This is a genomic window from Gordonia sp. 135, assembly GCF_009720185.1.
GTDB classification, from domain to species: domain Bacteria; phylum Actinomycetota; class Actinomycetes; order Mycobacteriales; family Mycobacteriaceae; genus Gordonia; species Gordonia alkanivorans.
The window spans coordinates 863,088-1,093,773 of record NZ_CP046257.1 but is presented as its reverse complement, the minus strand read 5'-3'; the positions used below and the strand labels follow the sequence as shown (position 1 = coordinate 1,093,773).

Below are 230,686 nucleotides of genomic sequence, written 5' to 3'. Positions count from 1 at the left end.
CGCTGTCGATCGCGGTGGTCGGTCAGGATGAACACCCGTCGGCCGAACTCACGGTCGCCGAAGCGGTGGGCCTGGGACGCACGCCGTACCGATCCGCCTGGGCCATACGTAACTCCGACGACCACGCGATCGTCCGGTCCGCGCTGGAGCAGGTGGGACTGGGCGGTTGGGAACACCGTTCGTGTACGCAGCTGTCCGGCGGTGAACGGCACCGCGTCGTGCTCGCCCGCGCAATCGCACAGCAGACGCCGATCCTTGTGCTCGACGAGCCGACGAATCATCTCGACGCGGCCTGGCGACTGCGGTTGATGCAGGTCCTCGACGACCTCGAGGCGACTGTGATCGCCGCGATGCACGACCTCGACCTCGTCCTCCGCCACTTCGACTCCGTCGCCGTCATTTCCGACGGCGGCGTCACCGCACACGGCCCACCGGTCGAGGTGCTGACCCCGCCGCTGCTGGCGTCGGTCTTCGATGTGTCCGGCACCGTCGTGCCACACCCCGAGACCGGCCTCCCCCATCTGCTGCTCGACTCCCCCACCTCTCCTGCACCGCAGGTCTACGCCACCAAGGAAAATCGATGAGACACAACATCACCCGATACGCCACGCTCGCCGTCGTCCTGGGCATCGCAGCGGGCTGCGGCACCGAGTCCGGCGCCGTCGCAACCGACCGCGTCACCGTCACCAACTGTGGCGCCGAGGTCGCCTTCGACCAGCCTCTCGATCGCCTGTTCGTCAACGACGGCGGGATGATCGCGATCGCGCTGGCGGCGGGCGCCAGAGACAAGATCGTCGCCGTCAGTGCGCTCGCCCGCGACAAGGACGTTCTCCGACTCGAATACGGCCCACAGGTCGACACGCTCGACGAGGTCGCCACCGAGCAGCCCACCCTCGAGAACATCGTCGGCGCCAAACCGCAGGTCCTCTACGCCGGCTACAACTACGGCATGAGCGAGTCCCGCGGCATCACCCCGGAGATCCTGGCCTCCCACGGGATCGACGTGTATCAGCTGTCGGAGGCGTGCCGTCAGGTCGACGGCCAGGCTCAGCGCGGCACGATGGACCCATGGGTCGCGCTCGACACCGACCTGCGCAACATCGGCACCATCGCCGGCAATCCCGAGCAGGGCGCGACGGTCGCCGACGACATCTCCGACCGCCTCGAAAAACTCCGTGCTGCACCGCAACCGGCATCGAAACCGACGGTCTTCGTCTTCGACAGCGTCTCCGACACCATCTTCTCGTCGGGCTCCTTCGGTGGCCCGCAGGGCATCATCGACGCGGCGGGCGCGCGCAACGCGACCGAGGATGTCGAGGACACCTGGACCGCGGTGAGCTGGGAACGGATCGCCACCGCCGACCCCGATCTGATCGTCTTCGTCGACTATCCCGGCCAGTCCGTGGAGCAGAAGATCGACGCTCTGCGCACCAACCCCGCCAGCCGCAATCTGAAGGCGGTGCGCGAGAACCGCTTCGTGAACCTCCCCTACGCGATGTGGGTGTCGAGCCCGCTCAACATCGACGCCGCCGAGACACTGCGGTCGGTTTTCGAGGCACATGACCTCGCGCCGGCGTCGGGGATCACGCCCACCCTCGACGTCCGGCAACTCGGACTAGGCGGCAACGACTGGCTCGGCTGAGCACCCCCACGAGCGCGAATGATCCAGCCGGTTTGTTATCAGAGGTGAAATACCTTCGACCAGATGACGCAAATCGGACATCGTCCACGTACCGTGATTCCAGTCGGTCGAGGGCGTTGCTGCCGCAACATACGTTTCGCCGCACCATTCGGTTCGAGTAGGAGTTCGAAAATGAGACGCACATTGGGAATAGCCGCATTGACCGTGGCAGCCGCCGCCACCATGATCACGTCGCCCGCTTCCGCCGCTCCCGGGTTGCCGTTGCCCGGCAACGACTCCGGAAGCCTGTCGGCGCCCCTCCTCGGCGTGCTCCCCAGTATCAGGATGTCGGTGGAGAATTCTCTCGGCAGCGAACTCGGCCCGAATCGTTACAGCAGACCGTTCGCACCCAGGGTGAAGTGGTCGGCGCGCGTCTTCGGCGCCCAGGGCAGGGACATACCCTGTCGAATCGACATCACCTTCCGGGGCACGAGCCTTCCTACGTACCACGCGACGGTCTGCGAGGGCAGCGCCACGTTCACCGACCCCTTTTACAACAAGCCGGGTACCTTCACGATCACCGCCTACGAGAACATGTCCGGGATGGGCGCCCGGGATTCCAGGACGTTCGTCATCCAGTGACATCGCCGTTCACCTGTTCACCCGCACCGGGCTACCGCACAACCAGGGGTTGACCGGCGACCATCATCACGACCTGGTCGGCGCGGTCGGCCATCTCGGCATTCAGTCGGCCGAGTTCGTCGCGGAAGAGACGGCCCGACGCGGTGGCCGGGACGACGCCGCTACCGACCTCGTTGCTGACCGCGACGACGGGCACCGGGCAGCTCCGCCAGGCGTCGAGTAGGTCCTCGACGTCGGACCGCACGGCATCGAGTTCGCCGCTCTCCCAGGCATCGTGGTGATCGATCCGGGCGGCCAGCCAGGTTCCGAGACAGTCGACGAGGACCGGGTGACGCGCGGATCGTAGGACACCGGCCACCTCCGTGTCCTCGATCGTCGTCCACGATGCGGGGCGTCGTTCACGATGGAGTTCGACGCGTCGGTCCCAGTCGGGATCGCCGGCTCGCGGACCGCCGGCGGCGACATAGACGACGTCGTCGACGCCGGCCAGCAGACCTTCGGCATACCGCGACTTCCCCGACCTCGCCCCTCCGGTGACGAAGATCCGCCGCCCGACCGACTCGCCCAAGTCGAGCACCTCCCCGTCTCGTCCCGGCCGCGCGCCGAGATCCCGAAGCCGCTCTCGGAGCACGCCGACCGGCGGATTGTGGTGTCCCAGATGGACTGCGACGACGTCGGTGGAGTCGACGACGGCACCCACTCCACGCAGTGCCGCTACCATCGTCGCAAACCCGGGTAACCCGAGATGCCCATCGGACAGGTCCTCACGATCGCCGAAGGTCTCCTCGAGGAAGACCGCGTCGAACTCGGCCCCGGTCACCGCATCGAACCAATCGTCGGGCCACACACCGGTGTCCGTCGCCCACAGCAGCCTCATACCGTCGGGACCGGTGACGTCGTACAAGACCGCATCACCGTCGCGAAAGACCTGGTGGCGCGCCGGGAGCACCCGCACGTCGTGGTCCCCCACCCGCACCTGGTCACCCGCGACGACCGGCGTGAACCGCACGCCGGCGTCGGGCCCCACCCACGGGCGACACACATCGAGAGCATCGGCCGGACCGATGAGTTCGAGTTCACCGACCCCGTCGACCCACGACCGGAACAACAACGACTGCGGTGCAAGATGATCGGCGTGCGCATGGGTGATCAGGACGTGACGTACGTCGGCGAGCGAAGCACCGTGGCGCACCGCCGACCCGGGCGCGTCCGATCCGAAGTCGAGCATGAGCGCGTTGTCGACGAGCGCGGCTGTCTGGGCACGGAAGTCGTGCCGGCGCCGCGCATCGGAACACGAATCACAGCGGCAGAACGCATTCGGCCAGCCGTCGGCGGCACCCGTGCCGAGCAGCGTGACCTTCATCGTTCTCCGGGTCCCGGGTCACGCACCGGCAGCACGGCCGGGCCGTCGCGGCGGTCGAGCACCTCGACCTTCGCGGCGTAGACGTCCCGGAGTCGTTCAGCGGTGAGCACCTCCTCGGGCGTACCGTCGGCGACGATACGTCCCCGGTCGAGGAGCACGAGGCGCTGTCCGTACTGGGCCGCCGATGTCAGGTCGTGCATCGCCGCGATCACGGTCAGCTCACTGGCCTGCCGCATGGAGTCGACGAGGTCGAGGACCTGCTGCTGGTGGCCGATGTCGAGAGCGCTGGTCGGTTCGTCGAGCAACAACACGCGCGGCTGCTGGGCGAGTGCCCGGGCGAGCACCACCCGCTGCAACTCACCGCCCGACAGCGCCGAGGCGGAACGGTTCGCGAACTCCTCGAGGTCGAGTCGCTCGATGACGTCGTCGACAACCTCGCGGTCCGAGCGGGTCTCGCTGCCGAATCGGGCGATGTGCGGGGTGCGGCCGAGGCCGATGAGCTCCCGCACCGACGTGCCCTCCGGGACGATCGGCCGCTGCGGCATCAGCGCCACGGCCCGGGCGATCTCGCGGCGGCGCGCACGACCCGGGTCGACGCCCGCGACGTCGACCCGCCCGGTCGAGGCCACCAACCCGGCGAGGGAGTGCAGCAGCGTCGTCTTACCCGAACCGTTGGGCCCCACCAGGGAGACCCAGGTGCCGGAACCGATCTCGAGGTCGACGTCGTGCAGGACCTCCACTCCCCCGCGCGACGCGCACACACCTCGACAGGTGATCGCGGCGGTCATTCGACGCTCCGTCCGCTGCGCCGGAGGACGACGAGGAAGAAGGGCGCGCCGATGGCGGCGGTGACCACGCCGATCGGCAACTCCGACGGCGACATCGCGGTCCGCGCGACCACGTCCGCCAGCACCAGGAAGGCCGCACCCACCAGCAGCGACAACGGCAGCAGCAGCCGGTGCCCAGGACCGACGAGGAGCCGGACGGCGTGCGGGATGACGATGCCGACGAAACCGATCAATCCGCTCACCGACACCACCGCCGCGGTGCCGAGCGTCGCGACGCAGACCAGCAGCAGGCGCACGCGTTCAGGTCTGATCCCCAGGCTCGACGCCTCGATGTCACCGACCGCCATGACGTCGAGTGTGCGCCCGAACAGCACGATGACGGCGACGCACGCGAGGACGTACGGCAGCACGGTGACGACCTCGGACCAGCCGTCGGTCGCCAGGCGGCCGAGCATCCAGTTGTAGACCTGCCGCAGCGTGTCGTCGTGCTGCTGCATGAGGAAGGTCTGGATGGCATTCGCGAACGCCGCGACCGCGACTCCGGCGAGGATGATGACCACCTCGGTGCGGCCGCCGCCGACGGTCCGGCCCAGCGCATAGGTCGCGGCCACGGCCAGGATGCCGCCGACGAACGCCGCGGGTGGCAGGCCGATCGTGCCCGCGGCACCGCCCAGGACGATCGCGACGGTCGCGCCGAGTCCCGCGCCGCTGGACACACCGAGCAGGTACGGGTCTGCGAGCGGATTGCGGAAGACACCCTGGTAGGCGGCACCCGCGACGGCGAGCATCGCACCGACCAGCGCTCCCAGCGCCACGCGCGGCATCCGCACCTCCCACAGGATCGTCTGCTGGCGGGGGGTGAGCCCGGATTCGACGTCGACGAGCGGGAGTTGGTCGAGGAGGTCGAGCAGCACGCCCTTCGGGGTCAGTCCGGCCGGGCCGACGAGGACTGCGAGCATGCATGCGCCCAGCAGCACTGCGACGGCCCCGCAGATCACCCCGATGTGACGGCTCGACATCTCAGTTCGTTGGCTGTCCGTCGACGCCGGAGACGATCTGCGCGATGTCGCGGACCAGGTCGACGACGCGGGGTCCCCATCGGCTCGCGATGTCCTCGTCGAGGACGTGGACCTGACCGTTCGCGACGGCCCGCAGGTCGTCCCAGCCGGCACGCGCGGCGACCTTCTCCGGTGTGACCCCACAGCACTGCGAGTCGGCGAGGAAGATGACCTCGGGATCGCTCTCCAGGATGTACTCGGGTGACAGCTGCGGATAGCCGCTCTGACCGGTGGCGATCGACCGCAGACCGAGCAGGCTGTAGACCTGACCGAGGTAGGTGTCGTCGGTGACGGTGTAGTAAGTGTCGTCGAGCTCGTGGAAGTAGGTCAGCGGAACCTCGCGCAGCGGGACTGTGCGGATGGTCTTCTCGATCTCGTCGCGCATCGAGGCGACGAGCTCATCGGCCGACTCGGCATGGCCGGTGGCGTCACCCACCTGCTGGATCTGCGCGTACGTCTCGTCGAGGTTCTTCGCCGCCGGGATCTGCAGCACGTCGACGCCCACCCGGTCGAGGCCGGCGATGATGTCGTTGTTGTCGTCGGTGAGGACGACGAGATCGGGGTCGTAGGCGAGGATCGCCTCGAGGTTCGGGGTGTAACCCGACAGCGAGGTCCGCGGGGCCTCGGCCGGGAAGTCGGACTGGTCGTCGACCGCGACCACCTGATCGCCCGCGCCGACGGCGAAGAGCATCTCGGTGGTCGTCGGGCTGATCGACACGATCGTCGACGGGATGCCCGCGGGGGATGCGTCATCGGCCTGGCCACCGTCGGTGCCACAACCGACGATCACCAGCAGCAGCGACAGCAACACGGCAGCCACCGCCGCACCACCACGACGGGTTCCGAGACGGATTCTCACCACGAGCCACTGACCTCCGATGGAAGAACTGGGGAGACAGAGCACGAGGGGCCCGGCATCGACTGCCAGGCCCCTCGTGGGTGTCTCTAGTTACGCGCGAGCGCCAGGATCAGGCCTGGGGAGCTTCGGCGAAGTTGCGGCTGACCTGCGGGTCGACCGGGATGCCCGGGCCCGTGGTGGTCGAGACGGTGACCTTCTTGATGTAGCGGCCCTTGGCTGCCGACGGCTTCGCACGCATGATCTCGTCGTACGCGGCGCCGTAGTTCTCGGCCAGCTTGGCCGGGTCGAACGAAGCCTTGCCGATGACGAAGTGCAGGTTGGCTGCCTTGTCGACGCGGAAGTTGATCTTGCCGCCCTTGATGTCGTTGACGGCCTTGGTGACATCGGTGGTCACGGTGCCCGTCTTCGGGTTCGGCATCAGGCCACGCGGTCCGAGGACACGCGCGATCCGGCCGACCTTGGCCATCTGATCCGGGGTGGCGATCGCGGCGTCGAAGTCCAGCCAACCGCCCTGGATGCGCTCGATCAGGTCCTCGGCGCCGACCTCGTCGGCACCGGCGGCGGTGGCCTCGGCGGCCTTGTCGCCGGCGGCGAACACGATCACGCGGGCGGTCTTACCCGTGCCGTGCGGCAGGTTGACGGTGCCTCGAACCATCTGGTCTGCCTTACGGGGGTCGACGCCCAGCCGGATCGCAACCTCAACGGTCGCGTCGGTGTTCTTCGACGAGGTTTCCTTCGCCAGCTCAACAGCCTCCAGCGGGCTGTACAGCTTGGACTTGTCGACCTTCTCGGCCGCAGCCGCGTAGGCCTTGCTCTTCTTGCTCATTGCTCTGTTCCTTCTCCGCACTCAACCGGCGGGGTGTGTGGTGCGGGCCGAGCCGGCCCTCCCACGAGATGTTGTGGTAGGTCTAGCCCTCGACCGTGATACCCATGGACCGAGCAGTACCGGCGATGATCTTCGCGGCCTGGTCGATGTCGTTGGCGTTCAGGTCTTCGGCCTTGGTCTTGGCGATCTCACGGACCTGGTCCATGCTCACCTTGCCGACCTTGTTGGTGTGGGGCTCGCCGGAGCCCTTCTGCAGGCCTGCAGCCTTGAGCAGGAGCTTCGCTGCCGGCGGGGTCTTCAACTTGAAGTCGAAGGAGCGATCTTCGTACACGAAGATCTCCACCGGGATGACGTTGCCGCGCTGCGACTCGGTCGCGGCGTTGTACGCCTTGCAGAACTCCATGATGTTCACGCCGTGCTGACCGAGCGCCGGACCCACGGGCGGGGCCGGGTTGGCCGCGCCTGCCTGGATCTGGAGCTTGATGATCCCGGCGAGCTTCTTCTTCTTGGGAGGCATCCTTTTGTCCTTGCTTGTTTCCTTGCGAATTCACGCCCGCTGGAGACGTGAAAGTCTGTGTTTATCTGCTGTGCATCCGCTCCCGCGGAACCAGTCAGATCTTCTCGACCTGATTGAACCCGAGCTCGACCGGGGTCTCGCGACCAAAGATCGACACGAGCACCTTCACCTTGCGCTGCTCGGCGTTGACCTCACTGATCGACGCGGGCAGCGTGGCGAACGGGCCGTCCATGACGGTGACCGACTCGCCGACCTCGAAGTCGACCTCGATGGTGTTCGACGCGGCGGCAGCTGCGGCCTCGACGCCCTCGGCGGCGGAGCCCCCCTTGGCGGGCTTCTTGGCCTCGGCGCGCGGCATGAGGAACTGCAGCACCTCGTTGAGCGACAGCGGCGACGGCTTGCTGGTCATCCCCACGAACCCGGTGACACCCGGAGTGTTGCGCACCGCGCCCCACGACTCGTCGTTGAGTTCCATGCGAACGAGGATGTAGCCCGGCAGCACCTTGCGGTTGACCTTCTTGGGCTGGCCGTTCTTGATCTCGGTGACCTCTTCGGTCGGAACCTCGACCTGGAAGATGTAGTCGCCGACGTCGAGGTTCTGCACGCGGGTCTCGAGATTGGCCTTGACCTTGTTCTCGTAGCCGGCGTAGCTGTGGATGACGTACCAGTCGCCGGGTGCGCGACGCAGCTGCTTGCGCAGCTCCTCGACCGGGTCGACCTCTTCTTCAGGGGCCTCCTCGGCGGGGGTCTCGTCGGCGTCCTCGGAAACGACGTCGGTCGCGGGAGCCTCGTCGCCCTCGGCGGCCGTCTCGACGTCGGTGTCACCGGCCTCGTCGACCGCAGCCTCGTCGACCTCGTCGGTCACGGCCGCGTCGACGGTGTCGGTCGATGCGAGTTCGTTCTCCGGGGTGCTCACTGCAGCCCACGCTCCTTATGGTTCATCTCCGGTCGGCTCCCGCTCGCCCGGCCACCCACCGCGTGGGTCAGCCGAACAACCAGAGGACGCCCTTGGCAAAGGCCAGGTCGAGGCCGGAGATGAACGCGGTCATCACGATGACGAACACGAGCACGACGATCGTGTACGTGATCATCTCGCGCCGCGTCGGCCAGATGACCTTCTTCAGCTCGGCGACGACCTGCGTGAGGAACACCCAGATCCGAACGAACGGATTCCGGCTCTCCTCAGCAGAGGCCTTTTTCTTCTTCTTGCGTTCCTTGACGGCTACTGCCGACCCCGTGGCGGAGTCGGTGTCTCCGTCGGTTCCGGATGCACCGGTTGACGAGCGACGTCCGCGAGCCGAGCGCTTGCCGGACGGACGCAGCTCCTTCGCGGCGCCGGTCGACGTCTCGTCGTCCGCACCGCCGGTGGCCTCGTCGCGACCGTCGAGCTCAGCCGCAGCCGAATCGGCCGCAGAACCCTCAGCGGCTTCTTTGGCGCGGGCAGCCCGGTCTCGCTTGCTCAACTTCGCGGTCCTCTCGTCAACGTGTGCCCTTCACCAGGGCAGGGGCGACAGGACTTGAACCTGCAACCTGCGGTTTTGGAGACCGCTGCTCTGCCAATTGAGCTACGCCCCTTTGCGACTTCCCCACCGGAGTGGTTCCGCTGCCATCTCATCGAATCCCGGCCTCGCGACCGGTGCCGACGTTTCACCGCCGACAAAACCAACGCGCCACCCTATGGGTAGCGCGCAAGTCTGAATCAATCAGACACTTCAGTGTAGATCACCGGGGCTGTGGACCCAAAACGCGCTCCACCTGCTCCCTCGTCGACCGTACACGGTGAGGTCGTCCAAGACGGTCATGACACCTGCTGTCCTGCGAGTTCGATGCGCGGCCAGCCCTCGAGATCGTGCAGCATCTTCCGGTCGTGGGTGGCGACGACGACCGCGCAATCGACGTTCTGCAGGGCCTCGGTGAGCTCGTCGACGAGGCTCGCCGACAGGTGATTGGTCGGCTCGTCGAGGAGCAAGAGGTCGGCCCGGGCGGCCAGGCACAGTGCCAGGTGCAGGCGCCGTTGCTGGCCCTGCGACAGCCGCGCCACCGGGGTTCGCGCGGCCGCCGCGTCCAGCAGGCCGAGACCGCGCAGCGACGGCACGTCGGGCTGATCCGTCTCCAGGCGGCGCCGCTGCTCGTCGTAGATCTCATGGGCGGTGCGATACGGGTCCCAGCTCGGTACCTCCTGCGCGAGGAACGCGCCGCGGGCATCTCGACGGAGGTCCACACGCCCTTCGTCCGGGTGCGTCTGACCGGCCAGAACGGCAAGCAGGGTCGACTTGCCGGCACCGTTGGGTCCGACGATCAGCAGCCGGTCGCCGCCGGTGAGCGCGACGGAGACCGGCGTCCGCAGCCGACCGGCCACCCGCGCGTCGGTGACGTCGACGATCGGCGCGCCGGGCCGCGTACCGGACGCCGGCAGGTTCAGGTGCCGGGGTGGGACGGGAACCGTGATCCGGTGGGCTTCGAGTTCCTCCACGCGGCGGTTGAACGCCTGCACCGCTCCCCCGGCGCGCGTGGCCCGCTGATGCTTCCCGGTGCCTTTGTCGGGCCTCCAGTGGGTCTGCAGCCGATCCCTCGCAGCGTCGGCGGCCCGCACGAGTTCGGCATGTTCGGCCTGCTGCGCCGCGTGTTCCTGCTCCCATCGCTCACGCTCCCGTCGACGACCGGCAACCCAACCGTCGTACCCGCCCGCATACACGCGCGGACGTCCGTCACGGCTGGGGTCGAGATCGACGAAGGTGGTCGCCACGTCGCGCAGGAACGCGCGGTCATGGCTGACGACCGCCATCCCGCCGACGCGCTCACGCAGCCGTCGTGTCAGGAAGCGCAGCGCCTCGGCGTCGAGATGATTGGTGGGTTCGTCGAGGAGCAGCAGATCGGCACCGGAACCGAGGGTGACCGCGAGGCGCACACGGTGTCGCCCGCCTACCGACAGCGTCGACAGCGGGCGCGCACGGTCGGCGCACGCGGACAAGGCCTGGAGCGCGATGTCGATGCGCCGCTGGGCATCCCACGCGTCGAGGCGGGTCGCTAGGTCGAGCGCATCGGCGTAGGCGTCCTCGGCTCCCGGGGTGCCGGTCGCGAGATCCGCGGCCGCCCGATCGAGTTGCTCCAAAGCGGCCAGGGCATCGCCGACCGCGTCGTCGACGAGGCTTCCCACGGTGCGCGCACCGACTGGTAGATCCTGCCCGACGAACGCGATGGTGCCATGGCGCGCAACGGTTCCCGCGTCGGGTGTGGTGATTCCGGCCAGGACTTGGAGAAGCGTGGTCTTGCCGCGGCCGTTCTCGCCGACGACGGCGAGTCGTGATCCTGCGGAGACGATCACGCCGACGTCGTTCAGGATCTGCCGGTCACCGCGGGAGACATGCAGTCCTTGCGCGCGGATGTGTGCGGCCGACCCTGCGGGAAACTGCTGGGGCGGAGAAGAGGGGATCGATGATGAAGTGGTGCGTGATGCGGGCATGCGTATGCTCTCGGCTCGTCGGTACGAAACGCTGACCGGTGCCGGACACGACGAAAGCGTCGGCCGGCGAATCCGGGACGACGAACGAGAACTTCAGAGGATGAGAGGGCTCGTCGCCGTCAGCGACGGGTCCAGAGCTTCATCGACGCGATGCCTGAGTACATGGCCGCGACCGTAGCAAGACCGAGCTGACCGGTCCAGCGGATTGCCTGGCACCACCACCGCACCGCACGATCTGCCGAAACGATGTACGCATCGACGGCGGCGACCCCGACGGGGCGCCGCCGTCGTGGCGTGTTGCGTGCGGAGGGCGTCAGTTGAACTGGACGACCACGGTGGCGCGGCCGAAGATCCGGCGGTCGCCCTGCTTCGCGGTGATCGCGATGGTGCCGCGTCGGGTCTCCGGGTCGAGCGACTTGACCTTGCCGGTGAAGTCGACGGCGGCGCTGTCGTCGGCCGGGACGTACACGGGGCTGGTGAAGCGGACGCTGTACTCACAGAAAGCGGCCGGGTCGCCGATGAACTCCGATACGAAGCTCGCGCCGAGGCCCATCGTCTGCATGCCGTGGGCGACCACGTCGTCCATCCCGGCCGCGCTGATCACGTGATCGGAGAAGTGGATCGGGTTCGGGTCGCCGGCGACACCGGCGTAGTTCGACAGGTTGCCGCGCGTGAGGAAGTACCGCTTCGGCGTCAGTTCCTGCCCGACGGTCAGGGTGTCGAAGTTCACCGCGGCGTACGCGCCGGGAGTCTGGGTCGGGTCGGGCAGGTCGTAGCGACCGGCCTTGGCCTCGACGGTGTGCCCGGGATCGCCGATGGCGTCGATCTTCATCATCACGTGATCGAGGGAGGCCTCGAGCTCGGGATCGACGTCCATGCCGGGACGTGCGGCGAGCGAGGTCCAGGTGGTCATCACCGGCTCGTCGTGCTGATTCCAGATGACGTTCTTGGTGACCATCAGGTCGATCATCTCGGGACTGCTGACGTGGCGGAACGACTCGAGGGAGACGTCGCAGATCAGGCGGTCCCCGACCTTCATCGGCTGGTGGTAGACGAGGCGCTGGTCGGTCTGCATGATCTGCCACATGTCGTAGCCGGTGATCACGTCCTCGAACAGCTTGCGCTGGGCGATGATGCCGAGCACGGAGACGTAGGTGGGAGCGGCGATGAGGGTCTCGTGACCGAACTCGCGGGCGCCCTTCTCACTCCAGTGGGTGGGATGCGCGTCCTGCACGGCCATCGCGTGCTTGCGGACCTCTTCGCGGCCGATCTCGTAGTAGTCGTCGACGGTGTAGTGGAAGCCGACAAGCGACTGGGTGTGCGCGGCGATCTCCTCGGGGGTGAGCTTGACGCCGCCGTTCCTCGACTCGGCGATCCGCTCCTGGAGGTCTGTTCCACTCGCGTCTGACATTGACTACTGCTCCCTTCGCATGACCGACCGGGAGGGGCCCGGACCGGACTACGTGGGCCGAAAGTCGACGACCCACCCGCGCCGCGCTGCGCGTGTTGTCTCGATTGAATTTATTCAGTTGTGCGAAGCACACTGCGCCCAGGCGACCCCTTGGCCCGGCAACAAGCAAAACGAGCTGCCTCTTCGCAGAGGCAGCCCGTGTGCTGGTTCTTGTACCGAAATCGCCGACTGACGTCGTTTAGCGCGATTCCTTGTGCGCCTGATGCTTGCCGCAGTTCGGGCAGAACTTTTTGATCTCGAGGCGATCGGGATCGTTGCGGCGGTTCTTCTTGGTGATGTAGTTACGGTGCTTGCACACCTCGCATGCCAAGGTGATCTTGGGGCGAACATCTGTTGAGGAGGCCACTTGATTGCCTTCTTTCGAGTGGTACGTGGTCGGGTTCGGCAGTTCCCTCAGGGCTTGCGACCCTTGCGCTCGGTTCCGGTCGGACCCGATGTGTAGCGGTGGAGGGACTCGATCCCTCGACCTCACGATTATGAGTCGTGCGCTCTAACCAGCTGAGCTACACCGCCCCGCGGACTTGTCGTCCAGCGAGCCCCCTGACGGAATCGAACCGTCGACCTTTTCCTTACCATGGAAACGCTCTGCCGACTGAGCTAAGGGGGCGTGCCCCGGGCATTTCTGCTCGAGAGCCTTAACGAGGTTACACACTCATGTCCGTGCTAGACAAATCGCTGGTCAGAGACCATCTGTCAGGCAGTTTTCATGGATGTTCACCACGTCGTGGCAGGTATAGGATTCGAACCTATGTAGCTTGCGCGACGGATTTACAATCCGCTCCCTTTGGCCGCTCGGGCAACCTGCCGTGCTGCTCCCACGGCCGCCGTGACGGTCGTTCGAACAACGCGGTGAAGAATACAACGAACCATACGTCCGCACGCAAACCGGCTGGTCAGCGCCTCAGTTTTGGCAGCTCCCGGCCGACCCGACGCGAGCGCTGCCGGTCGGGCGTCGTCCCCTCTGCCGGTCGAGCCGCGTACCTGTGCCGGTTGGGCTACGTCGAAACCCCGCCACGCACCCAGTCCACCCGAGGCGATGACATAACCTGTCGGACATGGCTGATTCATCGTTCGACGTGGTGAGCAAGGTCGACCGCCAGGAGGTCGACAACGCCCTCAACCAGGCTGCCAAGGAGCTGTCACAGCGCTACGACTTCCGCGGCACCAACACCGGTATCGAGTGGTCCGGCGAGGAGACGATCGTGATCACCTCCGACGCCGAGGAGCGCGCGCAGGCCGGTCTCGAGGTGTTCAAGGAGAAGCTGATCCGCCGCGACATCTCGCTGAAGGCGTTCGACGCCGGCGACATCGTCGGTTCCGGCAAGACCTTCAAGATCAGCGGCAAGCTGGTCCAGGGCATCGACTCCGAGCACGCGAAGAAGATCTCCAAGAAGATCCGCGACGAGGGCCCCAAGGGCGTCAAGGCACAGATCCAGGGCGACGAGCTGCGCGTCTCGAGCAAGAAGCGCGACGACCTGCAGGCCGTCATCGCCCTGCTCAAGGGCGAGGACTTCGGGATCGCCCTGCAGTTCGTCAACTACCGCTGACATTCACGCCGACATCCCCGCCCGCGATCCCCTGGCGGGCGGGGATATCGCTCGTCGACCCCACCGAGCATGACGCCCGGCGGCCGCAGATGTGTGCAAGATCGCACCGCGGGCCGTCGGAAACCCAAACGGACACTGCGTCGTTTGAATGAACGAGGCGCCTTCATCCTGGTTCGGCGCACGACAGACGAGGACCCCCGATGCATTTCAACGGATTGAAGACCGCAGCCCTACTGGGTGTGATGTCGGCGATCATCGTCGGAATCGGTGCCCTGTTCCAGAGCCCGCTGATCCTCTGGGGCTCGGTGATCGTCGCCGTGGGCATGAACGCCTACGTGTACTTCAACAGCGCCAAGATGTCCCTGAAGGCGATGCACGCCCAGCCCGTCACCGAGCTGCAGGCGCCCGTCATCTACCGGATCGTGCGCGAACTGGCCACGGCCGCCCACCAGCCGATGCCGGCGCTCTACATCTCCCCCACCGAGTCGCCCAACGCCTTCGCGACGGGCCGCAACCCGAAGAGCGCTGCCGTGTGCTGCACGACGGGCATCCTGCAGCTGCTCGACGAGCGGGAACTGCGCGCGGTACTCGGTCACGAGCTGTCCCACGTCTACAACCGCGACATCCTGATCAGTTCCATCGCCGGTGCGATGGCCGCGGTGATCAGCGGTCTGGCGAACTTCGCGATGTTCATGGGCGCCTTCGGCGGCCGCGACAACGGCCCCAACCCGCTCGCGATGATCCTCATCGCGTTCCTGGGACCCATCTCGGCCACGCTGGTGAAGATGGCGGTGTCGCGGTCACGTGAGTTCCAGGCCGACGAGTCGGGCGCCGAGCTGACCGGTGACCCGCTGGCACTCGCCTCCGCCCTGGCGAAGATCTCCGGCGGCGTCCAGGCCGCGCCGTTGCCACCGCAGCCCGACATCGCCGCGCAGTCGCACATGATGATCGAGAGCCCGTTTCGCGCCGGCGATCGCATGGCGAAGATGTTCTCCACCCACCCGCCGACCGCCGAACGCATCCGACGTCTTCAGGAGATGGCCCGCAACGGCCGCTAACCCTGCTGGTTGAGCAGGCGACGAGCGCAGCGAGGAGGCGTGTCGAAACCTACCCGACGCGGTCGATGGTGTAGTCCACCAACGACGAGAGCGCCTTGTGTGCCGGGGTCTCCGGCAACTCGGCGAGCATCGCGTGGGCCTCGTCGGCGAAGCTCTGCAGCTTCGCGCGTGCCGCGGCCATGCCGGCCGACGATTCGAGCAATCGAAGAGCCTCGGCGACCTCGGCGTCGTCGGTGAGCGGCCGTGAACCGCCGTCGGGACCGACGAGGAGTTCACGCAACCGCGCCGACGTCGCGTCGTCTCCGGTGAGCGCGTAGAGCACGGGCAGGGTGTGGACACCCTCGCGCAGGTCGGTACCCGGGGTCTTGCCCGAGTCGACCGACACCGAGCTGATGTCGATGATGTCGTCGGACACCTGGAAGGCGACGCCGACGATGTCGCCGATCTTGGAGAGTCGTTCGATGTCGTCGGTGGTCGCGCCGGAGGCCATCGCGCCGAAGCGTGCGGCGGCCGCGATCAGCGAACCGGTCTTCTCCCACACCACCTGCAGGTAATGGTCGATGGGGTCCGCGCCGGGCTTCACGCCGACGGTCTCCCGCATCTGGCCGGTGACGAGTTCGGCGAAGGTCTCGGCGATGATGCGCACCGCCTCGGGACCCAGCGTCGACACCAGTCGCGAGGCGCGCGCGAACAGGAAGTCGCCGGAGAGGATCGCGATCGAGTTCGTCCAGCGGGCGTTGGCGCTCGGGGCGCCGCGACGCATCGAGGCCTCGTCCATCACGTCGTCGTGGTAGAGCGTCGCGAGGTGGATCATCTCCACGACGGTGGCCGAGGTGATCACGTCCTCCGAGTCGGGACGCGGCCCGAACTGCGAGGCGAGGATTGCGAACATCGGCCGGAACCGCTTGCCGCCGGCCTTGGCCAGGTGCGTCGCCGCTTCGGTCATGACCTCGTCTCCGGATGAGAGCTCACCCAGGAGCAGGTCCTCGACCTTCTGCAACGAGGAGCGCACCGTTTCGGCGAACTCATCCGATACCAGGTCCAACCCGGCGAATATGGACTTCACAGCTACGCCGCCCCATCTCGTCTGATCCGGCTAATGTGTGTCGGCGGAGGCCCGAGTGTCCTCGTAACCCCACCTGCCTGCCGAGCCTATCCGGTCCGGGGTACGGACATACTGTTCGGGTGAGCCCTGAGAAATCGACGCCCCGGGATGTCTCCTTCCCCGATCACGCCGACGTGTTGGTGGTCGGCGCGGGACCGGGCGGATCGGCGGCGGCAGCACATGCCGCGGCGGCCGGTCGTGACGTCGTCCTGGTCGACGCCGCGGTGTTCCCGCGCGACAAGACGTGCGGCGACGGACTCACCCCGCGCGCGATCGCCGAACTCGACGCACTCGGCCTGGGTTCGCTGGTGGCCGACCGGCCCCGCATCGACGGCCTACTCCTCAACGGGTGGGGTGCGCGGCAGCAGGTCCGCTGGCCATCGGGCCGCTTCCCCGCGTACGGCAGCGCGGTCGCACGGACCGAGTTCGACGATGCGATCCGGGCGCACGCGGTGTCGTCTGGTGTCGCCATGGTCCAGGGCGCCAAGGCCGTCGACGTGACGATGGACGGCGACCGGGTCGGCGCGGTGACATTCTTCGCGGGCGGCACCACCCATACCGTGCGGGTGACCGACCTGATCGTCGCCGACGGGGTGCGGTCGGGACTCGGCAAAGCCCTTGGGCGCGAATGGCATCGAGACACCGCCTACGGTGTCGCGGCTCGAGCGTACGCACCGTCGGGCCGGGCCGATTCCCACTGGATGGGTTCACATCTCGAGCTTCGCGGCCCCGACGGCGACCTCCTCCCCGGCTACGGCTGGGTGTTTCCGCTGGGCAGCGAGGGCGGGGGTCTGGTCAACGTCGGCGTGGGGGCACTGGCCACGTCGAAACGCCCGGCGCACATGGCCCTTCGGCCGATCCTCGAGCACTACGCGACGATGGTCCGCGACGAGTGGGCTCTCGACGGACCGCCGGTCCGCATCGCGTCGGCACTGTTGCCGATGGGCGGTGCGGTGACCGGCGTCGCGGGCCGCAACTGGGTACTCATCGGCGACGCCGCCGCTTGCGTCAACCCGCTCAACGGCGAGGGCATCGACTACGCGATGGAGACCGCCCGGCTCGCCGTCGAACTCCTCGGCGCCGACGACTACACCGACCGCTGGCGCGACATCCTCGTCGGCCACTACGGGCTCGCGTTCTCCGCCGCCCGACGCCTCGCCGGACTCCTCACGATGCCGCAGACCGTGCCCACGCTCGGCCGTCCCGGCATCCGCTCCCCGCAACTGATGTCGCTGGTCGTCCGTGTCATGGGCAATCTGATCACCGACGAGGACACCGACCTCGTGGCCCGCGCCTGGCGGACCGTGGGCCGCGTCTCCAACCGGATCGATCCGCGGCCGCCGTTCGCCTGAGGGCCCGAACTCCCGCGTGCGGGTTTCCCTCCCGCGGTGTCGTTTCCTTCCCGCGTGCGCTGTCCGGCAAGCGGGAAGGAATTGGTCCCGCGGGAAAATCTGCGACGTCTCACCACCCCCGGTACCTAATGAGACGTTGAGGCGGTACTGTTCCAACAGTGTGGCGCCGACCACACCGTGCAACAATCGAGACCACCCGCCGACCCTGGAGATGGAACATGTCCACCGCATCCACTCTCGCCACCCGCGCCAAGCACGCCGTCCAGAACCGGGTGGCGCAGCGCTATCACCTGCGTGGCGACATCGATCGCATGGACGCCGACCACGACCCCACGGCCGTCGCCCGGGCGCTGGCCACCCAGGAGTTCCCCTGGGGCATCACCCAGGCGCTGAGCTTCGCACTGTTCCGCACGTACGCGGTGCCGTCCATCGGTGACCTGCTGTACAAGACGAGCCAGTTCACCGAGTCGACGCAGAAGCGCTACGACGACACGGTGCTCCTGCTCGACGCCCCGATCGAGCACGGCGTCGACAGCCCCCTCGGCCGCGCCGGCATCCGCCGCATCAACCAGATGCACGGCATGTACGACATCCCCAACGGCGACTTCCTCTACGTGCTCTCGACTTTCGTGGTGTGCCCGGTCGAGTGGGTCAACGCCTACGAGTGGCGCAAGCTCACCAACCACGAGGTCCGCGGCCTCACGAACTACTACCGCCGCGTCGGGCAGCTCATGGGCATCAAGGACATCCCGGAAACCTACGAGGGTTTCAAGCAGTTCTACGAGGACTACGAGACGGCCAACTTCGCCTTCAGCGCCGACGCCCTGGCGGTCGCGGACTCGACGCTGGACCTGCTGGGCACCTTCATGCCCTACAAGCTGCTCCCCCGCGCGGTGGTGCGCCGGATGTCGTTCGCGCTCATGGACGATCGCCTGCTCACCGCGTTCAAGTACCCGAAGCCGACCCTCGTCGAACGCATCCTGGTACGCGGCGGCCTGAAGGCCCGTGGCCTCGCGATCCGGCTGTTCTTCCCGCCGCGGGCCGAGCCGCTGTTCGGCCGCCAGACCAAGCAGATCCGCAGCTACCCCAACGGTTACCGCCTCGAGGAGCTCGGCACCTTCGGCGCGGGCTGCCCGGCACCGAAGGGCGAGAAGGCCGGCGCCGCAGGCTGCCCGGTTCCGCACGAACTCCTCACCGAGGATGCGCAGCAGGCCGCCGGTTCCTGACCACCCCCTCGCCGCCGCAGTCGGCGAGGAGTCTCAGGCGCGGGCGGAGTGAATCGCGGCGATGCCGCCGGTCATGTTCTGCCAGCGCACCTGGTCGAAACCGGCTTCGCGGATGAGGTCGCCGAGGGCGAACTGGTCGGGCCAGGCCCGGATCGATTCCGCGAGATAGACATACGCGGCCGGACTGCTGGACACCTTCGTCGCGACCGCGGGGAGAGCCTTCATCAGGTACTCCATGTACACGGTCCGGAACGGCTTGAGCGTCGGCGTGGAGAATTCGCAGATCACCAGTCGCCCACCGGGTTTCAGGACCCGGCGTAGCTCGGCGAGGGCCTTGGGGACGTCGTTGACGTTGCGCAGGCCGAAGGAGATGGTGGCCGCGTCGAAGGAGTTGTCGGCGAACGGCAGCGACAACGCGTCGGCCGCGACCTTGGGTACGTTGCGGTGTGCGCCGGCCTTCAGCATGCCGAGCGAGAAGTCGGCGGCGACGCAATGCGCACCCGACGAGGCGAGTTCGACGGTCGACACCGCGGTTCCCGCGGCGAGGTCGAGGACGATGTCGCCCGGGCGCAGATCGAGCGCCTTGCGGGTCTTCTTGCGCCACCCGCGATCCTGTCCGAAGGACAGCACCGTGTTGGTGATGTCGTAGCGGCGGGCGACGCCGTCGAACATGGCCGCGACCTCGGCCGGATCCTTCTCCAGACTTGCTCGCTGAGGTGGGTTCGCGCCCGTCGATGCCATGGGAGTCACGCTACCGCGCGCCGACGGTGTGACGACCGCGAGGTGGGCCCGGCGATTCTGGTCGCGCTCAGGCGGGTCGGTCGAACTCGGCCGCGACCCCGGCACCCGTCACCGACCGGTAGTGGCCGACGAGTTCGGCACACACCGCAGGCCACGTGCGTGTTCGCACCGCCTGTACCGCCGCCCGGCCGAATGCGGCACGCACCGCGTCGTCGTGCAGCGAGTCGACGATCGCGGGCAGGGCGTCCTCGAAGCGCGCGACCTCGAGCAGGTAGCCGGTGCGGAACGGCGTCACCAGGTCGCGTGGCCCACCGGCGTCGGGCGCGACGACCGGCAGGCCGCTGGCCATCGCCTCCTGGATCGTCTGACAGAACGTCTCGTGTTCGCCGGCGTGCACGAAGACATCGAAGGAGGCGTAGGCGCGCGCCAGCGCCTCTCCCCGGAGTTCGCCGGTGAACACCGCGTCCGGCAGCAGCCGTTCGAGTCGGGCACGTTCGGGACCGTCGCCGACGACCACCAGCCGCACCCGCGGACTCCCCGACAGGCCGGCCAGACGCTCGACCTGCTTCTCCGGCGCGAGCCGCCCGACGAACCCGCACACCAGCGCGTCCTCGCGGCCACGCAGCCAGCCGGTCCGCAGCGCTTCGTCCCGCCGGTCGGGCGAGAACAGGTCGAGGTCGACGCCCCGGCCCCACCTCCGCAACCGCGGCACCCCGCGTGCGGTCAGAGCGTTCATCGTCTCGGTCGACGGGACCAGGGTCAGATCGCACATCTCGTGCAGCTTCCGGGTATACCGCCAGGCCGCCTTCTCCACCGCACCCAGCCGGTAGGCCGAGGCGAACCCGGCGACGTCGGTCTGGAAGACCGCGACCGTCGGCACCCCCAGCGCCCGGGCTGCCGCCGCCCCGGCAGCCCCCACCACGAAGGGTGAGGCCAGGTGCACGACGTCGGGCGCGAAGTCGCGCAGCACCCGATACAGCACCGGCATCGGCACCCCGACCGGCAGGGACGTCACCCGCGGAACCCGCACGGCCGGCACCAGATGCACAGGGGTGCGCCGGCCGACGGTCCGCGGTGCCGACGCACATCCCCGCGGCGTGTCCGGGGCGACGACGACCACCTCGTGGCCGGTGGACTCCAGATGTTCGACGACCCGCAGAACGGAATTGACGACCCCGTTCATCTGCGGCAGGAAGCTCTCGGCGACGATCGCAACACGCATACCCCGACCCTGCGCGTCGGATCTGTCCGGCAGCGGCGAAGCGCGTGACTCGATGCGCAACGCCTGGTGAATTCCCGACGACCCGCGCCGCCGGTGCACAGTGGATGTGTGCCCGACATGGACCTACTGCTGCTGAGCCGCTGGCTCACCCCGGTGCGCGACTTCCTCGTGCCCCGGGTCGGCGCCGGTGCCCGCATCGGCTTCATCCCGACCGCGTCGTCGATCTACCCCGACCAGGCCTGGCTCGACCTCGATCGCGGCAGCCTCCGCGATCAGGGTTTCGAGGTCGTCGACGTCGATCCGGAACTCGTCTCGGCGGCCACGTTCACCCGAGCACTCGGCGAGATCGACGCGGTGTTCGTGTCCGGCGGCAACGTCTTCCATCTTCTCGGCGCGCTCCGCCACGCGGGTGCCGACCGCGCCCTCGTCGACGCGGTCCGGCGCGGACTGCCCTACATCGGCGTCAGTGCCGGGGCGTGCGTCACCGGCCCCGACATCGCGCCGCTCGCGCTACTCGACGACCCGGCCGAGGCAGCGCCCCTGACCTCGACCACCGGCCTCGAACTCATCGATGTCACGGTTGTCCCGCATGCGGAGGGAACCGTCGGCGGACGCGGCCGGATCGATCGGACGCGGCAGGAGTTCGCCGACCATCGGCTGCATTTCCTGCGCGACGACGAAGCACTCGTGATCTCCGGAGGGACCACGACGGTCATCGCGGGCTGAGGGACTCCTCGTCGGCGCCGGCAGAATCGGCGCCGGAAGAATCAGCGTCGGAAGGTTCGGTGTCACCGGCGGTCTCCGCGGTCCGGCGGTTCCGGCGCCGGCTGAACTCCGCGACCCCGACCATCAGCAGGCCGACGACCACCCAGCCGACGACGGCGACGGACAGGCCCGGGATGATCGAGAGCATGGCGGTGCGTCCGGTCGGGCGCGCGAGATCCGGATTATAGGCGGCGTATTCGATGCTGATCCGCTGGCCCTCGCTGAGTTCGGTGGGATAGAGCAGACCGAAGCGCGGACTGTGGAACGAGCCGTCGGGCGTCTGGAAGTCGACTGCGGCGTGCAGCGCGTCCACCGAGACCACCTCGGCCATCACGGTGGCCTTGCTGGCCTCGATCGCGGAGTCGTTCTTGAAGCAGCCGGCGACGAGCGAGAACGCCATCGCGGTGATGGTGATCCCGACGACCAGCAGCCCGAGCTGCACGCGTCGCTGGATCACCGGATTCATGCCGTTCAGGGTAACCGGCCGCCGCGGCGGGTACGGGACCGCCGTCGCGCAGTCTAGACCGCCGACGCCTTCAGACGGGCCGCGATCGCCGCGTGCACCGACCGCAGCCGGTCCCGATCCGTGGCGACCTCGATCACCTCGATGCCGCCGGCCGTCGGGCTCTCGGCGAGGACGCTGCGCAGTTCGTCGACGCCGACGCGCCGGTGCGGGATGTGGAAGCCGGCGCACATCGACGCGATGTCGGTGCGGTGCGGGGTTCCGAAGACGCGCTCGTAGGCGCCGGCGTACTGCCCGGCGTTGTAGCGCGGGTCGCCCTGTTCGAGCAGGCCGAAGATCCCGCCGCCGTCGTCGTTCGCCACGACGATCCGCAGCGAGTCGGGCCGCGGCTCCCCGGGCCCGATGACCAGGCCGGTGGCGTCGTGGATGAACGTCAGGTCCCCCATCAGCGCGATCGTGCGAGCGCCCGGACGTTCGTGGTCGAGGGCCAGTGCGGCGCCGATCGCCGTCGAATTGGTCCCGTCGATGCCGGCGACGCCACGGTTGGACAGGACGCGCACACCCTCGGCGACCCGTCCGGCGAGCGCGATGTCGCGGATCGGGTTCGACGCCCCGACGACGAGTTGGTCACCCGGTGCCATCGCGGCGCTGACCGCGCGGGCGACGTGCAGCCCGGTGGTCGGACCGGGTTCGTCGAGCTCGGCCTCCACCGCACCGGCCACGCGTTCCTGCACGGCGCCGCACTCCTTGATCCAGTCCTCGCGCGGTTCGCCGACCACCTCGATGCGGGTGCCGGTCGCGAAGACGTTGCCCGAGACGTCGGGCCAGCGCGGGCCGGTGGTCAGCGCGTAGACCCGGACCTCGGGGTCGGCGAGCAGCCGCGAGACCCCGCGATGGAGCGTCGGACGGCCGCAGATGATCGCCTGCTTGGGTCGCACAGTGTCCAGTGCGAGCGGGTGCAGCGGCGTTGCCGGATGCGGCGCGGTCGGTTCGGCGACCGTCGGCACGTCGGCGAGCGCGGGATGCTCACCGGAGCCGTGACCGGACACCACGACCGTGTCCAGCGACAGGTCGATGGGCAGCGGGACGTCGAGTTTGCCGACCGGCGCCTGCGTCCACGGCAGGCCGCCGGGACGTCCGGCGAAGGAGCCCAGGTCGTCGTCTCCGACCTCGTCCGGATCGGGCACGAGGGGTTCCCGCAGCGGGATGTCGAACTGAACCGGACCGGCGTTGCCGGTGCGTGCACCGCGCGCGGCGGCGAGCACACGACCGACGGCCGACCGCCACTGGCTGTTGGTGTCGAGGTCACGCTCGGCGAGGCCGAGGCTGATCGCGGCACGCACCTGGGTGCCGAAGAGACCGAACTGTTCGACGGTCTGGTTGGCGCCCGATCCGAGCAGCTCATAGGGCCGGTTGGCGCTGATCACGACCAGCGGGACGCGGGCGTAGTTGGCCTCGAAGACCGCCGGACCCATATTAGCCACGGCCGTGCCGCTGGTCATGACGATCGGCACCGGTTCCTTCGACGACACCGCGAGACCCAACGCCAGATAGCCCGCCGACCGCTCGTCGATGCGGACGTGCAGCCGCAGCCGGCCCGTCGCGTCGGCGGCGTGTAGGGCGAAGGCCAGCGGCGCGTTCCGGGACCCCGGGCACAGCACGGCTTCCCGCACACCACCCCGGATCATCTCGTCGACGATGACCCGCGCCTGCAGCGTCGAGGGATTCGGAACCGGTCGATTCATTCCTCAAGCGTAGGGACTCGAACTCCCGGCGATGCGCCGGGGAGCGGCGTTACGCTGGTCACGTGGGTTTCTATGGTGACCGCATCGTTCCGCATCTGGTCGAGATGACCTGCGGCATGTCCGCGCTGACGCCGCTGCGGCAACGCGCCTGCGCTCCGCTGAGAGGTCGGACGCTCGAGGTCGGTTTCGGCTCGGGCCTCAACGTCGGCGTCTACCCCGACACGATCACCGAGGTCGCCGCGGTCGAACCCTCCGACGTCGGCTGGTCGATGGCCGCCGACCGCGTCGCGGGATCGAGCGTGCCGATCGAGCGCTCCGGCCTCGACGGTCAGAAGCTCCCCTTCGACGACGAATCCTTCGACGCCGCGCTGTCGACCTTCACCCTGTGCACCATCCCCGACCTCGGCGCGGCCCTCGCCGAGATCCGGCGCGTACTCCGACCGGGCGGCACCCTGGCCTTCCTCGAACACGGCCTCGCCCCCGACGAGAAGGTGCGCACGTGGCAGCGTCGGCTCGAGCCGATCCAGAAACGCGTCGCCGGCGGCTGCCATCTCACCCGCGACGTCCGTGCCGAACTGACCGCGGCCGGCTTCGCGCTCGGCACCGTCGACTCCTTCTATCAACCGGGTGTCCCGAAACCCCATGGGGCACTGAGCCTGGGCACCGCTCAGCCCGCCTGATCCCGGCCCGCCAACCTCGACCTCGCACGGCCGACGTCGAGGTGCTGCCCTACTGTGGGCACAATGCGTCGCTGGACACTGCTGGCCCTCCTGACCGCGGCCGCGACGCTGATCCTCGAGTTCTTCGACGTCGACGCGGCGGCCCTGTTCGCCGGTCTCGTCGTCGCCGGCCTACTCGCCATCGCCGGTCGTGCACCCCGGCAACGCAATTCCGACGACGACCCCGACGCCCCGATCGTGCCGCGCTGGGCGTTCGTCTCGTCCCAGGGTGTGCTCGGCGTGTACATCGGGACGATGGCCGAGCCGGAAACCCTGAGCGGACTGGGCTCGACGTGGTTCCCGGTGCTGGTGATCGGTGTCGCGACCCTGGCGATCTCGGTCATCTGCGGCGCACTCCTGGGTCTGCACCGGGACGTCGACCCGCTCACCGGTTCGCTCGCACTGGTGGCCGGCGGAGCCTCCGGGCTGGTCGCCCTCACCCGTGAGTTCGGCGGCGACGAACGGATGGTCGCGGTCATCCAGTACCTGCGCGTCGCGCTCGTCACCGTCACGATCCCGCTCGTCGCCTCCCTCGTCTTCGGGGCCGGCGAGGGCGCGGTCGAGGTCGTCCCGGCGTCGTGGACCGACCAGGCGTGGGGGCTGTTGCTGCTCGTCGTGTGCCTGGGAGTCGGTATCCCGGTGGGTCGACTGCTGCGACTCCCGGCCGCCGGGTTGCTCGGCCCGCTCGCACTGTCGACGGCCGCCGAGCTCGCCGGCATCGCCGGCGACGCCGCAGTGTCCCCGATCCTCCTCACCGTCGCCTATGCGCTGATCGGCTGGCAGGCCGGGCTCGGCTTCACCATGGAGCGGCTGCGCGCGATCGGGCGTGTCCTGCCGTATGCGCTCGTCCTGATCCTGGCCATCGGTGTCGGGTGCGCGCTGCTCGGTGTCGCGCTGTCGGCGTGGACCGGGGAGTCGATGTTCGACTGCTACCTCGCGACCACCCCGGGCGGCATCTATGCCGTCCTGGCGGCGGCGACCGGGGCCGGCGGCAACGTGGCCTTCGTCGTCGCGGCGCAGATCCTGCGGGTCCTCCTCATGCTGTTCGTGGCGCCGTTCGCCGCGCGTGCCGCCTCCCGGCGTGGTGGTCGGGGAAAGTAACTGACTCCCTGGTCACATGTGACCGGCGTCCCACGTAAGGTCGGAAGGATGAGCGGGGAATCCAACACCGAGACAAACAGCAACGAGAACCAGTCCGCAGCCGGCTCGCACGGCCGCGAGTTCGACGTCGTCGTCTACGGCGCCACCGGCTTCGTCGGCGAGATCACCGCGCGGTACCTCGCCGACCACGCCCCGATCGGCACCAAGGTGGCGCTCGCCGGCCGCAACGAGTCCAAGCTGACCAAGGTCCGCGACCGCCTGCCGCTCCGCGCCCGGGACTGGCCGCTGATCGTGGCCGACTCCAACTCGCCGGCCGCGCTCGACGCGATGGTCGCCCGCACGCAGGTCGTCTGCACGACGGTCGGCCCCTACCTCAAGTACGGCGAGGCGCTCGTCGTCGCGGCGGCGACCGCCGGGACCGACTACGTCGATCTCACGGGCGAGGTCCCCTTCGTCCGCTACTCCATCGACAAGGCACACGACACCGCAGTCGCCTCGGGTGCGCGCATCGTGCACTCCTGCGGCTTCGACTCCGTCCCGTCCGACATCACCACCTATGCGCTCTACAAGAAGGTCACCGAAGACGGGGCAGGCGAGATGACCGACACCACGCTCGTGGTGAAGTCGATGCGCGGCGGCCTGTCCGGCGGCACCATCGACTCGATGCGGGTCATCGCCGACGAGGCCAAGAACTCTCAGGCCCGGCGCCTGATGCTCAACCCGCAGGCCCTCTCGGGCGGCCCCGGTGAGGTCCCCCGGGTCAGCCTGTCCGACGAGCCGAGCGACCTGTCGATCATCAACGCCAAGAAGGTCGACCCGTCGCTGCGCGGCACGCTCGCCCCGTTCTTCATGGCGGCACACAACACCCGGATCGTGCGGCGGTCGAATGCGCTGCTGGACAACGCCTACGGCTCGAACTTCCACTATGCGGAGACGATGAACGTGGGCGGGGTCCCGGCCGTGTCGACCCTGGCCGCCGGCGCGGTGGCCGTGGGCACCGGCGCCTTCATGGGTGCCATGAGCTTCGGCCCCACCCGCCGCCTCCTCGACCGCGTTCTCCCGAAGCCCGGCGACGGCCCCAGCGAGAAGTCCCGCAACAGTGGATATTTCGTGGTGGAGACGTTCACCCGGACGTCCACCGGCCGTCGCTACCGCTCACAGATGCGCGCCCAGGGCGACCCCGGATACAAGGCAACCGCCGTGATGCTCGCCGAGAGTGCTCTGGCGCTCGCGCTCGACCGTGACCGCCTGCCGGCTCGCACCGGTGTCCTGACGACCGCGGCGGCGATGGGCGATGCCCTCATCGATCGCCTCCGCGACGCCGGATTCACCATCGACGCAACCGAACTCGGCTGAGCAAGGTCGGCGGACACCGCCGGGAAATCGTCTGGCACTCTCCACCCGAGAGTGCTAGACGAGTGCGGAATCCGGTGCTATCTTCGATGTCAGTACAGCGTTGAGCTGCTCGCCGGACGAGTGGCGGGCAGCCCTTGTGAGACAGGAGGTGAACTGCTGTGCTGCGTTTCGATCCGTTTTCCGACATGGATGCCTGGGCCCGGGGCATGCTGACCGGTTCGACTGCCGGAACCGCGCGTACTCCCAAGTTCATGCCCTTGGACCTCTACAAGGTCGACGACCACTACATGCTCGTCGCCGACCTGCCGGGCGCCGACCCGGGCTCGATCGACGTGAGCGTCGACAACGGCGTACTCACGTTGTCCGCCCAGCGATCTGCACCGTCCGACGAGGGCGTCGAGTGGCTGGCCAGCGAGCGGTTCTCGGGTACCTATCGACGCCAGCTCACCCTCGGTGACCTCATCGACAGTGCCGGCATCTCCGCCCGCTACGACAACGGCGTGCTCACCGTGACCATCCCGGTGGCCGAGAAGGCCAAACCGCGCCGCATCGAGGTGGAGAGCATCAACCATCAGCAGGCGATCGAGACCTCGACCGCCACGTAGTCCGAGAAACCCTCTCCCCGAAAATCATCGGGGACCACAGCGACGGGCCGGTGTGCCGTTCGCGGCGCACCGGCCCGCCGCTGTCGCCACCCTTCGCTGTCGCCTGGCCCTCGGGGCCATCGTCGTGCTGTGGTCCGGCCTACCGCCCCGTCCAGGTGGCCAGCGGTTCGGGCCGACCGAAGAAGAATCCCTGCGCATAGTCGAAGCCGAACTCCGTGAGCACCTCCAGCACATCGTCACTCTCGATGCCCTCGGCCACCATCCGCAATCCGGTGGCCGCCGCCATCTCCGAGATCGCCCGCACCACAGCACGATCGGAATGACTGTGCACGAGCTGGGCGATCAGCGTGCGATCGACCTTCAGGACATCGACGGGCAGATCGCGGACGTAGCGGAGGGCCGAGAAACCGGCGCCGAGGTCGTCGACGCAGATCGTGCACCCGAGGTCGTGCAAGCCGTTGACGGTCCGGGCCGCCGAGGTCTCGAGCCGGACCACCTGATCCTCGCGGACCTCGATCCACACCCGCGCCGGGTCGACACGGTGGTCGCGGATCAGACCGTCGATGTAGCAGACGAGACCCTCGTCGGAGAGCTGCTGTCCCGAGAGGTTGAGCGAGACGAAGGCCTCGTCCCCCGCCGTCTCGGTGATGTCGGTGGCCAGATCCCGGATGGCCTCCCCGATGGCGTGCCGCCCGATCGGCGCGAGCAGCGAGATACCCTCGGCCACTGCGAGAAACGCATCGGGGGCGAGAACGCCGGATTCGGTGTGCCACCGCAGCAGCGACTCATAACCGACCACCCGCCGGTCCGCCATCGCGACGATCGGTTGATAGAAGACCGAGAAGTCGCGCTCCACCGACCGGGTGAGCCAGGCCGCGAGGTCGACCTCCGCGCTGATCTGCCGCACCATGCTCGGGTGCGCGAACTCGACGTGCACCCGCCGGGTGAGCGCGACGCACAGGGCGGCGTCGGCGTGCCGCACCAGGTCGGCCTCATCGGCGCGGAGGTCTGCACCTATGGCGACACCCATGCAGACGTCGAGGAAGGCGCTGCGATCGCCGTCGCTGACGGTGTGCGCGCCGAGTTTGCGCCGGGTCGCGTCGATGAGCGCGTCGTGGCCGCCGTCGTCGACGGAGAGGGAGATCAGCCACTGCAGGTCCGAGCGGCGTTCGAACCGGGCGCGCGGACTGATCGGTTTCAGGACCTGCTCGACGAACCGTTCGGCGATCGACACGGCGGCCTGATGCCCGTAGGCGACGACAGCGCGGTGATAGGGGTCCACCGAGACCGCGATCACCGTTGCGTCGCGGTTCAACACTCCATCATCTGTCTCGTCCGATCCCCCCGGCCGCGGCCCGATCGCCACGTCCCGCCGTGGGCGAGACTTTACTCGCAGACCCCGCGGTTCTGTAGCGCACGACCCGCGCCGGGTCGCGGTCGAAGAACTGCGGATTCGGTCGGAGGAATTCGACCGCGTCGATTGGTGTCGACAATCACGCCGGCACGCGCGAGCGACAGCCCGGCCGTAGAATTCCGGGGTCCCGGTATCGGACGACGTGTGCGCCGACACTTTCTCTTTTCCTCAGATCTCAGCAAACAATTAGAAAGGCTAGAAAACGACTGGTAGGGTAGTCGCAACTCCTGGGTGCGATGCCACTGAAGGATTCGTTCGTTCCGGTTACGATTTTGTTTTCGCAAATCCCATGTTCGGAGTATCCGTGACCGCATGCGCGGTCAAAGCGACGGAAAGCGGTCCCGGCGTATGGCCTTGATCAGGAATGTGATGCGGCGCTACGACGCGCGCTCCATGGCAACGCTGATCAGCACCGGTGGCGTATTGCCCCTGCCCCTCATCGCTCTGCTCGCACCCCACACCATCAAGCCCGGCAAGATGGTTCTCCTGATGGCCATCTGGACGTTCATCGCCCTGATCTTCGCCGTCACCGCTCTGCGTCGCCGGCTGACCGACCCGCAGTTCGCGGTCCTCGGCGGTCTCGGAATCGCCGGCATCGGCGGCACGTCGCTGATCCTCGCCGATCCCCTGACCGCGGCCCTGGTGCTGGCCATCGTGGCCGTCATCCCGGCGATCGGCGCGATCACCGCCTCGCCTCGGCTCATCCTGTCTCATCTGGCGTTGGCCAGCGCGTGCACCGCGGTCGTCCTCGCGACCCTCGCGCACACCGTTCCCACCTTCCTGATCAGCTTCGGCGCGATGTTCGGGGTCATCGTCGTTCCGGTGTTCCTCGTGGTGGCGCTCCGGAAATCGATGGAGGCCGTTCTCGACCAGCAGACCCGACTCTGCGGCATCGACCCGTTGACCGGCCTGCTCAACCGTCGCGGATTTCTCATCCGGGCATCGCAGTTGCTGTCGGCCGCCCGGTCCTCGACGGGATGGATCGGCATCCTGTTGCTCGACGTCGACCACTTCAAGCGGATCAACGACGAATACGGGCACCTCGCCGGCGACGGCGTCCTGCTCTCCGCCGCGGCGGCCATCCGCGAGCACGCACCGGTCGGTTCCGAGGTGTGCCGCTACGGGGGCGAGGAGTTCCTCCTCTTCCACGTCGTCCGTGACCAGGAAGAACTCTGGCGCTGCGCCGAGCGCCTCCGCGCCGCCGTCGCCGCGACCGCACCGGTGACGGTCAGCGTCGGTGGTGTCTGCGCACCGCTGATGTCCTCACGAAACGGAAGTGCCCACTCGACCGACGACGTCATCGGCAACCTGCTGGGTCGCGCCGACGAATGCGTCTACCGGGCGAAGGAGAGCGGCCGCGACACCACGGTCATCGACACGATCGATCCGATCGTGTGGAACGACGGCACGTTGAGCTCCCACGCCGCCGAGGATCCGCCGGCCTCGCCGCCGTCGGCGAGCCTGTACGAGGTCTTCTACCAGCGGCCGGCGGACTTGGTCGAGATGGAGACACGTCCGGGCAGGAGCTGAGGCGCCCCCGGGGTCTGCAGGATGTCGGCTTCCATCCGCATTCGACGCCATGTCTCGGGAGAGGTGTGCTCGCGGATGCGTGCACGGTCCCACCACATCAGGCGCGTGCGATACCGCTCGTCGGGGAAGGGGGTCGGCGGCACGGATTCGTCGACGCGCCCACCGCCCGACTGCCAGCGCCGCAGCACATGGTCGGCCGCGGTCGCCATCATGTGGTCGGTGCCCGACATCTCCATGATCACCAGACCCAGCCGCGAGAGCTGGCCCGCCACCGACCGCGCGATCGGCGAGCTCTCGTCCACCCAGGCCGTCTTGACCTCGACGATCCCGCCGGCCAGTCGCGACTCGATCGCGTTCACCAGCTGCACCTGACCGGGCTGTCCGGCCCACTCGACGAGCGCATGCGACTGGGCCGCCGCGCTGAACCGCGGTTGGACGCGCAGACCGCCCCGGACCTGGTCGGCGTCGTCGAGGACCGCGAAGAACAGTGCCGTTCCCGCGCCCGTCGAGACCTCGTCGTAGTCGAGCGCGGCCGCACAGCCGTGCCGTTCGTACGATGCGGCCGCCCCGTTCAGGTACCGATCCCACAACGCCCTCTCACGGCCGGGCGCGGCCGCGATGACCGTGTACTCCGACCCCACCTCTCGGGCGGTGGCATGCAGAACGCCCGTTCGCCTCGCCTCACCGGCAGTTTTCATCGTTTTCATCGCAGGATTGCGCCTTTCGAAAAGGAGGAATTCATTGCGAGATCTCCCCTGACCCCGCGTGTTATGTTGCCACAAGAGCGTTTTTATGCAGGCTCACGAGCACGTTTTCCTCCGGATTCGGCGCCTATCGGTCCGGTTGGCGACGCGTCGTCGAGTAAGCCACGATGAGGTATGCCCTCTGTGCCGGACACCGCCGCCGTCCTCTACTCCGAGTCCGAAGTCCCCGATTCTCTGGTCCACGACGACTCGATCGACGTGGCCGACATGACCGCGGAGACCGCCCGAGCACTCGACGAGATCCTCCCTCCGGTCGACCCCGCGCTCCGGACCGAGAACCCTCGTTTCGCGTACTTTCCCTGGCGGAAATCGCTGGTGAAAATCCCCGGTCCACTGTCTTTCCGTCGCCTTCGACTGGACCGCAACCGGCATAAGCTGACCGCCGCGGATCTCGATGCCGCGGCGAAACTGCGCATCGGTGTCGTCGGATTGAGCGTGGGTCACGCCATCGCCTTGACCCTGACGCTCGAGGGACTGGCCGGCGAATTGCGCCTGGCCGATTTCGACGACCTCGAACTGACCAATATGAATCGAATTCCGGCGACATTGCTGGATATCGACACGAACAAAGCCGTGGTCGCTTCTCGCAGGATTTCCGAAATCGATCCCTATCTGACGACCTCGGTGTTCCCGGACGGCATAACATCGGAGAACATCGACGAATTCGTCGACGGCCTCGACCTCGTTGTCGAAGAATGTGATTCCTTCGATGTGAAGGTGCTGGTCCGGCAACGTTGCCGCGAACTGGGCATTCCGGTGCTGATGGAGACGAGTGACGGCGGAACCCTGGACGTGGAGCGTTTCGACCTCGAGCCGGACCGCCCGCTGTTCCACGGCCTCGCGGGCGATCTCCGCGTCGAGGACCTGGTGGGTCTGGACCGTGCGCATCTGACGCCGCTGGCCGTCAAGGTGCTCGAGCCGGCGCGGGTCACCGCACCGATGGCCGCATCGGCGATCGAACTCGGGCACTCGGTCACGGCCTGGCCCCAGCTGGCCGGCGACGTCCTCCTCGGTGGCGCGACGGTCGCCGCCGCGGTACGACGGCTCGTCCAGGGCAGGCCGCTGCCGTCGGGACGGGTGCGCTTCGACCGCGACACCTGGCTCGACGGTCTCTCCGATCCCCTCCACCGCGCTCTCGACGACGCCGGCGCGACCGGCGAGTCGGCATGCCGTGAGATCCCGGTCGAGCAGATGTCCGACCTCGAGCTCATCACGCACGCAGCGACCCGTGCCCCGTCGGCGGGCAACCAGCAGCCGTGGCGGATCACCGCCGACGACGACTCCGTGACCATCGCCCTGGACCGATCTCGCACCTCGACGCTCGACATCGAGCACCGAGCCTCGGCGGTCGCGGTGGGTGCCGCCCTGCACAACGCCCGCGTCGCCGCGGCCAGCCGGGGCGTGCTGGACGACGTCGAGGTAGTCGCGGACGATCGGACGATCCTCGGACGGGTGCGACTCAAGGGCCTCGGTGCGGGCGTGCAGGCCCCCGAACACGAACGCGAACTCCGTACCCTGCTGGCGCGGAGCACCCGGCGTGGACCCGGGGACGGTTCACCGCTCGGCGACGACGATCTGATCCGTCTCGCCGATGTGGCCGACACCGAGATCACCCGGCTCGTGCCGCTCGCCGACCGTGCGCGGATCACGACCTTCGCCTCGATCTCCGATCGTTCCGACCGGGTGCGCTTCCTGACCCCCGAGCTACACCGCGAGATGTTCGCCGAACTCACCGCCGACCCCGCGGACGGCGCCGGGATCGACATCGCCTCCCTCGACCTGCCGCCGGCGATGGCCGGGATGCTCGACGTGCTCCGCCGCGGCGACGTGATGGCGCTGCTCGACGAGTGGGGCGGTGGTGCCGCTTTGGGCGCCGACGCGGCGGCACGGGTCACCTCGGCCTCGGGAATCCTGCTCCTGGTCCAGCGGGGACGGACACCGGCGGACTACCTACGGGCCGGTCTCGTCGCCGAGCAGCTGTGGGTCGCCGCCGAACAACTCGGTTACGCCGTACACCCCATGACGCCCGCGTTCCTGTATGCGCTCGACGACGCGACGGCTCGCTCGCTGTCGAGCAACCACGGCGACGCTCTCGCCGGTCTGCGTCGCGAGATGGACGAGCTGTGCCCGGTCGCCGACGACGAGGCGGTCACCATCGCGCTGCGGGTGTCGCGATCGGCCTCGCCGACCGTGCGCAGCCGCCGGCTCCACGGCTGACCCGACTGCCCGCCTGACGGGCCGGGTCCGACCGCCTGACTAGGCCTGGCCGGGATTGAGCTTGATGAACAGGGCGTCCATCTCGGCGCACAACCGGTCACCGTCGTGCATGGTGCCCTTGATGAAGACCTTGCGGCCCTCGATCTTGTCCGCCCAGGCGCGCACGCGCAGCGTCGTGTTCAGCGGGGTGATCGAGCGGTACTGCACGTTCAGGTAGGCGGTGCGGCTGACGTGCTGGATCGCCACGGCCGAGGCGAAGCCACCGATGTCGTCGAAGGCGACGGCGACGTGCCCGCCGTGCGCGGCGGCGTTACCGCCGAGGTGGAAGTCGCGGAAGACCAGGTCGGCGACGACACCGTCCTCGGCGGCCTCGACGACCTCATAGGGCGGGAGCGTGATGTTGCCGCGGGACGGCAGGTCGATGCGGGTGCCCGCGGGCGAATGCCACTCGTCGATGCGGACCTTGGCGAGGCGTTCATTGACGGCGGTGAGGTGCTCGATGAGTTCGTCGACGAGCTCGTCGTCGGGGCAGGCGTAGCGCGCATTGTCCATCAGCAGGCGAACCTGCTCGCTGAACTCGCCGTACCGCGGGCCGCCGCGCTCGGTGGTGATGGCCGCATGCGGCCGGAAACCACCCTCGTGCGGGTCTTCCTCGACGGTTTCTACAGCACGGTCGTTCGCTTCACTCACCGGTCAACCGTATAAGAAGACCGATTCGGGGGACGGACTGGTGCTAGCCGTCGTCGCTCGGACGGTTCCGGTCGGAGCGTCGATGCGAGTCGAGGTCGACGCACCCACCGTGGCGGACGAGTCCGTGAGACGTGCCTGGGACGAAGTCGGGAACGCCACGCGGCCCACGCTCCTTTTCGTCCCGGAGCCGTACCGCCCGCCCCACGATCACGGCGACGACGGCGGCCAGTACGCACCAGCCGACCACACCGACGACAATCCACCCCCAGGTGTTCATGGGTACATGTAAGCATTGCGAACTGGGAATTTGCTGAAAACGCGCATCATATACGGTGCAAGCGGAAGGGATACTCCTCAGGACATTTGACCCACCTCGGGCACCCGTGCGCCCGGCGGACCGCCGTGAGCGCGATCGTCTGCGATCACTACTCTGAGCGCATGAGCGCGACCGACGACACCAAGACCGCCGACCAGCCGTTCGACCCGGCCCAGTGGACCCAGGTGCCCGGGTTCACCGACCTCACCGACGTCACCTACCACCGGCATGCGGCCGAGGGTCGCGAGAACGGCATCGTGCGAGTGGCCTTCGACCGTCCGGAGGTCCGCAACGCCTTCCGCCCGCACACCGTCGACGAGCTCTACCGCGTGCTCGACCACGCCCGCCGCTCCCCCGACGTCGGAACGATTCTGCTGACCGGCAACGGCCCGAGCCCCAAGGACGGCGGGTGGGCCTTCTGCAGCGGCGGCGACCAGCGCATCCGCGGCCGTTCCGGGTACCAGTACGCGACCAGCCACGACACCGACGTCGTGGCCGCGGGCGCCGACTCCGTCGACGAGGCCCGGGTGAAGGTCGAGGGCGGACGACTCCACATCCTCGAGGTCCAGCGACTCATCCGCACCATGCCCAAGGTGGTCATCGCGGTGGTCAACGGATGGGCGGCCGGCGGCGGCCACTCACTACACGTGGTGTGCGACCTGACCCTGGCCTCCGCCGAGCACGCCCGGTTCAAGCAGACCGACGCCGACGTGGGCTCGTTCGACGCCGGTTACGGCAGCGCCTACCTCGCCAAGCAGGTCGGCCAGAAGTTCGCCCGCGAGATCTTCTTCCTCGGCGAGGCCTACGACGCGGAGACCATGCACCGCATGGGAGCAGTCAACCGCGTCGCCCCGCACGCCGAGCTGGAGAACACCGCCATCGAGTGGGCCCGCAAGATCAACGGCAAATCGCCCACCGCGCAACGCATGCTGAAGTTCGCGTTCAATCTCACCGACGACGGCCTCATGGGTCAGCAGGTGTTCGCCGGTGAGGCCACCCGCCTGGCCTACATGACCGACGAGGCCGTCGAAGGCCGGGATGCGTTCCTGGAGAAGCGCGATCCGCGCTGGGACGACTACCCGTACTACTACTGACGCGGCCCGCAGGCGGGCACGTCGACGGTGACGGTCGGGTCGTCGACCAGCGGCTGCACCGGGACCTCGGCCTCGCCCGCCGCGGCGGTCGGCTCGTCGATCTTCAGCGTGATCGTGGCGCTCTGTCCCGGCGCGATGCCGACGCGGGTCGAGTAGTACGGCCGCCCGTGCAGGGTCTGTTCGACGTAGAAGGCGCCCGCGTCGCCCAGGGTCATTTCCTTGAGCACCGCCCCCTTGGTGGCGAGGAACTCCACGTTGGCGAGGTTGGTGCCCTTGTCCACCGACAGTTCGGTGCCGAGGCCACCGGCGACGTAGTCGGTGAGCCCGGTGGTCTCGTCGAGGGTGTTGGTCAGGGTGACCTTGATCGTGCTCTCGCGGGTGTCGCCGCGGCAATCGCCTGAGGTGTAGTCGATCTCGCGGCGCAGGTAGTAGTCGAGCTTGCTGCCCGACGCGTTGCCGATCGCCACCTGCAGATACGGCGAGTCGGTGTCGGAGATCTGGTGACCGAGCTTGGTGGTCTCGAGGATCTCCTGTTCGGCCGGCGTGGTGCTGTAGACCATGATCCGGCGCTCGTGGACGCCGCGTCCGAGAGCCTCGAGCAGGTCGCGGGTGCTGCCACCCGAGTCGATCAGTTTCTTGACGACGGCCTGGGAGATGGACTGCAGGTACGCCTTTCGGGCCCCGTTGTCGTCGGCGAACCGTTGGTACGAGGTCGACAGCGTGATCGGTACGACGTTGTCGGCGGTGATCTTCTCGCCGCCGGGTAACGCCACCGGTCCGACGACGTCGAGTATGTACTTCAGCGCGATCGGGTCGAGCGCGATGGCACCGTCGAGCTTCTGGCCGGTCTGGGCCTGCCAGTTGGCCAGCCAGATCTTCGCGGCGTCGGGGAAGTGTGCGCTGAGGTTCCCGTTGCGGAAGTCGGTGTAGGGCTTGTAGTACGAGTAGATCGCGTCGTACTCGGGCCCCAGGTCGATCTTCGGTGTCGTCGGGTCGCGGAACTCGGAGTTGGCGCCGAGCTCGGGAACCGTCACCCGTCCACCCGTCGCGTTGAGCAACCCGAAGCCGCCGACGAGTCCGCCGGTTCCGCGGGATTCCGACGGCGTCTGGAAGGCCATGAAGTAGTTGCGCGGCCCCTCCGAACCCAGCATCGGCGGGATGAGCTGGGCGGCGATGTCGGTCGCGACCAGGGTGGACTCGGCCGCATCGACCTGTTCGGCGAGTTGGGTTCTCGCATCGGCGACGACGCCGAGCCAGCTCGGAGTGATCGACGCGACCTCATCGGCCACCTCGGTCGAGCGTTCGGCGACCTTGGCGAGCTCGGGTTGCGCCTCGCGTAACAGTTTGAGGTTCACCGTGTTCCCGGTCCGGAGCTGATCCGGGTTCAGCACGCCCGCGAGATCCGCGGCCGGGAGGAGTACGTCGGCGGACAGCGCCTCGACGGCGTCGCTCATCTGCTGCACCGACTTCAGCGGCGATCCGATTCCCGGGAGCGCGGCCACCGCCGACCACACGATGCCGTGGGACCTGTCGGAGGCGGCCTGGGCGCTGTCGGCGGCCGCGGCGGCGGCCTGCGAGGCGCCGGCCTGATCGCCGTCGAGCATGAGGGTCCGGGCCCGGGAGGCATCGGAGCGCACCGATTCCAGGTCACCCTTCACCTTCAGTGCCGAGTACGCGAGCCAGGCGACGACCGCGGCGACGAGCAGCACGATCAGAGCCAGGATCTGTACCGCCCGGTTTGCGACGATGCGGCGGATCATCGGGTCTCCCCTGTCGTCTCGGTGATGTGTTGTGCCGCCAGCCAGTTGGCGACGGTCTCGACCTTCGGTTCGACCTCGGCGAACACCCGGTCGAAGTCCTCACGCGGACGGCCCATCGGGTCGACGATGTCGAGGAGCGACGAGTTGGGATCGATGCGTCCCCGCCCGCCCATGATCGCGGCGAGGGTGCCGTTCTGGTCCGGGGTGCCGGTCTCCGCTAGGGCGGCGAACTCGGTGAGGGTGAACACGCGCTTCCAGCGCGCGGGCGCCATCTGCTGGGCGGCCGCACGGTGCTCGCGACTCATGCACAACACGACGTCGGCCTGCGTCAGCATCGGCGGACGCAGATATCGAGCCTCGAAACCCGATGCGTCGTAACCGTGTTCGGCGAGAACCGCGGCGGAGTGCGGGTGGATCGGCTGACCGTTCAGCGCGCCGGTACCGGCACTGCTCGAGGTGACGGCGAGATCTGTTCCGTCGGCGCGCATTCGGTCGGCCAGCCCCGTCAGCACGCGTTCGCCGATCGGCGAACGGCAGATGTTGCCCGTGCAGACGAACAGGATCGACAATCCCGTCGACGTCGCGTCCCGGTCGGATCCGGTCACCATTCCTCCTCGATTCTCCTGGCCAGCCGACGCATCACGTCGGGGTCGCCCATCTGCGCGTGTGCGACTCCGGCGGAGATCACTTCCACCGCCGGAGCCCCGGTTCCGGCATCGTGCCGGACGGCCCGTGCCCAGCTGTCGACGTCCGGATTGTCCTCGGCGGCAACGTAGATGACCTTACCCACGGGCGCCGGACCCAGCTCATAGGACCGCACCGCGGCGGCGAGGGTCCGGGAACGATCCTCGAATCGTCGTAGCGCCTGCGGGTCGTGGCGTTCGGCCGCGGCCCGGAGCGGGTGATCCTCGCCGAGCAGCTCCTTGTCGGCCTCCTCGTCCAGGTCGCCGGGCGGCCGGGAGTCGAGCACCATCAGCACGCCGACCTGCTCCCCGGCGTCGACCAGCTGACGGCTCATCTCATGCGCGATGACGCCGCCCAGCGACCAGCCGACGAGGTGGTAGGGCCCGGACGGCTGACGCCTGCGGACCGCCGCGACGTGGATGGCCGCGATCTCGGCGAGGCTCGCGGGCATGTCACGGTCGGCCACGACCAGTTCGGGCAGCTGGAGACCGTAGGCGACGGCCGAATCCAGCGACCTGCCGAAGGCGCGGAACGGTTCGACGATTCCGGTGGCGGTGTGCACGCACCAGATCGTCGGGACGCCGGATTCCGGGACATCGAGTTCAGGGGCATCGGATTCGGGGAGATCCGGGCGCGAGAGCGGCACGACGCGGTGGTCGACACCGGTGCCCTTCCCCGTGTACGTGGCGTCGACGACGCGGGCCACCTCCGCCGGCGTGCGGTGGGTGAAGAGGTCCGCGACGTCCACGGTGACAGAGGTGTGGCGGGTGAGTTCGTCGCGCAACTGCACCAGGGCCAGGGAGTTGCCGCCCAGGGCGAAGAAGTCGTCGTCCATGCCGACGCCGTGTTCACCCAGCACCGCCCGGAAGGCGTCGCGAACCGTCGTCTCCGTGCGGGTCTCGGGTTCGCGGGTCGAATCCGACCAGGTCGGCTCGGGCAGTCGTCGCTGATCGATCTTGCCCGCGCCGCTCAGGGGGAGTTCGGCCAGTTCGACGATCCGGGCGGGCACCATGTGCCGCGGCAGCCGGGTTCGGCAGACGTCGGCGAGGCGGTCGGCGGGCACCGACGAGACCACGTAGGAGACGAGTGCCGGCCCGGCCGGCCCGGGCCGCAACACGGTCACCGATCGGTCGGCCCCGGCGCCCACCAGGACGGCGTCGATCTCGGCGGGTTCGACGCGCTGGCCGCGGATCTTCATCTGGCGGTCCGCGCGACCCACGTAGATCAGCTCGCCGGACTCGCGATCCCAGCGCACGAGGTCGCCGGTCCGGTAGCGCCGACGACCGTCGTTCCCGGCGACGAAGGTCGCGGCGGTCAGCGCCCGGTCGCCGAGATAGCCACGGGCGACGCCGGTTCCGCTGACGTAGAGCTCGCCCACCACGCCGAGTGGGACGTGGCGGAGTCGGGTGTCGAGGACCTCGGCGCCGATCCCGGGCCGCGGATGCCCCAGTCGTACCGGCTCGCCCGGACGGTAGGCGCTGGTGGACACCGTCACCGTCGTCTCGGTCGGGCCGTAGATGTTGCGGACCTGCGTCCGCTCCGACCATGCCGTCGCGAGGTCGGCCGGCAGTGCCTCGCCGCCGATGTAGACCAGTCGCAACGAGGTGATCGACTGCGGTCGCATCGTCCGCATCACCGACGGGGTCGCGGTGAACACGCTGACCCGGGTGCGGTCGAGGAAGTCGGCGAGGTCGCTTCCCCCGACGATCTCGGGCGGGACGACCACGAGCGTCGCACCCGACGCCAGCGGCAGCAGCATGTCGTGGAACGTCGCGTCGAAGCCGGGGCTGATCGCCATTCCCACCCGGTCGCCGGATTCCACGTCGCCGAGTTCGGCGACACGATGCACGCCGCGATGGGTGACGCCGACGACGTTGGGGGTGCCGGTGGTTCCCGACGTCGTGATGACGTAGGCCAGGGAGTCCCGCGAGACCCGCGTGATCGGTTCCGAGACAACGGGTTCGATCGGTTGAGGGGGAATGTCGTCCGGACCGATCGCCGTCGCCCGCGCGCCGGCGACCACGTGGTCGATGCGCGCCGCGGGGTAGGTGACGTCGACGGGGACGCACACCCCGCCGATGCGGCTCACCGCCCAGATGGCAACCACCGATTCGATGGAGCGCGGGACGACCACCGCGACCGCATCGCCCGCCCCGAGGCCGCGGGCGCGGAGGGCGCGCGCCGTGACCGACACCCACGCGTCGAATTCGCGGTAGGTGAGCGTGCGCCTGCCGTCGGCGATCGCCGGACGGTCACCGTGCGACGCAACAGCTTCCCCGAACAGATCGGCGAGCAGTGGTTCGGTCCCGGTCGGCGCGGCAGCATGTGCACGGCCGGTGAGGAGTTCGCGTTCCGCCGCGGTGAGCGGTTCGATGGTGGCGATCCGACGTGCCGGGTCGTCGGTCACCGCTGCGACGGCAGCCACCAGTCGCTCGCCGAGTCCGCGGATCAGTGTCTCGTCGAGTAGATCCCGCGCGTGATGCAGTTGCAGCCGCCAGTTGCTCCCGGACCGAACCGCGACGATGTGCACGTCGAACTCGCTGTGCGAATCCACCGCGGTGCGTGGTGCGTCCGCAGCGACCGGGGCCGGAGCGACACCGGTGGAGTCGACCACGGAGAAGGCCACCTGGACGAGGGGGTGACGTCCGGGAATGCGAGGCGGATCGACGAGTGCGACGACGTCGTCGAAGGCGATGGCCGCGTGGTCCAGGGCGGCGAGGTCGGTGTCGCGGACGGTCTCGATGAGCTCGCCGACCGTCATCCCGGCGGTCAGCGGTGTGCGCAGGACCACCGTCGAGATCAGCATGCCGACCGTGCCTGCGCTGTCCTCGTCACGGCGCATCGATGCCGGTGTCGCCACGGCGATGTCGTCGACGCCGGTCTGCGCCGCGAGCGCGAGTGCGGTCGCGGCGTGCAGGAGGTGGAAGTCGCTGGCCAGTGCGCGGCGGGCGGCCGTCGAGACGGCTCGGGCGACAGCATCGTCGATCGGGAACTCGACCACCGAGGTGCGCAGGTCGCGCACGGGTGGACGGTGGTCGGCGAGGTCGAGTTCCCCGCTGTACCCGGCGAGGGCCTTCCGCCAGTAGTCGTGCAGCACGGTGCGGGAACTCTGTTCCTCGGCGACCATCCGGCGCGCGAGGACGTCGAAGCCCACCGGCTCCCGCTCGAGGGCGTCGCCGGCCAGGAGCGCGGTGAGTTCCCGCTCGACGATGGCTGCGGATTCGCCGTCCATCGCGATGTGGTGGGCGACGAGCACCACCGCGACCGGGGCGGAGTCGACGCCGCTCTCCGACAGCACCCAGGCCCGCACCGGCGGGTCCCCGGCGAGATCGAAGGGTGCGGAGAACTCGTCGGCGATGCCGGTCCCCGTGAGCGCGGCAGAGTCGAGATGGCGTACCGGCGGCCGCCATCCGTCGACGACCTGCTGCCGCGGGCCGTCGGGCGTGGTCAGGTAGCGGGTGCGCAGCGCCGTATGCCGGCCGACAAGCGCGTCCAGTGCGGCGGTCACCTCGGCGGTCGTGAGTCCGGCCGGGACGCCGACGACGACGGGGACCGAGTAGATCGGGACCTGGCCCAGCATCTGCGCGCCGACCCACATGCGGCGCTGCGTCGGTGCGAGCGGGATGTCCGTGAACCGGTCGTCCGGAAGGTGGACGGTGTGATCCGGTACGTCGACAGGGTCATGCGCAACGTCGACGGCCATGCGGGACACCGCGACGGCGAGCGCAGCGGGTGTCGGGTGCTCGAACAGGACCCGCGTGGGCACCCGGATGCCGAGGTGACGCCCCAGGGCCGAGGTCACCCTGGTGGCGGACAGCGAGGTACCGCCGAGAGCGAAGAAGTCGGCGGATTGCGCGACCGCGTTCTCCGGGACCTCGAGCACCTCGGCCATGATCGCCCCGACCTGCGAGACGAGTTCGGGATCGGCGGGTTCTCCTGTTTTCGAATGTGATTCGTCGGTGTCGCGTCCGGGGGTCCCGGCCACGGGCGCAACTGATGTCGAGGCGACGAGCGGGAACGGTTCCCCCACAGCGGGCAGATCGCACAACAGGGTCGTGTAATCGTCGAGCAGCTCCTGCGCCACACCGTCCGGGATCCGGCCGGAATGCACCAGGGTGACGTGCAGTTCGTCGTCGCTCTCGGCGAGGACCACCTCAATGTCGTACTTCGCGTCGACGGTCGAGGTCGCCTCGGTGACCAGGGAGGCCACCGCACCGGCCAGGGCCACCTCGCCCGACGCCTGGGGCACGACCTCCTGACTGACGAGCAACACCGAGATCAGCGGATCGCCGCCGTGGCGGGCCGCAGGCCGGACCGCCCGCACGACGTCTTCGTAGGGGACGTCGCCGTGGGCCAGCGCTGCCAGTGCGACGTCGCGGACCTGCTGCACGGCCTCACGAACCGGTGTGTCCGGCCGGAGTCGGGTGCGCAACGCGACGGTGTTGACGAACATGCCCACCACCGACTCCCATTCGGGGGCGGAGCGTCCGTGTACCGGCACGCCGACCAGGACATCCCACTGCCCCGTCAGCTGACCGAGGGTCGCCGAGAGAGCGGCGTGCGCGACCTGGAAGACCGTGGCCGACAGCGCCTTGGCGGTCTGATGGATCGCGAGGGCCGGCACGGAGGCACCGATTCGACCGGTGACGCCCACCGCGTCGGAGTCGCGATGGCCGGGCAACCGGACCGGTTGCGGGGCATCGGCGAGAGTCGCCGTCCAGTAACGGATCTGGTGGGCGACGACGCTGTCCCGGTCGGCGGCGTCACCGAGACGTGCGATCTGCCACTGGGTGAAGTCGGCGTACGTGAACGCCTCGTCGGCTGCCACCGCCAATCGCTCGCCGTCGTAGGCCCGCATCAGGTCGGCCAGCAGCACGCGGATGGACCAGCCGTCGATGGCGATGTGGTGGAGCACCGCCGCGAGGTAGAGGTCGGGATCGTGGGTGGGGGCGTCTGAGGTGTCCACCTCGAAGACCGCCGCGCGGAATCCGGGCTCGTTCTCGAGGTCGAACGGCGCTCGCAGGTACTCCGTGACCTCCCGCCGCAGCGCGGTCTCGACGTTCTCGTCCCCGACCTCGACGCGGCGGTGGGCCAGCACCGGGCTGCGGTGTTCGATCAGCCGTTGGACCGGTCCGGCCGGCGAATCCGGGTACACCGTGCGGAGCACCGCGTGCGCGCCCACGACCTCGTCGACGGCCTTGCGAAGCCGGGCGAGATCGACGCGACCGCGGATCCGCATCACCACGGGCACGTGGTATGCGGTCGAGGTCGGGTCGAAATGATGGTGAATCCACATGCGCCGCTGCGGGTATGCCAGTGGCAACGGATCGGGAACAGGGAGTCGCGCCGGCGCCGGCGCCGGCGACAGTGCCGCAACGGGTTCGGAGGTCGGTGAGATCAGGTCGTCGATGCGGCGAGCCAGCTCGCCGAGCGTCCGCGACTCGAACAGCAGACGGGCCGCGACGTCGGCCCCGGTGGACGCGGAAAGCCTGGAGGTGACCTGCGTGGCCGACAGCGAGGTGCCGCCGTCGGCGAAGAAATCCGAATCGGCGTCGAAGCTCTCGACGGGGCGGCCGAGGATCTCCGCCCACACCGACGCGATGAGCACTTCCGTCTCCCCCGCCGGTGCGCGACCGACCGCGGCCGAACCACGGACACCGGTCGCGCCGAAGTCCGGTGCGGGCAGGGACGCCGTGTCGATCTTGCCGTTGCGGCCGATCGGCAGTTCCTCGACCTCGATGAACGCACTGGGGATCATGGTGCGCGGCAGCACGTGTGCCAGCTGCGATGCCAGATCGTCGGTGTGGTTCCCGGTATCGGGCTCGCCGATCACCCAGGAGACCAGGACCTTCTCGCCCGCTGCGGTGACGCGGGCCGCGGTCACCGAGGTTGCGATGCCGGGCAGCCGGGACAGCGCCGCATCGATCTCGGCCGGTTCGAGGCGCACGCCACGGATCTTGACCTGGTCGTCGGTCCGGCCGTGGATCACGAAGGTGCCGTCAGCTCGCCGATGGACCAGATCTCCGGTGCGGTACATGCGCTTGCCGTGCGGACCGGCGACGAAGGCGACCGCGGTCGTGCGCGGGTCGTCGAGATACCCACGTGCCAGGCAGTTTCCGGAGAGGTACAGCTCACCCACGGTGTGGTCCGGAACAGGACGCAGCATCGGGTCGAGCACAGCCATGGTCACACCGTCGAGCGGGCGGCCGATGTGGACGGCACCCGACACGGAATCGGTGTAGCGCGCACTGCTCACCGCGACGGTCGCCTCGGTCGGACCGTATTCGTTGCTGAGGGTTGCGGTGCGGGTCCAGTCACGGATGAGTCCCGCGCCGAGCGGTTCGCCGCCCACGGCGACGTGCCGGACGTGCGGCAGGTCGCCGGGGCGCAGGGTGGCCAGCACCGACGGGGTGGTGAGGAGAACGGTCACCCCGGCGTCGTGGACGAGGTCGGCGAGTTCGTCGGCGGCGACGACATCCGACGGACACATGATTGCCGTCGCGCCGGCGATGCGCGGCGGCAGGACTCCCATCAGGTGCGCGTCGAAACCGGTTGCGTACGTGTGCAACACACGGTCGGCGGAGGTCAGCCCCAGCCGTCCGACGGTGTCGCGGGCCCACCCGGCCACGCCACGATGCGTGACCGCGACCCCCTTCGGCACACCGGTCGTCCCGGAGGTGAAGGTGATGTAGGCGACGTCGTCCGGCGTCACCGCCCGCACCCGCTCCGCCTCGTCGAAGGTCGGCACCACCGGGGGCAGTTCGGCGAACAACTCGTCGAGCGCGAGCACCTCGACACCGATTCCCGTCGCGTCGGTTCCCGCGGTGTCGATGCCGCCGAGCCCGAGCACCACCGTCGGTCGGCACCGATCGAGGATGAGGTTCCGGCGTTCGGCCGGGTCGGCGGGGTCGATGTTGACGAAAGCCGCACCCGCGCGGGCGATCGCGGCGGACGCGATCATCCCGAACACCGATCTCGGGAGCAGTTCGACGACCACATCGCCCGCACCGATACCCCGCGCGATCAGTACGCGCGCCAGATGGGTCGACAGTCGGTCGACGTCGTGGGCGGAGATCTCGGTCCCGAAACCCGGTACGCGGTAGCGGGAATCGACGATCGCGACGTCGGACGGGGATGCGTCGGCGTACGACGTGAAGAGCGTGTCGAAGGTCTCCGGTTCGAGCTCCGGCGTCGCCGCCTCCTCGCTCGCCGGGCTCATCAGCGAGAGGACCGGCTCGTCGGGCGCGAGCACGCCGCGTCTCAGGGTGTCGACGACGAGGTCGCACAGCGCTTCCAGACGGTCCGCGGTCGCGACCGCGTCGGTGCAGGACATCGTCACGTGCAGCGCACCGCCGTGCCGGTACATCGAGACGTCGATGCCGAAGAGCGGGATTCCCAGGACCCCCGAGGCTGCGTTGCCGGCCGCACCCGTCGGGAACTCGGCCTCCACCCACTCGACGATCGCATCGGGCACCGCGCCGAAGGACACCTCGAACAACGGGGTTCCGGCACCGGCACGACCGGGATCGGCGATCTCCGAGATCTCGGTGAGGGGCAGGTCGGCATGGGAGAAGGCGCCCAGGTCCACCGAGGTCACCTGCGCCAGGAGTTCGGCGAAGGACAGTGCCGGATCGATCGGCGTGTGCAGTGGCACCGCACGCGCGAACAGGCCGGGCACACCGACGAGGCCCGGGTCGAGACGGCCGGACAGCGCGGTGCCGATGGTCACCACCCCGGCACCCGACTGCCTCGCCAGGACCGCCGCCAGCGCGGTGTGGGTGGCGATGAACGGGGTCGTCGACCGCGCCACGGTCAGCTCGTCGAGCGATGCGGTGACGGTCGCGTCCAGCTGCCCGTGCGTACGATGCACGATCGTCTCCGCCTCGCGGGCAACGGTTTCCGCCTGCAGATTCACCTCGGGCAGGCGGAGCTGTTCGACCGGTCGGGTGAACGCCGTCCGCCAGAACGCGGTCAGTTCCGCCCGCCTCGCCTCGAGCGTCTCGGCACGCCACATCGAGTACCGCCGATAATCCGTCCCGCTCGCGGGCAGCGGCGCTCCGGCCAGGGCGGTGTCGAGATCACCGGCGAGGATCGCGAAGGATTCGCCGTCGGCGGCGATGTGGTGGATCACCCCGACAAGCCACCTGGACCCGTCGATCTCCACGATCCGTACCCGCCACGGAAGCGAGGCGGCGAGGTCGACGGGGGTGGCCATCGAGGCGAGGACGGCGGTCACATCCGGCGTCGAGTCGACTTCCAGACCGAGTTGCCGTTCCAGATGGTCGAGGACGTCGGCGTCGTCCCATCGATGCTGTACCGGGACCCCGTCGCGCAGCGGGAACCCGGTACACAGGGCGTCGTGCCGGGTCACGATCGCGGCCAGGGCGCGTCGCACATCGGCGGGGCTCGCGTCGATCGGCAGGGCCAGCGGCAGGAGGTAGCCGGTGAACTCCGGCTCGGTTCGCCACCGCAACCAGACGTCCAGCTGTTCCGGCGTGAGCGGAAGATCCGCGGGGATCTCGCGGTCATCGGACAGCAGGGACACCCGCGACAGCACGGGCGAAGTAACCGCAGCCGCGATCCGCGCCGCCAGTTCCGCGACGGTCGGGTACTCGAAGACATCGGCCACCTCGATGCGGTGGCCCATCCCGGCGAGAGTGGCGGCAAGACGTGCCGCCGAGAGCGAGGTGCCGCCGGCTGCGAAGAAGTTCGTTTCTGCACCGAGATGACCGGCATCTTCACCGACGACCGCACGGATCGCCGACGCCACCGTCTCCTCGATCGGACCGAGCGCCCGTCCGACCGGCGGGGCGGTGTCGGTGATGCTCGCAAAAAGCTTGTCCCGGTCGATCTTTCCGGTCCGGGTCATCGGCCAACCGTCGACGATCGCGACGCGGGACGGCACCGCGTGCGCCGGCAGCCGGGCGGCGCAGGCGGCCAGGATCGTCGCCTCGTCGAGGTCGTCGAGGACGTCGAAGTCGGCGAGGCCGTCCTCGGTCACGAAGGCCAGCAGGTGCTCGTCGCCCGCCCGTCGGCCCGGTCGTACCAGGACGCGCGCATCGCCCACGCCCGGTATCGCGCGCAGGGTCGAGACGATCTCACCGAGTTCCACACGGTGGCCGCGGATCTGGACCTGGTCGTCGTTGCGGCCGAGGTAGGCGAAACGACCCGGAGCGACCTCGCGCACGCGGTCGCCGGTGCGGTACATCCGTAGGCCGCGCCCCGACGGGTCCGCGACAAACCGGGTCGCGGTGAGCCCCGGTGCGTTGAGGTAGCCGAGCGCGACCTGCTCGCCGGCGAGATACAGTTCGCCGGCCGCACCGGTCGGCACCGGTCGCAGGCGCCGGTCCAGCACCATCGCGCCGACGCCGTCGAACGGGGTGCCGATGATGCTGCGTTCGTCGTCGAGGTCGACGTCGGCGGCGGTGAGCACGACGGTCGTCTCGGTGATGCCGTACATGTTGACCAGGCGGGTGCGGGGATGCTCGGCGGCCCATGCGCCCAACGTGTTCGGCGCGAGGGTCTCACCGCCGAAGACGACGGCCCGCAGTGACGTCAGTTCCGGCGGGGCCGGGGCCCCCGCCGCTCTGGTGGTCGTCGCCAGGTCGACGATCCCGCTGAACGCGGTCGGGGTCTGCGACAGGATCGTTATCCCGTGCCGGTCGATCACCGCGGCGAGTGCCCGCGGGTCCCGGACCGTCGCATGGTCCACCACGACGACGCTGCCGCCGGATGCCAACGCACCGAGGATCTCCCACACCGAGAAGTCGAAGGCGTACGAGTGCACCCAGGCCCAGACGTCCCGCGGGGAGGCGTCGATGAGGTCGAGGCCCGCCCCCATCAACGCGGCCACGTTCTGCCGGGTCACCACCACGGCCTTCGGCAGGCCGGTGGAACCGGAGGTGTGGATGACATACGCGGCGCCCGGCATCGTCTGCGCGCGTTGATGACCCACCCCGGCCGTCACCTGGAGACGGCTGTCGACGATCGCGGCCGGGGCGGTCCCGGCAAGGATCAGGTCGATGCGCGCCTGCGGATGGTCCGGATCGATCGGAACATAGACCGCGTCGGCGAGGAGGGTCCCGACGATCGCCACCACGGTGTCCGCGCGTCGGTCCATGAGCAGTGCCACGCGGTCGCCGGGCCGCACCCCGAACTCCCGCAGGTGCGCCGCCAGCGCGCGCGCCCGGTCCACGAGAGTGCGATAGTCGAGCGTCTCCTCACCGGCGATGACCGCGGTCGCCTCGGGGGCTGCGGAGGCGTGGCGGAGAAGGGCGCGAACGGGGTCGACGCAGGCGGTCCGGCGGGTGCCCGGATCGGCGACCGGCCGCGGCGACAGGCATTCGGCGATCAACGTGTCCGGTGCCGAGGCGCCCAGAGCCGCAACGGCCTCGACGAACCTGTCGAGCAGCCGACCGGCCGACGCCACGTCGACTCGGTGCTCGGCGATCGTCAGAGTGACGGACAGCCCGTTCCCGTCGTCGATCACGGTGAATTCCAACGCGGTTCGCGCCTCGCCGGTGCGCAACGTCTCCCCGCCGGCGAAGACCGTCGAGGCGACGAGATCGGGTGCCGTCGCATGGTAGGCGAAGATGACGTCGGACAGTCCGGTCGGTCCGGTGTCGGCGAACGTGACGGCCGTGCCGAGATCGCGGCCGGCGCCCGCGAGCGCTTCGGCGATCGGGGTCTGGCGAGCACCGGCCACCCGCACCGGCACCGTCTCGACGAACATGCCGACGGGGCGGAGTTCCTCACTGGTGAACCGGCCGGACACCGGCATCGACAGCACGACGTCGTCGGAGTCGGTGAACTCGGCGAGGGTTGCCGAGAGTGCCACGCACAGAAGCGTGTTGACGGTGGTGCCGCTCTCTCGCGCCCGCGCGGACGCGGCATCGGTGACCGCACGATCGATCCGGCGGCTCGTGTGGACCGCGGGTCCGGCGGTGAGCCCGGACGCCGCGGGATCGCCCACCGGGGGTTCGGGCAGTGCGAGACGTTCCGGGGCATCGCGGAGGAACCGGGTCCAGAAAACCTCTGCAGCAGCCCTGTTCGCAGTTGTGGTCGCCGTCGCAGTCGCAGGGCCGGATGGTCGTGCTTCCAGGACCTCACTGAACGCGACCGCTTCGGTCTCCCAGACGGGTTCCGCACCGGCCGCACGCGCACGGACGGCGTGGGCGAAGTCCTCCAGCACGATGTGCAGCGACCATTCGTCGACGGCGATGTGATGGGCGACGAGAACCAGTTCGACGGCCTCGCGGGTCTCGTCGAGTACCGCTCGCCACGGGACTCCGGTCCGCAGGTCGAACGGCGCCGACACGGCGAGATCGACGCCCGCCGGGTTCAGGGTCGCGCTGGTGATCGGTGCGGCAGCGGCAGATTCGGCCCGGCCGCGAACCCGTGCGACCGGCTCCCCGTCTACCTCCGGGTACACGGTCCGCAGTGCCTCGTGCCGGGTGGCCACGTCGACCAGGGCGGCTCGAGCAGCGTCGGCGGAGATGTGTTCGGCGAGCGTGAGACGCACGGGCAGGTGATACACCGTCGCACGAGGGTCGGCGCGGTTGAGCAGCCAGATCTCCTGCTGGGCGCGGGTCGGCCGATAGGAGACGACCCCGCCGGTGGATGTCGTCCGCCTCGGGACGGCTGCGTCGACGACCGCGGCGAGCTCGCCGAGTGTCGTCACCGCCGCCAGGTCGCGCATGTCGACCACCACGCGCAACCTGCTGCCGAGGTGGGTACCGAGCTGCATGAATCCCAGTGAGGTGGCGCCCAATCGGACGAGTTCGTCGTCCATCGACGGACGCGATACGCCCAGCACCTCGGTCACCGCGTCGGCGACCGCCACCTCGGTGGCCGTCACCGGCGGCCGATACGTTGCCGGTGTCTCGCGTACCTCCGCGATCAGTCCGGCCGCCGCATGCCGGTCCACGTTGCCGGTCAAATCGGTCGGCAACTCGTCGAGGATCACCACGCGGCGGGGTCGGGTCGATGCGGGCACCTCGCCGTCCACCCGGCGCCGGACAGCGGCCCGGACACGCTGGTGGTCGGCATCGTCGGTGTCGCAGACGACGCCGACGTCGAGTCCGCCCGAGGTCACCACTGTGACCGCGTACCCGACACCGGCGACCTGTCCCGCCGCCCGGTCGAGCGCCGCGAGATCGATCCGCACGCCGCCGAGGGTCACCACATCGCCTGCGCGGTGGTCGATCACCAACATGGCAGTGCCCGGGTCGAAGTGGCCGCGGTCGCCGGTGTGCAGCATCCGTGCTCCCCGGTCCCACGGGCACGCCACGAGGGTGGCCGCGGTGCCGACCGGGTCGTCGGCGACGCCCCGGATCACCTGCGGACCGGTCACATAGACGTCGCCCGTGATCCCGGCCGGAACCGGTCGCAGCCAGCGGTCCAGAACGGCGATCTCGGTGCCGGGACGCGGTGTACCACTGGGCAATCGGTGGTCGACGGCGGCGTCGGGGGCGATCCGCCGGTTCGCCGTCACCGGACCGAACGCGCCGCGCGGACAGTACGGCGCCGACACCTCTCGACCGAAGGCCAGACGCACCAGAGCGGCCGGCGCGATGTCCTCCCCCGCCACCAGGAGCGAGGTCATCGGCCCCTGCTTGCTAAGCCCCGGGACATCTCCCGGCGTCGCGATCACGTGCGTGACCGACGCGGTGTCCGCACCGGGCACGACGAGCCGCAGACCGTGCGCGGCCGCCGCGATGATCTCCAGATGGGCGGCCGACGACCCGGCGGCAGCGTCGAAGAGGAGGCGGCCGTACTCGAGATCGGTCGACCGGTCGTCGAACAGTCCGGTGGCGATCAGCGCGGCCACCGCGCGCTGGGGCACCGCAACGGTCGTGCCGACCCCGGAATCGGATTCCGTGATCGCGAGATGGCAAGCGATGTCCTCGGATTCGGGTGGACGGACCGGCGCTGCGGAAGCCTCGAGCCCATGGAGGTCCGTGAGTGTCAGGAGGCGCGGACCCGAGTCCGACGCCGGGGCGTCCTCGGACTGTGCGGCGATGACGAGCGCGGGACGTGCGCTCACCGGCAGCGTCGCGACGGCCGCACGCGGCGCGATCGGATCGAGCAGGACGAGTGCGGCACCACTCACCCCGACCGCCCACCACGCGGTCAGCCGGTCGACGCCCGGCGGCAACGCGATACCCACCGCGGTCCCCGGAGCCGCGCCGGCGGTTCGGAGTCGGGTGGCGAGATCCACTGCGCGGCCGTGTAACCGGTCGAACGTGATCGGTCGGGTGCGGGGCTCGTCGATCACCGGCCCGTGCGCGTGACGCGCGGCCGCGACGGCGAGCGCCTCGGGCACGGTGGCCGGCGCGGATCCGAGGGCCTCGCCGCGGACCACCGCCACCGGGTCGGCGAGCGGGAGATCGTCGATGCGGGTGTCCGGCGCCTGCAGAAGGGCATCGGCGAAGGTGCGCAGCATCGCGAGGAACTGTCGATGATGCTCGGCGACCTCGGCGTCGTCGTAGCGATTGGGGTTGGCCTCCACCCCGATCATCAGCACCGAGTCCCGGTCGTCGCCGGCGACCGGGACGATGTTGATCGTCAGATCCTCGGCGGGGCCGACCGTGAGGATGTGGAAGGTGCCGTGCGCCTCTCCGCAGGGGAATTCGCGCTGGAAGAGCATGAGATTGAGCATCGGACCGGACCGCTCCTGCGCCGCGGTGCGCCGTACGCGTCCGCTGGTCTCGTCGGCGGCGACATCGGCCCAGATGTCCTCGCCGCGGTAACGCTGGTGCCGCAGCGCGCCGAGGAGTGCCGCCTGTGTGGTGGCCAGCGCATCAGCGACCGACGCCTCCCCCGCGACGCCGGTACGCAACGGAACCACATTCGAGACGGGCAGCGGCGTCGACCGGAGCGCTGCGGTGGTCCGGGCGGCGACCGGGAACTGGAAGATCACCTCGTCGCCGTCGGCGGCGGCCCGGGCCAGGTAGGCCGAGAACGCGGCGACGAGGACGTTCGGCAGGATCGTCGAACGCACCTCGGCCGCGCGGCGGAGCGCATCCATCGTGCCCGCGTCCACGGGCGCGTGGACGCGCCGCGACACCGCCTCGGGCTCGCCGCGCCGATGGGCGAGCGACGCGGGGATTCCCACCCCGGCCATGGCCTGTCGCCAGTGACTCCGGTCGGTGTCGAAGCGTCGCGATGCGCGGTACTCGTCGTCGGCGCGCGCAGGCAGATCGAGGTCCACCGGTTTGACGGCCGGAGGCGTGCCGCCGGTCACCGCGGCGTGATAGGCGGCGATCGCCTCGACCATGCGGTCCTTGCCGCCCACCCCGTCGGAGAGCAGGTGGTGGCCGCGGTTGTAGACGAAGAACTTCTCGTCGCCGAGTCGGAAGAGACAGCCGCGGGCGGTGCGGTCGACCCGGGGGTCCAGTGGTCGCGCACAGTCTTCGCGCATGATCGCCTCGGCGGCCGCCCGCGGGTCCGGGCGATCCCGAAGATCGACGACGTCGGCCCAGTAGTGCAGCGACGGGTCGTATACGCCCACCAGCCCGTCGTCGGTGTCCTCGAACCTCAGCTGGGTGAACTGGGCGCGACGCACCACTTCGCTGGTCACGCGGAGGAAGAGTTCGACGTCGATCGGCCCGTCGATCTCGACGTACTGCGCGACGTTGATCGGCACATCTGGTGCCGCCTGCTGGGTGAACCACAGCGCTCGTTGCGCGGCACTGAGCCGGAATCGTCGGGCGATTCCGGCAGTGGGGGTCTCGGGCGGCGGGATCGGGTCGCTCATGGCCGGCCCGCCCGTCGCTCACCCGGTCCGTGGGACCAGGAACTCATGGGGCACGCCGGCCGTCTGATCCCCCCGGCCCGCACAGCGGTGCCATCACCGAAATCCGGGGGCCCCGTATCCCCGAAAACGAATCAACAAATCTGGAATTCTCGAAGAGGAATCCTAATCGCGAGATGGACATGGCCCGAATGGGCATGTCCCTGGAGAAGATCGGCGTCGCCGGAGAATTCGTCGTCAGCGGATTCAGCACGGCGGCTTCCAGCATGAGGGAATTCAGCACGGTGGAATTCAACGCCCTGCCTCACCACTCACCATGCGCCGTCCTCGTCACGTCCGACCGCTGTCACCTTTACGCCAGAACCGGCCGTAACCACAGCGGCACGCCGGGTCCTGTCGGCACCGTCTTCTCCAGCAACCGCCTGACACGAAACGTCCTTGCCGATCACCGTCTCCGGTGCCATCATCCGAGCATACAATCGCCGGAATGACCTCGGTCACACCAGTGTGCCGTAGGCGAATGCCGTTGGATCACCGCGCGGATAGCCAAGAGCCTATGGGACGGGTTGATGCCTCACAACTCGGGGGCACCCCGGGATAATCGGCAAACGACCCGATATCGCCGAACCAACCAGATGCCAATCACGTGAGCACGCAAAAACAATTCACCATTTCGCCTGATTCACTTTCTCGTAAGCGTGGCAAACCGGCTCTTCCTGATTGACGGTGCGTAGAACGGGTTCTACCGGGCACAAGATGTAGGTCGGGTTCGGCGGCGGCGAGCCGGGGATGCGGGCGGGTCCTGTGGTGTGAAGATGAAAGCCCCTACACCTCATCACTCACACCGACAGGACCCTCGTTGCAGCGTAGCGCCATTGCCGACACGATTTGCCGCACGATCGAACTCGGGGTGACGATCACCGATGCCGCTCTCGACGGCGAGGATCGCACACACCTGTTCTGCGAGGTCTTGGCCCCGAAGAGTAGCTGCCCGAGGTGCGAGCGGGCGGGTCGGTTGCGTGATCATGTCGATCGTGAGGTGGCAGATCTACCGATCGTGGGCCATCCGACCCGGTTGCATCTGAGGGTGCCGCGCTACGCCTGCGAGAACGGCGCGTGTGGTCAGGGCATCTTTCGCGCCGACATCTCGGCGATCGTCGCGCCGCGCGCGGCGGTGACGCGCCGCACGATCGCGTGGATTCTTCGGCGGATGATTCTGGACAAGATGAGCGTCTCTGCGGTCGCCGCGTCGGTCGGGTTGGGCTGGAACACCGTGAATGCCCTCGCGTTGCAGGCGGCGCGTACGGTGGCTTCGGCGCCTGGCCGACTCGACGGTGTCAGGGTTCTCGGTGTTGATGAGCACAAGTGGAAACATGTTCGCGGCAATGGTGATTCGAGTTTCGTGACCGTGCTGGTCGACCTCACACCGATTGTGGATGGGACCGGGTCGGCGCGCTTGCTGGATATGGTGGGCGGCCGGTCCAAAGCGGCGTTGAAGGACTGGCTCGATGCCCGCGATGACTCCTTTCGGGACCGGATCCGGGTGGTCACCATGGACGGATTCACCGGGTATCGCACCGCGACCGCCGAGGCATTGGATAAGGCGCGGGCGGTGATGGACCCGTTCCACGTGGTCCATCTGGCCGCCGAGAAGCTCACAGTGTGTCGTCAACGCGTGCAACACGATACGTGTGGGCACCGCGGCCGCACGGGTGATCCGCTCTACGGTATCCGCCGACCACTGCTGACCCGGATCGCGTTGCTGACAGACAAGCAGAAGGCCCGGCTACGTAGCGGGTTGGAGGCTCACGAGGAGCACGTGGCCGTCTCGGTCACCTACGCGATCTACCAAGAGCTGATCAACGCCTACGGCCAGGAGAACAAGCGTGACGGCAAGATCGCGATGTACAAGCTGCTCAAACGGATTCATACCGGCGTTCCGTCCGGGCTGGCAGAGTTGGCCCAACTCGGCCGATCATTATGGGCGCGGCGTGCCGAGATCTTGGCCTACTTCGACACCGGCGCCTCCAACGGACCCGTCGAAGCGATCAACGGCCGCCTGGAACACCTCCGCGGGATCGCGTTGGGCTTCCGCAACCTCAACCACTACATCTTGCGGTCACTCATCCACTCCGGCGGCCTCGCACAACACCTCGACGCACTCTGAATCAGGAAGAGCCGGCAAACTGTTGCGAAAATCGGGCAGACGGCTGTCGGCCATTCGAGCGACACCACTCCATCCGCTGACGTCAATGGTCGACCGGAACCGGCCCCCGACTCAGAAGTGTTTCGACGGCCTGATGGGGAATGCGCTGCTCCCACCGTTCCGCATTCGCCTCGAAAATCCGCGCGCCCTCTTTCTGCGCCAGATCGGCGTCGAGCAGAAACGCGCGCGCGCGTTCGACGAACTCGTCGGGATCGTCGTAGGCCGTCAGCCCGAAGACCGGTTCGAGCGAACCGATGGCGGCGGTGGTGCCCACCACGGGCAGACCACGGCCGGCGGCGTCGAGGAGCTTCACCCGGACCCCGCCCCCGGTCCGGATGGGGGCGACGAGGGCACGGCAGGTGCCGAGGAACGCGTCGAGGTCCTCCACGAAGCCGATGTCACGGACGCCGTCGGGCAGCGGCGGTGGTGTCGCGCCCGGTTTGGGTGCGCCGACGATGCACAGCTCGGCGTCGGGGATGCCCTGCGCAATGCGCGGCCACAGGCGGAGGATCTCCAGGAAGCCCTCCTGATTCGGCGGCCAGTCCCGGGTTCCCATGAAGACGAGTCGCGGTACGTCGGCATCGGCGTCGGCGCGCGTCCCGGGCGGCAGGGTGAGATCGATCCAGCGGGCACTCGGGCACCCGCGCTCCCGGTAGAACTGCGCCTCCTCGAGGTCGTAGGTGCCGATCGCCGACGCGCTGCGCGCCACCCGGAGTTCATCGGACAGGATGCGCTTCGCCTCGAGGATCCCCGGCACTCCGCGCGTGAGCCGCCACACCAGGGATTCCGAGTTGACCGTGTTGATCACCAGTTCGCTGCGATCCACCTGCGTCGAGCGCAGGTACGACTCGGCCATGTACGAGTGCTCCGCGAGGAAGACGTCACCGTCGAGGTCGTCGAGGGTGCGGACCAGGTCGTCGGTGTCGAACCGGACGTGGCACACGCTCCGCCGGGTCCGCACGCTGTTGCCGATCAGCGCCGGGAGTCGCACAGGCGGCTTCGGCACCCGGATCACCCTGCCGTCGGCCGAGATCCGCGGAGCGTCGCCGGTGGCGAGATGGTTGGAGAGACACACGGCCCGTAGGTCGAACGATTCCGCCGCGATGTCGAAGATCACCCGGGCCAGGGCCACGTCGCCGCCGTGGTCGTGTTCGATGTCCTTGGCCATCATGAACGTCACCGTCGTCATACGCCTCACCCCTGTCTTGCGGTTTCGTCTTCTCCGGTGACGAGCCCTTCGGGCCGCACCGACCGGACATAGATCGCGAACAGGATCGCGTCGGTGACCACCGACGCGATCGCCGCTCCCACCGCACCGAAACCCGCCAGCGCGCAGACCAATCCGAGTTTGACCGGGACCAGTACGGCGGCCGCGGCGCTGCGTACCACATCGCGTCGCTGCACATAGAGCACCGTCGTCAGCACGTTGTTCATCACACGCAGTGCGACGAACAACGAGATCACCACCAGCGCCCAGGCGAGTTCGGATGAGTACGGGGTGGCGAGCAGGACGAACCCGGCCCCCATCACAAGCGCCGAGGTCGCGACCGCCATGATCACCACGTGTTTCACCGGCGGACCCGCGGTGACCGCGCCACCGGCGGCACGCAACTGCTCGTGGTAGGTCCCGGCGAGCGACATCCCGACCTGGCCGGCCGCCCAGCCGACCGTGCTCACGATCGCGAAGTATCCCGCCACATCGGAATCGGTCACCGCTCCCAGCAGCAGGATGTCGCCCTGCATGTAGAGCGCGTTCGCGAGATGCTCCCCGAACAGGATCGCGATCAGGCGAGCCGAGCCGGGGACGCCCGGGCGGGTACGCGGGACAAGCGTCGCGGCGTAGACGGCGATGACGAGATACGGTGCGAGATAACAGAAACTCGCCGTCTCGAGATCTGCCGACGGTACGAACTGCAGGTAGCCGACGGCCATTGCGATGCTCACGACCTGCCGCGTGGTGTCGAATCGCATCACCCGATCGGGGTGGCCGTCGCGCAGCGCGCGGCTCTTGACCGCGTTGAACGCGATCTCACCACCCGCGACGATCAGGGCGAACCACACCAGATACGGCGCAGCCAGACACGACGCACCCACGCCCATCAGACCGAGCCCCAACAGGATTCGCGTCACCCGCTCCGCCGCGAACGCATCCTCCGCCTCGCGGATGGCCCGCACCGCGAACGGATTGTCCAGGGGCGCCGCGATGATAGCGCCGAGCGCGAAGGCCATCGCGTACTGCCCGTAGGCGCCGATGCCGAGGTGAAAGGTGAGGGCGATGGTCCAGCCCAGACCTGCGGCTCGTCCGCCGTAGGTCCACCCGGCAGCCACGAGCGCCTTGACCAGGTTGCGTCGGTCGTCGACCGGGGCCGCCTTCTCCTCGGTGTCGGTCGCGCCGCTCAGGCCCGACACAGCGACCTCGCCCAGGTCTCGAGGTAACCGCCGACTACCTCGTCGGGTTCGCGCGCCTCGCGCATCGCCTTCAGTGCCTCGGCCATCTCGGACAGGCGATCTCGGGATTCGACGAGATCCGCGGCAGCCGTCGCCAACTCACTCACCGTCTCGTCTTCGGTGCGTCCGTCGTCGTCGACGACGCGAACGCCGCCTTCGGCCCGGAGCTCACCGAGCGCACCATGACCGGTGCACACGACCGGGGTGAGATGTGCGATCGCGTCGGTGACGACACTCGAACCGGGGAACGCCTCGCCGTAGGGACTGCGCGCACCGTAGGGCACGATGAGTGCCCGGATGGCGGAGAAGTAGGCGGGAAGGTCCGCGTCGTCGACGCCGCCCAGGATCTCCACACCGTCGATGGCGGGCAGCGCTTCGGTCCCGCGGCCGGCGATCCGGATGACGATGTCGTCGGGAAGCAGACTCCGAAGTCGTTCGACGTGCTCGAAACCCTTTCCGCGGTATACCAGTCCGAACAGTCCGACCGCTTTCGGCCGGTCCGGGGCGGACACCACCTCACCGCGGCTCCACACCGGCATGTGGGCATGGCGCACAGTCGTGTCCGGATAGGCACGGAGCAGCGATCGGACCCCGGCATCGCTCATCGCGAAGAGCGTGCGAGATCCGGCGACCCTCCGCTCGACCGCACGGGAGAGCGTCCGGAGCGGGAAATGCACGGCGTGGTTGAGCAGCTTGCGCTGCTCGAGGAACGCGACGCGCCCAGGCCACCAGACGAGTCCGGGCGGATCGTGGACGGTCGCACTGACCAGGACATCACGTCGGTGACGTTCGAGTCCGGCCGTGGGCCAGAAGGATTCGACCGAACCGCCGGAGAACTCACCGTGCACGACGACCGGACGGCCGTCCGCGGCGTCGATGAGCTCGATGATCGCCCGCCGCCGAGCACGCAGTCCGGCAACCGTGTCGGTTCCGGGCCGCGGGTGCCGGACCTCGTGGAAGTCCGCGACACGACGGCGCAGTATGCCCGCGAACACCTCCGAATAGGCGCCGACTCCGCCGGCAGTCCTCTCGGCGGCGACGTAGATCAGACGAACCCCGTCCAGGTCCGTCGTCCCCGGCTTCCCGACCGGCCCTGCTGCCATCTGGCCGGCCATCAGTAGAAGAGCGGCCGGTACTTCGGCCGGTAACGCAACGCCGACTCGGGTCGCTTGGAGATCGTCTTGGCCGGCACACCGCCGACGATGTCGAGATCGGCGACGTCCCTGCTGACGAGCGCGCACGCGGCGACCACGGCACCCCGTCCGATGCTGACGCCGCTCACGACGGTGGCGCGGCTGGCGATCCACGCGTGGTCACCGATGTACACCGGTTCGAGAATCGCCTCGAACTCCGGACTCGCCGGGTCGTGCTTTCCGGCGATGATCTGGGTGTCACTCGCGATCACCACGTTGTCACCGATGCAGATGCCCGATCGTGCGTCGAACAGGACGCGGAACCCGATGGAGCACGCCTCGCCGATCCGGATCTGGTCGATGTCGAAGACCTGACAGCCGCGCAGGATCGAGGTGTCCTTACCGATCTTCGCGCCGAACGCGCGGAGGAATCCCTGCCGGATGGTATGAGACGGGATGTAGGTGATGATGTTGTTGTACAGCAGGATTCCGACACGGTTCTTCGCCTTGGCGATCGTCGAGATCTCGGTGAAGGTGTACCGGGGGTGGAAATCCGCGCGCTGCGGAACCGTCGGTCCGGCTGGTCCCGCCGCCGGCGGTGTCGTCATTTCGGTACTCACGTTCGCTCCGCTCCTCTCGCGACCACTGCCTCGGACACGAGGTTCTTGATCTCCTTGATGAATGTCTCCTCGCCGAAGTGGGCGACGTGCGCCTTGATCTGTTCGGCATCCCAGTCGCGCGTGGCGATCTCGGCGACGGCGGCCCGGATGCTCACCGGGTCGGGTGCGTCGAAGAACACTCCGTTGACGCCTTCGGCGATGGTGTCGAGGAAACCACCCCAGCGCAGTACGGCGCACGGCTTGCCCCGCATGCCGCCCTCCAGTGGGGTCAGTCCGTAGTCCTCGTAGCTGGCCGCGACCACTGCGGTGCAGTTGTCGTACAACCAGCCCATCTCGGCGTCGGTGAGGTCGCTCAGCATGGTCACGTTCTCGGGCTTGGTTGCGCGCAACCGCTCCGCCTCGGGCCCGCGACCCACGACCACCAGATGATCGTCCGTACCACGGAAGGCGTCGATCACCGCGTCGACGTTCTTGTACGCCAGCAGGCGTGAGACACACAGATGGAACGGGCGTACCGGAATGCCGGCGGGCGCATCCGCTAACCCCGACGGCGCGAGGGGCGGGAGCACCGGCGCCGAGACCACCGTCGAATCGAGGCCGTACGCCGCCTCGATGCGGTCGCGGACCGCCCTCGAGATCGCGAGGTAGCGGTCGCACTCCCGCGCGGCCGCCCGGTCCCAGCGACGAAGTACCGGCCCGAGCAGGCGGATCGCGAGTTTCTTGACGGCACTGGAGGACTCACCGAGATAGACATCGGTCTGATAGAGCCAGCGCGCCGGCGAGTAGCAGTAGACGAGCTTGTACCCGGAGGTGTCGAAGCCGTGCGCCCAGCCACTCGAACTCACCACCACGATGTCGGCGTCGATGCGCATCCGCGAGGCCGCGAACGGCAGCACCGGCAGGGCCGACCGGTGATCGGTACGCAGTGCCGCAACACGATTCACCGGCGAGGTGATGATCGTCTTGTCCCGGAACTCCTCATAAGTCTGATCCGGCTCGTACAAGAGCGTGTAGATAGGGGCGTCCGGAAACGCCTTACTGAGGGACAGGACGACCTTTTCCGCCCCGCCCCGCTGGGTCAGATAGTCGTGGGCGATCGCCACTCTCGGCATTTTCTCCACGACGAGCCCAGCATCCATCATGTGCACCAAAGAACCACTTCTCCCCCGACGAATTTCGAGAAGAATTCTCGTGAATGGCGAGTGCACGCACTCGCGCGGACCCCGATGTCCGCTCGAAAGGAGATCGTAATGTGGAAACGCCCGCTCCGCGCGGCGTGCTCGCGATATGTGAGCTTGCCGTCGCGGAACGGGCGTGAGAATGTGCCACGGACAGTGGCGGTGTCAGACCGCTCCCAGGACGCTTGCCGCGTACTTCGGAGTCCAGTCGTGCTTGTAGATGGCACCGAAATTCTGTTCGCGATCGGCCAGATTGGTACCGGTGTCCCGGATGCTGTAGATGAACGTCGGGCCCACGAATCCCGCCGAGACGGCGAAGCCCTTCACATCCGTGATCTGTTTGGCCTGTTCCCATTCCGAGACCGCGTCGTCCGCCGTGCCGGTGGGAGCGCCGAGTTCGGTGAACCAGATCTTCTTCGCGCCGTCCCCGCGCGCGATCATCAGGTTGCGCACCGCCGGGATGTCGGTGACGGCGTTCTCCGGGTTGGCGTACAGGCCGCCGGGGAAGACGTACGGGTGCATCGCGAGCGCGTCGAAGCTGCCCTTGGCGCCGGCGTTGTACATGGCGGTGACGAAGTTCGGCGGCGAGTTCCAGCCGCCGGAACGCGCCAGACCTGCAGCGATGACGGTGGAACCCCACTGCGCCGACTTGATGGTGCTGTAGGCGGCCTTCAGGAGGGAGGTGTACCGGGCGGCGTCGACCGTCCACCCGAAGAAGATGGGCAGATTCGGCTCATTCCAGATCTGGTAGTTCGTGACCTTGCTTCCGTACCGCGCGATGAACTTCTTCAAGAAGGAACTCAGGTCGGAATTGTTCGTCGGCGGGGCGGTGAAGAAGGTTCCGGCCGGCCGGGACCAGGGCGGCGACGACACCACATTGGCGAGGACCTTGAGCCCGCGGGCACGCGCCGCATTGATGATCCGGTCCGGGGTGGACCAGTTGTACGAGTTCTTGGCCGCCTCGATCGAGTTCCAGTCGACCGTGACCCGCAGCCAGGTCGCCTTGGTCCGCTTCACCGCGTCGAGTTCGCGGCCGAGGTCGGCATCGTTGAGCCACAACAGTCCTGAGCCGCCGGCGAAGCCGAACCCGGCCGTGGTGACGGGGACCGCCGCCTCGGTGGGGCCGGCAGCGCTCCCGGAACCCAACCAGCCCGGGGCGGCGGGGGCGGAGCTCGCGGATCCGGGGACACTTCCACCGATCCCGAGGCCGAGCAACAGAGAGATGCTCACCACAAAGGCAGAGAGGAAATGGGTTCTCGATAGGCAGAAATGCCGGGATGATCGTATTCTCATGGCGCAGAGAGTACCGCCAAGTTCGGGGACCCACATGGGTGGCGGGTTCCGGACGAGGCTGTGCTCGCAGCTTTTACATGCATCTGGTCGGGGAATCAGTGCGTGTTCGAAAGTCGGTGAAAAGACACGGATGTCGTTCGCCTCGCACTGGGAGAATTGTCGATGAAATCTGCATTGATCACCGGTATCACCGGACAGGACGGCCTCTACCTCGCCGAGCTCCTGCATTCGAAGGGTTACCGGGTCGTGGGACTCGTTCGGGGACAGAACAACCCGAAGGCCGCGCGCCTTGCCGAATCGCATCCGTACGTCGACATCGTCAGCGGGAACCTGCTCGATCTGTCGAGCTTGATGCGGGCCATGACCTATGCGAATCCGGATGAGGTCTACAACCTCGGCGCCGTCTCGTTCGTCGCCTACTCGTGGCAGAATGCCCGACTGACGAGCGATGTGACCGGTACGGGCGTACTGAACATGCTCGAAGCGGTTCGTCTGCACCAGGATACGACCGGCAAGGACATCCGCTACTACCAGGCGTCGAGCTCCGAGATGTTCGGCAAGGTGCAGGAGGTCCCCCAGCGCGAGTCGACACTGCTCTGGCCGCGTTCGCCGTACGGTGTGAGCAAGGTCTTCGGCCACTACATGACCATCAACTACCGCGAGTCCTACGGCATGCACGCCAGCTCCGGAATCCTGTTCAATCACGAGTCGCCGCGTCGGGGCCCGGAGTTCGTGACCCGCAAGGTCACCCAGGCCGTCGCCCGCATCGCACTCGGCACCGACGATTCGATCGCACTGGGAAACCTGGATGCACAGCGCGACTGGGGCTTTGCCGGCGACTACGTCCGCGCCATGTGGATGATGCTGCAACAGGACATCGCCGACGACTACGTCATCTCCACCGGCGAGACACACTCCATCCGTGAGTTGCTCGACGTGGCGTTCAAGGTCGTGGGCATCGACGACTGGGAGCATCTCGTCCGCATCGACCCCCGCTTCTTCCGCCCTGCCGAGGTCGATCTCCTCATCGGCGACAGCACCAAGGCCCGTGAACTCCTCGGCTGGAAGCCCGAGGTCGGCTTCACCGAGCTGATCACGATGATGGTCGAGGCAGATCTCGACATCGAATCGAAGAAGCTGGCCGGCAAGGTCGCATGACCCCGCCACGTGCCCTTGTCACCGGCGCGAACGGGCAGGACGGGCACCTGCTGATCGAGGAATTGGTCACGAGGGGTTGGGATGTCGTCGCCTTGGTACGACCGGGCCGCGCGGTGGGTCGTGCGTCCGGTGGCGACGTGGTGATGAGCCCGGTCGACCTCGCCGACCCGGAATCGACGCGCCGCGTGATCACCGACCACGCCCCCGATCACATCTTCCACCTCGGCGCCGTGTCCTCGGTGTCGGAGAGCTGGCATGATCCGCTGACCACCGCCCGGGTGACCGCGATGTCGACCGTCGCGATACTCGAGGCGGCGTCGGCGCTCGACGACCTGGGGCAGCGCGTCCACGTCGTGAACGCCTCCAGCGCCGAGATCTTCGCCGGTTCGACGACCACCCCCCAGAACGAGACCACGCCGATCGCCCCGGCGTCGCCCTACGGAGCGGCGAAGGCGTACGGCCACACCATGGCCGGGGTTGCGAGATCGAAAGGACTGGAGGTGGCCAACGCCATCCTCTACCCGCACGAATCCCCGTTGCGCTCCACCCGTTTCGTCACCCGGAAGATCACCGCCGGGGTGGCCGCGATTGCGGCCGGGAGCACCGAACCACTTGTGTTGGGCAACCTCGACGCGCGTCGCGACTGGGGGTGGGCAGGGGACTACGTGTCCGCCATGATCGCCCTCGCCGAGAACCGGGCGAACGACGACTACGTCGTCGCGACCGGCGAATCCCACAGCGTCGGAGAGTTTGTCGCGACCGCTTTCGAGGTGGCCGGGATCTCGTCGTGGGAACACCTCGTGACCACCGATCCGTCCTTCGTGCGTCCGGCGGATGGCGTCGACCTGGTGGGTGATCCCCGCAAGATCGGCGACGAGTTCGGCTGGCGGCCGACGACCAGGTTCGCGGAAGTGGTCGAAGCAATGGGCCGGCACGACCTCGCTCTTGTGGGCGCGGACGAATCCCGGCGGGCGGCAATCGCATGACCTCGGCTCGCGACACGATCCCGGCGGATTCGGGGCCGGGGTTCCCGGGCGGATCACGACGCCTGATCGCCGTGCGCCGTAGGCAATCACGATCGCGATCATGGGTTCCGCGGTACACCAGAGCTCTCTGGTGCACCGATCTGGTCGTCGTGGTCGCCTCGGTGGCCCTGGCCCAGCGGCTCCGGTTCGGCCCCAGCGGTTCTCTCCATTCGGCCGCCGCGGTCCACATCCCGTCGATCCTCGTGTCCGCGGCACTGATCGTCGTCTGGATGGCCGCCCTCGCCGCCTTCCAGACCTACGACCGGCGGATCTTCGGCTCCGGCCCCCAGGAGTACAGCCGGGTCGTCACCGCATGCTTCGCGGTCTTCGGCGGACTGGCCATCGTCGACCTCCTCGGCGGACTGAACATCGCGCGGGGGTACCTGGCGCTCGCCCTCCCGATGGGGACCATCACCTTGTTGCTGGGCCGGAACGTCTTCCGGCGGCTCCTCGCACGGGCGAGGATCTCCGGCAGGCATCGTGAGTCGGTGCTGATGGTCGGCGGTGTCGAGTCGGTCCGGCCGACCGTTCGGCGCCTGGCGGCCGCGGCCCCGCTCGGGTACCAGGTCGTCGGCGCCTGCCTGCCGCCCGGGCATCGTGGCACCCACGCGGAGATCGACGTCGACGGCGCGGCGGTCCCGGTCCTCGGAGATTTCGACGACGTCCTCGCCGCCGTCGGGGCGTCGGGTGCGACCACGGTGGCCGTCACCTCGGCCGATGCCCTCGGGCATCAGGCGATGCAGGACCTGTCCTGGAACCTGCACGGACTCGACGTCGACATGGTCGTCGCGCCCGGCGTCACAGACGTCACCGGCCCGCGGATGATGCTGCGGCCGGTGGCCGGGTTGCCACTGCTGCACATCGATCACCCGCGCTACGAAGCAGCGACCCGGTTCCGCAAGTCCGCTCTCGATCGGTGCGGCGCAGCGCTTCTCCTTCTCGCACTGTCCCCTGTCTTCCTGATCGTCGGCGTCGCGGTGGTCGTCGACTCCGGGTTCCCGGTCTTCTATCGCGCCGACCGGGTCGGACTGGGGAACAAGAAGTTCCGCATGTGGAAGTTCCGGTCCATGGTCACCGGCGCCGACCGGATGCGCGGCGGTCTCGGCGACCGCGACGACGGCGCGGGACTGCTGTTCAAGGTTCACGACGATCCGCGGGTCACCCGGGTCGGCAAGGTGATCCGCGCCTACAGCCTCGACGAACTCCCTCAGCTCTTCAACGTCCTGACCGGGCAGATGAGTCTGGTCGGGCCGCGCCCGCCGCTGCCCGAGGAGGTGGAGAAGTACGACGGCCGGGTCGCACGGCGGATGCTCGTCAAACCCGGCATGACCGGGCTGTGGCAGGTCTCCGGACGATCCGACCTCTCCTGGGAGGAGTCGGTCCGGCTGGACCTGTCCTACGTCGAGAACTGGACCATCATGCAGGATCTGACGATCCTGTGGCGCACCGCCCGAGCAGTGGTTGCGAAGGACGGCGCCTACTGAGCCCCGGGCGCCCCCGCATCCCGCGTCCCGCGTCCCGGCAGGATCGCCACTTCGGACCGGAATCACGCGCTCCACCATGTGATTCCGAGACCGAAGTGGCGATCACTCGCTGCGGGAAGGGCCGGCGAGATCCCGATAGGCCTCGAACATCGCGCGTCCGAACTCGCGCTGCCCGGCGGAGTTGTAGTGGATCGTCTCCCCTGGGTTGTGCATGCCGTCCGGTCCCGACACGTGTGCGCACGCCGAGTGCCGGTCGGGTGTGGTGGCGTGCACCGCGGCGATGCCCGGATACTTCGGGTGTCCGGTCGCGATCTCCTCGGGCACCATCTGGCCGAGGATGAACGGTACCTCACCGAAATTGTCTCGGAGACCGGTGATCAGCGCGTCCAGGCGATCCCGGTAGACGTCGGGCGGCGTCAGCGGGACGTCACTCTCGCCCTGGTGCCACAGGATCGCGGCGAGCCGGGAGCCGGTGCTGGCAGCCGCGAGGGCATTGCCGATCTGCCGTACGGCGAGGTCGTACAGATTGACGCGCGCAGTGCGGTTCGCCGGATCCCAGCTGTAGCCGTTCTTCTGATGGAAAGACGTGTCGCCGCGAGCCGACGGGACCAGCAGCACTGCCTCACCGGTGTAGTCGGCCAGCAGGGAACCGAACGTCGTCGCGAATCCGGCCCCGGCACCGGGGATCTCGTGGAGCAGTGGGTCCTCGGCCTGCAGTATCCGCCCGCGCCGCCGGCCGCATCCCGGCCACTGGTGGACCCGCCGATCCGGCTGGCCGGGAAGCGCACCGACCCCGGACATTCCGGCACCATGCGCATTCGACTGCCCGAGAACCGCGACCACCGAGTAGTGATCGGCCGGTTCGACCACGGTCCCCGCGGCGAGTAGACGTTTGACCGCGTCTTTCGCGCGGATGATCCGCTGGGCCCTGGCCGGTGCGTCCCCGTGGATTCGCAGGTCGGACTCCGAGATCGACTGCCCCGTCGTGGGTTCGTGCATGACGTTCACCTCTCCGAGCAGGTCGACGCTGCCGGTTCCCCGGCGAAGCGGGCCGAGATCCATGGCAGCAATGCGGCCGCGTCCACATCTGGGTGCCCGCGGTCCTCTTGGTAGTCGACGGTCACCGAATCACCGACCTCACAGGCCCGTTCGACGAACGCCGCGGTCCATTCCGCGTCGATGAACGTGTCCCGGCCGCCGTAGAGGACGTACATCGGCACCGGTGTCGGGGCCACCGGCACGGCATATCCGGCGAGGATCTCCGACAACCTGTACGCGGACTCCGGCGTGCCGGGTCCGATGTCGCGCGGCGCCAGCGACTCGGCCGCCTGCGCCCGGCCGGCGACTGCCGGTCCCGTACAGGCGGACAACGTGTCCCACGCCGCCACCGCCGCCCCTCGCCGGTAGTCGTCGAGCCGTACCGCCGGGTCGCGACGAGACCACGCCTCGACGATCCACTGCAGCATGAGCTGCTGGTCACCGGTGATCGTGCCGTCCCGGGACTTCTCGACCACACCGGCGATGTCCGCGGCCGGGACCATCGCGGCCGCACCGAGCATCGCCAGACCTCGGCCGTACTCGGGTGCCGCCATCGCGGCGGCCAGAACCGCTCCGCCACCCTGCGATCCGCCGTAGGCGACCCACTTCTCGGAGGCGTAGGGCAACACCGCCCGCAGTGCCCGGACGGAATCGATCACGTTCATACCCGCGGTCCGGGCGTCGAGATACGGGTGCACCCCGGGACTTCCCAGGCCCTGGTAGTCGGGCAGCGCCACCACGAAACCCGCTTTGACGAGCCCATGTGCGAGTTCGCCGAGACCGTACATCCCGGCGGCGACGGAGGGTGCGCACGGTTCGTCGATGCCGGTGGTGCCGTGCGCGAACGCCACTACCGGCCGGGTCTGACCGGCGTCGGGTTCCGGACCGGTGACCACCAGTCCACTGACGACGGTGGGTTCTCCCGAGTTCGCATCCGTGGACCAGTACGTCACCCGGATCGCGCGGACGTCGTCGAGACGTGCCGAGATCGGCAGCGAGTCGGTGTATTCGGCCGACACCACCTTCCCGGGGCCCTCGACGATCGCGAACGGCACCGGTCCGTCCGCGGGGTCCCGGACCACGTTGACGAGACGGATACCCGAGGTCACCACGACCAGCATGACCGTGTGCGTCACCAGCGCGAGCGGTATCGCGACGAGGAGGGGATGTCGGCGGACGAGGCCGATCATCGCCGGCGCATCCTCCTGGCCACCACCATCGCGGGCTGCTCGATGTATCGATAGGTGATGCTCGCGAACACGAGGCTGACCGCGCCGACGAGCAGGACGTTGACGATGAGACCCGTCACCGAATCACCCTGCAGCAGTCCGAGTCTGCCGATCACGATCATCAGCGGGAAATGCCAGAGGTAGATGCTCAGCGAGATCCGTCCGCTGTAGTCGAGCGGCTTCCAGTCCAGGACGGTGGCGAGCCTGCCCTCCTGGCCTGCGGCCAGCGGCAGCACGATGATCAGGATGAACAGCGCAGACGACAGCGCCGTGAAGGTCGACTGATACGACGAGCCGGCCGCGATCAGCACCAGCATGATCAGCAACGACGGTACGAGCGCCACCGCCGATGCGATACGCAGACGCCGGGCGCCCCGCACCGAGATGTGGCCGGTACCGACCGCGACGAACGCCGCGACGGCGAGCATGCCGAACGCGAAGTTGTCGGCGGCTGCGAAGAAACTCCGCAGGATGACGGCGACGGCGTTGGGTCCCCAGTTCTGCTCGGTCACCGCGGTGATGCCCTGGGCCTCGGCGACCCGGCCCGCGACCATCTTGCCGATCGTCCCGACCACGATCAGGATCGCCGGTGGTGTCACCACGAGGATCGCGGCATGCGTTCCGAACCGCCGCCGTAGCCACCACATGGCCATCCCGAACAGCGGCAACGACAGGTAGAAGCCGAATTCCAGTGTCAGCGACCACGATGGGCTGATGCCTGTCTGCAGGTACTGCGGGAAGTAGGTCTGCGTCAGGGTCAGGTTGGTCAGGAGCATGGCCGGGTCGGTGATCATCCCGGTCCCGGTGTCCTTGCCGGTCTCACTCGCGACGAACTCGTTCACGACGAAACAAGCCTGGAGAACGTAGTTGGTGATGAGGAAGATCAGCAGGTACGCGGGGAACACCCGCAGCAGACGATGCGTCGCATAGGAGCGGACGTCCGGCGGGGACTGCCGGCCGCTAACCAGGCCCTTCACGTACGGCAGGTAGAGCAGGAACCCGGACAGCGCGAAGAAGAAGATCAGTGCCTGCCCGAACAGCTGGAGGCCACCACTCGCCATCGTGTCCGGTGAATTCTGCACGGCGACATGGACGATCAGCACCGCCCAGCACGCGATGCCGCGCGGACCGTCGAGTCCTCGGATGCGACCGACGGTCGGCGTCGTCGCGGGTGCGGGGACATCACCGGCGGGGACTCCCCGCCGTTCCAGGTTCTCGGTCATCCGGCTCTCTCGATCTCTGCGCATCGGTTGTAGCTCGGTTCGTCGTCGAATCGGGCGGTCAGCCAACCCACCACCTGGCGGCCGTCGACGCCGCCGTGGTCGGCCGCCGGTTGGAACTGGGTGTGGACGACATCGCCACGGGCACAACTGCGCCGCACCGCCGCCGCGGTCCACTCGGACCGGATCAGCTCGTCCTTGCCGCCGTAGATCACGATGGTCGGCGCCGCTGCCGGCAGGTCGGGAACGGCGCGTTCGCGCAACAGGTCCCGCAGCTCGGTCACGGCCTCGGGCGATGTCGGTCGGAGTTCGTCCGCGCTCAGCGACTCGAGCACCTCGGCTCGCCGTGCCCCACGGGACGCCGAACACTGCGACAGCTCATCCCAGGACGCGACGACCTCAGGGCCGGCGAACCGGCGCAGGTCCAGCTCCGGGTTCTCGGCGTTCAGTGCAAGCAGCAGCCAGTTGTACAGCCCGTACTGGTCGACGGTCATGGTGCCGGAGGCCGCGAGGTCGGCGAGCCCGGCGACGTCGGCGGCCGGCGACAGCGCGGCGACACCCACGAGATCGAGTTCGCTGCCGTACGTCTCGGCCAGCGCGTTGGCAGCCCACGCCGCCTGCCCGCCCTGTGAGCCACCCAGGGCTCCCCACCGGGTCCCGGTCTCCGGCACGAGATATCGGGCCGCCCGGACCGCGTCGATCACGTTGCGTCCGGAGGTGCGCGCATCCAGGTACGGATGGGTCGGACGCTGCTCGTCCGGATCGCCGAGGCCCTGATAGTCCGGGACTGCGACGACGTAGCCCAGCTGTAGCCAGCTCGCGGCGGTGACCGCCAGGTCACCCAGATCGGACTTGAGCGTGACCCCGCATTCGCCGAGTACACCGCTCGTGCCGTGCGGGAGGACGATGACCGGCCGTCCGCCTTCCGGCGCCGGACCCTTGGGCGCGAAGAACGCTCCCCAGGTCTCCGTCTCCGCACCGGTCCGACCGTCGGTCGACACGTACCTGACACGCAGCGCCAGTTGCGAATTCGCCCGTACCCGGCGGTCGAGCAACGGCATCGTCTCGGCTGCCCGCAACGCGCCGGGCCCGGCTCCGTCGGTGTTGACGCGATACTCGACGCCCCCCGCACCGGTCGTCGGGGTGGCTTGTTCGCCGGCGTCCGATGAACAGCCGGCGACGGCGATCGCCGCGGCCAGCAGTACCGACGTCATCCTGATGCGCCCGCTCAATCGTCTCCCCATCACGCTCCCCCTCCGATTGCGCCCTCGAGAGGGGCACCCCGATGTGCGTCATGACGGCGGGATGACGGCCGCGACGTACGCGGGACCCGCGCCTCCCGCGGATCCACGACCCGGTCACGCGCGACCTCGACGCCGATCACGAGCACCAGGCCCACCAGCAGGCCGAGGAGCACAGCGGTCGTGATCGTTCCCCAGAACTCTGGCAGCACAGGTGAATCCGGCACCGAGGCGACGTCGATCACGTCGATCTCGTGCAACGGACCCGCGACCGGGCCGTCGCTCCACTCGAGTTCGGTCACCAGCACCCGCAGGACGTCGACCACCGCACCGGCGAGGTGTGCGGCGGACTCCCCCGTCGGACCCGTGGCCACGACGTCGAGTACGGCGTTGTCGAGGGGCGAGGTGACGGTCAGCCGCGCGCGGAGATCCTCCGGTGTGACGGCGTCGCCGAGGACCCCGGCGGCATCCGCCCGGGCCACCCGTGCCAGCACCTGATCGGACACCGCGAGCTGCACATACGACGCCGACCGCAGCTGACCGGCGAGGTCGCTGGCGCGTTCGGCGCCGACGCTGGCCGGCCCCGGCGCGATGATCAGTGCGCTCGAGTGCGCCTCATAGGTTTTCGGTATCAGCGCGTACGCACCGGCCCCGACGGCGGCGGCTGCGATCACCGACGCCACGAGCACGACGAGGTTGCGGCGCACGATCGCCAGGTAGTCCGCCGGTCGGCGGGTCGACGGTGACCTCATGGGCGGTCCCCGCAGTTCTGCGGCGGCTTCCACCCGGACTCCAGGGACTTCATCCAGGCCACCGATTGCCCGGAGTCGAGCTGGGCATGGGTCTCCCCGATCCGGCGCATGGCCTGGATGGGCGACCCGGCGGTGCAGGACCGGCGGATCGCCCGTTCGGTCCACGGAGCGGCGATGAGTGGGTCCTCGGTGCCGTACATGATGAGCATCGGCGCAGTGGCCCTGCCCACCGGGAGCGATGTGGCGGCGAGGTGGTCGCGGAGTCGTGCCGCCGCCTCCGGGGTGTGCGGTGCGACATCCTCGACACCGATGGAGTTCAGCACCCGCTGGGTCTGCTGGACGTCGATCGGGATGCAGCGGAGTACCTCGGACCAGTTCTTCCGCAGGAACTCCGAGCGGTAGTCGTCGCGGTCGAACTCGTCGGGCAGCACGCGTGCGAGTGAATCGATCAGGTAGGCCATCATCGGGACCTGATCGGCGGTGAGCGTGCCCTTCTCGGCGCGTTCGACCAGGCCGGTCATGTCCGACACCGGCACCAGTGCGACGGTGCCCAGCAGGTCGAGACCACCGCCGTATGTCGGCGCGAGCTCACCCGCCGCCCAGGACGCCATCCCGCCCAGGGAGACGCCGTAGGAGATCCATTTCCTGCCCAGCCCCGGGAACACTCCGCGGGCGGCACGTACCGCGTCGATCATGTTGTAGCCGTACGTGCGAGCGTCGAGGAACGGATGGTCGACGTCCCGCATGCCGAGGCCCTCGTAGTCGCTCATCGCGACGGCGAAACCGTTCAGCACCAGAGCCGCGATGATCTCGTCACTGCCGATGAGGTTGACGTATTCCGAAGGACCGCAGTCGTCGAGGACGCCGGTGGTGCCGTGACCGAAGGCGATCGTCGTCCAACCGCCCGGCGGCGGTTCGCCTTTCGGGGTGACGACGATCCCCGACACGACCGTCGGCGACCGGTCCAGTCCCGACGTCGACCGGTACTCGACTCGTTTGACGATCGCACCCAGTTCGGTGATCACCGGGATCGGGCCGCGTGGCGGGTCGGCGACCGCGAGTACCGCGCCGGGTCCTCCGGTGTCCGCGGCGCCCCGGACAATCGGTTCCGGATAGGGAGTGACCAGATCGGGCGGCGACTGGATGGCGAGCGGGATCGCCGAGTCCAGGGACGGATCATCCGTGAACCCTGCTGCACCACAACCACTCACCACGAGGGCCGTCGTCATCGCGGCGACGACGGCGGCGAACCGCCTCCGGTTCGACGCCCGCGTCAACGACCCCGCCCGTCCGACGGGACCCCCGCCGCGGCAGCCGAGCCGGAGCCGTTACGTGAAGCATGATCGATCGTGGTGCGGATCGTCTGGGTCACACTCTCCGAACCGGGTTCGGCATCGACGGTTTCGGCGCCGGGCTCATCGGTGTCGGTCGCATCCGGCGCCTTCGCCCGCCCAGGCTTGCCGCTGACGAGTACCGTACCGATCACCGCTCCGACGAGTTCGATCGCCGCGACGCTGTCGCGCAGGGCTTTTCGGGTTGCGGACCCGCTGCGCACCACGACGACCATCGCATCGGACAAGGCCGAGTAGACGATCGAATCAGAGGTCGAACCCATGCGGGGACAGGCGATCACGATGTAGTCGAAACGCTCACGCAGGTCGTCGAGCACGGTACCCAGGACCGGACTGCTCACGCGCACAACAGCTTCCGGAGCGACGGGCCCGGCGGGAAGAATGGTCAGCCCACCCTGTTCGACGTAAGGGTCGACGCTGCCGGTGCTGCTGCTGAGCACGGTGGACAGTCCGTGATCCGCGGACAGCTCTGTTCCGGCGGTGATCCCGCCGCCCGACAGGTCGCCGTCGACGAGGAGAACGGTGTTCCCCGTGGCGGCCACGGTCGAGGCGAAGCGTGCCGCGACGTCGCCGGCACCCGCATCCGATCCGACGCCGGTGAACCCGATGACCCGCGGTGCGCGGGCCTGTTCGTCACGCCGGCCGCCGAGGAAGCGGATCAGATTGTGCAGTCCGCGAAGGGCGTCCGCGTCCCGGACGGCGGAATCGTCGATCCCGAGCGTCTCGATCGGGATGGTCTGCGGCGACAGCACCGCGAGCACGGGATGATGCGTCGAGTCGACGGCGGTCACCTCGTCGACAACGGTTCCGCGACGCCGCCAGCCGAGCAGCAGCGCGATCACGACGCCGACGACGAGTCCGGCGCCTACACCGATCGCGGTCCACAACATCCACGGCCGGCCCGCCGTCGACGGGAGCCCGGGCTCGTCGTAGAGCACTGCCGATGCCGCCGATGTCCCGCCGCGCCGTGACGTCTCGAGTTCCTGCACGACCTCGACGGTCTGCTGGGCGACCGCGGCCGCATAGGACTGCGCTCGTTGCGGACTCGGTCCGGACACGGAGACGGTCAGGATCACGGTGTCCTCGACGGGCAGCGCCGTCGTCTTCGACCGCAGGTCAGCGGGGCTGATGGCCCCCTCCAGTGCTTCCGAGGCACGGGTGGCGACCTGCTCACTCGTCGCTATCTGCGCGTACGAGTTGACTCGCCCCTCGGCGAAGAGATTGTTCTGGTAGGACTCACCCACCGATGTGCCGCCCTCGGCGGTGACGAAGAGCCGAGCCGACGACACGTAGTCGACGGATGTGAAGTACATGCCATAGCCGAACCCGGCCAGCCCGCCGACGAGAACACTCGCCACGATGGCCCACCAATAGCGGACCACAATACGGACATACTCATTGAATGGCATGAAACCTACTCCTCCCGACGATGGCGGAGCAGGACCGAGAGCCGAATAACCAGCCGTGGAAATGTCTCTGAAACATTTCCACGGCGAAGTTTTCGAAACCTGTGTCTTTCCCCGACGCGCTAACTCTAGCCACAGTCGGCCACTCGCGCGCTTCGAGCGCTGTGATCTCGAACTCGTTGTGCCACGACTGTTTCCCGACGGAGACCTCACCCCGATACCCGCCGATGGTTCATGTAATGATTCCCGCGTGGGGATTGTGCGTTCACTCGCGATCGTGGCCGTGGTGGCGGCCGGCACCTTCGGCTGCCTTCTCGCCGGCGAGTCCGTCGCGACCGCGGCATTTCTGGGAATCGCCCTGATCGCGGGATCATATATAGGACTGCAGCATCCGACGTGGTTGTTGTGGGCACTCGCGGTGATCGTCGCCCTGCTTCCCGCAGGTTACGTTCCCGGTACGCCCGTACCATTGATCTTCACTCTCACCATGGCGGTCCTGCTCGCCACCGTGATCCACCCGCGCGACGTGACGACCTTCACCCCGCTCGAGTACGCACTCATCGCCTTCGTCGGCGTCGCCGGACTGTCCGTGGTGGCGACCCTGCAGAGCATCGACGACATCGTCGAGTACGTGAAGTGGTCGGGCGCGATCCTCCTCGTCGTCGCGCTGCTGCGGTTGCGCGCCGACCAGTTGCGGACGTTCGGACAGGTCTTCGTGGTCGCATCGGCCGCCTCGGCCGCGGTGGGCCTCGCGATGCAGACGGTCGACAAGTCCGCCCGGACCTTTGATCTTCTGTCCCCCTTCGGTTATGACGCGTCGTCGGCGGGCCGGTTCGTCTTCGACGGGGCGTCGGTGACGGCTCGTCTGTCGGGCACCTACATCGACCCGAACGCCGCGGGGATCGGTTTCCTGGCGGCACTCATGATCAGCCTGCTGGTGTTCGACGGATACCGTCGCTCGATGATCGCGGCGGTCCTGTTCGCAGCGGTCGCGTTGACCCTGAGCCGCGCGGCGATCTTCTCCGTCGTGCTGGCCCTGCTGCTGATGCTCGCCTTCCACACCATGTCGGCACGGGGCCGGGCTGCGCTCGTCGGCACGCTGGTCGGCGGAATGGCTCTGCTGTCGGCGATCCCGGCGTCCCGGCGACGGATCTTCTCCTCCTTCGGTGACGGCGACACCGGCTCCGCCGCACGCACCGACGCCCTGCGCGAGTTCCCGGAGAAGATGAGCGGACACTGGTTGTTCGGACACGGTTGGGGCATCGCCGAATTCAAGGATCCCGAGAAGGCGTTCACCATCAACTACGTCGCCAACGCACCGCTGCTCTCGGTGTACCGCGGCGGGCTGATCGTGGGAATCGTCTTCACCGCGATCATGATCTACGCCTGTTACCTCGCCTATCGCTGCCTGCGTTCGTCCCGTCCGGAGGTCGCCCTGTACGGCGGGTGCTTCATCGCCTTCTTCGTGCTCGGGATGCAACTCGACTTCAGCACGGTGTCCATCCCCGTCTCGGTGACCGATCTGTCGCTGATGCTGGTGTTCCTCGTTGTGGCCCTGCGGAATTCGGGAACCCGCGAGCCACTGCGACAGCCCGGGTCCGCCGCCGGTCGGGCCGTCGTCGACGACAGGTTGCGATCACTGCGGTGAAACGTCTGATCCGGGTGCTGCTCTGCACAGTCCTCGTCGCCGTGGCCGTCGGCGGCGTGCTCGGCTACCAGCTGTTCACGCGTGTCCACGACGACCCGCTTCGCAAGGCCGACGCCATCGTCGTCCTGGGCGGCGAACACGACGGCCGCGAGGACTACGGAATCCAGTTGGCGCGCAGGGGTTACGCCGACCACGTACTGATCTCCGACCCCTATCGGCCCTACACCGAACAGGATTCGATGATGCCGCGGGTGTGTTCGGCGAGCACCCCGGAGATCACGGTCACCTGTTTCGAACCGAAACCCTCCACGACGCGCGGCGAGGCGATGTTCGTCCAGGAGATGGCGCGACGCCACGACTGGCAGGACGTCATAGTCGTCAGCTGGAGTTACCACCTGGTGCGGGCGCGGTTCATCTTCGGTCAGTGTTTCGGCGGCGACGTCGTCATGCACGCGCTCCCGCGCGACTACAGCCCCAACCCGGTGCTCTGGGGTGCGGTGTACACATACCAGTACGGCGGCCTCGCGAAGGCCGCCGTACTGGGGTGTTCTGACTGAGAGGTTCCGCGACCGCCGAGGACCGGCCGGGCGGGGTCAGCCGCCGAAGACGTCGCGCAACGCCTCGACCTCGGCGACCCGTTCCTTGTGCGTGGGCGCGGTCGGCGAGGCCAGGATGCAGGTGACCCCGGCCGCACGGAACGCGGCGACGCGCTCGGCGACCTGAGACTTGGAACCGATGAGCGACATGGCGTTCACCAGCTCCTCGGGGACGGCCGCGGCGGCCTCGACCTTCTTGCCGTCGAGGTAGAGGTCCTGGATGAGCTTCGCCTCGTCGACGTAGCCGTACCGGATGGCGAGCTGGTTGTAGAAGTTCTTGCCGCGGGCACCCATGCCGCCGATGTAGAGCGCGGCGTGGTGGCGGACGAGTTCCTTGGCGTTGTTGATCTGCTCCGGGTCATCGGAGACCCGCGCGGTGGCCTGCACGACGATGCCGAGCTCGCCCAGCGACGGGTCGCGCTTGGCCCTGCCTGCGGCCAGGGACTCGCCGAATGCGGCGTCGATCTGCTCCGGGTGGAACAGGATCGGCTGGAGCTCGTCGAACATCTCCGCGGCCAGCTCGATGTTTTTCGGCCCGATGGCGGCCAACAGCAGCGGGATGTTCTCACGGACCGGATGGTTGATGATCTTGAGCGACTTACCGAGTCCCGAACCGCCGTGCTCCTCGTCGAGCGGCAGGGTGTAGTGCTTGCCCTGGTAGTTCAGCTTCTCGCGGCGCCACACCATGCGACAGATCTCCGCGTGCTCGCGCGCGCGGCCCAGCGGGTAGTCGTACTTCACGCCGTGGAAGCCCTCGATGACCTGCGGTCCCGACGCCCCGATGCCGAGCACCGCGCGGCCGCCACTGATGTAGTCGAGGCCGGCCGCGGTCATCGCGAGATTGGTCGGGGTGCGCGAGTACATGGGCAGGATCGCCGTCTGCAGTTCCATCTTCTCGGTCTTCGCGGCGATGAAGCCGAGCTGGGAGACCGCGTCGAAGCTGTAGGCCTCCGGCACCGCGATCCGCTCCACACCCGCAGCCTCGAAGTCGGCGAGATTGTTGATGGTCTCGCGGAAGTCGCCCGCGTAGTTGATCGGCATGCCCAGCTTCATCGATGTCATGGCGTCGGATTCTTCCACAGCGACCGCCGGTTCCACCATGCCCGGCCGAGCGTTCGTTCGCCCCGGAGAGCGACGGACGACACACCGGTGCTGAACTGCGACAACAAGCGCGACACGCCGAGGAGACAACGAATCCCCACGAAACCGTGCCGAGACGTTTAGGAATTTCGATGCCCAGCCCTCATGATGAAAATATGAGCGGCGAAATGCTGATCCTGGTGCTGTTGGTGATCACGGCCCTCGGCTTCGATTTCACCAACGGCTTCCACGACACCGGCAACGCCATGGCCACCTCGATCGCCACCGGCGCCCTGAAACCGAAAGTCGCCGTCGGACTCTCCGCCATCCTCAACCTCGTCGGCGCCTTCCTCTCGGTCGAGGTCGCCGCCACCATCACCAAAGAAGTCCTCAACATCCAGCAGACCTCCGGCCCCGACGCCGGCGAGATCGTCGCCGGCATCACCCCGACGACCGCGCTGCTGATCATCTTCGCCGGACTCATCGGCGGCATCCTCTGGAACCTCTTCACCTGGCTCTTCGGCCTGCCGTCGAGTTCCTCGCACGCCCTGTTCGGCGGCCTCATCGGTTCCGGGATCGCCGCCATCGGGCTCTCCGGCGTGAACTGGCACGGGGTGTTCGGCAAGATCATCGTGCCCGCGTTGCTCGCCCCGGTGATCGCCTGCCTCGTCGCCGCTTGCGGAACCTGGCTCGTCTTCACGATCACCCGTCACCTCGCCGAGAGCCGCAAGGAACAGGGCTTCCGATACGGCCAGATCGCCAGCGCCTCACTGGTCTCGCTCGCCCACGGCACCGGCGACGCGCAGAAGACCATGGGCGTCATCGCGATGGCCCTGATCGTCACCGGCCATCTCGACGCCTCGACCGTCAGCCACGGACTCCCCCTGTGGGTCGTCGCGAGCTGTGCCGTCGCCATCGCGATCGGCACCTACCTCGGCGGCTGGCGCATCATCCGCACCCTCGGAAAAGGCCTGGTGGAGATCAGTTCCCCGCAGGGCATGGCCGCCGAGGCCTCATCCGCGGCGATCATCCTGACCTCCAGCGCAGCCGGGATGGCGCTGTCCACCACGCAGGTCGCCACCGGTTCGATCCTCGGCTCCGGCGTCGGCAAACGCGGCGCACAGGTCCGCTGGGCTGTCGCCGGCCGGATGGCCGTGGCGTGGCTCACCACCCTGCCCGCGGCCGGACTCGTCGGCGCGGCATCGTTCTACATCGCCCACCTGCTCGGCGACGTCGCGGGCGCAGCGGCGATCTTCGGCCTCCTCATCGCGGCGTCGGCCTACATGTACCGGCGCGCGCAGCAGAACAAGGTCGACGCGGGCAACGTCAACGACGACTGGGACGAGACCACCGGCTCGGTGCTGCCGACCGATCCCGGGGCCACCCCGGACACCACCGCCCGGTCCGCCTGATCGTCACGGGCCGACCACAACACGAGCACACGAGAGGACCCTGCTGAGATGGACATCGTCGAGGCGATCGCCAAGGTGCTGGTCGTCGGCCTGATCTTCGGCGCCGGCCTCCCGGCACTGTTCGCGGTCGGCCTCCGGGTCCACGAGCAGGGTTCCGACGAGGTCATCGACGGTTCGGTCATCAAGGGCAACCCGGCGATGCGCGTATTGAGCTACGCGATCTTCGCCGTCGTCGCACTCGTCATCCTTACCGCGCTGCTGTGGATCACCCGGCAGACCCTCTACTTCCACACCGGCATCAAGCTCTTCCCGTTTGGTTACAAGTGACCCCACCCGGGTAAACAGCTGTTCCAGATGTGCAAGAGCCGGAGACGCGATCAATCATGAGCAGTGAAACCCCGCTCTTCGAATCGGTGATCAACTGGATTCGCAAGGGCTATCCCCAAGGTGTCTCGCGCACCGACTTCCCGCCCCTGATGGCGCTCCTCACGCGTGTGCTGACCGATGAGCAGGTCACTGCCGTCGCACTGCAACTGGTCAAGGAGTACGGCCCCCGGGAACCGGTGACCGAGAACCAGATCAGCGACGCCATCAAGCGGGTCACCAGCGAACCCCCGACGCCCGAAGAGGTCAACCAGGTCGCCGGACGTCTCGCCGCCGTCGGCTGGCCGCTGGTGTCCAGCCGAGCCTGACATCGCGCTCCGAAGACACCGAGGACCGACCGCGTGGCGCCGAAACCTACAATCACGCTGAGTGGGTACGCATCCGCGTCACCGCAACGCGCCCGACACACCTGCGTCCCGTCGAAGAAAGGGGGTGAGGAGTGGACCGCCCACAGTTGCTCTACCGCATCATCGAATGGCTGCGCACCGGATATCCCGACGGCGTACCCCAGGGCGACTACATTCCACTCGTCGCCCTCCTGCGCCGTCAGCTCAGTGAAGACGAGGTGCAGGAGGTGTCGTCGCGGCTGATTCGTCAGTCGCCGCCACCTCCCGAGCCGATCTCCCAGATCGACGCGGCCGTCGCGATCACCAAGGTCACCCGCGAGCTACCGCACGAGGACGACATCGCCCGCGTGCGCCGTCACCTGGAATCGTCGGGCTGGCCGTTCGACGGACCCGACGCGAATCGGGCCGAGTCCTGAGAACTCTTCGCGCCCTTGCCCTTCCCTCTCGGCCGGAGGTCGTGGACCGACGCGACGAGCTGTTGGCGGTGCTCGACGGTTCGGTCGCGATCGTCCCCACCCCCGACGACGCCCGCGAGACAGCGCTTCTGACCGAAGCGCTGGCGGTGGGTGAGCCGATCGCCGACGAGGTCTCGCTCGTGGTCTCCACGTCGGGGTCGACCGGCATCCCCAAAGGGGCTCAGCACACCCCGGCGACGCTGGCCGCGTCGGCGCGGGCGACCGCGAACCGCCTCGGCGGCCCGGGCAACTGGCTCCTGGCCCTCGCCCCGCATCACATCGCCGGATTGCAGGTCCTGCTGCGGGCCTTCGCCTCCGGACACACACCCGCCGTCCTCGACCTGGCTGTGGGCTTCGACGCCGACGCGTTCGCCGATGCGCTCGACCGGCTGGACGGGCCCCGTCGCTACACCTCACTCGTGCCGACGCAGCTGATCAAGGTCCTCGACTCACCACGGGCGACCGCCGCGCTGCGCTCCGCCGACGGCCTGCTCGTCGGCGGAGCGGCGACCCCCGCTCCCCTGTTGCACCGGGCCGTCGACGAGGGACTCCCCATCGTCCGCACCTACGGGATGAGTGAGACCGCAGGCGGTTGCGTCTACGACGGCATCCCGCTCGACGGCGTCTCCATCCGCATCGACGAGCCGTCGCCCGACGGTGTCGGTCGCGTCATCCTCGGCGGCCCCATGGTCGCCCACGGCTACCGAAATCTGCCGGATCATCCCGCCTTCGCCGAGTCCGGTTGGTTCCGCACCGACGACCTCGGTCGCCTCGACGCCGGTGTCCTGTCGATCGTCGGGCGCGCCGACGAGGCGATCTCCACCGGCGGACTCACCGTCGTGCCGCAGGTGGTCGAGGCCGTGATCGCCGAGGACCCGTCGGTCGCCGAATGCGTCGTCGTCGGGCTCCCCGACGACCGTCTCGGCGAAAAGGTCGTCGCGGTGGTCGTCGCACGGCGCGGAGAGCTCCTCGACGCCAACCGGATTCGTGGTTCGGTCGCCGAACGACTCGGCCGGTTTGCGGCGCCGCGCGAGGTCATCGAGGTCGACGAGCTGCCGCTGCGCGGCCCGGGTAAACCCGACCGGCGCGAGTTGCGGCGTCGCTTCTCTTCGTAGGTGTCGCGGATCGTGTCGGGCCGCAACACCTTTCGCGACAACTGCGGTCAAGCCGCGACGCTGATCGCCTGACGGATGGTCGACGCGACGTAGCCGGCCCGTTCCGTCAGGTCACTCCAGGTGAAGTTCAGAACAGTCCAGCCGGCCGCGATCAGCGCGTTCCGTCGGGTGCGGTCGTTCTGAAACGTCCCGGCGTCCCGGTGGAACGCGAAGCCGTCGAGCTCCACCGCCACCATCTGCTCGAGGAACGCGAGATCGATCTCGTACCCGCAACTGGGATGGTTGGCGACCCAGCCGACGATCCCCGCGTCGTCGAGGATCGTCACCGCGAGCCGCTCCGCGGCCGATCGTGCGCCGGACTCCAGCAATTCGACCATCGGTCCCATCTCGGCGGCTCCGACACAGCGGTACCGACGTCGGTAGGCCTCCTCCAGTCGATCGACGGTGATCCGACGCTGTTGCAGCGCCGAGTCGATCACCCCGGCCCCCTGTTCGACCGCCCCTTCGAGCGCCGACAGCGCAATTCCGGTGACCCGCAGGTCTCCTCGGACGAGGATATCCGCGTCGTCGAGGGACCGGTTGATGATGCGCACCCCCTTGACCGGTGGACCGTGCCGTCCGCGGGGAGCGGTGACGGTGATCGTCGCGGGCGGGTCGTCGACGATGCCATGCCACCATGCCGCCGCCAGTCCCGACAGGATCGCCGAGGGACCGACGGACAGCGTCGCGATCCGGGTGGTGGTGCGGTCGGTCACAGGGTGGTCGGCGAGTCGGTACAGCCGGGGTCGGACACGGACCCATTCGCCGGCGGCCACCCGACGGTGCACCGCCGAGCGATCCAGTCCGTGATCGCGTGCCTCGCCGGCGGTGATGACACCGTCGTGTTCGAGGGCAACGGCCCGCAGTTTCGGTGGAGTACGCACTCTCATCAGACGTATCCGCAGGTCGGTGCGGTTCCGGGTTACTGAGGCCGGCCGCAGATGTCGCCGATCGTGTCGCGCGTCGCAACGATGCGCGACATCTGATGGGGTGGTCGGCGGCGATCCGGCGGCGTGGCAGGATCGATCCGTGGCAACCGCATCGCAGTGGATTCAGGGCGCACGCCCGCGGACTCTCCCCAATGCCGTGGCGCCCGTCGTGGCCGGCGTCGGAGCGGCGCTCCACGGCACCTCGGGATGGGGAGGGATCTCGTGGTGGAAGGCCGGGCTCGCGCTGGCCGTGGCGATGGCGTTCATCATCGGCGTCAATTTCGCGAACGACTACTCCGACGGTGTGCGCGGCACCGACGACGACCGTGTCGGTCCGTTGCGCCTCGTCGGCTCGGGTCTGGCGTCCCCGGGTTCGGTGAAGGCCGCGGCGTTCATCTGCTTCGGCATCGGGGCGGTGTGCGGTCTCGTGCTGGCGATCGCAACGGCCTGGTGGCTGGTCGTGGTGGGTGCGGTGTGCATCGCGGGTGCCTGGTTCTACACGGGCGGTAAGCGGCCGTACGGCTATGCGGGCTGGGGCGAGGTCGCGGTGTTCGTGTTCTTCGGTCTGGTCGCGGTGCTCGGAACCCAGTTCGTGACGTCGGACCGCGTCGACCTGGTCGGCCTCGCCTGCGCGGTGGGTGTCGGCGCGGTCTCCTGCAGCGTGCTGGTCGTCAACAACCTGCGCGACATCCCCTCCGACACCGAGAGCGGCAAGATCACCCTCGCCGTCCGGTTGGGCGACCCCCGCACCCGAATCCTCTTCGCTGTCCTGCTGATGGCCCCGCTCGTGATGAGCGTGGCGCTGGCCTTCGCGACCCCGTGGGCGCTCGTCGGGCTGTTGACGTTCCCACTGCTGTGGCAGGCGTACACGCCGGTCCGCACCGGGGCGCAGGGTCCGGCGCTGATCCCGTCGATCGGGACGACCGGCAAGGCGATGCTGGCGTGGGCGGTCGTCACCGCGGTGGCGTTGGCACTGACCTCATAGTCTGCCGGCGAAGAAGCCCGCTCCGGATCTGCTCCGGGGCGGGCTTCTTCGTATCGGGAATCAGACCTCCGCGTCGACCTCGGGCAGGCTCGCCCACACGGCGGCCTTGAGTTCATCTGCGGTGGTGGCCGATTCGATCAGCGCCCGCGAAGCCTCGTCGGCGGCGTCGATGATGCCGAGCAGCAGGTACTCGCCGCGGAGCTGGCGGTCGCCGCGTTCGCGGGCGATCTCGACCGCCCGGGCGAACACCGCACGGGTGGCCGACGCGAACCGAGGGCGGTTACCCCGTCCGCGCGGACCACGACGGCCACGACCCGGTTCCCAGGGTCCCTCGCCGCCGGGGCCGAACGGTCCGGGTCCGAAGCCGCCGACACCCTCGGGGCCGAAGCGCGGGTCGAAACCTTCTGGCCCGCAATCGGGGCGGGGTCCGCGGGCACGGTGCGGTCCATGATGACCGTGTCCGTGCCGGCGTCCACGTCCTCGGCCGTGTCCACGACCGTCGTCGGGGCCTCCTCGTCGGCCCGGCCCCCGTCCGGGGCGTTCGCCCCAGCCGTCGGACAGGTCCTCACCGAATCGTCCGCGAACGGCTTCGCGGACCTTGTCGAGGTCGATCCCGATGCTGCGCAGCGCTTCCCGGTCCTCCTCGTAGCGCCGGCGCGCCGACTCGTCGTCGGTGTCCGTCACATCGGCCTGGTCGGCGTGCTCGTCGTGGTACTTGCGCACCACTTCCCGCGCCGATGCCAGGGTCAGCCCCTGATCGGCGAGGATCGAGAACAGCGGACTCCGGGCGTTGCAGAGCATGCCCAGGATGAGGTGGTCGTTGCCGAGTTGCCGATGGCCGAGGTCGGCGGCCTCCTGCGTGGCGAAAGCCAGCAGCATCTTGTCATCACGAGTGAATCGTTCGAACATCTTTGACTCCTTCGGGTCCGCCCTCGCGGACCTCACGTTGTGAGTGCTTCTGATGCACGGCCTGCCGGCTGATCTGCAGCACTTCGGCGATCGCCTGCCAGCTCCAGCCATTGGCCCGAGCGTTGGCGACCTGAACTTCTTCGAGTCGGTCGGCCAACGTGCGCAGCGCTCGAACCGCTGCCAGGCCCTTCCCCGGGTCACTGCTCGCGGCGTCTCCGGCGAGGTCAGCGCCCTGGGCGTCGTCCGGCGTTTCGGTCTTCTGGTCGGCGTGCATGGTGTCAGGTTATGTTGACATCTTGATGTTGTCAAGAATTATTGACGACCCCAACTGCCTGTGGATGGCTGCACATCGACCAGTCCGCGAGTCGGCTAGCATGCAACAAACTGCGGGGGGAGTTTGCGATGACAACGAGGGTTGATCCAGACGAGTTGCGGAAAGCAGCGACCAAGTTTGCGCCGGCGGTCGCCTTTGGGCCGGTGTGGCCACCTTCGACGTCAACCGCCGGGCTCGCGGTCACCTTCGCGGCTGCGGGCGTAGACCAACTCGACACCGGGACAGCGCTTTCCGAGACAAAGACGTCCCTGCTGTCTGCGTTGGCCACACTCGGCGGTCGCAAGGCTGCTTGGGAGTCGATCCTCAACGAGTCTGCTGACGCCTACGAGGGATCCGATGTCACCGCGGCCAATCGACTTGCCGGCCTAGTCGACTTGAACCGGCCGCTTCCGGGTCAGCCCGGCTGATGGTCTACCCCACCCGGTCGATCGTCGCCGAGCTCAACTTCGACAAGATGACGACGCTCGCTGAGGAACTGAACGACTACGCCGAACGCACTGCATCCGACGCCCAGACCACACGGGACACCATCACCAGGCTGGACTGGTCCGGCGGCGCGAAGAACGCCGCGGAAAGTCGCGCCCACAGGGAACACGCCCAACTGATGCGGGTCTCGGCAACCTTCACCTCCCTCGCCAATGCCATCACCACCGGGCACACAAATTTGTCGTCCTTGGCAGGCGACTTGAAGCTGACCGCAACGGCCTACGAGGCAAACGATTACTCAGTGGCGGACAACTGGAAGGTCACCGACTCATACAACTATGCGCTTGCCGAATCCGCAGCCGCCGGAGACGACGAGCAACTCACCGCACTCGAAACGTTGAAGGCCACCCGTGCGCGGATCGTCGAGAACGCGACACTCTGGATGGAGGGGGTTGCAAGAGATTTCGACACGGCCGATACCGACATCGCGGCAGCGATCCGGGGCGCAAACGGCGTGCTCGACCAATTAACGCCTCCCGCAGCAGGTTTGAGTGCCGGTGGCGCAGCGAAGATCCTGGACAACTGGGAAGACGGCCGTGGCCTGACCCAAGAGCAGATGTACGCGCTCGCCGCCGCCGGGAACCTGACACCGGAGCAACTACAGGCGCTGCATGCGGGTCAACCTGTCAACATCCCGCAGGGACAATACGACTTCCTTCGAACTCTTTTCCGCGGGATGGACGGCATGTCCGTCGAGGAGATCACCGGACTGCCTGGCACCGGGGAGCAGAGTGCCGCAGTTCGAAACCTGCTCGCCAACGGAATGCAGATCATGAGCAATCCGTCTGTGTCCACCGACGCCGGGGACGCCGGCGGGATGGCGGTCCTGCCGACGAACGTGCGGACGCTACTCACCGAGAAGCCCGCGCAGACAGCCCCCTCCGCCCACGGTTCCGTGGTCAGGCGTCTTGGCGAGTTCGACGCGCTGGCAGACCTTCTCCTGGCGGGCGACGATTCGCTTCGAATGGGTACCGACATCGACCGGGCCTTCCTGAAGCAGGCGGCAGAGATCACCGCATCACTCGAGGGCGACCCGACTCGCAGGGCTTTCGGGGACGTGATCATGACCCCCGAAGAGACCTCCCGATTCCTTGACAAGATGATCGGAGTCGCGAGTCCGGACAAGGCCGCAATCCATGACTTCGTCACTGGATCAAATATGGACGTAACGTGTTCAGACGGAGGCAAATTCAACGCCGACAGTCATCTGGACGCGCTGTTCGGCCACAAGTGGGATGAAAACGCTACCAACGTCAACAATCTCTTCAAGTGGGTCGGTTCCGACGCCGGCAATCCACAGAATTCCTACTACGCCGGCACGGCCGCCGACACCGCCACCGCACTCGGGAAGTACCTCGGCGCCGAGTCGAACATGTCGATCGGCGGAAACCTCGGCGTCAACAGCCCGCACCTCGCACAGACGCTGGCGGGCGCGCTTGCCCCCTACCTCGGCGACTACGCGCACTCATTCACCGGGTCCACCGGTATTCCCACGTACGGTGCCGGAGAACTGACCGCAGGAGAGCTCAAGAACGTCTTCCGAGCCTTGGACTCGGACCCGGCGGCCGCTGCGATCATCAACCAGGCCGGTGCGCAGTGGCAGCTCGCGATGGCGTACCAGGCAGGAGCACATGACCTTCCCCAGCTCGGCGTGGCTGCCGGACTCCTGGCGGATGCGATGCGAGATGGCATGGACGAGGAAATCGCGCACCTGTCCGAGACCGCATACAAGGACCGCGTCGGCGACTATCAGGACAAGCTGAATGCGGCAACAATGCTGAGGTATGTCGCCTCGGTGAGCACCTACGGAGCCGCGCTCAATGCTCTGGTCCCGCCTGAAGTCGAACAGAGACTGTTCGGTGGACCGCCTGACCTCGATTCAATGACCGCAGAGGAGAGGGCGCGCTACGCCTCGGTGAACGTTCCTGCGTTGACTGATCCACAGGCCATTCGGTTCGCATACTTCGTTGGTGCGGCATCCACCGACCCCTCCCTTCAAGACCAGTTCCCTGGGGGCTTCGACGAAAAAGGCCGGCCAAACTACGAACAGCTGATCGAGTGGGACAAGGCCAATGGAGGCAAGTGGACGAAGTGGATGAGTGAGCAGATGTCACAGGGCTTCGACAGCAACTTCGATCTCGGTGTCGGCGCACCCGACCAACCCGGACCACCACCGCAGGCAGGCACGCTTCCACTCGTCCCGGGCGGAAAACCGGTCGGCTGACGGAGGAACAAAAAACTATGCGCTCCTTCTATTCAGTTATTCTCGCGCTCTTGCTGCTGCCGATGGTCAGTTGTTCTGGCGACGCACAGACCAACGACCTCCCTTTAACCGGCCCCCCGCCGGCTCAAGGTGCAGACCCGTCACAGTTCCCTTTCCGATGGATCCCGACCCGTGCGCTCGACCTCAAATCACCGGACGGAACCTTCGTACGTGCGATAGCCGAGACCGACGTTCTTTTCAGTTATCTGGGCAGCTCCGCGATGCAAGCACTGGTTCCCCCTGGATACGTCGAAGCAGCCCAGGAGCTTTGGACTCTGAGAGTGAACAACATACCCACCTTGAACATCGAGCCACGAACGACGTACCTGTTCGCAGTCGATTTCCCCGACACCGTGCGGCGAGCAGACGAACCGAGAGATCAACGTCACGCCTCGCCCACCCCGACCGATCAGCTCGGCAGAGCGGCCGTCTGCACCTTCAGCACGGGGCCAAACCCCAAACCCATTCTTCGCGCGCTCTTCACCTACCGGCGCACCGGCATCGCCCCTTCGGTTGACCAAAAGGGGGCGCTGAACCAGCCCACTGTGAACGTGTTCGGCGATTGGACGGCTCTCGAGGACTACGACACGCTTGACGATCGGCCCTGCGAGAGAACGCTTGCGTCGCCCGACGGTCAACATCAAAGCCCCAGCCCTGGATGGGCTGGCGCGAGCCACTGACCGCTAGCAGAATCAGGTATTCAAACCATGTCAAGTGAACTCGAAGGACTGAAGCCCCACATCATCGCCGCGCTCAAGTCACCGCCGGGCACAACCCTCAAGGACCTCGCCGCGCGCTTCCCCGAACTCGACCGCGAGAAGCGACTCGAGGAGGAGTTCAGACGTCGCTACGACGACGCGATCTTCGACTGGCAGCACCACAACGGATGGAAACAAGCTCCGTATGACGTGGCGCAGGAGATCGCCGAGCAGGTTCGACACGAGATCGAGTACGAGGTCCGAACAGGGAGACTCACCTGAGACAGACTCCGCCAGAAGTTGGGGCAGTTTGATCCGCCTACCGGATCAAACTGCCCCAAGAAGGAAGGGCTCGACGACCACGCCGAGCAGATGAGGTGGCAGCAGCCGGTCGCAACATCCTTGCCGCGATACCGAACGTCGGCGCACCGCTGAATGCCATGATGATCTGAGGACGCCACGGCTCTGACCACGAGAACTCGCGGCACGTTCGGAGCGTCGCACTGCTACCGTCACGGCTCATGACGACTCCCACCGCCGCTGGATGGTCCGCCGACGAGCACCTGCCCTGCGCGCAGCAGCAGAACCTCTGCAGGGAGGGTTCGGCAGCGCACTCGTGATCACCGCACTGTTCGGTGGGATCGTTGCCGGTCTCGCCGTCGCGGTTCCGGTCGGTGCCGTCGGTGCACTCATAGTGATGACCGGCGCACACCGCGGGTGGCGGGTCGCAGCCGGCGGCGGCCTGGGAGCCGCGACGGTCGACGCCCTCTACGCGAGCTTGGCGGTGATCGGCGGGAGTGCGGTCACCGCCGCAGTCGGAAGTGTGGCGACACCCCTGCGTTGGGTGGCCGGCCTCGTACTTCTGGTCCTCGGCGCGATGATGCTTCGATCGGGCTGGCGAAGCCGAAGCGGGACAACGGATGCCGGGCCCTCACGCCTCTTCGGCACCGCCGGCCGCGCCTATGTCAGCGTGTTCGGCGTGACGGCGATCAACCCCGCGACGGTCATCTACTTCGCCGCTCTCGTGGCCGGCGGTGCGGTCGTCGAACCCACGGCGGCCTCTGGCACCGCATTCGTTCTCGGCGTACTGATCGGCTCGGCGGCGTGGCAACTGGTTCTCGCCGCGGGCGGTTCGTTCCTCGGCGCAGCGCTCGTCGGCGACCGTGGTCGACGATGGACGGCGGTCATCGGAGGTGCGCTGACGATGCTCCTCGCCGCCCGAATCCTGATCGGGTCGTGAGTTTTCTCCGTATGACGTTGTGCCCGGATTCCGGGCACAACGTCATACGGAAATCAGCAGCACCGGGCAGGACCTACTCGTTCAGAATCGACTCGCTGATGTTCATCCGCGCTGCGCGCACGGCCGGTAGGAACGCGCCCACCAGGCACAGCGCCACCGCGATCGCGACGAACATCGCGGCAGACGGTCGAGGCGAGTAGATCACCGTCAATGAGGTTGTCACACTGAGGATTCGGTCACTCAACAGATGCATCATCGCACCGAGGACCACGCCGACGAGGGCACCCACCACCGCGACCGCGGCGGCCTCGGCGAGCACCATGCGCGAGATGAATTTCCGCGAGGCACCCATCGCCCGGAGCACACCCAACTCACGACGACGCTCGATCACCGAGAGCAGCAGGGTGTTCAGCAGCGCGATCGCGGCGGCGCCGGCGACGATCCACTGGATGGCCACCGTGAACGAACCCGCCTGCTGGACGGTCGCCTGCGTGGCGGCGAGCGCTTCCGCACCGGTGTAGACGCTGATGGGTTTGTTGCCGGTGGTCGGAACCTCCGCGACCAGCGCTTCGAGCGACTTCTGCACCTGCTCGGGGTCGGCGTCGGGTGCGGTGATCACCTGCAGGTAGGTGTCGCCCTCGCGTCCGAACCACTCCCCCAGCTGCTGCTGCGACAGCGCGGCGACCCCGGAGTCCACGGAGACGTAGTCGACGGTGTCCCGGACGATGACGTCGTGCGGACCGGTCGGCGTCGCCAGCGTCACCGTGTCTCCGACACCCACATCGAGCACGCGCGCAAGCACATTCGACAACAGGATGCCGTTCCCGGCGAGCACCTGCTCGACCGACTCCGGCGTCGCCTTCCGCATGAACGGCGCTCGCGACCCGGGTTCCAGACCCTGCACATTCGCTCGGCTCTCGCCGATGTTGACCGCAGCCCACTGACCGCCGACGACCTCGGTCACCCCGGGCACCTTCGCGGCCTCGCCGCGGATCGACGGCGGCAGGATCGGACCCAGCGGCAGGCTCGCCGACGAGGACGACGACACGTAGAAGTCTGGGTCGCCCAGGCCGTCCAGCGATTTCGACATCGACGAGACGAGGTTGTCCAGCGCACCCGACGTCCCCATGCCCACGGCGATCGCCACGGCGACCGTCATGAGCGTCGCCCACGCCCGACGCGGCGCGCGCTCGGTGTTGACCGACGCCAGCTGACCCGGTCCGCGGAACCAGCGGGCGACCCGAACCACCAGCCACGTCAACGGATTCGACAACGCGAAGCACACCAGCAGCGCACCCACGAGATAGACGACACCGGCGAGGATCGCCGGCCGGCCGGGCACCGTGGCCACGATGACCCACGATGCGATCAACCCGGCGACACCCACCATCGCCGCGATCACGACCACCGGGCCGCGACGTCTCGACGCGTCGGACACCTCGACGGGAGCCATCGCCTCCACCGGCGACACCGAGAACACCGATCGCGCGGCCAGCGATGTGGCGGCGACACAGGCGATCACACACGCGAGGACCGCGACCACGGGCGCGTACCCCGGGAGGTGATAGTTGATGACCGTGCCCACCGTGTCGGGCGGCGGATCGGGCAGGCTCGCGATGACCGCGCGGCCGGCGAGGATTCCGAACGGGATACCGACCACACCACCGACCAGACCCATCAGGGCGGCCTCGCCCAGCATGTCACCGACGAGGTGTGATCGTTTGGCGCCCAACGCCCGGATCATGGCGAGCGAACCGCGCCGCGACGCCACCGCCATGTTCATCGTGTTGAAGACCAGGAACGCCGCGATCACCAGCGACACCAGCGAGACGAGCAGCGTCGCGTCGCGCGTCACCGAACTCGCGACCTCGGCCTGTTTGGCGCGGAAGTCCGGATCGACGACGACCGCCCGGCCGTCGACGATCTCCTCGACCTGCTTGCGCACCGAACCGACATCGACGCCCGGTTCGGTGACGATGAGGATCGAATCGAGTCGTCCTTCCAGCCCGACGAGTCGTTGCGCGAGGTCGAGGTAGGCGAACAGAAACCGACCGTTGTTGAGTCCGGCCGCCTGCTCGTTGTCGACGACCTCCAGCACCTCGACGTCGACGCCGTTGACCGTCAGCTTCTGCCCGACGTCGAGGCCGAGTCCCGGTCCGACGAAGACGCCGTTGCGCAGTCGGTCGATGTCGATCGAGGCGGAGTTCTCCTGTTGCACGGCGGATCGCAGGCTCCCCGACAGCGACGTGACGCGCTGGTCGGAACCGATGAGCGGGATCGCCGACTCGTCGACGACGACCGACCCGCGGATCATCGGTACGACGGCTTTGGCACCGTCGACGTCGCGGCGGATCTGCCCGGCCAACGACTGGTCGACGCCGCTGTCGGCGATCGCCGCGACCTCGAGATCGGCCGAACCGGAGATCGCATTGTTGAACGCGCGCACCGACTCCGAGGTCGAACCGAAGGTCCCCAGAACAGCGACGAGCAGCGCCGACGAGACGATGACCACCGCGAGCGAGGTGAACAGCCGCAGTCGGTGGGTGCGGATCTCGCGAATGTTGAGCAACCGGATACGGGTGAAGCCGGCGAGCAGGGCTTCGACACGCCTCCTCGCTGCGCTGGTCGGCTGCTCAGCCGGCGGGGTGTCGCTCACTCCGCGATCTTCCCGTCGCGCACCGTGATCGTGGTGTCGGCGAACGCAGCCGCCTTGGGGTCGTGGGTCACCATGACCACCAGTCGATCCGGCGCGGCGTGCGCGACGTCGGCGAGCAGTTCCAGCACCGATTCCCCGGTCTTGGAGTCGAGGTTGCCGGTGGGTTCGTCGGCGAGCAGGATCGTCGGGTCCATGATGAGCGACCGGGCGATGGCCACGCGCTGCATCTGTCCGCCGGACAATTCCGACGGCCGGTGGTCGACGCGGTCGCCGAGGCCCACCTGCTCGAGGAGTTCGACGGCGCGCGGTTTGGCCTTGCGCAGCGACTGGTTGTCGAGCAGTCGTGGCAGCGCCACGTTCTCCCACGCCGACATGGTCGGGACGAGGTTGAAGAACTGGAAGACGAAGCCGACGCGATGGCGCCGGAAGGCCGACGCGGCGGTGTCGTCGAGCGCACCGAGATCGACTCCGTCGATGGAGATCCGGCCCGATGTCGGGGTGTCGAGGGCGCCCAGGATGTGCAGCAGCGTGGACTTGCCCGCGCCGGAGGGACCGACGATGGACGCGAACTGCCCTCCGTCGATGGTCAGATTCAGTCCGTCGAGGGCGCGGACGCGTTCCTCACCCATCTGGTACTCACGCACCAGGTCGACGGCCTCGACGAGTGGACGCACGGTTTCGGTCGGCACCCCCCGGATGGTAGCCCACCGGGTTGGTGCGGCTCGGGGCTCAAGCCGTCCAGCGTCCCGTCGCGAGGAACTCATCTAGGATCGCGTTCGCCGGGTCCAGATCGAAAGACTGTGCAGCGATCCACTTCTCGTCGAAGTAGGTGTTGGCGTAGCGGTCACCCGGATCGCACAGGAGCGTCACGATGCTGCCGGCCCGACGATCGGCGACCATCTCCGCGACGAGGGAGAACGCACCCCATATGTTGGTGCCGGTCGACCCGCCGACGCGGCGCCCCAGCATCTCCGACAACCGGTGCGTGGTGGCGATCGAGGCCTCATCGGGAACGCCGATCATCCGGTCGATCACCTGGGAGATGAACGACGGCTCGACGCGCGGCCGGCCGATTCCCTCGATACGCGAACCGATCTCACCGGTGAGCGTTCCGTCTCCGGTCTCGTACGCCGGCAGGAACACCGAGTTCTCCGGGTCGACGACCGCGAGCCAGGTTTCGTGGCGCCGGTACCGCACATAGCGGCCGAGCGTCGCCGAGGTGCCGCCGGTACCGGCGCCCACCACGATCCACGTCGGGACCGGGTGCTCCTCGTCGGCCATCTGGGCGAAGATCGATTCGGCGATGTTGTTGTTGCCGCGCCAGTCGGTGGCCCGTTCGGCCATCGTGAACTGGTCGATGAAGTGCCCGCCCAACTCGGCCTCGAGGCGCAACGCCTCGGTGTAGACCTCGCCGGGATGTTCGACGAAATGACAACGGCCGCCGTGCCGTTCGATCAGCCTGGTCTTCGCCGGCGACGTACTCGACGTCATCACCGCGATGAACGGCACGCCGATCAGCTCGGCGAAGTAGGCCTCGCTGACGGCCGTCGAGCCCGACGACGCCTCGATGACGGGCGTGCCCTCGGTGACCCAGCCGTTGCAGATGGCGTAGAGGAACAGCGACCGGGCCAGACGATGCTTCAGCGATCCGGTCGGATGTGTCGACTCGTCCTTCAGGTACAGGTCGACACCGGCCTCGCCGTCGGGCCCGGACCATCGCGACCACGCGGGCAACGGAACCCGCAGCAAATGCGTGTCGGCACTGCGCCGGGCGTCGGCCTCGATCAGCCGTACCGCGTTCTGCGCCCAGGCGCGGTCTCCCCGATGATCGACGACCCGCGTCGGCCTCATGCGGGACGCCCCGTTCGGAACGACCTCACTTGTCCCCGCGCAGGCGCGACTGGAGGTCGTCGTGGCGGGCCCGACGATCGGCCTCGATCGCGGCGATCTCGCCGTTGACCTTCAGCCTGAGCGACTTGAACAGGTACATGCCAAGCGGGAGCGCGATCAGCACGCCGAAGACTGCGGCCACGAGGAACGGCACGTCGACACCGACGAGCTTTCCGCCGAAGAGGATGACGGCGGCGATGACCACGACGAGCAGCATGCGCGCGACCGTGTAACCGAACAGGGCGACCGCCAGGGTCGCGGGGCGGCCGCTTGGCGTAGGTGTACCGGGGGCAGGGTCTTGCGCTTCACTCACCACCTCAGAGTACTTGGCACCCCTCGAAGACCTGCACGTCGAGGGCCTTTGCACGCTCTTTACCTGCGGCTGACGGTTCGAGTACCTGGGCGATTTGCGTGTATTCATGAAACACGCGTCCATCACGTGCCGGGCCGATTCGCCAAACCGTGGCGCACCGACAGGGCACCATCGTTTCAGGGGGAAACGTGACCAGCATCGAAACAACCGCGTCCACCTACATCACCCCGGGACTCGCCAGCCAGCACACCCTGACCCCCGGCCAGGTGGCGGCGATGTTCAATGTGAATCCCAAAACCGTCGCACGCTGGGCCAGCTCGGGCATCCTCGGCTCCATCCGCACCCCGGGCGGCCATCGACGCTTCCGCGAAGAGGACGTGGTCGCACTCCTGAACCGTCGCACCCACTAGTCGGGCCGGCCCATCGAGCGACCTCAACCGGCTGCCAGACGAACTGACGTACCCTGGTTGACGGGAGGTTGCCATGACTTATCTGTTCGCCGTTCTCGGTCTGCTCGCCATCGGTTTCCTGATGTGGCGTGCGTTCGGACCGCAACCCGACGGCGGCGGCAGCGCCTCCCCGTCCGGCGGTCAACGGCGTCGCTCCAGAGGGCCGGTCGGCCCCGACGACGACCCCGACTTTCTTCGTGACCTCGACAATCGCACCCGTGACACCAACGGCGGAGAAGCTGACGACCTCTGACGTCAGCCATCTGCTGAACCGCGTCATATACAAAAACCTGAGACGAGATTCAGAAAGCCTTGCCGGAACATACCCAGGGGTAGGGTAATGTCCTTCTCATCATCGACTCCACGATGGATGATCCGAGAGAAGGCGCCGTTGAACCCGGGACGATCTCCGCAAGGGGCGTCGACCGATGACGACCTGAGCTTCGCAGACAAGATCGGTCACCTGTTCGAGCACAGCCGTGACGAGAACGGGATCCGCTACACCGGCAAGAAGATCGCCGAGAAAGCGAACCGCTTGGGGTACTCGCTGTCGGATGCGTACATCTCGCAGCTCCGCACCGGCAAAGCTCGTACTCCGTCGTTCCGCACCGTCGAAGCCATCTCCCGTGCCTTCGACGTGAGCGTCACTTATTTCCTCTCCAATCCCGACGAGGACCTCGAGCGCGTCAGACAGCAGCAGAACTATGTCGAGATGCTCGAGGTCACCGGCAGCCACCTGGCCGGGATCGACCTCGGTTCACTGTGCCCGGACACGATCGATGCCCTCATCGATCTGCTGAAACTCGTGAAGTCACAGGCTCTGGCGAAGCAGGCCGAGACCCCGGAGCCCGACGCCTGACGGCTCAGAGGCCTGCGTACGAGTGCAGGCCCGAGACGACCAGGTTGATGATGAACAGGTTGAACAGCATCGCGACGAAGCCGGCGACGTTGATCCAGGCCGCGGCGGTGTTGCGCCAGCCTGCGGTTGCGCGGGCGTGCAGGTAGGCCGCGTAGATCACCCACGCGATGAACGACACCGTCTCCTTGGGGTCCCAGCCCCAGAATCGTCCCCAGGCGGCCTCGGCCCAGATGGCACCGCAGATCACGCCGAGGCCGAAGAGCGGGAAGCCGACGACAACGGTCTTGTAGGCGAGGCGGTCCAGGCTCTCGGCCGCCGGGATGTGGTCGACGATGCGACGCAGCGCGCCGCCCAGTCCCGGGCGAGCGGTGGAAGCCGCGTCGTCGGCGGGGTTCGATGCCCACCGCATCTTCATCAGGTAGAGGATGCTGGCGACGCCGGAGACCATGAGGATGCCCGAGGACACCGAGATGATCGAGACGTGCACGGCCAGCCAGTACGACTTGAGCGCCGGCACCACGGGCGCGGCCTGGGTGTAGAGCCAGCGGCCGGCGATGAACATCAGCAGGACGACCGGCAGCAGCACGAACGAGAGCAGCGGACGGTGTTCGGGCTTGCGCAGGATGACCAGCGCGGCGATCACACCGGCGGCACACGTCATCGAGACGAACTCGTACATGTTGCCCCACGGCACACGGTCGGTTGCCATGGCGCGCAGCACGATCGACGCGAGGTGCGCGACGAGCCCGACGATCACGACGGGCAGGCCCATGTTGCCGAGCTTGTCCCCGAACGTCCGCTTCGCCGGGCCCGCGACGCGACCCGGCACCCGGACGTCGTCGGAACCGGCCGAAGCCGAGGCGGTACCGGCGGCGACGAGTTCCCGCTCCTCGAGCCGGCGACCGCGAACCGCCGCCAGCGCACCGAAGAACAGGAACGCGGCGACCACGTACACGGCCATCGCGGTGCCGAACAGCAGGTCGGAGTAGCGTGCCAGCGTCTCGTCCACCTGGACGGTGCCGTTGTTCATCAGAGTTCCTTTCGCCGGCGCCTAGAGCCGCCGGGTCGCGCGCCGCGAGGTGGATTCGTCCGCGTCGTCGGCGACGAGTGCCGCCGCCTGATCTTCGAACCCTTCACCCCAGCCGGCCTGATCGGTACGGGCCAGACCGGCAATCTCTACTACAGTACGTCGTTTTCCATCGAGCGGTTCGGAGCCGGCCGGGTTTCGACTGCCGTCCTGCCCGGTGGTGACCGGTGCCGGGACGAGCCGCGCCCAGATGCGACGGCGGCGGATCAGCAGCGAGATCAGAAGCCCGCCGAGCATCACGATCGAGCTGACCAGCACCCAGATCTGTGCCGGGTCGTGGGAGACCTGCACCGACACCCACCGCTTGTATCCGTCGAAGGTGACGGTGGTGCCGTCGGCGGTGGTGTGGCTCTGGCCGATGCTCAGGTTCACCTGTGCCTGCCGCTGGAGGCGGCCCTGCTCGACGAGGTCCTGATCGAGGGAGTAGACGTTCTGCGGTTTGCCGGTGTCGAGACCGGTGTCGCCCTTGTAGACGCGGATCGCGACGGCCGGGTCGTCGGGCTCGGGAGACAGCGACGTCAGCAGGGTCCCGTGGTAGAGCGCGGTCGGCGCGAACAGGCCCTCGAGCGCGATCTGGTTCTTCCGTCGCTCGTCGGCGTCGGGATAGAGACCGGCCGGGGTGTCGTAGCGCACCGCACCCGAGGACAGCATCGTCTGCAGTTCGTCCGGGACGAACGGGACGGTCTGGGTGCGCTTCTCCCCGTTGGGGAAGGTCACGGTGAAGGTCGGGGCGAAGCCGTTGCCCAGCACGTAGACGCGGTCGCCGGCGACGCGCAGCGGTTCGTTCACGCGGACCGAGGTGCTGGTCCAGGTGTCCGGGGAGCCGACCTTGGTTCCCTCCGCGTAGCGGATCGTCGCGTCGTACATGTCGGGCTGCCCGCTGGGCAGGAAGGTCGCCGAGAAGTCGTCGACGCGGAAGCAGAACGGCGACAGGTCGGTGCCGTCGACGAGGTTGCCGGCGCGGAAGGAGTCGTAGACGGCGGTCGAGGTGTTGCACATGCCCTGCTCGCCGTCGGCGACGAGGATTCGCGTGCCCTCGTAGCCGAACATCTTTCCGGCCGCGATCGACACCAGCAGCGCGAGCAGCGCGAAGTGGAAGACCAGGTTGCCGAACTCCCGCAGGTAACCCTTCTCCGCGGACACCTCGACGCAGCCCTCGGGGTAGGCCTTGGACGGTTCGCGGACGACGACCTCGCGCCGCCAGCCGCGGAGCCGGCCGTTGATGCGCTCGGCGATCTCGTCGGGGGTGCCGTCGACGGTGTGCGTGACGTGCCGCGGGAGCCGCGACAGATTGCGCGGCGCGGCAACGGGTTTGGCACGCAGGCTGTGGAAGTGCTCGATCATCCGCGGCGTGAGGCAACCGACCAGCGAGACGAACAGCAGCACGTAGATGGCGGTGAACCAGACGCTGGAGAAGACGTCGAACAGCTGCAGTCGGTCCATCCAGGTGCCGAGCGTGCCGCGTTCGGCGATGTACTCGAGCGTCTTGGTCTCGTTCAGCTCGCGCTGTGGGAGGAGCGCTCCGGGGATCGCCGCGAGTGCGAGCAGGAAGAGCAGCAGCAGGGCGGTGCGCATCGAGGTCAGCGAACGCCACAGGTTGCGCAGCGGCCAGAGCACCCGGCGTCGGGCCCAGTGCGGCTTGGGCGCGCCGGGTTCGGGGGTGTCCACCTGGGGACGGTCGGAGACGTCGGTCATGGCTGCAACACGCTCAGATCGGTAGTTGGGTGTCGGTGACGAAGCGGACCTGGACCCAGACGATGAACTGGTCCCACCAGCCGGTCAGCAGTGCGACGCCCACGCCGATGAGGAGGACGCCACCGATGATCTGGATGGTCCGGGCGTTGCGGCGCAGCCAGCCGAGGCTGCGCAGGGCCCACGCCGAGGAGAATGCCAGCACGACGAACGGCAGGCCGAGGCCCAGGCAGTACGCGACGATGAGGGTCACGCCCTTGGCCGCGGTCGCACCCTCGGTGCCGCTGACGGTCGCGATGACCGAGGCCAGCGTCGGTCCGAGGCACGGCGTCCAGCCGAGCGCGAAGACCGCGCCGAGCAGCGGGGCGCCGACGATGTTGGAGACGCGCACCGGCTCGAAGCGGACCTCACGCTGCAGGGCCGGGATGAGGCCGATGAACACCAGGCCCATGGCGATGGTGACGACGCCGCCGATACGTTGCAGCAGTTCACGATTGAGGACGAACGTGCTGGTGACCCCCAGCACCGTCGCGGTGGCAGCGACGAACACGACGGTGAAACCGAGTACGAACAGGCCGGCGGCGAGCGCGACCCGTGAGCGTCCGGTCTTGGCTCCCTCGCCCGCCTTCACCGCGGGCGCCTCGGCGCCGACGAGTCCCGCGAGATACGACAGGTAACCGGGGACGAGCGGCACCACGCACGGCGACGCGAACGAGACGAGACCGGCCAGCAGACATGCCGCGAGGGCGAGTAGTAGCGGGCCGCTGGTCACCGTGTCGGCGAAGGTGTCGCCGATCGACGAGGCGAGGACGGTCGTCGTCAGGTCGGCCGTGGTGGGCTGGGACATCAGGCGGCACCCGTGGGTTCCGCGGCGACCCGCTTGACGACCTCGTCGAGTTCCTTGTCGGAGACGGCCTTGAGGAAGACCGCGGCCGGCCGGTGCTGACGGTCGAGGACGATCGTCGTCGGGACCACCGAGGTCGGGGTGGTCAGTGCCGCCAGGGACAGGCCCGGGAAGTCGTAGATGGACGGGAACCCGACCTTGCGGTCGATCACGAAGTCCTTCGCGGAGTTCCGGTCGTCGCGCAGGTTGATGCCGAGGAACTCGACTCCGTCGTCGCGGTTGTCCTCGTAGACGCGCTCGAGGTCGTCGGCCTCGCCACGGCAGGGCCCGCACCACGAACCCCAGACGTTGATGACCACGACCTTGTCGGCGAACCGGGCGTCGGACAGCGACAGCGGCTGCCCGCTCACGAGGTCCTCGCCCTCGAGGCCGGCGATCGGTTTGCGGTCGGCCGGTTCGTAGGTGATGACCGTCTGCCCGCCGGGCGACACGAACTGGAAGGTGTTCCCCTGTGCCACCGCGTCGTCACCGGTGCTGCAGCCGCTGATCAGCAGGATCAGGGCCGACAGCACTGCCGGCAGGAGGAACTTGCGCACTGCTTCTCTACCTCTGGCTTCACGCACCGGTGGCCAGCGGGTCGGATGCACCGGCCGGCTCGGAGTAGATGATGTCGACGAGGGCGTCGTCGTCGTAGATCAGGCTGGTCAGCGAGGCCAGCGAGCACTGCCGCCGACGCGGGTCGTGCCAGAGGCGCTGACCTTCGAGGAACCGACGCAGCGTGTAGACGGGCAGCTGATGGCTGACGCAGATGGCCTCGTGGCCGCGTGCGGCGTCGCGGGCCTTGTTGGCCGCGGCCAGCATGCGGTGGGCCAGCTGAATGTACGGCTCGCCCCACGACGGGGTGAAGGGGTCACGCAGCTTGGGCCAGTGCCGCGGCTTGCTCAGCGCGCCGTCGCCGACGGAGACCTTGAGGCCCTCGAAGACGTTGTCGGCCTCGATGAGGTCGTCGTTGGTCTGGATGGACAGCCCGTGGGCGGCCGCGATCGGGGTCGCGGTCTCCTGCGCACGCTGCAGCGGCGAGGCGAAGACGGCCTTGACGTCGTGGTCGGCGAGGGCGTCGGCGACCGTCTGCGCCTGCGAGCGGCCGGTGCCGGAGAGCCGGAAACCGGGGAGTCGGCCGTAGAGGATGCCCTCCGGGTTGTCGACCTCTCCGTGGCGCATCATGTGGACGATCGTGTGCATCAGGCGTTGTCCCCCGGGGTGGCTGCGGTAGCGGCTGCTTGCGCTGCCGCGGGCAGCGCGTCGGCGATCTGCGAGAAAGCATCCTCGTCGAGTGCGGCGGACACAAACCAGGCCTCGAAGGCACTCGGCGGTGCGTACACCCCGCGTTCGAGCAGCGCGTGGAAGAACGGGGCGAATCGCCAGGTCTGCGTCGCATTCACCCCCGCGTAGTCGACGATCGGGATCTCCGGGTCGGTAGTGAAGAACACACTCAGGAGGTTGCCCGCCTTCTGCACGCGGTGGCTGACACCGGCTGCGGTGAGCGACTCCGTGAGCAGTCCGGCGAGACGGTCGGCGTTGGCGTCGAGCTTGTTGTAGACCTCGTGGTCGGCGTGACGCAGGGTGGCGAGGCCGGCGGCCACCGCGACCGGGTTCCCCGACAGGGTGCCCGCCTGGTAGACCGGGCCGGTCGGCGCGAGGCGTTCCATGACGTCGGCGCGACCACCGAAGGCGGCGGCGGGCAGGCCGCCGCTCATGACCTTGCCGAAGGTGTAGAGGTCTCCCGCGACTCCTTCGAGGCCATACCAGCCGCTCGGGCTCACCCGGAAGCCGGTCATGACCTCGTCCATGATCAGCAGCGCGCCGTGGCGGCGGGTGACCTCGCGGAGACCGGCGTTGAAGCCCGCGTGCGGCGCGATCGCGCCCATGTTGCCGGCGGCCGCCTCGGTGATGACCGCGGCGATGTCGTGGCCGTGCTCCTCGAATGCCTTCGCGACGGCCTTCAGGTCGTTGTAGGGCAGAACCAGGGTGTCGTGGGCCGACGCACCGGTGACGCCCGGGCTCGTCGGCAGACCGAGCGTCGCCAGACCCGAACCGGCGGCGGCGAGCAGGGCGTCGACGTGACCGTGGTAGCAGCCGGCGAACTTGATGATCTTGGAACGACCGGTGAATCCGCGGGCGAGCCGGATCGCCGACATCGTGGCCTCGGTACCCGAGTTCACCAGGCGCACACGCTGGACCGGATCGACGCGGCCGATGATCTCCTCGGCCAGTTCGATCTCGGCCTCGGTGGGCGCGCCGAACGACAAACCGCTGGTCGCCGCACGCTGCACGGCTTCGACGACGGCCGGATGCGCGTGGCCGAGGATCATCGGTCCCCACGAGCTGACGAGGTCGACGTAGGTGTTGCCGTCGGCATCGGTCAGGCGGCAGCCCTGGGCACTGGAGATGAAGCGCGGGGTCCCGCCGACCGCAGAGAAGGCACGGACCGGAGAGTTGACGCCGCCCGGGATGGCCTCGGCGGCGCGGGCGAACAGCGCAGCGGAGGAGTCGGAATGCTCGACGATGGGGCCGTCAACGGAAGGGGTCACGGCCTACAGTGTTCCAAATGGCACCGGGTGACCCAAATCGCCGCTGGTGAGAGGGTGCTCCGGATCACGCGGGGGTGTCAGATGGGGCCGTCGACGGTCAGTTCGCGAGCGCCTTGCGGACCTGCTCCGCGATCGCTGCCTGGCCCCGTTCGTTCGGGTGAACCCGGGCGGGTCCCTGCGCCGTCATCGGCTCGATCCAGCGTTGCGGACCGGCGCAGGCGTCGTGCCCCACCGACACCGGCAGCATGTCCACGAACCGGACACCCTCGTCCTCGGCAGCGCGTCGGCCGTACTCGTTGAGCGAGGTCTGCAGCTCGCGGATCATGGGGGCGTCGCCGACGGCGAGCTTCATCTCGGGGTAGCAGCCGACGGTCGGCGGCATCAGCCACGGATAGCCGACGAGCAGCACCTTCGCGTCCGGCGCCTTGGCCTTCACGTCGCGCAGCGCCTGACGGATGGCCGGATAGATGTCGGTGGCGACCGGCTCGATCAAAGAGCGTCCGTACCGATCGGTGCACGGCGAGCCGAGTGGATTGGTGTCCGCCGCTCGGCTGCAGAGCTCGATCGTCCGCCCATAGGTCCCCTTGTCGTTGCCGCCGATCATCACCGTGACGATGTCGGCGTCAGCGGTCAGGGCGTCGAGCTGCGGCGGCACCCCCTCGTGCTGGGCGTTCCGGAAGTCGGCGGTCTCGGCGCCGCCGCAGCTGACGTCGGTCAGCGAGAGGTCTTCCTCCGCGGCAACGATGTGCGCGAAGTTCTTCGACGAGCGCAAGCACAGGATCGGCGAGTCCTCCACCAGCGGCTGGACGCCGGTCCCCGCACTGAAGCTGTCGCCGAGGTTGACGTAATCCGTGCGGTTGTCGGCGGTCTGGGTCTCGGCGGATGTGGGCGGCGGGCCTGGGCTGCCCGCGGCGTCGTCGCTCGAGCAACCAGTCGCCAGGGTCGCGGCCACCGCGAGCAGGCCGAGACCGCGCAACAGGGAGCTGGTCCGACCGCATCGGTGTCGTGTGTCCACCAACCCATCGTGCGTCCGCGCGAAGGCGGTCGGCAACCACCGCCCGGCCGGTAGCGTTGAAAACGGCGTGCGAATGCCGAGGCTGCAACTCGAACAGACGAGGATGTGAGACCGCATGAACTCCAGCGATGTCGGCGACAGGGATGTGATCGATCCCCAGGCGGTTCTCGACGGGGTGCCGACCGGACTGTGGATCAACGGCCGCTCGACGCCGGCCGCCGACGGCGCCACCTTCGAGGTGTACGACCCGGCCACGGAGGAGTCGCTGACCTCGGTCGCCGACGCCGGGGTCGCCGATGCCCGCTCCGCGCTCGACCACGCGGTCGCCGTGTCCGACGAGTGGGCCGCGACGCCCGCCCGCGAGCGCGGCGAGATCCTGCGCCGGACGTTCGAGTTGCTCACCGACCGCGCCGACGACATCGCCCTGCTGATGACGCTCGAACTCGGCCGCGCACTCCCCGACAGCCGGGCGGAGACCAAGTACGGAAACGAGTTCCTTCGTTGGTTCGCCGAGGAGGCGGTCCGCATCGGCGGGCGGTTCACCCAGGCCCCCGCGGGCAACGGACGGATCCTCGTCGCCCATCAGCCGGTCGGACCGTGTCTGGCGATCACGCCGTGGAACTTTCCGCTCGCGATGGGAACGCGCAAGATCGGGCCGGCGCTGGCCGCCGGCAACGTCATGATCGTGAAACCGCCGCGGGAGACACCGCTGACGATGCTGGCGCTGGCCGAGGCCTTCGCGGAGGCGGGGTTGCCGCCCGGTGTGCTGTCGGTGCTGCCGACGAGTTCGAGCGGCGAGGTGTCCACCGCACTGATCACCGACGACCGGATTCGCAAGATCAGCTTCACCGGCTCTACGCCGGTGGGCCGCAACCTGCTCGGGCAGGCGGCCGAACGCGTGCAACGCACCTCGATGGAACTCGGCGGCAACGCACCGTTCCTGGTCTTCGACGACGCCGACGTCGACGCCGCGGTCGAGGGAGCGTTCGCGGCCAAGATGCGCAACGGCGGCGAGGCCTGCACAGCGGCCAACCGATTCCTCGTGCAATCCGGTGTCGCCGAGGAGTTCACCACCAAGCTGGTGGAGAAGATGTCCGACGTCGTGATGGGGCCGGGCTACAAGGACGGCGTGACCCTCGGGCCGCTGGTCAACGCCGATCAGCGGGACAAGGTCGCGGCCGCCGTCGAGCAGGCCGTGAGCGACGGAGCACGGGTCCGGCTCGGTGGGGAACGACCCGACGGTCGCGGATTCTTCTTCCCGGCAACGGTTCTCGACAACGTCGACCCGTATGCCCCGGTCACCCGGGAGGAGATCTTCGGCCCGGTCGCGGTGATCAGCACCTTCGACGCCGAGGACGACGCGATCGCTGCCGCGAACTCGACCGAGTACGGCCTGGCGGCGTACTTTTACAGCCGCGACCTGGAACGATGCATGCGCGTCGCGAGCCGACTGGATTCGGGCATGGTCGGGGTGAACCGCGGCGTGATCTCCGATGCCGCAGCGCCGTTCGGCGGGATCAAGCAGTCGGGCATCGGCCGCGAGGGCGGCAGCGAAGGAATCGACGAGTACCTCTCGGTGAAGTACATCGCGCTCACCTGAACCCTGCGCGACCTGATGATCCGACGATGGTTCGACGCTGATTCAACCTGTTACGTATGTGACTGGTGATGCAGATGTTATCGCGCCGAAACCTGCACGGCCGTGCTCATCCGTACACTTCGAGAGCATGCGTCTGAGAAGAATGATGCCCGCGATCGCCGTCGCCGCGGCGGTGACGACGGCCGGTGTTGCCGTCACCACCACCGGGGACAACAGCACAGCGAAGATCGAATCAGCCGCCACCAGTTTGGATTTCGGGAGCGTTGACCTCGGCAGTTCCGAGCTCGGCACCCCCAACAGCACGTTCCTCTGGGAAAGCCCGCCGACCCGCTACATCGTCGTCCTCGGCGCCAGGTTCGGCCAGTTCGGGCAGACACCGCAGATCATGACCCAGCGACTGAACGTCGCAGCGAACCTCGCCAAGAAGCATCCGTTCAACCGGATCATCGCCTCGGGCGGCGACACCCACTGGCTACCCATCGCCGAGGCACAGTTCATGAACATCGGCTTGATCCGACGCGGAATCCCGCCGTGGCAGATGGTCAACGAGGTCGCGTCGACCTCGACTGTGCAGAACGCCCAGAACACGGTGGCGATGCTGAAACGGATGGGCGGGACCGGCGCTCTCATCGTCACGAACGGCTTCCACATGGAACGCGCGATGAAGAATTTCCGCGACGCCGCCAAGGCCCAGGGAGCCCGGCTGACGTTCCGGCCGGCGTACGCATAGACACTTCCCCGCGGGGCGGTCCCCCTCCCGCCCGACTGTTTCCCTCCCGCTTGCCGGATCCGGTAAGCGGGAGGGAAACGGACACCGCGGGAAACGGGGGCCTGGCCTACGCTGGGCAGCATGCACGATCCTGGCCACGAATCGCCCGATGCCGAAGAACTGCGTCGCCAGTTCGAGTCGATGATTGCCGGCCTACAACCGAACGAACTCCCCACACTGTTGAATCAGCTCAGCGCTGCCGCCGCGGACAGGTTCATGCGACCTCCGTCGGTTCGTCATCGCAAGGAACCGCTCGCCGAGACCGTGGTGTTCCGCATCCGCGTAGATCTCGACGAGGCGCGTCCTCCCATCTGGCGCCGCCTCGACGTCCGCTCGGATGTTTCTCTCGGAGATCTGCACCGGATCATTCAAGCGGCGTTCGGATGGCTGGACTACCACCTCTATCGTTTTGCCCTGGGCGGCAGCCCATTCGACCGCAGGAGTGAACTGTTCCTGTGCCCGTTCGACGCCCAGGAAGGCGAGGAGGTGGGCACACCCGTCGCCGAGGTTCGCCTCGACGAGACGCTCCACGGACAAGGCGACGTCCTGCGCTACGTCTACGACTACGGCGACAGCTGGGAACTGACATTGCAGGTCGAAAGCGTCCACGAGGCGTCGAAGGACACCCCGTGGGCCCGCTGCGTCGGCGGTCGGCGAGCTGCACCGCCGGAGGACTGCGGCGGGATCACCGACGCGGAGTCACTCGCCGAGGTCGTCGACGACCCCGCACATTTCGACATCGACGAGGTGAACGCCGCACTCAGCGATCCCATCCTCTCGCTCGTCGATGCCGGGATCGATGGTCGTCTCGGCGTTCTGCTGTGCCGGATTCAACCGTTCGACGAGTCCGGAGCTCTGACGGCGAGCGCAGGTCGGCTGGCGAGTTCATCAACAATGGCGACGGGTGAGCAACTCGAGGCCGACCTGAACCCGTACCTGTGGTTCCTGCGTCGCGCACGTGATGAAGGATTCACACTCACCTCGGCTGGCTACTTGAAACCTGCTGACGTGGTTGCGGCGTCCAAGGTGTTGCCGACGATGAAGTACTTCTTCGGCGCCAAGAATCGAGAAGTCCAGAGCGCGCCGGTATTGCACTTCCGCGAGTCCATGCTTCGGATGGGGTTGTTACGCAAGTACAAAGGCCGCCTCCTGCCGACCCGAGCCGGAGCGAACCTCGCCGACGATCCGCAGGCACTGGCCGACCATCTCGCAGACCGGCTGCTGAACCAGAAGATGGATCAATTCAGCGAGGACGCGAGTCTGCTGATGCTCTTCTTCGCCGCCGCCTCCGAACCCGGCGACGAGATGCCACTCGAGACGATCGGCGCGCTGCTCACCGCGTATCGCTGGCAGGGCCCGGGCGGGCGCCCGATCCAGAAGTACGACCTCTATGACCTCGACAACGGAATCTACGAGTTCTTCGGAGCCGTCTCGCCCCCGGAACGGGGACTCCGAGGGGTGACGCTGAGTTCGACGGCCATCGAGATCGCGCGGCGCGCCATCCGACACCGCTGACCCACGTCTACTACCGAAAGTAGTTCTGGCGCCTGACGATCCGTCGGAGTCGTGCCGACGGTTTTGTCGGACCCCCTTCGTATGGTGGTGTCATGGCTTTCGAGTTCGGCACCATCGACCCCGGCGGGGATCTCCCCGACGCGGGGTTCGACGTGTTCGGATCACTCGCCGGCCTCTCGCCCGAAGCCCTGATCAGCACCGCCGTCTATTCGGCATCGATGAACGCCGCCAACACCTGCCGCACACTGATCACCGCCAGCCTGCTCCACGAACAACGCGAAGAAGAATACCTACTGCACCGCAGTGCGATTCACCCCGGCGAGGCAGGTTCCATCGACGAACTCCTCGACAGGACAGCACAAGCAGTTACCGGTGCGGACCCGTATGAACAGTTCGGGCCCAACGGATTCGAACAAGCCACCGCCGAACTCGGCGCCGCCCTGAACCTCACCCCCGCCGAGGCCCGCGATCTCATCCGCACCGGCGACGCCATGCGGTACCGACTTCCGCTGACCGGCACCACCCTGGCCTGCGGACGAATCGACCTCGACCGGTTCCTGATCGCACTCAAACGCACAGACTTCGTCGACAACGCCACCATGCCTATAGTGGACGCCGCGTTGGCCGAGGCAATCCTGGCGCGCGATCCGATGTCCACGGCGCGGTTCACCACCATGGTCGACCAGATCGTGCACAGGCAGGCACCTGATGCGGTCAAGCGCCGCAACGACCAGGCCACCCGGGACCGCGGAGTCAACATCCGACCCGACCGCCACCAGCCCGGCCAGTCGCGCATCACCGGACACTTCCCCCACACCGACGCCGCCGCCCTCAACGCCCAGCTGACCTCCATGGCCACCGGCGTGCACACCGGCGACCCGCGCACCATGCCCCAGCGCCGCGCCGACGCCCTACTCGCCCTCGCCCACGGCAGACAAACCCTGGACTGCCGGTGCGCCGACTGCACACCCCCACCAGCCGAGCAGAACCTCGACACCCCCGAGCCCGCCGAACCCGCCGACGCGGCAACACCCGACCCCGAGCCCACCCCCGTTGCTGTACCGGCCGTGACCGACACCGCCGCAACCGAACCCGAAGACAACGCGCCGGTCTCGGAGCCGACCGGCGACTGCACTTGCACCTGCACCAGTTGCCGCGCACCCCGACCGACCTACCACATCGTGGGCAACCTGACGACTTTGGTCGGGCTCGACAACGCACCCGGCATGCTCGACGGCCACGGGCTGATCGACGCCCACACCATGCGCCGGCTCTTCGCTGACGCGGTTCACACCTTCATCACCACCGGGGTGCGCACCGACCCGGCCGACGCCGACGCCCGGGCCGCGGCAGCCGCCAGCACCTACGTGCCGAGCAAGAAACTGCAAGCACTCGTCCGCGCCGGCGAGTTGTGCTGCACCTTCCCCGGCTGCAACCAACCGGTGTGGACCGTCGACCTCGACCACACCCACCCATACGACCACCGCCACCCCGACCGCGGCGGAAAGACCCTCCAACACAACCTCAAACCGTTGTGCCGGTTCCACCACCGCATCAAAACCTTTGGCAGGTGGCGCGACTCCCAGGACGAGTACCTCGCCGTGTGGTTCGAAGCCCCCACCGGCCACACCTACCTGGGCAACCCGTACACCGGGCGAGACCTGTTCGCGTCGTTGAAAACCCAGCCACCCGACCACCCGGCGCGGCAACGACTCACCGACGAGCGCGACCACCGCACCGACACCCATCGTCGACAACAAGACGAGTGGGACCGAAACAACCCGCCACCGTTCTGACACAGAACAAGTGCGCGGGCGGCTGAAGGCCGGCTTCGATATGCCGACGGGGGGCGATTCGCTGCGCGAATCGCCCCCGAGGTGTAGCGCTTTGCGTGATGGGTATCAGTAATCGTGTTGATGATTAGTTCGCGGTCGGAGGGAGCCTATGGGAACAAAATCGACACTTGGGGTCTTCTGTCTCGAAGGCGATTGGAACGTCGAGGATCCGGCGGACCGGCTGACGATCGAGCCTGCGCTCGAGATGCTCGATCGGGTGGGTGTTCTGAAGCTCCACCACCGGAACGTCAATACGCATGCCGAACTGTGGCGTCATCTTGACAACTGGAATACCAAGGCATTTGATGCGTACCGCTTCCTCTACCTCGGCTTCCACGGCGAACCGGAAGTCTTGGACATCAGCGGCGACCCCCTCGGCCTCGACACCTTGGGCGCCAGGCTGCAGGACCAGTGCTGGCAAAGAGTGGTCTTCCTCTCGTCATGCGGCGCGCTCAATAGTTCAGACGAGTCCTTGAAGAAGTTCTGCAAGAAGGCAGATGCCGATGCGGTCGTTGGATACACTGAGAACGTCGACTTCGTCGAAGCTGCGGCGTTCGAGATGATCCTTTTCGGGTACTTGGCCGCAATGCCTTTCGGAACCAAACCACCCCGGTCGATGTACAAGCGCGTCACTGAGAACTTCCCGGACTTCACACACCGGCTCGGCTTTCGAGTTGCCACGAAGACCTGGGTTTCGTGAATGCCCGAGTAGTGAGCGGAGGTCGAAATGAACGAAGCGGGCAGACTGGACGACTACATCACGGCCGCCCTGGGCAACGGCTTTCAAGCGTGGCCAGGGGGATGGCCGGGTGAGATCGAAGCCGCCTTGGTCGACGCGGTCTTCTCGATCCGCGCCCGGTACGGTGGACCAGAGAGCGGTGTGCGTGGAGTCGTCAAGAGGTGGCGCGAGCGAGACGGACGCACCGGAAAGATCGACGACCTGGAGGCACTCGCCGCCGCTGATCCAGTGGAGTTCGTGAGAACGGTCAACAACTCCGCGCAGGCGAGCGGGCGCCTCAAGGGCGAGATCGTCGTCGACGCGGCGAACGCACTCACTGCCGTTGGACTCCGTCACGCGAGCGACTTCACCAATTCGATAGAGCAGAAGAACGCTTACCTATCAGTTAAGGGCTGCGGATCGGTGACGTGGTCATACTTCGGCATGTTGCTCGGTGAGGCTGATGTCAAGGCAGACACGTGGATTGTCCGCTTCGTGGAGAAAGCGCTGGCGCCACCCGCGCGGACTGAGGAAGCCCGTGAACTTCTAGCCACAGTCGCGACGATGCGTGATGTCAGCGCCACCGCGCTGGATCACGCCGTGTGGGAGTACGCGCGCAAGAACCTCGGCTGATGCCCGTCCGAGGACAATCCGAAGAGCGACGCGTCCACCTCGTCGGCGTGGCGCCGTGGCAGCAGGCCGTCGATTTCTACTACAACCCCGACGACGATCTGGACCTCGACGATCTCGGGTTCACGTTTCCCGCGCGCTGGGCCGCGGGAGATCTGTTTGTCATCGTGACGACGGACAGCCCGGCGTCGGCCGTCGTCGTGGTGGAGGAAACCCACCACGACTCCACGGGTCCGGACTCGTACGACCAGTATCTGGGACCGTTCGACGGACTCTCGGTGAGAGCTGTCGAACGCCGGCTCGGCACTCCCCTACCGAGCGCCCCGGCAACCCTCGACACGGCGTCGAGCGAACGGTTGATCGCGGCGATCTCGGCCGAGGAGAAGTCTCCGACGCCGTGGCGTGAGTTGGACGAGCGGGGATGCGTTGCTCACTCTGAACCTGTCGAACCGTACTCGCGGTGCGCATGCTGCGGGAAGTGGGCAGACGAGGAGCCGGTCCTCGTACATCACCTGCTCGTCGATATCCAGGAGTTGGAGTTCTTCGGTTACGGCCCGATCGTCGTGTGCCTCACCTGCCACGACCTGCTTCATCGTCCACTCGCGCCGAGCTCCGACGACCTCATGTTCGGTTTCCGCCCGTTGTGCCCACGCTGTTCGGCGATACGCACCTGCCAGGTGGACCGGGGATTCCCTGCGGGACCACCGGGACCGGGAACCCTCCTCGCCGGTTGCGTCATATCTGACCCAGTGACCTTCGAGTATCGCTGCGACTCATGCGAGTACGAGTGGACCGATGACGACGATGGTTACCAGCCGTTGCCTGCAGAATTCGACGACGATGTGGTGGTTCGAGCCCGCATCGCGCCGATCCCCGAGGGGGTCTACCGCCCGTACTCACGCACAGGCGAGCCCGGTCGGGTCGTCATCGGGCGGTATGCGCGGCGAGGGCCGGGACCCCACGCCGCCGCCTGGGGCGACGCGATCCACCACGAGCTCGTCGGGCAGGACGGGCGTATCTACCTGGTCGACCCGCCGACGGTGAGGTCTGCGGAGCCCCATACGTGGGAGACCCAGCAGCCGTCTGACGACAGGTAGGTTCTCAGCGTCCTGCCAGGCGCAGACCTCGTTCGACGACGGTCGCCTGCCCGGGCCGACAGAACACCAGCTCCAGCCGAGACACTTTCTCCCCAGTCGCATTTCGCAACAGATCGGCGTAGATCGCGAGTTGCGCCCAGTAGGCCTCGAGGGTGTCGGCGGAAACCCCGACGTCGGTCTTGTAGTCGACGATGACCAACGAACCGTCGTCGTCGCGGTACACCAGGTCCGCGATGCCCTCGACCACGGTGACACCGTCGGGCCCGGAACCGGCGAGCTGCATTTCCTTCCAGTGCTCGCGGACGGCAGCCCGCTGAACGGGTGCCGACTGCAACGCCGACCGGGCCAGCGCCACGAAATGATCCACGTCGACGACGCCGGCGAGTGCGGCCGCACGCCGGGCGATCTCGTCGAACTCATCGTCGACCGCGGTACCCAAGGCGACCTGTTCGAGAAGCGCGTGCAGGGCGGTACCCAGCGTCGCGCCGCTGTCGGGGCTCGCGGCGCCGACCGGGATCTGTTCGGCTACCGGCGCTGTCAGCCGTCCGGAATCCCGGTACCCCTGCAGCACAACTATTTCGGCGTCATCGACGCCATGGACGATCCGCGTCGCCGAGTAGGAGACGCGGAGCGTCGAGGCGGTCTCGATCGCGGCGGTCTCTGCCGACCAGTCGACCCAGGCCTGTCGTTCGTGCTGGGCGATCGCTTCGTCGTCGCGCCTGACCGGTTCGACGAGCTCCGGAACGTCGTTGGGCAATCCCTCCAGCGCGGGTGCGAGCGCGGCTCCCCAGGATGCGTTCTTCCCGACGTATCCGGAGACCGCGAGGTGACTCTCGGCGCGCGTGCAGGCGACGTACAACAGGCGCTTCTTCTCCGCCTCGGCATGCGCTTTCTCGATCTTTGCCGCTGCCGCATACCCTTTCGACGCCACGTTCTTCGACGCGCATGCCTGCAGCTTCTCGTCCTCGTCCCACAGCAGCGGTTCGGGCTGGGTGCGGAATCCGCCGCTCATACCGGCGACGACGACCATCGGGAACTGCAAACCCTTGGCGGCGTGGATGGTCATGATGCGCACGGCGTCGACACCGATCTCGGGGAGGACGGTCTCGGCCACACGCGCGTTCTCGTCGGCCTGGGTGGCGGCCCAGTCGATGTAGTCGCGCAGCGACCCACGATCTTCGGCGTACCAGGCGCGGGCCTGGTCGATGACGAAGCGGAGCCGTCGCCAGACGTCGCGGTGACGGGGGGAGTCCATAGACACCTCGAACACCCGACGGTCGGTGGCCAGGCGGCTCAGCAGTGCGCCCGGGTTCAGGTCCCCCAGTTCCGAAGACAGAGCCTCCAGGTATGCACATGCGGCCGCCACCGGCGACTCGGCCAACTCTGTGGTGGGCGCATCGGCGTAGATGCTCCATCGGCCGTCGGCGGCCTTCCAGCGGAGCAGGTCGTCGTCACCGCAGCCGAACAGCGGGGTACGCAGGGCGGCGACGAGTGCGGCCTCGTCGGCGGTGTTCGCCAGTGCGCGGCAGGTGACGAGAAGGTCGTGCACCTCTTGCGTCGAGTACACCAGACTCGCTGCCTCCGAACGGAACTCGATGCCCGCGGCGTCGAGGCTCTTCTCCAGGAACGGCAGTACCGCGCGCGACGGGATGAGGATGCAGATGTCCTTCCAGCGCAAAGGGACGTGCTGGTACGCATCCCCGTCGAATGTCTCCTTGCGCCAGCCGTTCTCGATGGCGGTGGCGATGATCCTCGCGACGTCGCGCGACTCGCGTGCGCGGAGGGCTTCGGCGGGCGAGAGTGCGTCCTCGTCGTGGACGGGTTCCTCGGTGTCGGGGAAGACGAACGGCTTCGGTCCCCAGGAGAGGTCCCAGCGGGGTCGGCCCGGGGCCGGGTCGAGCGGCGTGTACTCGGGCTGCACGTGATGCTCGGCGACGATGAGCCGGCCGAAGACGGCGTTGACCCAGTCGAGGACGGGTCGCGTGGACCGGAAGTTGGTGGTCAGCTGTACGACGTCGGCGGGCGGGGTGCCATCCCGCGCGGACATGTAGGCCGCGATGTCGGCGCGCCGGAAGCGGTAGATGGATTGTTTCGGGTCGCCGACGGTGAAGAGCCGGCCGGCTTCGTCTCGACCGGCGACGATGCGTTGTGCCAGTGTGAGTTGCAGCGGATCGGTGTCCTGGAACTCGTCGAGGAGGACGCGCTGGTAGCGCTGATGGGCGGCTGCGGCGACCTCCGGCTTTCCGAGTACGTCGCGGGCCAGGACGAGCAGGTCGTGGAACTCGAGCTGTCCGCTGCGCTGCCGCTCGCGCGCCTCGTCGAGGACGATCTCCGACAGGTGACGGACCACCACGCGCACCGCGCCGTCGACGTAGGTGCCGACCACGTCGGAGCAGATCTCCTCGCGCAGCGCCTTGGCGGCGGCTTTGATCTCTTTGCACTGCGTTACACCACCGCGCCACGCCGACCCCCGACCCACGTTGCCGAGTTTCGGGCACAGGTCCACCATCGGAACCCATCCGAAGGAATCACGTTCCGCGGCAACCAGTATCCGCCATTCGCGGAGTTCCTCGAGTTTGACCGCGAGTTTGTCCTCCGGATCGAGACAATCGTCGAGCTTGTCGATGATGGCGTCGGTCTCCCACAGGATGCGGTCGATGTCGGCGGGTGCGATGCCCTGGGGGTTGTCGTCGAGGGTGAGGCGATCCCAGTTGCGGTCCAGCGCATCGGCGAGTGTGCGCATCTGGTCGAGTGATGCGCCGGCGGCCATCACGATGCCCATGGCGTCGACCAGCATGGGTGGGGCGTCGTCGGTGAACAGTCGGGTGCGCATGCGGCGCCAGCGGCGTTCGAAGGACAGCTGGGAGCCCATGGCGTCGACAACCGCGATGCGCGGTGGCACACCGGCTTCGAGGGGATGCTCGCCGATGATGCGGGCCGCGAACGCGTGCAGCGTGCCGATGGCTGCGGTGTCGATCTGTTCGAGAGCGGCTCGCGCACGGTCGGTGACGTGTGTGGCGAGCTCGACACGCACGCGTTCACGGAGTTCGGCTGCGGCTTTCTCGGTGAAGGTGATGGCGGCGATGGCATCGAGTTCGATGCCATCGTGCAGCACCAGGTGACAGATGCGGCCGACCAGCGAATGGGTCTTGCCGCTGCCTGCGCCGGCTTCGACGAACAGGGTGGCGTCGGTGTCGGTGGTGATGCGATCGCGCGCGGCCTGGTCGGCGAGTTGTGCTGCGGTCATCTCAGCCTCCGTACTTCTGCACGTAGTCGGACAGTTCGTCGACGTGTTCCAGTGCGGCCCAGGCGCGTCGCAGCCCGGCACGTCCGAGGAGGTCGATGACGGGCAGGTCCCAGTGGGTGTCTTCGATCTTGGGCGGGAAGTAGCCGGCCCGGATCGACTTGTGCACGAGCGTCATGTCGTCGATGAGGGTGGCGACGACGTCGTCGGTGACGGGGTAGCCGACCGATGCGAACTTGCCTTTGCTGGTGATGAACCAGTAGCGGGCTTCGACGTCGGCGCCGAAGGTGCGGGCGAACAGTCCGTAGACGGGGAGCTGGAATTGCAGACCCGAGTTGGTGGGTGTGCTCTCGGCGAGGTCCTTGTATTTGTCGGCCTTGCCGGTCTTGTAGTCGGTGACGCGGATGCGGCCGCCATGGTGGCGATCGATGCGGTCGACCTGCCCGCGGAAGCGAATCCTGTTTTCACCCAATGCCAGTGAGACCTCGTGACTGCCTTGCGCGTCGAGACCGAAGTCCGCCTCGGCGTGAGTCGGCCGCCAGCCGTCGGCGGCGTCGGCGTGGTCGTGGGTGAACCATTCGTCCAGGTCGCGCATGATGGTGCCGCGGTCCTTGGCCCACAGCTGTTCGAGCCAGCCCGGACTGTTGGCCTGCGCCTCGTCGAGAACTTCTGCGGCGACAATCCGTAGGCGGGCGAGGTCGAGCTCTGCGCCGTCCATCGTCTCGCGGACATACCGCTCGAGGATGGTGTGGATCAGGGTCCCCCGCGTCAATGCGTCGATCTGGGCGATCTCATCGGGGTCGTCGAGGGCACGCAGGCGGAGGATGTGTTCGAGGAAGTACTGATAGGGGCTCTGTACCCACAGTTCGAGGCCGGTCGGCGACACCGGCTGATCGAAGGTGGTGATGAGTTCGCTGACCGACGACAGGTTGCCGTTGAACCGGGTGAAGCGGCCGTTGAGGCGGTCGCTGCGCATGTGCATGCCACGGTTGATGATCGGATCGTCGAGCGCGCCGCGACGACTGTCTGCTGGGACGGCGGCGAGTTCGCGGAGACGCCACTCGGTGGCGGAGGCGGCGGAGGCGCCGATGCGCTCGTCGGCGCGCTGGGCGGCGACGTCGAAGGAGTCGACTGCGACGATCTGCGGTGAATTCTCCGTCGCGCGTTGCCAGTTGACGACGTCGACGTCGCGGCCGGCGAGGTCGGCCAGCGCCGGCAGCAGCCAGCGGGACGGTACCTTCTCGGCGCCGCCGCGCAGGTTGCCGCGCGGGAAGGTGACGACCCGTTCGGCGCGCCCGGCACTCACGGCACCGGCGAAGGCGAGGCGTTGACGCTCCATGTGATCGCGGGCGGTGATGCCGATCAGTTCCGGCGGGAGAAGCGGGTCGTCGCGGCGGGGTGCTGGCACGATGCCTTCGGCGGCACCGATGACGACGCAGACGTCGAGGTCGCGGCCGACGCCGGATGAGATCGGTGCGACCGTCACGCCTGCACCCGACGTCCCGTGCATGCCTCGGTGCGCGTTCAGCCGGATCGAAACCGCGTCGAGCACCCGAGCCGCGGTGCGCTGCGGTGCGATGCCGTCCATCAGGGCGATCCCCGCGCAGTCGCCACGGATCGCGGCGAGGTCGGCGGCCGCGGTCTCGCGTTTCGGCGTGCGAAAGTAGGTGTCGAGCAGGGTGTTCAGATGTTCGGCGACGGTCGCCCAGTCCGGCGCGTCGACGAGAGCGCGAAGGTCGGCCTGCAGCCGACGCACGTACGAGTGGACGGCCGCGGCCCTGGCGTGGTGTTTCTCGTGCGCACCGACGCGGGTGAGGCGCTCCCAGTCGGCGCCGCCGACGATGGGTTCGTCGCTGCGCGTGAGGCGTTCGAGTTGGGGCTGCGTGATCGGCGTGTCGTCGAGTTCGGGGCGTCGGAGGGCGCCTTCGGCGAGGAGGGTGAACAGTTCCCGTCGGGGCATCGCGTCGTGGTCGAGTGCCAGAAGACCGAGTAGTGCGCGACCGGTGGGACGGTCGACGAGGGTGTGGCATTCGGGTCCGGTGAACGCGATGTGGCCGGCGGTCAGGTGCTCGTGGAGCAGCGGAAGGTAGGGGTCTTCGGTGCCGTAGAAGATGCCTATGCGGTGACCGGGAACCCCGCTGGCGAGGTGTTTGCGGACCAGCCGGACGACAGCGCGGATCTCGTCGTCGGCGTCGGAGGTGTGGATGACCTGGGTGGGTGAGACGTGGGTGTTCGCGTCGATGGTCTCGCCGCGGCGCTGGAGCTCACGGAGAAGGGCTTGCTCAGCGGGCGTGTGAGCGGCCGGGTGATAGACGATCACCGCCCCGAGCTCGTCGAGTCGTTCGGCGGCGGCCGAATACGCTTCGTGCTGAAGGTAATACGAGCCGGTCAAACGCGCTGTGGTGGTGCGATGGATGCGCAGCAGGTCGGCGACGAGTGGCGTCGGCGACTGCATCGCGGGCTCGGCGATACCGGTGAGTTCCCAGGCTGCGCTCGCGAGAGCCTGTGACGTGATGGGCTCGTCGGCAACTTCGGCGAAGACACCTGGTGCGTCGGCGAGAACTCGCTGGATCGCCGCCTCCAGGAGCGGATACGGCAACGGTTGGCGAGGCGCAAGCGCGGGGGCGGCGAGCTTGTCCGCCACCTGCGCAAGCGTGAGGACGCTGGTGTTGGCCACCCCCTGCGTCCGGGCCAGGTGGTGCAGGATGTCCCGGCCGGAGCCGTGGCTCGGCACGACGACGGTGACCTGGGTCAGCGGTGAGCCGGACTTGGCGATCGCGACGCCCACGTTCAGACTCTCGACATCGGCGGTCATAGGCCCGATGATGCCAATCCTGTCTGACAAACTCGGCCTGTTCGTCAAGACCAGCGGTTAGGAATGTCGTCTACCACGGTGTGCAATCCGGTCCACAAACTCGGACCACACACTATCGCCGATGATCGCAATTGACTCGGCCCCTGGCGTCGCAGCCCGGCGAATCCCCTCTGAGATATCGCGCGGTAGCACCTCGCCGTATGCAGTCGGAACTGCCCGCGCAGACGCCATGAGTTCGATGTCAAAGCGGAACGGATACTTCACAGCCGACTCAGTAACTTCGTCCGGCCAATAGGCACCCGACTCAAGCACCAGCGGGGATGTCACCTTGAATACATACACGTCGAGGAGAGCAGTCACCCATTCCTCCGGCTGGCAGCGGGGGCCTCGCTTGAGACCGGTGGCACATGCGCCGATCACCTGCCAGTCGAACCTCGAGTCCTTGTTCCAATCCACAGGCTGCCGCTTCAGGCCCCATCGTCCGTTCGCTATCCCGAACTGAAGATTTCGCTGAACATCGCTGGACTTACCCGAGTATGTCGTCAGCACCGATGCCAGCATCAGTTCGCCTCAACCAGCGAACGGAGGAACTCCTGTGTCTCGGCATCCGTTGAGTACATCCGCATTCCACGCATCCCACGGGTCAGCAGAACCTTGTAGGTGTTGCGGATCGCACGGTCAAAGGCGGTACGGTCGGCCTTCTTGACCTGCTTGTCGTGGCTGTATTCGGGTCGCGCAACCCAGTGGTCGGTACGCCACACCAGGTCGGGGCCGAAGATCACGGCGCCGTAGTCGTATTCGAACCCCTGCGCCGTGTACACGCAACCGATCTGTCCGAAGCCGGCCGGGTCAGTCGCCCAGAACTCGCGGCCGGGCGCCTCGCCGTGCTTGGTCGACTTCGGGTTGTTCCATGGACGCCGCCAGCCACCGATGCTGATGTCTTCGGCGAGGGGCTCCCCGTTTTCCGGAGTGCTCCAACTCCAGCAGTATCCGGCGGCTATGCGTGCCGAGTAGCCGTCTTCGAGCATCCGTTGCAGGCGCGTCTCGATGATCGACGGACCATCGTCAACCGAGACCTCAAAAGCCTCGTCACCTTCCCACGTGATGGGTCCGCCTGGTTTGAGTTCCAAGAGACGCTGTACCCAGTAGTCATAGGCCTGGCTTCCGCCGCAACGGAACTGGCCGTCGAGGGATACGACCTTGAACGTGCAGCCCATCCGTTCGGCCGCTCGACGAATCTCCTCAACGCTTCCGCGCTCGGTCGGCTTGACGATCTGGTCCTCGTCGAGCAGGAACACCGGAACACGAGCGGCATCGATGAGCTCCTCGACCTGAGGCCGGTCGGTGCGGTGAATGGCGCGGGTGAACCGGTTGGTCGAGGTCTCGCGGATGCGGTGAGCCTCGTCGCAGATCAGGACATCGAGGTCGTTGGGCTCGGAATTGATGAAGTTGTTGTAGTAGGTGAAGAGTTTTTGCACGCGCGGTGCGCGGGCGCCCGCCACCTTGCGGAGGGTTTTGGTGAACGCCGACGAGCCCGTCGCGTGTACAGCGCTCCTGCCCTGCCTGGCGAGTTCGCCGAGCAGACTGAGAGCGATGACCGACTTTCCAGAACCCGGTCCGCCCACCACTGCGATGACCTGCTTGGTGTTCTGTCGGGCCGCTTGCTGGACAGCGCGCATCACGAGCGAGTAGGCGACCTTTTGCTCGTCGAGCAGCACGAACTGCTCACGGCGCTGGACCTCGTCGGCCGCTAGTGCCATGAGTTGCTTGCTCGGTCGTACTGCCGACGACAGCAGCTGGTCGGCGGCGTCGGAGCCGGGTTTGTCGGCGATCCGGGACTTCAGGAAGTCGACGAGTTCGCCGCGACGCTGTCCGGTGAACATTCGCCCCGTTTGGGATTCCGGATATCCCCACAGCGTGCGAACCCCGTCGTCGCTGGCGTTGTGGAGGTACGCGACACCCGCGAGTTGATCGGAGCTGCCCGCCAGACTCGCGATGAAGTCCGCGATATGGGAGCAGTACCGCCTGACCTGTTCAACCGGGTGGAGACGCTCACGGTCTCCGTCGTACAGAACGACGTCTTCGGTGCCGTCCAGCAGCGTGGCGGAGGACCACTGCTTGAGTTCGACGACGACATAGGACGGCTCGCCCGTCTTCGGGTGCACGCCGCAGACGACGACATCGGCACGCTTACTGGTGAGGGGCAGCCGATATTCCAGGAGAAGCTCGGCCTGCTCCAGGCCGGCGTCCTCCAGGTCGCCGACGAGCACCGCGACACTGCGTTCCCAAGACCTCACCTCCGCCTTGGAAGCGTGGTAGCCGTACTCGAAAAAGTGTTGTTCGACCAATGTGGGGATCAGGGTGTTCGCGGTGATCTGGGCGCGTACGCCCGACACCGAGGCTCGAAACAGCGACAAAGCGGCTCCAGGAAGACACGAAGGACTTCCCGCTCGGGTTGGAGCCTTGTCGTGGAGACGCGTCTGTCGGGCCGTAGCGGATTACGTGTGCAGTGTAGAGCCTGTGCCAGACACCGTCCGCCGCACGGCGACTTCTTGCCTGAGTCCTACGCCCCGCCAAGCGAACGACGAACACTCCGCATCGGCGCGAGCAAGCCTGACGCCGAGTGTGTTGCGGCAGCGAGTTCCCTGGCCTGAGCGACGACATCCCGGTCCCACTCCGGGAGCAATCCATCGAACCGCTGGTCCAGGAGCCACGGTGCGTCGCTCGCCGCATACGCGGCGATCGCGTCGAGGAAAACCTCCATCCAGCGGACTCGGCGTAGTTCTGGCCACCCCTCACCCACCGAACCAACGAAATTGGCTGCGCCACAGTTGCTTCCGCGCCTCGACACCGGAAACGTCGACGAAGCTGCCCTGTTCGGACCGGTCTTCACTTTGCTGAAGGTACTCGTCGACCTCCATCGCCAGTCGGCTGAGCAGCACTGAAGACGGCGGGGTCGGGCGTCACGAGAAGAATGTCGAGTTCGAGTGTCTGCGCTTCGCTCTGGAGTGCGTCGAGCAGCGCCGCGAGGATCGCACCCCGACGGTCGCCGAGTCCGCCGCAACCGATCCCCAGGACAGGTAGCGCTACGCGTCGGAGGGCGCGGCCGACAGGCTCCGGCAGGTCCGATGCCTTGATGTCGCGCAACGTCTCTCGAAGCGTGTCGACGAGTTCGGCCCCTCCACCGGGACATCATCGGCGACGCTGATGAACCACACCGGGTCCCCGGTTGCGCTGCGACCGAAAGGCGGTCGGGGCCAATCTTCCGGACACGCCCGCTGGACATCTCCCGCAACCGCCTTCCAATGCGGTTCGACGACAAACGAGTGGTCCGTCGGGACGATCACGGCGTCGTAATCGAAGTTCTCGATCCTGCCGTGCAGGACGAACAGATGACCTCGGGCAGTGGAGTTCTCAGACACGAGACGACTCTAGAATGCCTCGGTGAGTCGCCCTTCCCGCGGGACCGTTTCCTTCCCGCTTGCCGGCTAGCACCCGCGGGAGGGAAATGGCACCGCGCGAAGGAAATGGTCCCGCGGGAACGAAAACGCCCCGCCGGCATTGCCGACGGGGCGATTCAGCTGAGACTCAGGCGATCAGCGAAGCAGCGCGCGGCTCATGACGACGCGCTGGATCTGGTTGGTGCCCTCGTAGATCTGGGTGATCTTGGCGTCGCGCATCATGCGCTCGACCGGGAAGTCGCGGGTGTAGCCCGCGCCACCGAAGAGCTGGACGGCGTCGGTGGTGACCTCCATGGCGACGTCGGAGGCGAAGCACTTGGCAGCGGCCGAGATGAAGCCGAGGTTCTTCTCGCCCCGCTCGGCGCGCGCGGCCGAGGTGTAGACCATCAGGCGTGCGGCCTCGATCTTCATCGCCATGTCGGCGAGCATGAACTCCACACCCTGGAAGGTGCTGATCGACTTGCCGAACTGCTTGCGGTCCTTGGTGTAGGCGATGGCCTGGTCCAGGGCGCCCTGCGCGATACCGACGGCCTGTGCGCCGATGGTCGGGCGGGTGTGGTCGAGGGTCTGCAGTGCGGTCTTGAAGCCGGTGCCCTCGTCGCCGATGATGCGGTCGAGCGGGATGGTGCAGTCCTCGAAGTACAGCTCGGCGGTGGGCGAACCCTTGATGCCGAGCTTCTTCTCCAGCGGGCCGACGGTGAAGCCGGGGTCGTCCTTGTGGACCATGAACGCGGAGATGCCGTTGGCCTTCTTCTCCGGGTCGGTCACGGCCATCACGGTGTACCAGGTCGACTTGCCGCCGTTGGTGATCCAGCACTTGGAGCCGTTGAGAACCCAGTTGTTGCCGTCCTTGCGGGCACGGGTCTTCATGCCGGCGGCGTCGGAACCGGCCTCGCGCTCGGAGAGCGCGTAGGAGGCCATGGCCTCACCGGAGGCGATGCCCGGGAGCACCTGCTGCTTGAGCTCGTCCGAACCCTGGAGGATCAGGCCCATGGTGCCGAGCTTGTTGACGGCGGGGATCAGCGACGACGAGGCGCACACGCGGGCGACCTCTTCGATGACGATGCAGGCCGCGATCGAGTCGCCGCCTTGGCCGCCGAACTGCTCGGGGACGTGGATGGCGTTGAAGCCCGAGGCGTTCAGCGCGTCGAGGGCCTCCTGCGGGAAGCGCGAGTTCTCGTCGACGTCAGCCGCGTGCGGCTCGATCTCCTTCTCGGAGAGCGCTCGGATCGCCTCACGCAGAGCGACGTGCTCCTCCGGAAGCTGGAAGACGTCGAAGTCGGGATTTCCGAAACCCATGACAACTCCTCACGGCACGGGGTGCCAAATTGGTGGTTATTGACCAGTGCATCACGGCACTCAGTGCCATGTCAACGCACCGCGGCACCGCAGGAATGCGACCCACGTCACCGATTGTCCTCGCCGGTTCCGTTGTTGTCCCGAACCTGACCGACCCGGTCAGGCTTTCCGCAGCTCATCGGCTACGCGACGGGCCACCTCGTCGGGCGAGGTGCCCGCCGGATAGGTCACGACGGTGACTTGTTGCGGCAGGTCCTCGGCGTCGGTTCGGTCGACCTCGGCACCGAGTGCCACCGCCACCCGGGCGAGCTCACGACGTAGGCGTTCGAGCGTTGCGTCGGCGTCGCCGCGGATCATCTGCCGGAGCAGGTAGTTGTGCGTGCCGGTGATCGCCGCGACGTAGGCGACGATGCGGACCGGCGGCTCGTCGGGCAGGCGCCGGCGCAGGAACTCCTCGAAGGCGCCCTGGTAGCGGTAGGTGGTGACGAGCTCGCGATCACGCAGCGCGGGGACCTCCTGCACCACCTGGGCGCGCCGGACGGCCAGGTCGCGGTCCCGCCGGAAATGGCTGAACACGACCTCCGCGGCGGCGCACACCGCCGACCACGGATCACCCTCGAAGCCGGCCAGGGTGTCATCGACCTGCGCCAGCAGGGATTCGTGATCGGCGAAGATCACGTCCTCCTTGGACCCGAACTGCCGGAAGAACGTGCGACGCGACATCCCGGCGGCCGACGCGATCTGCTCGACCGTCGTCGACTCGTAGCCGTGCTCGCTGAACAGCCGGATCGACTCGGCGACGACGAGCATGCGGAAGCTCGTGCTGTCGACATCGGCAACTGACATGGGTCAAGTATCACCACATGAGCGTCCGCATGGGCGCACGACCCGATCAGTGGTCGGCGGTACCGAGGTCCTGCCGGCCGAAGGCGCCCGTCGCGCGCGGCGTCACCTCCACCTGCTCGTCGACCAACATCCCACGCCGGGGCCCGAGACGGGACCGCCTGGCCGCGAGGCCACCGGCGCTCCTGCGCTTCGGGTACGGATTCGGTTCCTGCCCTACGTCACTGGGCGCCGGGTCACTCGGCGCGGGCTTGTGCACGCAGCTCGCCTTTCAGGACCTTGCCGGTGGGGGTGCGCGGCAGTTCGTGCGCGAAGACGATGTCGCGCGGCACCTTGTAACCGGCGAGCAGGCGACGGCCGTGCTCGATGAGCTCCTCACCGGTCAGCGTCGCCCCGGGGTGCAGCAGGACGTAGGCGCGGGGCCGCTCGCCCCACTTCTCGTCCTCGACACCGATGACCGCGACGTCGACGACGGCGTCGTGGCTCACCAAGGCCTGCTCGACCTCGATGGTGGAGATGTTCTCGCCGCCGGAGATGATGATGTCCTTGGCGCGGTCGCGGAGCTGGATGTAGCCGTCGGGGTGCATGACGCCGAGGTCGCCGGTGTGAAACCAGCCGCCCGCGAACGCCTTTCGGGTCTCGTCCTCGTCACGGAAGTATCCGGCCATCACGTTGTTGCCGCGCAGCACGATCTCGCCCATGGTCTCGCCGTCGGCCGGGACGTCGACCAGCGGAACCTGATCGGCGACCACCACCCGGGCCGTCTCGGCCTGCACCATACCCACGCCCTGGCGGGAGAGCTTCGCCGCACGATCGCCGGGTTCCAGTGCGCTCCAAGCATCTTGGTACTCGCAGATGGTGTACGGGCCGTACACCTCGGTGAGGCCGTAGACGTGGACCACGGTCACGCCGATCGCCTCGAGGGAGCCGATCACGGTCGGCGACGGCGGCGCGCCGGCAGTGGTGATGTGCAGCGGCCGGTCCAGCCGATGTGCCCGCGGCGAGCCGACGATGGTGGTGCAGACCGTCGGCGCTCCGCACATGTGGGTGACACCGAGATCGTCGATGGCATCCCAGATCGCGTCCGCGCGCACGGCACGCAGACAGACGTGGGTGGCACCGGCGTGGGTCACCGCCCACGGCGTGCACCACCCGTTGCAGTGGAACATCGGCAGCGTCCACAGATACCGCGACGAACCGGTGAACTGGTTGTGGAAGGTCTCGCCGAAGGAGTTCAGGTACGCGCCACGGTGGGTGTACATGACGCCCTTGGGCTTTCCGGTGGTTCCCGAGGTGTAGTTGATCGAGATGATCGCGTTCTCGTCGTCGACCGTCCACGGGATCGGCGTCGCATCGAGGTCGTCGGCGGAGGCCAGGTGGTCGTCGTAGGAGACGAGCCCGTCGATGCCGGCGTCGGAAACCGGACCGGGTGTCACCCCGAACTCGGGATCGGCGATCTCGACAACCGTCTCGACCTCCGGCACCTGCCCGATGATCGCGGCGACGGTGTCGCGGAACTCCGCGTCGAAATAGAGTGCCTTGGCCCCGGAGTGCTCGAGGATGTAGACCAGCTCGGGTCCGGCGAGTCGCGAGTTGAGGGCGACGAGGACGCCACCGGCGAGCGGCACCGCATAGTGCGCGATCAGCATCTCCGGGATGTTCGGGGCCAGGTAGGCGACGCGATCACCGGGCTTGATCTTGGCGGAGAGCACGCGGGCGAGCCGCTGAACATGGTCGGCGAACTCCGCGTAGGTGTGCCGACGCTGCCCGTAGATGATGGCCGCGCGGTCGGGGAAGACCGCCGCCGAACGCTCCAGGAATCGCAGGGGGCTCAGCTCGGAGCGGTTCGCGCCGCCCCAATCCGTGGTCGAGGGGCCCGGGCCTGCAGACACATCGGGGGACGGGGCTGCGCCAGTCCCGGACACATCGGGGGTGGAGACCGACATCATTCCTCCGTTTTCTCGCGACCGTGTGAGAAGGGCCGTGGGGTTTGTGACGGCCCATACGTGCGACGGCGATCTAGGGTACTGATCACATGGAAGTGCCTGCACCCTCCGAAGTGGGGGTTCGACGCCGACACCGTGACCGGATTGGTGCACTCCCCGAGCCCGTAGCGGGCACCACAAAAGGTGGGACGGAGGCCTGCGCACTACGTACGGTGGTTCCATGGCAACTCCCACCGAGAGTCCCACCCCGTCGAGTCCCACCTCATCTGGGCGCACCCCGATCGCCAAGGAACCGACCGTCGACGATCCGGTCACCCCGGCCGGTGTCTCCGCCGACGACGACCTGTCCGCCGACGAGCGCGCGCTACTCGTCGACAACCTCCGGTTCGTCCTCGACGGCCGGTGGCGGGCCACGAGGGAAACCGTCCGCGAGAACTCCAACCGCGCCGACCTGCTCCCCGATCCCTCCTGCACGCTGGAGGAGGCACGCGCCCACACCCTCGAAGTGATGCGCGAGCTGGCGTCGCAGGGTTTCGCCGCCGCCGGATTCGCCGCCGATCACGGCGGCACCGGCGACATCGGCGCCTCGATCACCGCGATCGAGATGCTCGGCTACGCGGATCTGTCGCTGATGGTGAAGGCCGGCGTGCAGTGGGGTCTGTTCGGTGGTGCGGTCGAGAACCTCGGCACCAAGCGCCACCACGACAAGTACGTGCCGGGCATCATCGACCTGGACGTCCTGGGCTGCTTCGCGATGACCGAAACCGGGCACGGCTCCAACGTGCAGGCCATCGAGACCACCGCCACCTACGACCGCGACGCCCGCGAGTTCGTGATCCACTCCCCCACCCCGTCGTCGCGCAAGGACTACATCGGCGGGGCGGCCGAGCACGCCCGGTTCGCCGCGGTCTTCGCCCAGCTCATCACCGGCGGACCCGGCGAGGAGCCGGAGGGTCGAGGCGTGCACTGCTTCGTCGTACCGATCCGCGACGAGGACGGCAACGACCTACCCGGCGTCACCACCAGCGACTGCGGCTACAAGGGCGGTCTCGACGGCGTCGACAACGGTCGCATCATGTTCGACAACGTGCGCATACCGGCGGAGAACCTCCTCAACCGCTACGCCGACGTCGCCGAGGACGGCAGCTACAGCTCGCCGATCGAGAACATCAACCGTCGCTTCTTCACCATGCTCGGCACGCTGATCCGCGGACGCGTGAGCGTGGCCGCGACCGCGGGTGCCGCCGGTCGCAAAGCGCTGACACTCGCAACCCGGTACGGCCTGATCCGCAAGCAGTTCGAGGCGCCGGAGGCCACCGACGAGATCACCGTTCTGGACTACCTCGGCCACCAGCGAAAGTTGTTGCCGCTCATCGCCAAGTCCTACGCGATCGCCTTCGCCCAGAACGAGATCGTCGCCGAACTGCACGACGTCCAATCGGTGGCACCCGACGACTCCGACGCCGGACGCCAGCGCCAGCTGGAGGGACAGGCCGCGGGCCTCAAGGCCTACGCGACCTGGCATGCCTCGCATTCGATCAACGTCAGTCGTGAGGCCTGCGGCGGCGCGGGATACCTGGACGAGAACCAGCTCTCGATCATCCGCGGCGACATCGACGTGTTCACCACCTTCGAGGGCGACAACACGATCATGATGCAGCTCATCGCCAAGGAACTCCTCTCGTCGTATTCCGATGATGTGCAAGGTCTTTCGGCGGGCGGCTGGGTCCGCTTCATCGCCGGGATGGCGCGCGACGTGGTGGCCGAGAAGACCGCCGTCCGCCAGGTGGTGCAGACACTGCTCGACAGTTCCGACGAGGACACCGAGAAGTCGGCACTCACCGACCGGAGCACGCAGATCCGGCTGTTCCGCAACCGTGAGGACCACCTCGTCCGCACGTGTGCGCAGCGTCTGCGCCGAGCCCTCGACGACGACAACGACGCCTTCGACGTCTTCAACAACGCGCAGGACCACCTGCTGAAGGTCGGGCACGCCCACATCGAGCGCGTGGTGCTCGAGGCCTTCGTCGAGGCGATCGAGAACTGCGATTCCCGTTCCGCCGCAGAACTGTTGGGCAAGGTGTGCGACCTGTTCGTGTACTCCGCCCTCGAAGCCGACCTGTCGTGGTTCATGATGCACCGGCACATCTCGGTGGAGCGCGCGAAGGCGGTCCGGCGCGGCGTGAACGAGCTGTGCCAGGAACTGCGCCCGCACGCACGGTCGCTGGTCGACGCCTTCGGTGTCCCCGAGGAACTTCTCCGCGCACCGATGCTCGTGAACGGCTGACCCGACCGGTAATTCATCTGACACTGTGCCCGGCCTGTATCCCTCAGGCCGGGCGCAGTCTTGTGTGCGCTCGTGTTTGGAAAGAGCACAACTCGGGCACTACTGCCTCGACGCCGCTGTGAAACCACCCGCTGCGACGCGTCCAGGGATGTGGCCACGTGCTGCATCGAGCACCTCTCGGACGGCGCGGACGCCGACAAGGGCGGCTGGGCCAGTGGTCCCACCCCGACGGGAAGCACGAGTTCAAGTTCCTCGCCGATCCGCAACCGCTCGGCGACCGCCAATCCGGTCCGCCGCCGGATCCGAAGCTCTACGCGACCTACGATGGCGCCATGGGAGACCCGCCGCTTCATCTACGGAGGTGCCATGCCTGACCTGCCCGACCTCATCACCACGCCGTTCCGCTGGCTCGGCGCTCTGCGGCACGCCCGCGTGTTCCATCCGGACGGCCTGCTGTGCGGCGGCCGGGCGTCGGTGTCCGGCGACCACCCGCTGCCGTTCCGTTCCGGCCCGGTGACGGTCCGCCTGTCGAAGGGGATCGGCACCCCTGGCGGTCTGCCCGACATCGTCGGTGTGGCCGTGCGGTTCCCCGCCGTGGCCCCGACGAACGCCCCCGCCGACGCCCCGACCCCGACCGTCACCGGCGACACCGCGTCCGGTGCCTGGGATCTGCTGCTGGCCGGCCCCGCACCGCTGTCGGGTCGTCTACCGGTGCCGCTGCCGGCCACGCACTGGGCCCCCACCGCCGTCTCGAGCCTGACTCCCTATCGCTACGACGGCGAGCTCTACTGGATTCGTGCCCGCATCATCGAGCCGACCGGGCCGTCGGGTCTGAATGTCGAGGATCTCGCCGCCTGCCTGCGCACCAAGAAACCGGTCGTCATCATCCTCGAAGCCGGGTTCAAACGGTTCGTACCCCTGGCCCGGATCGAACTCGACCACGTCCTGACCGGGCTCGACATCGACTTCGATCCGATCCTGCATCGTCCCGACGGGGTCGAGTTCGCGCCGTCGTGGCTGGGCGACCTGCGCCGGCGCGCCTACCGCGACAGCCGCAAGGGCCGTCACTCGGTGGTGTCCTGATCCTTCTTCTCGGGTTCTTCCGGATCGGTCTTCCGGGATTCGTCGCTCTCGGTGGACTTGCTCTTCCTGGTGGAGGGCGGTAGTCCCATCCGTACGGCGGCGTGCGCCTGCGTGAGTTCACTGCGGAACACCTCGACGTCGCGGGCCCATGCCTGGGCCAGATTGCCGGAGGTGAGCCGCACCCCCACCCCCTTACGACGCCGCGGCACGCCGTGGAGTTCGCCGAGCGCCGGAGCGCTCTCCCAGTCTTCGGGTGTCGGGGAGTTGTTGGCCGGGTAGATCTTCTCGATGTCGGCGAGCGGCGTCGTCACCGCGCCCTGACGCAGCGTCGTCTCGGTGAGTTCGACGCTGACGTGGCGTCGTGCCGCGGTCACCTGGACGAGCGAAAAGCCGAACAGGATCACCAGGAAGATGATCAGGACCGGCCAGTGCACCTGCCCGGGCCCGGCGATCTCCATGATCAGGACGGCGAGGACGAGCACCGGCCCGATGAGGACCACCCACCTGCTGCCGCCGGGTTCGTAGAAGAGAACCTCGCCCGGGTCCACTTCCGGTTGGGGTGCAGCCGGTTCGGGTTCGACCGGATCGACCCCGTCGGCTGGGTCGGGGGTCTCGTCGGTCACGGCTTCTTCTTGCGCGGCGTGCGCTGCTTCTTGGGTTCGGGGGCCTTGCCGGTGTACCAGGTCTCCGAGTCCGGCCGGTAGGCCAGCAGCGAGCCGAACAGGCCGATGATGGCCGCCAGCAACGCCAGGGCGAACACCGGCGATCCGAGACCGACACTGAGGAACAGCAGCATCGCGACGACGACGAGTGTCAGGGCCGACAGCGACGACCGCCAGCGCGCGTCACCGGTGAAGGCCTTGCTGCCGAGCAGGATGTAGGCGACGCCGACGATCAGGACGAGGACGCCGAGCGTCGCCGAAGACATCGACCCGGAGTCGTCGATCGCGGACAGGATCACCACGAGGACACCGAGGACGGCCAGGAGCGCTCCCGACACCACCCAGCACCGGTAGGCCCAGACGACGAGTTTCGGACGCTGCGCCGGGTCGGGACTTGTCACTGCTTCTTCGGTCCTTCGCTGTCGGGGTCGGGGGTCTCGGGTTTGCGGAGGTCGGGTGTTCCACCGCGAGCCGCGTCGCCGGGTGAATTGTCACCATACGGTGTGCCCGCGGACTGCGTCCCCGGCTCTGACGCAGACCCGTACGGGTTCGGTGTCGGCTCGTGGGGTGACGGATACGGATTGCTGCCATACGGATTCTGGCCGTACGGATTCTGGCCATACGGGTTCTGTCCGTACGGGTACGGCGCCGCGGCGGGCGGCACGGGCCGCGGCTTGCGCTCCTCGGCCATACGCCGGCAGTACTTCTCGGAGTCACCACGCATCAACAGCACCGTCGCGCCGAGCGCGGCGACGCCGCTGATGACCAACGGCACCATCGCCCACGCCGGTTCGAGGTCGCCGAAGAGCGAGAAGACCAGGTTGACGACGATATAGACGCCCATCGCACCCAGCACGATGCGCGCCCAGTTGTAGCCCTTGCGCGTGAACCACACGGCCAGCGCGGTGATCGCGGTCAGGAAGACCGACATCGCGACGAGGACGCCGACGACGAAACCCGATGACGTCATGAACTGCAGCTGGTCCGCGGAGACACCCTGTTGCGGGTTGGCGCGGATCTGGTCGCGGACGAGGTCGACGAAGGTGCCGGTCTGGGCGAACAGCGCGACGATCTGTCCGACGACGACCACCACCCACAGTTCGACGGCGATCGAGATCGAATCCGGGATCGTCGGGCGCAGGTCTGCGTCGGGCTCTGACGAGGCGCGCATCGGGTCGAACGGTGCGGACATGGCACCAGCCTAATCGGAGGCGACCCCGGTCCCGTGCACGCGTCCCGGAGGCCGCCGCGGTCAGCTCAGGAGAGCCGGTTCGCGACCTCGGTGGCCCAGTAGGTCAGGATGACCGACGCGCCGGCACGACGGATCGAGGTCAGCGATTCCATGATCGCGGCGTCGCGGTCGATCCAGCCCCGCTCGGCGGCGGCCGTGATCATCGCGTACTCACCGCTGATCTGATATGCGGCGACGGGGACGTCGCTCATCTCGGCGACGTCGCGCACGATGTCGAGGTAGCTCATCGCGGGCTTGACCATCACCATGTCGGCGCCCTCCTCGAGGTCGAGGCGCACCTCCCGCAACGACTCGATCCGGTTGGCCGCGTCCTGCTGGTAGGTCCGCCGGTCCCCCTGCAACGAGGAGCCGACCGCCTCGCGGAACGGACCGTAGAAGGCCGACGCGTACTTGGCCGAGTAGGCCAGGATTCCGGTGTCGGTGAAGCCCTCGGCGTCGAGTGCCTCGCGGATGACGGCGACCTGGCCGTCCATCATCCCGCTCGGCCCCAGGAGCCGGGCACCGGCGCGGGCCTGTGCCAGCGACATCGACACGTAGCGGTCGAGGGTCACGTCGTTGTCGACGCGCCCGCGACCGTCGAGGACACCGCAGTGCCCGTGATCGGTGAACTCGTCGAGACAGGTGTCGGCCATGAGAACCGTCGAGTCACCGAGGTCGTCGGTCAGCGCGCGCAGGGCACGGTTGAGGATTCCGTCGTCCGCATCGGCACCCGAGCCCGTCGCATCCTTGTCCTCCGCACGCGGCACGCCGAACAGCATCAGCCCGCCGACACCGGCCTCGACGGCCTCGGCCGCGGCAGTGCGCAGCGAGGCAAGAGTGTGCTGGACGACGCCGGGCATCGACGAGATCGGCTTCGGCTCGTCGATGCCGTCGGCGACGAACATCGGCAACACGAGTTGCCGTGGTGCGAGGGTGGTCTCGGCGACCAGCCGACGCATCGCCGGTGTGGTGCGCAGCCGGCGGGGCCGGATCAGCGGTGCCATCGATGCACCCGGCTCACGAACGCGATCGACGGGACTTCTTGCGCGGCGGGGGCAGTGCGCCCTCGGCGCGGAGCCGGGCGGCGTGCTCGGCGAGCGCGTCGACCAGTTCGAGAACCGACGCGTTCTCCGGCTGCACGTCCACGCGCAGACCGAATTCCGTTGCGGTCTCGGCGGTCTTGGGACCGATGCACGCAACGATGGTGCGGGCGTGCGGCTTTCCGGCGATGCCGACGAGGTTGCGGACCGTCGAGCTCGAGGTGAAGCAGACCGCGTCGAAGCCGCCGGTCTTGATCATCTCGCGGGTCTCGGCGGGCGGCGGCGCGGCGCGCACCGTGCGGTACGCCGTCACGTCGTCGATCTCCCAGCCGCGGTCACGCAGTCCCTCGGAGAGGGTCTCGGTGGCGATGTCGGCCCGCGGCAGCAGGATTCGGTTCACCGGGTCGAAGACGTCGTCGTACGGCGGGAACTCGTCGAGCAGACCCAGCGAGCTCTGCTCACCCGACGGCACGAGTTCGGGGTTGATGCCGAACGACCGCACCTTGTCCGCGGTGGCCTCGCCGACACAGGCGATCTTGACGCCGGAGAAGGCGCGGGCGTCGAGACCGAACTCGGCGAACTTCTCCCACACGGCGCGGACCGAATTGGTGGAGGTGAACACCACCCACTGGTAGCGGCCGTCGACGAGTCCCTTGACCGCGCGCTCCATCTGCGCCGGACTGCGCGGGGGCTCGACGGCGATCGTGGGCACTTCCTTGGGGATCGCGCCGTGACTGACGAGGCGGTCGCTCATGTCGCCGGCCTGGTCCTTGGTACGCGGCACCAGCACGGTCCAGCCGTAGAGCGACCGCGACTCCCACCAGGAGAGCCTGCTGCGGGAACCCACGACCTTGCCGACGGTCACGACCAGCGGGCCGGTCAGGGCGTTGCCCTGCTCGTTCAGTGTCGCGAGAGTGGCCTCGATGGTGCGCTGTGCACACGTGGTGCCGTTGATGGTGATCGCCGCCGGGGTCTGCGGCGCCATCCCGTGCTCGGTCAGCGCGCTGGCCGTCTCGGCCAGGTGGCCGGACGTGGCGTGCAGGACCAGCGGGCCGGGCGCCGCGGCCAGGGCGGCCCAGTCGACCTCACCGCGCACGTCGGCCTCGGTGTGCGTCGAACCCAGCGGCATGCCGGCGTAACTCGGTACGACCGAGGCGGCGGGCAGGCCCGGCAGCACCTCGAAGGTGACCGAGTGACGCGCCACGGCGTTGACCTCGGCGAGCACCGAGTCGGTGGTGAGCGGATCACCGGCGACGACGCGGACCACGTCGTCCCCGTTGCGGGCGGCGGCCACGAGGGTCTTGGCGACCTCGGTCGGGTCACCGAGCGCCGGGCGCACCACCGACTCCTCGTCGGCCTTGTCCGCCTCCGCCGCGGATGCATCCGCGGCGGCCGCGGTGTCCGCCGCATCGGTGCCGTCGGCTTTGTCTTCCGCCGTCTTGTCGGCCTTCTTGGTCGACCGGCGGGTGTTCGGTGCGGGTTCTTCGCGGTGCGCGCTGCCGATCAGCGACACCACGGCGGCCGGGACATCGGGATCGATGTAGGCCGTGGTCGCGTTGATGATCACGGTGCGTGCCCGCACGGTGAGCAGGTCTGGGTCACCTGGACCCGACCCCACGAACAGGATCCGTCCGGGATTTGCCTTCTTCGTACGGCTCATGGGTTCGCACTCTCCTGCCCTCGCGTCGAGGGCTGCAGTTCTTTCTCTGCTAGGGAGAGTTGACGAGTTCGCCCGCTCCCAGCTCCAGCAGTTCGGCGGCAAGATCTTTACCAAGTTGGACGGCACGATCGACCGGACCCACCGCCGAAGCGCGGATCACATCGGATCCGTCCTCGGCCGCCACCGCCGCACGAAGCGACAGTTCGGCGAAGATGCGCCCGTCCTCGTCGATCGATTCGACCACCTCGGCGATCGCTCCGACCGGCGCAGTACACCCGGCCTCCAGGGCCGCGAGTACTGCCCGCTCGGCATCGATGGCCGCCCGGGTGGACTTGTCGTCCAACTCGGCGAGTATTCTCACCAGTTCGGCATCGTCTGAGCGGCACTCCACAGCGAGAGCACCCTGCGCCGGAGCCGGCAGCATGACGACCGGATCGAGCGCTTCGGAGACCACTTCGGTCCGTCCGATCCGCACGAGGCCGGCGCGGGCGACCACGACTGCGTCGAGTTCGCCGCTGGCGACTTTGCCCAACCGAGAATCTAGGTTGCCTCTTAGGGGGCGGATTTCCAAACCGAGACCCAATGCCTTAAGCTGTGCCGCCCGCCGGGGGGCCGAGGTGCCGATCACCGATCCCGGCGGCAATTCCCCGAGCACCAGATCGTCCCGGCTGACCAGCGCGTCTCGCGGGTCCACGCGGGTCGGGACGGCCGCGATCGTCAGGTCGTCCTCGGGGGCCGTGGGGAGATCCTTGTAGGAGTGCACGGCGACGTCGACCTCGTCGTCGCGGAGCGCGACGCGGATGGCGGTGGTGAAGACGCCGACGCCGATCTCGGCGACCGGTGCGGCCGAGGCGTCACCGGCGGTCTTGATGATCACCAGTTCGGCCGGGTGGCCGGCGGCGGTGAGTGCATCGGCGATCGTCTGGGATTGGGTGGTGGCCAGTAGCGAACCCCGCGTACCGATACGGATCGGCGCGGTCCGGGTTTCACTCATCGGTCACCCTGCTCGCCGGTCGCGTCGGTGGTCCCCAGTCGATCGGGCGCCGAAACCGACTCGGCCGCACCTGGTTTGAGTTCGAACAATTCGCGCAGGGCCTCCGCGTAGTGATCGCCGTTGGGCGTCGACGCCAGCTGCTTCACCCTCACCGTCGGTGCGTGCAACAGCTTGTCGACGACGCGGCGGACGGTCTTGGCGACCTCGTCGCGCTGGTTGTTCTCGAGGTCCGGGAGCCGGGTCTCGAGGCGCAGGATCTCGGCTTCGACGACATCGGCGGCGCGCTGGCGGAGAGCGGCGACGGTCGGGGTGACCTCGGCCTGGCGCTGGTGGGTCAGGTAGTCGGCGAGCTCGGCGGCGACGATGGACCGGGCCGCGAGGGTGTCGTTCTCCGCGGCCTGGGTCTCGGAGTGGCCGCGCAGACCCTCGATGTCGACGACGTGCACGCCGGGCAGGCGGGCCGCGGCCGGATCGACGTTCCGCGGGAGTCCGAGGTCGCAGATGACCATCGGGGTCGACTCGCCGTTGCGGTTTCGCTCGGCGAGAGCCGAATGCACCGCACCCACGCTCACCACGGAGCCGATCGAGCCGGTACAGCTGACCACGACGTCGGCGGCGGCCATCGCGGCCGGCAGGTCGTCGAGTCCCACCCCGTGCACGGTGATCCCGTGGTTGGCGGCGATGTTGTCGGCCAGGTGGCGGGCGTTCTCGACCGTGCGGTTGACCACGGACATCTCCGTGACGCCCTCACGGGCCAGCTGGGCGGTCGCGAGGCCACCCATGGCGCCGGCGCCGACCACCACCGCGGTGCGCAGCCGGTGCGCCCCGGTCGCGGGGTCGGTGAGGAGGGACTTGGCGCGGTGCAGGGCCACGGACACGACCGATGCGCCGGCACGGTCGATGCCGGTCTCGGTGTGCACCCGCTTGCCCACGCGCAATGCCTGCTGCGCGAGCTCGTGCAGGACGCGGCCGGCCGAGTCGTTGGCGTCCGCGCTCAGGTAGGCGTTGCGGATCTGGCCGAGGATCTGCTGCTCGCCGACGACGAGCGAGTCGAGACCGGCGGCGACGGTGAAGAGATGTTCGACGGCGGCCTCGGAGTAGCGCACGTAGGCGTGCCGGGTCATCTCGTTGACGGTCATGCCGGAGTGGTCGCCGAGAACCTCGCCGACCGCCTCGAGGGCCGGGTGGAAGGCGTCGACGACCGCGTAGATCTCGACGCGATTGCATGTCGAGACGACCATGGCCTCGGAGATCGCCCGTGACGACAGCAACTCGTCGACCAGCTTCGGACGGTCGTGGTCGGAGACCGTCAACCTCTCCAGCACCTCGACGGGCGCACTGCGGTGCGACACCCCGAACAACAGAACACTCACGCTGTCACCGTTTCTTCACCCATTGCTTTTCCGTGGCGTCCGTCGGCCGCCTTCACCTCGCGAGGCGCACCGACGTCGCTGCGTGAGGAGATCTTGAGGTCGTTCCGTGGGGCCTGTGCACTGCCACGAGAGGCCTGGAACGTCAACACCTGTAGCTCCAAGGCTAGATCAACTTGTCTGACGACGACATCCGCCTCCGTCGTCAGCGCCACCGGGGTGACGTTGAGCACTTGCCGCACACCTGCCCCGACGAAGGCGTCGAAGGCCGGCCGGGCGTCGTCGTCGGCGGTGGCCACGACCCCGATCTCCACCGCGGGCTCGACCTCGGCGCAGACCGCCGCGATGTCGGTGAGCGGGGCGATCCGCGGGCCGCCGACCTCCAGCGATGTGCCCGTGAGAGCCGGATCGGCGTCGAACATCGCGGCCACCCGGAAGCCGCGACCGAAGCCGGTGTGGGCGAGCAGAGCGCGTCCGAGCTGGCCGGCCCCGGCCAGTGCGACCGTGTGGATGCTGTCGGTGTGCAAGGTCATCGAGATGCGCGCGGTGAGACGACCGACGTCATATCCGACGCCGCGGACGCCGTTCGCGGCGACATAGGAGAGGTCCTTGCGGAGGATGGCGGGGTTCACCCCGGCCGCGGTGGCCAGTTCGCCGCTGGAGGCCACCAGGACGCCGCGCTGGCTGAAAGAGCGCAGGACGTGCAGATATGTGGCCAGCCGGGCCACTGTGGGAGCCGGGATGTCGGTGGCCACCGTGGCGGCGGGCGGCGGCAGCGCAGACGCGGGAGGGTCGGCGTCGCCGGACTTCTGACGATCGGCGCCCACGCTCACCTCCACTCCCCTACGCACAGCACGATCCATCGAGGATATAACCCTCTGTGAATCTCTTCACATGGACCCTCATGATTCGCGGAGCTGTGTTAAGCACCACCGTTTCTCCGCGATGGCGGATCGGGGCCGGACCGCCGGTTCAGCCCTGACGCGTGAGGTCGGCACGCAGCCGGGGCTCGTCGACCTCCCAGTAGCTGTGCTCGTCACCCTCGAGCAACACCACCGGCAGCCGGTCCCCGAACTCCGCACGGATCTCGGGACGGCCGTCGGCCGCGGCCCGGTCGACGTCGACCTCGGTGAACTCCACCCCCAGCTCGCCACAGATCCGCGTCAGGTCACGACGGGCGGTCGCGCACATCTGGCATCCCTCACGGGTCAGCAGTTCCACGGTCATGAGGTCCATACTCGCAGCGCTCCGCTCCCCCGCCGACGCGACCCCGGCCCGGTGACGAGAACCACGGCCCGGGCGCGCCGCAACGGCCCCGCGGCGACGCTGATCGTCGTGGGTGGCCGCTAGGCTGGACCGCGCAGGCAGTGCTGGCGCCAGACGCGACGTGGGAGGTGGGCAGTGGGCAACACCCCGGGCCCGGGAGACGAACGACCCGACAACTCGTCCGACACCCCTGTGCCCGGCGCATCCAGTCCCGAAACCCCCGCGGCGCGAAGCTCCGCACCGGCCGACTCCGGCGCCACCCCGCTCGACACCGGCGACGACTGGGAGTCGCAGGCAGCACGCATCGAGTTCGACGACGACTTCGACGAGGACGCCGAACTCCACGACATCGCCGCCGACGACGAGACCCACCGGGTCACCACGTGGATCTCCCAGCGGGCCAGCGCGGCGACCGGCCGTTTCCGCCAGACCGCCCACGAACTCCGTCAGACCCTCGCCGGCGAGGCGAGCGCGAAAGCCGCCGTCGACTCGCTCCGGCTGCGCGAACCGTCCGACATCGAGCCCGGCGAACCCCCGCGCGATCTGACCGCGGCCGCCTTCTTCGACGTCGACAACACCCTCGTCCAGGGCGCGTCGATCGTGCACTTCGCTCGAGGCCTCGCCGCCCGCAAGTACTTCACCTACGGCGACATCATGGATTTCGCGTGGACCCAGGCCAAGTTCCGGATCACCGGCAAGGAAAACGCCCGCGACGTCGCCGAGGGCAGGGAGAAGGCGCTCTCGTTCATCGCCGGACGCCAGACCTCGGAGCTCGCCGAACTCGGCGAGGAGATCTTCGACGACTACATCGCGGACAAGATCTGGCCGGGCACGCGCGCTCTCGCGCAACGCCACCTCGACGCCGGTCAGCAGGTGTGGCTGGTGACCGCGACGCCGGTCGAACTCGCGCAGACCATCGCCGACCGTCTCGGACTCACGGGTGCGTTGGGCACGGTCGCCGAAAGCGTCGACGGCGTGTTCACCGGGCGTCTCGTCGGCGACATCCTGCACGGGCCCGGCAAGGCCCACGCGGTGCGCGCACTCGCCATCCGTGAGGGCCTCAACCTCAAACGCTGTACCGCGTACTCGGATTCGCACAACGACGTCCCGATGCTGTCGCTCGTGGGCAAGGCCGTCGCCATCAACCCCGACACCGACCTGCGCGACGTCGCCAAGGTCCGCGGATGGGAGATGTACGACTTCCGGACAGCGCGCAAGGCGGCGAAGTACGGTGCCGGTACCGCCATCGTGCTGGGCGCCGCCGGCGGCGGTGCCGCGGCCGCCGCACGGCTCCTACGACACCGCTGACCCCGGCGCCTCGTCGCGACATCGGTGACCGCCCGGAGAGACCCCATCCCGGAGAGGACCACCATGACGGACGAGACCCTCACCGATCCCGGACCCGGAGCAGGCGCGACCGCCACACCCGATCCGCTGCGCACGATCGAGCAGCGCGTGCTCTGGCTGTCGACGTCGATGATCCACCACGCCAACCGGGTTCGGCCGAACCCGTCGGGCCTGAAGGTCGGCGGGCACCAGGCGTCGTGCGCCTCGATGGTGTCGATCATGACGTCGCTGTGGTTCTCGCAACTGCGGCCGGGTGATCGGGTCTCGGTCAAACCCCATGCGTCACCGGTCCTGCACGGCATCAACTACCTGCTCGGCGGTCTCGACGAGTCGTATCTGACGACGCTGCGGCAGTTCGGCGGACTCCAGTCGTATCCGAGCCGCACGAAAGACCCCGACGCGGTGGACTATTCGACCGGGTCGGTGGGAATCGGTGCGACCGCGCCCATCTGGGGTGCGGTGGCACGCCGCTATCTCGACACGACGGTCGGCGGCCCCGATGCGGTTGCCGCCGACCGGCGTTCGCCCACGGTGCTCGCCCGGCAGTACTCGCTCGTCGGCGACGCCGAACTGGACGAGGGCGCGGTCTGGGAGGCGATCCTCGACCCCTCCGTGGCCGAGCTCGGCGAGATCGTCTGGATCGTCGACCTCAACCGGCAGTCCCTGGACCGGGTCGTCCCCAACATCGCCGCCGGACGCCTGGAGGCCATGTTCGCCGCCGCCGGGTGGCAGGTGATCATGGTGAAGTTCGGCCGGCTGCTGGAGGATCTGTTCGCGCGGACGGGCGGGTCCGCGCTGCGTTCGCGCATCCTCGACATGCCCAACCCCGAATATCAACGCCTGCTGCGGTGCGACGCCGGCGAGGTCCGCGAACGCCTGCCGGGATCGGGTCCCGACTCGGACGCCGTCGCCGCGCTCATCGCCGAGGTCGACGACGAGACCCTCCTCGAGGCCATCCGCAACCTCGGTGGCCACGACCTCGACGCCCTGGTCGGCGCCTACGAGCAGATCGACGACACCCGTCCGACGGTCATCCTCGCCTACACCATCAAGGGCAACGGACTGCCGATCGAGGGCCACCCGCAGAACCACTCGTCGCTGCTCACCGTCGAACAGTACGACGAGCTGGCGGCGTCGCTTGGGCTCGACCCGAGCCATCCGTGGGGACGGTTCGACGAGGACACCGACGAGGGCCGGCTGTGTGCCGCGACGGCCGAGCGACTTCGGCGCGAACCCGTCGCGCCCACGGCACCGCCCGCGGTCCCGACCGACACCGGGAAGACACCGTCGGGAACGTCGACAACGCAAGCCGCACTGGGCCGTACGCTCCTCGCCCTGTCCCGGGAGGCTCCCGAGGCCTCCGCCCGGGTCGTCACCGTGAGCCCCGACGTCAGCTCGACGACCAATCTCGCCGGCTGGCTGAACAAGGTCGGGGTGTGGTCGCCGAACGAACGCCGCGACTGGTTCGCCGACGACGCGGAGACGATCATGCACTGGCGGGAACGACCGACCGGCCAGCACATGGAACTCGGTATCGCCGAGACGAACCTGGCCGGACTGATCGGCGAGCTCGGCGCCACCTGGAGTCGTTGGGGCGAACCGCTGTTCCCGATCGGCGTGCTCTACGACCCGTTCGTGGAGCGCACACTCGAGCCGTGGTCCTACGGCATCTACGCCGGCGGCCAGTCGATCCTGGTGGGTACCCCGTCCGGCGTCACGCTGGCAGCGGAAGGCGGAGCGCACCAATCGATCACGACACCGTCGATCGGCCTGGAACAACCCGGGTGCGTCAGCTACGAACCTGCCTTCGCGATCGACGTCGAGTGGACGCTGCTGGCGTGCATCGGCCGGCTCGGACGCCCCGACGGGACCTCGTCGTACCTGCGGCTGTCGACGCGGCCGGTCGACCAGCGACTCGCCGCGGTCCCCGACGACCCGGCCGCCCGTGAACGCCGCCGCCGTCAGGTGGTGGCCGGCGGATACCTGTTGCGTCGCAGCGAATCCCCGCAGGTCACGCTGGTCGGGATGGGTGCGGTCAGCACGGAGACACTGGCCGCCGCCGACCGCCTGGCGGATCAGGGCGTCGCCGCCGACGTCGTCTGCGTGACGAGCCCCGGACTGATCTTCGAGGCGCTACAGGCCCGACGCGGGCTCGCCGAGGCCGCGTCGTGGATTCTCGACCAGGTGTTCCCGCCCGGGCGCGCGGCACCGATGGTCACCGTCCTCGACGGACATCCGCACACCCTCGCCTTCCTGACCGGCATCAACAACGTGCCGGGTGCGGCGCTCGGGGTCAGCCGGTTCGGTCAGGTCGGCTCGCTCGAGGACGTGTATCGCCTCCACGGCATCGACGCCGATTCGATCGTCCGCGCCGCCCTCGACCTCGCGACCTGATCCTGTTCAGAGCGAGGCAACCTCACTCATCGGGTCGATCAGCACCTTCGCGTGGTGGGCGGCCGACCCGAGCGCATCGAACGCCGGCGCGACCCCTTCGAGTCCGACCGTCGCAGTGATCATCGGCGCGACGTCGACCTTGCCCGCGGCGATCATCTGCAGCGTCTCGTGGAATTCGGCCGGGTCGTAGACGAACACGAATCGCAGTTCGATCTCCTTGTTGAGCGCCATCGCCGGGCGGAATGTGTCCGGTTCCATGCACACACCGACCACGACGACACGTGAGCGGAACGGGGCGTTGGACACGATGTGCTCGATCATGCCGGGGGTGCCCACGCATTCGAAGATCACCGGCCCCTTCGGCGTCGCGCCGAGCCGATCGGCGATCCGGAACAGGGAGTTCCACGGGGCCAACGGAATTCGACGCAGGGTGTGCATGGCATCGAATGCGGTGCCGAGCAGGTCCTGCGCGGCGGTGACGTATTTCCCCTCCTGCGCACACCGGTCGAACGGCGACTCCACGGCCGGGTCGACGACGATGTCGGCGCCGACGCGGCCGGCCAGCGCCCGGCGTCCCTCGGACAGGTCGCTCGCGATCACGGTGCGCACGCCCGACGCCTTGAGCATGGCGATGACCGCGAGGCCGATGGGCCCGCACCCGATCACCACGGCGACATCGCGCCGGCCGACCTCGCCGCGTCGGACCGCGTGATGGGCGACGGAAAGGGGTTCGGTGAGGGCGGCGTGGTCGACCGACAGCCCGTCGGGGATCTCGAAGGTCATGTCCTCCGACACCAGCACGAACTGCGCGTAGGCGCCCGGGGCCGACGCCGTCAGGCCGGTCAGGTGCGCCTCGTCGCCGTGGCGGATCATCGGCACCGCCACCACCGGCGTCCCCGGCGCCCACAGCTTGCGGCATCCGGGACCGTAGGACACCACCTCGCCGGCGAACTCGTGACCCATGACGACCGACTGGTCGGACCGCATGAACGCGTCGTAACCGACCTCGCCGGACACATCGGCGGTCGCATCGCAGTGCACGCGGGCGTGGAGGTCGGAACCGCAGATGCCCGCCCGCAGAACACGCAGGAGAACCTGCCCGGTTTCCGGTACGGGGGTGGGGACGTCCTGGACGGTCAGCTCACCGGCTCGACACACGACTGCACGCATGCCTCAATGGGTAGCAGCCGACGGGCGCTGCGTCAGCTGAAATGCGGGGTCAGCCGAAATGCGGGGTCAGCCGAAGTAGACACTTCCGCGGCGGCTCAGCATCCGGAACAGGGTCTGCTGAATCTCTTCGCGTACATGGTCGGTGAGGTCGAAGACCACCATCGGGTCGTCCGCCGACGACTCGTCGTAGGAACCGGTCTCGATCGGGCGGCCGAAGTGGATGTGCCACTTCGACGGCAACGGCACCATGCCCAGGGGCCCGAGCCACGGGAACAGTGGCGTGATCGGGAAGTACGGCAGGCCGAGCACCTTGGCGAGCGGCTTGAGGTCGGCGAGCATCGGATAGATCTCCTCCGAGCCCACGATCGACACCGGGATGATCGGCGCCGCGTTGCGCAGCGCGGTCGTCACGAAGCCGCCCCGGCCGAACCGTTGCAGCTTGTACCGGTCCTTGTAGAGCTTGCCGATGCCCTTGAACCCTTCCGGCCATACGGCGGTGAGTTCACCGGCGCGCAGGAGTCGGTCGGCGTCGTTGTTGCAGGCGAGCGTCGCGCCGATACGCCGCGCGACCTCGCTGATGCCCGGTGAGTCGAAGGCCATGTCGGCGGCGAGGACACGTAGATACCGATTGTCGGGATGGTTGTCGCGGACGGCCAGCGAGGTGATGATCGCGTCGACCGGAATGGTGCCGGCGTGGTTGGCAACGAGCAGCGCACCGCCCTCGAGGGGCAGATTCTCGATACCGGTGACCTCGACGCGGAACCACTTCTCGTAGACCTGGCGGAGCGCCGGAAACCACACCGATTCGGTGAAATGGGGGTCGAATCCGAACTCGTCGACCTCGTACTCGCCCGCCATCCGTTCGCGGATGAAACCCGCGGTGGAGGTCAGGGTGTCGGCGACGGCGTTCCGGATGCCCCCGAGACCGAACAGCGGGCTCGACTTGGACGGGCCGCGGTGCTCGACACCGAGCGCCTCATCCGACAGCGCGATCTCGTTGCTGATCGGGGTCACCCGCGCGGGCGGACGGCCGAATCCATCGGTGTTGGGATGGCCGAGCATCGAATCACCTTGCATGACACCGGTATTCGTGCGCTGTCCCGGAACCTGCTGGCTCGGATGTCGACGGCGCCCCGAATCACGTGCACCGCGGCGATCCGCAGAGGCGTCCGGACCCGACGGTGACGCGTAGAGCTGTATGACCTTGGCGGTACGTGCATCCGTCGCTCCGCTACCTGGCAAGGCGCTCACCCCTTGTTCCTGTCCCGTGGATCGTCCGTGTCGGTGAACCCCCCGCTCGACGTCTGAACCGGGGTGCCTGAACTACTGGCCGTCGTTCCGTCACAAGCCATCCCCCCAGACCGGCAGACGTAACGCTGCGTCGTCGATGACATGAAACGAGAACCCGGGAACGACCCGCGATCTCCCCGTGTGATCGTCAGCATGTTCCCGAAGTCTCACCCGTCGCCCGCGGTGGAGTGACTCCCCCGCGCGCGATGTGGGTCTGGCGACCAAGTCTAGAGGTTGCACCGACGTTGCGCACGTCGACGGCCACACCTCGCACCAATCTCATCCACAACTCACTGGAGTTGATGTGCGGCCGAGACGACACGCTGCTCCAGAGCCCGCCAGACGTCGGTCCCGATCACCGGCGTCACGCCGCTGCGTTTCACGAAGTCATCCAGGGTTTCCATGGTCGTGTACCGCGGCACGAAACCCAACTCGGTGCGCATCCTGGTGGTGTCCAGCACCCTGCCGTAGGTGAGGAACTCGGTCTGCGAGGAACGGAGCTTCGCCGAGCGCAGGTCCTGGAACACTCCGGCGATCGGCGCGAGGAGACCACTCGGCACCGGCAGTTCGACGTGCCCGACCCGCCGGATGGCCTGCGACAACGTCACCACACCCTCACCGGAGAGGTTGAACGTGCCGGGCTTGCCGGCGAGGGTCACGTGCTCCATCGCCGCGAGTGCGTCCTCCTCGTGGAGGAACTGCAGGCGCGGCTGGTATCCGATGACCGTCGGGACGACCGGCGCCGACAGGTACGAACCCATGCGCGTGGTGATCCGCGGTCCGAGCATCGCCTGTGGGCGCACGATCGTGATGTCGATGTCCGGGCGGCGGCGTCCGAGTCCGCGGACGTAGCCCTCGACGTCGAGGAGGTCGCGGCCGTAACCCCGCTTGGGCTCGCGGCGTGCGCGGGTCTCCTCGGAGAAGTGCGACGGGTCGTGTGCACTGGAGCCGTAGACCATCCCGGTCGACCGAAGTACGAGCCGCTTCACCGACGGCGTCCGCTGGCAGGCCGCACAGACCTGCATCGCGCCGACGACGTTGAACTCCTTGATGGCCGCCGAGTGCGGGGCGGTGTCGGCGATCGACGTCGCGGCGTGGACCACCGTGTCGACCTCGTACGACACCAGCGCCTTTGCGATGGTGGGTCGCCGGATGTCCAGACGCAGGAACTCTGCACGCCCCATCCGGCGCAGGAGGTCCTTGCGCGGCACCCGGGAGTCCACGGCCAGCACACGTTCGATCTGCGGATTGGCCGCGAGCCTTGCGACAAGGTACCCGCCGAGAAAAGTCGACGCCCCGGTCACCAGGACGACCCGGGGCAGCACTGCGGAGGATTCGGCCATGGCGTCGAGGCTAACGTCATCGGCCCGTTTCAGCCCGTCGAGGGCCCCGGATCGGGTCCTTCAAACAGCAAAAGGACCCGCCGAGGCGGGTCCTGGTGCCATGAGAGTGCTTATTTGCCGAGTTTGCGGCGCTGCACCCGGGTTCGACGCAGCAGCTTGCGGTGCTTCTTCTTCGACATGCGCTTGCGGCGCTTCTTGATCACTGAACCCATGGGGGCGCTTCCTCACGATTGACACTGATGTACTTGACCGACCCTGGCCTGCACTCGATCGGCTTCGTCAGTGGTCGTCGACTGGCGTCGACTACCCGGCTCGAGGAGCTCACCGGTACATCCAGGTACGCGACCACTGAGCCTACCGGGCGGTGTATCGGATCGGGAAATCGCGGTGGCCGAAATGACCACCGGGACGGTCTGCCGGCCCGGGTGGACACCCGCACCAGACACAGCACTCCCGGGGCGGCCGTGCGGCCACCCTCGGGAGTGCTGGGTAGAACTGCTGATCGGCGCGTCAGCCGAGACCGAACCTAGCCGGCGTCGAAGTACGACGTCTCCAGGTAGTCGTGCACCGCTTTCGCGTGCACACGGAACGAGCGTCCGACCCGAACCGCGGGCAGTTCGCCGTTGTGGACGAGACGGTAAACGGTCATCTTCGAAACGCGCATCAGCGACGCAACTTCGGCGACGGTGAGGAACTGCGACGCAGAGGTCGCGTTGCTCACCGAGGCCGCCCTGTCACCAGGAGTGTCTGCAGGTGCCATTGATCACTCATACCTCCGGTGCACGCGTCGCGGCCGCAGGCTTCCCCTCCTGCGGACATCAGACACGCACGTGCTTAAAGCAGCTTAGCGTGGCAGATGTGAAAAAAGCGACGTGAGGGACCGTGATTTCTGAGATTCCTGGGACTCGACCCCAACATGCTGGGGTTTAGCGGCCTGTCGACCACAACTCATGGGGTGTCGGACACCGCGTGTCCCGCCGCCAAACCCTCGACTTCCACTCGACGTCCGCCGCGGGCGCTGGCGGCCGCACAGGCGCGTGTGGCCTGGTAGACGGCGTGCCGCAGGCCGTTCGCCTCGAATTCCCGGATCGCCTCCGCGGTCGTGCCGCCCGGTGAGGTCACCGCGGCCCGCAGATCGACCGGTGACATCCCGGAATCACTCAGCAGGACCCCGGCGCCACGGATGGTCTGGATCGTCATCTCCGACGCCTGTGCGCGGGTCAGACCCAGACCGACGCCGGCGTCGATCATCGCCTCGGCGAGCAGGAAGACGTAGGCGGGACCGGACCCGGACACGGCGGTGACCGCGTCCATCTGCTTCTCGGGCACCACGGCCACCCGGCCGACGGTCTTGAGGATGTTGACGACGGCGCGCAGCTGCTCATCGCCGACGTAGCGTCCGGCTGACACCGCGGACATCGCCTCGTTGACCAGCATCGGCGTGTTCGGCATGACGCGGATGACCGGCGAACCCGCCTGTAGCGCACTCTCGTAGCGGGCCAGCGGGATGCCGGCGACGAGGGTCACGGTCACGCGCTCGGTCTGCGCGTTGTCCTCGGCCGAGGCCAGCTCCCGCAGCACCGAGTCGACGGCATCCGGCTTGACGGCGAGGAACACGTACTGCGCGGATTCGGCGGCCGTCTTCACGTCGGTCACCAGGACCCCGTATTCGTCGGCGATCTCGGACGCGCGGGATTCGAGCTTCTCCGCGACGACGAGATCCTTCGTCGGGGTTCCGGCGCCGATCAGGCCGGCCAGGAGCGCCTCCCCGATCTTGCCTCCACCGATGATGGCGATGCGTTCGGTCACGAATGTCTACCTTCCTGCGGGAATGAGTGCCAGCTGACGCGACTGGGCGACAACTGTCCCGGTCGAGTCCACCACGAGATGATCCTCTTCGAACATTCCGGGCCCGACCTCGGTACTCGTCGCGGCGAACCGCAGCCATCCCGGCGCGGGATGCCGACGCACGTAGGTGGTCAGCTGCACGGTCGGCGCCCAGCCGAACATCGCGAGGTTGAAGACCACCGGCGGCGAGATGTCGCACACCAGGACCGCGAAGTACTCGTCGGGATCGAGGCCCTTCGGACGAATCCACCCGCGCACGAGCGGCTCACCGGTCTCGCCGCGGACCATCGGGAACGTCTCGGCGTCGAGGACCAGGTCGACCGCCGCACCGAGATGGTTGATCTCGGCGATCGGCGAACCGTCCAGCGAGATCCCGGTCGACGGTGGTTCGGCGGGCGTGCCGTCGAGCACGTTGGGGCCGGAGTGATGCGGGGTCCCGGAGTCGGGGCGGGCCATCGTCACCGACGAGGACACGACCGTGCGACCCTGCTGGACCGCGTCGACCTGGAGGACCGTGACGGTCCGGCCGCGTTTGCGCACAGAGATCGCGAGGTCGACGTCGGCGGCGTCGGGTGCGGTGAGGTAGTCGCTGGCGATGGCGACCGGGATCATCGCGGCCGCCGCGTCGGTGGCCTTCGTGTCGCCGTCCTTCGTGTCACCGTCCGGTCGCGGGGCCGGGGTGAGGGCGGTCAGTGCGGTGCGCGCCGCCTTCGCCACCACCATCTGCAGGCTTCCGCCGTGCACCTTGGGTCCGATGGTGAAGGTCTCGTCGATGTGCGCTCGCAAGGTGATGGAGTCGGGACCACCGCGCTCCACCTCGGTCAGCGCCAGTACCTCGGTGATCTTGCTGGTCATCGTCCCGCTTTCGTCGTGCCGACCCCGACGCCGGCGGAAGACCGGGACGCGACGATCTCCGGGGTCAGGTGTCGAGCCGGCCGGCGCTCTCGGGGTGCAGCTCCCGTTTGAGATGCTGCCGCGCAAAATCTAGCGAACGCGCGAGCAGTGCACTGCGTTCGGGCTTGGTGCGTGCGCTGCCCGTGGTGACCTCCAGCACGACCGCACCGGCGAAGTCGCTCTCCGCGATTCGACGGCACACCTCGGCGCACGGTTGTCCGCCGTCACCGGGGATGAGGTGTTCGTCGGTGGCGGCGCCGTGACCGTCCGCGAGATGCAGATGGTTGAGGTTCGGTCCCATGCGATCGAGCAGGTCGAGGGCGTCTACACCGGCCGTCGCGGTGTGCGACAGGTCGAGCGTGTAGTTCGAGTACCCGTCGTCGGTGGGGTCGATCGACTTGCCGAACGCCGAGGCGGCGAGACCGGGCCCACCGCCACGTTTCTGGAGGCGGCGTACGGATGGCTCGCGCGAGCCGAAGAAGCGGTCCGCCCGCATCGGGAACATGTTCTCCACGGCGATGGCGACGCCGCTGTCGTCCTCGAGCTCGCCGACGAGGTCGTCGAAGGCCGACACGTAGCCGCGCTGCCAGCGGAACGGTGGGTGCACCACGACGGTCGACGCGCCGAGGTCCTCGGCCGCCTGCACCGATCGTGCGAGCTTCACGACCGGGTCGCGACCCCACACCCGCTGGGTGATCAACAGGCACGGGGCATGGATGGACAGCACCGGCACCTGGTAGTGGTCCGACAGGTATCCCACGCGTCGGATGTCTTGGCTGACCGGGTCGCCCCAGACCATCAGCTCGACACCGTCGTAGCCGAGGTCCGCGGCGTAGGCGAAGGCCGCCTCGGTGTTCTGCGGATAGACCGAGGCGGTCGACAGACCGATGGGTATCTCCGGTCTGGGGAGCGGAGTCGTCCCGGGCGTCGTCACGTGGCCAGCAGTACCAGTGGACCGATGGTCACCAACAGGCCGACCCCCAACGCGAGCAGCGTCGTGGTCAGGTCCTTGGTGCGCCGCACCACGTGCGACAGCGTGACGATCCCGAAGATCACCAGGACCGCAAGGACCAGCGCGAAGTACGGGTTCCAGCGCCACAGTTCGGTGAAGCCCCAGAACAGGCCGATACCGACGACCAGACCCACGACCGCCTGACCGAAGATCAGGAGCCACGCGGCGGCCGGGGACCTCTCGTCCTCGGTGTCGGCTTCCCTGGTCTCGGCTTCCCTGGTCTCGGCTTCGTCGGTCTCGGCTTCGTCGGCCTCACCGACGCTGACCGCGGGCTTCGCGGCCTCCTCCAGCTCAGGCGGCGTCGTACCGGCGACGGTGGCGGTGTCCTCCGCCGGCCCGTCGGCGACACTGCCGGGGGTCTCGTCGAGGTCGGCGGTCTCCGCGAGGCGGGCGGTGTCGGGCTTGTCGACGGGCTCGGGTTCCGCGGCCGGCTCGGGAGTCTCGCGAGGCTGGTCGTCCTCCTCGTCGACGACCGGCGCCGACCACGCCTCGGTGTCGTACCACTGGGCCGACGCCTGCCATGCCTCTGTCTCGTCGGTCTCTGCGGGACGGGTCTCCTCGACGCGGGTGTCCCCCGCTGCCGCCTCGTCGTGGGCGGCGTCCCCCGGGGACGCGATCGGCTCGATGATCTCGGTCGGGTTCTCGTCGTCACGTGCCCGTGCTGCGGCGGCTCGTGCGCGACCACCCGGCGCGGACGACGTCGCGGAATCCGTGCCGGTCGTCGAGGCGGCGGCCGAAGCGGCTGTTCCCGCGGCGGCGCCGGCCGCTTTGCGGCTGAACAGCTTGCGTGCGAGCCCGCCGAGCGCCTTGGCGCCCTTCTTCGGCCCACTCGTACCGGCCGCCGGCCGGGCACCGGTGTCGGTGTCGCCCTCCACGTCGGCGAAGTTGCGGTAGGCATCGAAGTCCATGACGTCGGAGAACCCGGCGTCGGCCCGCTCGCGCGGATCGGAACCCGAGTCGACCTCGTTGAGGTCATAGGTCACCACGTCGTCGGATTCGACGACGACGAGACCCTCGTCGGAACCTTCCACGACCGGGATGATGCCGGTGACCGCGTTCGCCGACTCCTCGTCGACGGGTTCCGAGTCGCGCGGCGGGCTCATGCGCCGGGCGACGGAATCCGAGCTGAAGTCACGGGTGGCCGGCGGTGCCTCGCCGTAACCGGGCATACCGCTGGCGTTGCGACCGGACGATGCGAACGGCCGGTCCGGGCGGGACCGGTCGGCGACCGGGCGGTCGTCGGCGGCGCGACGCGCGACGGGGTTCCCCGACCGCGGGAACGGACCGCTCGGGCTCTCGGTCCTCGCCGACGATTCGGGTGCGGAAGGTTCCGATGCGGACGGTTCCGGGGTCGATGCGGTCTCGGCCGGCTCGGCCTCCGGCTGCTCGACCTCGGCGGTCTTCGCCTGGGGCGCTTCGACCTCGGACGCCTCCACCACTGCGGGTTCGGTCTGCGCGGACGCGTTCTCGTCCGCAGAAGCGGGTTTCTCGTCGGCCTGCGTGGCGGGCGCGTCGGTGATCTTCGGGATCTCGCCGGTCAGTTCGGACACCGAGACCGAGCCGTCGCGACCTGCGCGTCGCCGCCCGCGACCGTCACGCCGCGTGGGCGTCGTGCCGCCGGCCGCCTGCGACCGGGCGAGTAGTTCCGATACCGAAATGGGTCGAGATTCGGGTTCCGAATCCTTCGACATGAAGTGGCTCTCCGTCCTCGAACGTCACCGGATGCCGGTCGAGCGCATCCGCTTGGGTACCTCTCGGCGCTCGTGGACGCACCGTCGACCGTCTCCCCCATCCCGCGCGCCCGTGGGCGTCGCAGACCGGATCAGCCGACGCCGCCCCGGGCGCCAGTCGTCTGTGAGGGCTCGAACGAGTCGGCTGGTTCCGCATCGAGTCGACGCAAGATAACACCCTCCCGCAGAGCCCACGGACAGATTTCCAGTGTATCGACTTGGAGGGCCCGCATAGCCGCCTCCGCCACGAGCGCGCCGGCGACCAGCTGACCGGCACGATCGGCGCTGACGCCTTCCAGTTCGGCGCGGTCGGAGCGGGTCATGCGGGAGATGAAGGAGATGAGCTGACGGAGTCCGCTCGTCGTCAGCTCGCGCCGGACACGGGGGCCCGCGCTCGACGGTGCCGCGCCGGTCAGGCGGGCGAGGCTGCGGAAGGTCTTCGAGGTGCCGACACACAGGTCGGGTGCGCCGGGCGCGAGGAGCTCCCTGGCGGGGGCGCGCAGTTCCGCGTCGAGCCAGTCCCGCAGCACACCGATCCGACGCCGGTCCGGCGGGTCGTCGGGCAACCAGTCGCGGGTGAGTCGTCCGGCGCCGAGCGGCAGCGACAGCGCGACGTCGGGTTCCTCGTCGACGCCGTTGGACATCTCCAGCGAACCGCCGCCGATGTCGAGGGCGAGGATGCGTCCCGCGCTCCACCCGCGCCAGCGTCGGACGGCGAGTGAGGTGAGCCGCGCCTCGTCGCGCCCGGACAGGACCGTGATACGCACCCCGGTGCGCTGCTCGACCTCGTCGAGCAGATCGTCGGAGTTGGTGGCGTCGCGGACCGCCGACGTTGCGAAAGCCATCATCTGCTCGCATCCGGAGGTGCCGGCGATGTGGGTGAACTCCGTGACGGAGTCGATCAGCTTGGACACCGCCTTGTCGCTCATCCGCCCGTCGGCGTCGATCTGTTCGGCGAGGCGCAGAACGGCCTTGGTCGAACTCATGGGCGTCGGGTGGCCACCGCGATGGGCGTCGACCACCAGGAGGTGAACAGTGTTGCTGCCCACGTCCAGAACTCCTAAGCGCACGCGTCAACGGTAGTGCAGGCTCCGTGTCGGCACGATCCCGGCTACCGTTGTGGTCGTGACCGCACTCTCGCCGTCCGCGCCACGAATCACGCCCGCCCCGGAGGTCGAACTCGACTTTCCGCGTGAATGGTACGAATTCGTCGATCCGGCCGATCCCGAACACTTCATCAGAGCTGACCTCACCTGGCTGCTGTCGCACTGGACGTGCGTCTTCGGCACCCCGGCCTGCCAGGGCATCCTGCCCGGACGCGAGACCGACGGCTGCTGCAGCCACGGCGCCTACCTGTCCGACTCCGACGATCGGGAACGTCTCGCCCACGGCGTCTCCATGCTCACCCCGGAGGACTGGCAGTTCTACAAGAAGGGCTCGGGCAAGAACCCGCTCGGCCCCAAGGGGTATCTCGAGGAGGGCGACCTCGACGACGAGCCGGCGCTCAAGACGCGACTCCACAAGGGCGCGTGCATCTTTCTGAATCGTCCGGGCTTCGAGGGCGGCGTCGGATGCGCACTGCATTCGATGGCCCTGCGCAAGGGACTCGAACCGCTGACCGTCAAGCCCGACGTGTGCTGGCAGCTGCCGGTGCGCCGTGAGCAGGACTGGGTGGAACGGCCCGACGGCACCCAGATCCTGCAGACCACGATCACCGAGTTCGACCGTCGCGGATGGGGCGAGGGCGGCCACGACCTCAAGTGGTACTGCTCGGGTTCACCCGACGCCCACGTCGGCGCGAAGCAGGTGTGGGAGTCCTATGCGCCCGAGCTGACCGAGCTCCTCGGCGCCCCCGCCTACGAGGCACTCGCGGCCGCCTGCCGGCGCCGTAAGGGTCTGGGGCTCATCGCCGTTCACCCGGCGACCACCGCCGCAACCGCACGCCGCGAGACCGACGTCAAATACGAGCTGCAGCCGCCGGAGTGAGCCGGGTGCGCGGGAGACCGCGCACCCGTTTCAGGCCTCGATCTTGTACCCGAGACCGCGGACCGTGATGAGGTGTTTGGGGCTGGCCGGGTCCGGCTCGATCTTGGAGCGCAGGCGTTTGACGTGCACGTCGAGGGTCTTGGTGTCGCCGACGTAGTCCGCTCCCCAGACCCGGTCGATCAGCTGCCCGCGGGTCAGCACGCGGCCGGCATTGCGCAGGAGATACTCGAGAAGATCGAACTCCTTGAGCGGCAACGTGATCGGCTCGCCGTTGACCGCCACGGTGTGTCGTTCCACGTCCATCCGGACCGGGCCCGCCTCGACGACACCGAGATCGAGGTCGTCGTCGCCGGCGTCCGCCCCGCGGCGCAGGACCGCCCGGATGCGGGCGATGAGCTCCCGCGCCGAATACGGCTTGGTCACGTAGTCGTCGGCGCCCAGCTCCAGTCCGACGACCTTGTCGATCTCGGTGTCCCGGGCAGTCACCATGATCACCGGCACGTTCGACCGGGCACGCAGGGCCTTGCAGATCTCCGTCCCCGACATCCCGGGGAGCATCAGATCGAGAAGGACGATGTCGGGGCTGACGCGGTCGAAGGCGGGCAACGCCTGGGCACCGTCGTTGACGATGCTGGCCTCGAACCCCTCCTTGCGCAGCAGAAAGGCCAGCGGATCGGCCAGCGATTCCTCGTCCTCGACGATCAGCACGTGGGTCAACTCTCGGATTCCTTGTCGTCAGCGGACCAGCCCACGTCGGACAGGTCCTCGGGGATACACAAAGTGAAGGTGGAGCCCGTACCGGGTTCGCTCCACAGATTGATCGTGCCGCCGTGGTTGGCGGCCACGTGTTTGACGATCGCCAGGCCCAGACCGGTGCCACCGGTCATCCGCGACCTCGCCTGGTCGACCCGGAAGAAGCGCTCGAAGACACGCTGCTGGTCGGCGCGGGCGATGCCGATACCGCGGTCGGTGACGGCGATCGCCACCATGGGACGGCCGTCGATCCGGATGATGCGTCGGCTGATCGAGACGACGGTGTCGGCGGGCGAGTAGGCGATGGCGTTCGAGATGAGGTTGTTCAGGGCAGTCAACAGCAGCAGCCGGTCGCCGCGGATCGTCGCGCCCAGCGGATCGTCGGAACGCAGTTCGATCGACGCCGCCTCGGCGGTGAGCGTCGCCGCGGCGAGGGCGTCGTCGACCAGTTCGTCGACGTCGATCGGGGTGAACTCGGGGGTGTCGCCGTCCTGCAGGCGCGACAGCGCGAGCAGCTCACTCACCAGCCTGCCCATACGTTTGGTCTCCCCCACAACCCGCTGGCCGAAGTGCTGGACCGATTCGACGTCGTCGGACGATTCCAGGAGAGCCTCGGCGAGCAGCCCGATCGCGCCGACCGGTGTCTTGAGTTCGTGCGACACGTTCGCCACGAAGTCGCGGCGGGTGGCCTCGAGACGCTTGTGTTCGGTGTCGTCGAGGCCGTAGACCACGGCGTACCGCTCGTCGTCCTGCGCCACCACCTTGGCCAGGCAGCGCACATGTTCGACGGTCGGCCGCGGGGTGCGGCCGGTGGAGACGAAGCCGAGGGTCGAGGTGGGTGGACTGAACTCGAAGTTCTGCTCGACGCCGGTGTCGAGGACGTCCTTGACGGCATCCCAGACGGGGTCGGCGAGCAACATGTCGCGGACGATCCCCAGTTCGACAGCCCGGTGATTGAACATCACGACGTCGCGGAACTCGTCGACCACCGCAACGGCGGTCGACGAGTTGCGAACGACCATGCTCAGCAGGCCGGCCTTGGTCATCCGGCCGTCGGCGGTCGTCGACGCGACATCGGAATCGCGGATCTCGGCCGAGGCGGGCACAGCCCTCGGGACCTGCGCGCGGTCGGTGGCCGGGACGGGCAGGGCCGCGGCGCCGGAGGCGTCGGATTGCATGGACGTGCTACCCCGGCCGAACAAGGAGCCGAGCGAGAAGCGTCGGGGCCACCGGGAGGCGCCGAGACAGCGACCCAGGATGACTCCGAGGATGAGCGCGAGTACGAACGCGATCGTCGCGGCTGAGATTGCGGCGGTCACAGGCCCAGCTTACGGCGGAACCAACGCGAGTTGCACACGTGTCGCAGCTGTTGGGCAGCTGTTCACGTGCCGTTCGCCGAAGGCCTTGCGGCCGCCGGGTCGGACCGTCGGCGGGTGGAGCCCACGCCGGCGGCGCGGATCACTGGGGGACCGGCACCGCCATGTCGGCGAACTCCGGATGGAGCTGGATGAAACGCTGTACATACGAGCAGACCGGCACGACCTGCTTGCCACTCGCCCGGATGTCCTCGAGGACGAACCGAACCAGTTGTCCCGCATAGCCGTGCCCGCTGTATTGCTCGCGGATCACTGTGTGCGTGAGCACGACCTGATACGGCTCGGAGACATAGTCGAGGTACCCGACCACCTCGTCCTCGCCGAAGGAATCGGAGGCGAGCATCGCCTCATACCGTTCCCGAGCAGGTGAATGATCGATCCGCAGGGTGCCCACATCCGCCATAGCGTCTAATGTAGCGCGCGTCACACCCAAGAAGCTATGACGATTATGTTACGCGCTCACCGCCCGGCGTCTGCGGGCGGCGAAGGCGTGTCGGAGAGGCTACTTCTGGCCCTGGGCCGCCACCGCGGCCGCGCCGGCCGCGGCCGCCTCGGGGTCGAGGTAGGTGCCGCCCGGGTTCAGAGGCTTGAGGTTCTCGTCGAGGTCGTACCGCAGCGGGTTGCCGGTGGGGATGTTCAGACCCGCGATGTCCTCGTCGGAGATGCCGTCGAGGTACTTGACGAGCGCCCGGAGCGAGTTGCCGTGGGCGGCGACGAGCACGGTCTTGCCTGCCTGGATGTCGGCGGCGATCGTCTCGGTGAAGTACGGGATCATCCGCGCCACGACGTCCTTGAGGCACTCGGTCAGCGGCACCTCGTCGAGGTCGGCGTAGCGCGGGTCGCCGACCTGGCTGTACTCGGCGTCGGGCTCGATGGCCGGCGGCGGGGTGTCGTAGCTGCGACGCCACAGCATGAACTGCTCCTGGCCGTACTTCTCCAGGGTGTCGGCCTTGTCGAGGCCCTGGAGCGCACCGTAGTGACGCTCGTTCAGACGCCAATCGCGGACCACCGGGATCCAGTGGCGGTCGGCGGTGTCGAGAGCGATCTGCGCCGTCGAGATGGCGCGTCGCAGCAGCGAGGTGTACAGGACGTCGGGCAGCAGATCGTGCTCGACGAGCAGCTCACCGGCCCGTACGGCCTCGGCCTTGCCCTTGTCCGTGAGCGCCACGTCCACCCATCCGGTGAACTGGTTGGACGCATTCCATTCGCTCTCGCCGTGACGCATCAGGATCAGGGTGCCGTTGCTCATGGGCGATAGTTTCGCACAGTCGCGCCGAGGCCTCTTCCCACCGCCCGGCCATTTGACGTCCGACGCCTCCATTCGCCCGGCGACCCCCACATCCGAGGTCTAGCGTTGTCGCATGACAGCCAGCACGAACGCCGGCGAGACCGGCAAGAATGCGGAACAGCAGCCCGAACTCAAACGCGTACTGGGTTGGAAGCTGCTGCTCCTGTTCATCGTCGGCGACATCCTCGGCACCGGCGTCTATGCGCTGACCGGCCAGGTGGCCGGCGAGGTCGGGGGCGCGGCGTGGCTGCCGTTCCTCATCGCCTTCGCCGTTGCGACGCTCACCGCGTTCTCCTACCTCGAACTGGTGACCAAGTACCCGCAGGCCGCCGGGGCAGCGCTCTACGTGCACAAGGCCTTCGGCATCCACTTCATCACCTTCATCGTGCTGTTCACGGTGATGTGCTCGGGCATCACGTCGGCGACCACGGCCTCCCGCGCGTTCGCGGTGAACATGCTGACCGCGTTCCGCGGCGAGTCCCCCGACGCCACGAACCCCGCCCTGTACGCGGTGGCCGTCGGTTTCCTGCTGCTCGTCATGTTCATCAACTTCCGCGGCGTCGCCGAGGGCGTCGGCACCAACGTCGTCCTGACCCTCGTGGAGCTGACCGGTCTGCTGCTCGTGCTGTTCATCGGCTACTGGTTCATCGTCGGCGGCAACGCCGAGCACTGGGATGCGGTGGTGGCCTTCGAGAGTCCCGACGACAAGAACGTCTTCATCGCGGTGACGGCCGCGACCTCGTTGGCCTTCTTCGCTCTTGTCGGCTTCGAGGACTCGGTGAACATGGCCGAGGAGTGCAAGGAGCCGACCCGCATCTTCCCGAAGGTCATGCTGAGCGGCCTGGGTATCACCGCCGCGATCTACGTCCTCATCGCGATCTGCGCGGTGGCGATCGTGCCCGTCGGCGTGCTGGCCGAGAGCGAGACCCCGCTCGTCGACGTCGTCCAGGCCGCGGCACCGAACTTCCCGATGTCGGATCTGCTGCCGTGGATCTCGATGTTCGCGGTCGCCAACACCGCCCTGATCAACATGATGATGGCGAGTCGTCTGCTCTACGGCATGGCCAGACGAGGCGTGCTGCCCAAATTCCTGTCGTATGTGCACCCGGGACGCCGGACCCCGTTCGCGGCGGTCATCTTCACCACGGTCATCGCGCTGTTGCTGCTCACCTACGTGAGCTCCGACCCGAAGAGCTCCATCGTCGGACTCCTCGGCGGCACCACTGCACTGCTGCTGCTCGCGGTGTTCACGGTCGTCAACGTATCGGTGCTGGTGCTCCGCCGGGACACGGTGGAGCACAAGCACTTCCGCACCTCGACACCGGTCGCCGTGCTCGGTGCCGTCACGTGCGGATACCTCACCCTGCCGGTCACCGGCCGCGATCCCGAGCAGTATGTGATCGCCGGCTGGCTGTTGCTGATCGGCGTACTCCTGTGGGCGCTGACCTATTGGTGGAACAGACGCGCCGGCGACCATGCGATCAGCTACGACGAGGTGCCGCCGCATCAGATGAATTGACGGCCTCGAGGAGAGCCCGGAAATGAAGCGACCCCCGACCAGGTGATCACCTGGTCGGGGGTCGTATCTGGTAGCGGGGACAGGATTTGAACCTGCGACCTCTGGGTTATGAGCCCAGCGAGCTACCGAGCTGCTCCACCCCGCGTTGCAAGGAGCAACACTATCCGCGGGGTGCGTCCTGCACCAAATCGGCAGCTCGGACGGGTCCTTGTCCTGCGCCCGGACCTACTTGCGCAGGTCCTTGCGGAGGATCTTGCCCGACGCCGACTTCGGGATCGCCTCGATGAACTCCACCGCACGAACCTTCTTGTGCGGGGCCACCTTCGACGCCACGAACTCCATCACCTCGTCAGCGGTCAGCTCCGCCTCGGGCTGCCGGACCACGAACGCCTTCGGGATCTCCTCCCCCGACTCCGCATCGATCACACCGATGACCGCCGAGTCCGCGATCTTGTCATGGGTCAGCAGCAGGGCCTCCAACTCCGCCGGCGGCACCTGGTAGCCCTTGTACTTGATGAGCTCCTTGAGCCGATCGACGATGTAGACACACCCCGTCGGATCGACCTGCGCCATGTCACCGGTGTGCAGAAAACCGTCGGCATCGATGGTGTCGGCGGTGGCCTGCTCGTTGTTGAGGTAACCGAGCATCACGTTCGGCCCCTTCACCCACAGCTCACCCGGCTCCGAGAGCCCTTCCTGCGGAAGAGGGATGTCCTCACCGGTGGCGGGATCGACGACCTTGTTCACCGTGTTCGGCACCGGCCAGCCCGTCGACGACAGCGGCGGATCCTCACGCCCCAGCGTGGCCTGGGTGTCGAAGGGGATGATGTGCGAGACCGGGGACAGCTCGCTCATGCCGTAGCCCTGCAACATGTGCAGGTCCAAACGCTTGGCCACGGCCTGACCCAGCTCGTCGTCGAGCGGGGCCGCCCCCGACATCATCGTGTGCAGCGAAGACAGGTCGTAGTTGTCCACGATCGGGTGCTTCGCGAGCGCCACCGCGACCGGCGGCGCGATGTAGGCCATCGTCACCTTGTGGTTCTGGATGTTCTCCAAGAACTCCACCAGGTCGAATCGCGGCATGATGACCAGCGAACCGCGAGCCGCGAGAGCCGCGTTGAGCAGCACCGTCATTCCGTAGATGTGGAAGAACGGCAGCACCGCGATCACCACATCGTCGGCGGTCATGCCCTGCAACGGCTTCAGCTGGGCGACGTTGGCGACCAGGTTGCGGTGAGACAGCGCAACACCCTTGGGGTTCCCGGTCGTTCCCGAGCTGTAGGGCAACACCGCCACATGGGTGGCGGGGTCGAAGGAGACGTCCGGCGCGGGCAGGTTCGGACCCAGCAGATCCACCGCGTTCGGGTGACCCGAGGCGTCCTGCCCCTCACCGTCGAGGACGATGAGGCTCTCCGCGGCCAGCCCCACCTCGTCGGCGGCCGCCTTGGCCTGCTCGAACATCGGCGAGATGGTGACCAGCATCTTGGCGCCGGAATCCCGGAGTTGCTTGGCGATCTCAGTCGCGGTGAACAGCGCATTGATCGTCGTCGCCGTCGCGCCCGCGCGCAGGATGCCATGGAACACGGTCGCGAACGCCGGGATGTTCGGCGAGAGGATGCCCACCACGTCCCCGACCCCGATCCCCCGCGACGCCAAGGCGCCGGCCGCGGCCTCGATCTGGCCGATCAGCTGGCCGTAAGTGGTCGTCGAACCCGACTTCGGGTCCACCAGGGCGATCCGTTCGCGGTCCTCGTCGGCGACCGACCCGAACAGGTAGTCGAAGACACTCACATCGGGGATCTCGACGTCGGGGAAAGGACTGGTGAAGCTCATGGCACCTCCGGTGATGGGTCGGTTCTGCCCGCACACCGTATCAACAATCGTTGCCGCGGTGTGACCTGGACCTCTCCATCCAATCAAACTCCCCCGGCCCGGTGGGACACCACCTACAAGAACCGCCCCTCGAATCGACCCCAGATCGCGGCCACCGACGATATATGTCTGCGAGCAGCTGCCCAGGGCGGTTGGTCGGGAGCGTTTCTCAGTCGTCGGACGCAGGCTCGTCGCTGGAGGTCTGTGCGCCCTCGACGACGGACTCGCCTGGGACGTAACGTCCTTCGAGCGGGGCGCCGGCCTCGGGCAGCGCCTCCTTGTCGATGAGGTGCTCGAAGGCCAGGAGGTTCCGCAGGGATTCACCGCGCGACACGCGCCAGGCCCACTCGCGCTGGATCGAGGAGAGGAAGCCGAGTTCGAGCAGGGTGTTGAAGTCGCCGTCTGCGGCCTCCAGTACCTGCCCGAGGACGCGGTCGAGTTCGTCGGAGCCGAGTGCGTCGGCCGAGATCCGGCCGACGAGGTAGATGTCGCCGGTGTTGTCGATGGTGTAGGCGACGCCGAACAGCCGACGGTTCCGCTTGAGCAGGTATTTGTAGACGCCCGCGTGGTTCTCGTCGGGTCGGCGGCACACGAAGGCCTCGACCCTGACCCCGTGTTCGCTGGCGGTGAGCAGGACCGTCGTCTTGAGCTTCTGCTCGCCCGGGAGTTCCAGGATGACGTGGTCGACGTCGGCTCCACCACCGCTCTTACGCGAGTAGGCGATCTCGTTCTCGGTCAGTGTCTTCTCGAGCAGGTCGACGACCTCGGTGCGACTCACGACATCCTCTCGGTGGGGAACGGGTACTGCGAGACCCTCAGACGGTCACCCGATTGCGCCGCCGACGCCAGCGCCGGCGAGCCCGGGCGGGGCCGCCCGGTGTCTGTGCCGCCGCCTGCTCGGCGTCTCGGTGGGCGGCATCGGTCTGAGCGGCGAAGGACTCCATCGCCCAGCGGTAGCTCTCGATCAGCTGGTCCACCGTGTGCTCCCAGGAGAACTTCTCGGCGTGGCGTCGGGCGTTGCGGCCGAGTTCGGCCAGCCGATCGGGTTGCGCCAGAAGCTTTTCCAGTGCATTCGTCCAGTCGCCGGGCACATGACCATTGACCAGCACACCGGTGCGTCCGTCGTCGACGGCGACGCCGAGACCACCGACATCGGCGGCGATGACCGGCGTCCCGCAGGCCTGCGCCTCGATGGCCACGAGACCGAAACTCTCGGAATGACTGGGCACCGCGACCAGGTCCGACGCGCGGTACACCTGGACGAGCCGATCCGACGGCTGCGGCGGGAGGAAGGTGACGGACTCGGAGATCCCCAGTTCGGCTACCTGATCCATGAGCGCGGTGGGGCGTTGCAGTCCGGAACCCGACGGCCCGCCGACGATCAGGAGTCGCAGCTTCCGCCCGGACCCGACTTCTTTGATCAGCGGCGCGATCGCGGCGACCAGGAGATCGGGAGCCTTGAGCGGCTGGATCCGTCCCACGAACGTCACGATCGTCTCGTCGGGATCGAGGCCGAGGACCGACCTGGCCTCGGCCGACGAGCCGGGCGTGTAGCACTCGAGGTCGGCGCCCGGCGTGACCACGTCGATGCGGTCGGCGTCCGCGTCGTACATCGAGAGAAGTTCTGCCGCTTCGGTTTCGGTGTTCGCGACCAGCCGGTCGGCCTCGCCCACCACCTGCTGCTCGCCGATGACGCGCAGTTGCGGCTCGGCGGTGTCACCCTCTGCGAGGGCGGCGTTCTTGACCGCGGCGAGAGTGTGGGCGGTGTGCACCAGCGGCACGCCCCAGCGGTCGCGCGCCAGCCAGCCGACCTGCCCCGACAACCAGTAGTGCGAGTGGATCACGTCGTAGTGGCCCGGCGCCTGCGCCGCCTCGGCGCGCAGCACTCCCGCGGTGAACGCGCAGAGCTGGGCGGGGAGGTCTCGCTTGTCGAGACCCTCGAAAGGCCCGGCGATCACGTGGCGGACGGTGACCCCCGGCGCGGCCGCGACCGACGGCGCGTCGGACGACGAGGTCGCCCGGGTGAAGATCTCGACCTCGATGCCGCGTCGGGCCAGCCGGATCGCCGTCTGCCAGACGTAGACGTTCATCCCGCCCGCGTCGCCGGTACCCGGCTGCGCCAACGGCGAGGTGTGCACGGAGATCAGCGCAACACGCCGCGGCAACGGGCTGGAGGTCATGGTCTCCACCTTAGAGAAATGGCGCAGACGGTGGCGCGCGCCCTCCGCGTCGACCAGCGCACACCGCAGTTCTCCCGCGGCTTCGCGTCGGGCCCGGCCATCCCCTACACTGTTTTCGGTAACGATTGTCATTTGCGTAAAGGGTGTCATGAGGAAAACGCTTCTCGCCGCGGCCGGAGTCCTGTCCGCCGCCGCGCTGGTGCTGGCCGGCTGCTCGAGCGACTCCGGAAACGGTGACGGCACCCCGACCGTGGTCACGTCGACCAACGTCTGGGGCGCGGTCGCCTCGGCCGTCGCCGGCGACAAGGCGACCGTCGCCTCCGTCTACACCAGCACCGAGGGCGACCCCCACGAGTTCGAGCCGTCCGCCGCCGACACCGCGACGATCGCCGACGCCGACATCCTCGTCATGAACGGCGGCCACTACGACGCCTACATGGAGCAGGCCGCGAAGTCCTCGGGCGCGACCGTCGTCGACGCCTACGCCCTCACCCGCAGCGACGACCATGACGCGCACGATCACGATGCCGACGGACAGAGCGCAGACGACCACGCGGATCACGCCGATCACGACCACGGCGACGAGAACGAGCACGTCTTCTACGACCTGCCCGTCGTCGCGGAGGTCGCCGACAAGGTCGCCGACGCCCTCGCCGAGCAGGACCCGGAGAACGCGGGGACCTACCGCGCGAACGCCGAGACCTTCACCACCGGCATCGACGAACTGCGAGCCGAGGTCGCCAGCATCCGCAAGGCGCACGACGGCACGAAGGTGGCCCAGACCGAACCGCTCGCGGGGTACCTGCTCACCGAGGCCGGCCTGATCGACGCGGCTCCGGCCGGGTTCACCCAGGCCGTCGAGGAGGGCCAGTCGCCGTCCGCCGCGGACCGCGCGGCCATGCAGGATCTGCTCGCCTCCCGCGGCGCCGCCGTCCTGATCTACAACGTCCAGGCCGTCGACCCGGTGACCCAGGCGATGCTCGACGTCGCGAAGTCCGCGAAGGTGCCCGTGGTCGAGTTCACCGAGACCCTCCCGGACGGCGTCACCGACTACCTCGTCTGGCAGCGCGCACAGATCGACGCGCTCGCGACAGCCCTCGACGCCGAGAAGGGGTGACCGCGATGACGGCGGGAACCGACCCGGTGGTCACGTTCTCGGGTGCGCGACTCGGCTTCGGCGACCGCGTGCTCTGGGACGACCTCGACCTGACGATCCGACCGGGTGAGTTCGTCGCCGTGCTCGGCCCCAACGGGTCCGGGAAGACCTCGTTCCTGCGCGTCCTGTTACGTCAGTACTCACTCGACCGCGGCACCGTCACGACCACCGACAAGATCGGCTACATCCCGCAGCAGCACGCCGACGAGGGCGACCCGATGGCCCTCCGGGGCCGGGACCTGGTCGGTTTCGGCGTCGACGGCAACCGGTGGGGACTCGGACTGCGCGGGCGGTCCCGCCGCCGCGACCTCGTCGACCAGGCACTCGCCGCGGTGGACTCGCTCCCCTACGCCGACGCCCCGCTCGGTGTCCTCTCCGGAGGCGAACAGCAGCGGCTGCGCGTGGCCCAGGCGGTCGTGAGCGATCCCGACCTCCTGCTGTGCGACGAACCGCTGGCGAGCCTCGACCCGACCAACCAGCAGGTGGTCGTCGACCTCATCGACCAGCGCCGCAAGCAGGCGGGAACGGCGGTCGTGTTCGTCACGCACGAGATCAACCCGATCCTCCCCTACGTCGACCGCGTGCTCTATCTGGTCGGCGGACGGTTCCGCGTCGGCACACCCGACGAGGTGATGACCACGGAGACGCTCAGCGAGCTGTACGGCAGCGACGTCGAGGTGCTCCGGGTCAACGGTCGCCTCGTCGTGATCGGCGGCGAGGATGCACACCACTGCGTCGACATCGCCGAAACCGGGAGTCAGCCCCTATGAGCGTGACTCCGCTGGCCGCCGAACGTCAGTTCAGCGACCTCTGGGACTTCTCGACGACCATCGACCTGCTCGGCTACGACTTCATGCAGCAGGCGCTGCTCGCGATGGTCCTGCTCGGCCTGGTGGGCGGACTGCTCGGGCCGTTGATCGTCGCCCGGCAGATGTCGTTCGCGGTCCACGGCTGCAGTGAGCTGTCGGTGACGGGCGCGGCCGCGGCGTTGCTCGCCGGCGTCAGCGTGAACCTCGGCGGTGTCATCGGCGCAGTCCTCGCCGCGGCGGTCTTCGGCATCCTCGGCAACAAGGCCCGGGAACGCGATTCGGTGATCGGTGTCGTGATGGCGTTCGGCCTGGGCATCGGTGTCCTGTTCCTGGCCCTCTACGGCCGGATCGGCACCGGTTTCGCGCTGCTGACCGGACAGGTCGTGAGCGTCGGACTGAACGGCCTGGTCGCGATCACGATCACGACGGCCATCGTCGTCGCGGTGCTCGCGGTGATCTACCGGCCGCTGCTGTTCGCGTCGACCGATCCGCGCGTCGCACAAGCGCACGGCGTGCCCGTCCGGACGCTGTCCGTCGTCTTCGCGATCATCATGGGACTCGCGGCCGCCCAGGGCGTCCAGATCATCGGCGCGCTGCTGGTGATGTCGTTGCTGATCACCCCGGGTGCCGCCGCTGCACGGGTGACGGCCAACCCGATGCGGGCGCTGGTGCTGTCGGTCGTCTTCGCCGAGGTCGCCGCGGTCGGCGGCTTGTTGATGTCGCTCGCGCCGAAACTCCCGGTCTCGGTGTTCGTCACGATCATCTCGTTCGTGATCTACGTGGTCTGCCGCATCATCGGCTCGCGCCGCGTGCACACGACGCGCTAGTACTCCTCGGCGAATCCCGGATTGCATCGGGCGCCGATCATGTCCTCCTCGGGGACGACGGGCCGTCCGGGTTCCAGGTTCCAGCTCGGCTTCTCCGGTTCGATGATCCGCGCGAACCGCCAGTGACAGTCGAACTGTGCCTGCATGCCGGGGGTGTCGGCGTTCGCGTCGAGTCCGACGACCTCACGCCAGGCCGCGGCCATCGCCGCCGGGTCCTGCGTGTACCGACCCGAGGTCGTCGGGAAGACGGAGAGGCTCGGTCCCACTTCCGTCTCCGTCCACTCGACGTGGTCGATGAACGGCGGCCGATAGACCACCGTCGGAGTGGTCGACCTACTCGCGGGTCCCGGACCTGTCGTGATGGTGGACGTGGGGGCAGAATCCGTACTCACCTGAGTGGTCGTCGACGTCGCGCCGACCGACTCGCCGGCCTCGCCGGATTCCGCACTGCAACCCGCCAGGAACAACGTGGTCGAGACACCTCCCACTCCGGCCAGAGCACAGATTCGCGCCGTTGTCTTCCTGAAGCCTCCCGCGCTCATACGGCCACCGTAGGGCACGAGTAGCCTGCATCTGTGATTCACCGGCGAACATTCGGTCGGGCGGTGCGCACGGGGACGACCGTGCTCATCGTCACCGTGTTCGTCCTGCTCATCGGTCTCAGCGGGGGCGACCGCGATTCCGCACCGCACGCCGGTGACTCGACTCGTCCCCGCGTGCGCGCGACCTCGGACGGCCTCACCCTCGACGGGAAACCGTGGTGGCCGGTGGGTTTCAACGCCTACCAGCTGGGCACCGACTGGTCGGTGAACGTCGGCTGCGGCGCCGAGGTCGATCTCGATGCATACTTCGCGGCGTTGCCACCCGGGGCCCTGACGCGGTTCGACCTCTACTCGTCCTTCGCCTCCGACAAACACACGGGACTGCTGAACTTCGAACCACTGGACCGGGTCTTCGAAGCCGCGAAGCGCCACGCACAGCTGGTGCTGCCGGTCCTTGCCGGCGGCTCGGGGGACTGCGAGGACGGCAGGTTCAAGGAGCGGGCCTTCTATGTGGACGGGTGGCTGTCGAAGGGTGCCTCCGCGACGACCTCCCGAGGTCATCTGACGTATGCCCAATGGGTCGAGACCGCAGTGTCCCGCTGGCGTGACGAATCGTCGATCGTCGGATGGGAGCTCGTCGGCGAGCCCGAACCCGGAGTCTGCGGCAGATCCTGCGACTGGCGGCGACGCGTGTGTCCCGGCGATGCCACGGCCGTGTTGCGCTCGTTCTTCGACCGGGCCGGCGCGCATCTGCGATCGTTCGACGACTCGCGCCCGATCTTCTCCGGACTCGTGGGTGGCGACCAGTGCGGGATCGCCGGCGACGGTTACCTCGAGGTCGCTCGCTCCGACGGGATCGACGTCCTCGACTTCCACGACTACAGCTCCACCGACGACCCCGACCCCGGACCGCAGGGCAGCGACCTGTCGACCCGGATCGATCAGGCCCGACGACTCGGTAAACCGTTGGTGGTCAACGAGATCGGCATCGAAGCAGGTTCGTGCCTGTCCCTGGGGACCCGCGCCCGGCGCGTCGACGCCGCCATGTCCCGCCGGCGGGACGCCGGTGTCGCGGGCGTCCTGCTCTGGTCCTTCGTCCCCGACCCCCGCACCTCCGAATGCACCTACGACATCGGGCCGCGCGACCCCGCATGGGATGTGTTGCGCGCCAACGTCCCTCAGCCGACCGGCTGAGGGGGCCCTCAGCCCGTGATCCGGTAGACGCGCCAATCGGGCAGATCGGCACCGTCGTTGGGGGCCTCGAGAACGCGGACCCCGATCTGGGCACCGTTCTCGTACATCGTCGGGTAGCGCTGGTTGATGGCGTCCGACACCCCGCGCCCCTCGGCCGGAACGGTGAGGAAGTACTGCACCCCGCCGCCGACCGGGTCGTTCAGCAACTGCGCGAAGTCGCGGTCCGACGGGATGACGAACTGTCGCGGCCGCTCGGACTGGGCGACCACCGCGAAGCCGTACACGGTGTCGCACAGGACGGCCCCGTCGGGCAGTTCGAGCGAGTCCAGGTACTTCGCCAACGCCCGTTCGGTGGAGAACGACCGCACGACGCGCTGTTCGTCGAGGTACTTCTTCTCGACCGACTGCGGTCGAGGATCGACCACCGAACCCACCGCGAACTCCTGCGGTGCGTACTTGGGTGAAGTCATCCCCATCGCGGTCACCGGGATCGCGACGGCCATCAGCACGACGACGGCCCCGGCGGCGGACGGGTACGCGAGCCCGCGGTACGCAGGTAGGTCCGCAGGACGAGGTCGACGGCGTTGCGCTCGACGCGAATCCCACGCAGCGACAACGCGATCGGCGAGTTCACCGCGGCATCGATCGGGGTGCGCGAGATCAGCCGCCCCTCCTGCAGCACGTCGACGGTGCCACCGGTGACGAAGGTCGGGAACTGCGCGGTCCCGCGGATCTCGGTGGGGATCAGCCCCGGCGGCACCGCGAGCGACAGGCTGACCTCGCCCTGCTGTCCGGGGAACGAGACGGTCGGCGACGACCCGAGTTCGCGCATGCTCAACGGTGGTGGCGGATCACCCGGCGCCGCGGTTGCGGGGGCGGTGAGCGCCCCGGTCGAGACGATCCCGGCCAACAGCAGACCCGCCAGCAGCAGGCTCACGCTGCGACGGCTCCGGACAGGCGAAAATGCCTGGAGCGCCCAGGACGTGCACATACTTCACCCTCCGAATGACCCCCGGACAACACCCCATCGCCTCGGCGTTCAACCTATCCCATGCCCCTGCCGGGTACATCTTTGTCCGGCGAAGCAATGGTCTCGATTGCCGAAGGTCTCCCCGCGCCACGGCGAAGTCTGCAACCATGGCGGAGCGGAGGAGTCCACGCCAACCCGAGGAACGCCCATGCGCACAGTTCACGTCGGCGACGAGGTCGACGGCGGAACGTACGTGGACGTCGCCGGGACCACGCTCTGGCATTTCTCCGCCGGTGACCCGCAGGGCACCCCGACCGTCCTGTTGCACGGCATCTTCGCGTCCGCAGCGTCCTGGGGAGCACAGATTCCCGACTTCCTCGACGCCGGCCTGCGACTCTTCCTGCCGGAACGGCCCGGCCACGGCCACAGTCCCGACGTGGACGGCAACTTCACCTGCGCCTCGATCGTCGCACGCACGATCGCCTACCTCGAGACGGTCGTCGGACGGCCGGCGAACATCGTCGGCTGGGCCGACGGCGCGGCGATCGCGCTCGTTGTCGCGCGTGATCGCCCCGACCTGGTCAACCGGGTCGTATACGTCGGCGGCTACCTCAACAGCGACGGGCGCCGGACCGATCGGTTCGTCGACCTGGTGTTGAACCGGAACCCGACCACCGTCGAATACCTGCGTACCCACCACGACGAGACGTCTCCCGATGGGCCGGAACACTTCTCGGTGGTCTACGACAAGACGATCCTGATGCTGTCGGCCGAGCCCGACTATGCGGTGGCCGATTTCGCCGACGTCCGGACCCCGACCCTGGTGGTGGCGGCGGATCGCGGACTGGTCCGGATGGAGCACGCCCTCGACATCGTCCGGACACTGCCGAACGCCCGGTTCGCCGTTCTACCCGGGACGCACATCATGCCGGTGGAGGCCCCGGAGCTGTTCAACCCGCTCGTCTTGTCGTTCCTCGCGGCCGATCCGCCCACCGAGTGGTTACCCGAGTGAGCGGGCCGCACACCGAACCTCAGGCCTCGGACGGTGCGTGCACCCGGTACCAGGCCCGGCGACGCAGGGTGTCGGGATCGGCGACCACACGATCGGGGTCGTTGATCACCAGGACCTTGCGCTCGTCGGTGGTGTAGACCGGCCAGCCCAGACCGGGGTCGCCGGTGCGGGCGAATGCACCCCAGCGACCCTGCACGCTCTCGGTCACGCGGCGCGTGCCCGGCCAGTCGGCGATGGCGAGCCCCGCCCCCATCGGCGCCCGGTAGGCACCGAACACGGTGAACAGTTCCGTCGCGTGCGTCGCACCGAAGCCCGTCGCGTCCAGCACCTTCGTCCGGTAGTCGTAGCGGTAGACGTAGGTCGGCGCGACCTTGCTGTGTCCGTCGGCGAAGGCGGTCATCGGCGCCCAGAAGATCGAGTCGCCGGCCAGCCGGATGCGGTCGCGGTCGCCGTTGCCGTACTGCGAGGCGATCTCGCGGCGGACCTCCTCGTCCTCCACCCGCATCAGCATGCGTTCGGAGTCGGGTAGTACGTTCCAGAGCTTCGCGAAGAGCTTTCCCTCGTCCTTGTTGCTCCCGATCACCAGCGGCACCGGCACCGTCAGTCCCTCGGCTGCCGCGGCCAGCGGCGAGCGCGGCAGCACGTCACCGTCGACGACCGGCGCGAACGGGATGGCCCCGCCGGACGACTTGGTCGCGAACCGCATCAACCGGTTGCCGGCCTCGAGCAACAGGGCCGGGTTGGGTGTGGTGAGGAGGCGCTGCGCCTCGGCCGGGTCGACGGGATCCTCGGTCCGCTCCATCGTGGTGTTCCGGCGCTGCGGGTCGCGGAGGATCCGGACGAACTCGTCGGCGTAGACGGTCGCCGCATCCTGCTCGACCACGAGTTCGGGAGCCGGACTCTGCGCGATGGCGTGGTGGAACAGGCCGGTGGCCTCCGGCGCGGACAGCAGAGCGAGGACCGAGGAGCCGCCGGCGCTCTCGCCGAAGACGGTCACGTTGTCGGGGTCGCCGCCGAACGCGGCGATGTTCTCCTGCACCCAGCGCAGCGCGGCGATCTGGTCGCGCAGACCCGCGTTGGTGTCGAACGGCCGGTCGTCCGTGGCGAACTGCGAGAGGTCGAGAAAACCGAAAGGCCCGAAGCGATATTGGATCGTCACCACGACGACGTCCTGGGCGCGTGCCAGGAAGGCGCCGTCGTAGAGCGGCGTCGCGGCGGTGCCGAGGATGAAGGCTCCGCCGTGGATGAAGACCATCACCGGGCGCGGCCTGCTCGATTCCACCTCGGGCGAGAACACGTTGAGGGTCAGGCAGTCCTCGGCCATCGGGGCGAACCTGCCCGGCGCAACCGCGGTGAACCGCTTCTCCTGGATGGCCGCCTTGGCGATCTTGGTGCAGTCCCGGACGCCGGGCCAGTCGTGCACCGGTTCGGGAGCGCGGAAGCGGCGGTGAGCCACCGGGGGTGCGGCGAACGGGATGCCCCGCCAGCTGATCGTGCCGCGGCGGAGCCGCTTCCCCCGGGCGCCACCGATGACGCCGTTGACCGTGGTGACCTTGGTGTCGAGCAGTGCCATTCCCCCACTGTAGACGAATCGCACGTTTCGTCTGTTCAACCGTTGGCAGAACTAGGATGTGGCCATGACCCCCGACAGGGCCACGACCGACCCGGCGCCCGCTCCTCGCATCGATCTCAACGCCGATCTCGGCGAGGGTGTCGGCGACGACGAAGCGATGCTGACCATCGTCACCAGCGCCAACGTCGCATGCGGCTTCCACGCGGGGACGCCCGCGGACCTGCTGGCGACGTGCCGGGCGGCCGTCGCCGCCGGTGTACGCATCGGCGCCCAGGTCTCCTACCCCGACCGCGCGGGATTCGGCCGCCGCTTCATGGAGATGTCGACGCCGGACCTGATCGCCGACCTCGTCTACCAGATCGGCGCGCTCGACGCTCTCGCCCACTCCGTCGGCGGGGCGGTCACATATGTGAAACCCCATGGCGCGCTGTACAACACGGTCGTCCACCACCAGCAGCAGGCCGATGCGATCGTGACCGCGGTGCGCGACGTGAACCCCGACCTCGCGGTGATGGGCCTACCGGACTCGGAGGTCCTCGCCCGCGCCGAACGTGCCGGACTCGCGGTCATCACCGAGGCCTTCGCCGACCGCGCCTACACCCCGGCCGGCACACTCGTCCCCCGCACCGAGCCGGGGGCGGTTCTCTCCGACAGCACCGAGATCGCGCGCCGCGTCGTCGAGATGACCACGAGCGGACGACTCACGGCCGTCGACGGCTCGGTCATCACCGTCGCCGCGGATTCGATCTGCCTGCACGGCGACACCCCGGGCGCGGTCGACCACGCCCGCGCGGTCCGCGAGGCCCTCGGCCGGGCCGGCGTCGAGGTCGCGCTCCACCGGGCCTGAGGGTTGCCGGTCGTTACCGACGCCGCTGACGCGCGAACTCGGCGAGCACGACGCCCGCGGCCACCGACGCGTTGAGTGACTCGACGTCTCCGGCCATGGGGATGGAGAGGATCGAGTCGCAGCTCTCGCGCACGAGGCGCGACAGCCCCTTGCCCTCCGACCCCACGACGATCACGGTCGGGCCGGTGCCGTCGTAGTCGTCGAGGGTCACATCGCCGCCGGCGTCGAGACCCACGAGCTGGGCACCGGAGTCCGCCCAGTCCTTGAGGGTGCGGGTGAGGTTGGTGGCTCGTGCGACCGGAAGACGGGCGGCCGCGCCGGCACTGGTCCGCCAGGCCACGGCGGTCACACTCGCGCTGCGACGGGCCGGGATGACCACACCGTGCCCGCCGAACGCGGCCACCGAGCGGATCACCGCGCCCAGGTTGCGCGGGTCGGTGATGTTGTCGAGGGCCACCAGCAGCGGCGGGGTGCCGCTGGCCTTGGCGTCGGCCATCAGATCGTCCGGATGGGTGTACCGGTACTCCGGCACCTGGAGGGCGATGCCCTGGTGCATTCCGTTGGTGGACAACCGATCCAGCTCCGGTTTGCCGACCTCGAGGATGGAGATCGCCTGATCGCCGGCGATCTTGACCGCCTCGGCGACGCGCTCGTCCGGCTCGGAGTTGGTGGCGATGTAGAGCGCCGTCGCGGGAACGCCGGCGCGCAGGCACTCGACCACCGGGTTGCGACCGAGGACGTACTCGGGACCCTCGTCCTTGGCTCGCGCCGCGCCGCCACCGCTGCGTCCTGCACCCGACTTCGCCGCGGCCTTGGCCTTCTTGTGCGCGGGATGGTACGGGCGGTCGACCGCCTTCGGGGTGGCGCCGCGGGCCTCGAGTCCACGGCGACGCTGGCCGCCGGACCCGACGACCTGTCCCTTCTTGGTGCCCGACTTCCGGATCGCACCCTTACGCTTCGAATTTCCTGCCATCACGCCTCACCCTTCAATGCCCACTGTGCACCATCGGGGGTGTCGGTCACCTCGATGCCGGCCTCGGCCAGGCGGTCTCGGACCGCGTCCGCGGTCGCCCAGTCCTTGGCGGAACGCGCGTCCGCGCGTCGTTGCAGTTCGGCGCGCACCAGCACGTCCAGCGCGGAGGTGGCGGCCGAGTCGTCGGCCGTACCGGCCCATTGGTCGTCGAGCGGGTCGACGCCGAGAATCCCCATCATGGCCCGCACCGACGACGCGGCTGCGAGAGCGGCCGCCCCGTCACCCGATTCGAGTGCGGTGTTGCCCTGCCGGACGACGTTGTGCACCACCGCGAGAGCCGCGGGGACGCCGAGATCGTCGTCGAGTGCGGCACCGAACTCGGGGTCGATGTCGCCGATCACCACGTCACCGACGCGGGCGGCGACACGCTCGACGAACGACTCCACCCGCCGGTAGCCGGCGGCCGCCTCGGTGAGCGCACCGGGCGAGTACTCCAGCATCGACCGGTAGTGCGCGCTGCCGAGGTAGTACCGCAGTTCGACGGCACGGACGCGCTGCAGCATCGCGGGGATCGACACCACGTTGCCCAGCGACTTGCTCATCTTCTCGCCACCCATGGTGACCCAGCCGTTGTGTAGCCAGTAGCGCGCGAACGGGTCCCCGGCGCCGTGCGCCTGGGCGATCTCATTCTCGTGATGCGGGAACACCAGATCCATTCCGCCGCAGTGGATGTCGAACTCGGCACCCAGCAGGCTGGTGGCCATCGCCGAGCATTCGAGGTGCCAGCCGGGGCGTCCCGGCCCCCACGGTGTCGGCCATGACGGCTCGTCGGGTTTGGCCGCCTTCCACAGGGTGAAGTCGCGGTGGTCGCGCTTGCCGGTGCCCGCGCTCTCACCCTGGTGCACGTCGTCGAGCTTGTGCCCGGACAGCGCACCGTAGTCGGGGAGGCTGCGGACGTCGAAGTACACGTTGCCGTCGGCGACGTAGGCGTGTCCGCGTTCGATCAGCCGCTCCATGTACTCGACCATCTGGGTCACGAAGCCGGTCGCGCGCGGTTCCGCGGACGGCGGCAGAACGCCGAGGGCGCGGTAGGCGTCGTCGAAGGCGCGCTCGTGGGTGGCCGCCCACTCCCACCACGGGCGCCCGGCGTCGGCGGCCTTGCGGAGGATCTTGTCGTCGATGTCGGTGACGTTGCGGACGAACAGCACGTCGAGGCCCTGATGGCTCAACCAGCGGCGCAGGATGTCGAAGGCGATACCGCTGCGGACGTGGCCGATATGGGGAACACCCTGCACAGTCGCGCCACAGAGGTACACCGATGCCCGGCCTGGGCGCAGCGGCACGAAGTCGCGCACCTCTCGGGAGCTGGTGTCAAAAAGGCGCAGGGTCACGACCGGCCATCCTACCGGACCACGATCGGGCCCCCGACCACGCGAGCGCGCTGACGAGGCCCGTTCCGCAGCCGGAATGCCATCAGCCCGCGTCGGCGGCGGAGACCGGGTCGAGGACCGAGTCGAGCAGCGTCTGCATCGTGTCGAGCGTGTCCCCGAGGACCGCCACGGCCCGTTCGGTGTGCGGATACCGCACTCGGACATGGATACCGTCGCGATCACGCCAGAACCACCACTGCGCCGTGTCGGTCGGTTTCTGGCTCGAGATCTGCCGTACGACGACGTCCCCGCGCGGCATCGGCAACCGCGTGTAGTCGACGTAGGACATCATGAAGACGTCGCTACGACCGGGACGCAGTCGATCACCGAAGGCCGCGTACACCGGTGTCAGCCCGATCTCGGCCAACGGCAGCGCGGCCGCGAGACGTCGGGTGTTCCGGTACATGGCGGCGAACAGGTCGCCGGTCGCACTGATCAGCAGCGGGGCGTTTCCCACCGACCAGCTCACGCAGCCCGGTCCCGCCCCGGAACCGGTGGGCACCACGGTCGCCACCTCGTCGGGTCCACCCGCGGCGCTGATGGCCATCCCCGCACAGGTGAGGACGGCCGGATAGGTACGCGCCCCGCGACGGTGCACCGTCGAGCTGAAGGTCGCGGCGTCGTCGCCGGACAGCAGCGTCCGGACCATCGTGTGCACCGGCAGAGCGTCCCCGGGCGCGATGCCGAGGTCGAGCGGGAACTCCGGCACCGTCCAGCCGGTGGCGGTGAGGAACCGCTCCCAGCCGCCGAGCCGCGGATCGTCGGAGGTCACCGATGCCTCGCACTCCGCGATGGCACGGAGCGCGTCGAGGCCGGACTCCGCCGGGGCCGGCCCACGACCGGCCACCAGCTCACAGATCTCGGCGGCGACGACCGCCAGCGAGCGGGCGTCGACGTAACAGTGGTCGAAGGCGCAGATCAGGGTCGTGCCACCGGGACGCGTCACCGCGGCCAGGAAGTGCGGCATCGGCTCGAACGGATTGCACGTCGCGCCGATGTACTCGGTCAGGCGCGAGGCGAACGCCTTCGCCGAGAGCCCGTCGACCGTCTCGCGGAGTTCCTCCTTGACGTCGACGCCCGGATGCAGCAACCGCGTGACACCGTCACCGGTCCGCACGTAGTGGCTGCGCAGCGCGTCATGGCGGGCGATGATCGTCCCGACCACCACGCCGAACACGTCGGCGTCGATCTGTTCGGGGAAGTCGAGGGTCAGCGCCATCCAGCCCGGCTGCCCCGAGGCGAGCGACGCCAGATGGAACCGCTCGTTCTCCGACACCGGAGCGCTCGACTGATTGGCCGCCCCGCCCGGCACCGCCCGCCAGCGCACCAGTTCACCCGGCTCGACCTCCCACGATTCAGAACTCGAGAGCTTCATCGCACACTCCTTGACGATCGGCGGGGGTCGGTCGGTTGGCGGGGGTCGGCGGACGTGGACTCGGGAGCGCCCGCGGCGTAGTCGGCCACGATGGACTCGACCCGCTCGAACAGCCCGAGCACCGAACTGCGCGCCACCTCGTTGTCGGGGACGTGCGAGCGCATGACGAGGCCTGCGTCGGTGCGCGTGAACCACAGATTGGCGTTGCGGGTCGGACCGACCCCGCTGGAGGTCTGCATCGTGGACAGGACCGGGTCGGCACCGAGTCCCAACCGGCGAACATCGGTGTAGGACACCATGTACGGACTTCCGTCGAGTCCTTTGAAGACCCCTTCGCCGGCCAGCAGACCGAGTGCGCCGTGGGCCGGCACGGAGGCGGCACGGCGAGCCGCACGCACGCTGCCGGTTGCGATCCGGACGTGGTCGTCGAACGAGGCATCCGGACCCTGCGGTGCGTCCACGATGACCGGCGCGAAGTTGCACAGCCAGCCCTGTGTCCGCTCGTGCCCGGCGTCTCGCCTCGCGAGCACGGTGGACACGAAGAACCTTGCCTCTCCGGTGGATTCACGATGGTGCCGGGCGAGAGCGGCGTAGAGAAGACCCGCGAAACCGCCACCGGTCGCGGCGAGCCGGGTGTCGCAGCGGGCCAGCTGCTCGGGGGTCAGCAACCAGTGCTCGACCGCGACCGCCGGTTGCGGCGTGCCGTCGGTCAGTCCCAGTTCGAGTGGACACCGCGGAGGTCGACCATCGTTCGCGGACAACGCATCCCGCCAGAGAGCGACGCGCTCGTCCGCCGAGGTCAGCGCCGCCGCCGCGGCCCGCTCGGCCGTGATCGAGTCACCGAAGGCACCGGCAGGGCCGAGTTCGGCGGGTACACCGGAGCTTCGCTCCCGGTACAGCGCGACGATCTCCGACAGCGCGAGCGCCGACGAGTAGCCGTCACCGTGGGCGTGGTCGGTGGCGAAGAAGAACGTGAAGGCGTCGTCGTCGACCGCGGCGGCACACCAGGTGCCCGGGATCAGCTCTGCGCGAGCAGTTTCCGATGCGCGACGACCCACCCAGAGGCCCAGATCGTCATCTTCGACGACCAGCGCCTCCCCGGCGCGCCGGGCCACCCGGAACTCGAACGCCTCCGGCGGCGCCACCCATCGCTCGGGACCCGAGTCACCACTGCGGTAGTGGGCGCGCTGCTCCTCGTGTCGGCGGACGAACGCGGTGAGAGCACCGCTCATCGCCTTCTCGTCGAGTGGACCGTCGAAGCGTGCGGCGGCGAGCAGGAAACCGTGGTGCGGCCGACCGTCGGATCGCTTGTCCGCCATGGTCGCCAGGTGATCGGACTGCAGAAACGACACCCCGTCACCCCACCGGTGCGCTGCCCGGGCGACGCCTGCCGGGTCGCCGAGTTCCCATTCGACGATCCGCCCACCACGCAGGTGGGGTCGGAGCCGGACGGTCAGCGACCCGGGGACACCGAACCCGGGTGACACGCGGGGGGAATGCAGGGTGCCGGACATCAGCGGTCCGCTACGACCGGCGACCCTCCGGCTACCAATTCCGCAGTGCGGTAGGTGTACTCGCAATCACCGTCGGTGACGATCTGCTTGAGGATCGCGTGGAACACGGACAGGAAGGTCTCGACCGCGGGTGCGCCCTCGGCCGGGAAACGCGAGGACACGTTGACACCGGTGGGGATGCGGTTGATCCAGAAGTAGACCTCGTCGGCGTCGCGGGTCGCGCTGCGCAGCACGCGTGCCGCGCGCGGCTCCCACTCGGTCGATCCCTCGGCGTGGCGAAGGTCGATGTAGGACACCACGAATCCCGGCGGCGTGACATCCCCGCCGATCAGCTCGGCGACCGGCGCGAACGGGGCACCGCCCACGTCTTTGTACTGGGCCGAGGTGGCCGCCACGGTGGTCAGCGCGTCGGTGAACCTCAGCGGCCGGCCCGGACGCACGGCCACCGGGATGATGCCGACGAACCAGCCCACGGCCTCGCCCCACTCGATGGCGTTGCGGGTGTGGACCGGACTGATGAAACGCAGATCCGCGGAACCGGTCAGGGCCGCCGCGGTCATCGACAGCGCGGTGTAGATGCCTGCGGTCATGGACGATCCGGCTGCCTTGCAGATCGCGTCGAACCGCTTGGTCTCGGCGGGATCGAGCAGCCAGTGCGACAGCGTCGTCTGGAACCCCTCCGCCGGGGACCGCTGGGCCGTGATGGTGCGCGGCGCGTCCGCCGGGACGGCGAACTGCGGGAATCGCGGAATCGGCTCCGGCTGGACGGCAGTGGTGGTGTCGTCGAAGAAGTTGCGCCACTGGCTCACCGCGGCGTTGTTCGCGTCGATCTGCTCACCGAGTCGGCGCTCGGCGTCGCTGAAGTCCAGGTAGCTGCCGAAGGCGGCGAGTCCGTGCGGGTCGCCGGTGACCTCGGCGAGGTACAGCGCGGTCAGCTCGCGGATCGCGAACACCTGGGTGTAGGCGTCCATCACCGTGTGGTCGGCGGCGAACACGACGAGGAAGCCCTCGTCGTCGCCGGGCGTCTCGACGGTCACGGCGATGCAGTGCGGCCAAGCCAGCGGCGTGACGGTGGTGTTGAAGTACTCGGTGACGAGTTCGGAGACCTCGGCCGGTGCCAGGTCGGACCCGAAGGCCCGCTCGCGCACCGAGATCGCGTCGGCGGCAACGGTGATGCGCGTCAGGTCGCCCTGCGGGTTGCCGGCGTCGTGGACACGGACCGAGGTCCGGAACGCCTCGTGCCGGCGGTACCACGCGAGGAGCGTGCGCGAGAACGCTTCCCGGTCGAGCGGACGCTGGATGCGGAAGGCCGTCCCGATCCACTGGCTGTACCAGTCGTCCCTCTCGCGAACCGCACGACGGGCGTGCTCGAGGTGCATGTACGACAGCTGCCGCGAATCGGTCTGCCATTCCGATGCCTCGACCGTCGGCTCCCAAGCGGTGACCGTACCGCCGGGCATCGAATAGTCATCGAGTTCGGTGTATTCCATCGAAACCTCCCGTGTTTACACGTGTCGGCCCCCGACTGATGGTCTTTCCCGGCCCCTCCCCTGAGGCCGGTGCGCTGCGCTGCGCTAGCGGTGTTGTGGATCGAAGTCGACGCGGGCAGGCGTCCTCGACGCCGAGAGCTGCGGTGTCCTCGGTTGTCTCGCCATGGTCACAGCCCCAATCCACGTCGTAGCGTGGGCCACGACTCCCGCTGCTGGTCGACCCAGTACGGCCACGAATGTGTGCCGGGGTCGACGTAGCGGATGGTGGCCGGAACACCGGCAGCGGCGAGCCTCGACTGCAGCTGCTGCGTGCACCACATCGAGCCGACCTCGATCACGCCACCGACGACCTGTCGGTCCGTGGGGTTCTCGTTGCCGGGATAGCCGGGGGCATCGTACTTTCCGGAGCGGCCCGTCCCGGTGGAGACGTAGACGGCAGCGCCCCGGAGGTTTCCCGCCCGGGCGAGCACATCGTGTGCAGCCCAATCCGGGTCGTTCGGGTCGCCCCACATGTTGTTGGCGTCGCCGCCGAACGCCGCGACGATGCCTCGAGGGTAGGCCTGGCCGGCCGGGCCCGTCGTGGTGAAGCATCCGCTGTAGGCGGCCACCGCGTCGTAGAAGCCGGGATTGCGGGCCGCCAGGACGAGCGCGGCACCGGCACCCATCGAGAGTCCGGCGACACCCCGCACACCGTTGCCGGAGAACTGCGCATCGATCAGCGGGGGCAGTTCGCGGGTCAGGAACGTCTCCCACTTGTAGCGGCCGAGCTTCGGATCGTCGCGCTGCCAATCCGTGTAGAAACTGCCGTCACCCGCGATGGGCATGACCACGTTGACGTTCTTGTCGGCATAGAAACCGGCGAGATCCGTCTTCAGCGTCCACACGCTGTTGTTCGGATCCTGTTCGTTCAGGCCGCCCAGCAGGTACAGCGACGGCCGCGGGCCGGTGTCCGCACGCGGGGTCAGGACCTGCACCTTGATGGTCTTGTCCATGGACGCGGAATGCACGTACACGGCGTGGAGGTGCGGGCCCTCGGCGACCACTCGCTCGATCACGGAGGCGCCCGGTGCCGCGGACGCGGGCCCCGCCGACACTGTTGTGGCCAGACCCGAGACAACGATCGCCGCAGCCACAGTGGTCGCGAGAACGCCTGTGGCGCGCATTTTCACACGGCGATACGTGTTCCGGCGGGCAGCACCCGTCATATCGTCGCGTCCTCCGAATTCCAAGACTTGGCAGTCAATTGACCAGATTCGCCGGCTTCCCGATTTCCGGGGGGGCCGGTCCACATTGGTCACGACAGTAACCCGAATTCATCCGATTGGATAGTTCGCCGTACGAATTGCGCGTCAACAAGGCGACCCTTAAAGATCCATGATATTGGCGGTTTCGGGGCACTCCCGGGCCACCGTTCGGGCCCGTCGCCCGAAGATCGGGCCACCACCGGCTCCTCGGGTATGGTTTGCACGGTCTCGACGCCACCTGACGCGGCTCGCGAGGCGCGGTCGACCACGATCACCGAATCCGCAGCTGCGCGTGTTCATCCGTCCGGCCGTCGCCGGCGTCCGGCCCGCACCGCTCCGGCGGTCCGACCGGATCGGACCGGCGGTACGGCACCGCGGAAGACACCTCGGGCGGTGCTCACAATGGAAACCCGGTGTGACACAACACACATGGCGCCAGGGCACGGTCTGAGCCCTTCCGCCCGGTGGATTGTGGAAAGAATCACTCTCGACGAACGGCAGGTGCAGTCATGAACTTCGCTTCCCTGGTCGGACACGTGCCCGGCGTGTCCACCGACTCGACCGTCGATCGGCTCACCGCGGACGACGACCTCTTCGTGCGCATGGATGTGATCCTCGGCCTCCCCGTCGTGAACCAGACGCTGTGGCGGTTCCCCGGCACGGTCGACGTCGACGCCATCGCCTCGTTGGCAGACAAGCTACGTCGCGGTCGCTTGAGCCGGCTCGTCGCCACCCACCGGGGTCCGGGGCGCGCCTACTGGCGGTACACCCCCGACGCCGGCCACTTCTCCGTGCAGGCCGAGCCGGTCGCGGTCGGCGAGGAAGAGCAGTGGGGCCGGGCACAGGCCGACGCCGACCTCGACATCGAGAACGGACCCGCGTGGCGGCTCGTCGTCGCACGGACCGCCGACGACGCCTCGGTGCTCGTGTCCCTGGTCATCTCCCATGTCATCGCCGACGGCGGGACGGGCGCGGTCGCGGTCCTCGAGGCCGTCCACGGCCTGGACTACACGCCCGGCACCGCTCCGGGCCTGGTGTCGAACGTCGTCGACGCCGGCGACCTGCTCTGGACCGCGGGGAAGACCGCGATCCGGATGGCGCGCGCGAGTAGGTCCGGACCGCCCGCCTCGCCGGCGCGCGTGACCGGCCGGCCGGCACCCGACACCGACGTCGCCACCGCCGAGATCGCACCGAACGTGACCGTCCTGATCCCGGCCGCCGACTTCACCGCCGCGGCCGAATCCCGGGGCGGCACCGACAACAGCCTTTTCGCGGCGCTCATGGTGGGTGTACTGGAGCGGTGCGGCCGGGTCTCCCCCGGCGACGTCGTCCCGGTGTCGCTGCCCGTCTCGTCACGCACGCACGACGACCGCCGCGCGAACGCGACGTCGGGCGCCACCGCCTTCGTCGAGGTCTCCCCGGACCGCTACGAGGACCTGTCCGCGGTCCGGACGGCGTGCAAGGACGCCTACAACCGGTTGGCCGCCAACTCGGGCAAAGTGGCCCAGCGAGCAGTCGTCCTGCAGGCGCTGAACGCCGCCCTCACCCGACGCCTCGCCGCCAACGTCACCACACCGCTGTGCCTCGCCTCCAACGTCGGACTGGTTCCCGACGAGTTCGCGACGCTGGGCACCGGAGAACGCGCCGCACTCTCCATCCGCGCCGTCACCGCGACCGACGATCCCCGCAATCTGCGTGACCGCAAAGGCGGCATCAGCGGCTGGCTCGCGCTCGGCGCCGACGACGTCATGTTCAGCGTGAGTTCGCTCGACCCGGTGCGCATCCCGGACGTGGCCACCCTGCGCGAGCTGGTGACCACCGAGCTCGCCGCGTGGGGTCTGCACGGAAGCCGCTGGGGCGCATGAGGATCGCGTTCACCGTCCACGGCAGCCGGGGAGATGTCCAGCCCGCGGTGGCGATCGGCACCGAACTCGCGCGTCGCGGACACGAGGTCCGCCTCGCCGTGCCCGAGGATCTCGTCGAACTGACCGCGGCGTCCGGGTTGCCGACGCGGATGCTGGCGCCGTCGACGGCCGAGCTGCTGGCCGGTCCACTGGTCAAGGAGCGCCTGAAGTCCAAGAACCCACGGGTCCGGTTGAAGGCGCTGGGCGAGGTCGCCGACCACGGTCGCGCGACCTCGGAACAGGTCATGGCCGAACTCGCCGACGTCTCCGATCTCCTGGTGACCGGGCCGCTGGCGCAGGACCGGGCCGACGCGATCGCCCAGAGCCGTGGCATCGGATTCGTTCCGCTGCACTACTGTCCGCTGCGCCCGAACGCCAGCCTCGCCGTCCGCTACCGCGAGTACCCGCGTCCGGTCTCGCGCGCGATGTGGCGTCTCGCCGACCAGACCTACTGGCTGACGCTGCGCGGCGCCGACCGGAGGCTGCGCACCGAACTCGGCCTCCCGCCCGCGAAAGGCCCACTGGGGAACCGACTTCGGCGGCGCGGGGTACCCGAGATCCAGGCCTACGATGCCGCCCTGTTCCCCGGACTCGCGAACGACTGGGGACCACAGCGGCCGCTGGTCGGATTCCTTCTGCCGGACAAGGAAACTCGCGCCGCACTCGCCAACGGCGACGATGCGACGTCACGCGCGGTCGAGTGGGCGTCGGGCGGTGAGGCACCCGTCTACGTCGGTTTCGGCAGCATGAAGATCACCGCCGAGCAGATCGGCGGGATCGTGAGCTCGCTCCTCGATCGCGGGCTTCGGGTCATCGGACACACCGATCACGAACTCCCCCAGCATGATCGGCTCCTGCACCTCCAACAGCCGGTCGACCACGAGCCCCTGCTCCCGGAATGTCGAGGCGCGGTGCACCACGGCGGCGCCGGCACCACGGCAGCGGCAGCACGCGCGGGCATCCCGTCGGTGATCGCGTGGCTCAGCGCGGATCAGCCGATGTGGGCGGCAGCTCTTCGACGGAAAGGTGCCGGTTCCGGCAACAAGCTGGCCCGGTTCGAGCCATCCGATCTCGACCCGCTCACCGATCCGGCGGTGGCGGCTGCGGCCGCGCGTCTGGGGAGGGACCTCACCCCACCGGCCGACGCCGTCGACCGCGCCTGCGAGATCCTGCTGGACGCCGCCGCGCGCTGACCCGGGCGTCGTCGAGCCGCGGTCACGCGTCGTCGAGCAGGGCGGTGGCGACCGCCGCGATCCCCTCGCCGCGTCCGGTCATGCCCAGACCGTCGGTGGTCGTCGCCGACACCGACACCGGTCCGCCGACCGCCGCGGACAGCACTTCCTGAGCTTCGGCACGACGGGGTCCGATCTTGGGACGATTGCCGATGACCTGCACGGCGGCGTTGACGACGCGGAGTCCCTCGTCAGCGATCAGCTCGGCCACATGGGTGAGCATCGCGATGCCGGAGACGCCCTCCCACTCGGGTCGACCGGTGCCGAACACCGACCCGACGTCGCCGAGTCCGGCGGCCGAGAGCACCGCGTCGCACAGGGCGTGCGCACCGACGTCGCCGTCGGAGTGACCCTCACAGCCGGGCTCGTCGGGAAAGTGCAGGCCGACCATCCAGCAGTCGGCGGATGCGTCGATACGGTGCGCATCGGTGCCGATCCCGACCCTCATGACCGGGCCTCGGCGTCGGCCGCGGTCTCACGGACGACGTCTCGGATGATGCGGAGGTCCCACGGGGTGGTGATCTTCATGGCGAGAGGGTCTCCCGGGACGATGTGGACGGGGATTCCGCAGCGTTCGGCGAGGCCGGCGTCGTCGGTCGCCAGACCGGAATCGTCGGCATGCGCTCGCAGCAGGGCCTCGCGGGTGAAGCCCTGTGGGGTCTGCACCGCGCGGAGTTCTTCGCGGTCGACGGTGCGGGTCACGAGTTCGTGTCCGCTCGCATCCGGTGCGACCTGCTTGAGAGTGTCGACAACCGGCACCCCGGGCACCACGGCCGGATGCCCGGCCGCGACGGCGTCGACCACTCTCGTGAAGACATGAGCGGGCGTCAGGGGACGTGCCGCGTCGTGCACGAGAAGGATCCGGGCATCGCCGGCCGCGGCTATTCCCGCGCGCACCGAATCGGACCGGTGAGCACCGCCGGGAACGACGGCGACCCCGGGGAGCAGCTCTCGAGCATGCTCCACGAGGTCGGCCGGCACCACGACGACGATCGACGCCCCGAGCGATTCGGGGATGTTGTCGACGCAGCGCTCGATGATCGTTGCGCCATCGAGGTCGACGAACGCCTTCGGTACCGGCTCGCCGAGTCGGGTTCCCGACCCGGCAGCCGGGATGATGACGCAGACTTCCGCGCCGGAATCCTCCGGCGTAGTGGTCAATGTTCTACCTGATCAGGTACGAACCGATGTCAGGAAGCCGCCGCGAGGACCTCGTCCAGGATGATGGTGGCCTTCTCGTCATCGGTGTTCTGCGCGAGCGACAGTTCGTCCACGAGGACTCGGCGGGCACGGGTCAGCATGCGCTTCTCACCGGCCGAGAGTCCACGGTCCTGCTCGCGGCGCCAGAGGTCGCGCACGATCTCGGCGACCTTGATGATGTCGCCGGAGATGAGCTTCTCCTGGTTCGCCTTGAATCGCCGCGCCCAGTTGGTCGGCTCTTCGGTGTGCGGGGCCCGCAGCACCTGGAATACCTGGTCGAGACCCTCTTGCCCGACCACGTCGCGGACGCCCACGTATTCCAACTTCGTCGAGGGAATCTGAACGGTCATGTCACCGTCGGCAACCTTGAGAACAAGGTATTCGATCTGCTCACCCTTGATGGTCCGGGTAACGATGTCTTCGACCCGAGCAGCACCGTGATGGGGGTAAACGACGGTGTCGCCAACTTTGAAATTCAATGTTCCTTGCCCCTTTCGAGTGAACCCAGTCTAGCACGGGCGTTCCGAGGGCCCCACCCAACGGTGCAGGTCAACGCGGTGAACCGGTTCCAGTGCAGGCTCTTCCGAGGTGGCAGGGGGTGCCGTAGCAGCGTGTTCGACGTCACGCAACACCTCTCCGGCGAGCCCCGTGGAGACCCCCCTCCCGAGCCCCGGAACATGCCCTCGCGGACACGAATCGGGCACCCGGGCGGACTTTTCCGGACGACGCCCACTACGCTGCGTAGTGCAGGGTTTCGCGCGCTGCAATTCGACTTCGTTTGACCTGGGAGGATCGGGTGTCAGTGCTTCCACTATCCGCACGGCGGTCGGCGGTTCGGCCGTCTCGTCTGGCCACCGCTGCAGCCACGATCGGCATCGCCGTTGCCCTGGGCACCACCGGTTGCGGTGCGGGACAGATCTCGCAGACCGCCAACCAGCTGCCCGCGGTGAACGGTGCGAACGTCAACATCGACACGCTGCAGCTGCGGGACGTGCAGATCCTCTACCCGGAGAAGGACGCACCGACCGTCTTCGGCAACGGCGGACCGTTCGAGCTCGCGTTCGTCGTCGCGAACTCCGACCAGACCGCGTACTACCGCCTTAAGGAGATCAAGCCCGAGAAGGGTTCGGTCGAGTTCGTCGAGGGCAGCGACTCCGCGGCTCGCGTCATCGCGCCGGGGCAGGCCCTCAGCAGCGGCACGCCCGTCGGCTCCGTCCGGGACAGCGAGAAGAAGGTCACCGCCGAGCTCACCAACGCGGGCGACACCGTCGCCGCCGGCCTGACCACCGACCTGACCTTCGTCTTCGAGAAGCGCGAGGGCAACGGCTCGTGGGTCCCCGCCGGTGAGACCACCGTGCAGACCCCGGTAGACGCCGGCGCGGAACTCGAGCGCCAGGACGTCGCGCGCAACGCGGAGCCGACGTTCTACAACCAGCATCACGGAGCGGTCGGCCCCGGGGACTCCGAGGGCGGCACACCCGAGACCGGACACGAAGAGGGCGGCGGGCACTGACCCCTCCCCTGAAGACGCACGACGAGGCCCGGCATCCGCCGGGCCTCGTCTGTTCTGTCGGTCCGCCCGCTTAGGCTGACCGGGTGGCAAAACCCAAATCCTCGTATCGCTGCACCGGCTGCGGTCATCAGGTCGCCAAGTGGGTCGGACGCTGCCCCGAATGCAGCGAGTGGGGATCGATCGACGAGGTCGCCGGCGCACCCACGTCCTCCCGGACGACCGCCGCGGTGGCGCCGTCGAGCCCGGCCCTGCGCATCACCGAGGTCGACGCCCAGTCCACCGCGGCGGTGCCCACCGGCATCGGGGAACTCGACCGCGTCCTCGGGCGCGGCGTCGTCCCGGGGTCGGTCATCCTGCTCGCCGGAGAACCCGGCGTCGGCAAGTCGACGCTGCTGCTGGAGACCGTCAAACACTGGGCGGCCCAGGATCGCGTCGCGCTCTACATCACCGGCGAGGAATCGGCCGGTCAGGTCCGTATGCGCGCCGAGCGCACCGGCGCGGTGCACGCCAACGTCTACCTCGCCGCCGAAACCGATCTCGCGACCATCCTCGGCCACGTCGACACCGTGCGGCCGTCGCTGATGATCATCGACTCGGTGCAGACCGTCGTCGCGTCCGGCGCCGACGGCGTGACCGGTGGCGTGACGCAGATCCGCGCCGTCACCACCGCACTGGTCTCGCTGGCCAAGGACCGGGGCATCGCGGTGATCCTGGTCGGCCACGTGACCAAGGAGGGCGCGGTCGCGGGTCCTCGTTCACTCGAGCACCTCGTCGACGTCGTACTCGCCTTCGAGGGCGACAAGCACTCGACGCTGCGGATGGTCCGCGGCGTGAAGAACCGATTCGGCGCCGCCGACGAGGTCGGCTGTTTCGAACAGCGCGACGACGGCATCCACCAGGTGCCCGATCCGTCGGGAATCTTCCTGCACCAACGGGATTCGGACGTCAGTGGCAGCGTCACGATGGTGACGATGGACGGCAAGCGGGCGCTCGTCGGCGAGGTACAGGCGCTCGCCAACGGGACCGAGATGTCCAACCCCCGTCGTGCGGTGTCGGGCCTCGACTTCAACCGGGTGGCGATGGTCCTCGCCGTGTTGCAGGCGCGCGCCGGCCGCAAGGAACTGGGCAAGTCGGAGGTCTACCTGTCGACGGTCGGCGGCATGCGCGTGACCGAACCCGCCGCCGACCTCGCCATCGCGCTCTCGGTCTATTCGACCCTGACCCAACGCCCCGTCCCCCAGTCGACCGTCGTCATCGGCGAAGTCGGACTCGGCGGCGAGATCCGTCGGGTGTCGGCGGTGGCGCGACGCCTGGCGGAGGCCAAGCGGCTCGGCTTCCGCGAGGCCATCATCCCCGCGGCCACCGACGAGGAACTTCCGAAGGGCATCCGCATCCTCCGGGTCGCCAACCTCGGCGACGCCGTCCACCTCCGCGACTCCGACCCGGTGGACGCGCCGTTCTGAGCCGACCTCAGAGCTGAGGCTTACCGCCCAGGTACTCCGCCGCCTTGGCGCTGTTCTCGACGTGATCGGCGAAGTGCGCCCGGACGTCGATCTGGACGAACAGGCCGTTCGCCCGCGCCACCGGCCGGTCCGGATCACCGAGGTGCGCAACACCTTCGACGTAGATCTTGCGTCGCTGCTTGCCCAGGATCTCGGCATGCAGGTGCAGGGTCTTGCCCACCGGGATGGGCTGCAGGAAGTCGACCTGGAGGTGCGCGGTCACCGCCGCCGGACCGATCAGCCGCGGCGTCATACCCATGACGTCGTCGAACGCACTGGAGAGGATGCCGCCGTGGATCACGCCGGGCCCGCCCTCCATCCACTGCTGGACGGGCATCTTCGCGTCGACGCTGAAGCCCTCGCCCGCGTACATCTCGAGGTGTAGGCCGTGTGGGGACTCTGGGCCACAACCGAAGCACGTCATGTTGTGCGGACGCATGAGTTCGCCCGGTTCGGACGTCTTCGGGTGACGCTCGAGCACGTCGAGTTCGTCGGGCACCACAAAACTGCTGCTCTTCACATCCCGGTACCCTAGTCACCGTTGTGACGACCTGCTTCGACGGGCGTCGTCCGCCCGGGGTGTCCCGGTGCCGAAGGGGAGACATGGTTGCCGAAGTGGTGAAGTCCGAGCTCACGCGTGAGACGTTGGCGCGCGTCGCGCCGGGCACCCCGCTGCGCGACGGCCTGGAGCGGATCCTGCGCGGCGGTACCGGCGCCCTGATCGTGCTCGGTCACGACTCCGACGTGGAGAAGATCTGCGACGGTGGCTTCCACCTCGACGTCGAATTCGCCCCCACGCGGCTGCGCGAGCTCGCCAAGATGGACGGCGCGGTGGTCTTGTCGACCGACGGCAAGCGCATCGTGCGCGCCAACGTCCAGCTCGTGCCGGACCCGTCGATCCCCACCGAGGAATCGGGCACCCGGCATCGCAACGCCGAGCGCACCGCGATCCAGACCGGCCACCCGGTCATCTCGGTCAGCGCTTCGATGTCGATCGTCAGCGTCTACGTCGACGGTGCTCGTCGTGTCGTGGAGAGCCCTGACCCCATCCTGTCGCGCGCGAACGTCGCCCTGGCGACCCTGGAGCGCTACAAGGCACGCCTCGACGAGGTCATCGCCGCGCTCTCGCGCGCCGAGATCGAGGACTACGTGCTGCTGCGCGACGCCATGTCGACCGCACAGCGCATGGAGATGGTGCGCCGGGTGTCGGTGGAGATCGAGGAGTACGTCCTCGAACTGGGCACCAACGGCCGGCAGGTGAGCCTGCAGCTCGAGGAGCTCATCAGCGACAACGACACCATGCGCGAACTCCTCGTCCGCGACTACTACGCCAGTCCCGAACCCGCCACCGCCGAGGACGTGCGGCAGGCGCTCGAGGTGATCGAGGGACTCAGCGATGCCGATCTCCTCGACCTCACGCAGCTCGCGGGCGCCTTCGGCTACCCGACGACGATCGATGCCCAGGACAACGCCATGAGTCCGCGCGGCTACCGGCTGCTCGCTCGCATCTCCCGTCTGCAGTTCGCGCACGTGGACCGGCTCGTCCGCAGCTTCGGCACCCTGCAGGCTCTGCTCGCCAGCACCTCGGCCGACCTCCAGGCCGTCGAGGGCATCGGCAGCATCTGGGCGCGGCACATCCGCGAAGGCCTTTCCCGGCTCGCGGAGACAAGCATCGAGCGATACGACTAGAGCCCCGACGAATCGGGCTTCAGACGATCAGGGTTTTCTGACGATCAGGGTTCTTGCGCCGGGGCGACCACGTTGAAGGTGATCGGGAACGACTCGCGCTCCCCGATCTTGCCGATCGCCGAGTAGGAACCGGCGGGCACCTGCGTCCGCGGACGCTCACAGCCGGGGCTGCTGGTGGTACCCGACCAGGTGATCGTGTCCTTGACCTGCTGTGCGGGCTTGAGGACGACGTTGTTCACGGTTTCGATCGGCGAACAGTCACGCGCCGACCACAGGGTGCGCGACCCGTCGAGCGTCCGCACGATCACGTTCTGAGCGGCCTTGCCCACATCGCGTGTGCAGTCGGACAGACCGGCGTTCGTGGTGACGATCGTGAAGACCGGCTGCTGGCCGATCGTGTACGTCGGCTTGTCGGTGTAGAGGACCACCGAGATCGCCTGGTCCGGGCAGAGGTTGGGGCCGGCGGGGCCACCGGGGACTCCTGCGGGGCTCGCCGATTCCGGAGGTGAGGACGCCGACGCGGACGCACCACCCGGGGCTCCGGCACCGGCAGCATTGCCGCCCGGAGCGCCACCGGCGCCGGCGTCTCCGGCGGCGGGCGGTTCGGACGACGGCGGCGCCGACTCCGAGGACGGAGCCGCACTGCTGGGAACGGATGAGGTGGCCGCGGTGTTCTGCGGCGCGTCACCACCCGACGTCATCCACACGATGAGAGCCACGACCAACCCCACGACGACCAGTGCAGCACCCCCGGCGACAACGCGTCGTCGCCAGTAGATCTCGGGGGGCAGCGGGCCCTGGGGTTCGATCACGACCACAACGCTAACGGCCGGATCTTGACTTCCGGTTGATCACGTGCGGCGTGTCGCGGCCGAAAAACAGTCCCCAACAGGCAAAGTCTAGAGTTCGCCTTCAGGTTCCGGGTCGTCCGGAGCGATTCAGGCGGTCTCCGCCACCACGTGGGCCTGCGGCTGCTCGCCGATGTCGCCGTACACGCCCTGCAGGCTCACCCGGCCCTCGCTCAGCTTGTAGGTCAGGCCGACGATCGCGAGTCTCCCGGTGCTGATGCGGTCGGCGATGATCCGGCTGCGCTGCATGAGCAGGCGCCCGGTCTCGACGACGTGGCGGGCCTCGAACTCGTCGACCCGGGTGAGGCCCTCGCTGCGTCCGGCGAGAATGCTCGGGGTGACTCGTTCGACGACGTCGCGGATGTAGCCGCCGGGGATCTGCAGATCGTCGAGGGCGTCGAGGGTCGCCTTCACCGCGCCGCAGCTGTCATGGCCGAGAAGCACGATCAGCGGCACGTCGAGGACCTCGACCGCGTACTCGAGCGAACCCATGACCGCGGAGTCGATGACGTGGCCGGCCGTGCGGACCACGAACATGTCGCCGAGACCCTGATCGAAGATGATCTCGGCGGCCAGACGGGAATCGGCGCAGCCGAAGAGGACTACATGCGGGTGCTGCCCGTCGGCGAGCCGCGCCCGATCCTCGATACCCTGGCTCGGATGTTGAGATTCTCCGGCCACAAATCGGTCGTTTCCGTTGCGCAGGACGCGCCAGGCTTCGCGGGGTGTCTTTCCGATCATGACCAATAGTGTGCCACCGGAGCGATTGATCGGTTGGTTCGGCACCCATGAGCGCGACCTGCCGTGGCGGGACCCGGCATGTACCGGATGGCAGATCCTCGTCAGCGAGATCATGCTGCAACAGACCCCGGTCTCCCGGGTGTTGGAGCCGTGGCGGATGTGGGTCGAGCGCTGGCCGGTGCCGTCGGCGATGGCCGTCGAGCCTGCCGGTGAGGTCCTACGTGCCTGGGGCAAGCTCGGGTACCCCCGGCGCGCCCTGCGCCTCCACGAGTGCTCCAAGGTCCTCGCACGTGATCACGGCGACCGAGTGCCCGACGACGTCGAGACGATGCTCACGCTGCCCGGCATCGGCGACTACACCGCGCGGGCGGTCGCGTGCTTCGCCTACGGCCGGGCGGTACCCGTCGTCGACACCAACGTCCGCCGCGTCATCGCGCGCGCGGTGCACGGTCGCGAGCAGCCCGGTAACCCGTCACGCCGCGACCTCGACGACGCCGAGGCGCTGCTCCCCCGGTCCGGCGCGCCGCGGTTCTCGGCGGCCCTGATGGAACTGGGCGCACTGGTGTGCACGGCACGAAACCCCAAGTGCGACAACTGCCCTCTCGTCGACTGCACCTGGGTCCGGCGCGGCCGTCCCGCGCACACCGGCCCACCGCGGAAGGCCCAGAAGTTCGCCGGCACCGACCGGCAGGTCCGCGGCCTGCTGCTCGACGTCCTGCGCGGCACCACCGGTTCGGTGGACCGGGCGAAGCTCGACGTGGTGTGGACGAGCGACACCGCCCAGCGCGACCGTGCCCTCGACTCCCTGCTCGTCGACGGGCTCGTGGAGATCACCACCGACGGGCGCTACTGCCTTGCGGGCGAGGGCTGAAGCCGTCCGACCGACGGGCGACACCGCAGGTCATAATTCGTGCCAAGGTCGATGACCAGTCATTTGATCGTTCGGGCATAGTCTCCCGCTGGACCCGGATCGTTGCTAATGTCCCGATCCATGAGTCAGCCGCCGTATCCTCCTGTCCCGCCGTCGGACCCGAATCAGCCGGGTGGACAACCAGGGCAGCAGCCGCCCCAGTACGGGCAGCAGCCGCCTCCCCCACCCCAGTACGGTCAACAGCCCGGCTTCGGGCAGCAGCCACCCCAGTACGGCCAGCAGCCTGATCACGGACAGCCGCAGTACGGCCAGGCGCCGCCTCCGCCGCCCCCGGGTGCGCCGCAGTACGGGAGCGCGGGCGCGTACCCCGGCGCTCCCGGCGCCCCAGGCACCAAGGTCGATGTGGGCGAGGCGTTCTCCTGGGCCTTCAACAAGTTCAAGAACAACGTCGGCGCCATGATCCTGCCGGGTCTGGCGGTGTTCCTGCTGGGGGCCGCACTCATCGCGGTGGGTTTTTCGGCAGTCGCACTCTTCGGCACCACCGAAACAACCTATGACCGCTTCGGCAACGAATACACCGAGACGTCGCTGGGCTTCGGAGGCTCGATCCTCTTCGGCCTGGTGTACCTCGTCTTCATCGTGGGCCTGCTCTACATCCAGGCGAGCATCATCTCGGGCGCGGTCCGCGTCGCCAACGGCGAACCGGTGACGGCGAAGTCGTTCCTGACCCCGATCCGCTTCGGGCCGGTCGTCGGCACCGCGATCCTGGTCGGCATCATCACCGGAATCGGCTACGCCCTGTGCATCATCCCCGGCATCATCGCGATGTTCTTCCTGATGTTCTCGGTGGTCGCCACCATCGACAAGAGCCTCTCGCCGATCAACGCGATGAAGAACTCCTTCGAGCTGACGAAGTCGAAGGTCGGTGACTCGATCATCACCCTGCTGGTCACCTACGCCATCAACCTGGTCGGTGTCCTGGTCTGCTACGTCGGCCTGATCGTCGCCGCCCCGGTCGCCCAGTTGTTCCTGGTGCACTGCTGGCGTCGACTCAACGGCGCACCGATCGCACCCGCCGATCCCGCCTGATCCACAGTCCACCCATTCGGGGCGCGCACGAGACATCGTGTGCGCCCCGATCTATTCGGGGCAGGTGTCCAGCCCGGACAGAAAAGCCTCCACCGCACCGCGATACACGTGCGGCGCGTCGTCGTGGACGAGGTGCCCGGCCCCCTCGACCCGTAGATACTGCGCATGCTCGTTGACCTCGTACATGCGGCGCATCTGCCCGGGCGGGGTGACCGTGTACTCGGCTTCGATCACCAGCGACGGCACCGCGACCTCTTCCCACTCCGCCCAGAAGTCGCGAACGCCCCACTCGTCGGCGATCGCGCCCCACAACGGAATCCGGCCATGGAGTCGACCGTCGTCGAATGCCTCGTAGAAGTACCGGCCGGCCACCGGACCGAACATCGCGACCGCGTCGTCGACGGAATCGAAACGCTCGGGCCAGGACTCGAACCAGGGCGTCCAGTTGGTGGTGGTCCGACCGCGGAAGTCCGGTGCCATGTCCTCGACCACGAGCGCCGCCACGAGCTCCGGATAGGCGGCGGCGGTGCACCAGGCGTGCAGGGCCCCCATCGAGTGCCCGATGAGTACCGCCGGTCCGCGGTCGATCCAGGTGAGGATCTCGGCGAGGTCGGCGACGAACCGCTCGGTCGCGAGTTCTGTTGCGCTGTCCGGCTCCTCGACATCGGCGCCGGTGTGAAAGGCCGCGTCGTAGGTGAACACCCGGCCGTACCGGCGCAACCACGGCACCTGTCGCCGCCACGTGCGCCCACGCCCCATCAGCCCGTGCAGCAGGACGATCGGCCGCGTCGTCGTGCCGCCGTCGAGCGGACCGCGGGCGTCGTCGACGATCACCGGACCCCCGTGGTCACGGAACCCGATCTCGCCGATCGCGTGGCTGTCGAACATGGCCGAAACTGTAGCCGCAGGACCCGTGCCTCGAGCCCGGCAACACCGTCACGACCGCACTCGCAACGCCTATGGTGGACGCATGGCTGTTGTGAAGATCAATGCAATCACCGTTCCCGAGGGCGCCGGACCCGAACTGGAGAAGCGGTTCGCCAACCGCGCCCACTCGGTCGACGGTTCCAAGGGATTCCTCGGGTTCCAGCTCCTGCGTCCGGTGAAGGGCGACGACCGCTACTTCGTCGTGACGCAGTGGGAGTCCGAAGAGGACTTCCAGGCGTGGGCATCCGGCCCGGCACGCGAAGCGCACGCCGGAGAGCGGGCCAAGCCGGTCGCCTCGGGTGCCGATCTGCTCGAGTTCGAGGTCGTCCTCGACGCGCGCCCCAGGGCCTGACGGAGCAGCCCTGAGTTCGTCGATCCCCGCCGGCGAGCAGTTCGTCTCGCCGATGTTCCCGCTCGGCACCGCCCTGCTGCCGGGTGGCGAGTTGCCGCTGCGTGTCTTCGAACCGCGCTACCGGCAGATGGTCGGCGACCACATCGAGGAGTCCGACGGACGATCGACCGTGCGCTTCGGCGTCGTGTTGATCGCCCGCGGCTCCGAGGTCGGCGGCGGCGAGGTGCGATGCGAGGTCGGCACGATGACACTCGCCGACGTCACCGATCGATTCCCGGACGGTCGGGCGCTGTTGTCCGGCACCGGCACTCATCGCTTCCGGATCGTCGAATGGCTTCCCGACGATCCGTATCCCCTCGCCCGCATCGAGGTGCTCTCCGAACCGGCCCCTTCCGAGGTCGACCTCGAGCGGTTGCACTCGATCGACCAGCGCCTCCGCGTCATCATGCGGCAGACTCTCGAGGCCGCCGGCAAGGACGTCGACACGATCTTCGCCGCACTCGACATCATCGACGCCGATCCCGCGATGGCAGACATCTCGCCCCTCTACCGCTGGGCCAACCGACTCCAGGTCGAGCCCCACGATCAGCAACGCCTCCTCGAGGCCGCCGACCCGTCCGGACAGCTCGATGTACTCGACGACGTCATGGAAGGACTGGAGGCCCGCGCGGCGTTCGGGCGGGGCTGATTCGCGCCACCCCTGGCGGCGAAGTTAGAACGTGTTCTAGTATTGCGTGTGCCGTAGTTCACACTTGCCCGCGTGCGGAGAGAAATCCGCCGCTGACCGGCAAGGACCCGTCCTCCTGAGGAGCACACGCGTAATGACCGAGACCGTGGAGTCCCACACCGCAACAGTCACCGGCGGCGGGGATCAACCCCAGTTGCTCATCGGCGGCCGATGGGTCGACCCCCATTCCAGTGAGACCCTCGAGGTCTTCTCCCCCGCCACCGGGGAGCGTGTCGGGTCCGTGCCGCACGCCGACGCCACCGACGTCGACACCGCCGTCGGGGCGGCCCGCGCGGCCTTCGACTCCGGCGTCTGGAGTTCGACGCCCCCGGCTCAGCGCGCCGACATCATCGCCAAGGTCGCCGACCTCATCGACGAGCGCGGCGACGAGATCACCGCGCTGGTCTCGGCCGAGATGGGCGCCCCGCCGAGTGCGATCGCCACCCTGCAGCAGCTGCCCGGCACTGGTGTCCTGCGCGCCTACGCCAACGCCGCCCGCGACTACCAGTGGGAGGAGTACCGGACCGGCCTGTTCGGCACCACCCGCATCACCCGCGAGCCGGTCGGCGTCGTCGGCGCGATCTGCGCCTGGAACGTTCCGCTGTTCATCACCTGCAACAAGATGGGCGCGGCCCTCGCCGCCGGCTGCTCGGTGGTCCTCAAGCCCGCCCCGGAGACCCCGCTCACCGGTAACTACGTGGCCCAGCTGTTCATCGAGGCCGGCGTGCCCGCCGAGGCGATCTCGGTGGTCACCGGCGGCACCGAGACCGGCCAGGCCCTCGTCGCCCATCCCGACGTCGACAAGATCACCTTCACCGGTTCGACCGCCGCGGGCAAGGCCATCGGCGCCGCCTGCGCCGAGACCCTGAAGCGCTGCTCGCTCGAGCTGGGCGGCAAGTCGGCGGCGATCGTCCTCGACGACGTCGACATCGCCGCGAACGCCTTCATGCTGACGTTCCTCGGCCTGTTCAACACCGGCCAGGCCTGCGTCGCGCAGACCCGAATCCTGGTGCCGCGCAGCCGCCAGGACGAGATCGTCGCGGCGATGGTCGAGGCGGCGAAGGCCATGAAGGTCGGCCTGCCGTCGGATCCGGAGGCCCAGCTCGGGCCGCTGATCACCGAAAAGCAGCGCCAGAAGGTCGAGGAGTACATCGAACTCGGCAAGAAGGCCGGTGCCACACCGGTTCTCGAGAGCGAACGTCCCGCCGGTCTCGACTCGGGCCACTTCCTCACCCCGACCATCTTCACCGGCGTCACCAACGACATGGCCATCGCCCAGGAGGAGATCTTCGGCCCCGTCCTGTCGGTCATCGCCTACGACGACGTCGACGAGGCCATCGCCATCGCCAACGACTCCGACTACGGACTCGCCGGCACGGTGTGGACCAACGACGTCGAGCGCGGCATCGAGATCTCCACCAAGATCCGCACGGGCACCTTCGGGATCAACTGGTACGCAATCGATCCCGAGTCCCCCTTCGGCGGCTACAAGAACTCCGGCATCGGCCGCGAGAACGGCCGCGAAGGCCTGGAGTCCTTCCTCGAGCACAAGTCGACGATGCTGCCGATGGGCTACGAGGTCTCCAGCAACTAGACCCTCACCTCTCACAGGGGGAAGTACCGGGGCCGGACGCCAGGCGTCCGGCCCCGATTCCGTTGTCCCACTGCTGCCTGAGGTGCGAGGAGCGATGGGGTACCCCCGTCAGTGGGCGGCGACCGGCGCCAGTTCCACCACCCGCGCGTCGCCGACGTCCGCGGGGAGCTGGTGGGTCACGACCACGACGATGCGATCGGGTCCGAAGAGGTCGTCCTCGACGCCGAGGAGGCGTCTAAGCAGGCCGGCGGCATCGTCGGCGGAGAGGTGTTCGGTCGGTTCGTCGAGCAGGACCATCGGTGCCGGGTGGAGTAGTGCACGAGCGAGGAGCAGGCGTCGGCGCTCGCCGCCGCTGACGGCGTCGGCACCGCCGGTCAGGGTGGTGTCCAGACCGTCGGGAAGCCTTGCGGCCCAACCGTCGAGGCCGACGGTCGTCAGGGCCGCGAGGATCTCCTCGTCGGTGGCGTCACCGCGCGCGACGCGCATGTTCTCGCGGACCGATGTCGAGAAGAGATGTGCCTCCTCGGCGAAGTAGCAACCGGCCGAACGGAGTTCGACGGGCCCACGGCTCGACGTGTCGACACAGGTGATGTCCCCGTCGACGGGATCGAGCAGGCCGGCGAGGGTGAGCAGCAGCGTGGACTTGCCGACTCCGCTGGGTCCGACGACCGCCAGCCTCGATCCCGGCCGCAGGTCGAGGTCGAGGCCGTCCTCGGGTCCGAGGACGTTCCGTTCCGCGCGCCCCCATCGCAGTCCGTCGGTCGACACCTCGACCATCCCACGGTGGACCGCCACATCCGCACCGGACGGCCCGGTGCCGTCGGCGGCGTGCGCACCGTCGACGAGAGCCATGACCCGAGCGGCGCTCTGGCGACTGCGCTCGATCTGCAATCCGGCCTCGGTCAGCGGCGCGGTCGACTCGAAGGCCGACAGCGGCAGGAGGACCAGCACGCCGAGGATCATCGGGGTGAGCCCCTCGCCGGAGGCGATCCCGGCGAGGGAACCGGTTGTCTGCGATGCCAACTGGATGGCGATCACACATGCCGCGACGAGTGACGCACCCATCGCGAGTGGGGTGGCCGCAGCGGCTGCCGCCTCCAGCCGACGCCCCCGATCGGTGGCCGCGAGATGCCGGCGGTCGGCGTCTGCAGCGGTCTCGAGCAGCTCTCCACGCCGACGCGCGACGACGAGTTCGGAGGCGTGCCCCAGTGTGGTCGTCGTCGCCTCGGCGGATTCGGTGGCCGCGCGCGACCCGTCCCGGAGGGTGGAGGCGCCACCGCGCGCCGCGAGCCACGGGGCGACGCCACCGCTGATGACGAGCGCGACGGCGAGCACTGCGGCGGCGGGCAGCGAGACCAGTGCCATCACGACGACCGCGGCCACGGCCGTCGTCACCCCGACGCCGATGGGGATGAGTCCGCGGATGAGCGCGTTGCCGATCTCGTCGATGTCATCGCCCGTGCGGGTCAACAGATCTCCGCGCCGGAGAGTGACCGAGTAGGCGGGCGAACCGGTCGCGAGGGCCGTGTACACCCGTTCGCGGGCGGTCGTCATCGCACGCAGGGCGAGATCATGGGTGGCGAGCCGTTCGAGGTAGCGGAACAGGCCGCGCGAGATGCCGAGTGCCCGAACGGCGGTGATCGCCACCGACAGGTACAGCACCGGCGGCATCTGCCACGCGCGGGTGATCAGCCACGCGGACAGCGCCGCGAGGCCGAGCGCCGACAGCGAACCGCCGACGCCGAGCAGCAGGGCCTTGGCGACCGCGCCACGGCGCAGGCCGAGGAATCCGAGCGCCCGGATCAGTGGGTCGTCGCGCATGGCACACCTCCGTCGAATTCGACGACCTGATCGGCGAATTCACGCGCGATCCCCCGATGGGCCACCACGATGACCGTGTCACCGGCGCGTGCGCGCTCGCGGAGCGCGGTGAGCACCGCACGTTCGGAGTCCTCGTCGAGGTGGGCGGTCGGCTCGTCGAGGAGCAGCAGCGGAGCCGGGGATGCAAGCACTCGTGTCAGCGCGAGTCGCTGGCGCTGGCCGGCGGACAGTCCGACGCCGCCCGCGCCGAGCCGGGTGTCGAGACGGTTCGGCAGCTCGAGCACCACGGAGTCGAATCCACTGGCCGTCGCGGCCCGGTCGGCGGCGTCGCGGTCGAGGGCGCCGAACAGTTCCACGTTCTCGCCGACCGTGCCCGGCACGACGACCGGTTGCTGCGGCAGCCAGGCGATCTGTTCGTACAGGGACTCGGGATCGGCATGGGTGACCGGGATGGACCCGATGAGCACCGACCCGTCGTCCGGTGTCACCAAACCCATGATGGCGGCCAGGGTCGTGGATTTCCCCGACCCGTTCGGGCCGGTGAAGAGCGTGAGCGAGCCGGGCGCGATGGTCGCGCGCAGGGACTCCGGCGCCCAGCCGTCACGACCGTGCACCCCGAGGTCGAGGATGGTGATCGGCGCGCCCGCAACGGTGATGCCCCGGCCACCGCTGACCGGCATCGGCGCCGCGTCCTCGGGAGAGTCGATCAGCTCGAAGACCTCCCCGGCGGCGGTGACGCCGTCGGCGGAGTTGTGGAACTGTGCGCCGACGCGTCGGAGAGGCAGATACGCCTCGGGCGCCAGGATCAACGCGAAAACACCTGCGTAGAGCGACATCTCGCCGAACACCAGGCGCAGACCGATGCCCACGGCGACCAGTGCGACGCACAGGGTGGCGAGCAGCTCGAGGACGGCCCCGGACAGGAACGCCACCCGTAGCGAACTCATCGTGGAACGCCGGTGTGCCTCACCGAGTTCGGCCACCTGGGCGGCCGGGGCCTCGGCCCGGTTCAGTGCCCGCAGCGTCGGCAGGCCGGCGATCAGATCCAGCAGCTGCGCGGTCAGCCTGCTCATCGTCGCCAGCTTGCGGCTGGTGCGATCCCGGGTCATGAGCCCGACCAGGACCATGAAGATCGGGATGAGCGGCAACGTGATCAGGATGATCAGCGCCGACGGCCAGTCGGCGAAGGCGATCACCACGGTCACCGTAGGCGTGAGGATCACCGCGGCCACGAGCGCCGGCAGGTATCCGGACAGATACGGCCCGAGCGCGTCGAGTCCCCGCAACAGCACGGTCGCCGCATGCTCACGCAGCGTCAGCAGCGTTCGCGGTGCGGTCCGACGCGGATCGGTGAGCACATCGAGTGCCTCGGCCCGCAATTCCGCGATCGCCTGTTCGGCCGCGCGGTGCGCATATCGGTCGTGCCCATAAGCCATCGCGGCACGGGCCGCCATCGCGACCGCGAGGACGACCAGGTGCACCCACTGCGCGTCGAAGGACCGCTCCTCCGGGAAGACGATCAGCTCCGACAGGATCGAGGCGGCCGTACCCGCGGCCACGATGATCGCGATCACCTGCGCGACGGCGAACGCCGCGGTGACCGCGACGTAGCGCCGGGTCGTCGGTGAATACCGCAGCAGGCGCGGATCGACCGGCGGCCGGGCCGCACCCCGCCGCGTGGCCGCCGACCGTTCCAGCGGCGTCACTCGCCGAAGGCGCGCAGGGATCGCAGCCCCGCCGGCTTGGGCATGATCTCCACGGACAGGCGCTTGCGGAACACCCAATAGGTCCAGGCCTGGTAGGCGATCACGACGGGTGTGACCAGAACGGCGGCCCAGGTCATGACGACGAGGGTGTAGTGACTCGACGAGGTGTTGTCGATGGTGAGGTCATACGCCGGATTGATCGTCGACGGCAGCACGTCGGGGTACAGCGACCCGAACAGGGCCGCCACGGTGCCCACGATGGCGATCGAGGTCGCGGCGAACGCCAGGCCCTCCTTGCGCACCTGGGTGGCACCCACCATCACCAGGGCGGCGACCGCGGCGGTCAGCACCGGAATCCAGGTCCACGCACTGCCGTAGGCGAACTGCGTCCACAACAGGAACGCCCCCGCGACGACCAGCGCCGGGATCGACAGCCGCGATGCGTAGCGCATCGAGTCCTCGCGAAGCGCGCCGTCGGTCTTCAACGACAAGAAGACGGCGCCGTGGGTCAGGAAGGCCAGCAACGTGGTCAGCCCGCCCAACAGCGCATACGGGTTGAACAGGTCGAAGAATCCGCCCGTGTACTGCGCGTCGGCGTCGATCGGCAGACCGCGTACGACATTGGCAAAGGCGATGCCCCACACGATGGCCGGAATCCAGGAGCCGAGTCCGATCCCGACGTCGCACCACATCCGCCATCGCGGGTTGTCGATCTTGCCGCGCCACTCGATGGCGCAGACCCGCGTGATGAGGCCGATCAGGATCAGGAACAGCGCGAAGTAGAAGGCGGAGAACATGGTTGCATACCAGCCGCCGAAGGCGGCGAACAACGCTCCACCCGCGGTGATCAACCACACCTCGTTGCCGTCCCAGACCGGTCCGATCGTGTTGAGCAGCACCCGCCGACGGGTATCGGGGTCGGCGGCCGGCTCATCGGACGCCACCCGTGCATCGCCGCCGGTGTGGCTGCGGCCGAGGAAGGGCATCAGCATCCCGACGCCGTAGTCGAACCCCTCGAGGACGAAGTAGCCGACGAACAGCACCGCGATGATCAGGAACCAGACTTCCGGAAGTCCCACTGGTCTCTCCTATGGTTGGGTCGGCCGTCAGTACGCGAACGAGAGCTGTTTGGGCTCACCGCTGTCCGCGTCGGGGTCGGAATGTCCCGGCGGTCTGGAGTCATAGGTCGCCGGCCCCTCGATGACATATCGCCGCTGGAGCATGAACCACACGACACCCAGCGCGCCGTAGAGCAGGGTGAAGCCGATCAGCGTCACCCACACCGTCGCCGCCGAGTGGTTCGAAACCCCGTTCTGGACGAGCATGTTGATCCGCATCGGGTCGAGGTCGTTCTCCCAGTTGGGCGCAACGACCCACGGCTGACGTCCCATCTCGGTGAAGATCCAGCCAGAGCTGTTGGCCAGGAACGGTGTCGGGATCATCCACAGCGCGAGAGTGCCGAACTTGCGGGATTCGACGACTCGCTTGCGACGCGTGAGCCAGAGTCCCCCGAGCGCCACCACGACCGACCCGAGAGCCCAGGTGATCATCGCCCGGAAACTCCAGTAGGTGACGAACAGGTTCGGGGCGAAGTTCTGCCCTGCGGGCACACCTGGTTGTCCCGCGAGCGCCTCGGTGTACTGCTGCTGCAGTTCCTCGACGCCCTGCAGGGTGCTGTCGAAACTGTGGTCGGCCAGGAACGAGAGCATCTTCGGGATCTCGATGACGTGCTCGATGTTGTCGCAGTTGTTCTGCCGCCCGATGGCCAGCACGGAGAATCCGGCGCCGGTCTGGGTCTCGCACAGAGATTCCGCCGCAGCCATTTTCATCGGTTGCTGGTTGAACATGATCTGCGACTGGATGTCGCCGGTGATGAACAACCCCACACCGGAGGCGATCACGATCCAGAGAGCCAACCGGGTGACCGGCCGCCAGAAGCGTCGGGCGTCGAGCTCGAGATCCTCGGGGGTGGCGTCGATGTGGCTCGGCGAGGTCGTCTTGGGCATTTCCGAGGTGTCACCGGTGTCGATGGCCACACGGAGTTTCTTGGCGCGCCACATGTTCCGGGCCATCCACCAACAACCGATGGCGGCGACGAAGGTGCCTGCGGTGAGGAAGGCACCGGCGATCACGTGCGGGAACGCCGCCAGTGTCGTGCTGTTCGTGATCACCGCCCAGAAGTCGTTCATCCTCGGCCGGTCTCGCGTGTCGTCCCACACCACGCCCACCGGGTGTTGCATCCACGAGTTCGCCGCGATGATGAAGTACGCCGAGGCGATGACGCCTATCGAGGCGAGCCAGATGCACGCCAGGTGCACCCTGCGCGGCAGCCGATCCCAGCCGAAGATCCAGAGTCCGATGAAGGTGGACTCGAGGAAGAACGCAACGAGCCCTTCCATCGCGAGCGGGGCGCCGAACACGTCCGCGACGAATCGGCTGTACTCGCTCCAGTTCATGCCGAACTGGAACTCCTGGACGATGCCGGTCGCGACACCCAACGCGAAGTTGATCAGGAAGAGTTTGCCGAAGAACTTCGTCGCGCGCAGCCACTGCTCGTTGCCGGTGACGTGCCACACCGTCTGCATCACCGCGATCATCGGTGCGAGACCGATGGTCAGCGGCACCAGGATGAAGTGATAGACGGTCGTGATACCGAATTGCCATCTGGAGACGTCCAGAGCGTCCATGTATGCCTCGAATCAGGTCACCGGCTGAGCCGGCGGGTGCCGACGTCGCCTACTACTTTTAGTAGTAGGCCCTGGGCGCGACGTTACGCCTGGTCACCGACCCTGTTCAAGCGCCAAAAGTCCCATCACTGCACTGTCGCTGGTGCATTCGCTCTCACCCGCGAACAGGTGTGACGCGGGCCCGGGATCATGTGTGAGTGACCGGGATCAATTGTCTTCCGCGGCGATGGCTCGGTCCACCAAATCGGAAAACCGGTCGGCGTCGGCCGGCACCGGCATCACGTACCGGTTGAGATGGGTGACCCGGGCCGCGAGCGTCACGCTGCTGACGAGCCAGACCGAGTCGGCCGCCACGAGATCCTCCGGGCGCAGGATCTCGACCTTGGTCTTCCAGCCCTCCGCATCGGCGAGATCGAAGACGGCCTGGGCAGTCGTCGAGGCGAGGATGCCGATCTCCGTCGGCGGGGTGACCAGCGAGTCCCCGTACACCGCGACCACCGTCGATCGCGGCCCCTCGAGCACCGCCCCCTCGCTGCTGACGAAGATGACGTCGTCGTAGCCCTCGGATGCGGCGTGCCGGAGCGCGGCCATGTTGGTCGCATAGCTCAGCGTCTTCGCCCCGAGCAGCTGCCATGGCGCCCTGGCGGCCAGGTCGATGGAGAAGCCGCGATCGAGGGTGACCACCGAGACACCGTCGGCGCGCGCCGAGGCGACGCGTTCGGGCACCCGCTCCACGGTCAGGTAGGCCGTCGGGGCGTACCCGTGTTCGCGCCCACGGGTGTAGACCAGACGCAGCAACGCCTCGTCCGACGTCCCGTGCTCGGCAGTCCACAGCTTGACCGCGTTCTCGACCGCCGCGCGCCACTCGTCGGGGTCCGGTGCCGGCAGCTCCATCGCGGTCGCGCTACGGGCGAGGCGCTCGAGGTGCAGGCGCACCCCACGCGCCCGGCCGGCACGGACGAGCAGGGTCTCGAAGACGCCGTCGCCGCGCACCGCCGCGAGGTCGTCGGCGTGCAGGAACGGTGCATCGGCATCGTGTTGGGTGCCGTCGAGGGTGAGCAGGATCGAATCCGACATGGATAAGAGGCTCCCACGACCGCCCGGCCCCGGCTCCACACCCCTGGTGCGCGAGCGACCCGTAGAATCGACCCGTGAGCCGTTCACCCATCCTGACCAGGCATTCCGAGGGCGGGGCGGTCCCCGGCCCCGGCGAGTTCCACTCATCGGAGACCCCGTGGCACTTCGGTGATCCACTCGGGGAACAGAGAGCCGCCGCCACCGGGGTCATCGTCGTCGACCGCTCCGACCGCGCCGTCGTCGAGATCCCCGGCGAGGAACGCCTGAGCTGGCTGCACACCATCTCGAGCCAGCACGTCGCCGCACTCCCCGACCGCCGGAGCGCGGAGAATCTGTCTCTCGACGCCAACGGCCGCGTCGAGGAACACTTCGTCCTGACCGACATCGACGGCGTCACCTGGGTCGACACCGAGGGCGTACGCGGCGAGGCCCTCGCCGGGTTCCTCGCCAAGATGGTGTTCTGGGCCAAGGCGCAGCCGGCCCCGCGAACAGACATGAAGGTACTCACCCTCGTCGGTCCCGGCGCGGTGACCGGACCGGTCGTCGAGCTGCTCGAGATCCCCGCCGACGCGGACGTCTACCAGGCGGGCAACCTGCCGGAGACGCATCACGAGGACGAGCCGCTGGGATTCTGGCGACGGATGCCACCCCTCGGCGAGAACCGCGACCTGCCGGTCGTCGACCTCGTCCTGCCCGAGTTCGTCCTGCTGCGCTGGTGGGACGCACTCGTCGAGGCCGGCGCCCGGATGGCGGGCAGCTGGGCGTACGACGCGCTGCGCGTCGCCGCCCGCCGCCCCCGGCTGGGTGCCGACACCGACGAACGGACGATCCCGCACGAGGTCGACTGGATCGGTGGTCCGGCCGAGCAGGGCGCCGTCCATCTGGACAAGGGCTGCTACCGCGGCCAGGAGACGGTCGCCCGTGTCCACAACCTCGGCAAGTCGCCGCGACGCCTGGTACTTCTGCATCTCGACGGCAGCTCGGATCAGCGTCCGACGACCGGCGACCCGGTCACCGCGGGTGGCCGCACCGTCGGCCGTCTCGGCACCGTCATCGACCACTACGAGTGGGGCCCCATCGCGCTCGCGCTCGTCAAACGCAACGTCGGTGCGGACGTCGAACTGACGATCGGCGCCGAGGAACCGTTGAGCGCGCGCATCGATCCGGACTCCGTCCGCGAGGACGATCATGTCCAGGCCGGTCGCGCCGCCGTCGAGCGGCTGCGCAGCGGCTCGGCCACCCCGGGCACCTGACGCGTGGACACCGGAACCGTGCTGGCCGTCTGCGCGGCCGGCCATGACGTCGTCCTCGACAAGATCGGCCCGTCCGCGATCGACAAGCGCCCTCTGGCCGGCCGCGCCGACGTGCACGAGCTCGGACTGGCCGCCGATCACCAGCGCAACCGCAGGCATCACGGCGGCGTCGATCAGGCGGTGTACGCCTACGCCGAACCCGACGCACGACGCTGGTCCGAGGAACTCGGACGTGAGCTTCCTTACGGCTGGTTCGGCGAGAACCTCCGGATAGACGGGATCGACGTCACCGACGCCTTCGTGGGTGAGCGGTGGCAGGTCGGTGACGACGGACTCCTCCTCGAGACCACCATCCCTCGTGTACCGTGCCGGACCTTCGCGGTGTGGGCGGATGAGCCCAGGTGGGTTAAGAGGTTCATGGACCAGGCCGATTTCGGCGCCTACCTGCGCGTTCTGCAGCCCGGTACGGTGGCCGCGGGCGATTCGGTGACAGTGATCCACCGTCCCGATCACGGTGTGCGGGTCCGGCAACTGCTCGTCGACGCCGACCCCGAGTCGATCGCCACGCTGCTCGCCGCCGACGATCTGCCGGTCAAGGTCCGACGCGAGGCGCAGCGAATTATGAGCAAGGTGAAGAGATCGGGCGGCGCGGCGAGGCAGGGCGCGGCACACAAGTCCTGAAGGCGCGCTAGACTGGTCAGCACGACAGAATTACTTCAAGAGAACGGGGCCGCCAAATCGTTGGCCGCCCCGTCATTTTGCGAGGGGGTCCCGTATGGGCCGCGGCCGGGCAAAGGCAAAGCAGACGAAGGTTGCTCGTCAGCTGAAGTACTCCACTCCGAACACCGATCTCGAAAGCCTGCAGCGTGAGCTGTCCGGGCAGACCAGCTCGGTAGATCGTCCGGATCCGGTGGATGAGTGGTTGGACGAGGACGAGTGGCGACGCGCCTGAGGCGCACCACTCGTGGGTGCCGGCCTCATCGGCGACACCAGATCTCACCCCGCCACGACCTCTCCGCTCAGCGGACCCGCGGTAACGCGGGTTGATGTTTTCGTAGGTATCAGACGGCCGCAGGTGACTGCGGCCGTCTGATGCGTGCGGAGTCGTTTCTCGACATCCAGCGGTGCTCGCCGCGGCGACAACCGGCGATGAGCATCGCTGCTCTGTGGTGTCCAGCGGTAGGGTGCGATCGACGCGTCTGACAACGAGAAAGCGGCGGGAACCCGAAGGTCCCCGCCGCTTTGGCGTCGGTGCGAGAGGCGCTGTGCGCCCGTGACTCTCAGAAGCGCGGGTGCTCGCCGACCAGGGAGACGCGCGAGCCTGCCTCGGTGCTCTTGGGGTCGGTGGACCGCTTGATCGTGCCGAGCACCCAGTTGTCGACGTGCCGGGCCGTCAGGACCGCCTGTGCGCGGTCGGTGTCCTCGGGTGCGACGACCGCGACCATGCCGACACCCATGTTGAAGGTGCGCTCCATCTCGAGCTGCTCGACGCGTCCGCGCTGCCCGATGAGGGCGAAGATCGGGGCCGGGGTCCAGGTGTTGCGTTCCAGCTCGGCCACGAGGCCCTGAGGGATGACGCGGGCCAGGTTCTCGGCCAGGCCGCCGCCGGTGATGTGCGCGAAGGTCCGCACGTCCGCCTCGGCGATGAGCGCCAGGCAGTCGCGGGCGTAGATGCGGGTCGGCTCGAGCAGTTCCTCGCCGAGCGAGCGGCCGAACTCCTCGACGTGGCCGAAGAGATCCATGTGGCCCCACTCGAGCAGCACCTTGCGGGCGAGCGAGTAGCCGTTGGAGTGCAGGCCCGACGATCCCATGGCGATGACGACGTCACCGGCACGGACACGGTCGGGGGTGAGGACCTTGTCGGCCTCCACGACACCGACGGCGGTGGCCGACAGGTCGTAGTGGTTGTCCTGCATGAGTCCGGGGTGTTCGGCGGTCTCGCCGCCGAGCAGCGCACATCCGGCCTCGACGCAGCCGTCGGCGATGCCGGCGACGATCTGGGCGACGGTCTCGGGGACGACCTTGCCGACGGCGATGTAGTCCTGCAGGAAGAGCGGCTCGGCGCCGCAGACGACGAGGTCGTCGACGCACATGGCGACGAGGTCGCGTCCGACGGTGTCGTGCTTGTCGATGGCCTGCGCGACGGCGAGCTTGGTTCCGACGCCGTCGCTGGCGGCGGCGAGGACCGGCTCGCGGTAGTTGCCCTTCAGCGCGAAGAGGCCCGAGAAGCCACCGAGCCCGCCGAGGACCTCGGGGCGCGAGGCACGTTTCGCGTGCGGGGTGATCAGCTCTACGGCTCGTTCACCGGCGTCGATGTCGACTCCGGCCGCCGCGTACGAGGCCGGCGGCGTAGCGCCCGTCGTCTCGTCGGCCGCCGCATCCCGCTCCGTCATCTCCGCAAGCACCCCTTGTCAAAAGTTGTTCTCGACGTGTTCGCCGACGATCACACGGTACCGGAGTGCCCTGCCCCCGGATTCAGGGACGCATCACTGCGCTGACGTTGTCGTTCGGCTTGGTGAGCGGGTCGACCGTTCCGTCGTGTGCGGCGGAGGCCAGCATCTGCTCCAGGACCGCCTTGCCCATGGAGGTCTCCTCGGGCAGTTCGATCGGGTAGTTGCCGTCGAAGCAGGCCGCGCACAGGTTCGACGCGGGCTGCTCGGTGGCACCGATCATCTCGTCGATGCTGATGTAGCCGAGCGAGTCGGCGCCGATGGCCTGGCGCACGCCCTCGACCATGCCCTCCTCGGACTCCATGCCGTTGGCGATGAGTTCCGCCGGGGAGGCGAAGTCGATGCCGTAGAAGCACGGCCAGCGCACGGGACTGGAGGCGATCCGCACGTGCACCTCGGCGGCACCGGCCTCGCGCAGCATGCGGATGAGGGCGCGCTGGGTGTTGCCGCGCACGATCGAGTCGTCGACGACGACGAGTCGTTTACCGCGGATGACCTCGCGCAGCGGGTTGAGCTTGAGCCGGATGCCGAGCTGACGGATCGTCTGCGACGGCTGGATGAAGGTGCGGCCCACGTAGGCGTTCTTCATCAGGCCCTGCCCGTAGGGGATGCCCGAGCCCTGGGCGAAGCCGACGGCCGCGGGCACACCCGACTCCGGGACCGGGATCACCAGGTCGCCCTCGGCAGGGTGTTCCTTGGCCAGGCGGCGGCCGATCTCCACGCGGGTGGAGTGCACCGACCGGCCGTGGATGTTGGAGTCCGGGCGGGCCAGGTAGACGTACTCGAAGACGCAGCCGCGCGGGGTCGGCTCGGCGAAGCGCTTGGTGCGCACGCCGTCGGCGTCGATGGCCAGCAGCTCACCGGGTTCGATGTCGCGGACGAAGGAGGCGCCGACGATGTCGAGGGCGGCGGTCTCCGAAGCGACGACCCAGCCGCGGTCGAGGCGTCCGAGCGAGAGCGGACGCACACCGTGCGGGTCACGTGCCGCGTAGAGGGTGTGCTCGTCCATGAAGGTCAGGCAGAAGGCGCCCTTGAGAGTCGGCAGCAGCTCCATCGCGGCCTGCTCGATCGAGCTGTCGGCGGCGCCGTGCGCCAGGAGCGCACCCACGACATCCGAGTCCGACGTCGCCGCGGAGCTCTTGATGCCCTTCTCCCGAGCGCGGGCGGCGAGATCGGCGGTGTTGACGAGATTGCCGTTGTGACCGAGCGCGACGCCGGTGCCGGCATCGGTGGTGCGGAAGATCGGCTGCGAGTTCTCCCAGGTGGTCGAACCGGTGGTGGAGTAGCGGCAGTGCCCGATGGCGACGTGGCCGCTCATCGCGCCCAGTGTCTGCTCGTCGAACACCTGGCTGACGAGGCCCAGATCCTTGAAGACGACGACCTGGCTGCCGTCGCCGACGGCGATGCCCGCCGCCTCCTGTCCGCGATGCTGCAGCGCGTAGAGGCCGTAGTAGGTGAGTTTGGCGACGTCCTCGCCGGGTGCCCAGACCCCGAATACCCCGCACTCCTCGCGCGGTTCGTTCTCGGGCTGGTCCAGCGGAGCGGGTTCGGGCGCGCACCCACCGGCTGCGGAGCATCCACCGGCCGGCGTGGGAGCGAGCAGGTTCACGTTGGCGATCGAGCGATCAGTCATCGACTAGCTCCCCTGGGCTGCGAATCGGTTAACACGTCAATGTGCTGGGAGACAGTTTCGGAGTTTACGTGCCCGTTGCCTCACAGAGCGAATCTTCCAGCGGTGTCCGAAGCGCCGTAATTCCACGTGAACGCCAGGAGTGACGGATCACACTCGTCGGATCACTCGGTTCTCGACGCGCCCGGGCCCAGCGGAACCAGCGGCAGCAGCCCCGCCACCAGGTCCGCGCGGTGGCCCGATGCGTCGAGTTCACCGGCGCCGAGCGCGGCGTCGTAGGTCAGCAGACCGGTCACCATCAGCAACCACGTGCGCGGCGAGGTCTCGACGACGTTGGGCGGCGTCCCGCGCGTGTGGCGCGGGCCCTCGATGCACTGCACCGCGACGAACGGTGGGACGCGAACCTCGACCGAGTTGCCCGGGGCGAGGTGTTCGAGCGTGCGGGCGGTGAGGCGGACGGCGGCGGCGAGAGCCGGCCGCGACGGCGCGGGGGCCGATTCGTCGCCGAGCCAGTCCGCGACCGCGAGGACTGCGGCGCGGACCTCTGCCGGGTCGGGTCTCTTACGCGGGGGCACGTCAGTCATCTTGCAACGGCGGTTGACGCCGCCCGAATTGGGGCAGTATGTGACGCATGGGCGCGGAAGTGACCAAACAGGAGTTCACCGGCGAGGATCGCGTGAGGTTCCGCCGGCAGGTCAGTCGTGGTACCGACGCGATCGCGCGGATGCTCGCCGACGGGCTGTTCACCGATCAGGGGCGGCCACCCAAACCCCTCCTCGGCATGGAGGTGGAACTCAACCTCGTCGACGAGCAGATGCGTCCGGCCATGGCCAACGCCGCCGTCCTCGAGGCGATCGCCGACCCCGACTATCAGACCGAACTCGGGCAGTTCAACATCGAGATCAACGTCTCGCCGCGGCCCTTCACCACCGACGACACGATCTCGCTGGAACAGGCGCTGCGGACGTCGTTGAACCGCGCGGAGGAACGCGCCGCCCGCACGGACAACCACCTGGTCATGATCGGGATGCTCCCGACCCTGAAGGCCGAACACTTTGCCCATCAGTGGATCTCGGCCAACCCCCGCTACGACCTGCTGAACGAGCAGATCTTCAACGCCCGCGGCGAGGACCTCGAGATCGACATCAGCGGTGTGCCGCTGGGCGACGGCCATGACACCGAACGCCTCCACACGTCCACCGACTCGATCCTCCCCGAAGCCGCCTGTACCTCGCTGCAGCTGCACCTGAGGGTGGCCCCGGAAGACTTTGCCGCGCATTGGAATGCCGCCCAGGTGATCTCCGGGATACAGGTGGCGCTGGCCGGCAACTCCCCGTTCCTCGCCGAGACCGCACTGTGGCACGAGAGTCGCATCCCGGTCTTCGAGCAGGCCACCGACACCCGGCCGCTGGAGCTGAAGAACCAGGGCGTCCGGCCACGCGTCTGGTTCGGCGAACGCTGGATCAACACCATCTTCGACCTGTTCGAGGAGAACACCCGTTACTTCCCTGCTCTCCTACCCGTCTCGACCGACGTCGATCCGCTGGCCGAACTCGATGCCGGACGTATCCCGACGCTCGACGAGCTGCGGCTGCACAACGGCACGGTCTACCGCTGGAACCGGCCCGTGTACGACATCCACGAGGGGCAGGCACATCTGCGCGTCGAGAACCGGGTGCTGCCCGCCGGACCGACGGTCGTGGACACGATGGCCAACGCCGCCTTCTACTACGGGGTGGTCCGCGGGCTCGTCGAGGCCGACCGGCCGCTGTGGTCGCAGATGTCGTTCAACGCGGCCGCGGAGAACCTACAGTCCGGTGCGCATTTCGGCATGGAGTCGCAGCTCTACTGGCCCGACGTCGGCTGGGTCCGACCGGACGAACTCGTACTCCGGCGCCTGCTGACCCTCGCCGAGAAAGGCCTTCGCGCATACGGCGTCTCGGACAAGGCCCGCAAGCGGTATCTGTCGGTGATCGAGGGACGCTGCGTCACCCGCCGGACCGGGTCGGTGTGGCAGCGCGAGGCCGTCGCCGCCCGCGAGAAGGCCGGCGAGAGCCGGTCGGCGGCGCTGAGCGGCATGCTCGCCGATTACGTGACTCTCATGCACGAGGGCGAACCCGTGCACACGTGGGACATGTGAGGGGTCAGCCCCGCGTCACCAGACCCCGCCCGGTGATGAGCGGTAGATCCAGGGCGGTCACCAGGCCCGGCTTCGCATCGACCACGGCGGCAACCGAATTCACCAGCCGCATCGCCGTGACGATCATCCCGGAGACGTTGTGGTCGCCGTTCTCCCCGTGATGACCGAACTCGACGGTCATCTCCGGCTCGCCGGAGATCGCGATCCGGTAGCAACCGTCACCCTCGTGCGGGGTCGGCCACTCCGGGCACTGGTCGGCGTGCGTGCGCGTGTAGTGCTCCAGCACAACACGATCCACTCCGTCGACCTGACCGGCGACCTCGAATCGCAACGCCGCCATGGTTCCCTTCGGGATCTCCACCGACACCGTCGAATAGTCACGGTCGGCCTCGACGCGTTCCACCCGTTCGACGAGCGGCTCATCGAGGGTGAGGTCGAGTCCGGCGGCGATCTGCCGCACCACGCTGCCCCAGCCCATCGACAGGATGCCCGGCGACAGCAGCAACGGCGTCGTGTCCATCGGCTGCCCGAAGCCGAACAGGTCCCGCATGACAACCGGCTGGTAGTAGGTCGAGTAGTCCGCGATCTCCTGGCACCGCACCTCGTCGATCCGCTGGGAGAGACTCGTCAACGACAGCGGCAGAACGTCATTGGCGAAACCGGGGTCGATGCCGTTGACGTGCAGACTGGCACCGCTGAACTCGCCGGCCGCGGCGATCCGGTCCAGCAGTCTGTCCGGCAGGATTCCCTTCGGGAACTGCAACACGACCGGACCACTGGAGACCACGTTGATCCCGTTCTCCACGAAGAAGATCAGATCCTCGATCGACTCCATCACCCGGTCGTCGGTCATCGCGGTGTGCACGATGCAGTCGGGCTTCAGGGCGATCAGTGCGTCGCGGTCGTCGGTCGCGGCGACGCCGAGGTCACGATCGAGGCCCGCCAGTGCGCCGGCGTCTTTCCCGACCTTGTCCGGACTCGACACCCAGACCCCGACGAGTTCGAGGTCGGGATGGGCGTCGATCCCGGCGATCGCATGTCTTCCGACGGTTCCGGTCGACCACTCGACCACGCGCAGAGTCATGCCCCTCAAACTAGAACACGTTTCAACTCTGCAGGGCCGGTTCGGCGAGAACAGGTCGCGACCGCAACCAGAGTCCGGTGACCACCGCGACGGTCGCGGCCATACAGATGCCGGCCAGGACGAAGGCGACCGCCATCGTGATACCGGGGGTGGACTCGTCGATGAACGGACCGGGCAGGAAGGTGAAGACCAGTCCCACCGTCCAGGCGGCCGCGTTCACCGGTCTCCACTGCCATGCGTGGGGGATTCGGTTCCGCAGAACGACGTACTGCGCCGAGGGAATGCTGATCAGCAGCGCCACCGCACCCGCGCCGGCCACGATCCAGGTGAGGGGATTCCCGAAGTCGATGTCCACACCCAGATCGACAAGACTCGACGGCGCCATCCCCAACGACCAGGCGATCATCGCGCCGACCGCGGTCGCCGGAACCCATCGCGCGGTCGGGACCTGCCACGACGTCCCGCGGAGGGCGACTGCCTGACCGAGACCGAGCAGCGCGCCCTCGCCGGCCCCACACACAACTATGAGCAGCCAGGCCCATCCGACCGGTAACCCGGTGATGGCGGAGATCGCGAACCCGGCGACCGGGATGAGGAATCCGGCCGACTCGGCCATCGTCACCGCACCGACCCACCTGGGCATCGAGAACGCCGCCATCTGCCAGACCCTACCGGGACTAGTCTCGGAAGACGATGTCCCAGACGAGCACACCATCAGCGCCCGATCCGGCACGTCCGCCGCTGTACGTCGACTTCGACGGGCACCGGACCATGCTCAAGTGGCACCGGGGTCGCCGGCGCGCCGACGACCCGGCCTTCACCGCTTCTCGCATCATCGAGGGGATGCGGCTGGGCGCGAGCATCGAGGTGGACCTGGTCATCCACGCCGACCGCGGTTTCGCGATCCTGCACGACCGCGTCGTCGATCACGCCACCACCGGCTCCGGAGCGATCTCGGCGCTACCCGCGGCCTACCTCCGCGGATTGTCCCTGCGCGACAACCACGGCAAGGCGCTCGACGAGCCGGTCCTGTTACTCGAGGACCTCACCGAGCTGTTCTCGACGGTCGACATCGCACCGTCGTCGATCCTCCAGCTCGACTTCAAGGAGGACGACGCCGCCCTCGATCCACGTGCGGTGCACACCTTCGCGCGCAGCGTCGAGCCGCTGGCGTCGCACTACATCCTGTCCTGCGGCGATGCGGCGGCCGTGGCGCGCCTGACGTCGGCGGCCCCCGGGATTCGCGTCGGTTACGACCCCTGCCATCACGGTGCCGCCGACGCCGCGATCCGGTCCGGGGACTTCGAGGGTTTCGTCGCGCGTGCGCTGGCCGCGTCGCCGAACGCGGAGATGGTCTATCTGGAGAACCGCTTGATCCTGGCCGCGGACCGGCGCGGTGTCGATCTCGTCGACGCCTTCCATCGCCACGATCGACTCGTCGACGGCTACACGGTGACCCGTGTCGGACCTCGTTCGGTCCCGGATATCAGGCGGCTCTTGGAGTTGCGGATCGACCAGATCACCACCGACGACCCGGAGGGGCTTGCCGCTCTCGATCTCGACGCAGCTGCCGACGCCGGCGGGTCACGACTGGTCCGATGGGTCCGGCGCACCGGACGCCGCGGTTCGTCAGACGTGTAGGGACCAGAGCGGTTGCACCGGGATGTTCCGGACCACGAACCAGCCGAGCACGGCGACGAGCAACACGACGGCGGAATAGCGCATGTTCTGCCAGCTGCGGATACGCCGCCCGGTCCACAGCCGCAGGCAGTAGGCGCCGAATGCGAAGAGCAACAACCCGGTCGCGAGGACAAAGGCCGCGTTGTAGTGCAGGGACGCGACCAGATCACCGTGCAGGAGTGAGTAGAGCGCACGCTGCGACCCGCAGCCCGGACAGGTCACACCGAGGATCAACTTGGTGGGACACATCGGGAGCACCCCGCCGGGCGTGGTGGGATCTCCCAGCAACACTGCGGCACAACATATCCCAGCCCCGACGATGACGGTCGCCGGGCCGAGGACCCGATGGTTCGAGAGGACCGACACCCGCCCCAGGACGGCCTGCTCGAACCGTTCAGTACGTGGACGTGGTGGCGCTTGCACCGATGATCAACGCCGCGAAGACGAAATAGACGACCACGATGAGGATCGAGCCGACGACCCCGATGATCGCGCCCCACATCGCCCACTTCTTGGCGTCGTCGGCCGCCTTCTGAGCACCGGCGAAATCACCGGCGGCCCACAGCTTGCTGACCGAGGTGGACTTGACGATCGCCACGATCCCCAGGGGCAGGCAGCACAGCACCGTCGTCAGGATCGCCCACACGAGGTTGTTGTCCGGTTCGGGACCGGGCGCGTATGCGCCGTACGGCTGCTGTCCGTAGCCGGGCGCAGCGCCGTAGTTCGGCGGCTGGTTCGGATCGTGGGGATAGCTCATCTGCGCCCTTTCGACTCTCGTTGAGAACCCAAGGAGCGTATCCGACCCCGACCGTATTCGTCGGGTCGGTGAATCAGATTGCTTTCAACGATATACGCGCACCGTTCCCGCAGAAGGGGAACGGCGCTACAACGATTCGGCTCGCTACGCGGTATCGCCGAAGAGACGCGGCAGCGTCGCCTCGTGCACCTCGCGCAGCTCGGCGAGCGGCACCGAGAAGTAGTCCTGGACCTCGACCTCGTCGCTGCCCTGGTCGACCACGCCGATGCGCGTCCACGGCATGCCGCGGGCGTCGAGCATGGCGGAGAAGCGGGACTCCTCGGTGCGCGGCACTGCGACCAGCACGCGTCCGGCGGACTCGGAGAACAGCCAGACGAAGGGGTCGGCATCCTCGGGCAGCAGCAGGCGGCAACCGGTCTCGCCGGCCAGCGCCGCCTCGACGACGGTCTGGATGAGTCCACCCTCGCTGAGATCGTGTGCGGCCGAGATCAATCCGTCGCGCGAAGCCGCGGTCAGGATCTCGGACAGCAGCCGCTCACGCTCGAGGTCGACCTCCGGGGGCACGCCACCGAGATGGTCGTAGGCGACCTGCGCCCAGATCGAACCGTCGAACTCGTCGCGCGTCTCACCGAGGAGGATCAGCGTCTCCCCCGGCTCGGTGCCGAGACCTGTGGGGATACGACGATGAACGTCGTCGATCACACCGAGGACACCGATGACGGGCGTCGGGAGGATCGCGGTCGCACCGGTCTGGTTGTAGAAGCTCACGTTGCCGCCGGTGACCGGGATACCCAGCTGCGCACAACCGTCGGCGAGTCCGCGGACCGCCTGCTGGAACTGCCACATGACCGCCGGATCCTCGGGCGAGCCGAAGTTGAGGCAGTTGGTGACCGCCTTGGGCGTCGCACCCGAGACGGCGACGTTGCGGTAGGCCTCCGCCAGGGCCAGCTGGGCACCGCGGTACGGGTCGAGGAAGGTGTAGCGGCCCGACGCATCGGTCGCCAGCGCGATTCCGCGGCCGGTCTTCTCGTCGATCCGGATCATGCCGGAGTCGGCGTGCTCGGCCAGGACGGTGTTGCCACGCACGTACCGGTCGTACTGATCGGTGATGAACCTACGGCTGCACAGCGCGGGGCTGGCCAACATCTGCAGCAAGGTCTCGCGCAGCTGATCCGGCGTGCTCGGGCGCTTCAGCGGCTCGGTGGTCGAGGCGACCACGGTGTCCTGCCAGTCCGGACGCGCCACCGGGCGCTCGTAGACCGGACCGTCGTGCGCGACGGTGCGCGGCGGCACGTCGACGACCGTCTCACCGTGCCAGGTGATGACCAGATGATCACCGTCGGTGACCTCGCCGATCACGGTGGCCAGCACGTCCCACTTCTTGCACACCTCGAGGAAGGCGTCGACATTCTCCGGGGCGACGACCGCGCACATGCGTTCCTGCGACTCGCTGGAGAGCACCTCGGCCGGGGTCATGCCCTCGGCGCGCATCGGCACCTTCTCCAGGTCGATGTGCATGCCTCCGTCACCGGCGGCCGCGAGTTCACTGGTGGCGCAGGACAATCCGGCACCGCCGAGGTCCTGGATACCCACCACGAGTCCCGCGTGGTAGAGCTCCAGGCAGCACTCGATGAGCACCTTCTCGGTGAACGGGTCGCCGACCTGGACACTGGGGAGCTTCTTGCGGCTCGGGCCCGCACTCTCGTCGTCGTCGAAGGTCTCCGACGCCAGCACGGAGACACCGCCGATGCCGTCGAGACCGGTGCGCGCACCGAACAGGATGATCTTGTTGCCGGTTCCCGACGCGAAGGCCAGGTGAAGGTCCTCGACGCGGAGCACACCCGCACAGAGTGCGTTCACCAGCGGGTTGCCCGCATAGCTGGCGTCGAAGACGGTCTCGCCGCCGATGTTGGGCAGGCCGAGGGAGTTGCCGTAGCCGCCCACGCCGCGCACCACACCGTCGACGACGCGTCGGGTGTCGGGGGCGTCGGCCGGGCCGAAACGCAGCTGGTCCATGACCGCGATCGGGCGCGCGCCCATCGCCATGATGTCGCGGACGATGCCGCCGACACCGGTCGCCGCACCCTGGTAGGGCTCGACGTAGCTGGGGTGGTTGTGCGACTCGACCTTGAAGGTCACCGCCCATCCGTCGCCCACGTCGACGACGCCGGCGTTCTCACCGATACCGGCGAGCATGTTGGCCCGCATCTCCTCGGTGGTGGTCTCCCCGAAATACCGGAGGTGGACCTTCGACGACTTGTAGCTGCAGTGCTCGGACCACATGACCGAGTACATGGCGAGCTCGGCGTCGGTGGGTCGACGGCCCAGGATCTCGCGGATCCGCGCGTACTCGTCGTCCTTGAGTCCGAGTTCGCGGAACGGTTGCGGATGATCCGGGGTCGAGGAAGCGGCTGAGACGGTATCCACCTGGGCACTCACGGTGACAAGTCTAGGCGGGCCCGGGCGGTCGGAGGCGACGGGGCGGACCATCCGATGTTCGACGGGTCCTCCCCTGGGAGATCTGTTCCGGGGACCGGGCCTGTCTCGGGATAGTCTGTTCACTCGAGCCGCGCCGTGTGCGCGACGTGCGCGGGGGAGCGCCGCACGCCGCCGCCGCGCGGGGGGACGACGTTGACACAGGGGGACGAGATGGCCGATGTCCGCAAGGCGAGGGCACTCTTCGAGCTGGGTGTCCTGTCCTTGAACATCCCGGTCGACGGTCAGGAACCCATCAACAATCCGGCCCAGGCCGCGAAAGCATTCACTCGCGCGACCGAGTGGGACCCGTCGCTCGGCGACGCCTGGATCGGCCGGCTCGCCTGCGGGGACACGAGCGACGAGGTGCTCCTGGGGCTGTACCGCGCACGCGCCACGATCGGCGCCGAACAGCGGCGCCTCGGCCTCCCCCCGGGCACCATCGCAGGCCGCTGGGACACCGGGCTGTACATCGAGTACCCGGCGATCAACGCCGTCGACGCCACCGCCGCATATGCGTCCAGCCTGATCCGCGGCGCCGACCACACCGGCGCAGAGGAGGCGCTGGACGAGGTCCCGCCCGCCCATCGACTGCCGATCGTCGAGTTCGTCCGCGCTCACCTCCACTTCAAGACCCAGCGGTGGCCCGACGTCCTGACCGCCCTCACCCGCTCGGACCGGTGGGGCGACACCGTCATGCAGTCGGTGGCCGACTACATGGCCGGCTCGGCGTGTGTGAGCCTCGGCATGCTCGGTGAGGGCATGCGGCGCCTGCAGAACGCCATCGACGGTCCGATCGCCGCCTGCTCGACGAGCGCTATGTACGCCTATGCCCTCGCACTCCGCCAGCAGGGGCATGAGGAGAAGGCGAAGGCGATGCTCGAACAGGTCTACGCCCGCAACCCGGCGCACACCGCCGCGGTACAGGCTCTGCAGTCTCCGTCGATCCGCCTGGCTGTCACGACCCCCGAGCAGATCGCCGCCCGCACCGACCCGTGGGACCCCGCCTCCGTGCCGGACCGGACCGAGACCCTGGTGTCGCAGGACGGCTCGGACGGCGTCGCCGAGAACGAGCTGGTGACCGATGCCCGGCGCGAGCTCGACGAACAGATCGGACTCGAGTCGGTCAAGCAGCAGGTCGCAAAACTGCAGTCGGCCGCCACCCTCGCCCGGGTCCGCGCCGACCGCGGACTCTCGACGTCGGCGCGCAGCCTGCACCTGGCCTTCACCGGTCCTCCCGGAACCGGCAAGACGACGGTCGCCCGGATCGTCGCCAAGATCTACTGCGGGCTGGGCTTCATCAAGTCCGACAAGGTCGTCGAGGCGACGCGGCGCGACCTCGTCGGCGAGCACCTCGGCTCCACCGCCATCAAGACGTCGGCGCTCATCGACTCGGCCATGGACGGTGTGCTGTTCATCGACGAGGCGTACACCCTGATCCAGAAGGGCCTGTCCGGCGGCGACGCGTTCGGCCGCGAGGCGGTGGACACCCTACTGGCGCGGATGGAGGACGACCGCGACCGTCTGGTCGTGATCATCGCCGGCTACGACTCGGAGATCGACCGTTTCCTCGCCGCCAACGACGGTCTCTCGTCGCGTTTCGCCCGTCGCGTCCGATTCGACTCCTACACCCCGCAGGAGCTCGCGCAGATCGGCGAGTTCATCGCCCGCAAACGCGATTCGGTCCTCACCCCGGAGGCGGTCGCCGAACTGGAGCAGGCGTGTGCGCCGCTGTACCACGATGTCCGCGGAGACGACGGCGGCACGCGCCGGGCCACCGACCTGGCCGGTAACGGCCGATTCATCCGCAACATCGTCGAAGCCGCCGAGGAGGAACGCGAGTTCCGGCTCAGCTCCGCCGGCGACCTCGCCTCCCTGTCCGCCGACGACCTGATGCGCATCGAACTCGACGACATCCGGTCCGCGATCTCCGGAGTGCTGTCCGGACTCCGCCGCTAGCAGTCCTCCTTTGCCCCGGCCGTACCGTCCTCGATAACCGAGACTCGAATCCCCAGAGAGGTTTCCTCATGTCCCGCGCTCGTCTGTTCCGTCCCGCCCTGCTCGCCGGGGCTGCCGCGCTGTCGTTGTCGCTGGCCGGCTGCTCGTCCGACGACGCCGAACCCGCGCCGACGACGACGGTCTCGGAACAGACCTCGGTCGAGCAGACCAGCACCGAGCAGGCCACTCCGGCAGCACCGGGCACCGCCGAGAGCTCGGCGGCCCGGCCGTCGACGGGCACACCCCGGCCGACGGGCTCCGCCGACGCCGGCGACGCCAAGGCCCTGAGCTGCCGCGAATTCCGCGCACTCGAGGACGAGGGGCGTGCGGCCGCCGTGGCAGCACTCGGGGTGAAGTCGAACGCCGACCAGGTCGCCACCGTCGCGGCGACGGTCTGCCTCACCCGCCTCGAGGACAAGGTCGCCGACGTTGTCGGTGAACTCGTGCCCACTCGCTGATACTTTCGTTGTCCATGACCGCTCGCCCGTGGACAGTGCTGCACGGCCCGTTGTTCTCGCGCAGCAATCCGCTGGACCGTGAACACGCCGCCCCCCGCATCAGCGCCTACATCTACGGCAACATCCTGATCTTGGCGGCGCTGATCCCGCTGCACCTCACCGACGATTTCGTCGGCATCCTGATCCTGCTCGGCACGGCGGCGTCGACCTTCGTCGCGCATGTCTTCGCCGAGGCCGTGGGACGCCGCGTGCACGAGGGCGCCATCCATCCGAACAAGTCGATGGTTCTTCACAATCTGCGGGACTCGGTGCCGATCCTGTCCTCCGCGTCGGTCCCGTGTCTCATCCTGGCGATGGCCTGGGTCGGCTGGATCGATCCGCGCACCGCCCAGCTCGCCGCGGAGATCGTGATCCTCTTACGAATCGGCGGAACGGTTTTCGTCATCGACCGACTGAACAACGAACGGCCCAATCGCGCGACGCTGATCGGCGCCGGCGCGGTCACCGTGGTGGCCACCGCGATCGTCGTCATCAAGGTCGTGCTGACGCACTGAGCCGGGGTTCCCGGAACACGCGGCCGTGCGTCAGCCGCCCGCACCCTCGGTCGTGACGGTGAGGATCGCCTCGACGTATTCGGGTCGGCAGATCACCAGGTCGGGCAGATACGTGTCGTCGTTGTTGTAGACCAGGGGCGAGCCGTCGATGCGTCCGCACCAGAGACCCTTCGCCTGCGCGACGGCCACCGGTGCGGCCGAATCCCATTCGTACTGACCACCGGCGTGCACATACGCGTCCGCCTCACCGCGGACCACCGCCATCGCCTTCGCGCCGGCCGAACCCATCGGCAGGAGTTCACCGCCGACCGCGGCGGCGACCTCGTCGGCGAAAGCCGGTGGGCGCGACGAGCTGACGACGACGCGGGGCACACCGGTACGCGGCCGCGAGGCCAGTCCCTCGGTGGGTTCGACGACCGTCTCGTCGTCGACGTAGGTCACGCCGAGCGCCGGGAGTGCCACCGCACCGGCGATCAGACCGTCGGTCGCCGACCACAGCGCCACATGAACGGCCCAGTCGGCGCGGCCGGCTCCCGGCTCGTAGGTGCCGTACTCACGGGTGCCGTCGACCGGGTCCACGATCCAGACCCGCTCCGCCTGGAGTCGGGACTTGTCGTCCGCCGATTCCTCCGACAGCACCGCGTCGTCGGGTCGCTCCTCCGCGAGCCGTCGAAGCAGGAAATCGTTGGACTGCGCATCGCCGGCGTTTCCCAGCTCCTTGCCGGTCAGCCCACTGGTCTTGCGAATGTCCAGGAGGAGTTCTCCTGCCGCGGTGGCCAGTTCGCCTGCGAGTGCTCGATCGTCGGTCACGGGGTTCCCTCTCTGGCGTTGTGCTGATCAGTCGCTGCATACCCAGGGGTACCCCCGGCCAACCGGCGTTTCTTACAGTCCCAGGTTACGGAGGACCATGTCGGCGACCTCGGCGGGCGCGCCGTCATCGGGGGTGATGACGAGCTCTGCGTCGGCCGGCCGTTCATACGGCGAGTCGATGCCGGTGAACTGGCTGATCTCGCCCCGGCGAGCCTTGCCGTACAGCCCCTTCGGGTCCCGCCGCTCGCACTCCTCGATCGGGGTGTCGACGAAGATCTCGTAGAACGGCAGACCCCGCTGGGCGTGGATCTCGCGGGCGCGCTGCCGTTCCTCGTCGAACGGGCTGATCAGCGACACGATCGCGACCGCACCCGAATCGGCGAAGAGCGCCGCGACCTCGCTGGTCCGGCGGATGTTCTCGCGCCGGTCGTCGTCGGAGAAGCCCAGGTCGGAGTTCAGCCCGTGCCGGAGGTTGTCACCATCCATCAGGTAGGCGGGCCGGCCCTCGGCGACGAATCGCCGCTCGAGTTCGACGGCGAGCGACGACTTCCCCGAACCGGAGAGTCCGGTGAGCCAGATGGTGGCACCGCGGTGCGCCCGGTGTTCGCGGTCGACCTTGCTGGCCTGCCAGACGATGTGGCTGTCGTGGCTGACCGGAGCGTTGATCATGCCCGCGCCCACGGTGCGGTTGGTGGCCTCGTCGATGAGGATGAAGCTGCCGGTGTCCCGGTTGCGCCGGTACGAGTCGAACATGACCGGTTCCTGCGTACGCAGGGTCACCCGGCCGATCTCGTTGAGCGACAGCGCCTCGGCGTTCTCGTCGCGGTGCAGCGAGTTGACGTCGAGCCGGTAGTTGAGGCCGGTGATCTGCGCGCGGGTCAGTCGCGTTCCGCACAGGAGCTGATAGCGGTTGTGCGAGCGGAGATCCGCGTCTTCGGCGAACCAGCACACCATCGCGTCGATGTCGCGCCCGACGTACGGCCGGTTGTTCGGCCGCGCGAGCATGTCGCCGCGCACGATGTCGATCTCGTCGGCGAGCTCCACCGACACGGCCATCGATGCGAACGCCTCGTCGACACGGGCCCCGCCCGGTTCCCAGATCTCGGTGATGGTGGTACTGAATCCGCTTGGCAGAACCACGATCTCGTCGCCCTTGGCGAACACGCCGCCGGCGACCGTACCCGCATACGCGCGGTGGTCGGCGCCATCGCTGCGCTGCGGACGGATGACGTACTGCACCGGCAGGCGGGCGTCGATGAGGTTGCGGTCGGATGCGATGTAGACGTGCTCGAGGTGGTTGAGGAGCGGCCTGCCCTCGTACCACGGCATCGCGGTCGACTGTTCGACGACGTTGTCGCCGCGTAGCGCCGACATCGGGATGAAGGTGAGGTCGACGACGTTCAGCTTGGCCGCGAAATCGATGAAGTCGGCGCAGATCTCGTCGAAGCGTTCCTGCGACCAGTCGACGAGGTCCATCTTGTTGACGCAGACCGTCAGGTGCGGAATCCCGAGCAGTGTCGAGAGGAACGCGTGTCGCCGGGTCTGTTCCAGCACCCCCTTGCGGGCGTCGATGAGGATCATGGCCAGATCCGCGGTCGACGCCCCGGTCACCATGTTGCGGGTGTACTGCACGTGGCCAGGGGTGTCGGCGATGATGAATTTCCGCCTGGGAGTGGCGAAATAGCGGTACGCCACGTCGATCGTGATGCCCTGTTCGCGCTCGGCCCGCAGACCGTCGGTCAGGAGCGCGAGGTTGGCGTACTCGTCGCCCCGCTCCGCGCTGGTCCGCTCGATCGACTCCAGCTGATCGGTGAAGATCGCCTTGGAGTCGTACAGCAACCGGCCGATCAGTGTCGACTTGCCGTCGTCGACGGAACCAGCGGTGGCGAGCCGCAACATCTCGGTGGCACCCCCGGCAGCATTGACCCCGCTCATCAGAAGTACCCCTCCTTCTTGCGATCCTCCATGCCCGACTCGGAGATCCGGTCGTCGGCGCGCGTGGCCCCGCGTTCGGTCACCCGGGTCACCTCGATCTCCTCGATCACCTTGCGGACGTCGTCGGCCGCCGACAGGACGCACCCGGTGCAGGTGGCGTCGCCCACGGTCCGGAAGCGCACCGTCTCCGTTCGGATCTCCTCCCCCGGGAGTTCCTGGAGGAAACGGGTTTTCGCGAGCAGCATGCCGTCGCGGGGGATCACCTCCCGCTGGTGCGCGTAGTAGATCGACGGCAGGTCGATGCTCTCCTCGGCGATGTATTGCCAGATGTCGAGTTCGGTCCAGTTCGACAGGGGGAAGACCCGGATGTGCTCCCCTTTCGCATGGCGCCCGTTGTAGAGCCGCCACAGTTCGGGCCGCTGGTCCCGCGGGTTCCACGCGCCGAACTCGTCCCGGAAGCTGAAGACGCGTTCCTTCGCGCGCGCCTTCTCCTCGTCGCGACGCGCACCGCCGAACACGGCGTCGAAGCGGTTCTCGGTGATACCCCGCAGCAGAGCCGTGGTCTGGAGGCGGTTGCGGCTCGCTCCGGGACCCGTCTGCTCGACGACGCGTCCGGCGTCGATGTCGTCCTGGACCGAGCTCACGATCAGTCGGACGCCGGTCTCGGCGACCACCCGGTCGCGGTAGGCGATCACCTCGTCGAAGTTGTGTCCGGTGTCGACATGCATCAGCGGGAACGGGATCGGCGCGGGCCAGAACGCCTTGCGCGCCAGGTGGAACATGACGACCGAGTCCTTGCCGCCCGAGAACAGCAGCACCGGACGTTCGAAGGTCGCCGCGACCTCGCGGAAGATGTGCACGGACTCCGCTTCGAGAGCCGCGAGATGCGACAACTCGTACCCGTGCCGGCCCGGTCGGTGTGCCTGCCGGTCGCCGGCGCTGCCGCCGTTCGCTTCGGTCATGCTCGTCACCGTGCGCAACCCCCCTTGACATGTCGAATATTCGACACTAAGTGTTGACAATGTGACACCGACCGTAGGCGACCTCTCCGATGCGCGTCAACCGTCGCGCGCGGCGTCGCCACCCACCTCGCGGGTCGTCCACATCGTCCAGCTGCTGGCCGGTGCCAATCAACCGGCACTGACCCTCGCCGAGATTGTCCGGCAGACCTCGCTCTCGCGTGCGACGGCACACGCGATCGTCGCCGAACTGACCGAACACGGCTGGTTGAGCCGCGATCCCGCCACCGGGAAATACGGGATCGGCCCGGAATTCCGAGCCCTCGCACGGGCAGCCGCGGACGCCGATCACCTCGACCGATGGGCGGCGGTAGCCGCGCACGACCTGTCTGGACGCTTCTCGATCCCCTTCTTCGTGGCCCGCCGATCCTCGACCGACGTCGTCACGCTCGCGGCGCACGCCTTCCCACCGCATCTCGCGGCCGACTCCGAACCGCATCCGTGGCTTCGCAACGGAAGCCGCATCCGGATCCGCCCGCCGATCTGCCGCGAATTCGTCGCCTGGGACCCGGCGGAGGCACGTGATGCCTGGATCGCTCAGGCCGCCGAGCCCACCCGCACCCGGTTGCGCATGATCCTCGACGTGATCGCCGAACGCGGCTACTCGATCGAGCGGATGACCGACGACCACGTAGCGATCATCGACGCCCTGAACTCCCTGGACACCATGTCGGAGAACCTGCGCAGCCGGGTCGGAGACCTGCTGACCGAACTGTCGGTGATCGACTACCTGCCGGACGAGCTCGACGCCGGCGCCCGCGAGGGCGTTCCGGTGGTGACCATCGGTGCGCCGATCTTCGACCACACGGGGCGGGTCGTCGCCGCGATGGTCGCGTGCCCGAACTCCACACTGGACGTCGCGGATCTGCACTCGATCGCCGACGCCACCCGCGCAGCGGCCGAAGAGATCTCCTCGCATCTGCGATGAATTCCGGTACTCCGCAACGAAACCCCACTGGATTCGCGACAATCGCCGGAAGTCGGCCGCGGGCCGATCGTTCCCACGACACGAGGAGTTCGAGCATGGTCCGGACGAAGACGTTCACCAGGTTGGCCGCGGCGACCCTGTCGGTCGCAGCCGCAGCAGGACTCGGCCTCGCCGGCACGGGACAAGCCGAGGCGGCGCGCGAGTTCCCGGTCTCGCACTGCATCGGCCCGAGCCCGAACATCGTCGACCTCCCGTTCATGGTGAGACGCGCCATCGTCAGCACCTACGGTGGCGATGCCTACATCGCCGCGGACTTCCCCAGCTACTTCCCCGGCGGCTACCAGTCGTCGTTGCGGATGGACTGGCACAACCTGTCCACCGGCAAACGTGGCTTCAAGGTCAGCAACACCAAGGTGAACCCGCCTTACCAGGGTGTCCACTACTTCGTCATCCCGGTGAAGACGATCGGCAAGGGCCGGGTGGCTGTGACCTTCGGCGCGACGAACCGCAACGCGCTGTGGAGCGTGCCGTCGACGAGCTGCAGCGGGACGATCGTCGTTCCCTGACGCCGGGCTACCAACCAAGCACTTGCTAGGTTAGGCTCGTGGGCATGAGTGATGCCGCCATCCCGCCCGCACTCGGCCCCGACGATCTCGGCCCGGACACCTCTCCGGTCGCCTACGAGGTCGGCGGGCCCGAAGGTGCCGTCGCGTACGTGACACTGAACCGTCCCGAGTACCGCAATGCACAGAACTCGGTCATGACGTATTCGCTCGACGCCGCCTTCCGCAAGGCCGTCGAGGACACGACCGTGAAGGTCATCGTCCTGCGCGCGAACGGCAAGCACTTCTCGGCCGGACACGACATCGGCACCCCGGAGCGCGACTTCGACACCTACTACGAGAACGCCGCCGTCCTGCACTGGGATCACACCGACAAGACCGGTGCCGATCAGCGCCTCGCCCGCGAGATGGAGGTGTACATGGGGATGTGCCGCCGTTGGCGCGACATCCCCAAGCCGCTCATCGCCCAGGTCCACGGCGCCTGCATCGCCGGCGGCCTGATGCTGGCCTGGATCTGCGACTTCATCGTCGCCTCCGACGATGCGTTCTTCTCCGACCCGGTGGCACGCATGGGCATCCCGGGCGTCGAGTACTTCGCGCACGCATACGCCCTCGGCACCCGCCGCGCGAAGGAGATCCTGTTCACCGGCGAGCGTTTCACCGCCACGCAGGCAGCCCACTGGGGCATGGTCAACCACGTCGTGCCGCGCGACGGGCTCGAGACCAAGGTGAACGAGATCGTCGAGAAGGCGGTCTCGATGCCGATGCAGGGGTTGTTCCTCAGCAAGAAGGCCGTCAACATCTGCGAGGACCAGATGGGACTCCGCAACTCGATGGACTCGGTCTTCGGCTGGCACCACTTCGCCCACTCGGCCAATGCCGAGGCGTCGGGCGGCGATTCGCTCGGCGGCATGGACGCCAAGTCGATGAAGGCCTCGGCAGGATCGGGTAGCTGACATGGACCTGCTCTTCGACGACGCGGCCGAGCAGTTCCGGGCCGAGGTCCGCTCCTGGCTGGCCGAACACGTTCCGCGCGAACCCCTCCCGTCCATGGACACCGCGGAGGGCTTCGAGGCCCACCGCGAGTGGGAGCGCACGATGGCCGCCGACCGCATGTCGGTCGTCAGCTGGCCCGAGGAGTACGGCGGCCGCGACGCTCCCCTCCTCCACTGGGTGATCTTCGAGGAGGAGTACTACCGCTCGGGCGCACCGGGCCGGGTGAGCCAGAACGGCATCTTCCTGCTCGCCCCGACCCTCTTCGAGCACGCGAATCCCGCTCAGCTGGAACGCATCATGCCGCGGATGGCCCGGGCCGACGACATCTGGGGCCAGGCGTGGAGCGAGCCGGAGGCGGGCAGCGACCTCGCCTCGCTCCGTTCGACCGCGGTCCGCACCGACGGCGGCTGGCTGCTGAACGGGCAGAAGACGTGGAGTTCGCGGTCGAGTTTCGCCGACCGGGCCTTCGGCCTCTTCCGCACCGACAAGGAGGCCCAGCGACACAGGGGCCTCACCTACTTCATGTTCGACCTACGTGCCGAGGGCGTCACCGTCCGTCCCATCGCGCAGCTCGACGGCGAGGCGGGTTTCGCAGAGCTGTTCCTGGAGAACGTCTTCGTGCCCGACGACCCCGCGAACCCCGGCGAGTCCGGGGTCATCGGCGAGGTGGACAACGGCTGGCGGGTGGCGATGAGCACGGCCGCCAACGAGCGCGGACTCTCGCTGCGAGCACCGGGCCGCTTCCTCGCCACCACCGACCGCCTCGTCGACCTGTGGCGGTCGAAGCGCGACGAGGTGCCCTCGACGGCCAACGCCGATGCGCGGGTCGCCGACGCCTGGATCGGGGCGCGCGCCTACGAGTTGTCGACCTGGCACACCGTGAGCCGGCTCTCCGCAGGCGGACAGCTCGGCATGGAGTCCTCGATCAACAAGGTCTTCTGGTCGCAGTGGGACATCGCCGCCCACGAGACCGCCCTCGATCTACAGGGACCGGACGCCGAACTCGACGACGCCTGGATGGACGGCTACCTGTTCTCCCTGTCCGGCCCGATCTACGCCGGCACCAACGAGATCCAACGCAATGTCATCGCCGAGCGACTCCTCGGCCTTCCTCGCGGAGATCGCTGATACCACATGGACTTCCAACTCTCCGACATCCACACGGACCTCGCCGCCACCGTCGACGCCATGCTCGGCAAGGCCGACATGCCCGCCGCGGCTAGAGCATGGGCGGCCGGTGACCGGACCGCGGTCACCAAGGTCTACTCCCAGCTCGCCGACGCCGGGATCAGCGGCCTCCTCATCGACGAATCCCACGGCGGCAGCAGTGCCGGCGCCGTCGAGATGATCGTCGCCGTCGAACAGCTCGGACGCCACTGCGCTCCCGGACCGATCGTGGAAAGCGTTGCCGTCCTGCCGATCCTGTTGCGAGACGCGGACGTGAACGGCCCTCTCCAGGATCTCGCCGAGGGGCGGTTGGCGACCTGTGCCATCGCCCCGCTGCAGCCGCTCGCGCCCGATGTCGATTCCGCCGACGTGTACGTCGTGGAGGACGGCGTCCTGTCGACGGCCACCGTGCTCGGCACCGAACCCTCGGTGGACACCACCCGCACACTGTCACGGGTGGCTCCGGACAAGACCCTGGCCACCGGCATCGACCCGTCCGACGCCGTCGACGCCGGGGCACTCGCCACCGCAGCCGAACTCCTCGGACTCGGTCAGGCGATGCTCGCCCTCGCCAGCGAATATGCACAGACCCGCAAGCAGTTCGGCCGGCCGATCGGGTCCTTCCAGGCCGTGAAGCATCACCTCGCCGATGTGGCCATCGCACTCGAGATGGCCCGTCCCCTGGTCCATGCCGCAGCACTCGGCATCGACGGCCAGGTGCCCGAGGACACCAACGTGTCGCGGGACGTGTCGGCGGCCAAGGTCGCGGCGGCCGACGCCGCGCACCTCTCGGCCCGCCGCTCGCTGCAGGTGCTCGGGGCGATCGGTTACACCGCCGAACACGACATCTCGCTGTACATCACCAAGACCCGCGCGCTCCTGTCCGCCTGGGGCTCGCCCGCAGTCCATCGTCGACGCATCCTGGAGACACTGTGACCACCGAGACGCTCGCGATCTCCGCCGAGGAACGTGAGGCACTGGCCGAGGCGGTGCGTGATCTGCTGCGACGCCGGGGAGACATCGCCTCGGTGCGCACGGCCATGGCGTCGACCGGACGCGTCGACCGCGGCCTGTGGGAGACCCTGTGCACCGAGATCGGGGTGGCGGCACTTCCCATCCCGGAGGACGCCGGCGGTGCGGGGGCGTCGTGGGCCGAGTTGGCCGCTGTCCTCGAAGAACTCGGTGCGACCCTGAGTCCGGTGCCCGCCTTCGGGTCTTCGGTGCTGGCGACCGGCGCGATCCTGCTGGCGCAGGACGACGACGCCGCGTCGCAGCTGCTTCCCGCGCTGGCCGCCGGTGAGCAGACGGCCGCCCTGTGCTGGGCCGGCGAACGCGGCTGGGACACCCCCGGCGTGCACGCCGACGCCGGATTGCTCTCCGGCACCGCACACTTCGTCGTCGATGCCGAGTCCGCGGACACCTTCCTGGTATTGGCATCGGGGCCCGGTGAGCACGTGACAATGCACTCGGTCGCCGCTGATGCGGCCGGTGTGACGGTGTCGCCGTTGCCTCTTCTCGATCCGACGCGTGCGTTGTCCTCGGTGCGGTTCGACGAGGTCGTGTCCACCGCGATCCCCGCACCGGCCGACCTCGCCGCACGCCTGCGGACGCTCGGGTGGGCGATGCTCTCCGCCGAGCAGGTCGGCGGCGCCCAGCGCGCCCTCGACCTCACCGTCGAGTACACCAAGTCGCGCAAGCAGTTCGGCCGCACCATCGGCTCGTTCCAGGCGCTGAAGCACCGCATGGCCGACATGTACGTTCTCGTCGAGACCGCTCGTTCGATCTCGCGTGCGGCGGTCGCCGCGGTCGCCGGCGACGACCCCGAAGCGTCCGAACTGGCCCTCGCCGCCCACGTGTACTGCTCGAATGCCTTCCGGCGAATCACCGGCGAGGCCATCCAGTTGCACGGCGGCATCGGCATCACCTGGGAACACGACATCCAGCTGTACTTCAAGCGCGCACAGGCGTCGTCGCAGTTGCTGGGCGCCCCGCATCTCGCGGTCGCCGAAGCTGCTGCGCGCCTGCGATAGTCGGCTCTCAGGCGCGGTTGCGGAGGCGGTCCAGCGTCCGCTCGATCGGATCGGTGAAGAGCAGCAGCAGAAGCGGCCAGTTCCCGCTCTTCGGGTAGACCAGCGCGATGACCAGCGCCACCGCCAGGGCCAGGAGGGTGCCCCACCCACCCGACGACCTGGCCCAGCGGTCGGTGGCCTCGTCGTCGACGAGCAGCTCCCGGTGCCGATGCCCCCACTGAGCGATCCCGACGAGCGACGCCACCGAGATGGCGAGCACGCCGATGTAGAGCACGTTCGCCCACTCAACCCGGCTGTCGTCGACCATCGCGGTCGCGAACGGCAGCACCACGATGGTCAGCAGCCACACGAAGGTGAGATTGATCAAAACCGAGTCGTAGGAACGGAAGTACTCCATCGCCCGATGGTGTTGCCGCCAGAGCACCCAGATCACCACGAAGCTGACGAAGAAGCTGGTCAGCTCGAGCGCATGGTCGGACACCACCTCGGCGACCGAGGTCTCCTCACGCAGGTCGTTGGCGATGTCGACCAGCGGGAGCACCAGCAGCGTGAGCGCGATCGCCACCACCGCGTCCGCGAACGCGATCAGCCGACTCAGACCCTCTTCCGACTTCCGATTCTCCGGTGCGGCCATTGGTTGAATGTAGAACCGTGGCGGTCGGCGCGCGCGACAATCGACCCGATGGTCCCGGATCGCGCGCCCGTTCCCGGCTACTCCCCGAACGCCGCCTCGACCACTGCCTCGTCGAGTCCGTAGTCGGCGAGCTGGTAGCGGTGCTGCGGCTTCCGCGCACCGGACCTGCTCTCCTCGTCGAGCGTGGTCACCGCCGCGCGGGCCGCCTCGGACATGGGGGTGTCGAGCGCCGCGTAGACGCGTTCGACGGTGCCCATCGGGTCCGAGCGGAGGTCGGCGAAGTCGATGTCGAGGAACTGGGCGGGGTCGTACTTCTCGCGGGCGCGAGAGAACTCACGCAATCCACGCGACCACAGTTCCAGCTGGTCCTGTCCGATCTGATCACCGGTGAAGGTCGTCGACCAGCCGGGAGTGGCGTGCTCGGCGAGGCTGCACATCGACGCGATGATGGTCGACGGCGCGCGATGGGTCTGGATGACCAGCGCGTCCGGGTAGGCGGCCATCAGCGCGTCGAGTGCGAACAGATGGCTCGGGTTCTTGAGCACCCACCGCTTGCCCGGATCGTTGAGGCCTATCAGCTGCAGGTTCTTGCGATGCCGCAGGTATGCCGGCGTCCAGTCCTGCTCGGCGAGCCAGCGCGAGTAGGTCGGGATATGGGCGAGCGACTCGTAGGAGATCGAGGTGACGCTCTGCCGCAACAACTGCCAGCATTCCTCGACCTCGCCCGCATCCATGTAGTGCAGCCCCATGAACTCCGGGTTCTCGACGTGGTGCTGCTCGAAGCCGGCCTGGATCTGCTGGTACACCGGGTTGTCGGCCCAGGTGTCGCGGGGCGGCCGCGGCTGCGGGAACTCGGCGAGCCACATCTCCAACCCCTGGTGCGCCGGGTCGGCGGCCAGGAGCCGGTGCAGCGCAGTGGTTCCCGTGCGCGGCAGACCGGTCACGAAGATGGGCCGGGTGATCTCGACCTCGGCGTGTTCCGGGTTCGCCTTCCACGACGCCTCACTCAGCAGTCGGGCGACGAGTGCTCCCTTGAGGAAGAACCGGAACATCTTGCTGCCGAGTTCGGTGAGTCCGGCCTCGGAGCGGTAGGAGTCGAGCAGGATGCCCAACGGCTCCAGGTAGTCGGTGTCACCGAAGTCCTCGAGGCCCGTCGCCCGGGTGGCCGAGGCGTGCAGGTCCGCGATGGTCCCGACGTCGGTCCGCGCCGTACTAGTCATGGTATTCACCGCAATTCACGTCCAGGGTGTGCCCGGAGATCGCCCGCGCCATCGGCGAGGCGAGGAACATCACGGCGTCGGCGATCTCGTCCGGCTCGGGCAGGCGTTTGAGATCGGACTTCGACGCGGTCTGTTCGTACACCTGCTCGGGAGTGATGCCGTACTTCTTGGCGACCTCGCCGAAGTACCACTTCAGCTGATCGTCCCAGATGTAACCCGGCGCCACCGAGTTGATGCGGATACCGCGATCCCCCAGCTCCGACGCCAGCGTCTGCGACATCGCGAGCAGCGCCGACTTGGCGATCTTGTAACTGCCGTATCGCGGTTCGGAGTGCCGGATGACCATCGAGTTGATGTTGACGATCGACCCGTTCGCCTCGGCGAGCGCATCGGTGAACGACTTGATCACCCGCAGGGTCCCGACGACGGTGACCTCGATGCTGCTGGTGATCTGCTCGAAGTCGGTGCGGCCCAGCGGTTTCATCGACGGCAGGGCAAAGGCGTTGTTGACCAGGACATCTGCCCGGCCGAACTCGGCGAGCGTGGTGGCGACCAGATTGTCGACGGCGGCGTCGTCGGTGATGTCGGTCGGCACGACGAGACTCGTCCCTCCGGCCGAATCGACCTCCGCGGCCACCTCTTTGAGACGCGACTCGGTGCGCGCAGCGAGGACGACACGAGCTCCCTCGGCGGCGGCGCGCAGGCAGATCGAGCGACCCAGCCCGGGTCCCACGCCGGATACGACGACCACCTTGTCGTCGAGGAGACCCGCTCCAGAACTCATCCCAGCATCCTCTCGGCGAACGCGCGTTGCCGTGCCGCGATCCGGTCGGACCAGCCGGCGGCGTCGATCTTGTTGTGTTCGAAGTGCGGCAGGTGCGCGGCCACGTCGTCGAGGCCCACGACCGTCGCCGTCGGCCCGAGCTCGGGACCGATCGGCGAATCGCTGCGCTGCCAGCGGAACTGCAGGATGCCCTTCTCCCGGCCGGTCGTCTCGATCCAGTTGGCGACGCCGGGGTCGCGGTGCGAGACGACCATGCGGATCATGCCGTCCGGGTCGACCTGCGCCTGAGCCGAATTGAGGCTGGTCTGGTGGTTCACGTAGTCGAGCGAGATGTACCACATGCTCCCGAGCTGGAATCCCTGATAAGGCGCATCGGACTTCGGGATCGTGATGACCATCGCCTCGTCGGGACCCAGACGGTAGTGGCCCACCGAGGAGAACTGGGTGCTCAGCCCGCCTGGTGTCTGCCGGGGCGGGGTGAAGGTGTTGACCGGTTCGTCGAGGTAGAACCACTTGGGGAAATTGAACCAGGTGTTGATGCGTGCCGTGAGCATCTTGCCCGCCGTCGCGTACCGACGTGCGACGCGGGCGAGATCGGCTTCCTCCGGCGCGGTTCCGACGGTGTCGACGCGTTCGACGGTGATCGAACCCTTGCGCTCGGTCCAGTCGGAGTACACCTCGCGGACCGCGAGCATCGACGCCCCCTCGCCGAGGGCGAAGTAGTTGTCGGGCGGGTCGGCGATCCCCGGTCCGAAGGTCAGCTCGAACGTGCCGTCGTCGGCGATGGTCAGGCGACGGTCGTCGAAGGCGTCCTCGCCGCCGGGCACCGCGGACGGCGTGTAGTCGCCGCGCAGCACCTGGAAGCTGAGATCGGTTGTGGTGCCACGGCGTCCGCGGACCACGTAGGTCCCGGTCGGTTCGACGTCGGCGTGGTAGTACAGCGTGTCCGGGTTGTCGAGGCCCATCTTGGTCGACGGCCCGGTCGAGGTGACGAAGTTCGGGTGCGACAACGACCGGCCGCGGACCAGCTGGATGATCGCGGCGATGCTGCCCGCGAGATAGTCGTACCCCTCGGCGAGATCCTGCTCGGTCTCGGCGAACTCCGCCGACGCGACCAGCTTCTCCGCCTCGGCGATCGCATCGGTCAGGGGCTTGGTCAGGTCCTGCGGTACAGCGATCTCGCGCGAGCTCATAGCCAGGTGTCTCCGCCCGTCCAGGTCAGGAAGTTCTCGAGTTCGGCCTGTGCCGGCGTCACCCGCGGATGTTCTGTCGACAGATAGCCGCCACGGTAGAAGAGCAGCGGCTTGTCCTGCAGCACTTCGCCCAGCGTGAGCGCCCGGCCGATGACGATGTGGTGATCGCCCCCGTCGGTGACCCGTTCGACGTCGCACTCGACCCAGGTCAGCGCGTGCCTGATCACCGGCAGGCCCGCCGGCGACGGGTCCCAGGTGATGTTGGCGAACTTGTCGTCACCCGGGGCGCCGAAAGCCGCACTCACGTCCTGCTGCCGGTTGGAGAGGACGTTGACGCAGAACTTCCCGGCCTTCTCGATGACCTTCCAGCTCCGGGACGTCTTCATCGGGCAGAACAGCACCAGCGGCGGATCGAGGGACAGCGCCGCGAAGGACTGGCAGGCGAAGCCGACGGGTTTGCCGTCGTCGTCGACGGTCGTGATGACCGTGACGCCGGTGCAGAACTGACCCATCGCGGTACGGAACTGCCGGGAGTCGAACTCCGCGGACCCGTAAGGCGTCTGGGCCATGTCAGTTCTTGAACCCGACGCTGAAGTCATGCCCCCACAGACTGACCGCGGTGCTCTCCCGGGCGATCCACTCCTCGTCCTTGACCGTCCGTCCCTCGCAACCGAACTCGACGTCGAAGCCGCCCGGTGTCTTCATGTAGAACGAGAGCATCAGGTCGTTGACGTGCCGACCCAGGGTCGCCGACATGGGGACCTTCTTGCGCAGGGCGCGGTCGAGGCACAGTCCGACGTCGTCGGAGTTCTCGACCTCCACCATCAGGTGGACGATGCCGGTGCTGTTGGGGATCGGCAGGAACGCCAGCGAGTGGTGTCGCGGGTTGCAGCCGAGGAATCGCAGCCACGGGACCTCGTCGCCCTCCTCGCGTCCGACGACCTGCGGGGGCAGGCGCATCGAGTCACGGAGCTTGAATCCCAGTACGTCCCGGTAGAACTCGAGCGCGGCCTTGTCGTCCTCACAGGTGAGCACGACGTGGCCGAGACCCTGTTCCTCGGTGACGAAGCGGTGACCGTACGGGCTGACGATGCGACGATGCTCGAGCGCGGCCCCGTGGAACACCTCGAGGGTGTTGCCGGCGGGATCGTCGAACACGATCATCTCGGCGACGCGACGGTCGGCGATC

200 protein-coding genes, 5 tRNA genes and 3 pseudogenes (2 of these 208 only partly in view) are annotated in these 230,686 nt (G+C 68.2%); 80 read left to right on the top strand and 128 right to left on the bottom strand.

Annotated features, from left to right (window positions below):
• The 3 genes from GKZ92_RS05015 to GKZ92_RS05005 all read left to right on the top strand — a co-directional run.
• Nucleotides 1–584 carry the 3' portion of an ABC transporter ATP-binding protein gene (locus tag GKZ92_RS05015; RefSeq protein ID WP_006358223.1) on the top strand. The gene continues 244 nt to the left of window position 1, outside the view, so the window shows 584 of its 828 coding nt (coding positions 245–828); its start codon lies off the left edge, out of view; its stop codon occupies nucleotides 582–584.
• On the top strand, nucleotides 581–1,642 hold the full coding sequence (locus tag GKZ92_RS05010) for an ABC transporter substrate-binding protein (protein ID WP_042375450.1): 1,062 nt from the start codon (nucleotides 581–583) through the stop codon (nucleotides 1,640–1,642). The genes GKZ92_RS05015 and GKZ92_RS05010 overlap by 4 nt, the downstream gene beginning before the upstream one ends.
• A gap of 171 nt (nucleotides 1,643–1,813) precedes the next feature.
• Nucleotides 1,814–2,263 carry a hypothetical protein gene (locus tag GKZ92_RS05005; protein WP_035753268.1) on the top strand — a complete coding sequence of 150 codons (450 nt, stop codon included), beginning with the start codon at nucleotides 1,814–1,816 and terminating at the stop codon, nucleotides 2,261–2,263.
• 31 nt (nucleotides 2,264–2,294) lie between these two features.
• Here GKZ92_RS05005 and GKZ92_RS05000 read toward each other — a convergent pair whose 3' ends face one another.
• The 15 genes from GKZ92_RS05000 to GKZ92_RS04930 all read right to left on the bottom strand — a co-directional run bounded on the left by GKZ92_RS05000 (nucleotide 2,295) and on the right by GKZ92_RS04930 (nucleotide 13,414).
• Nucleotides 2,295–3,626 (bottom strand): bifunctional adenosylcobinamide kinase/adenosylcobinamide-phosphate guanylyltransferase, encoded by a 1,332-nt coding sequence (locus tag GKZ92_RS05000; protein WP_155225044.1) that lies wholly within the window; start codon nucleotides 3,624–3,626, stop codon nucleotides 2,295–2,297.
• On the bottom strand, nucleotides 3,623–4,414 hold the full coding sequence (locus GKZ92_RS04995) for an ABC transporter ATP-binding protein (protein ID WP_155225043.1): 792 nt from the start codon (nucleotides 4,412–4,414) through the stop codon (nucleotides 3,623–3,625). The genes GKZ92_RS05000 and GKZ92_RS04995 overlap by 4 nt, the downstream gene beginning before the upstream one ends.
• The gene (locus GKZ92_RS04990) at nucleotides 4,411–5,433 is read right to left on the bottom strand and encodes a FecCD family ABC transporter permease (protein ID WP_155225042.1); all 1,023 of its coding nucleotides are present in this window, start codon (nucleotides 5,431–5,433) and stop codon (nucleotides 4,411–4,413) included. Before GKZ92_RS04990 ends, GKZ92_RS04995 begins: the two co-directional genes overlap by 4 nt.
• Nucleotide 5,434: 1 nt before the next feature.
• Nucleotides 5,435–6,334: an ABC transporter substrate-binding protein gene (locus GKZ92_RS04985; protein ID WP_006358217.1), complete on the bottom strand. Its 900-nt coding sequence runs from the start codon at nucleotides 6,332–6,334 to the stop codon at nucleotides 5,435–5,437.
• A gap of 106 nt (nucleotides 6,335–6,440) precedes the next feature.
• Nucleotides 6,441–7,157 carry a 50S ribosomal protein L1 gene (gene rplA / locus GKZ92_RS04980; RefSeq protein WP_006358216.1) on the bottom strand — a complete coding sequence of 239 codons (717 nt, stop codon included), beginning with the start codon at nucleotides 7,155–7,157 and terminating at the stop codon, nucleotides 6,441–6,443.
• Nucleotides 7,158–7,239: 82 nt separating this feature from the next.
• Entirely contained in the window at nucleotides 7,240–7,674 is a 435-nt protein-coding gene (rplK, locus tag GKZ92_RS04975) for a 50S ribosomal protein L11 (RefSeq protein ID WP_006358215.1), read from the bottom strand.
• A gap of 94 nt (nucleotides 7,675–7,768) precedes the next feature.
• Nucleotides 7,769–8,590: a transcription termination/antitermination protein NusG gene (nusG, locus tag GKZ92_RS04970; RefSeq protein ID WP_035753275.1), complete on the bottom strand. Its 822-nt coding sequence runs from the start codon at nucleotides 8,588–8,590 to the stop codon at nucleotides 7,769–7,771.
• 67 nt (nucleotides 8,591–8,657) lie between these two features.
• Nucleotides 8,658–9,137: a preprotein translocase subunit SecE gene (gene secE / locus GKZ92_RS04965; protein WP_006358213.1), complete on the bottom strand. Its 480-nt coding sequence runs from the start codon at nucleotides 9,135–9,137 to the stop codon at nucleotides 8,658–8,660.
• Between the two features lie 39 nt (nucleotides 9,138–9,176).
• Nucleotides 9,177–9,249 (bottom strand) — tRNA-Trp (locus tag GKZ92_RS04960).
• A gap of 223 nt (nucleotides 9,250–9,472) precedes the next feature.
• The gene (locus tag GKZ92_RS04955; RefSeq protein ID WP_051405934.1) at nucleotides 9,473–11,137 is read right to left on the bottom strand and encodes an ATP-binding cassette domain-containing protein; all 1,665 of its coding nucleotides are present in this window, start codon (nucleotides 11,135–11,137) and stop codon (nucleotides 9,473–9,475) included.
• A 313-nt stretch (nucleotides 11,138–11,450) separates the two neighbouring features.
• Nucleotides 11,451–12,548 (bottom strand): fused (3R)-hydroxyacyl-ACP dehydratase subunits HadA/HadB, encoded by a 1,098-nt coding sequence (locus GKZ92_RS04950; protein WP_035753278.1) that lies wholly within the window; start codon nucleotides 12,546–12,548, stop codon nucleotides 11,451–11,453.
• Nucleotides 12,549–12,786: 238 nt separating this feature from the next.
• Entirely contained in the window at nucleotides 12,787–12,954 is a 168-nt protein-coding gene (rpmG, locus tag GKZ92_RS04945; protein WP_003929651.1) for a 50S ribosomal protein L33, read from the bottom strand.
• 93 nt (nucleotides 12,955–13,047) lie between these two features.
• Nucleotides 13,048–13,121 (bottom strand) — tRNA-Met (locus GKZ92_RS04940).
• A 21-nt stretch (nucleotides 13,122–13,142) separates the two neighbouring features.
• A tRNA-Thr gene (locus GKZ92_RS04935) sits at nucleotides 13,143–13,215 on the bottom strand.
• 118 nt (nucleotides 13,216–13,333) lie between these two features.
• Nucleotides 13,334–13,414, bottom strand: a tRNA-Tyr gene (locus tag GKZ92_RS04930).
• 249 nt (nucleotides 13,415–13,663) lie between these two features.
• Here GKZ92_RS04930 and GKZ92_RS04925 point away from each other — a divergent pair.
• Nucleotides 13,664–14,155 carry a YajQ family cyclic di-GMP-binding protein gene (locus GKZ92_RS04925; RefSeq protein WP_006358209.1) on the top strand — a complete coding sequence of 164 codons (492 nt, stop codon included), beginning with the start codon at nucleotides 13,664–13,666 and terminating at the stop codon, nucleotides 14,153–14,155.
• A 200-nt stretch (nucleotides 14,156–14,355) separates the two neighbouring features.
• On the top strand, nucleotides 14,356–15,213 hold the full coding sequence (gene htpX, locus GKZ92_RS04920) for a zinc metalloprotease HtpX (protein WP_035753280.1): 858 nt from the start codon (nucleotides 14,356–14,358) through the stop codon (nucleotides 15,211–15,213).
• A gap of 49 nt (nucleotides 15,214–15,262) precedes the next feature.
• On the opposite strand, the gene GKZ92_RS04915 is transcribed toward htpX, so the two are convergent.
• Nucleotides 15,263–16,279 carry a polyprenyl synthetase family protein gene (locus tag GKZ92_RS04915; protein ID WP_006358207.1) on the bottom strand — a complete coding sequence of 339 codons (1,017 nt, stop codon included), beginning with the start codon at nucleotides 16,277–16,279 and terminating at the stop codon, nucleotides 15,263–15,265.
• A gap of 119 nt (nucleotides 16,280–16,398) precedes the next feature.
• On the opposite strand from GKZ92_RS04915, the gene GKZ92_RS04910 reads away from it, so the two are divergent.
• Entirely contained in the window at nucleotides 16,399–17,670 is a 1,272-nt protein-coding gene (locus GKZ92_RS04910) for a geranylgeranyl reductase family protein (RefSeq protein ID WP_035753282.1), read from the top strand.
• Nucleotides 17,671–17,888: 218 nt separating this feature from the next.
• Nucleotides 17,889–18,896 (top strand): oxygenase MpaB family protein, encoded by a 1,008-nt coding sequence (locus GKZ92_RS04905; RefSeq protein WP_006358205.1) that lies wholly within the window; start codon nucleotides 17,889–17,891, stop codon nucleotides 18,894–18,896.
• Between the two features lie 33 nt (nucleotides 18,897–18,929).
• Here the strand turns inward: GKZ92_RS04905 and GKZ92_RS04900 are convergent, their stop codons facing one another.
• Both GKZ92_RS04900 and GKZ92_RS04895 read right to left on the bottom strand, forming a co-directional pair.
• A complete protein-coding gene (locus GKZ92_RS04900) occupies nucleotides 18,930–19,637 on the bottom strand; it encodes a demethylmenaquinone methyltransferase (protein WP_005199624.1) in 708 nt (235 codons plus the stop codon).
• Between the two features lie 67 nt (nucleotides 19,638–19,704).
• Nucleotides 19,705–20,859: a glycosyltransferase family 4 protein gene (locus GKZ92_RS04895; RefSeq protein WP_040004055.1), complete on the bottom strand. Its 1,155-nt coding sequence runs from the start codon at nucleotides 20,857–20,859 to the stop codon at nucleotides 19,705–19,707.
• 108 nt (nucleotides 20,860–20,967) lie between these two features.
• Here GKZ92_RS04895 and GKZ92_RS04890 point away from each other — a divergent pair, with 108 nt between their 5' ends.
• Nucleotides 20,968–21,585: a Type 1 glutamine amidotransferase-like domain-containing protein gene (locus GKZ92_RS04890; protein ID WP_035753286.1), complete on the top strand. Its 618-nt coding sequence runs from the start codon at nucleotides 20,968–20,970 to the stop codon at nucleotides 21,583–21,585.
• Here GKZ92_RS04890 and GKZ92_RS04885 read toward each other — a convergent pair.
• Both GKZ92_RS04885 and menD read right to left on the bottom strand, forming a co-directional pair.
• The gene (locus GKZ92_RS04885; RefSeq protein WP_006358202.1) at nucleotides 21,572–22,090 is read right to left on the bottom strand and encodes a hypothetical protein; all 519 of its coding nucleotides are present in this window, start codon (nucleotides 22,088–22,090) and stop codon (nucleotides 21,572–21,574) included. The genes GKZ92_RS04890 and GKZ92_RS04885 overlap by 14 nt on opposite strands.
• A 53-nt stretch (nucleotides 22,091–22,143) precedes the next feature.
• Nucleotides 22,144–23,832: a 2-succinyl-5-enolpyruvyl-6-hydroxy-3-cyclohexene-1-carboxylic-acid synthase gene (gene menD / locus GKZ92_RS04880; protein ID WP_035753289.1), complete on the bottom strand. Its 1,689-nt coding sequence runs from the start codon at nucleotides 23,830–23,832 to the stop codon at nucleotides 22,144–22,146.
• A gap of 62 nt (nucleotides 23,833–23,894) precedes the next feature.
• On the opposite strand from menD, the gene GKZ92_RS04875 reads away from it, so the two are divergent.
• From GKZ92_RS04875 to GKZ92_RS04860, 4 genes are all read left to right on the top strand, one after another.
• Nucleotides 23,895–24,512, top strand: a complete 618-nt coding sequence (locus GKZ92_RS04875; protein ID WP_035753291.1) for a class I SAM-dependent methyltransferase — start codon at nucleotides 23,895–23,897, stop codon at nucleotides 24,510–24,512.
• A 63-nt stretch (nucleotides 24,513–24,575) separates the two neighbouring features.
• Entirely contained in the window at nucleotides 24,576–25,652 is a 1,077-nt protein-coding gene (locus GKZ92_RS04870) for an AbrB family transcriptional regulator (protein WP_006358199.1), read from the top strand.
• A 48-nt stretch (nucleotides 25,653–25,700) separates the two neighbouring features.
• Entirely contained in the window at nucleotides 25,701–27,008 is a 1,308-nt protein-coding gene (locus tag GKZ92_RS04865) for a saccharopine dehydrogenase family protein (protein WP_006358198.1), read from the top strand.
• A gap of 158 nt (nucleotides 27,009–27,166) precedes the next feature.
• Nucleotides 27,167–27,613: an Hsp20/alpha crystallin family protein gene (locus tag GKZ92_RS04860; protein WP_006358197.1), complete on the top strand. Its 447-nt coding sequence runs from the start codon at nucleotides 27,167–27,169 to the stop codon at nucleotides 27,611–27,613.
• A gap of 139 nt (nucleotides 27,614–27,752) precedes the next feature.
• Here GKZ92_RS04860 and GKZ92_RS04855 read toward each other — a convergent pair whose 3' ends face one another.
• Nucleotides 27,753–28,928, bottom strand: coding sequence for an EAL domain-containing protein (locus GKZ92_RS04855; protein ID WP_035753421.1), 1,176 nt, complete (start codon nucleotides 28,926–28,928; stop codon nucleotides 27,753–27,755).
• Between the two features lie 447 nt (nucleotides 28,929–29,375).
• Between GKZ92_RS04855 and GKZ92_RS04850 the strand changes: the two genes are divergently transcribed.
• Nucleotides 29,376–30,557, top strand: coding sequence for a GGDEF domain-containing protein (locus tag GKZ92_RS04850; protein ID WP_230461899.1), 1,182 nt, complete (start codon nucleotides 29,376–29,378; stop codon nucleotides 30,555–30,557).
• Here GKZ92_RS04850 and GKZ92_RS04845 read toward each other — a convergent pair.
• Nucleotides 30,503–31,264 carry a hypothetical protein gene (locus tag GKZ92_RS04845; RefSeq protein WP_035753293.1) on the bottom strand — a complete coding sequence of 254 codons (762 nt, stop codon included), beginning with the start codon at nucleotides 31,262–31,264 and terminating at the stop codon, nucleotides 30,503–30,505. The genes GKZ92_RS04850 and GKZ92_RS04845 overlap by 55 nt on opposite strands.
• Nucleotides 31,265–31,435: 171 nt before the next feature.
• Here GKZ92_RS04845 and GKZ92_RS04840 point away from each other — a divergent pair, with 171 nt between their 5' ends.
• The gene (locus tag GKZ92_RS04840; protein WP_006358193.1) at nucleotides 31,436–33,538 is read left to right on the top strand and encodes an Rv1355c family protein; all 2,103 of its coding nucleotides are present in this window, start codon (nucleotides 31,436–31,438) and stop codon (nucleotides 33,536–33,538) included.
• 39 nt (nucleotides 33,539–33,577) lie between these two features.
• Here the strand turns inward: GKZ92_RS04840 and GKZ92_RS04835 are convergent, their stop codons facing one another.
• Complete coding sequence (locus GKZ92_RS04835) at nucleotides 33,578–34,228, bottom strand: PaaI family thioesterase (protein ID WP_006358192.1); 651 nt, start codon at nucleotides 34,226–34,228, stop codon at nucleotides 33,578–33,580.
• 43 nt (nucleotides 34,229–34,271) lie between these two features.
• A complete protein-coding gene (locus GKZ92_RS04830; RefSeq protein ID WP_187346460.1) occupies nucleotides 34,272–34,505 on the bottom strand; it encodes a hypothetical protein in 234 nt (77 codons plus the stop codon).
• Nucleotides 34,506–34,666: 161 nt separating this feature from the next.
• Here GKZ92_RS04830 and GKZ92_RS04825 point away from each other — a divergent pair, with 161 nt between their 5' ends.
• Complete coding sequence (locus tag GKZ92_RS04825) at nucleotides 34,667–35,638, top strand: 1,4-dihydroxy-2-naphthoyl-CoA synthase (protein ID WP_035753427.1); 972 nt, start codon at nucleotides 34,667–34,669, stop codon at nucleotides 35,636–35,638.
• On the opposite strand, the gene GKZ92_RS04820 is transcribed toward GKZ92_RS04825, so the two are convergent.
• The 3 genes from GKZ92_RS04820 to GKZ92_RS04810 are packed head-to-tail and all read right to left on the bottom strand — an operon-like array spanning nucleotide 35,632 to nucleotide 52,840.
• A complete protein-coding gene (locus tag GKZ92_RS04820) occupies nucleotides 35,632–37,398 on the bottom strand; it encodes a DUF4012 domain-containing protein (protein ID WP_006358189.1) in 1,767 nt (588 codons plus the stop codon). The two genes, GKZ92_RS04825 and GKZ92_RS04820, sit on opposite strands and share 7 nt — an antisense overlap.
• Nucleotides 37,395–38,006, bottom strand: coding sequence for a low molecular weight protein-tyrosine-phosphatase (locus GKZ92_RS04815; RefSeq protein WP_006358188.1), 612 nt, complete (start codon nucleotides 38,004–38,006; stop codon nucleotides 37,395–37,397). Before GKZ92_RS04815 ends, GKZ92_RS04820 begins: the two co-directional genes overlap by 4 nt.
• Complete coding sequence (locus tag GKZ92_RS04810; protein WP_006358187.1) at nucleotides 38,000–52,840, bottom strand: non-ribosomal peptide synthetase; 14,841 nt, start codon at nucleotides 52,838–52,840, stop codon at nucleotides 38,000–38,002. The genes GKZ92_RS04815 and GKZ92_RS04810 overlap by 7 nt, the downstream gene beginning before the upstream one ends.
• A 188-nt stretch (nucleotides 52,841–53,028) precedes the next feature.
• Here GKZ92_RS04810 and GKZ92_RS04805 point away from each other — a divergent pair, with 188 nt between their 5' ends.
• Nucleotides 53,029–53,328, top strand: coding sequence for a hypothetical protein (locus GKZ92_RS04805; protein WP_155225041.1), 300 nt, complete (start codon nucleotides 53,029–53,031; stop codon nucleotides 53,326–53,328).
• A 368-nt stretch (nucleotides 53,329–53,696) separates the two neighbouring features.
• Entirely contained in the window at nucleotides 53,697–55,004 is a 1,308-nt protein-coding gene (locus GKZ92_RS04800) for an ISL3 family transposase (RefSeq protein WP_006358292.1), read from the top strand.
• 82 nt (nucleotides 55,005–55,086) lie between these two features.
• On the opposite strand, the gene GKZ92_RS04795 is transcribed toward GKZ92_RS04800, so the two are convergent.
• The 6 genes from GKZ92_RS04795 to GKZ92_RS04770 all read right to left on the bottom strand — a co-directional run bounded on the left by GKZ92_RS04795 (nucleotide 55,087) and on the right by GKZ92_RS04770 (nucleotide 61,655).
• A complete protein-coding gene (locus GKZ92_RS04795) occupies nucleotides 55,087–56,232 on the bottom strand; it encodes a glycosyltransferase (protein ID WP_006358608.1) in 1,146 nt (381 codons plus the stop codon).
• 5 nt (nucleotides 56,233–56,237) lie between these two features.
• On the bottom strand, nucleotides 56,238–57,452 hold the full coding sequence (locus GKZ92_RS04790) for a lipopolysaccharide biosynthesis protein (protein ID WP_155225040.1): 1,215 nt from the start codon (nucleotides 57,450–57,452) through the stop codon (nucleotides 56,238–56,240).
• Nucleotides 57,440–58,594, bottom strand: coding sequence for a glycosyltransferase (locus tag GKZ92_RS04785; protein WP_230461898.1), 1,155 nt, complete (start codon nucleotides 58,592–58,594; stop codon nucleotides 57,440–57,442). Before GKZ92_RS04785 ends, GKZ92_RS04790 begins: the two co-directional genes overlap by 13 nt.
• Before the next feature lie 11 nt (nucleotides 58,595–58,605).
• Nucleotides 58,606–59,232, bottom strand: coding sequence for an acyltransferase (locus GKZ92_RS04780; protein ID WP_006358605.1), 627 nt, complete (start codon nucleotides 59,230–59,232; stop codon nucleotides 58,606–58,608).
• A gap of 8 nt (nucleotides 59,233–59,240) precedes the next feature.
• Nucleotides 59,241–60,356, bottom strand: coding sequence for a glycosyltransferase (locus tag GKZ92_RS04775; protein WP_042375517.1), 1,116 nt, complete (start codon nucleotides 60,354–60,356; stop codon nucleotides 59,241–59,243).
• 231 nt (nucleotides 60,357–60,587) lie between these two features.
• Nucleotides 60,588–61,655: a cellulase family glycosylhydrolase gene (locus GKZ92_RS04770; protein WP_006358603.1), complete on the bottom strand. Its 1,068-nt coding sequence runs from the start codon at nucleotides 61,653–61,655 to the stop codon at nucleotides 60,588–60,590.
• Between the two features lie 222 nt (nucleotides 61,656–61,877).
• Here GKZ92_RS04770 and GKZ92_RS04765 point away from each other — a divergent pair, with 222 nt between their 5' ends.
• From GKZ92_RS04765 to GKZ92_RS04755, 3 genes are read left to right on the top strand one after another with little or no spacing between them, the layout of a single operon-like run.
• Nucleotides 61,878–62,873, top strand: a complete 996-nt coding sequence (locus GKZ92_RS04765) for a GDP-mannose 4,6-dehydratase (protein WP_006358602.1) — start codon at nucleotides 61,878–61,880, stop codon at nucleotides 62,871–62,873.
• On the top strand, nucleotides 62,870–63,859 hold the full coding sequence (locus tag GKZ92_RS04760; protein ID WP_155225038.1) for a GDP-mannose 4,6-dehydratase: 990 nt from the start codon (nucleotides 62,870–62,872) through the stop codon (nucleotides 63,857–63,859). Before GKZ92_RS04765 ends, GKZ92_RS04760 begins: the two co-directional genes overlap by 4 nt.
• Nucleotides 63,856–65,382, top strand: coding sequence for a sugar transferase (locus GKZ92_RS04755; protein WP_042375519.1), 1,527 nt, complete (start codon nucleotides 63,856–63,858; stop codon nucleotides 65,380–65,382). Before GKZ92_RS04760 ends, GKZ92_RS04755 begins: the two co-directional genes overlap by 4 nt.
• 102 nt (nucleotides 65,383–65,484) lie before the next feature.
• Here GKZ92_RS04755 and GKZ92_RS04750 read toward each other — a convergent pair whose 3' ends face one another.
• Genes GKZ92_RS04750 through GKZ92_RS04720 form a run of 7 tightly spaced genes read right to left on the bottom strand, consistent with a single transcriptional unit; the run spans nucleotide 65,485 to nucleotide 73,623 of the window.
• Entirely contained in the window at nucleotides 65,485–66,381 is an 897-nt protein-coding gene (locus GKZ92_RS04750) for a sialate O-acetylesterase (RefSeq protein WP_006358599.1), read from the bottom strand.
• A 5-nt stretch (nucleotides 66,382–66,386) separates the two neighbouring features.
• Complete coding sequence (locus GKZ92_RS04745) at nucleotides 66,387–67,610, bottom strand: lipase family protein (protein ID WP_006358598.1); 1,224 nt, start codon at nucleotides 67,608–67,610, stop codon at nucleotides 66,387–66,389.
• Nucleotides 67,607–68,872: an acyltransferase family protein gene (locus GKZ92_RS04740; RefSeq protein ID WP_006358597.1), complete on the bottom strand. Its 1,266-nt coding sequence runs from the start codon at nucleotides 68,870–68,872 to the stop codon at nucleotides 67,607–67,609. Before GKZ92_RS04740 ends, GKZ92_RS04745 begins: the two co-directional genes overlap by 4 nt.
• Complete coding sequence (locus tag GKZ92_RS04735) at nucleotides 68,869–70,083, bottom strand: alpha/beta hydrolase (protein ID WP_035753302.1); 1,215 nt, start codon at nucleotides 70,081–70,083, stop codon at nucleotides 68,869–68,871. The genes GKZ92_RS04740 and GKZ92_RS04735 overlap by 4 nt, the downstream gene beginning before the upstream one ends.
• 29 nt (nucleotides 70,084–70,112) lie before the next feature.
• The gene (locus GKZ92_RS04730) at nucleotides 70,113–70,862 is read right to left on the bottom strand and encodes a hypothetical protein (protein ID WP_006358595.1); all 750 of its coding nucleotides are present in this window, start codon (nucleotides 70,860–70,862) and stop codon (nucleotides 70,113–70,115) included.
• Nucleotides 70,859–72,139 carry a lipase family protein gene (locus GKZ92_RS04725; RefSeq protein ID WP_230461896.1) on the bottom strand — a complete coding sequence of 427 codons (1,281 nt, stop codon included), beginning with the start codon at nucleotides 72,137–72,139 and terminating at the stop codon, nucleotides 70,859–70,861. The genes GKZ92_RS04730 and GKZ92_RS04725 overlap by 4 nt, the downstream gene beginning before the upstream one ends.
• Nucleotides 72,136–73,623, bottom strand: coding sequence for a polysaccharide biosynthesis tyrosine autokinase (locus GKZ92_RS04720; RefSeq protein WP_035753307.1), 1,488 nt, complete (start codon nucleotides 73,621–73,623; stop codon nucleotides 72,136–72,138). Before GKZ92_RS04720 ends, GKZ92_RS04725 begins: the two co-directional genes overlap by 4 nt.
• 247 nt (nucleotides 73,624–73,870) lie before the next feature.
• On the opposite strand from GKZ92_RS04720, the gene GKZ92_RS04715 reads away from it, so the two are divergent.
• Both GKZ92_RS04715 and GKZ92_RS04710 read left to right on the top strand, forming a co-directional pair.
• The gene (locus GKZ92_RS04715; RefSeq protein ID WP_006358592.1) at nucleotides 73,871–75,268 is read left to right on the top strand and encodes a hypothetical protein; all 1,398 of its coding nucleotides are present in this window, start codon (nucleotides 73,871–73,873) and stop codon (nucleotides 75,266–75,268) included.
• Nucleotides 75,265–75,825 carry a YdcF family protein gene (locus tag GKZ92_RS04710; RefSeq protein WP_006358591.1) on the top strand — a complete coding sequence of 187 codons (561 nt, stop codon included), beginning with the start codon at nucleotides 75,265–75,267 and terminating at the stop codon, nucleotides 75,823–75,825. Before GKZ92_RS04715 ends, GKZ92_RS04710 begins: the two co-directional genes overlap by 4 nt.
• 36 nt (nucleotides 75,826–75,861) lie before the next feature.
• Here the strand turns inward: GKZ92_RS04710 and GKZ92_RS04705 are convergent, their stop codons facing one another.
• On the bottom strand, nucleotides 75,862–76,926 hold the full coding sequence (locus GKZ92_RS04705) for an LLM class F420-dependent oxidoreductase (protein ID WP_006358590.1): 1,065 nt from the start codon (nucleotides 76,924–76,926) through the stop codon (nucleotides 75,862–75,864).
• A 194-nt stretch (nucleotides 76,927–77,120) separates the two neighbouring features.
• Between GKZ92_RS04705 and GKZ92_RS04700 the strand changes: the two genes are divergently transcribed.
• From GKZ92_RS04700 to menE, 5 genes are all read left to right on the top strand, one after another.
• Entirely contained in the window at nucleotides 77,121–78,356 is a 1,236-nt protein-coding gene (locus GKZ92_RS04700; RefSeq protein WP_164905343.1) for an inorganic phosphate transporter, read from the top strand.
• A 48-nt stretch (nucleotides 78,357–78,404) separates the two neighbouring features.
• Nucleotides 78,405–78,683 (top strand): hypothetical protein, encoded by a 279-nt coding sequence (locus GKZ92_RS04695; RefSeq protein WP_006358588.1) that lies wholly within the window; start codon nucleotides 78,405–78,407, stop codon nucleotides 78,681–78,683.
• Between the two features lie 56 nt (nucleotides 78,684–78,739).
• Nucleotides 78,740–79,048 (top strand): DUF3349 domain-containing protein, encoded by a 309-nt coding sequence (locus tag GKZ92_RS04690; RefSeq protein WP_006358587.1) that lies wholly within the window; start codon nucleotides 78,740–78,742, stop codon nucleotides 79,046–79,048.
• 131 nt (nucleotides 79,049–79,179) lie between these two features.
• Nucleotides 79,180–79,503 carry a DUF3349 domain-containing protein gene (locus tag GKZ92_RS04685; protein ID WP_006358586.1) on the top strand — a complete coding sequence of 108 codons (324 nt, stop codon included), beginning with the start codon at nucleotides 79,180–79,182 and terminating at the stop codon, nucleotides 79,501–79,503.
• 41 nt (nucleotides 79,504–79,544) lie between these two features.
• Nucleotides 79,545–80,657 carry an o-succinylbenzoate--CoA ligase gene (menE, locus tag GKZ92_RS04680; protein ID WP_155225037.1) on the top strand — a complete coding sequence of 371 codons (1,113 nt, stop codon included), beginning with the start codon at nucleotides 79,545–79,547 and terminating at the stop codon, nucleotides 80,655–80,657.
• A gap of 47 nt (nucleotides 80,658–80,704) precedes the next feature.
• Here menE and GKZ92_RS04675 read toward each other — a convergent pair whose 3' ends face one another.
• A complete protein-coding gene (locus tag GKZ92_RS04675; RefSeq protein WP_035753311.1) occupies nucleotides 80,705–81,580 on the bottom strand; it encodes a type IV toxin-antitoxin system AbiEi family antitoxin domain-containing protein in 876 nt (291 codons plus the stop codon).
• A gap of 145 nt (nucleotides 81,581–81,725) precedes the next feature.
• On the opposite strand from GKZ92_RS04675, the gene GKZ92_RS04670 reads away from it, so the two are divergent.
• On the top strand, nucleotides 81,726–82,610 hold the full coding sequence (locus GKZ92_RS04670; protein WP_035753438.1) for a 1,4-dihydroxy-2-naphthoate polyprenyltransferase: 885 nt from the start codon (nucleotides 81,726–81,728) through the stop codon (nucleotides 82,608–82,610).
• Nucleotides 82,611–82,670: 60 nt separating this feature from the next.
• On the opposite strand, the gene GKZ92_RS04665 is transcribed toward GKZ92_RS04670, so the two are convergent.
• Both GKZ92_RS04665 and GKZ92_RS04660 read right to left on the bottom strand, forming a co-directional pair.
• Entirely contained in the window at nucleotides 82,671–83,519 is an 849-nt protein-coding gene (locus GKZ92_RS04665) for a Clp protease N-terminal domain-containing protein (protein WP_155225036.1), read from the bottom strand.
• Nucleotides 83,497–83,793 carry a helix-turn-helix domain-containing protein gene (locus GKZ92_RS04660; RefSeq protein WP_006358581.1) on the bottom strand — a complete coding sequence of 99 codons (297 nt, stop codon included), beginning with the start codon at nucleotides 83,791–83,793 and terminating at the stop codon, nucleotides 83,497–83,499. Before GKZ92_RS04660 ends, GKZ92_RS04665 begins: the two co-directional genes overlap by 23 nt.
• A 128-nt stretch (nucleotides 83,794–83,921) precedes the next feature.
• Between GKZ92_RS04660 and GKZ92_RS04655 the strand changes: the two genes are divergently transcribed.
• From GKZ92_RS04655 to GKZ92_RS04635, 5 genes are all read left to right on the top strand, one after another.
• Entirely contained in the window at nucleotides 83,922–84,260 is a 339-nt protein-coding gene (locus GKZ92_RS04655) for a hypothetical protein (protein WP_075862714.1), read from the top strand.
• Complete coding sequence (locus GKZ92_RS04650) at nucleotides 84,260–86,563, top strand: TPR repeat region-containing protein (protein WP_155225035.1); 2,304 nt, start codon at nucleotides 84,260–84,262, stop codon at nucleotides 86,561–86,563. The genes GKZ92_RS04655 and GKZ92_RS04650 overlap by 1 nt, the downstream gene beginning before the upstream one ends.
• A 17-nt stretch (nucleotides 86,564–86,580) precedes the next feature.
• Entirely contained in the window at nucleotides 86,581–87,282 is a 702-nt protein-coding gene (locus GKZ92_RS04645; RefSeq protein WP_155225034.1) for a hypothetical protein, read from the top strand.
• Between the two features lie 27 nt (nucleotides 87,283–87,309).
• A complete protein-coding gene (locus GKZ92_RS04640; RefSeq protein WP_035753319.1) occupies nucleotides 87,310–87,582 on the top strand; it encodes a hypothetical protein in 273 nt (90 codons plus the stop codon).
• Between the two features lie 262 nt (nucleotides 87,583–87,844).
• Entirely contained in the window at nucleotides 87,845–88,540 is a 696-nt protein-coding gene (locus GKZ92_RS04635) for a LysE family transporter (RefSeq protein WP_155225033.1), read from the top strand.
• A 73-nt stretch (nucleotides 88,541–88,613) separates the two neighbouring features.
• On the opposite strand, the gene GKZ92_RS04630 is transcribed toward GKZ92_RS04635, so the two are convergent.
• The 4 genes from GKZ92_RS04630 to GKZ92_RS04615 are packed head-to-tail and all read right to left on the bottom strand — an operon-like array spanning nucleotide 88,614 to nucleotide 93,399.
• Nucleotides 88,614–91,196, bottom strand: a complete 2,583-nt coding sequence (locus GKZ92_RS04630) for an ABC transporter permease (protein ID WP_196222030.1) — start codon at nucleotides 91,194–91,196, stop codon at nucleotides 88,614–88,616.
• A complete protein-coding gene (locus GKZ92_RS04625; protein WP_006358574.1) occupies nucleotides 91,193–91,885 on the bottom strand; it encodes an ABC transporter ATP-binding protein in 693 nt (230 codons plus the stop codon). Before GKZ92_RS04625 ends, GKZ92_RS04630 begins: the two co-directional genes overlap by 4 nt.
• A gap of 40 nt (nucleotides 91,886–91,925) precedes the next feature.
• Entirely contained in the window at nucleotides 91,926–93,047 is a 1,122-nt protein-coding gene (locus GKZ92_RS04620; RefSeq protein WP_155225032.1) for a PLP-dependent cysteine synthase family protein, read from the bottom strand.
• 25 nt (nucleotides 93,048–93,072) lie between these two features.
• The gene (locus tag GKZ92_RS04615) at nucleotides 93,073–93,399 is read right to left on the bottom strand and encodes a DUF4229 domain-containing protein (RefSeq protein WP_035753444.1); all 327 of its coding nucleotides are present in this window, start codon (nucleotides 93,397–93,399) and stop codon (nucleotides 93,073–93,075) included.
• A gap of 188 nt (nucleotides 93,400–93,587) precedes the next feature.
• On the opposite strand from GKZ92_RS04615, the gene GKZ92_RS04610 reads away from it, so the two are divergent.
• From GKZ92_RS04610 to GKZ92_RS04600, 3 genes are all read left to right on the top strand, one after another.
• On the top strand, nucleotides 93,588–93,809 hold the full coding sequence (locus GKZ92_RS04610) for a BldC family transcriptional regulator (protein WP_006435233.1): 222 nt from the start codon (nucleotides 93,588–93,590) through the stop codon (nucleotides 93,807–93,809).
• Nucleotides 93,810–93,882: 73 nt separating this feature from the next.
• Nucleotides 93,883–94,101 (top strand): hypothetical protein, encoded by a 219-nt coding sequence (locus GKZ92_RS04605; RefSeq protein ID WP_006358570.1) that lies wholly within the window; start codon nucleotides 93,883–93,885, stop codon nucleotides 94,099–94,101.
• A gap of 138 nt (nucleotides 94,102–94,239) precedes the next feature.
• Entirely contained in the window at nucleotides 94,240–94,707 is a 468-nt protein-coding gene (locus GKZ92_RS04600) for a helix-turn-helix domain-containing protein (protein ID WP_006358569.1), read from the top strand.
• Between the two features lie 4 nt (nucleotides 94,708–94,711).
• Here GKZ92_RS04600 and ccsB read toward each other — a convergent pair whose 3' ends face one another.
• The 7 genes from ccsB to GKZ92_RS04565 form a co-directional block, all read right to left on the bottom strand.
• The gene (gene ccsB, locus GKZ92_RS04595; protein WP_155225031.1) at nucleotides 94,712–95,737 is read right to left on the bottom strand and encodes a c-type cytochrome biogenesis protein CcsB; all 1,026 of its coding nucleotides are present in this window, start codon (nucleotides 95,735–95,737) and stop codon (nucleotides 94,712–94,714) included.
• Nucleotides 95,738–95,758: 21 nt separating this feature from the next.
• Entirely contained in the window at nucleotides 95,759–97,489 is a 1,731-nt protein-coding gene (gene resB, locus GKZ92_RS04590; protein ID WP_035753327.1) for a cytochrome c biogenesis protein ResB, read from the bottom strand.
• Nucleotides 97,490–97,502: 13 nt separating this feature from the next.
• Nucleotides 97,503–98,333 carry a cytochrome c biogenesis CcdA family protein gene (locus GKZ92_RS04585; protein WP_006358566.1) on the bottom strand — a complete coding sequence of 277 codons (831 nt, stop codon included), beginning with the start codon at nucleotides 98,331–98,333 and terminating at the stop codon, nucleotides 97,503–97,505.
• Nucleotides 98,333–98,926, bottom strand: a complete 594-nt coding sequence (locus GKZ92_RS04580; protein ID WP_035753330.1) for a TlpA family protein disulfide reductase — start codon at nucleotides 98,924–98,926, stop codon at nucleotides 98,333–98,335. The genes GKZ92_RS04585 and GKZ92_RS04580 overlap by 1 nt, the downstream gene beginning before the upstream one ends.
• A gap of 19 nt (nucleotides 98,927–98,945) precedes the next feature.
• Nucleotides 98,946–99,572, bottom strand: a complete 627-nt coding sequence (locus GKZ92_RS04575) for a histidine phosphatase family protein (protein ID WP_035753334.1) — start codon at nucleotides 99,570–99,572, stop codon at nucleotides 98,946–98,948.
• On the bottom strand, nucleotides 99,572–100,921 hold the full coding sequence (gene hemL / locus GKZ92_RS04570; RefSeq protein WP_035753336.1) for a glutamate-1-semialdehyde 2,1-aminomutase: 1,350 nt from the start codon (nucleotides 100,919–100,921) through the stop codon (nucleotides 99,572–99,574). Before hemL ends, GKZ92_RS04575 begins: the two co-directional genes overlap by 1 nt.
• Before the next feature lie 97 nt (nucleotides 100,922–101,018).
• A complete protein-coding gene (locus GKZ92_RS04565) occupies nucleotides 101,019–101,936 on the bottom strand; it encodes an SGNH/GDSL hydrolase family protein (protein ID WP_372512918.1) in 918 nt (305 codons plus the stop codon).
• Between the two features lie 115 nt (nucleotides 101,937–102,051).
• On the opposite strand from GKZ92_RS04565, the gene GKZ92_RS04560 reads away from it, so the two are divergent.
• The 7 genes from GKZ92_RS04560 to GKZ92_RS04530 all read left to right on the top strand — a co-directional run bounded on the left by GKZ92_RS04560 (nucleotide 102,052) and on the right by GKZ92_RS04530 (nucleotide 110,100).
• Complete coding sequence (locus tag GKZ92_RS04560) at nucleotides 102,052–103,536, top strand: NAD-dependent succinate-semialdehyde dehydrogenase (protein WP_035753339.1); 1,485 nt, start codon at nucleotides 102,052–102,054, stop codon at nucleotides 103,534–103,536.
• A gap of 127 nt (nucleotides 103,537–103,663) precedes the next feature.
• Nucleotides 103,664–104,266 carry a YdcF family protein gene (locus tag GKZ92_RS04555; RefSeq protein ID WP_035753341.1) on the top strand — a complete coding sequence of 201 codons (603 nt, stop codon included), beginning with the start codon at nucleotides 103,664–103,666 and terminating at the stop codon, nucleotides 104,264–104,266.
• A 120-nt stretch (nucleotides 104,267–104,386) separates the two neighbouring features.
• Entirely contained in the window at nucleotides 104,387–105,820 is a 1,434-nt protein-coding gene (locus tag GKZ92_RS04550) for a plasmid pRiA4b ORF-3 family protein (RefSeq protein ID WP_035753343.1), read from the top strand.
• Between the two features lie 92 nt (nucleotides 105,821–105,912).
• A complete protein-coding gene (locus GKZ92_RS04545) occupies nucleotides 105,913–107,616 on the top strand; it encodes a DUF222 domain-containing protein (RefSeq protein ID WP_006358557.1) in 1,704 nt (567 codons plus the stop codon).
• A 148-nt stretch (nucleotides 107,617–107,764) separates the two neighbouring features.
• Nucleotides 107,765–108,355, top strand: coding sequence for a DUF6642 family protein (locus tag GKZ92_RS04540; protein WP_155225030.1), 591 nt, complete (start codon nucleotides 107,765–107,767; stop codon nucleotides 108,353–108,355).
• A gap of 27 nt (nucleotides 108,356–108,382) precedes the next feature.
• Nucleotides 108,383–109,006 carry a hypothetical protein gene (locus GKZ92_RS04535; protein WP_075862728.1) on the top strand — a complete coding sequence of 208 codons (624 nt, stop codon included), beginning with the start codon at nucleotides 108,383–108,385 and terminating at the stop codon, nucleotides 109,004–109,006.
• On the top strand, nucleotides 109,006–110,100 hold the full coding sequence (locus GKZ92_RS04530) for a hypothetical protein (protein WP_075862729.1): 1,095 nt from the start codon (nucleotides 109,006–109,008) through the stop codon (nucleotides 110,098–110,100). The genes GKZ92_RS04535 and GKZ92_RS04530 overlap by 1 nt, the downstream gene beginning before the upstream one ends.
• A gap of 4 nt (nucleotides 110,101–110,104) precedes the next feature.
• Here the strand turns inward: GKZ92_RS04530 and GKZ92_RS04525 are convergent, their stop codons facing one another.
• The 7 genes from GKZ92_RS04525 to GKZ92_RS04490 form a co-directional block, all read right to left on the bottom strand.
• Nucleotides 110,105–113,347: a UvrD-helicase domain-containing protein gene (locus GKZ92_RS04525; protein WP_155225029.1), complete on the bottom strand. Its 3,243-nt coding sequence runs from the start codon at nucleotides 113,345–113,347 to the stop codon at nucleotides 110,105–110,107.
• A 1-nt stretch (nucleotide 113,348) separates the two neighbouring features.
• On the bottom strand, nucleotides 113,349–116,159 hold the full coding sequence (locus GKZ92_RS04520) for a PD-(D/E)XK nuclease family protein (protein ID WP_155225028.1): 2,811 nt from the start codon (nucleotides 116,157–116,159) through the stop codon (nucleotides 113,349–113,351).
• A 57-nt stretch (nucleotides 116,160–116,216) separates the two neighbouring features.
• A complete protein-coding gene (locus GKZ92_RS04515) occupies nucleotides 116,217–116,720 on the bottom strand; it encodes a hypothetical protein (protein WP_075862732.1) in 504 nt (167 codons plus the stop codon).
• Nucleotides 116,720–118,555: a DUF2075 domain-containing protein gene (locus tag GKZ92_RS04510; protein WP_075862733.1), complete on the bottom strand. Its 1,836-nt coding sequence runs from the start codon at nucleotides 118,553–118,555 to the stop codon at nucleotides 116,720–116,722. Before GKZ92_RS04510 ends, GKZ92_RS04515 begins: the two co-directional genes overlap by 1 nt.
• 1,200 nt (nucleotides 118,556–119,755) lie before the next feature.
• Nucleotides 119,756–120,919: an acyl-CoA dehydrogenase gene (locus tag GKZ92_RS04505; RefSeq protein WP_075862736.1), complete on the bottom strand. Its 1,164-nt coding sequence runs from the start codon at nucleotides 120,917–120,919 to the stop codon at nucleotides 119,756–119,758.
• A 159-nt stretch (nucleotides 120,920–121,078) separates the two neighbouring features.
• On the bottom strand, nucleotides 121,079–121,765 hold the full coding sequence (locus GKZ92_RS04500; RefSeq protein WP_155225027.1) for a TetR family transcriptional regulator: 687 nt from the start codon (nucleotides 121,763–121,765) through the stop codon (nucleotides 121,079–121,081).
• A gap of 233 nt (nucleotides 121,766–121,998) precedes the next feature.
• Nucleotides 121,999–123,708, bottom strand: coding sequence for an AMP-binding protein (locus GKZ92_RS04490; protein ID WP_230461944.1), 1,710 nt, complete (start codon nucleotides 123,706–123,708; stop codon nucleotides 121,999–122,001).
• A 220-nt stretch (nucleotides 123,709–123,928) separates the two neighbouring features.
• Here GKZ92_RS04490 and GKZ92_RS04485 point away from each other — a divergent pair, with 220 nt between their 5' ends.
• The 3 genes and pseudogenes from GKZ92_RS04485 to GKZ92_RS04475 all read left to right on the top strand — a co-directional run bounded on the left by GKZ92_RS04485 (nucleotide 123,929) and on the right by GKZ92_RS04475 (nucleotide 127,078).
• Complete coding sequence (locus GKZ92_RS04485; RefSeq protein ID WP_006358547.1) at nucleotides 123,929–125,995, top strand: acyl-CoA dehydrogenase family protein; 2,067 nt, start codon at nucleotides 123,929–123,931, stop codon at nucleotides 125,993–125,995.
• A gap of 171 nt (nucleotides 125,996–126,166) precedes the next feature.
• A pseudogene (locus GKZ92_RS23930) lies at nucleotides 126,167–126,339 on the top strand (manganese catalase family protein); the annotation flags it as partial.
• Nucleotides 126,340–126,361: 22 nt separating this feature from the next.
• Nucleotides 126,362–127,078 carry a hypothetical protein gene (locus GKZ92_RS04475; protein WP_006358546.1) on the top strand — a complete coding sequence of 239 codons (717 nt, stop codon included), beginning with the start codon at nucleotides 126,362–126,364 and terminating at the stop codon, nucleotides 127,076–127,078.
• Here the strand turns inward: GKZ92_RS04475 and GKZ92_RS04470 are convergent.
• The 9 genes from GKZ92_RS04470 to GKZ92_RS04430 form a co-directional block, all read right to left on the bottom strand.
• Nucleotides 127,060–127,701 (bottom strand): hypothetical protein, encoded by a 642-nt coding sequence (locus GKZ92_RS04470; RefSeq protein WP_006358545.1) that lies wholly within the window; start codon nucleotides 127,699–127,701, stop codon nucleotides 127,060–127,062. The genes GKZ92_RS04475 and GKZ92_RS04470 overlap by 19 nt on opposite strands.
• Complete coding sequence (locus tag GKZ92_RS04465; protein WP_006358544.1) at nucleotides 127,698–128,141, bottom strand: hypothetical protein; 444 nt, start codon at nucleotides 128,139–128,141, stop codon at nucleotides 127,698–127,700. The genes GKZ92_RS04470 and GKZ92_RS04465 overlap by 4 nt, the downstream gene beginning before the upstream one ends.
• Nucleotides 128,138–128,932 (bottom strand): hypothetical protein, encoded by a 795-nt coding sequence (locus tag GKZ92_RS04460; RefSeq protein ID WP_155225025.1) that lies wholly within the window; start codon nucleotides 128,930–128,932, stop codon nucleotides 128,138–128,140. The genes GKZ92_RS04465 and GKZ92_RS04460 overlap by 4 nt, the downstream gene beginning before the upstream one ends.
• A 65-nt stretch (nucleotides 128,933–128,997) precedes the next feature.
• Nucleotides 128,998–129,975 carry a porphobilinogen synthase gene (gene hemB / locus GKZ92_RS04455; protein WP_006358542.1) on the bottom strand — a complete coding sequence of 326 codons (978 nt, stop codon included), beginning with the start codon at nucleotides 129,973–129,975 and terminating at the stop codon, nucleotides 128,998–129,000.
• 13 nt (nucleotides 129,976–129,988) lie between these two features.
• Nucleotides 129,989–131,671, bottom strand: coding sequence for a uroporphyrinogen-III synthase (locus tag GKZ92_RS04450; RefSeq protein ID WP_006358541.1), 1,683 nt, complete (start codon nucleotides 131,669–131,671; stop codon nucleotides 129,989–129,991).
• 49 nt (nucleotides 131,672–131,720) lie between these two features.
• A complete protein-coding gene (gene hemC, locus GKZ92_RS04445; RefSeq protein ID WP_006358540.1) occupies nucleotides 131,721–132,665 on the bottom strand; it encodes a hydroxymethylbilane synthase in 945 nt (314 codons plus the stop codon).
• The gene (locus GKZ92_RS04440) at nucleotides 132,662–134,038 is read right to left on the bottom strand and encodes a glutamyl-tRNA reductase (protein WP_155225024.1); all 1,377 of its coding nucleotides are present in this window, start codon (nucleotides 134,036–134,038) and stop codon (nucleotides 132,662–132,664) included. The genes hemC and GKZ92_RS04440 overlap by 4 nt, the downstream gene beginning before the upstream one ends.
• The gene (locus GKZ92_RS04435) at nucleotides 134,035–134,862 is read right to left on the bottom strand and encodes a redox-sensing transcriptional repressor Rex (RefSeq protein WP_006358538.1); all 828 of its coding nucleotides are present in this window, start codon (nucleotides 134,860–134,862) and stop codon (nucleotides 134,035–134,037) included. Before GKZ92_RS04435 ends, GKZ92_RS04440 begins: the two co-directional genes overlap by 4 nt.
• A 145-nt stretch (nucleotides 134,863–135,007) precedes the next feature.
• Nucleotides 135,008–135,262 carry a glutaredoxin family protein gene (locus GKZ92_RS04430; protein ID WP_006358537.1) on the bottom strand — a complete coding sequence of 85 codons (255 nt, stop codon included), beginning with the start codon at nucleotides 135,260–135,262 and terminating at the stop codon, nucleotides 135,008–135,010.
• 174 nt (nucleotides 135,263–135,436) lie between these two features.
• Here GKZ92_RS04430 and GKZ92_RS04425 point away from each other — a divergent pair, with 174 nt between their 5' ends.
• Together GKZ92_RS04425 and GKZ92_RS04420 are read left to right on the top strand one after the other, a co-directional pair.
• Nucleotides 135,437–136,609 carry an HAD family hydrolase gene (locus GKZ92_RS04425; protein WP_006358536.1) on the top strand — a complete coding sequence of 391 codons (1,173 nt, stop codon included), beginning with the start codon at nucleotides 135,437–135,439 and terminating at the stop codon, nucleotides 136,607–136,609.
• A 63-nt stretch (nucleotides 136,610–136,672) separates the two neighbouring features.
• Nucleotides 136,673–139,042 (top strand): transketolase-like TK C-terminal-containing protein, encoded by a 2,370-nt coding sequence (locus tag GKZ92_RS04420; RefSeq protein WP_006358535.1) that lies wholly within the window; start codon nucleotides 136,673–136,675, stop codon nucleotides 139,040–139,042.
• Nucleotides 139,043–139,048: 6 nt separating this feature from the next.
• Here the strand turns inward: GKZ92_RS04420 and GKZ92_RS04415 are convergent, their stop codons facing one another.
• The 10 genes from GKZ92_RS04415 to GKZ92_RS04370 form a co-directional block, all read right to left on the bottom strand.
• Complete coding sequence (locus GKZ92_RS04415; RefSeq protein ID WP_035751761.1) at nucleotides 139,049–140,212, bottom strand: zinc-binding dehydrogenase; 1,164 nt, start codon at nucleotides 140,210–140,212, stop codon at nucleotides 139,049–139,051.
• Nucleotides 140,213–140,278: 66 nt separating this feature from the next.
• Nucleotides 140,279–141,274 (bottom strand): lysophospholipid acyltransferase family protein, encoded by a 996-nt coding sequence (locus GKZ92_RS04410; RefSeq protein WP_051405861.1) that lies wholly within the window; start codon nucleotides 141,272–141,274, stop codon nucleotides 140,279–140,281.
• Between the two features lie 518 nt (nucleotides 141,275–141,792).
• Nucleotides 141,793–142,845, bottom strand: coding sequence for an NAD-dependent epimerase/dehydratase family protein (locus GKZ92_RS04405; protein WP_006358532.1), 1,053 nt, complete (start codon nucleotides 142,843–142,845; stop codon nucleotides 141,793–141,795).
• A 110-nt stretch (nucleotides 142,846–142,955) separates the two neighbouring features.
• Complete coding sequence (locus tag GKZ92_RS04400; protein WP_003402602.1) at nucleotides 142,956–143,057, bottom strand: 30S ribosomal protein bS22; 102 nt, start codon at nucleotides 143,055–143,057, stop codon at nucleotides 142,956–142,958.
• Between the two features lie 314 nt (nucleotides 143,058–143,371).
• Nucleotides 143,372–143,605, bottom strand: a complete 234-nt coding sequence (locus GKZ92_RS04395; RefSeq protein WP_006358531.1) for a helix-turn-helix domain-containing protein — start codon at nucleotides 143,603–143,605, stop codon at nucleotides 143,372–143,374.
• A 188-nt stretch (nucleotides 143,606–143,793) separates the two neighbouring features.
• Complete coding sequence (proC, locus tag GKZ92_RS04390; protein WP_035751763.1) at nucleotides 143,794–144,654, bottom strand: pyrroline-5-carboxylate reductase; 861 nt, start codon at nucleotides 144,652–144,654, stop codon at nucleotides 143,794–143,796.
• Between the two features lie 6 nt (nucleotides 144,655–144,660).
• Nucleotides 144,661–145,548, bottom strand: a complete 888-nt coding sequence (locus tag GKZ92_RS04385) for a thioesterase family protein (RefSeq protein ID WP_155225023.1) — start codon at nucleotides 145,546–145,548, stop codon at nucleotides 144,661–144,663.
• Nucleotides 145,549–145,612: 64 nt separating this feature from the next.
• A complete protein-coding gene (locus GKZ92_RS04380; protein WP_155225022.1) occupies nucleotides 145,613–146,521 on the bottom strand; it encodes a sugar phosphate isomerase/epimerase family protein in 909 nt (302 codons plus the stop codon).
• A complete protein-coding gene (locus GKZ92_RS04375; RefSeq protein WP_155225021.1) occupies nucleotides 146,518–148,290 on the bottom strand; it encodes a hypothetical protein in 1,773 nt (590 codons plus the stop codon). The genes GKZ92_RS04380 and GKZ92_RS04375 overlap by 4 nt, the downstream gene beginning before the upstream one ends.
• Nucleotides 148,291–148,421: 131 nt before the next feature.
• Nucleotides 148,422–149,399, bottom strand: a complete 978-nt coding sequence (locus GKZ92_RS04370) for a Ppx/GppA phosphatase family protein (protein WP_187346464.1) — start codon at nucleotides 149,397–149,399, stop codon at nucleotides 148,422–148,424.
• Nucleotides 149,400–149,454: 55 nt separating this feature from the next.
• Between GKZ92_RS04370 and GKZ92_RS04365 the strand changes: the two genes are divergently transcribed.
• Entirely contained in the window at nucleotides 149,455–150,315 is an 861-nt protein-coding gene (locus GKZ92_RS04365) for a hypothetical protein (RefSeq protein WP_035752078.1), read from the top strand.
• Between the two features lie 30 nt (nucleotides 150,316–150,345).
• On the opposite strand, the gene GKZ92_RS04360 is transcribed toward GKZ92_RS04365, so the two are convergent.
• The 4 genes from GKZ92_RS04360 to GKZ92_RS04345 all read right to left on the bottom strand — a co-directional run bounded on the left by GKZ92_RS04360 (nucleotide 150,346) and on the right by GKZ92_RS04345 (nucleotide 153,693).
• Nucleotides 150,346–151,032: a response regulator transcription factor gene (locus GKZ92_RS04360; RefSeq protein ID WP_006358524.1), complete on the bottom strand. Its 687-nt coding sequence runs from the start codon at nucleotides 151,030–151,032 to the stop codon at nucleotides 150,346–150,348.
• Nucleotides 151,029–152,387, bottom strand: coding sequence for a sensor histidine kinase (locus GKZ92_RS04355; RefSeq protein WP_006358523.1), 1,359 nt, complete (start codon nucleotides 152,385–152,387; stop codon nucleotides 151,029–151,031). The genes GKZ92_RS04360 and GKZ92_RS04355 overlap by 4 nt, the downstream gene beginning before the upstream one ends.
• A gap of 139 nt (nucleotides 152,388–152,526) precedes the next feature.
• Nucleotides 152,527–152,847, bottom strand: a complete 321-nt coding sequence (locus tag GKZ92_RS04350) for a GNAT family N-acetyltransferase (protein WP_006358522.1) — start codon at nucleotides 152,845–152,847, stop codon at nucleotides 152,527–152,529.
• A gap of 99 nt (nucleotides 152,848–152,946) precedes the next feature.
• The gene (locus GKZ92_RS04345) at nucleotides 152,947–153,693 is read right to left on the bottom strand and encodes a phosphoglyceromutase (protein ID WP_006358521.1); all 747 of its coding nucleotides are present in this window, start codon (nucleotides 153,691–153,693) and stop codon (nucleotides 152,947–152,949) included.
• Between the two features lie 112 nt (nucleotides 153,694–153,805).
• Between GKZ92_RS04345 and GKZ92_RS04340 the strand changes: the two genes are divergently transcribed.
• The gene (locus tag GKZ92_RS04340) at nucleotides 153,806–155,251 is read left to right on the top strand and encodes an APC family permease (protein ID WP_155225020.1); all 1,446 of its coding nucleotides are present in this window, start codon (nucleotides 153,806–153,808) and stop codon (nucleotides 155,249–155,251) included.
• A 68-nt stretch (nucleotides 155,252–155,319) separates the two neighbouring features.
• On the opposite strand, the gene GKZ92_RS04335 is transcribed toward GKZ92_RS04340, so the two are convergent.
• The 4 genes from GKZ92_RS04335 to mshA all read right to left on the bottom strand — a co-directional run bounded on the left by GKZ92_RS04335 (nucleotide 155,320) and on the right by mshA (nucleotide 159,303).
• A tRNA-Met gene (locus GKZ92_RS04335) sits at nucleotides 155,320–155,396 on the bottom strand.
• 80 nt (nucleotides 155,397–155,476) lie between these two features.
• Nucleotides 155,477–157,084, bottom strand: coding sequence for a 4-coumarate--CoA ligase family protein (locus GKZ92_RS04330; protein WP_006358519.1), 1,608 nt, complete (start codon nucleotides 157,082–157,084; stop codon nucleotides 155,477–155,479).
• 208 nt (nucleotides 157,085–157,292) lie between these two features.
• The gene (locus GKZ92_RS04325) at nucleotides 157,293–157,901 is read right to left on the bottom strand and encodes a YbjN domain-containing protein (RefSeq protein ID WP_006358518.1); all 609 of its coding nucleotides are present in this window, start codon (nucleotides 157,899–157,901) and stop codon (nucleotides 157,293–157,295) included.
• A 37-nt stretch (nucleotides 157,902–157,938) separates the two neighbouring features.
• The gene (mshA, locus tag GKZ92_RS04320; RefSeq protein WP_035752079.1) at nucleotides 157,939–159,303 is read right to left on the bottom strand and encodes a D-inositol-3-phosphate glycosyltransferase; all 1,365 of its coding nucleotides are present in this window, start codon (nucleotides 159,301–159,303) and stop codon (nucleotides 157,939–157,941) included.
• A gap of 148 nt (nucleotides 159,304–159,451) precedes the next feature.
• Here mshA and GKZ92_RS04315 point away from each other — a divergent pair, with 148 nt between their 5' ends.
• From GKZ92_RS04315 to GKZ92_RS04305, 3 genes are read left to right on the top strand one after another with little or no spacing between them, the layout of a single operon-like run.
• Nucleotides 159,452–160,420 (top strand): metal ABC transporter solute-binding protein, Zn/Mn family, encoded by a 969-nt coding sequence (locus tag GKZ92_RS04315; protein ID WP_006358516.1) that lies wholly within the window; start codon nucleotides 159,452–159,454, stop codon nucleotides 160,418–160,420.
• A 5-nt stretch (nucleotides 160,421–160,425) separates the two neighbouring features.
• Nucleotides 160,426–161,229, top strand: coding sequence for a metal ABC transporter ATP-binding protein (locus tag GKZ92_RS04310; RefSeq protein ID WP_006358515.1), 804 nt, complete (start codon nucleotides 160,426–160,428; stop codon nucleotides 161,227–161,229).
• Nucleotides 161,226–162,095: a metal ABC transporter permease gene (locus GKZ92_RS04305; RefSeq protein ID WP_006358514.1), complete on the top strand. Its 870-nt coding sequence runs from the start codon at nucleotides 161,226–161,228 to the stop codon at nucleotides 162,093–162,095. The genes GKZ92_RS04310 and GKZ92_RS04305 overlap by 4 nt, the downstream gene beginning before the upstream one ends.
• Here GKZ92_RS04305 and GKZ92_RS04300 read toward each other — a convergent pair.
• Entirely contained in the window at nucleotides 162,092–162,637 is a 546-nt protein-coding gene (locus GKZ92_RS04300) for a DUF2599 domain-containing protein (RefSeq protein ID WP_035751768.1), read from the bottom strand. The genes GKZ92_RS04305 and GKZ92_RS04300 overlap by 4 nt on opposite strands.
• 63 nt (nucleotides 162,638–162,700) lie before the next feature.
• On the opposite strand from GKZ92_RS04300, the gene GKZ92_RS04295 reads away from it, so the two are divergent.
• Nucleotides 162,701–163,831, top strand: a complete 1,131-nt coding sequence (locus GKZ92_RS04295; protein ID WP_230461895.1) for a beta-mannosidase — start codon at nucleotides 162,701–162,703, stop codon at nucleotides 163,829–163,831.
• Between the two features lie 8 nt (nucleotides 163,832–163,839).
• On the opposite strand, the pseudogene GKZ92_RS04290 reads toward GKZ92_RS04295, so the two are convergent.
• Nucleotides 163,840–164,334: pseudogene (locus tag GKZ92_RS04290) on the bottom strand (ABC transporter); the annotation flags it as partial.
• A gap of 35 nt (nucleotides 164,335–164,369) precedes the next feature.
• A pseudogene (locus GKZ92_RS04285) lies at nucleotides 164,370–164,822 on the bottom strand (hypothetical protein); the annotation flags it as partial.
• Nucleotides 164,823–165,009: 187 nt separating this feature from the next.
• Here GKZ92_RS04285 and GKZ92_RS04280 point away from each other — a divergent pair.
• Nucleotides 165,010–165,813 carry an alpha/beta fold hydrolase gene (locus GKZ92_RS04280; protein WP_155225018.1) on the top strand — a complete coding sequence of 268 codons (804 nt, stop codon included), beginning with the start codon at nucleotides 165,010–165,012 and terminating at the stop codon, nucleotides 165,811–165,813.
• A gap of 19 nt (nucleotides 165,814–165,832) precedes the next feature.
• Here the strand turns inward: GKZ92_RS04280 and GKZ92_RS04275 are convergent, their stop codons facing one another.
• Nucleotides 165,833–167,386 carry a carboxylesterase/lipase family protein gene (locus GKZ92_RS04275; protein ID WP_155225017.1) on the bottom strand — a complete coding sequence of 518 codons (1,554 nt, stop codon included), beginning with the start codon at nucleotides 167,384–167,386 and terminating at the stop codon, nucleotides 165,833–165,835.
• 64 nt (nucleotides 167,387–167,450) lie between these two features.
• Here GKZ92_RS04275 and GKZ92_RS04270 point away from each other — a divergent pair, with 64 nt between their 5' ends.
• The gene (locus GKZ92_RS04270) at nucleotides 167,451–168,233 is read left to right on the top strand and encodes a LamB/YcsF family protein (protein WP_006358507.1); all 783 of its coding nucleotides are present in this window, start codon (nucleotides 167,451–167,453) and stop codon (nucleotides 168,231–168,233) included.
• A 13-nt stretch (nucleotides 168,234–168,246) separates the two neighbouring features.
• Here GKZ92_RS04270 and rlmB read toward each other — a convergent pair whose 3' ends face one another.
• The 6 genes from rlmB to GKZ92_RS04240 form a co-directional block, all read right to left on the bottom strand.
• The gene (gene rlmB / locus GKZ92_RS04265) at nucleotides 168,247–169,206 is read right to left on the bottom strand and encodes a 23S rRNA (guanosine(2251)-2'-O)-methyltransferase RlmB (RefSeq protein ID WP_155225016.1); all 960 of its coding nucleotides are present in this window, start codon (nucleotides 169,204–169,206) and stop codon (nucleotides 168,247–168,249) included.
• Entirely contained in the window at nucleotides 169,206–170,597 is a 1,392-nt protein-coding gene (gene cysS / locus GKZ92_RS04260) for a cysteine--tRNA ligase (RefSeq protein WP_155225015.1), read from the bottom strand. The genes rlmB and cysS overlap by 1 nt, the downstream gene beginning before the upstream one ends.
• An 82-nt stretch (nucleotides 170,598–170,679) precedes the next feature.
• Nucleotides 170,680–172,011 (bottom strand): condensation protein, encoded by a 1,332-nt coding sequence (locus tag GKZ92_RS04255; RefSeq protein WP_035751781.1) that lies wholly within the window; start codon nucleotides 172,009–172,011, stop codon nucleotides 170,680–170,682.
• A complete protein-coding gene (locus GKZ92_RS04250) occupies nucleotides 172,008–173,525 on the bottom strand; it encodes an acyltransferase (RefSeq protein ID WP_035751783.1) in 1,518 nt (505 codons plus the stop codon). Before GKZ92_RS04250 ends, GKZ92_RS04255 begins: the two co-directional genes overlap by 4 nt.
• A complete protein-coding gene (locus tag GKZ92_RS04245) occupies nucleotides 173,525–175,015 on the bottom strand; it encodes a condensation domain-containing protein (RefSeq protein ID WP_035751785.1) in 1,491 nt (496 codons plus the stop codon). The genes GKZ92_RS04250 and GKZ92_RS04245 overlap by 1 nt, the downstream gene beginning before the upstream one ends.
• A gap of 167 nt (nucleotides 175,016–175,182) precedes the next feature.
• Complete coding sequence (locus tag GKZ92_RS04240) at nucleotides 175,183–176,178, bottom strand: alpha/beta hydrolase (protein ID WP_081724792.1); 996 nt, start codon at nucleotides 176,176–176,178, stop codon at nucleotides 175,183–175,185.
• 590 nt (nucleotides 176,179–176,768) lie between these two features.
• Here GKZ92_RS04240 and GKZ92_RS04235 point away from each other — a divergent pair.
• Nucleotides 176,769–178,124: a hypothetical protein gene (locus tag GKZ92_RS04235; protein ID WP_035751788.1), complete on the top strand. Its 1,356-nt coding sequence runs from the start codon at nucleotides 176,769–176,771 to the stop codon at nucleotides 178,122–178,124.
• On the top strand, nucleotides 178,121–179,356 hold the full coding sequence (locus tag GKZ92_RS04230) for a nucleotide disphospho-sugar-binding domain-containing protein (RefSeq protein ID WP_035751789.1): 1,236 nt from the start codon (nucleotides 178,121–178,123) through the stop codon (nucleotides 179,354–179,356). Before GKZ92_RS04235 ends, GKZ92_RS04230 begins: the two co-directional genes overlap by 4 nt.
• 22 nt (nucleotides 179,357–179,378) lie before the next feature.
• On the opposite strand, the gene ispF is transcribed toward GKZ92_RS04230, so the two are convergent.
• The 3 genes from ispF to GKZ92_RS04215 are packed head-to-tail and all read right to left on the bottom strand — an operon-like array spanning nucleotide 179,379 to nucleotide 181,074.
• On the bottom strand, nucleotides 179,379–179,843 hold the full coding sequence (gene ispF / locus GKZ92_RS04225; RefSeq protein ID WP_035751791.1) for a 2-C-methyl-D-erythritol 2,4-cyclodiphosphate synthase: 465 nt from the start codon (nucleotides 179,841–179,843) through the stop codon (nucleotides 179,379–179,381).
• Nucleotides 179,840–180,556 carry a 2-C-methyl-D-erythritol 4-phosphate cytidylyltransferase gene (gene ispD, locus GKZ92_RS04220; protein ID WP_035751793.1) on the bottom strand — a complete coding sequence of 239 codons (717 nt, stop codon included), beginning with the start codon at nucleotides 180,554–180,556 and terminating at the stop codon, nucleotides 179,840–179,842. Before ispD ends, ispF begins: the two co-directional genes overlap by 4 nt.
• A 29-nt stretch (nucleotides 180,557–180,585) precedes the next feature.
• Nucleotides 180,586–181,074 carry a CarD family transcriptional regulator gene (locus GKZ92_RS04215; protein WP_006358497.1) on the bottom strand — a complete coding sequence of 163 codons (489 nt, stop codon included), beginning with the start codon at nucleotides 181,072–181,074 and terminating at the stop codon, nucleotides 180,586–180,588.
• Between the two features lie 323 nt (nucleotides 181,075–181,397).
• Between GKZ92_RS04215 and GKZ92_RS04210 the strand changes: the two genes are divergently transcribed.
• Together GKZ92_RS04210 and radA are read left to right on the top strand one after the other, a co-directional pair.
• Entirely contained in the window at nucleotides 181,398–182,108 is a 711-nt protein-coding gene (locus GKZ92_RS04210; RefSeq protein WP_006358496.1) for a hypothetical protein, read from the top strand.
• Nucleotides 182,109–182,191: 83 nt separating this feature from the next.
• Nucleotides 182,192–183,571, top strand: a complete 1,380-nt coding sequence (gene radA, locus GKZ92_RS04205) for a DNA repair protein RadA (RefSeq protein WP_035751795.1) — start codon at nucleotides 182,192–182,194, stop codon at nucleotides 183,569–183,571.
• Between the two features lie 7 nt (nucleotides 183,572–183,578).
• On the opposite strand, the gene GKZ92_RS04200 is transcribed toward radA, so the two are convergent.
• Entirely contained in the window at nucleotides 183,579–184,109 is a 531-nt protein-coding gene (locus tag GKZ92_RS04200; RefSeq protein WP_042376246.1) for a PaaI family thioesterase, read from the bottom strand.
• 104 nt (nucleotides 184,110–184,213) lie between these two features.
• Between GKZ92_RS04200 and disA the strand changes: the two genes are divergently transcribed.
• Nucleotides 184,214–185,299 (top strand): DNA integrity scanning diadenylate cyclase DisA, encoded by a 1,086-nt coding sequence (disA, locus tag GKZ92_RS04195; protein ID WP_006865342.1) that lies wholly within the window; start codon nucleotides 184,214–184,216, stop codon nucleotides 185,297–185,299.
• Between the two features lie 44 nt (nucleotides 185,300–185,343).
• On the opposite strand, the gene GKZ92_RS04190 is transcribed toward disA, so the two are convergent.
• Together GKZ92_RS04190 and GKZ92_RS04185 are read right to left on the bottom strand one after the other, a co-directional pair.
• Nucleotides 185,344–186,111, bottom strand: coding sequence for a hypothetical protein (locus GKZ92_RS04190; RefSeq protein ID WP_006358492.1), 768 nt, complete (start codon nucleotides 186,109–186,111; stop codon nucleotides 185,344–185,346).
• 126 nt (nucleotides 186,112–186,237) lie between these two features.
• The gene (locus GKZ92_RS04185) at nucleotides 186,238–186,888 is read right to left on the bottom strand and encodes a carbonic anhydrase (RefSeq protein WP_035751798.1); all 651 of its coding nucleotides are present in this window, start codon (nucleotides 186,886–186,888) and stop codon (nucleotides 186,238–186,240) included.
• Here GKZ92_RS04185 and GKZ92_RS04180 point away from each other — a divergent pair.
• Nucleotides 186,887–187,759, top strand: a complete 873-nt coding sequence (locus GKZ92_RS04180) for an A/G-specific adenine glycosylase (protein WP_035751799.1) — start codon at nucleotides 186,887–186,889, stop codon at nucleotides 187,757–187,759. The genes GKZ92_RS04185 and GKZ92_RS04180 overlap by 2 nt on opposite strands.
• Before the next feature lie 120 nt (nucleotides 187,760–187,879).
• Nucleotides 187,880–188,848 (top strand): integral membrane protein, encoded by a 969-nt coding sequence (locus GKZ92_RS04175; protein WP_042376195.1) that lies wholly within the window; start codon nucleotides 187,880–187,882, stop codon nucleotides 188,846–188,848.
• 51 nt (nucleotides 188,849–188,899) lie between these two features.
• Here GKZ92_RS04175 and GKZ92_RS04170 read toward each other — a convergent pair whose 3' ends face one another.
• Nucleotides 188,900–189,736, bottom strand: a complete 837-nt coding sequence (locus GKZ92_RS04170) for an alpha/beta fold hydrolase (RefSeq protein ID WP_155225014.1) — start codon at nucleotides 189,734–189,736, stop codon at nucleotides 188,900–188,902.
• Nucleotides 189,737–189,818: 82 nt separating this feature from the next.
• On the opposite strand from GKZ92_RS04170, the gene GKZ92_RS04165 reads away from it, so the two are divergent.
• The 3 genes from GKZ92_RS04165 (at nucleotide 189,819) to GKZ92_RS04155 (ending at nucleotide 192,448) form a co-directional block, all read left to right on the top strand.
• A complete protein-coding gene (locus tag GKZ92_RS04165; RefSeq protein ID WP_006358487.1) occupies nucleotides 189,819–190,127 on the top strand; it encodes an antibiotic biosynthesis monooxygenase family protein in 309 nt (102 codons plus the stop codon).
• 52 nt (nucleotides 190,128–190,179) lie between these two features.
• Nucleotides 190,180–190,815 carry an LON peptidase substrate-binding domain-containing protein gene (locus GKZ92_RS04160; protein WP_035751805.1) on the top strand — a complete coding sequence of 212 codons (636 nt, stop codon included), beginning with the start codon at nucleotides 190,180–190,182 and terminating at the stop codon, nucleotides 190,813–190,815.
• A gap of 133 nt (nucleotides 190,816–190,948) precedes the next feature.
• Nucleotides 190,949–192,448, top strand: coding sequence for an aldehyde dehydrogenase (locus tag GKZ92_RS04155; RefSeq protein WP_035751807.1), 1,500 nt, complete (start codon nucleotides 190,949–190,951; stop codon nucleotides 192,446–192,448).
• A 108-nt stretch (nucleotides 192,449–192,556) separates the two neighbouring features.
• Here the strand turns inward: GKZ92_RS04155 and cydC are convergent, their stop codons facing one another.
• The 5 genes from cydC to GKZ92_RS04130 form a co-directional block, all read right to left on the bottom strand.
• The gene (cydC, locus tag GKZ92_RS04150; protein WP_155225013.1) at nucleotides 192,557–194,269 is read right to left on the bottom strand and encodes a thiol reductant ABC exporter subunit CydC; all 1,713 of its coding nucleotides are present in this window, start codon (nucleotides 194,267–194,269) and stop codon (nucleotides 192,557–192,559) included.
• Nucleotides 194,251–195,975: a thiol reductant ABC exporter subunit CydD gene (cydD, locus tag GKZ92_RS04145; RefSeq protein WP_051405860.1), complete on the bottom strand. Its 1,725-nt coding sequence runs from the start codon at nucleotides 195,973–195,975 to the stop codon at nucleotides 194,251–194,253. Before cydD ends, cydC begins: the two co-directional genes overlap by 19 nt.
• A complete protein-coding gene (gene cydB, locus GKZ92_RS04140; RefSeq protein WP_035751811.1) occupies nucleotides 195,972–197,054 on the bottom strand; it encodes a cytochrome d ubiquinol oxidase subunit II in 1,083 nt (360 codons plus the stop codon). Before cydB ends, cydD begins: the two co-directional genes overlap by 4 nt.
• 27 nt (nucleotides 197,055–197,081) lie before the next feature.
• A complete protein-coding gene (locus GKZ92_RS04135) occupies nucleotides 197,082–198,662 on the bottom strand; it encodes a cytochrome ubiquinol oxidase subunit I (protein ID WP_035751813.1) in 1,581 nt (526 codons plus the stop codon).
• Between the two features lie 207 nt (nucleotides 198,663–198,869).
• Nucleotides 198,870–199,739 carry an aminodeoxychorismate lyase gene (locus GKZ92_RS04130; protein ID WP_035751815.1) on the bottom strand — a complete coding sequence of 290 codons (870 nt, stop codon included), beginning with the start codon at nucleotides 199,737–199,739 and terminating at the stop codon, nucleotides 198,870–198,872.
• A gap of 74 nt (nucleotides 199,740–199,813) precedes the next feature.
• Here GKZ92_RS04130 and ygfZ point away from each other — a divergent pair, with 74 nt between their 5' ends.
• From ygfZ to GKZ92_RS04115, 3 genes are all read left to right on the top strand, one after another.
• Nucleotides 199,814–200,992, top strand: coding sequence for a CAF17-like 4Fe-4S cluster assembly/insertion protein YgfZ (gene ygfZ / locus GKZ92_RS04125; RefSeq protein ID WP_042376197.1), 1,179 nt, complete (start codon nucleotides 199,814–199,816; stop codon nucleotides 200,990–200,992).
• A 3-nt stretch (nucleotides 200,993–200,995) separates the two neighbouring features.
• The gene (locus tag GKZ92_RS04120) at nucleotides 200,996–201,673 is read left to right on the top strand and encodes an MOSC domain-containing protein (RefSeq protein ID WP_035751818.1); all 678 of its coding nucleotides are present in this window, start codon (nucleotides 200,996–200,998) and stop codon (nucleotides 201,671–201,673) included.
• Nucleotides 201,674–201,767: 94 nt separating this feature from the next.
• On the top strand, nucleotides 201,768–201,944 hold the full coding sequence (locus GKZ92_RS04115) for a DUF3073 domain-containing protein (RefSeq protein WP_005194294.1): 177 nt from the start codon (nucleotides 201,768–201,770) through the stop codon (nucleotides 201,942–201,944).
• A 328-nt stretch (nucleotides 201,945–202,272) separates the two neighbouring features.
• On the opposite strand, the gene purM is transcribed toward GKZ92_RS04115, so the two are convergent.
• From purM to GKZ92_RS04100, 3 genes are all read right to left on the bottom strand, one after another.
• Nucleotides 202,273–203,385: a phosphoribosylformylglycinamidine cyclo-ligase gene (gene purM / locus GKZ92_RS04110; protein WP_035751819.1), complete on the bottom strand. Its 1,113-nt coding sequence runs from the start codon at nucleotides 203,383–203,385 to the stop codon at nucleotides 202,273–202,275.
• A gap of 82 nt (nucleotides 203,386–203,467) precedes the next feature.
• Nucleotides 203,468–205,075: an amidophosphoribosyltransferase gene (purF, locus tag GKZ92_RS04105; protein WP_035751821.1), complete on the bottom strand. Its 1,608-nt coding sequence runs from the start codon at nucleotides 205,073–205,075 to the stop codon at nucleotides 203,468–203,470.
• A 161-nt stretch (nucleotides 205,076–205,236) separates the two neighbouring features.
• Entirely contained in the window at nucleotides 205,237–205,656 is a 420-nt protein-coding gene (locus GKZ92_RS04100; protein WP_006358475.1) for a sterol carrier family protein, read from the bottom strand.
• A gap of 47 nt (nucleotides 205,657–205,703) precedes the next feature.
• On the opposite strand from GKZ92_RS04100, the gene GKZ92_RS04095 reads away from it, so the two are divergent.
• On the top strand, nucleotides 205,704–207,212 hold the full coding sequence (locus tag GKZ92_RS04095; protein WP_006358474.1) for a hypothetical protein: 1,509 nt from the start codon (nucleotides 205,704–205,706) through the stop codon (nucleotides 207,210–207,212).
• A gap of 4 nt (nucleotides 207,213–207,216) precedes the next feature.
• Here GKZ92_RS04095 and GKZ92_RS04090 read toward each other — a convergent pair whose 3' ends face one another.
• Together GKZ92_RS04090 and GKZ92_RS04085 are read right to left on the bottom strand one after the other, a co-directional pair.
• On the bottom strand, nucleotides 207,217–208,296 hold the full coding sequence (locus GKZ92_RS04090) for an NAD(P)H-dependent amine dehydrogenase family protein (protein ID WP_075862511.1): 1,080 nt from the start codon (nucleotides 208,294–208,296) through the stop codon (nucleotides 207,217–207,219).
• A 22-nt stretch (nucleotides 208,297–208,318) separates the two neighbouring features.
• Nucleotides 208,319–208,954, bottom strand: coding sequence for a hypothetical protein (locus GKZ92_RS04085; protein ID WP_230461894.1), 636 nt, complete (start codon nucleotides 208,952–208,954; stop codon nucleotides 208,319–208,321).
• 35 nt (nucleotides 208,955–208,989) lie between these two features.
• Here GKZ92_RS04085 and GKZ92_RS04080 point away from each other — a divergent pair, with 35 nt between their 5' ends.
• Nucleotides 208,990–209,937 (top strand): glycerophosphodiester phosphodiesterase, encoded by a 948-nt coding sequence (locus GKZ92_RS04080; protein WP_155225012.1) that lies wholly within the window; start codon nucleotides 208,990–208,992, stop codon nucleotides 209,935–209,937.
• On the opposite strand, the gene GKZ92_RS04075 is transcribed toward GKZ92_RS04080, so the two are convergent.
• The 3 genes from GKZ92_RS04075 to purL all read right to left on the bottom strand — a co-directional run bounded on the left by GKZ92_RS04075 (nucleotide 209,926) and on the right by purL (nucleotide 213,223).
• On the bottom strand, nucleotides 209,926–210,342 hold the full coding sequence (locus tag GKZ92_RS04075) for a DUF2752 domain-containing protein (protein ID WP_196222028.1): 417 nt from the start codon (nucleotides 210,340–210,342) through the stop codon (nucleotides 209,926–209,928). The genes GKZ92_RS04080 and GKZ92_RS04075 overlap by 12 nt on opposite strands.
• 28 nt (nucleotides 210,343–210,370) lie before the next feature.
• Complete coding sequence (locus GKZ92_RS04070) at nucleotides 210,371–210,733, bottom strand: CD225/dispanin family protein (protein WP_042376203.1); 363 nt, start codon at nucleotides 210,731–210,733, stop codon at nucleotides 210,371–210,373.
• A 144-nt stretch (nucleotides 210,734–210,877) separates the two neighbouring features.
• Nucleotides 210,878–213,223, bottom strand: coding sequence for a phosphoribosylformylglycinamidine synthase subunit PurL (gene purL / locus GKZ92_RS04065; protein WP_230461893.1), 2,346 nt, complete (start codon nucleotides 213,221–213,223; stop codon nucleotides 210,878–210,880).
• A gap of 159 nt (nucleotides 213,224–213,382) precedes the next feature.
• On the opposite strand from purL, the gene eccA reads away from it, so the two are divergent.
• The 3 genes from eccA (at nucleotide 213,383) to GKZ92_RS04050 (ending at nucleotide 216,218) form a co-directional block, all read left to right on the top strand.
• Nucleotides 213,383–215,167: a type VII secretion AAA-ATPase EccA gene (gene eccA, locus GKZ92_RS04060; RefSeq protein ID WP_035751832.1), complete on the top strand. Its 1,785-nt coding sequence runs from the start codon at nucleotides 213,383–213,385 to the stop codon at nucleotides 215,165–215,167.
• Nucleotides 215,168–215,235: 68 nt separating this feature from the next.
• Complete coding sequence (locus tag GKZ92_RS04055) at nucleotides 215,236–215,664, top strand: hypothetical protein (protein ID WP_006358466.1); 429 nt, start codon at nucleotides 215,236–215,238, stop codon at nucleotides 215,662–215,664.
• A 14-nt stretch (nucleotides 215,665–215,678) separates the two neighbouring features.
• Nucleotides 215,679–216,218: a hypothetical protein gene (locus tag GKZ92_RS04050; protein ID WP_006358465.1), complete on the top strand. Its 540-nt coding sequence runs from the start codon at nucleotides 215,679–215,681 to the stop codon at nucleotides 216,216–216,218.
• A gap of 30 nt (nucleotides 216,219–216,248) precedes the next feature.
• On the opposite strand, the gene GKZ92_RS04045 is transcribed toward GKZ92_RS04050, so the two are convergent.
• The 3 genes from GKZ92_RS04045 to cysD all read right to left on the bottom strand — a co-directional run bounded on the left by GKZ92_RS04045 (nucleotide 216,249) and on the right by cysD (nucleotide 219,925).
• Nucleotides 216,249–217,028, bottom strand: a complete 780-nt coding sequence (locus tag GKZ92_RS04045) for a 3'(2'),5'-bisphosphate nucleotidase CysQ (protein ID WP_035751833.1) — start codon at nucleotides 217,026–217,028, stop codon at nucleotides 216,249–216,251.
• Nucleotides 217,029–217,100: 72 nt separating this feature from the next.
• Nucleotides 217,101–218,963: an adenylyl-sulfate kinase gene (gene cysC, locus GKZ92_RS04040; RefSeq protein WP_042376207.1), complete on the bottom strand. Its 1,863-nt coding sequence runs from the start codon at nucleotides 218,961–218,963 to the stop codon at nucleotides 217,101–217,103.
• Nucleotides 218,963–219,925 carry a sulfate adenylyltransferase subunit CysD gene (gene cysD, locus GKZ92_RS04035; RefSeq protein WP_006358462.1) on the bottom strand — a complete coding sequence of 321 codons (963 nt, stop codon included), beginning with the start codon at nucleotides 219,923–219,925 and terminating at the stop codon, nucleotides 218,963–218,965. Before cysD ends, cysC begins: the two co-directional genes overlap by 1 nt.
• A gap of 61 nt (nucleotides 219,926–219,986) precedes the next feature.
• On the opposite strand from cysD, the gene GKZ92_RS04030 reads away from it, so the two are divergent.
• From GKZ92_RS04030 to GKZ92_RS04005, 6 genes are all read left to right on the top strand, one after another.
• The gene (locus GKZ92_RS04030) at nucleotides 219,987–220,910 is read left to right on the top strand and encodes an IclR family transcriptional regulator (protein ID WP_042376209.1); all 924 of its coding nucleotides are present in this window, start codon (nucleotides 219,987–219,989) and stop codon (nucleotides 220,908–220,910) included.
• Nucleotides 220,911–221,005: 95 nt separating this feature from the next.
• Nucleotides 221,006–221,476 carry a hypothetical protein gene (locus tag GKZ92_RS04025; RefSeq protein WP_035751840.1) on the top strand — a complete coding sequence of 157 codons (471 nt, stop codon included), beginning with the start codon at nucleotides 221,006–221,008 and terminating at the stop codon, nucleotides 221,474–221,476.
• 44 nt (nucleotides 221,477–221,520) lie between these two features.
• Complete coding sequence (locus GKZ92_RS04020; RefSeq protein ID WP_035751842.1) at nucleotides 221,521–222,429, top strand: enoyl-CoA hydratase; 909 nt, start codon at nucleotides 221,521–221,523, stop codon at nucleotides 222,427–222,429.
• A gap of 1 nt (nucleotide 222,430) precedes the next feature.
• A complete protein-coding gene (locus GKZ92_RS04015) occupies nucleotides 222,431–223,597 on the top strand; it encodes an acyl-CoA dehydrogenase family protein (RefSeq protein WP_006358458.1) in 1,167 nt (388 codons plus the stop codon).
• Nucleotides 223,598–223,603: 6 nt separating this feature from the next.
• Nucleotides 223,604–224,572 (top strand): acyl-CoA dehydrogenase family protein, encoded by a 969-nt coding sequence (locus GKZ92_RS04010; RefSeq protein WP_035751845.1) that lies wholly within the window; start codon nucleotides 223,604–223,606, stop codon nucleotides 224,570–224,572.
• The gene (locus tag GKZ92_RS04005) at nucleotides 224,569–225,666 is read left to right on the top strand and encodes an acyl-CoA dehydrogenase family protein (protein WP_035751848.1); all 1,098 of its coding nucleotides are present in this window, start codon (nucleotides 224,569–224,571) and stop codon (nucleotides 225,664–225,666) included. Before GKZ92_RS04010 ends, GKZ92_RS04005 begins: the two co-directional genes overlap by 4 nt.
• Before the next feature lie 7 nt (nucleotides 225,667–225,673).
• On the opposite strand, the gene GKZ92_RS04000 is transcribed toward GKZ92_RS04005, so the two are convergent.
• The 6 genes from GKZ92_RS04000 to hsaC all read right to left on the bottom strand — a co-directional run.
• Nucleotides 225,674–226,300 (bottom strand): TMEM175 family protein, encoded by a 627-nt coding sequence (locus GKZ92_RS04000; RefSeq protein WP_035751850.1) that lies wholly within the window; start codon nucleotides 226,298–226,300, stop codon nucleotides 225,674–225,676.
• A gap of 77 nt (nucleotides 226,301–226,377) precedes the next feature.
• The gene (locus tag GKZ92_RS03995; protein ID WP_035751852.1) at nucleotides 226,378–227,520 is read right to left on the bottom strand and encodes a sulfotransferase family protein; all 1,143 of its coding nucleotides are present in this window, start codon (nucleotides 227,518–227,520) and stop codon (nucleotides 226,378–226,380) included.
• Nucleotides 227,513–228,304, bottom strand: coding sequence for an SDR family oxidoreductase (locus tag GKZ92_RS03990; protein ID WP_035751854.1), 792 nt, complete (start codon nucleotides 228,302–228,304; stop codon nucleotides 227,513–227,515). The genes GKZ92_RS03995 and GKZ92_RS03990 overlap by 8 nt, the downstream gene beginning before the upstream one ends.
• Nucleotides 228,301–229,497 (bottom strand): hypothetical protein, encoded by a 1,197-nt coding sequence (locus GKZ92_RS03985; RefSeq protein ID WP_006358452.1) that lies wholly within the window; start codon nucleotides 229,495–229,497, stop codon nucleotides 228,301–228,303. The genes GKZ92_RS03990 and GKZ92_RS03985 overlap by 4 nt, the downstream gene beginning before the upstream one ends.
• Nucleotides 229,494–230,066: a 3-hydroxy-9,10-secoandrosta-1,3,5(10)-triene-9,17-dione monooxygenase reductase subunit gene (gene hsaB / locus GKZ92_RS03980; RefSeq protein ID WP_006358451.1), complete on the bottom strand. Its 573-nt coding sequence runs from the start codon at nucleotides 230,064–230,066 to the stop codon at nucleotides 229,494–229,496. The genes GKZ92_RS03985 and hsaB overlap by 4 nt, the downstream gene beginning before the upstream one ends.
• Before the next feature lies 1 nt (nucleotide 230,067).
• On the bottom strand, nucleotides 230,068–230,686 hold the 3' portion of the coding sequence (hsaC, locus tag GKZ92_RS03975; RefSeq protein WP_035751856.1) for an iron-dependent extradiol dioxygenase HsaC. Its footprint extends 293 nt past the window's final position; 619 of the gene's 912 nt are visible here — the last part of the coding sequence; its start codon lies beyond the right edge, outside the window; it ends in the stop codon at nucleotides 230,068–230,070.

Coding starts and splice junctions, on each gene's coding strand:
- GKZ92_RS04990 (WP_155225042.1), bottom strand. CDS start 5,433: ATGTCGAGCCGTCACATCGGGGTGATCTGCGGGGCCGTCGCAGTGCTG.
- GKZ92_RS04845 (WP_035753293.1), bottom strand. CDS start 31,264: ATGAAAACGATGAAAACTGCCGGTGAGGCGAGGCGAACGGGCGTTCTG.
- GKZ92_RS04850 (WP_230461899.1), top strand. CDS start 29,376: ATGGCCTTGATCAGGAATGTGATGCGGCGCTACGACGCGCGCTCCATG.
- GKZ92_RS04775 (WP_042375517.1), bottom strand. CDS start 60,356: ATGCCGAGAGTGGCGATCGCCCACGACTATCTGACCCAGCGGGGCGGG.
- GKZ92_RS04660 (WP_006358581.1), bottom strand. CDS start 83,793: ATGCACGCCGACCAGAAGACCGAAACGCCGGACGACGCCCAGGGCGCT.
- GKZ92_RS04705 (WP_006358590.1), bottom strand. CDS start 76,926: ATGACATCGATGAAGCTGGGCATGCCGATCAACTACGCGGGCGACTTC.
- GKZ92_RS04400 (WP_003402602.1), bottom strand. CDS start 143,057: ATGGGTTCAGTGATCAAGAAGCGCCGCAAGCGCATGTCGAAGAAGAAG.
- GKZ92_RS04160 (WP_035751805.1), top strand. CDS start 190,180: ATGTTCCCGCTCGGCACCGCCCTGCTGCCGGGTGGCGAGTTGCCGCTG.
- GKZ92_RS04245 (WP_035751785.1), bottom strand. CDS start 175,015: ATGGAATACACCGAACTCGATGACTATTCGATGCCCGGCGGTACGGTC.
- GKZ92_RS04805 (WP_155225041.1), top strand. CDS start 53,029: ATGGGCATGTCCCTGGAGAAGATCGGCGTCGCCGGAGAATTCGTCGTC.
- GKZ92_RS04900 (WP_005199624.1), bottom strand. CDS start 19,637: ATGGCATCGACGGGCGCGAACCCACCTCAGCGAGCAAGTCTGGAGAAG.
- GKZ92_RS04995 (WP_155225043.1), bottom strand. CDS start 4,414: ATGACCGCCGCGATCACCTGTCGAGGTGTGTGCGCGTCGCGCGGGGGA.
- GKZ92_RS04345 (WP_006358521.1), bottom strand. CDS start 153,693: ATGAGCAACGGCACCCTGATCCTGATGCGTCACGGCGAGAGCGAATGG.
- cysD (WP_006358462.1), bottom strand. CDS start 219,925: ATGACCGAAGCGAACGGCGGCAGCGCCGGCGACCGGCAGGCACACCGA.
- GKZ92_RS04485 (WP_006358547.1), top strand. CDS start 123,929: ATGGCAACTCCCACCGAGAGTCCCACCCCGTCGAGTCCCACCTCATCT.
- GKZ92_RS04340 (WP_155225020.1), top strand. CDS start 153,806: ATGACAGCCAGCACGAACGCCGGCGAGACCGGCAAGAATGCGGAACAG.
- GKZ92_RS04640 (WP_035753319.1), top strand. CDS start 87,310: ATGTCAAGTGAACTCGAAGGACTGAAGCCCCACATCATCGCCGCGCTC.
- GKZ92_RS04525 (WP_155225029.1), bottom strand. CDS start 113,347: ATGACCGCAGCACAACTCGCCGACCAGGCCGCGCGCGATCGCATCACC.
- GKZ92_RS04535 (WP_075862728.1), top strand. CDS start 108,383: ATGAACGAAGCGGGCAGACTGGACGACTACATCACGGCCGCCCTGGGC.
- GKZ92_RS05000 (WP_155225044.1), bottom strand. CDS start 3,626: ATGAAGGTCACGCTGCTCGGCACGGGTGCCGCCGACGGCTGGCCGAAT.
- ccsB (WP_155225031.1), bottom strand. CDS start 95,737: ATGAACAACGGCACCGTCCAGGTGGACGAGACGCTGGCACGCTACTCC.
- GKZ92_RS04885 (WP_006358202.1), bottom strand. CDS start 22,090: ATGAATCCGGTGATCCAGCGACGCGTGCAGCTCGGGCTGCTGGTCGTC.
- GKZ92_RS04865 (WP_006358198.1), top strand. CDS start 25,701: ATGAGCGGGGAATCCAACACCGAGACAAACAGCAACGAGAACCAGTCC.
- GKZ92_RS04620 (WP_155225032.1), bottom strand. CDS start 93,047: ATGAGGCCGACGCGGGTCGTCGATCATCGGGGAGACCGCGCCTGGGCG.
- GKZ92_RS05005 (WP_035753268.1), top strand. CDS start 1,814: ATGAGACGCACATTGGGAATAGCCGCATTGACCGTGGCAGCCGCCGCC.
- GKZ92_RS04780 (WP_006358605.1), bottom strand. CDS start 59,232: ATGACGACACCGCCGGCGGCGGGACCAGCCGGACCGACGGTTCCGCAG.
- GKZ92_RS04415 (WP_035751761.1), bottom strand. CDS start 140,212: ATGCGTGCAGTCGTGTGTCGAGCCGGTGAGCTGACCGTCCAGGACGTC.
- GKZ92_RS04555 (WP_035753341.1), top strand. CDS start 103,664: ATGCGTCTGAGAAGAATGATGCCCGCGATCGCCGTCGCCGCGGCGGTG.
- GKZ92_RS04760 (WP_155225038.1), top strand. CDS start 62,870: ATGACCCCGCCACGTGCCCTTGTCACCGGCGCGAACGGGCAGGACGGG.
- GKZ92_RS04460 (WP_155225025.1), bottom strand. CDS start 128,932: ATGTCCGCACCGTTCGACCCGATGCGCGCCTCGTCAGAGCCCGACGCA.
- GKZ92_RS04585 (WP_006358566.1), bottom strand. CDS start 98,333: ATGTCCCAGCCCACCACGGCCGACCTGACGACGACCGTCCTCGCCTCG.
- GKZ92_RS04375 (WP_155225021.1), bottom strand. CDS start 148,290: ATGTCGAAGGATTCGGAACCCGAATCTCGACCCATTTCGGTATCGGAA.
- GKZ92_RS04505 (WP_075862736.1), bottom strand. CDS start 120,919: ATGGGTTTCGGAAATCCCGACTTCGACGTCTTCCAGCTTCCGGAGGAG.
- GKZ92_RS04300 (WP_035751768.1), bottom strand. CDS start 162,637: ATGAGCGCGGGAGGCTTCAGGAAGACAACGGCGCGAATCTGTGCTCTG.
- GKZ92_RS04475 (WP_006358546.1), top strand. CDS start 126,362: ATGCCTGACCTGCCCGACCTCATCACCACGCCGTTCCGCTGGCTCGGC.
- GKZ92_RS04070 (WP_042376203.1), bottom strand. CDS start 210,733: ATGAGCTATCCCCACGATCCGAACCAGCCGCCGAACTACGGCGCTGCG.
- GKZ92_RS04015 (WP_006358458.1), top strand. CDS start 222,431: ATGGACCTGCTCTTCGACGACGCGGCCGAGCAGTTCCGGGCCGAGGTC.
- GKZ92_RS04765 (WP_006358602.1), top strand. CDS start 61,878: ATGAAATCTGCATTGATCACCGGTATCACCGGACAGGACGGCCTCTAC.
- GKZ92_RS04165 (WP_006358487.1), top strand. CDS start 189,819: ATGGCTGTTGTGAAGATCAATGCAATCACCGTTCCCGAGGGCGCCGGA.
- GKZ92_RS04830 (WP_187346460.1), bottom strand. CDS start 34,505: ATGAACACCTGGGGGTGGATTGTCGTCGGTGTGGTCGGCTGGTGCGTA.
- GKZ92_RS04950 (WP_035753278.1), bottom strand. CDS start 12,548: ATGTCAGACGCGAGTGGAACAGACCTCCAGGAGCGGATCGCCGAGTCG.
- GKZ92_RS04785 (WP_230461898.1), bottom strand. CDS start 58,594: ATGGCAGCAGGGCCGGTCGGGAAGCCGGGGACGACGGACCTGGACGGG.
- GKZ92_RS04740 (WP_006358597.1), bottom strand. CDS start 68,872: ATGACCGAGAACCTGGAACGGCGGGGAGTCCCCGCCGGTGATGTCCCC.
- GKZ92_RS04250 (WP_035751783.1), bottom strand. CDS start 173,525: ATGTCCGGCACCCTGCATTCCCCCCGCGTGTCACCCGGGTTCGGTGTC.
- GKZ92_RS04870 (WP_006358199.1), top strand. CDS start 24,576: ATGCGTCGCTGGACACTGCTGGCCCTCCTGACCGCGGCCGCGACGCTG.
- GKZ92_RS04255 (WP_035751781.1), bottom strand. CDS start 172,011: ATGAAGCTCTCGAGTTCTGAATCGTGGGAGGTCGAGCCGGGTGAACTG.
- hsaB (WP_006358451.1), bottom strand. CDS start 230,066: ATGGCCCAGACGCCTTACGGGTCCGCGGAGTTCGACTCCCGGCAGTTC.
- GKZ92_RS04395 (WP_006358531.1), bottom strand. CDS start 143,605: ATGGCACCTGCAGACACTCCTGGTGACAGGGCGGCCTCGGTGAGCAAC.
- GKZ92_RS04730 (WP_006358595.1), bottom strand. CDS start 70,862: ATGAGGTCACCGTCGACCCGCCGACCGGCGGACTACCTGGCGATCGTG.
- GKZ92_RS04815 (WP_006358188.1), bottom strand. CDS start 38,006: ATGGTGACCGGATCCGACCGGGACGCGACGTCGACGGGATTGTCGATC.
- GKZ92_RS04090 (WP_075862511.1), bottom strand. CDS start 208,296: ATGACTCTGCGCGTGGTCGAGTGGTCGACCGGAACCGTCGGAAGACAT.
- GKZ92_RS04820 (WP_006358189.1), bottom strand. CDS start 37,398: ATGATCCGCCGCATCGTCGCAAACCGGGCGGTACAGATCCTGGCTCTG.
- GKZ92_RS04925 (WP_006358209.1), top strand. CDS start 13,664: ATGGCTGATTCATCGTTCGACGTGGTGAGCAAGGTCGACCGCCAGGAG.
- GKZ92_RS04115 (WP_005194294.1), top strand. CDS start 201,768: ATGGGCCGCGGCCGGGCAAAGGCAAAGCAGACGAAGGTTGCTCGTCAG.
- GKZ92_RS04795 (WP_006358608.1), bottom strand. CDS start 56,232: ATGACGACGGTGACGTTCATGATGGCCAAGGACATCGAACACGACCAC.
- GKZ92_RS04430 (WP_006358537.1), bottom strand. CDS start 135,262: ATGACCGTGGAACTGCTGACCCGTGAGGGATGCCAGATGTGCGCGACC.
- GKZ92_RS04500 (WP_155225027.1), bottom strand. CDS start 121,765: ATGTCAGTTGCCGATGTCGACAGCACGAGCTTCCGCATGCTCGTCGTC.
- htpX (WP_035753280.1), top strand. CDS start 14,356: ATGCATTTCAACGGATTGAAGACCGCAGCCCTACTGGGTGTGATGTCG.
- GKZ92_RS04560 (WP_035753339.1), top strand. CDS start 102,052: ATGAACTCCAGCGATGTCGGCGACAGGGATGTGATCGATCCCCAGGCG.
- GKZ92_RS04230 (WP_035751789.1), top strand. CDS start 178,121: ATGAGGATCGCGTTCACCGTCCACGGCAGCCGGGGAGATGTCCAGCCC.
- GKZ92_RS04665 (WP_155225036.1), bottom strand. CDS start 83,519: ATGTTCGAACGATTCACTCGTGATGACAAGATGCTGCTGGCTTTCGCC.
- GKZ92_RS04240 (WP_081724792.1), bottom strand. CDS start 176,178: ATGCGCGCCACAGGCGTTCTCGCGACCACTGTGGCTGCGGCGATCGTT.
- purM (WP_035751819.1), bottom strand. CDS start 203,385: ATGACGGAGCGGGATGCGGCGGCCGACGAGACGACGGGCGCTACGCCG.
- GKZ92_RS04020 (WP_035751842.1), top strand. CDS start 221,521: ATGAGTGATGCCGCCATCCCGCCCGCACTCGGCCCCGACGATCTCGGC.
- disA (WP_006865342.1), top strand. CDS start 184,214: ATGGTTGCCGAAGTGGTGAAGTCCGAGCTCACGCGTGAGACGTTGGCG.
- GKZ92_RS04655 (WP_075862714.1), top strand. CDS start 83,922: ATGACAACGAGGGTTGATCCAGACGAGTTGCGGAAAGCAGCGACCAAG.
- GKZ92_RS04420 (WP_006358535.1), top strand. CDS start 136,673: ATGACGGACGAGACCCTCACCGATCCCGGACCCGGAGCAGGCGCGACC.
- GKZ92_RS04750 (WP_006358599.1), bottom strand. CDS start 66,381: ATGCACGAACCCACGACGGGGCAGTCGATCTCGGAGTCCGACCTGCGA.
- GKZ92_RS04695 (WP_006358588.1), top strand. CDS start 78,405: ATGGACATCGTCGAGGCGATCGCCAAGGTGCTGGTCGTCGGCCTGATC.
- GKZ92_RS05010 (WP_042375450.1), top strand. CDS start 581: ATGAGACACAACATCACCCGATACGCCACGCTCGCCGTCGTCCTGGGC.
- GKZ92_RS04100 (WP_006358475.1), bottom strand. CDS start 205,656: ATGACTGACGTGCCCCCGCGTAAGAGACCCGACCCGGCAGAGGTCCGC.
- GKZ92_RS04490 (WP_230461944.1), bottom strand. CDS start 123,708: ATGTCGGTCTCCACCCCCGATGTGTCCGGGACTGGCGCAGCCCCGTCC.
- GKZ92_RS04550 (WP_035753343.1), top strand. CDS start 104,387: ATGCACGATCCTGGCCACGAATCGCCCGATGCCGAAGAACTGCGTCGC.
- GKZ92_RS04635 (WP_155225033.1), top strand. CDS start 87,845: ATGGTCCGCCGACGAGCACCTGCCCTGCGCGCAGCAGCAGAACCTCTG.
- GKZ92_RS04235 (WP_035751788.1), top strand. CDS start 176,769: ATGAACTTCGCTTCCCTGGTCGGACACGTGCCCGGCGTGTCCACCGAC.
- GKZ92_RS04810 (WP_006358187.1), bottom strand. CDS start 52,840: ATGAGCGACCCGATCCCGCCGCCCGAGACCCCCACTGCCGGAATCGCC.
- GKZ92_RS04310 (WP_006358515.1), top strand. CDS start 160,426: ATGACGGCGGGAACCGACCCGGTGGTCACGTTCTCGGGTGCGCGACTC.
- GKZ92_RS04605 (WP_006358570.1), top strand. CDS start 93,883: ATGACTTATCTGTTCGCCGTTCTCGGTCTGCTCGCCATCGGTTTCCTG.
- menD (WP_035753289.1), bottom strand. CDS start 23,832: ATGAATCGACCGGTTCCGAATCCCTCGACGCTGCAGGCGCGGGTCATC.
- GKZ92_RS04135 (WP_035751813.1), bottom strand. CDS start 198,662: ATGGACGCTCTGGACGTCTCCAGATGGCAATTCGGTATCACGACCGTC.
- GKZ92_RS04645 (WP_155225034.1), top strand. CDS start 86,581: ATGCGCTCCTTCTATTCAGTTATTCTCGCGCTCTTGCTGCTGCCGATG.
- GKZ92_RS04000 (WP_035751850.1), bottom strand. CDS start 226,300: ATGGCCGCACCGGAGAATCGGAAGTCGGAAGAGGGTCTGAGTCGGCTG.
- GKZ92_RS04530 (WP_075862729.1), top strand. CDS start 109,006: ATGCCCGTCCGAGGACAATCCGAAGAGCGACGCGTCCACCTCGTCGGC.
- hemB (WP_006358542.1), bottom strand. CDS start 129,975: ATGGCACCGCTGATCCGGCCCCGCCGGCTGCGCACCACACCGGCGATG.
- GKZ92_RS04085 (WP_230461894.1), bottom strand. CDS start 208,954: ATGGCGGCGTTCTCGATGCCCAGGTGGGTCGGTGCGGTGACGATGGCC.
- mshA (WP_035752079.1), bottom strand. CDS start 159,303: ATGACCTCCAGCCCGTTGCCGCGGCGTGTTGCGCTGATCTCCGTGCAC.
- GKZ92_RS04350 (WP_006358522.1), bottom strand. CDS start 152,847: ATGGCGGATGTGGGCACCCTGCGGATCGATCATTCACCTGCTCGGGAA.
- GKZ92_RS04515 (WP_075862732.1), bottom strand. CDS start 116,720: ATGCTGGCATCGGTGCTGACGACATACTCGGGTAAGTCCAGCGATGTT.
- cydC (WP_155225013.1), bottom strand. CDS start 194,269: ATGCGCGACGACCCACTGATCCGGGCGCTCGGATTCCTCGGCCTGCGC.
- GKZ92_RS04095 (WP_006358474.1), top strand. CDS start 205,704: ATGGGCGCGGAAGTGACCAAACAGGAGTTCACCGGCGAGGATCGCGTG.
- GKZ92_RS04840 (WP_006358193.1), top strand. CDS start 31,436: ATGCCCTCTGTGCCGGACACCGCCGCCGTCCTCTACTCCGAGTCCGAA.
- purL (WP_230461893.1), bottom strand. CDS start 213,223: ATGGTCCGCCCCGTCGCCTCCGACCGCCCGGGCCCGCCTAGACTTGTC.
- GKZ92_RS04330 (WP_006358519.1), bottom strand. CDS start 157,084: ATGAGCTTCACCAGTCCTTTCCCCGACGTCGAGATCCCCGATGTGAGT.
- GKZ92_RS04130 (WP_035751815.1), bottom strand. CDS start 199,739: ATGTCGGATTCGATCCTGCTCACCCTCGACGGCACCCAACACGATGCC.
- GKZ92_RS04270 (WP_006358507.1), top strand. CDS start 167,451: ATGACCCCCGACAGGGCCACGACCGACCCGGCGCCCGCTCCTCGCATC.
- ispF (WP_035751791.1), bottom strand. CDS start 179,843: ATGAGGGTCGGGATCGGCACCGATGCGCACCGTATCGACGCATCCGCC.
- GKZ92_RS04895 (WP_040004055.1), bottom strand. CDS start 20,859: ATGCGTGTTGCGATCGTCGCCGAGAGCTTCCTGCCGCAGATGAACGGG.
- GKZ92_RS04010 (WP_035751845.1), top strand. CDS start 223,604: ATGGACTTCCAACTCTCCGACATCCACACGGACCTCGCCGCCACCGTC.
- GKZ92_RS04755 (WP_042375519.1), top strand. CDS start 63,856: ATGACCTCGGCTCGCGACACGATCCCGGCGGATTCGGGGCCGGGGTTC.
- eccA (WP_035751832.1), top strand. CDS start 213,383: ATGGCCGATGTCCGCAAGGCGAGGGCACTCTTCGAGCTGGGTGTCCTG.
- GKZ92_RS04575 (WP_035753334.1), bottom strand. CDS start 99,572: ATGCACACGATCGTCCACATGATGCGCCACGGAGAGGTCGACAACCCG.
- GKZ92_RS04180 (WP_035751799.1), top strand. CDS start 186,887: ATGACCAATAGTGTGCCACCGGAGCGATTGATCGGTTGGTTCGGCACC.
- GKZ92_RS04185 (WP_035751798.1), bottom strand. CDS start 186,888: ATGATCGGAAAGACACCCCGCGAAGCCTGGCGCGTCCTGCGCAACGGA.
- GKZ92_RS04690 (WP_006358587.1), top strand. CDS start 78,740: ATGAGCAGTGAAACCCCGCTCTTCGAATCGGTGATCAACTGGATTCGC.
- GKZ92_RS04315 (WP_006358516.1), top strand. CDS start 159,452: ATGAGGAAAACGCTTCTCGCCGCGGCCGGAGTCCTGTCCGCCGCCGCG.
- GKZ92_RS04275 (WP_155225017.1), bottom strand. CDS start 167,386: ATGGCACTGCTCGACACCAAGGTCACCACGGTCAACGGCGTCATCGGT.
- hemC (WP_006358540.1), bottom strand. CDS start 132,665: ATGAGTGAAACCCGGACCGCGCCGATCCGTATCGGTACGCGGGGTTCG.
- GKZ92_RS04520 (WP_155225028.1), bottom strand. CDS start 116,159: ATGACCGCCGATGTCGAGAGTCTGAACGTGGGCGTCGCGATCGCCAAG.
- GKZ92_RS04700 (WP_164905343.1), top strand. CDS start 77,121: ATGAGCGGCGAAATGCTGATCCTGGTGCTGTTGGTGATCACGGCCCTC.
- GKZ92_RS04720 (WP_035753307.1), bottom strand. CDS start 73,623: ATGCCATTCAATGAGTATGTCCGTATTGTGGTCCGCTATTGGTGGGCC.
- GKZ92_RS04545 (WP_006358557.1), top strand. CDS start 105,913: ATGGCTTTCGAGTTCGGCACCATCGACCCCGGCGGGGATCTCCCCGAC.
- rplA (WP_006358216.1), bottom strand. CDS start 7,157: ATGAGCAAGAAGAGCAAGGCCTACGCGGCTGCGGCCGAGAAGGTCGAC.
- GKZ92_RS04405 (WP_006358532.1), bottom strand. CDS start 142,845: ATGGCCGAATCCTCCGCAGTGCTGCCCCGGGTCGTCCTGGTGACCGGG.
- GKZ92_RS04050 (WP_006358465.1), top strand. CDS start 215,679: ATGACCGCTCGCCCGTGGACAGTGCTGCACGGCCCGTTGTTCTCGCGC.
- GKZ92_RS04080 (WP_155225012.1), top strand. CDS start 208,990: ATGTCCCAGACGAGCACACCATCAGCGCCCGATCCGGCACGTCCGCCG.
- cysC (WP_042376207.1), bottom strand. CDS start 218,963: ATGAGCGGGGTCAATGCTGCCGGGGGTGCCACCGAGATGTTGCGGCTC.
- GKZ92_RS04905 (WP_006358205.1), top strand. CDS start 17,889: ATGTCCACCGCATCCACTCTCGCCACCCGCGCCAAGCACGCCGTCCAG.
- GKZ92_RS04175 (WP_042376195.1), top strand. CDS start 187,880: ATGAGTCAGCCGCCGTATCCTCCTGTCCCGCCGTCGGACCCGAATCAG.
- GKZ92_RS04745 (WP_006358598.1), bottom strand. CDS start 67,610: ATGATCGGCCTCGTCCGCCGACATCCCCTCCTCGTCGCGATACCGCTC.
- resB (WP_035753327.1), bottom strand. CDS start 97,489: ATGACCGACGTCTCCGACCGTCCCCAGGTGGACACCCCCGAACCCGGC.
- GKZ92_RS04825 (WP_035753427.1), top strand. CDS start 34,667: ATGAGCGCGACCGACGACACCAAGACCGCCGACCAGCCGTTCGACCCG.
- rlmB (WP_155225016.1), bottom strand. CDS start 169,206: ATGGCAGGAAATTCGAAGCGTAAGGGTGCGATCCGGAAGTCGGGCACC.
- GKZ92_RS04305 (WP_006358514.1), top strand. CDS start 161,226: ATGAGCGTGACTCCGCTGGCCGCCGAACGTCAGTTCAGCGACCTCTGG.
- GKZ92_RS04735 (WP_035753302.1), bottom strand. CDS start 70,083: ATGACGTCGGTACTGCTGGCCGCGGCGATCGCCGTCGCCGGCTGTTCA.
- GKZ92_RS03985 (WP_006358452.1), bottom strand. CDS start 229,497: ATGAGCTCGCGCGAGATCGCTGTACCGCAGGACCTGACCAAGCCCCTG.
- purF (WP_035751821.1), bottom strand. CDS start 205,075: ATGACTGATCGCTCGATCGCCAACGTGAACCTGCTCGCTCCCACGCCG.
- GKZ92_RS04450 (WP_006358541.1), bottom strand. CDS start 131,671: ATGAGCCGTACGAAGAAGGCAAATCCCGGACGGATCCTGTTCGTGGGG.
- rplK (WP_006358215.1), bottom strand. CDS start 7,674: ATGCCTCCCAAGAAGAAGAAGCTCGCCGGGATCATCAAGCTCCAGATC.
- GKZ92_RS04540 (WP_155225030.1), top strand. CDS start 107,765: ATGGGAACAAAATCGACACTTGGGGTCTTCTGTCTCGAAGGCGATTGG.
- GKZ92_RS03995 (WP_035751852.1), bottom strand. CDS start 227,520: ATGACTAGTACGGCGCGGACCGACGTCGGGACCATCGCGGACCTGCAC.
- GKZ92_RS04280 (WP_155225018.1), top strand. CDS start 165,010: ATGCGCACAGTTCACGTCGGCGACGAGGTCGACGGCGGAACGTACGTG.
- GKZ92_RS04025 (WP_035751840.1), top strand. CDS start 221,006: ATGGTCCGGACGAAGACGTTCACCAGGTTGGCCGCGGCGACCCTGTCG.
- GKZ92_RS04055 (WP_006358466.1), top strand. CDS start 215,236: ATGTCCCGCGCTCGTCTGTTCCGTCCCGCCCTGCTCGCCGGGGCTGCC.
- GKZ92_RS04650 (WP_155225035.1), top strand. CDS start 84,260: ATGGTCTACCCCACCCGGTCGATCGTCGCCGAGCTCAACTTCGACAAG.
- GKZ92_RS04385 (WP_155225023.1), bottom strand. CDS start 145,548: ATGACCAGCAAGATCACCGAGGTACTGGCGCTGACCGAGGTGGAGCGC.
- GKZ92_RS04955 (WP_051405934.1), bottom strand. CDS start 11,137: ATGCCCGCATCACGCACCACTTCATCATCGATCCCCTCTTCTCCGCCC.
- GKZ92_RS03990 (WP_035751854.1), bottom strand. CDS start 228,304: ATGAGTTCTGGAGCGGGTCTCCTCGACGACAAGGTGGTCGTCGTATCC.
- GKZ92_RS04155 (WP_035751807.1), top strand. CDS start 190,949: ATGACCGAGACCGTGGAGTCCCACACCGCAACAGTCACCGGCGGCGGG.
- GKZ92_RS04410 (WP_051405861.1), bottom strand. CDS start 141,274: ATGCTCGGCCATCCCAACACCGATGGATTCGGCCGTCCGCCCGCGCGG.
- GKZ92_RS04170 (WP_155225014.1), bottom strand. CDS start 189,736: ATGTTCGACAGCCACGCGATCGGCGAGATCGGGTTCCGTGACCACGGG.